The following is a 230,686-nucleotide window of genomic DNA, read 5'->3' as shown; positions in this document are numbered from 1 at the left end:
ACGATGCGGCTGGCGTACATGACGGCGACGGTGTCGGCGACCCGTTCGGCGGCGGCGAGGTCGTGGGTGATGAGCAGCACGGCGGATCCGTTGTCGCAGCGGCGGCGCAGCAGGTCGAGGGTGTGGTCGACGAGGAGACGGTCGAGGCCCGCGGTGGGCTCGTCGGCGATCAGGACCGCCGGGTCGGGGGCGAGGGCCAGGGCGGTGGCGAGCCGCTGGGCCATGCCGCCGGAGAGCTCGAACGGGTACCGGGCGAGGTCGTCCGGGTCGAGGCCCGCCTCGGCGGCGACCCGGTCGGCGTCGGTGGCGGGGCGTCCGTGGACCTTCAGCGTCTCGGCGAGCAGGGTGCGGCCGGTGCGGACCGGGGTGAGGGCGGTCGCCGGGCTCTGCGGGATCAGGCCGACGTGGCGGCCGCGCAGGTCCCGGACGGGTGAGTTGTGTGGTCCGAAGCAGACGGTGCCGGTGACGGTGGCGTTGGCGGGCAGCAGGTCGAGGACGGCGTGGGCGAGGACGGATTTGCCGCAGCCGGACTCGCCGACGACGGCGAGGAGCTCGCCGCGGTGCAGGGTGAGTGCGAGGTCGGTGACGGCGTGGACGACGGCGTCGCGGAGCCGGAACCGCACGTGCAGGCCGTCGATGGACAGGACCGGTGGCTGGGTGGTCATAGTTGCAGCTCCGCTCGGACGCGGGGGTCGAGGCGGTCGCGCCAGTGGGCGGCGAGCGCGGCGACGGCGAGGGTGACGACGACGATGGCGGCGCCGGGGGTGAGGCTGGCCCACCAGGCGCCGGTGAGCAGGGACCGCTGCCCGTCGTTGATCATGTTGCCGAGGGAGGCGAGGTGCGGGGGCAGGCCGAGGCCGAGGAACGACAGGGCGGTCTCGTGCCATACCGCGTGGGGGATCATGAGCGTCGTGGCGAGGGCCATGCGCGGCAGGACGTGCGGCAGGAGGTGCCGGGTGAGCACCCGGGCCCGGCCGGCGCCGCCGGCGATGGCGGCGTCGATGAAGGGGCGGGTGCGCAGGGAGAGCAGCTCGGCGCGGACGATCCGGGCGGTGGACAGCCAGTGGGTGAGGCCGATGGACAGGACGACGGCGCCGAGGCTGGGCCGCAGCATGGCGACGATGAAGATGCCCAGCAGCAGGTGGGGCAGGGCGGCGACGGTGTCGACGATCCGCATGAGGATGCGGTCGGTCCAGCCGCCGACGGTGCCGGCGAGCGCACCGACGGCGCCGCCGATGAGCGCGGCGACGAGGGCGGCGACCGCGCCGACGAGCAGCGAGACGCGCAGCCCGTAGAGGGTGCGGTGGGCGACGTCGCGGCCGAGGTCGTCGGTCCCGGCCGGGTGCGTCCAGGAGGGCGGCTGGTTGATGCGGTCGAGCGCGACGGCGCTCTGGTCCAGCGGCCAGATCAGCGGCACGAGGAGGCAGGCGACGAGGACTGCCGTGAGCACGATTCCAGCGGCGGTCGCGCCGCGGGTTCCGGGTCGTAGCCATCGCAGCGGCCGCCGGGCGGCGCGCGGTACCAGTGCCTTGTCAGCCATCGAGGCGCACCCTGGGGTCGGCGGCGGTGTAGGCGAGGTCGGCGAGCAGGTTGGCGGTGAGCACGACGGCGGTGGTGACGAGGGTGGTCGCGGCCAGGAGCGGGAAGTCGCTGCCGAGGGCGGCTTGGACGGTGACCGCGCCGAGGCCGGGCAGGGAGAAGACGGTCTCGACGAGGACTGCGCCGCCGACGAGTTCCGGCAGGTGGGTGCCGATGAGGGTGAGGAACGGCAGCAGCGCGGTGCGCATCGCGTGGCCGAACAGCACGACCCGGCCGGGCAGGCCGCGGGCCCGAGCGGCGAGGACGTAGTCGTCGCGGAGGCTGTCCGCGACGGCGTCGCGGACGAAGAGCAGGAACCACGGTGCCTGAGAGATCGCCAGGACCGTCACCGGCAGGACGAGATGGTGGGCGACGTCGGCGGGATGGGTACCGTCGGCGGCGATGTCGGTGAGCCCGCCGGCCGGGAACCAGCCCAGCGCGAGGGCGAACACGGTGATCGCGGCGAGCGCGAGCCAGAAGACGGGCATCGCCTCCACGGCGTACGCGGCCGCGCGCAGCCCGCGGTCGAGCAGCCCACCGCGCCGATACGCCGCGAGCGTGCCGAGGGCGAGGCTGGCGAGGAGGACCAGGGCGAGCGCGGCGCCGACGAGTAGGAGCGTCCAGCCGGACCGGGCGGCGAGCACGGACGTGACGGGCTCGTGGCGGCTGGTGGACCAGCCGAGATCACCGCGGAGGAGGTTGGTAATCCAGCGCCAGTACTGCACGGGCAGCGGGTCGTCGACGCCCCAGTTCGCCCGCAGCTGGGCCAGGTTCTCCTCGGTCGCGGTGAAGGCAGCGGCTCCGGCGTACTGCTGCGCCGGGTCGTACGGCGACGCCGCGCCCAGGACGAACATGCCCATGCTGGTGACGGCGAGGACGGGGACGGCGACGAGCAGTCGCCGCCGCACGACCCGCGCGGCGTTGCTCACGCCTTCGTCCAGGTGTGCAGGTTCCACCACAGGCTGTTGGCGACGTCGTGCTCGTGCGCCTCGACCCGCGGCTGCACGCCCCTGACCGTGCTCCGCACGACGTAGGTGTGCTTGAGGTACGTCAGGAACACCCATGGCACATCCGCGGCGAGCTGCCGCTGCAGCCGGCCGTAGGCGTCCTTGCGGGCGGCGGTGTCGGCGTGGTCACGGCCGTCCTGCAGCGCCTTGTCGGTCTCCGGGGAGTTGTAGAAGCCCGGGTTGAAGTACGCCTCGCCCGCGAACTTCGAGCCGAACAGCTTGAAGGAGGTGAAGTCCGGGTCGTACGGTGTGCCCCAGCCCATGGCGAGCGCGTCGGCCTTCATCCGCGGCGTGATCGCGTCCCACGTCAGGCCCTCCGGGTTGACCTGGATGCCGAGTTTCTTCGCGTCAGCGGTGAACGCAAGGGCGAGCTCCTTGCGCAGGCTGTCGGTGGCCGGGTACATGACGGTGAACGCGGCCTTCTGGCCGGCCTTGGCCCGCACCCCGTCGGCGCCGGTGACCCAGCCGGCCGCGTCGAGCAGGGCCGCGGCGGCCGTGGCGTCGGCGGCGGGCTTGCCGGCGGTGGCGGCCTCGTAGAACGGTGACGTCGGCGGGATCGGCCCGTACGCCGGCTCGCCCGCGCCGCCGAGGACGCCGGTCACCATCGCGGCCCGGTCGACACCGGCGTTGAGCGCGCGGCGCACGGCGACGTCGCCGGTGACAGGGTTGCCCATCGGCAGCATGATGCCGCGGTAGTCGGCGCTGGAGACCCGCTCCACCCGAAACCCGGACACGGTGTCGAAGCCGGCGGCGAGCTTCGGGGCCAGCTCGGCCACGTCGAACTCGCCGGCCCGGGCCCGCTGCGCCCGGACGTTGTCGTCGGCGACGAACGCCACGACGACCCGCTGGTTCGCGGGCTTGCCGGCGAAGTACCGCTCATTCGCGCTCAGTACGAGGCGGTCCCCGGCGGTCCAGCTGTCCACCTTGTACGGTCCGGTGCCGACCGGCTTCTGGTTGAACGCCGCCTTGTTGATGTCCTGCCCCTGCAACGCCTTCGCCGGCACGATGCCCAGCGCGAGGCGCTGCGGGAACGGCGCGTACGCGTACTTCAGCGCGAAGACCACCGTGGACGGATCCGGCGCGCTGACCGACTCGAGCATGTCGAGGTCGGAGCGCAGCGTCGAGTCGACCTTCGGGTCCATGACAGCCTGGTAGGTGAAGACCACGTCCGCGGCGGTCAACGGCGACCCGTCGTGGAAGACGACGCCGTCGCGCAGCTTCGCCGTCACCGTTCGGCCGTCGGCCGACACCGTGGGCAGCTCCCGGGCCAGAGCGGGGACGAGCTGGTTGCCGGCGTCGCGGGTGACGAGCCCGTCGAAGATGAGCGAGGCGCCGTCGACACCGTAGTTCAGCACCGGGTTGAGCGTGTCCGGCTCCCCCGCCGTGGCGAGCACGATGGTGCCGGCCGAGGCGGACTGCGCCGGCGCGGGATCGGCCGAGCACGCGGCCGCGGCCAGGACCGCGGCAGCGCCGGCGGCGGCGGCGAGTCGGCGAAGGGTTCTGCGCATCCATGTACTCCGAGGTCGTATCCGCCAGGGACGGCGGGCTCGCCGCCCGCCACATCATGCGAACATGCCGCACTTGCACATTGGTGGCAATAACGTGGCGACGTGATGACGATCTTGTTGCAACTTACTGGCAACTGCGGAAGACTGGCACCTCGTGGGCGATAACGGGCGCGGCGGCGCCCAGCGCGATGGTCCTCAGCCACCAGGGGACGGCGGGCGTGGTGAGCCCCAGCACCACGCCCGCCGCGTCTGAATCCCCGCCGGCTTACTCCCCGGCCACCGCCCGGCCGGTGGCCTCGTCGATGCGGCCCGGGCGCAGGTTCCGCGTGCGCAGGGCCGCCAGAATCCGCGGCACCGCGGCGATCGTCGCGGGGTATCGCTCGTGCATGAGGATGACCTGCCCGTCGGTCAGCCGCTCGGCGGCGGCGACGATCTCGTCGGCGTCGGCGCCGGCCCAGTCCCGCGAGTCGACGTCCCAGAGCACCTCAGTGAGGCCGAGCCCGGCGGCGATGGAGCGCACGGCGTCGCCGGTCTCGCCGTAGGGCGGGCGGAACAGCCGCGGCGCGGTGCCGTTGAGCCGGCCCAGGACCGCCTGGGTGCGGCGCAGCTCCGCGCGGGTCCGGGCCGGGGTCAGGCGGGTGAGGTCCGGGTGCGACCAGCTGTGGTTGCCGATCCACATGCCGGCGTTGCGGGCGCGGCGCAGCAGGCGGGGGTGGCTGCGGGCGTTACGGCCGATCGCGAACAGCGTGGCCCGCGCGCCGCCGGCCCGCAGCGCCGCGAGCAGCGCCGCCGTGCCGGCCGGGTCCGGGCCGTCGTCGAAGGTGAGCGCCACGTACCCCGTCATGCGCCGCACTCCCCCGCGAGCTGCGCGCACTGCGCGGCGTCGAGCTCGCCGTCGGCAACGACGACGCTGTAGCGCAGTCGCGGCGCGACCGCGCGACGGGCACCCAGCGCCGCGTATCGCTCGCTGCGCACGAACCACTCGGCCGGATGGTCCGGATCGTCGGTGATGAGCACCGTGGAGAGGCTGCCGTCACCGTCGTGCCGGCCGCTGAAGGCGATCCAGGGCGCGCGGACGCCGTCGAGGTCGTCGCCGCCCTTCGCCGCGGGGGTGCGCACGGTGCCGCCCTCGAAGCCGCGCGGGCCGCGCCAGAACAGGCCGCCGTCCAGCTCGACGGCGCGGTCCAGCGCGGTGTCGACGTCCAGGCGCCAGGCGGCCCGGTGCGGCAGCACGGTGACCACCAGCCCGCGCCGCTCGGTGGCCACCTCGCGGCCGTCCGGGGCCAGCCACCTCAGGCGCTGCACGCAGCGCAGCGTCCGGTCGCCGGCGTTGAGGACCTCGAAGCGCGCGTGGCGCTGGCCGCCCTCGCCCGGGGCCAGGGACAGGCCCCGGGCGAGGGCGTGGTCGTGCGGGCGGTCGACGCTCACCACGCATCCGCCGAGCGTACGCAGCGGGTGCAGGTAGGGCCGCGGGGACTCGGACAGGGGCTCGTCGGGGCGGTAGACGTAGCGGAACAGCTCCCGGCCGCGCCAGGTGACGCGCAGCCACGAGTCCTGTGACAGCGCGAAGTCGAGGCCGGCGGGCGGGGTCACGGTGCCCGGCGCGTTACCCACGCCACCTCCCGGAGTTTTCGAAACATTCGGCAGGGTTCCGGAAATATTTCCGCACATTACGAGCGTGACCAACGTTCGTCAATGCCAACCCCGCCGCGCCTGGAATGCGGGCGTGTCCGGGTCGAACCCGCGGCTGGCCGGCGTGTCGGCGCCGACGGTCTCGAAAGTTCTGAACGGTCGCTGCGGGATCGCGATCGACACCCGGGAGCGGGTCGAGGCGCTGCTGCGCGAGCACGGCTACCGGCGCACGGACGCGACCAGCGCGCTCGCGCGGGCTCACGGCGGGCTACACCGACCTGCGCGGGCAGGCCCCGCGGGTCGGCCGGCGCACCGCCGACCTGCTGCTCAGCCGCCGCCCGACCGGCGTGATCGCGGTGCACTCGCAGTATCGCGGGCAGTACCACCAGCAGCTGAGCGCCAGCGGCGTGCCCCTGGTCGTGCTCGACCCGACCGGCGAGCCGGTCGGCGCGACCAACTGGAGCGGCGGGATCGCGGCCGCCCGGCACCTGATCGACCTGGGCCGCCGGCGGATCGCGGTGATCACCGGGCCGGCCGCGTACATGTGCTCCCGGGCGCGGCTGGAGGCTGCCCGCGCGGCGCTGGAGACCGCGGGCGTGACCCTGGACCCGGCCCTGGTGCGCAGCGGCGCCTTCGCCTTCGACGACGGCCTGACCCTGGGCGGTGAGCTGCCGGCCGACCGGGCCGGCCGACCGCCGTGCTGTGCGGCAACGACCTGCAGGCGCCCGGCGTCTACGAGGCCGCTCGCCGGGCCGTCCGGCGGGCCCCGGCGGACCTGAGCGTCGTGGGCTTCGACGACGTCGAGAGCGCGCGCTGGAGCGGCCCGCCGCTGACCACGGTGCGCCAGCCGTTCGCGGGCATGGGCCGCGCCGCCGCCGAGATGGTGCTGCGCCGGGCAGCCGGTCGAGCCTCCCCGGGTGGAGCTGGCCACCGAGCTCGTCGTGCGGGAGAGCACCGCCGCACCCGCGTGAAACTTCCACACCGGGCCCGGGAAAGGTTGCCGCGAATTTCCGGAAAGTTTCCGGACGCTTCTGGTCGTCGATCTGCCGGGCTCGCCGTGTCGATCCTGGCGAGCCCGGTGCGATTCTCCACTGTGGAGGGAGCCGGCTAACGGGCCGTCGCGTTCTCCGGCTCGGCAGGCAGGTCTTCGACGCCGTGGGCGACCGCCTCGTCGTGGCGCCGGCGAGCGCCCGGCAGCGCCAGCGCGGCGACCACGGCCAGGACGGCGACGCCGGAGCAGACCCAGAAGCCGGTGGTGAACGCGTGGTCGGTCGGCAGGCCGCTCGCGGTGGTGTCGGAGGCGACGACGGCGGCGACGACCGCGCTGCCGATGCTGCCGCCGATGGTCCGCACGATCGCGTTGACGCCGGTCGCCTCGCCGGTCTGGGTGGCCGGCACGGTCTCGATGATGGCGTTGGACATGGCCGCGAAGACCAGGCCGATGCCGGCGCCGGTGAGCACGCCCGACAGCAGCAGGTGCCACAGCGCGCTGTGGGTCAGCGCCGGGATCGCGAAGGCGACGACGACCGCGACCGCGCCGAGGGTCAGCGGGACCTTCGGGCCGAAGCGGCGCTCCAGCAGACCCGACAGCGGGCCGAAGACCAGCATCATCAGCGTCGTCGGCAGCAGGAACAGCCCGGCGTCGGAGACCGTCTTGCCGAAGCCGTAGCCGGTCGCCGTGGGCAGCTCCAGCAGCGTCGGGATGAGCAGGAACGTGCCGAACATCGCGAAGCCGAAGGTCAGGCCGACGAGGTTGGTGGTCCACACGCCGCGGATGCCGACGAGGCGCATGTCGATGAGCGGCTCGCGGATGCGCAGCTCGGCGAGGGCGAAGACCACCAGCAGTACCGCACCGCCGATCAGCAGCCCAAGGGTCTTCGGCTCGACCCAGCCCCACTCGCGGCCCTTGCTGATCGCCAGCAGCAGGGCGACCAGGCCGGCGGAGAGGATGACGGCGCCGAGGATGTCGAGGCGGCCCGGGGTGCGCACCGGCGACTCCGGCACGCCGAACGCGACGCCGGCCAGCGCCACGGCGATGAGGATCAGCGGCAGCCAGAACAGCCACTGCCACGACAGGTGGTCCACGATCGGCCCGGCGGCCACGATGCCCAGCCCGGCGCCGATGCCGAAGATGGCCGAGAGCAGCCCGACGGTGACGCCGACGCGCTCGCGGGGCAGCTCGTCGCGGACGATGCCGATCGACAGCGGCAGGATCGCGCCGGCCGCACCCTGTAGGGAGCGGGCCGCGACGAGGACCGCGAGGTTGGGCGCGAGCGCGGCGATGAGCGTCCCGATCGCCAGCAGTACCAGCACCACGAGCAGCACCTTGCGCTTGCCCACCATGTCGCCGAGGCGGGCCAGGATCGGCGTGAGGACCGAGGCGGCGAGCAGGTAGGCCGTCAGGACCCAGCTGATGTCGCCGGTGGAGGCCGAGAGGTCTTTGGCGATGACGGGCAGCGCCGGCGCGACCAGCGACTGCAGCACCGCGTAGGCCAGGCCACCCAGCGACAGGAACAGCACCACGAGGGTGCTGTTGGCGTGGCGGCCGGTCCGCCTTGTGTCGGTCATGACATCCTCGATGAGTAAGTAAACAAATGTTGACTTGAACCGTATGACAGTTCCTTGACATAAGTCAACAATGGTTTACATCACTCGCCCGCCAGGTACCGTGGCCTGGTGAACGCCATGCCCATCCGCCGCCGGGACGCCGTCAAGACCCGGGGGCTGCTGCTGGAGACCGCCCGGCGCCGCTTCGCCCGGGACGGCTACAGCTCGACGACCCTGCGGGACATCGCCGAGGAGGCCGGCGTCAACGTGGCGCTCATCGGGCGGTACTTCGAGTCCAAGGAGGGCCTGTTCGAGGCCTGTCTCACCGCGGCCGTCGACGAGCTGCGCCGCGAGACCGGCGCCGTCACCCTGGACGACATACCGGACGTGATCGCCGCCCAGGTCGAGCGCGTGGGCCCGGACGGCCCGCCGAGCCAGCTCATGCTGCTGCTGCGCACCTCGGGCGACGAGCGGGCCGACGAGATCCGCCGCGGCGTCCTGCACACCTCCGCCGAGCGCCTCGCCGCCGCCGCGGGCTGGGTGCCCGGGAACGACGCGCTGCTGCTGCGCGCCCAGATGGTCCTGGCCGCGAGTTTGGGCATCGTGCTGCTGCGCTCGGTCGGCGCCATGGAGCCGCTGCAGTCGGCGACCCGCGCCGAGCTGTCCCCTCCGCTGCGCGACCTCGTGACCGCCCTCCTGTCGCGCCAGTAGGTCCCCCCGGGCGCCAGTAGGTCCCTCGGCAGGACGGGCCTTTGGTCCCGCCCGGTCGAGCGCTTCGGCACCGGCGATCGAACTCCGCGAGGCGCACTCTGAGTGCGTAAGACAGAGCGCGGCAGGAGGCCGGAGATGAGCACCTCGCACATTCAGCACACCCAGGCGAACCACCTCGAGCGGGTCGAGGCCCCGGGCAGCATGCTCACCCGCACGGCGGCCCGCGCGCTCGCGGTGCTGCGCTACGCCACCGGGTTCGTCTTCCTCTGGGCGTTCCTCGACAAGACCTTCGGCCTGGGCTACTCGACCCCGTCGGCCAAGGCGTGGATCCACGGCGGCAACCCCACCAAGGGCTTCCTCGCCTCGGTGGACGCCGGACCGCTGCAGGGCTTCTTCCACACCATCGCCGGCACCTGGTACGCCAACTGGCTGTTCATGCTCGGCATGCTCGGCATCGGCGTCGCGCTCATCGCCGGCATCGGCATGCGCATCGCGGCCGGCTCGGCCACGCTGATCATGGCCATGATGTGGCTGGCCGAGTTCCCGCTCGCGAGCGGCTCGACGAACCCGCTGACCGACTACCACGTGGTGTACGCGATCGCGACCATCGTCCTCGCCGCCGCCTACGCCGGCCAGACCTGGGGCCTGGGCCGCTGGTGGGCCAAGCTCCCCCTCGTCCAGCGCAACCGCTGGCTCATCTGAGCACTACTGAATCCCCCAGGAAAAGAACGAGGACCCGGCCAAGGCGGTGGCCGGGCCCTCGTTCGTTCGCGCGGTTCACGCTACATCGCCGGACGCCCATATTCACCGGCGCGAAACAGCCGTCACATTCTCGGCGGGGCCTGCGCCTTCACTCGGGCCGGACGAGCGGGAAGAGGATCGTCTCGCGGATGCCGAGGCCGGTGAGCACCATGAGCAGGCGGTCGATGCCCATGCCGAGGCCACCGGAGGGCGGCATGCCGTGCTCGAGCGCGCGCAGGTAGTCCTCGTCGAGCCGCATCGCCTCGCTGTCGCCCAGGGCGGCCAGGCGGGCCTGCGCCACGAGCCGCTCCCGCTGGATGACGGGGTCGACGAGCTCGGAGTAGGCCGTCGCGAGCTCGACCCCGCGGACGTAGAGGTCCCACTTCTCGGTCAGACCGGCCCGCTCGCGGTGCGCCCGGGTGAGCGGCGAGGTGTCCTCGGGGTAGTCGCGCACGAACGTCGGCGCGACGAGGCCCGGGACGACGAGCTCCTCGAAGAGCTCCTCGGCGAGCTTGCCGTCGACCCACTTCGGGTCGACGCGCAGGTCGTGCGCCTCGGCGAACTTCTCCAGCTCCGCGCGCGGGGTGTCGACACTCACCTCGATGCCGAGCGCCTCACCGAGCGAGCCGTAGAGCGTCACGGACCGCCAGGTGCCGCCCAGGTCGAACTCCGTGCCGTCGGCGTGACGCACGACGTGCGAGCCGTAGACCGACAGGGCCGCGTGCTGCACCAGGTCGCGGGTCAGGTCCGCCATGGTGTTGTAGTCGGCGTAGGCCTGGTAGGCCTCGAGCATCGCGAACTCGGGCGAGTGCGTCGAGTCCATGCCCTCGTTGCGGAAGTTCCGGTTGATCTCGAAGACCCGCTCGATGCCGCCGACGACGCCGCGCTTGAGGAACAGCTCGGGGGCGATGCGCAGGTAGAGGTCGGTGTCGAGGGCGTTGCTGCGGGTGAGGAACGGGCGGGCCGCGGCGCCGCCGTGCACCAGCTGCAGCATCGGCGTCTCGACCTCGATGAAGTCCCGGTCGTGCAGCGTCTCGCGCAGGCTGCGCACGACCGCCGCCCGGGTCCGCACCATCTCGCGCGCCTGGGGCCGGACGATCAGGTCGACGTAACGCTGGCGGACCCGGGACTCCTCGCTCATCGCCTTGTGCGCGACCGGCAGCGGGCGCAGCGCCTTCGCGGTCATCGCCCAGCGGCCGGCCAGCACGGACAGCTCGCCGCGCCGGCTGGTGATCACCTCTCCCTCGACCCCGACGTGGTCGCCGAGATCGACGAGGCGCTTCCAGGCCTCCAGGCTGTCGGCGCCGACCTCGTCGGCGGAGAGCATGAGCTGCAGCTCGGTGCCGTCGCCCTCGCGCAGCGTGGCGAAGGTCAGCCGGCCGGTGTTACGGATGAAGATCACCCGGCCGGCGATGCCGACGCGCTCGCCGGTCCGGGTGTCGCTCGGCAGGTCCGCGAAGCGTTCCCGCAGCTGCTTGAGGGTCGCCGTGCGCTCGTAGCCGACCGGGAACGCCTCCTGGCCGTCGGCCAGGAGCTTCGCCCGCTTCTCCCGGCGGACCTTCATCTGCTCGGGCAGGTCGAGTTGCTCGTCGGCGGGCGGCACGGAGTTCACGGCGGCGGGATCCCTCAAGTCACAGCGGTGGGCTCAAACCCGGCAAGGTTATCAACGACCCGGCGCCCCGCCTCGCACGTGCCCGCCGTCAAGATCAGCCCCAGACCTCGCGGACCGACTGCGCCAGGGCCTCCCCCTGGCGCAGGCCGGCGTCCACGGCCGCGGCGCGCCGGGACGGGTCGAGCACGTTGGGGCCGATCGCCTCCACGGCATCCGGGTCCGGCTCGATCACCAGGCTGCGGGCCGCGCCGGCCTTGGCGATCTCGCGGTCGATGAGCGGGCGCAGCAGGGCGCCCATGGGGGCGACGACGATCATCGCGGCGACGTCATCGCCGACGTCGCCGGATCCGGCTCGATGACGCTGCGCGGCGACCGACCCGGACCAGGCGCCGGCCAGGTCGGCGTTCGTGCCCGAACGAACCCCGCCATCCATGTACCGCCGCCCGCCGATCGTGATCGGCGGGAAGACGCACGGCACCGCGCAGCTGGCGGCGACGGCAAGCTCCAGCGGTACACCGGAATCCCGATCGAAGACGATCGGCTCTCCTCCCTCGGTGTCCACGGCCGTGATGCGCAGGTCGCCGGTCGGCCAGTCGCGAACCGGCAGCTGCGCGGCCAGCCGGGCGACGTGCGCCGCCTCGTCCTCGGTCGGCGCGGCCAGGGCCATCGCGCCGACCTTGGCCATCGCCTCGGCGCGGGTGATCGAGCGGTCGGCCAGCAGCGCGAACGCGGCCAGGGCGGGAGTGATGTCCACGGGCGGGGCCGGGCTCGCGCTGCGCTGGTAGGCCACCGCCGCCTCCAGGTCGATGCCGGCGGCGAGCACCGTGCCGACCACCGAGCCGGCCGAGGTGCCGACGAACACGTCGGCGCCGTCCAGCGCGAGGCCGGCGCGCGCCAGCCCGCCGAGGATCCCGAACTCCCAGGCGATGCCGGTCATCCCGCCGCCGCCGAGCACCAGCGCTCTGGTCATACGCGACGCTAACCCGTCCTGGCCGGTTTGCGCAGCGCCGGCCCGGGCAGGTTCACGCGATGCCGGCCCCGCGGACCGTCGGCGCGCTGTACCTGGTGGCGCTCGCCCTCGTGGCGGCCGGGCTGACCTTCTGCCACGGGGGCGGCGGCCCCGACCACGGCCACCGCTGCGCCGATCCGGGCGCGGCGGACTTCAGCGGCCGCACGGTCACCGCCGCCGACCTCGGGCAGGGGCCGCAGCGCTGTGCGAACCTCGAACGTGCGGTCCTCGACGGGCCGGTCGGGCCGTTGAACCTGGGCGGGGCGAACCTGCACCGGGCGACGCTGCGCGACGGCGCCCTCAACGACGTCGATCTGACCGGAGCCGATCTCACCCTGGCGGTCGCGCAGGCGGCGGAGCTTTCGGGTGTACGCCTGGACGGCGCCGACCTCGGCGGCGCGGTGCTGCGCGACAGCAACCTCACCGACGTCGGACTGCGGCGGGCTCGCCTGCGCGGCACCGATCTGCGCGCCGTCGCGTTCGTGCGCGCCGACCTGGCCGGGGCGGACGCGCGCGGCGCGGACCTCGCCGGCGCGACGATCACCGACTCCAACCTGCGCGGCGCACGGCTCGACGACGCCGACCTGAGCCGCACGACGTGGGTGAACGCGGTCTGCCCGGACGGGCACAAGAGCACCGACGGCACGTGCGCGGGGCATCTGCACCCCGGCTGAACGGATGCGCCGGACCTGATCGGCTTCCGGCCGGACCTGCTGTCCGAGGACGTCGACGCCGCGATGACCGCCTGAGCCTGGGCCGTTACCCGCCGGCCATCGCCCCGATGATCAGCAGGGGCTCGCGCCCGGCCGCCACCGGCCCGGGCAGCACGGCGTCCGGTGGGGCGTTGGACAGGTCCTCCTCGCACGCGTAGAAGCGCACGAACGCCCGGCGCCGGCCGCTGTCCCGGTCGCGCATCGTGCCCAGCAGCACCGGGTAGCGCGCCTCCAGCGCGTCGAGGACCCCCGCGAGCGTCGGCTCGCCGGACACGTCGAGCTCGACCTCGTGGCCGGCCTTGGCCAGGTTGCGTAGGTGCGGCGGCAGCACGACCCGGATCACGGCAGCGTCTGCACCTCGACGGAGAGCACGGTGGGCAGGTCCCGCACGATCGGCGCCCAGGTGTCGCCGGCGTCGGCGGAGCGGTACACCTGCCCGCCCGTGGTGCCGAAGTAGATCCCGCACTCGTCCAACGTGTCGACCGCCATGGCGTCGCGCAGCACGTTGACGTAGCAGTCGGTCTGCGGCAGGCCCGCGGTGAGCGGCTGCCACTCGTCGCCGCCGCTGCGGGAACGGTACACGCGCAGCCGCCCGTCCGGCACGTAGTGCTCCGAGTCGCTCGTGATCGGCACGACGTAGACGGTCTCCGGCTCGTGCGCGTGCACGGCGATGGGGAAGCCGAAGTCGGTCGGCAGGTCGCCGCTGATCTCCCGCCACGACTCCCCGCCGTCGTCGGTGCGCATGACGTCCCAGTGCTTCTGCATGTAGAGCACGTCGGGGCGCGACGGGTGCATCGCGAGCCGGTGCACGCAGTGCCCGACCTCGGCGTCGGGGTCGGGGATCTGGCCCGACACCAGCCCCCGGTTGATCGGCCGCCAACTCTGCCCCGCGTCGTCGGAGCGGAACGCCCCGGCCGCCGAGATCGCCACGTAGATCCGGTCCCGGTGCACCGGGTCGAGGATGATCGTGTGCAGGCACATGCCGCCGGCACCCGGCTGCCACCGCGCCCCCGAGTCGTGCCGGCGCAGCGCGGTGAGCTCCTGCCACTCGCGCCCGCCGTCGCTCGAGCGGAACAGCGCGGCGTCCTCGGCCCCGGCGTAAACCGTGTCCGGGTCGTCGCGGGACGGTTCGAGGTGCCAGATCCGCTTGAACTCCCACGGCCGGGGCGTGCCGTCGTACCACAGATGCTCCCCGACCTCGCCGGCGTAGCCGAAGTCGTTGCCGACCGGCTCCCACGTGCGGCCGCCGTCGTCGGAGCGCTGAATCAGCTGCCCGAACCAGCCCCCGGACTGCGAGGCGTAGAGCCGGTCGGGGTCCGCGGGCGAGGCATTGACGTGGTACACCTCCCACCCGCCGAAGTGCGGCCCGTCCACCTTCCAGTCCTGGCGCTTGCCGTCCGCGGTGAGGACGAACGCACCCTTGCGTGTGCCGACGAGCACCCGAACCCTGGTCACGGCGTCACCTCCTCCAGCATCGTCACACGGACGGGGCCCGCCCGCAGCCCGGGACCGCCGAATCAGCCTCCACACCGGGGACTTCGTCCGCCGGCTGAGCCGCATCGCTGTGATGAAGACCGGGTTCCGCGACGGCCCGGTCCGGGACGTAACCGGCCTCAACTAAGGTCACGGGCGGTGATCGACCCGGGCGGGAGGTAGCGATGGGCTGGCTGGGACGGCGACGCGGCGGCAACGGGACGGCACATCACGCACCGTCGGCCCTCGCGGCGATGCGCGCGATCGACCTGCGCGTGCGGCCCGACTTCCGCAAGACGATCGTGTACGGCACGCTCGCGCTCGCCTTCCTCGTCACCGGCCACGACATCGGCGGAGTGCACGCGCCGTCGCTGCGGGCGCGGCTGATCGCCTACGGGTGCGCGCTGTTCACCGCCATCTTCGGGGTGGCCGCCAGCCGGACGGCGGCCCGCGAGGTGCAGCGCATCGCCGTGGCCCGGGCCGGGGACGCCGCCGGGACGCCGCTGCGGCTGTTCGTGCTGCTCGGCGGGTACCTCATCGCCGTGCTCTCCGTGTGCGACCTGCTCGGCGTCCAACTGCGGCAGGTCCTCGTCGGCGGGGCGATCACCGGCATCGTCGTGGGGCTCGCGGCGCAGCCGGTGCTGGGCAACCTCTTCGCCGGGCTCGTCCTGCTCTTCGCCCGCCCGTACGTGCCGGGCCAGCAGGTCCGGGTCCTCTCCGGCGCGATCAACGGGCCGCACGTCGGCGTGATCGTGTCGGCCGGGCTGCTCTACACCATGCTGGAGACCAAGGACGGGCCGCTGAACATCCCGAACTCGGCACTGCTGGCCGCCGCCGTCGGTCCCGCCCCGGACGACGCCGGGCTGGACGAGGCCGAGCCGGTCCCCGCGGACGTCTCGGCGCCCGTGCAGGACGGCGCGGCGCTGGCGACCGTGGTCGCCGGGGCCGAGTCCGGCGAGGAACGCAAGCACCTCGGGATCTGAGCGCGTCAGGCGGTCCGGCCGATCGCCGTCGCGCTTGCCTCCCCCGTTCGGCTGAGGCGAAAACGCCGATCGGCCGATGTGGCGGCGACGGCGCCGCTAGGGTCGGCGGTGACACGAGGGGGATGCGATGCGACGGGCCGTGTTCAAGGCCGACCTGACCGCCTCGGCGGTGGTGTTCCTCGTCGCGCTGCCGCTGTGCGTGGGCGTGGCCATCGCCTCCGGGGTGCCGGCCGAGGTCGGGCTCGTCACCGGCGTCGTCGGGGCGCTCGTCGCCGGCGTGCTGCCCGGCAGCACCCTGCAGGTCTCCGGGCCCGCGGCCGGGCTCACCGTGCTGGTCGCCGAGGCCGTCGCCGCGTACGGCATCGCCGCGCTCGGCGTCCTGGTGACCGCGGCCGGACTGCTGCAGCTGGCCCTGGGCGCACTGCGGCTCGGGCGCTGGTTCCGGGCCATCTCCGTCGCCGTCGTCGAGGGCATGCTGGCCGGGATCGGGCTGCTGCTCATCGTCGGGCAGCTGTACACCATGAGCCACGTCCCCGCGCCCGCCTCCGGCCACGGCAAGCTGCTGCACCTGCCGGGCGTGCCCGGGCACGCGCTGCTGCCCGCGGTGGCGATCGGCGCCGGCACCATCGCCGTGCTGGCCGCGTGGCCGCGGATGCCCGCCCCGCTGCGCCGCGTGCCGGGGCCTCTCGCGGCCGTGGTGCTCGCCTCCGCCGCGGTGTTCGCCCTGGGACTCTCGGTGCCGATGGTCGACGTGAGCGGACTGCTGCAGGCCGTACACCCGCTAGGGTTGGACACCGCCGGGAATCTCGCCGCCGGGCACGGGCTCGCGCTCGCCGGCACCGTCGTCGCGCTCACCCTGATCGCGTCGGCGGAGAGCCTGTTCTGCGCGGCGGCGGTGGACCGGATGCACGACGGGCCGCGCACCGACTACGACCGGGAGCTGCTCGCCCAGGGCGCCGGCAACACGGTCTGCGGCCTGCTCGGCGCGCTGCCGATGACCGCGGTCGTGGTGCGCAGCGCCGCCAACGTCCGGGCCGGCGCCCGGACCCGCGCGGCCCGGGTCCTGCACGGGGTGTGGCTGCTGCTGTTCGCCGCCCTGCTGCCCGCGGTGCTCGGCCTCATCCCCGTGGCGGCCCTGTCCGGCGTGCTGATCCACGCCGGCTGGCGGCTGCTGCCGCTGGGCGAGCTGACCCGGCTGTGGCGCGCGCACCGGGGCGAGGCATGGATCCTGCTCGCCACGGCGGGCGCGATCCTGGCCGTGAACATGTTCGAGGGCGTGCTGATCGGCCTGGCCCTGGCGATCGCGAAGACCGCGTGGGAGACTTCGCACCTGCAGGTCGCGGTGGTGCAGAACCCGGATGCCGTACGCCTCGTGCTCACCGGCAACGCGACCTTCCTGCGCCTGCCGAAGCTCCTGTCGACCCTCGAATCGGTGCCGCAGGGACGGCCGGTGGAGGTGGACCTTTCCGCGGTACACCACCTGGACCACGCCTGCCGCTCCGCCCTGCGCGACTGGGCCGATCGCCGCGGCGCCGACCTGGTCGCCGCCGACCGCTGACCAGCCGGTCGAGCCGGCCGGTGCGCGGTCAGACCGGAACCGCCACGCCGTCGCCTCGGCAACGCCCTAGGCAGCCGGCGAGCGGACGCATCGCGCTATCGCCGACTTCGTCGGGGTGCTTCCCTCATTCAGCTCAAGGATCTGCCTGCTGATTCGCGGTTCGTGGAGCAGGAGCGCCAGCGCCACAGCGACATCGTGCCGGCTGATCTGTCCGTGGCGCTCGGCTGGTCCGATCGATACCCGCCCGGTGACGGGGCCGTCGGTGAGCAGGGCGGGGCGGAGGATGAGCCAGTCGAGGTCGCTATGGGTGAGCACGACTTCCGCTTCCTTCTTCGCCGCGAAGTAGTACTCCTCATCCTCCGGGAGTTCGCGTTCGCGCCATGCCTCGGGGAAGACGGACACCAGCGCGAAACGGGGCACGCCTGCCAAGTTCCCGGCTTCGACGGCCTTCGTGACACCGTGCAGGTCGATGGCTTGCGTCACGTGTCGTTCGCCGCCGTTCGAACCGGCGGTGAAGACGATCACGTCGGCTCCGTGGACCGCATACGCGAGATCCTGCGGGGTCATTGCCCCCACATCGCCGATGCAGGTCTGGACTCCGCGCGCCGCGAGGTCGGTTCCGTCGCGCCCGCGTCGAACGAGCCCTCTGACGGTGTCGCCGCGGTCGCGGAGCTCACCGGCGAGGAGGCGGCCGATCCGGCCGTTGATGCCGATGATGAAGACGTCCATGACATGCCGACCTATCTCTCGCTACCGGATGTGCCCGCCGGACGCCGACGGCACTGAGCTGCCCTGTGCGTGCGGATGCGGGCGCCCGCATCCGCGAGGTTCGTCAGGAACGGCCCAGCCATGAAGTGCGCCGCCGGTCATCGACGATGATCTCCCGCACCAGCATCCGCTGGCCTGCGGCCTCTGCGGACATGCCGCGCTCCCTCCTGGTCGAACGCGCCGCTTCTGAATAAAGCTACGAATAGTAGGCTACTAAGTGCAGCCTACGAATAGTAGCTATCGGGCCAGGAGAGACAATGAGCAGCACAGCAGGGCCCCGGCGACGGCTGTCGCGGCAGGCTCGTCATGCCCAACTGCTTGACGTCGCGCGCGAGGTCATCCGCGATGAGGGCACGGACGCCCTCACGCTCGGTCACGTCGCCGAACGGGCACAGGTGGCGAAGCCGGTCGTCTACGACCACTTCCGGGACAGGTCCGGGCTTCTCTCGGCGTTGTACCGGGAGTTCGACGCTCGCCAGCACGCAATGCTCGACGCCTCGCTGGAGAACGCGGACGACGAACTGGAGGAGGTCGCACGAATCGTCGCGGCGACGTACATCGAGTGTTCGCGCGCAGAGGGGCGAGAACTCGCGGACGTGATCGCCGCACTCACCGGCTCACCCGCACTCGAACGGCTCCGCCGAGACACGGTCGACGCATACATCGACAAGTGCCAGAAGGCGCTGACTCCCTACGCGCATGCCGATACGCTGGGAGTCGTAAATTTCCGGGCCATTGTCGCAGCTGCGGAAGCCCTTGCACGAGCCGTCATCGCCGGAGAGACACCGCTGGATGACGCCGTGTCAACCCTCACCCGCATCATCACCGCGGTGGTCACTGACGACCGGGCCGGTGCGGGCTGATCGCTGAAGCGGACACGAGGAAAGCGGAAGTCGTCGGCAACCCCCGCCAGCGGGGGTCAGTTGCCGCCGGCGGGGGTGTCCGAGCGGCGCGAGCGCAGATACGACGGGACGGCGATCGCGGCGATGACGAGCAGCGCCACGGTCAGCTCGATCCAGGCGATGCCGTGGTACGGCGGCGCCACGACCTTCCTCCAGTAGTACTCGGTGATGCGGTACATCGCGTCGCCGTCGTTGTTCATGTAGTCCTGGTCCCAGGCGGCCCCCAGCTCCGCGGCCAGGCCGAGCGCGATGACCAGCGCGAGGGCCACGATGCGCAGGACCGGCCGGCGCGTGACCAATGGGCGCAGGGCGGCGCCGACGAGCAGCCAGGCGCCGACGGTGACGACCGTGCCGAGCAGGAAGCCCGCGTACCAGGTCAATGCGCCGCCGTTGTGCAAGAGGGCTTCGAGCGGGCCGACCTCCCGCACCTGGTTGCCGTCGAGGCTCCACTGGGGGTACGCGACCGGCGAGACCGCGCCCAGCATCAGCACCGCCCCGCCGAGCGCCCAGCCGCCGGCCCACAGCCAGCGGCCGATCCGGCCCGGCGGCGGCTGGAGCGGGTCGGCCCGGGTGCGCCGGACGAGCAGGAGAATCCCGGCCGGGATCGGCAGGAGCGCCGCGACCGCGAAGATCCGGTGCAGCGTCTGGTCGTAGAAACTCTCGATGGTGACCGGCCGCAGGGCGAGGCCGTCGGCGAAGTCCAGGACGTAACCGGGCGTGGTGTTCGCCGCCGTCGGGATCACCAGGGCCAGCAGCCAGCCGGCGGCGACGGGCAGGGCGACGCCGAGGGCCCGGTACGCCCGTGCCGCCCCGTCGCCGGTCGCCGCGACCAGCAGTGTCATGGCGAGCAGGATCGTGACCGGCTTCGGCGTGACCGGCGCGAAGAGGCCGATGAGCATCGGCGGGTAGTACACGTTCTCGTGAAGCCACAGGCCGGCCAGTCCGAGTACCACGACAGCGGAGGCCACCACCAGACGCCAGCTGAACCGCCGACTCCGGGCCGGCGGATCGAAGCCGTTCGCAGCGTGCGGATCAGCACCCATCGGTACGACAGGCGGTGAGACGGAAGCGGCGGCGGGTGGCGCCGAGATCTGGGCCGCGAAGGGGGTGGGCGACGTGGTCATCGCGGGAGCGGGTGGCGCGGAGACCACCGGCACAGCCGAGACGGGAGCCGGCGGGGCCGGGGCGATCGGTGCGAGGGTGGGCACAGACGGTACTGCTGAGGGCGGACCGGCGTCGTGAACCAGCAGGCTGCCCAGCGCCACCACCAGCTCCGGCTGTTCGAGGACCACGGGCGCGACGCCGAGCGCCCGGTGCAGCAGGGTGGCCACCAGCGGCACGCGGGACGAGCCGCCGACCAGGAACACGCCCGCCATCCGCTCGGCGCTGACCCCGCTGGTGAACAGCGTCGAGGTGGTGAGCGTGACCGTACGATCCAGCCAGGGCCGGGCGAGCGACTCGAACTCGGCCCGCGTCAGGTGCAGGTCGACGTCGAACAGCGGCACCGCGAGACCGGCGGACGTCGCCCGGCTCAGCAGCTCCTTCGCCGACCGTGCGTCGTCCCACAGCGCCCGCCGGTGCCTCCGGTCGACGGTCGTGGCGGGGTTCTCCAGCCGCGCCCACAGGTCCGGGTCCCGCGCGGCGACCTGCCGGCCGGCCCAGCCCACGATCGCCGCGTCCAGGTCGGCCCCGCCGACGTCGTCCAGCCCCTGCGCGGCCGCGACATCCCAGCCGGCGCCGCAGCGGCGGACCACACTGATGTCGAAGGTGCCGCCCCCGAAGTCGTACACCACGATCGCGTGGCCGTCGGCGACGTGGTGGCCGAGCACCGCGGTGAAGTACATCGCGGCCGCCACCGGCTCGGGCACCAGCGCCACCGCCGGCAAGCCGGCCCGGGCGGCCCCGTCGAGCAGCAGCGCGCGGCGCGGCGGCCCCCAGCCGGACGGGTGCGTGAGCACGGTGGCCTCGGGCGGGCGGCCGCCGGCGCGGGCCGACTCCTCGGCGACTCGGCGCAGGATCGCCTCGACCAGCGTGACCACGGGCACGCCCCGGCCACCGAGGAACAGCTCGACGTCGTCGATGCGGCGCTTCGGGTGCGGCTCGAACGCGGCCGGGTCGATCCGGGCACTGCGCTCGGCGTCGCGCCCGGTGAGCAGTGCGCCGCCCGGATCGGCGAAGACCGCCGACGGCAGCAGCGGCGACGAGTCGAACAGCAGCGCCTCGCCGCGGCCGCCGGAGCGCGAGAGTACCGCCACCGTGTGTGACGTACCGAAATCGACGCCCAGCCTCATGCATGGACACGTTACGATGCGTCGCCGCGCGCCCACAGCGGCCGTTCGGACGTGATCCTCCCGCCCTGTCGGCCCGCGCCGGGCCGGGCGCGGCACTTCGCCTCAGGCGGCGATCCGCTCGACGAGCCACTCGCCGAGTTCGCGGGTGATGGCGGTGTGGCCGGTGTTCGTCGAGGAGCAGCGGAAGTCCTCGAAGTCCGAGCGCTCGGGGGCGAGGCCGTTGACGTTGGTGTAGAGGTCCTCGGTGCGGGCGAGCTCGCCGGCCGAGATGGCGCTGATCGTCGGCACGAAGCAGACCGTCGGGTGGCGCAGGTCGACGGTGGCGCCCTTGGCCGCGAGGGCGCCGGCCAGGATCTCGAACGTGTCCAGGGTGCCGCCGGGCGCGTTGTCGATCTCCGGGAAGCCACTGGTGGTGATCGTCTTCCTGGCCGGCGGGAGGGTGCGCTTGAGGTACGCGACCTTGGCGTCCCGGCCCGTCGGCTGGATGTGGAACGTGGTGCCGGGGAACAGCCGTGCGACGCTCAGCGCGGTGTCGCCGGCCGGGATCTTCAGGTCGGAGCCGTCCCCGGAACCGTTGGCCACGCCGAGCAGGCGCGGGATGCGCGGCCAGTCGCCGACCCGCCGCAACTCGTCAAGGAACTGCTGCCGCTCGGGGGCGGGGCGGATCGCGCCGGTGCCCGGGTCGTAGTGCTGCCAGAGCATCTGCCGGGCGGCGGGGCTGTTCATCTGCCTGGCGAAGGCGTTGGCGAGCGGGATGAAGTGCGCGAACGCCTGCACGCCGACCGGGATGGAGGCGCCGCGGTGCGGAGTGTCCCAGGAGAAGTACGTCCGCGTCTGGTGGTCCATCCGCTCCGTCTCGAAGCGCGCCAGGGTGTACCGCGTGATGAGCCCGCCCATGCTGAACCCGCCGACCGTCAGCGGGTGCCCGCCGAGCCGCTCCGCGATCGTGCGCATGACGGCGGCCTGAACGGTCCGCGCGTTGTCCAGAATGGACGCGGTGCGCTCCTGGAAGCCCACCAGGATCACCGACATGCCCCGCTGCCGCAGGGCCGAGATGAGCGGATAGTTGCCCTCGAGGCCCTGGTACAGCCACTCAAGGTCGCTGCGGCCGAGGTTGAACCCGTCGGCCATGACGATCGGCTTGACGATGCCGGGCTGGTTGTCGCCCGGGAACACCCAGGCGAACCCGTTCGGCAGGTCCCACACATCGTGCTCGGGGACGGCGGTGGTGGTGGACGGCTCGGCGGTCAACGGATCCGCGATGGTCAGGAAGCCGGCCTGCCGCTCGGCCGCGGCGATCTGGTCTTCGGACACTGCGACCCCCGTGGGTGTGCGTACTGCGCTGACCAGATCATGATCACGGCGGCGCGACCGCCCGGCGCACGAAACCGCGATTCCGCTCCTCGGCGCCGTTCCCCGCTACGCTCGCGGGCGTGACATACCCGAGGAGAACGCCCCTGCCGGCTCGGGTCCGTTCCGTGCGGGACGTGAGCGCGTCCATGCGCCAGATCGACCTCGCCGGCCCGGACGTGCCGCGCCTGCGCTGCCGCCCCGGCGCCCACGTGGTGGTGCGGGTGCCCACCGGCGGCGGCGAGGCCCGGCGGGTGTACTCGATCTGGCGCCACGACCCCCGCGACTCGGCGCTGTCGCTGCGGATCGCGCTGCACGACGCCGGCGGGCCGGGCTGTGTCTGGGCCCGCGCCGTCGCGCCCGGCGACCGCGTCACGCTCGAGGCGCCGCGCAGTAAGATCACGCTCGACGAGTCGGCGGCATTCCACCTCTTCGCCGGGGACGAGACGGGTGCGGTGCCGCTGCTGGCGATGCGGGCCGCGCTGCACCGGGATCGCCCGGTGCTCGGGGTCTTCGAAGCGCCCGGCCCGGACGAGGAGATGCCGGGCGCGGAGGGGGTGCCACCGTTGCCGTGGGTGCACCGGGGCCGGGCTTCCGCGGTCGCCTCCCGCGTGCTGCTGCGAGCCGTGCAGGACCTGCGGCTGCCCACCGGCACCGGCACCGCGTATGTGGCCGGAGAGAGCGCCACCTGCCGCCTGCTGCAGCGGGTGCTCATCGAGCAGCACGGATTCGCCCGCCGGGCCGTGCTCGTCCAGCCACAGTGGACACCCGGCCGGCCCGGCTTCGGCGCCGGCGGCGACTGAGGCCGGCGGTCCGGCGGCGGCGCGGTGCTGTGCAGGCCTGGCCAGTGCTCCGCACGGCCGGGCTCGCCAGGAACGCCGTGGTGGGCAGCAGCGTCAGACAAAACTGTACAATTTGCGAACTGACGACTACGTGAAGTCACGGAATTTGGCCGCATAGCGCATGTACGGGCGCTCCGAGCCGATGCATCGGATATGCGGGGCTCGACGGAGGCGGCGCCCGAGGGGCGGCGCCGGATACTCAACGCGCTGGTCGTCGCCGTGGTGCTGCTCGTCGGGGGCGGCCTGACGGCGGTGGCGACCGCGCTCGTGCACCACGGCGAGGGCCGCTACTCCGGCCAGCTCATGGACCGCTACGCCGACGACGCCGTCACCGCCGTGACGAACGAGGTCGGCAACTACCAGCACGCCCTGGCCGACCTCGCCGTCGCCCTGGGCGCCCAGGACCGCATCACCGCGACCGGCTTCGCCGCGCTGACGTCGGGCCTGACCCGCGAACGGCTCCCGGCCGCGGCCGGGGTGGGGTTCGTCGCCCCGGCCCACGACGCCGGCGTGGCCGCGCTCCAGGCGGACTGGCGGGAACGCGGCGCGGCGTCGCTGACCCTGGTGCCCGCCACCCCCGCGGACGGCGCGGACGCCGAGCACGCCTTCGTCGTGCTCAACCGCAATTTCGACGGGCAGGACTCAGCCCCCGGCCGGGACCTGAGCCAGGCCGCCGAGCCCGCCCAGGCGCTGCGCACCGCCCGCGAGACCGCCGCGTTCACCATCTCGCGCAGCTACGTGCTCCTGCGCGACCGCGGCCGGCCCGCCGCCCAGCAGCAGCGCTCCGTGATGCTCGTCCAGCCGGTCTTCGGGATCGCCGGCGGCGGCCGGGACCCGCGGCAGTTCCGCGGCTGGATCACGATCGGGGTGCGGGGCGGGGACTTCATGAACGACACGCTGCGGGCCGAGGCGCGCGACGCCGTGCAGCTCACGCTCACCGAGCGCGACGGCCGCATCCAGCGGGTGATCGCCTCCGCCGCGGCCGGCCCGCCCGGCACCGCCGGCCCGGAGCTCGACCGGGACCGGATGCTGGCGATCGGGCAGCGCACCTGGCAGCTCGCACTGACCCCGACGGACCGGCTGCTGTCGGCCGGCGACCGGCGGATGACCGCGCTGACGCTCATCGGCGGCGTCGTCGTCACCGGGCTGCTGGCCGTCCTCGTCGGCACGCTCGCCGGCGCCCGTGACCGCGCGCTCGGCCAGGTCGCCGCCGCGACCGTCGCGCTGCGCGAGGACATCGCCCGGCGCGTGGCGACCGAGGACCGGCTGCGCCGCCGCGAGGCCGAGCTGCGCCACCTCGCGCTGCACGACCCGCTCACCGCCCTGGCCAACCGGACGCTGTTCTACGAGCGGGTCGAGCACGCCTTCGACACCCACCAGCGCTCCGGGCTGACCTTCGCCGTGCTCTTCCTCGACCTCGACGGCTTCAAGCCCGTCAACGACCGCTTCGGGCACAACGCCGGAGACGCGGTGCTGCGCCAGGTCGCCGAGCGGCTGCGCCACGGCGTGCGCTCCGCGGACACCGTGGCCCGCCTCGGCGGCGACGAGTTCGCGGTCCTCGCCGAGCAGCTGACCGACCCCGGCGACGCGCGCGCCGCCGCCGAGCGGGTCATCGCCGCCGTCAACGAGCCCAACGAGCCCTCCCCCGACCTGCCGCCCGGGGCCGCCGGGGTGCGGGTCGGCGCCAGCGTCGGCGTGGCGCTGAGCACCGACGCCGTGGACGCCGACGACATCCTGCGCCAGGCCGACGCCGCGATGTACGCGGCGAAGACCGGCGGCAAGGGCCGGTACATGATCAGCGGGGCCTGAGCCCGGAACCTCCCCGACCGCCTCGTCGATGGCGCTCGCGAGCGGGGACGTACGATCGTGATGGTGCTGCACGACCTGAACCTCGCCGGCCATGTGGTGGCGAGGCGCAGCGGCCGGATCGTCGCGCAGGGCCCGCCGTCGGACGTGTTCACGGTGCCGCTGCTCGCCGAGATCTTCGGATTGGAGGCCCTTGTGGTGCCCGACCCCGCGACCGGCGCGCCCCTGGTCGTGCCGCTGCCCCGCTCATGAACCTCGCCGCCCGCCTGCACGCGGCCCGGGACGTCCGCGTCGCCGAGGAGCCGACGCCCGTCCCGGCCCCGGGCGAGAGCCTGGTCGAGGTGACCGCGGTGGGCCTGTGCGGATCGGACCTGCACTGGTATGCCGAGGGCGGCATCGGCGACGCCCGCATCGAGCACCCGATCGTCGGCGGCCACGAGATGGCCGGCGTGGTCCGCGGCGGCGAGCTGGACGGCGTCCGCGTCGCCGTCGACCCGGCGATCCCGTGCCACCGCTGCGACCTGTGCCGGGCCGGCCACCCGAACCTGTGCCGCGACGTCGTCTTCGCCGGCCACGGCCGGCGCGACGGCGGCCTGCAGCGCTATCTCGCCTGGCCCACCGACCGCCTGCACCCGCTGCCGGATTCGTTGACGGACGCCGACGGCGCGATGCTGGAGCCGCTGGGCGTGGCGGTACACGCGGTGGACCTCGGCCACGTCCGCCTGGGCGCCCACGTCGCCGTCATCGGCTGCGGCCCGATCGGCCTGCTGCTGATCCAGCTCGCCCGGGCCGCCGGCGCCGCTCGAGTCCTCGCCGCCGACCCGCTCCCCCACCGCCGCGAGGCCGCGCTGCGCTACGGCGCCGACGAGATCCTCGACCCCGGCTCCGGCGAGGTCGACGTCGCCATCGAGATCGCCGGCACCGACGCCGCCATCGAGGCCGCCGTGACGGCGGTGCGCCCCGGCGGCCGGGTGGTGCTCGGCGGCATCCCGAGCACGGACCGGTCGTCGTTCCCCGCGGCGACGGCGAGGCGCAAGGGCCTCACGATGGCGATGGTGCGCAGGATGCCCGAGGTGTACCCGCGGACGCTCGCCCTCGCCACCGCCGGCCTCGCGGACGTGCGAAACCTGGTGAGCCACCGCTACCCGCTGACCGAGGTCGCCGAGGCCTTCTCCGTGGGCGACGCCCGCCGGGGCCTGAAGGTCCTCGTCGAGCCCGCCGCTTAGATCAGACCCGCGAGCTTGTACAGCACGAGGCTCCCCGCCACCGCGACGTTGAGACTCATGCCGGTGCCCACCATCGGAATCTCGACGGCCCCGTCGAGCAAATCGAGCGCCTCGGGCGGAATCCCGGTGGACTCGTGGCCGAGCACCATGACCGTACGTTTGCGAGCCGACGGCAGATCGGCCAGCCGCACGGCCTCGTCGGCGAGCTCGACCCCGAGAATCCGGCTGCCGCCGGCGCGCTCCTCGGCCAGCCACCTGAGCGGATTGCTGACGCGGTGCACGCAGGCGGGCTGCCGCAAGGTATTGCCGCGGGCGAGCGCCTCGTCGACCCACCCGAACGGCGGCACCGCGAGACACGCGCCGACGGCATCACAGGTGCGCAGCAACGTCCCGAGATTGACCCCGTGCATCGGCCACAGCGGCGCGGCGACAAGGTGGCCCCAGCAACGATGCCGCCGGCTGCGACGGTTCGAACGGATCTCTTTCGGGGTCCGCACCCGGATCGCGGTGGTCACCGCACGGGAGCGCAGGCGCTCCAACCGTGAGGGATCTGCATGGTGAGGCGTGCTTCGCGGCGCACGCGGGCCATCGACGGCAAGATGTTCCGCCTCAGCATAGCGCACTGGAACGCCTTGGAACACAGTGCAGTGCGACGGTCCGCTCCTGCACGCGGGCCGTTACGGGCGTGCGGCCCCGGTTATCCCCGTGCCGGGTGCCGCACGCGTCGCCGCGGTGTCAGCCTGCCGGTCCGCGGCCGAGGGCGGCCAGCCGTGCAACGGCGAACGCGTCACCCGCCGCGGCACGCCGCCGCAGGACTGCCGAGGCGGCACCGATCCGCCCGTGGCCGCCGCAGCAGCAGCGAGCCAGGAGTCGAATCTTCGAAGAATGCGAGGCCGTCGCCTGCGGCCTCGGCCGCCGGGGCGGTAGCCGGGGCCCGTGGCGCGTCAGAACTCGGATACGACACCGGACTCGGCCGACGAGCCGACCCCGGCGACCAACCGCCGGCAACAGCGCCGGGGTGGCCCGTAGCCGTCCCGGGTGGCCGGCGGCTGACCTGTCTCACGGTGAGCGATTGCTCCCGGGGACGGTCCGGTTCGCGCCCATCGGTCCGGGCGCGCCAGTGACCCGGGGACGACAAAGGACCCGGGCCACCTGAGGGGTCCGGGTCCTCGGTCTTCAGCCAAGCAGTCCGCTACTTGACGGTGATCACCACCTCGCCGTACTTGCTGAGCGCAGGAGTGCCCTTGTCCGTGACGGTCAGAACCACGACGATGCGCTCTGCGCTCTTCGCTCCGTCAGGGATCGTCACGTACGCCGTCTTGGACGTCGGGTTCTGCACAGCAGCGACGGGTGACGTCACGGTGCTGGCGTCTGTGTAGACGGACCAGTTGAGCTTGACGTTGTCGCCGTCGGGATCGGTCACCTTCGCACTGACCTCGACGGTCTTACCGGCCTTACCGGTCAGATCGGAATTGGCCAGCTTCACCACCGGGTTGTGGTTGGCGTCGGTGAAGGCTGGGCTGGCGCCCCACTCGATGCGTCCCGCGAAGTCGTTCTGCATCTCCGGCGTCCAGCGCTGGCTGGCGTAGCCCGAGCTCGCGGTGCCGGTCTCCGGGTTGACATCAGCTTGCCCGTTGTACGTCGTCGGGATTGTGTCGCTCGGCTTGTACCGGCCGCCCCAGCTGCCCAGTGACGGGTCCTGGGTGGCGCGCAGCCCGTTGTTCAGGAGGAACAGGAAGGTTGGGCTGTCACCCTCGCCGGCGAACTCCATCCGCTGGTGCTTGTCGCCGCGGTTGTACAGCCGGAACGTCTCCATGTCCTTGGCCTGCCCTGGCTCCCAGTTATGGATGCCGTTCGAGGTGATGCCCTCCTCCGAGACGTGGTACGTGCCGTCACCGAAGAACGAACGCGCCTCGATCAAGGGGCCGTGGCTGTACTTCAGCGGCGTCCAGTACTCCGGGCTGCAGTAGACCGCATTAGCCGGCACGGCGGAGCAGCCCGGCCCTCCACCCATGTTGTACAGCTTGACCTTCGGCCAGGACTTGCCGATGTAATCGGCATAGGCGTTGTCCTGCATACCGAGCGCAGCGATCACGGCCTTCTGGTTGACCTTGGCCTGAACCGCGGACCAACTGGACGTCGAATTGTACTCATCCTCGATCGACTTCAGCGCTCGCGCGATCGTGTTCGTTCCGCCCCAGGCTTCGAGGTACAAGGGACGCGTGTCGTTGTCCAGGATGGCCTTCTTGATCAGGTCTGAGCCGGGAGTGTCCGCGTGGAAGTCGTTCTCGAAATCGACATTGCCTACGGCGACCTTGGACCACAGCTCAGCCGGGGTCGGTGTCCAAGGTGGACGGTCAGCGAGGCGGGGTCCGAGCTTGGCAGCCACGGCCGGGATGATCCACAGTGGACGGCGGTGAGCCGGCCACGACCGGCTCGGGGTGGTCAGTGGAGTCTGGACGGCAGGCCGAGGGAGCGGTCGCCATCAGGGGTGCACGAGAGGCGCCACCCAGCAGGAAGACCGCGGGCGCGGGCGGACGTCCGGGTAATCTTCAGCGGAAAGGCGGCCCGCGCGATCTCCGGTTAGCATGCCGAGCGTGATTCTGGGACTGCTGCTCGACCTGGCCAACATCGCCGGCGGCTTTCTGCTCGCCGTGGCGCTCCTGCGGCGGCTGCCTCGGGTCGGTGACGAGTTGGGGCGGTTCGCGGACAAGGCGGCGCCGTTCGGGTGGATCGTGGGGATCGTCGCGCTCGCCGTGGGCGTATCCTACCTGCTCATGCACCTGCTCGCCGGGCCGCGGGTCTTCCACTTCGAGATCGTCGGGATCGGCGTCGGGCTGGCGCTGCTGTGGGAGCGGCTCACCGGCCGCCGGGCACCCGCCGCGCCGGGGGGCGGTGAGGCGCCGACCGGGGCCGCGCTGCTGCTGACCGTCTTCGGCGTGATCGCGATCCTGGCCGGCCTGCAGGGACTGTTCACGCCGGACTGATCATCGGCGTGTCCGCGAACCGGCTGAACCGGCCCGCCGCGCTCGTCCCAGGCAAGGTCGGGGTCGATGCCGACGGCGCCCGCCGTGTAGACCGGGTCGCTCCACGGCCCCGAAGGGTCCTCGGCGTGCACGATGAGGTGCCCGTTGCCCTGCCGCGTGATGTTCGTGGTGATCATGAAGAAGCGCCCGGAGTCGTACCGGGCACGATCGGCTCATGCGGCACCCGCGCACGATATGCCCCACCCTTGACCTCAAGCAGGGTTGAGGTTTTACGGTCATGCTGGTGAGCGTGAGCACCGAAACGACCGTCGTCGACCGGTTCAAGGCCGCCTTCCGCGGCTACCCGACCGGCGTCGCCGTCATCTCCGTCGCCGGCCCGGACGGCCCGGCGGGCCTGACCGCGTCCAGCGTCGCCTCCGTGTCCCTCGCCCCGCCCGCCCTGTCGTTCTCGGTGATGGACTCGCCCTCGGCGCTGGTCATCGCCGGCGCGGACAGCCTGGCCGTGAACCTCCTCGGCGCCGCGCACGCGGACCTGGCGCACGACTTCGCCCGCCCGGGCGGGCCGCGCTTCACGCCCGAGCAGGCATGGTTCGAGCTGCCGACCGGCGAGCCGGCCCTCAAGGGCGCCCAGGCGGTGCTGCGCTGCGTCCCGCTGCACCGCGTCCCGGTCGGCGCCTCGACGGTCGTGGTCGCCACGGTCGTCGAGGTCATCCCCGGCCCGTCCGGCGGCCGCCTGATCTACCACGAGCGCCGGTTCATCACCGGCTGACAGCCGCGGCCGGCAGCGCGCGGCCGGCGGTGGTGAGCAGCCGCACCCCGAAGGCGAGGTAGTCCCCCCAACCAGGGCACGCCCCCGCGCCCGGCACTGGAGTCTGTGCCGGGCGCGGGGGACGTGTCATCAGGTGGTCAGGCGGAAGTAGTCGAGGTTGAAGCCGCCCGTCTCGCAGTACACCGTGACGAGCTGGTCGCCGGCCGGGAGGGTGACCGTGGTGTGCACGGACTGGTAGTTCGCCCAGCCGCCGGTGTCGGGGACCGAGACCGTCGAGCGGACCTGGTTGCCCGCGTCGCGGAAGGTGATCGCGCCCGGGGCCGCCGCGCCGCTGCCGTTGGCGACCCGCAGCTCCAGGTCGTACGGGCCCGGCTGGGCGACGTCGAGGCGGTACTGCAGCCAATTTCCGGCCGCCGTCCACCCGACGTTCTTCCCGCCGCTGGCCGACGGGTTGTTCTCGACGAAGTTCGCGCCGCCGTCGGTCCAGCCGTGCTCGGCGACGTACGCCTCCGCCTCGACCTTCTCCCCGATCGGCGCCCCGTGCGGGGCGACGGAGACGCGCACGGTCGTCCCGTCGCTCGCGGCGCCGTCGGTCACCCGGAACTTCAGGTTCAGGGTTCCGGCGGTCGTCGGGTGCAGGCTCACCACGCCGGTGGCGGCGTCCACGGTCACGCCGTCGGGCAGGTCGACGGCGTAGAACGCGAGCGCGTCGCGATCCCGGTCGCTCGCCTTGAGCCGGAACGTGGTCGTCGTGTACTGCTCCGCCGTCACGTCCGGCACCTTGGCCAGGACCGGCGCGTGATTGCCGCGCGAGCCCGGCACGTCGGCGTGCCAGCGCAACGTCGCGTAGGCGCCCGCGGGGACCGTCTCGACGAACTGCTTACCCGCGAGCAGCACCCGGACCTTGCGGGCCGCGGCGTTGGCGTTGCCGAGGACCGCGACGAAGTCGTCGCCGTCGCGGAAGACCACGTTGCTCACGCCGCCGGCGGTGGCGCTGGACTCGACGCGGGTGTGGCGCGGGGTAAGGTACCTGGCGAACTGCCCCATGCCGAACAACTCGTTGCGCACCGAGTAGGTGCGGGTCGTGGTGTCGACCTTCACCAGGCGGTCGGGCCACTTCGTGGTGGCCGCGATCTGGTCCCAGTCGACGTTGTTGTCCCGCAGCGGCGTCCAGTGCAGGGTGCCGCCGTCCTGGTCGGTGGTCTGCGCCCACATGACGTACGAGGACGCGTCGAGCCGCAGGTAGGAAAGGATCGTAGCCGGCGACAGGTCGCTGGTCTCGGTCATGTGCACCGGCTTGCCGTACTGCTCGAAGGCGTCGCGCATGACGGTCGGGTCGCCCCAGTACGGATGGAACGCGATCGCGTCCGCGGCCCTACTCGCGGCCGGGTCGTTCAGGATGCGGTAGTAGTTCTTGGTCTCGGTGCTGCTGGGGTCCTTCCAGTCCCAGAAGTTGAAGTCGTGGACGTAGACGTCGACGTCGCGGGGCAGGTAGTGCCGCATCGCCACGGCCACCTTCTGCTGCTGCTCGACGCTGATGTCCATGGCCGGGTACACCACGTCCATGCCGGGCTCGTTGAGCAGCGTCACCGCGTCGACGCGGATGCCCTTGCGGGCGTAGGCCTCCACGAACTTCGCGTAGTAGCGGGCGAGGACGTCGACGCAGTCGTCGCGCAGCTTGCCGACCTGGTAGTGCTCGGTCGTGCTGCCCGGCTTGAGGGCGACCTCGCCGAGGAACTTGTTGTTGGTCTTCATCCACGCCGGCGCGCTCCAGGCGGAGGCGAAGAACGTGGCCTTCGGGTTGTACTTCTGGATGAGCTTGACGGTGTCGACGATGTGCAGGTCGATGTCGCGCTGGATCGAGAAGTACTTGAGCCCGAAGTCATCGCGCACGCCGGCCGGCAGGTCGTCTTCGGACCAGAACGGCAGGTGCTCGATGAGGTCGGGGCTGCCGATGGTGAGCCGGAAGCGGCTCAGCCCGGCGCCGGTTCGCGGGTCGACGAGCAGCCGGACGGCGTCCTCGCGCTGCTGCGGGGTGAGCTTCCACAGGTTGGACACGCTGGTCTCGTCGAGGGAGAAGCCGATCCCGGCGTACCGCTGCCGCTCCTGGCTCGGGTCGACGACGACCGTCACGTCGGCCGCGGTGGCCGCGTTGTCGCCCACCCTGACCGTCGGCAGTGGCCGCCAGGCCTGCGCGGCGCCGGTGGAGTAGGTGCCGGTGACGGTCTCGCCGCGGTGCGCGGGGGCGGCGGTGGCGGGCGCGGTCCCGACGATGATCGACAGCAGCGCGATGGAGGTCACGGTGCTGATGCGTCGCATGGCGTCCCTTCCCGTCACGGCCCGGAGACCAGGTACTCGACCTGGTGCCCGCTGTTCACCGCGGCGCCGGTGTTGTTGATGACGTGCGAGATGGTTCCGGTACCGCCCAGCGACACCGTCACCATGTCGTGGAACTTCACGCCCGCCCTGACCGGCGCCTCGAACGCGTGGGCGTTGACGACGCCGGGGTTGACGTTGAAGTAGCAGTAGCTGCCCAGGCCCCACGCCTCGTGGTTGGTGACCGAGTCGGCGACCTTGTAGGCGGCCCAGCCCTGGGTGGAACCGTTCATGTAGGCGGCCTGGTTCGGCGGGTCGTACGGCATCTCGTTCTGGTAGAAGTACGTGCGGCCGTTGTTGCCGTTCCAGATGGTCTGGTACTGCTGGTAATGCTCCACGAACAGGCCGTAGAACGTCACGTTGTTGCCGTTGACGACGAGCCCGTTCTGGGCGGTGTTGGTGCTCCAGTCGACGCCGGAGCCGTGGTCGGCGCGCCAGATCCAGGAGTGGTCGCCGATCACGTCGTTGCTGTTGATGCGCAGGCTGACCGTGGCCTTGCCGACGCCGGCGCCGCCGATGCGGAAGAACACGTCCGACAGGCTGGTCGGGTTGGCGGCGTGGCCGGCGGTCGAGCCGGACGGGCCGATCTCGGCCAGGACGGGCGAGTTGGTGGTGCCCGCGTCGAAGAGCAGGCCGGCGAGCTTGATGCCGTCGACGTCCGCGGTCTTCAGCGCCGTGATGCCGCCGTCGGGCACCAGCGTGGCCAGGCCCAGGCCGAGGATGACGGTGTCGGCGCGGGTGACGTTGAGCGTCTGGTTGAGGTGGTACACGCCCGGCGTGATGAGCAGGTTCTTGCCGGCGCTCAGGGCCGCGTTCATGGTCGCGGCGGTGTCGCCGGGCTTGATGACCGTGAACTGGCTGATCGGCAGGCTGGTGCCGGCCGGGTTGCCGCTCGCCCAGGTGGTACCGCTGGAGTTGGTGCGCAGGGCCGGGACGAAGACCTGGTAGGCACCGGTGGCATCGACGTAGAGGAACGGCTTCTCGCGCACGACCGGGGTCGAGCCGACGGTGGTGTACGGCGGGTTCGGGAAGCTGTTGCCCGGCGCGCCGGTGTCGCCGACGAAGACCTGGTTCCAGTTCGAGCCGCTCCAGCTGCCCATCGCCGAGTTGCGGGTCAGCCACTGCTGCTGGGTGCCGGACTGGATCTGGCCGTCGATCTTGCTGTCGGCGATGAAGCCGCCGGAGGACCAGCCGCCGTCGGAGAGGGCGAGGTTGCCGCGGACGTGCATGCGACGGTACGGCGCCGCCTGCGACACCGCCCAGCGGTCCAGGCCGCCGGTCGGCGTGACGGAGAGGTTCTCGGCGGAGCGCCAGAAGTTCTGGGTCGCGTTCTGGCTGCCGTCGGGCCACCAGTCGGCCTCGGTGTGCACGGCGCCGTTGATGACGACCGCGTCCGGGGTGAGGCCCAGGCCCGCGACCTGGGTGTAGAAGCCGACGTTGGCATCGACGTTGTACGTGCCCGGCTTGAACAGCAGCGCGTAGCGCTGGGCGCCGAACTGGTTGCTCACCTGGCCGTTGAAGACCGAGTTGAGCTTGTTCTGGATGGTGGCCTGGGACATGGCCGGGTCGAAGACCGTCACGTTCGGGCCGAGGTCGGGGTTGTTCGGGTTGTTCGGCACGCCGGTCGCGGTGGCGGTCGGCTGGGTGGAGCCGCCGCTGAAGTTCCACTTCTGGTTGGCGGTGCCGGCACAGGCCCAGATCTGCAGCTTGGCGCCGTCGGCGAGGTTGTTGTCCTTGATGTCCAGGCACTTGCCCGACTTGGTGTTGACCAGGTCGTGGGCGGCGTTCAGCGACCACTTCTGGCTCGCGACCGAGTCGTAGCAGGTCCACAGGTGCACGACGGCGCCGTCGTTGGTGGCGCCGTTCACGACGTCGAGGCACTTGCCGAGGCCCTGCACGGAGCCGTTGTCGGCGAGCGTCCAGGTCTGGTTCGCGCTGCCGGCGTAGCAGGTCCACATCTGCGGCTGGTTGCCGTCGGCGGTGGAGCCGTTGGTGACGTCGAGGCACTTGCCGTTGGCGGAGGAGGTGATCTGGCCGGTGCTGGCGGCGGAGGCGGTGGTCATCGCGACGACACCGACGGTGGCCACGGTCGCGGCGGTCACCGCGATCGCGAGCAGCGCGGAGCGCCGGACTCGTCCGGTAGCTGGCATGGTGGGGGTCCTTTGTCCCTTTGGCGGAGGGTGGGGTACCAGCTACGAAACACGTCCCCAGGCAGGCATGTCAATGAATCTGTGTAACTTTTTTCGACTCTCGTGATAAGTGTTTATGAAACACGCGTCAACGCGGGTCCGGTGGAGCCGCGGACGACCAGCTCGGTGGCCAGCTCGACGTGCAGCGCGTCCAGCCCGTCGCCCGACAGCATCCGGCCCAGCAGGCTCACCGCCATGCGCCCCATCTCCCCCACCGGCTGGCGGACCGTGGTGAGCATCGGGTGGGTGGCCCGGCTGATGTCGATGTCGTCGAAGCCGGCGATCGACAGCTCCCCGGGCACCCGCAGGCCCCGCTCCGCCGCGGCCCGCAGCGCGCCGACGGCCATCTTGTCGTTGAACGCGACCAGCGCGGTCGGCCGGTCGGGCCGGTCCAGCAGCTCACCCGCGGCGCGCCGGCCGGCCTCGACGGTCGGGTCGTTGACCGTGCGGATCAGGTCCGGCTCCGGATACACCCCGACACCGACCAGCGGCGCGGTGTAGCCGGCCAGGCGGTCGCTCATCGCCATCCAGGACAGCGGCCCGCCGAGCACCCCGACGTGGCGGTGGCCGAGCTCGACCAGGTGGCTCATGAGCCGCCGGGCGCCGGCGAAGTTGGCCGCGGACACGGCGGCGATGTTGCGCGGCGGGGCGGTGCGCGGGTCGACCACGACGAACGGGAAGCCGTGGTCGCGCAGCCGCTCCAGCTCCTCCTCCAGCTCCGGGGGCAGGATCAGGATCGCGCCGGTGACCTGCGGCCAGGCGGTGAGGGTGGGCAGCACGCCGGTGCGGTTCCAGGCCGACTCGCCGGCGTCGACGATCGCGTGCATGCCCTGGGTGTCCAGGGCCTCGGTGATGGCCGAGACGATCAGGCCGAAGTAGTCGGTGAGCACGTACGGGCAGCGCACGTAGACGCCGTTGTCGGCCTTGGGCACACCCGCGCCCCGCCGCCGGGGTGCCCGCTTGCCGAGCCCGCCCATGGCCTGCAGGACCCGGTCGCGGGTGTCCGGCGCGACGTTGGCCCGGCCGTTGAGCACGCGCGACACCGTGGCGATCGACAACCCCGTCTGGGCGGCCACGTCGCGGATCGTGACCCTCTGCTGTGTTTCACCGGTTTGTTTCATCACGGATCAGGGTACCCGGCGGGTCCCGTTGAACCGATCCAGCGTTTCGGCAGTACATAGAGGTGTGACCGCTTCCACCGCCTCCCACGCCGAGCTCGTCCGCCGCTACTACGACCGGAACACGGCCGCGTTCGACAAGCTCGGCCAGGGTGGCGCGTCGATCCACCGCGCGGTCCGGGCGCCCGGCGTGACCACCCGGGCCGAGTCGTTCCACCACGTCGACGAGATCGTCCTCGCCGCCCTGCCCGCGGGCGTCGCCGAGCCGACCGTCGTCGACCTGGGCTGCGGGCTGGGCGCCAGCCTGATGTACCTGGCCGGGCGCGCCCCGATCCGCGGCGAGGGCCTCACCATCAGCCCCCGCCAGGCCGAGGGCGCCACCCGATTGCTCGCCGGCGCCGGCCTGGCCGACCGCGTGCGCTGCCGCGAGGGCAACTACCTCGACGTCCCCGCCGACCTGCACGGCCGCGCGGACGTGGTCTTCTCGATCGAGGCGTTCCTGCACAGCCCCGACGCCGGCGGATACTTCCGCGAGGCCGCCCGCACCCTGCGCCCCGGCGGCCGCCTGCTCGTCTGCGACGACTTCCTGACGCCTGTGCATGCCTCCGGAAAGCCCGCCCGTCGCCTGGCCGCGTTCCGCGACGGCTGGCGGGTCGGCTCGCTGCTGACCGTCGAGCAGGTCCGCGCCTTCGCCGCTGACTTCAGCTTGGAGCTGATCGAGGACCGGGACCTTACGCCGTACCTGGAGCTGCGCCGCCCCCGCGACCGCTTCATCGCCGCGCTCGTCGCCACCGGCCGCCCCCTGCGCCTGTCGGGCGAATACTGGCGGATGCTCTCCGGCGGCGACGCGCTGCAGTGGTGCCTGCTCAACGGCCTGCTGAACTACCGCGTGCTGACGTTCACGCGTCTTTGAACGACCGGATCGTGTCCATCGCCTGGAGCCGGTCCTTGCCCTTGCCCAACAGCCCGTCGGGGACGATGAACTCGTCGAGGCCGTTGCCGCGATACTCGGCGATGACGTCCCGCAGCCGCTGCGGCGAGCCGCCGATGACCGGCATCGGCATCGCCGGCAGTTCCCCGCCGACGACGACGTGCGCCTGCGCGGTGCGAGCGACAGCCTTGGGGTCCCGGCCCTGCCGGGCGCAGAATTCGTCGAGCACCGCCGACTTGTGCGCGATGACGTCCGGCGTGCCCCAGGTGTTCCAGACATCGGCGTATTTCGCGACGATTCCGAGCATCCGCCGCTCACCCCCGCCCCCGACCAGGATCGGCAGCGGGTCCTGCACCGGCTTGGGCTCGCACACCGCGCCGGCGAGCCGGTAGTACTCCCCGGCGAACGTCGTGTTCGGCCGGCGCAGCAGCCCGTGCAGCACCTCGAGCGCCTCGACGAACCGATCGAGGCGCTGCTTCACCGGCGGCAACTCGATCCCGTACTGCTCGTGCTCGTTGACCTGCCACCCGGCCCCGACACCGAGCGTGAACCGCCCACCGGTCACGTGATCGACGGTCGCGGCCATATTGGCAAGCACAGCCGGGTGCCGATACGTGTTGCCGTACACAAGCGTGCCGAGCCGCACCCTGGGCACAACGGCCCCGAGCGCGGCAACAACAGTGCCACACTCGAGCGTCGGCGCCATCGGGTCCCGCCCAGGCGCAGCGTTGTCCATAAAGTGATCGGCGACGTACACGCCGTCCCAACCGGTCTCGTCCGCGTGCCGGGCCACCTCGAGAATCTCGTCGTATCGCTGCCCGGCCCCGGGCCAGATCGAAAGTCGCATGCCCTACCTCTACACCGCACCGCCTCCCCAGCACCGCCACGGCGCCCAGATCCGGAAATCTCGAACGCCGGCATGCCACGACATATCCGACTTATGCCCCACCAGACCCGCGGCGGCCGCGTCTACCGGGTGACGAGGTCGTTCGCTGTGCGCAGCTTGACCGTCGCGGGGGCGGCGCCGGCCAGCGCCGCGGGCACACGCCGGACGGCAGCCGCAGGCAGGGCGCCACTGCGGGCCGTTCCAGGTCGCGGCGCCTCGACTCCGCCCGGTGACGACACCACGGTCACGTCGGCGGCGACCGCGCTCCCGCTCCTGTTCGGCCTCTGCCACCCAAGTCGGCGAACCCGGAGAGCGACCAGCCCGGGGTCGGCCACGGCGATGCCGTCGAGCCACACTCCATCGACGACCTTGAGGCCGTCGCCTGATGACCCAAGGCCATGGCCGGCAAGATCGAGTGCGCAGGTGGCGAGGCGGACGCGTCCCACGTGAAGAACACGGCGGCCGGGCCGCAGCGGGGTCAAGCGGTAACGAGGGATGCACCGGTGCGGCGGCGGGCCGACGGGTGGCGGGTGTCGGGGCCGGGGAGGTCGGCGGGGCCGTGTCCTCGCCGGAACGGGCCGGCCGTTGCTGCCGCGGCGGCGACGCAGCCTCGCCGCAATGGCCTGGCCGCCGCGGCGGCGGTGACGCCATGGATCGACAGCACGCCGACCGGACGGGCCGGCAGCGCAGTGACTGAACCGGTCGGGAATGCAGTGACTGGCCCGGTCCGGGGCGCAGTGACAGGACCGGTCCGGGGCGCAGTGACAGGACCGGTCCGGGGCGCAGTGACGTCGGTGCGGGCCCGGAACTCGGCGGCGGCGAAGGCCTTGGTGGAGGCTCTGGTGATGATGCACAAGACATCGGCCGCGCAGGCTCCGGCGATGATGCACGGGACATCGGCGGCGACGGTGGCCTCCACGGCTGCGGACGAGATGTCGGTGACGGCGGGGGCTGCGCCGACGGGGCGGCGAGGTCGTGTGAGTGAGACAGTCCGGGCAGGGTGGGCGCGGACGGACCGGAGCAGGGATTGGGCTGCGTGGCCGGACGGGGGGCGTCGGGCTTGGGTCCCGGACGGCGGGAGTCGGACTGAGCCACCGAACCACAGGAATCGCACTCGGGTCCCACACCGCGGGAGTCAGACTGAGCCACCGAACCACACGAATCGCACTCGGGTCCCACACCGCGGCGGTCGGACTGAGTCACCGGAGCGCCGAAGTCGGGCTGGGCTGGCGGGCGGCCTGGGTTGGGCTGAATCGACGGACGCTGCGGGTTGGGCTGGGTGGCCGGAGAACGGCGGCGCGCAGCTCGGGCGTCCTGTTCAGCCCAATGAGCACTGATCTCAGCAGTGCGAGCCTCTGCGTCCAGACGAGCCAGACGCTCGGCATGACGCGCCTCCAAACCACGACGCCGAGCCTCAGTAAACTCGGCACGAACCGCACGACGACGAGCCACCCGACGACGCTGCTCAGCCAACATCGCATCCAAGCGACTACGCCACTGCGAATCAGCGATCCCCACCAGCACCTCAGCCATGCAGACAAGGTAGAACAGGGGTACGACATAAAATCAGCGAGCACGAGAACTCGTGTTCTCGCGATCACGCTGTGAAGTCGTGCCAGGCCAGAAGATCTGCCGGTCTGCGGTGAGCATGCCGGAGAGCGGGCCCGCTGGCGGCGCTCGTCGATGACGCGGGGTGAGTGGCCGGCGAGGTGTTACCAGAGGATCACCAGGGTCCGGCGTCGTGAAACGTGATCTCGATGGACCAGCAAGCCGCGGCAACGAGCAGGACGCGTGGACGGTCACGACCGTGTGGATACGCCGGTCGCCGCGTGCGGCGGCGATCAGGCGGATCGATTCGTGGGCGAGGGCAGGGTCCACCGGGACACCGAAGCCGGAACAAGACCGGTAAGGTGATTGAGCGGCTCAGGAACGGCAGGTCGCAGCGACGAGCGTGCTGTCACGGGACAGTTTCGTCTGGCCGCGCGGCACATGACCCGGCTGGACCACGCATGATCACGGGACCACGCATGATCACGGGACACGCCGGCTTGGCACGACAAACATCTGTTCGGCGCTTGGCCCGGTTGGCACCCGTGATCCGCTACGGACCAAGCACCTGCTAGTCGTCACCCCCGCGCTACGGGGGCCTCCGCTTCACGCCGGGTGAGGACCAAGGGGGCGTCCTCCGTAATGGCGATCGTGTGCTCGGAGTGGGCCGTGCGGGAGCCGTCGGCCGATCGGATGGTCCAGCCGTCGGCGTCATAGACGATCCGGTCGGTCGTGCGGGCGAGCCAGGGTTCGAGCGCGAGGGTCAGGCCCGGCCGGAGCGTGAGGCCGCGCCCTGCCCGGCCCTTGTTCGAAACGTGGGGGTCCTCGTGCATGGTGCGGCCGATGCCGTGGCCGCCGAACTCGGTGTTGACCGGGTAACCGTAGTCGTGGGCCACCGCCCAGATGGCCGCCGAGATGTCACCCAGGCGGTTGCCCGGACGCGCCACCTCGATCGCCGCCTCCAACGCCTCCTGGGTGGCGCGGATGATCCGCAGGTCCTCCTCGGCAGCGGTACCGACTACGATCGTGCGCGCCGAGTCGGCCACCCAGCCGTCGATGCCGATCGCGAGGTCCGCACTGAGGACGTCGCCGTCACGCAGCGTGTAGTCGTGGGGCAGGCCGTGCAGGACGGCGTCGTTGACCGACAGGCAGATGACGTTGCGGAACGGGCCGCGTCCGAAGGACGGCGCGTAGTCCCAGTAGCACGACTCCGCCCCGCGCCTTTTGATCATGCCGCGTACGTGGTGCTCCAGGTCCAGGAGGTTGACGCCCACATCGGCGAGCCGGCCGACCTCGGAGAGGATCTCGGCGACGAAACGGCCGGCCACGTGCATGCGCTGGATCTCCGCAGGCGTCTTCAGCTCGATCACGAATACCTCGCGTCACAGGGTTGGTATAGTAATACCAACCCTAACACTTGCTGGCCGTGTCGAAGCCAGCCGGCGTCTCGTACTACGCGGCGAAGTGCCGCATGAAGAACCGCAGGGCCGCCTCGGACTCGAAGCGGGGCACCTCGCCGTGGTTGCCCGGGTTCGCGTGCAGGGTCTTCTCGGCCGAGCCCAGCGCGTCGAAGAGAGCCAGGCCCTGCTCCCGTGGCACGAGCCGGTCGTCCCACTGCAGGACGAACTGCACCGGCACCGTGATCCGGGCCGCCGCCTCGGTCTGGCCCAGCGGGCCGAGCAGCCCCAGCACCGCCGCCCGGACCCGCGGCTCCGCCGCCACGAACGGGATGCCGAGGCCGCAGCCCATCGACATCCCCCAGTAGCCGACCGGTCCGGGGCCGACGTCGTCGAGTTCCTGCACCGCGGTGACCGCGGCCCGCCACTCGGGAACCGCGAGCCCGGCCACGTAGTCGTGCAGGGCGACCAGGCCCGCGGTCACGTCCTCGCCGGCCTGCATGCGGGCCCGGTGCGCGGTCGTGAGGCGGGTGAACTCCTCGGTCGGGGGCCGGTCGCCATGGCCGGGGGCGTCGAGGGCGACGGCCGCGAAGCCGGCGCCGGTGACGAAGCGGCGGGCGTTGCCCACCATCGCCGGGGCCTGCTTGTGCTGGCCGCCGCCGTGGCCCAGGACGATCAGGGGGCGGGGGCCCGCGGCGCCGTCGGGGGTCCACAGGACGCCGGGTACTTCGCCGAGGGTGAAGTGCCGTTCCGTGACGCCGTCCGACGACGTCCGGGTGGTGATGCGCATAGCGTTGGAGTGCCTTTCGGGATGCCTTTGCGGGCGCTCCCTAGGCCATGCGAGGGAGGGAGGCCCGGCCAGTCACAGCGTTGATGGGTCTCACCTCCTCGGGTCGCAGCGATGCACGGCGCACCGACCGTACCACGGCGGTAGGGTGGGCCGATGGTGCCAGCTTCGCCGCGGATTCGCTCGGTGTCGTGGGGGTCGATCACCGTCGAGGGGTTCGGCGACTTCAAGGACGTCAAGATCTGGCCCGGCGGCGCGCGGGAGTGGGACTGGAACGAGACCGCGACCCGCCACTTTCCCGGCATCCAGCCCGCCGACGTCGAGGAGCTCCTCGCCGCGGGCGCCACGGTCGTCGTGCTCTCGCGCGGGATGCAGGAGCGGCTCGGCGTACCAGCGCAAACCCTGGCCCGGCTGGAGCGCGCCGGCGTCGAGGTGCACGTCGCCGAGACGAAGGCGGCGGTTCGCCGCTACAACGAACTGGCGGGCACCGCCGCCGTCGCGGGCCTGTTCCACTCCACCTGCTGAGACCGCCGAGGAAGATCGGGTCGGTCAGGCTGCGGGCGGGCGTAGCGGGCGTTTCGCGCTGTCGTCGTCCAGGGCGTCGTCGGGGACGCAGAGGCGCTCGCCGATGCCCGCACTGCGCGACCCCACAGTTCTCCGACCGCACGCGAAGGGCGCCCCGAACGGGCGCCCTCTGTACATCTGCCACACCTAGCGTCCCGGGTCATGGCTAACGTCGATCGTCGTACATTTCTGCAGGTGGCGGCGGCCGCTGCCGTTCCCCTGCCGTTCGAGCAGGCGCTGTCGATCCCCGCCCACGAGCGCCACGGGTCGATCGAGGACGTTGAACACGTCATCTTCCTGATGCAGGAGAACCGCTCCTTCGACCACTACTTCGGCACCCTGCGCGGCGTGCGCGGCTACGCCGACCCGCACCCGGCCGCCCTCGCCTCCGGCCTCAGCGTGTTCCACCAGCCCGACGGCGACGGCGAGGTGCTGCCGTTCCGCCCCGAGGTGCGCGACATGGGCAAGACGTTCCTGCCCGACCCGCCGCACGGCTGGAACGACACGCACGGCGCCTGGAACGGCGGGCGCTACGACGGCTGGGTGCCGAACAAGGGCGTCACGACGATGACGCACCACACCCGCAAGGACCTGCCCTATCAGTACGCCCTCGCCGACGCGTTCACCGTCTGCGACAACTACCACTGCTCGCTGCTCGGGCCGACCGACCCCAACCGGTACCACATGTGGACCGGCTGGGTCGGCAACGACGGCAAGGCGGGCGGCCCGGTGATCACCAACGCCGAGGCCGGCTACGACTGGTCGACCTACCCCGAGCGACTGGAGCGGGCCGGGGTCTCCTGGAAGGTGTACCAGGACGTCGGCACCGGCCTCACCGCCGAGGGCTACTGGGGCTGGACCGGCGACCCGTTCATCGGCAACTACGGGGACAACTCGCTGCTGTACTTCCACCAGTACCAGCACGCCGCCCCGGGCACGCCGCTGGCGAAGGCCAAGACCGGCACCGAGATCAGCAAGCAGGGCCGCAGCCCCGACGCGCTGCTGGCCGACTTCCGCGCCGACGTCGCCGCCGGCAAGCTGCCCCAGGTGTCGTGGATCGTGGCGCCGGAGGCGTACACCGAGCACCCGAACTGGGAGCCGGACTACGGCACGTGGTACGTCTCGCAGGTCATCGACATCCTCGCCGCGCACCCCGAGGTGTGGAGCAGGATGGCACTGTTCATCACGTACGACGAGGAGGGCGGCTTCTTCGACCACCTCGTCCCGCCGACGCCGCCCGCCACCCGCGCCGAGGGCCTGTCCACGATCCCGGTCACCAACGAGATCTACCCCGGCTCCGCCGACCACCCGGCCGGCCCGTACGGCCTCGGCGTGCGCGTGCCGATGATCATCGTGTCGCCGTGGACCCGGGGCGGCTGGGTGAACTCGGAGCTGTTCGACCACACCTCGCTGATCCGCTTCCTGGAGCGCCGCTTCGGCCGCGGCAAGCCGGACCTCGTCGAGTCGAACATCACGCCCTGGCGCCGGGCCGTCACCGGCGACCTGACCTCGGCCTTCGACTTCAAGACCCCGAACGCCTCCCGCCGCGTCGACCTGCCCTCGACCAACGAGCTGAAGCCGGCCGACCTGACCCGCCGGCCCGACCAGGTGCCGGTCCCGCCCGCCGACGGCAAGCTGCCGGCCCAGGAGCGCGGGGTGCGCCCGGCCCGTGCCCTGCCCTACGCCCTGCACGCCGACGGCCGCCCCTCGGCCGGCGCGTTCGCGGTCGACTTCCGCAACGCGGGCGCCGCGACCGCGGTCTACCAGGTGCGCTCCACCGATCCCGCGATCGGCCCGCGCACGTACACCGTCGAGGCGGCCAAGCAGGTCACCGACGTGTGGCCGGCCGACAAAGGCTTCGACCTGACGGTGCACGGCCCGAACGGCTTCTTCCGCCGCTTCGCCGCCGGCGCCCGCCACCCGGGCGTGACGGCTCGGGCCCGCTACGACACCCGGCGCCGGGAGCTCACCCTGGAACTGTCCAACCGCGGCGCGAAGCGGGCCGACCTGACGATCGCGGACCGCTACAGCGGCCACTCGTCGCGGGTGTCGCTGCGCCCGGGCGAGACGCGCACCGAGGACTTCTCCCTGTCGCGCAGCCGCGGCTGGTACGGCCTGCGGCTCTCCCTGGCCGGCGATTCCGCGTTCGCGCTGGAGTACGCCGGCCATGTGGAGAACGGCGAGGCCTCGATCAGCGATCCGCTCATGGGCGGCCTGATCTGAGCGTCAGGCCGAGGACCGCAGGATCAGCTCGGGATTGAAGATGACCGAGCGCGGTGAGCGCCGCGGTTCCCGGATCCGGGTCATGAGCAGCTGGGCCATCTCCCCCGCCATCTCCTCGACGGGCTGGCGGACGGTGGACAGCGGCGGGTGACACTCCAGGGCGGCGGTGCTGTCGTCGAACCCGATGACCGCGATGTCCCCGGGCACGCGGCGGCCCGCCTCCTGCACCACGCGCAGCGCCCCGTCGGCCATGAGATCGTTGGCGACGAAGACGCCGTCGACCTCGGGGTGCTCGGCCAGCAGGCGGGCGGCCGCGCGCTCGCCACCGGAGCGGGTGAAGTCGCCCTCGACGTGGTGCGGGGTCAGGTTGTGGGTCTTGACCGCCTCCTCGAAGGCGGCGAGGCGGTCCTGGGCGGCCGGCATGTCCAGCGGGCCGGTGATGGTGGCCAGGCAGGTGCGGCCGAGGGCGGCCAGCCGATTGACCGCCAGCTGAACGCCGGCGCGCTGGTCGACGTCGACGTAGCTGATGGTCACCGGGTGCCCGGGCCGGCAGGAGAGCACGACGGGCACCCCGAGCTCGACCAACTGCGCGGGGAGCGGGTCGTCGACGTGGCTGGAGATCAGCAGCGCGCCGTCGACGTGGCCCTGCCGCAGGTACCGCAGCAGATGCGGCCGCGCGGGCGGGTCGGCCAGGAAGATGACCAGGTGGATGCCCAGGGGGCGCAGCACCTCCTGGGCGCCGGCGGTGACGCGGCCCAGGAACGGGTCGGTGAACATGCGGGTCAGGAACGGGGTGGAGTACCCGCGGTTCTCCGGCTCGCTCACGACGAGCGCGATCGAGTCCGTGCGCCGGGTGACCAGCGAGCGGGCGGCCAGGTTCGGCACGTACCCGGTCGCGGCGATCGCGCGCTCGACCGTGCGGCGTAGCTCCGGGTCCACGGTCTGCACACCGTTGATGACCCGGGAGACCGTGGCACGGGACACCCCGGCGTAGTTGGCGACCTGCTCGAGAGTCGGCGGTCGCGAGTCGCTGCCCGTCATGGATGCCACGGTAGATCGTGCCCCGATGCGATGAGGAGCCGCGGGTGGACGATCCGCATGTCACGTCCAGACGCCCAGGCTGGTCCGGTGGAGTTTCCCAAGAACCGGACCAGACCAGGCGCCCGCGGCCAGATTTGTATTACTTGTACACCCGCACGTAGTCGACGTACATCCGCGACGGGAACGGCGTGGTGGCGTCGATCGGGCCGGGGAAGTCACCGCCCACGGCCAGGTTGAGGATGATGTAGAACTGGTGGTCGTACACCCACGGGCCCCGGGTCGTCTCGACGGTGTCCTTGTCGGCCACGAGGATCACCGTGTTGTCGACGCGAAACGTCATGTGCTTGCTGTCCCACTCGACCGAGTAGACGTGGTAGTCCAGCGAAAGATCCACGGTGGTGAGCTTCTGGCCGTAGCCGCCGCCACCGTTGTACGCGGGCGCGTGCAGGGTGGAGTACACGTCCGTGGTGCTCTTGCCGAGGATCTCCATGATGTCGATCTCGCCGTTGTACGGCCACGGGCGGCCCTGCAGGAAGTCGGTGCCCATCATCCAGAACGCGGGCCACAGGCCGTTGCCCTTCGGCACCTTGATCCGGGCCTCGACCCGGCCGTACTCCAGCGAGAACTTGTTGCTGGTGTTGATGCGGCCCGAGGTGTAATCGCGCCCGCCCTGGGTCTCCTTGCGGGCCTCGATGACCAGCGAGCCGCCCTGGATGCTGGTGTTGCTCAGGTTGGTGTAGTACTGGATCTCGCCGTTCTGGCCGGTGCCGGGGTCGATCGTCCACTTGGCGGTGTCGACGTTGGTGCCGGTGTTGAACTCGTCGCTCCAGACCAGGTTGGTGGCCGGGAAGACCGGGTCGGCCGGCTGGGCCGGGGGCTGGACCGGGTTGCCGCCGGTGCCGTACACCTTGAACTCCCACAGCGAGTAGCCGTAGCCGTTGGAGCGCTGGGTGCCGTACATCCGAACGTAGCGGCCGTTGCCGTTGACGTTCAGGGTCTCCTTGAAGCCCTTGCCCGTCGTCGTGCTGTAGATGCTGGTCCAGTTGGTGGCGTCGGTGGAGGTCTGGATCTGGTACGACACCGCGTAGGCCGGGTCCCACTGCAGGACGACCTGGGTGATGTGGGCCGGCGCGCCGAGGTCGACGTAGATCCAGCCCGGGTCGACCCAGCCGTTGGTCGGGCTGGTCGCCCAGCGGCTGGCCGGGTCGTTGTCGAACGCCTTGTCAGCCGTGCACGGGTTGCAGTTCGCGTCGTTCTGGAAGGTCGAGGCGACGGCCGGCTTGTTGTAGCTCAGCAGCACCGAGGTGCCGCCCTGGGTGGGCGTCGGGCTGGGCGAGTTCGGGGTGTCGTCGGTGGTCGACGGCGTGCCGGTCACCCGGATCTGGAACTCCCACAGCGAGTAGCCCCACTGCGTGGCCCGCGCGGTGCCGTTCATCCGCACGTACCGCCCGGAGCCGGTCACGCTCAGCGCCTGCACGCCGCCCGCGCTCGTCGTGGTCGAGTAGATCGTGGTCCAGTTGTTGCCGTCGGTGGAGGTCTGGATCTGGTACGCCGTGGCGTAGGCGGCCTCCCAGTTCAGCGTCACACCGCAGATCGACTGCACCGAGCCGAGGTCGACGCGCAGCCACTGCGGGTCGCTCGCGGCGCTGGACCAGCGGGTGCCGTTGTTGCCGTCGACCGCGGACGAGGCCGGGGTGCCCGCGTTCTCGGTCGATGAGGCGGTGGCGGTCCGGCCCTGGGCGACGTTGGTGGCACCGCAGCTGCCCGGGGTGCCCGGCGAGCCGCCGAAGACCTGGAACTCCCACAGCGAGACGCCGTACTGCGTGCTCTTCGCCGTGGCGTTGAGCCGCACGTAACGTCCGCTGCCCGACACCGTGAGGCTGACATTGCCGCCGGCGCCCGAGGTGGTCGAGTAGATGTTCGTCCAGTTGGTGGTGTCGTTGGAGGTCTGGATCGTGAAGGCGGTCGCGTAGGCCGCCTCCCAGTTCAGCGCGACTCGGGTGATCGACTGCTGGGAGCCGAGGTCGACCTGAAGCCACTGGGGCACCGAGAAGGCGCTCGACCAGCGGGTGCCGGCGTCGCCGTCCGTGGCGCTCTCGGCCGGGGTGGCGGCGCTCTCGGTCGAGGAGGCGGTCGTCGGCTTGCCCTGCGACAGCAGGGTCTCGGCGGCGTCGGCGCGGGTCACGACCACGACGATGTAGGCGCAGAGCATGGCGGCCACCGCGAGGACGATGATGCCGTACCGCATGGTGCGCCGGCTCGGGCCGAACCTGACGGATCTGTGGCCGGGGGCGGAGACCGACCAGTCCATGGATGACTCCTTCGTGGCGGGGGTGTACGGCGGAGTTGAGAGAGCGCTCTCTCAAAGAGCCACAATGACCCCTCGGTCAAACCCTGTCAATGGCTCACAACGAATGGGAGAGCGCTCTCCAGCCATGGAACCTGCCCAGGTCACGGCCTCACGACGCACCATGGCCGCGCAACCGCCCAGCTGGGAAGCGCTCTCTGGCGAGGCCCGAAAAGGGCGGGGCCGAGGCCCCGCCCTTCGTTGCGAAAGATTTCAGGAACAGGTTGCCGAGGGCACCGGGTTGGAGCCCGTGTAGGCCGCCTGGAAGCCGAACGTCGTCGAGCCGCCCGGCGGGATCGTGCCGTTGTACGACATGTTCTTCGCCGTCACCGACGCCCCGGACTGCGTGACGTCCGCGTTCCAGGAGTTGGCGATCTTCTGGTTGCCGGAGAACGTCCAGTTCACCGTCCACGCGCTCAGGGCCGAGCCGCCCGTGTTGGTGACCTTGACGTCGGCGGTGAAGCCGCTGCCCCAGTCGTTCTTGGTGTACGTCACGTCGCACTTGCCGCCACCCTGGTTCGGCGGCGGGCTCGACGACACCGGCGGGCTGGAGACCGGCGGCGTCGACACCGGCGGCTGCCCGCCGGTGTCGACGGTGAAGTTGTTGACCGCCAGGCCCTGCCCGCCGGTCCAGGGCTCGAAGCCGGCCTGGATGCTGGTGAGGTACCAGCTCGTCTGCGCGTAGCCGCGCGAGACCGCGTCGTTGAAGAACGAGGCGGGCGCGAAGCTCACCGAACTGGTGCCCGGGTTGCGCACGTACGACACGACGTTCCAGCCGATGTTGCCCTCCCACACGTCCCAGGTTCCGCCGGCGATGTTCGCCGTGCCGACCCGGGACCCGACCGGCTGCGGCGCGCCGGCGTGGTTGACCCACACCATGATCTCGGCGCCGGTGTTCTGCCCGTCGGTGCGCGGCGTGGGGTCGAACCAGATGTCGTACGCCGCGTCCCACTGCCCCGACCCCGGAAAACTCATGCCGACCGAGGTCTGGATGCCCGCGAAGCGCGAGTCGCTGGCGCGCAGGGGCAGGATGCTGCCGGAGCTGCAGTTGGCGTAGTGGCAGCCGTAGTACACCGACGGGTACGAGGCGGGCGCCCCGTTCGTCGGCACGTTGTGGTTGGCCTGCGAGATACTGAACCCGGTGCTGGTGACGTTGATGCACTGGGGCTGGTCGGTACCCCAGACGTTGTTCTGCACCACGTACCGTCCACCTTGGATCGTCGTCGACCCGTACTTCTCGCAGATCTGCGTGTCGGCCTGCGCCGCACCGGCGGTGAGCACAACGGCGACCCCCGTCGCCGCGAGCAATCCCGCCACCCCGATGACGGCCCTGACTCTTCCTCGCATAGGTGTCTCCCTTCCATCGAGCACCATGAGTGCCCAATAACAGGAAGGCGCGCTACGCGAATGATTTGTGGGCTTTGGTACCGGTAGTGCCGGGAAATTTACAAGCCGCAGTGCCGTTCTTCAGGCCCACACCATCTCGATGACGACCTCGCCGGCGGCGGCCGCGGCGATGAACACCCGCGCAGATAGTCACGAAAACTGATTGTTGACTGGCGGAATGTTTGGCGATCCGGCTATGTTGTAGCGCGCAGGAGAAGAAAGGTGGCGTCCGAGATGCAGTTCGGTGTGTTCACTGTCGGCGATGTCACGCCCGACCCGGCGACGGGGCGGGTGCCGACCGACGCGGAGCGGGTCAAGGCGATGATGACCATCGCGCTGAAGGCCGAGGAGGTCGGGCTCGACGTGTTCGCGCTCGGCGAGCACCACAACCCGCCGTTCGTGCCATCCTCGCCGACGACGATGCTGGGGTGGATCGCGGCGCGGACGTCGAGGCTGCTGCTGTCGACGGCGACGACGCTCATCACGACCAACGACCCGGTGAAGATCGCCGAGGACTACGCGATGCTGCAGACCCTGGCCGACGGGCGCGTCGACCTGATGCTGGGGCGCGGCAACACCGGGCCGGTCTACCCGTGGTTCGGGCAGGACATCCGCAACGGCATCGCGCTCGCGGTCGAGAACTACGCGCTGCTGCGCCGGCTGTGGCGCGAGGACGTCGTGGACTGGGAGGGCAAGTTCCGCACGCCGCTTTCGGGGTTCACGGCCACGCCGCGGCCGCTGGACGGCGTGCCGCCGTTCGTGTGGCACGGCTCGATCCGCTCCCCGGAGATCGCGGAGCAGGCGGCGTACTACGGCGACGGCTTCTTCGCCAACCACATCTTCTGGCCCAAGGAGCACACGCAGCGCATGGTCGGGCTGTACCGGCGCCGGTTCGAACACTACGGGCACGGCTCGGCCGACCAGGCGATCGTGGGCCTCGGCGGGCAGGTGTTCATGCGCAAGAACTCGCAGGACGCCAAGAACGAGTTCCGGCCGTACTTCGACAACGCCCCCGTCTACGGCCACGGCCCGTCGCTGGAGGACTTCAGCGCGCAGACCCCGCTGACCGTCGGCAGCCCGCAGGAGGTCATCGACCGCACGCTGACCTTCCGCGAGTACGTCGGGGACTACCAGCGCCAGCTGTTCCTCGTCGACCACGCCGGGCTGCCGCTCAAGACGGTGCTGGAGCAGCTGGACATGCTCGGCGAGGAGGTCGTCCCCGTGCTGCGCAAGGAGTTCGCGATCGGGCGCCCCGAGCACGTGCCGGACGCGCCGACCCACGAGTCCCTCAAGGAGAAGGCATGACCCGCTCGATCGTCGCGATCACCGCGGGACTGAGCCAGCCGTCGTCGACGCGGCTGCTGGCCGACCGGCTCGCGGCCGCCGTCGGCGACCAGCTCGACACGGAAACACGAACGTTCGAGCTGCGCGACGTCGCGCACGACATCACCGACCACCTGCTGACCGGCTTCCCCTCCCCGGCGCTGAAGGAGGTCGTCGACGCGGTGGCCGGCGCCGACGGGCTGATCGCCGTCTCGCCGATCTTCAACGCGTCGTACAGCGGCCTGTTCAAGTCGTTCTTCGACGCGCTCGGCGACGACGCCCTGCGCGACAAGCCCGTCCTGCTCGGGGCGACCGGCGGCACCGCCCGGCACAGCCTCGCCCTCGAGCACGCGCTGCGCCCGATGTTCGTCTACCTGCGCGCGGTGGTCGTACCGACGGCGGTGTTCGCCGCGACCGAGGACTGGGCCAAGGGCGGCCGCGACACGCTGCACCAGCGGATCCGCCGCGCCGGGGAGCAGCTCGCCGCCCTGGTCGCGGCGCGCGAGCCGGCCCAGCCGCAAGACCCGTTCGCGCTGACCACGTCGTTCGAGGAGCTCCTAGGGGGTGGCCATGATCCAGACCGGTAGGTCGTCGACCATGACGTGCTCGACGACCTCCAGGCCCGCCGAGCGGTACACCTCGACGTTGCCGGGGTTCGAGGTCTCCAGGTAGGCGGGCAGGCCGTCGGCCGCCGCGCGCGCGAGCCCGGCGGCCATCACGGTCCGGCCCAGCCGGCGGCCGCGGTGCTCGGGGTGGGTGGCCAGCACGCCGAGGTACCAGTGCGGGCTCTTGGGCATCTTCCGGTGCACGATCGACTGGTAGCGGCCGAACCGCCCGGACTGCGGCGGGTGCTCGACCCCCGGCCCGCCGGGGGACCTCGGCGGGTCCCACATGGCGACGGCGGCGCCGCCGTCGGCGATCCACACCGTGCCGTGCCCGACGCGCAGGTCGAACAGGCCGCCGGCCATCGCCGCGGCCTCGAGCGGGTAGGTCGCGTCGTCGGGCAGGAACCAGCGCATGGCCGGGTCCGCGGCGAACGCGGCCACGAAGGTGGCCACGGCCGCGTCCCGGTCGGCGGGTGTGGCGAGGGTGACGCTGGGCCGGCTCATGTGGGCGGTCACTTTCGACAGGTACGCATCGATGGCGTCACGGTTGCGTTCCAGGCAGACGATCCGGGCGGCCATGCGGTCCCGCTCGCCGCGCAGCAGCGCGACGACCTCCGGCCCGGCATCGGAGATCGTGATGCTACACGGGTTGTCCAAGCATGGCAGCACGTTCTTGATCAGGCGGGTGGGCAGGCCGGCGTCGAGCAGCCCGCGGATCTGCTGGACCCGATCCACGAGGTGCTCGCCGTAGTCGCGGTAGCCGTTGTCCAGGCGCCTCGGAGTGAGCAGGCCCTGCTCCTCGTAGTAGCGCAGCAGCCGCGCCGGCGTCCCGGTGCGCTTGGACAGCTCGCCGATGCGCAATGTGACCTGCCTCCCAGCCGATGGACCTTCACACTAATGTGAGGGTCGGACGATGGCGAGCATGATCCTCGCCGTGCTGTCGGCGGCGCAGTTCCTGCTCGCCCTCGACTTCTCGATCGTCTACGTCGCGCTGCCGGGCATCGCCGCGGACCTCGGCCTGCCGCTGACCACCGCGCAGTGGGTCGTGAGCGCGTACGCCGTGCCGTTCGCCGGCTTCCTCCTGCTCGGCGGCCGCCTGGCCGACCGACTCGGTGCCGGGCGGATCTTCCTGGCGGCCCTGCTGCTGTTCGGGCTGGCCTGCCTCGCGGGCGGGCTGGCCTCCTCCGGCGCCGTGCTGCTCGCCGCGCGGGCGGTCCAGGGGTTCGCGGCCGCGCTGCTGCAGCCGGCGGTGCTGGGGCTGATCGGCGCGCGGTTCCCGGCCGGGGCGGCCCGGGCCCGGGCACTGTCCGTGTGGGGCGCGGTCGGGGCGTCGGGACTGGCGGCGGGGGTCGTGCTGGGCGGGGTCCTGACGCGGTACAGCTGGCGCTGGACCTTCCTCGTGAACGTGCCCGTGACCGTGGCCTGCGCCGCCGGGGCCGCGATCTGGCTGCTGTCCACGGCGAGGGTGGCGCCTGCACCGGTACCGGTGATGCGTTCCCTGCTGTCCACGGCGGCCGCGGTCGGCGTGGCCCTGGGGCTCACCCTCGGCGGGGCGCGGGGCTGGGCCATCGCCGTGGCGGCCGGCGCCGTGCTGTTCGCAACGGTCCGGCCGCAGAGCGAGCAACCGCGGACGCTGCGGATCGGCACGGTGGCGGCGGCACTGTACATGGCGAGCGTCGGCTCGGAGTTCTACGTGGTCACGCTCATGCTGCAGGACCGCGACGGCTACCCGCCGCTGCGGGCCGCCCTGGCGTTCCTGCCGCTCGCGGCCCTGGTCACGGTGGGCAGCTCGGTCACCGACCGCCTGATCCGCCGCTTCGGCGCCGCCCGCACCCTCGGCGGCGGCTTCGCCGCGGCGGCCCTGGGCCTGGCCGGGCTCGCCCTGGCGCCGGCCGGCTGGGGCTACGCGGGCGGGGTGCTGCCGGGGCTGCTGGTCAGCGGGGCGGCGCACGGGGTGATCTACACGTCGATGTTCGTGCTCGGCGCGCGGGACGTGCCGGCCGATCGGCAGTCGGCGGCGGGCGCGACGATGACGACCGCGCAGTACCTCGCGGGCGCGGTCGCGATAGCGGTGCTCACGCTGCCGCTGCACGGCGGCGCGTACGCCACGGCCTTCTGGCTCACCGCCGCCGCGGCCGTCGCCGGAGCACTCATCGCGCTCCGGCGACCCGCACCCGGCCGGCTCTAGGCGGTGTGCTCCTTCTTGTCGCCGGCCCACTCCACGTGGAAGGTGCCGTCACGGTCGGTGCGGCGGTACGTGTGCGCACCGAAGTTGTCGCGCAGGCCCTGGATCAGCGAGGCGGGCAGGCGCTGCGCGCGCAGGCCGTCGAAGTACGACAGCGAGGATGCGAACGCCGGGGTCGGGATGCCCGCCGCGGCGGCCGACGCCACGATGCGCCGCCAGCTCGGCACGCCCGCGTTGACGGCATCGGCGAAGTACGGCGCGACCATGAGGCTCTTCAGGCCCGGGTTCTCGTCGTAGGCCTCGCGGATGCGGTTGAGGAACCGGGCGCGGATGATGCAGCCGCCACGCCAGATCGTGGAGACCTGGCCGCGGTCGATGTCCCAGCCGAACTCCTCGCTGCCGGCCTGGATGTGGTCGAAGCCCTGGGCGTAGGCGACGATCTTCGAGGCGTAGAGCGCGGCGCGCACGTCCTCGATGAACTGGTCGCGGTCGGTGACCTCCAGCGCGGCGACCTCGGTGCCGAAGGCCTCGCGGGCGGCGGCGCGCTGGTCGGCGTGGCCGGACAGCGAGCGGGCGAAGGTGGCCTCGGCGATGCCGGTGATCGGCACGCCCAGGTCCAGCGCGCTCTGCACGGTCCAGCGCCCGGTGCCCTTCTGCTCGGCCTGGTCCAGCACGATGTCGACGAACCCCTTGCCGGTCTCGTCGTCGACGTGGGCGAGGACGTCGGCGGTGATCTCGATCAGGAAGGACTCGAGGTCGCCGGTGTTCCAGGTGCGGAAGATCTCGGCGATCTCGGCCGGGGTGGCGCCCAGGCCGGCCCGCAGCAGGTCGTACGCCTCGGCGATGAGCTGCATGTCGGCGTACTCGATGCCGTTGTGCACCATCTTCACGAAGTGCCCGGCGCCGTCGGGGCCGATGTGCGTGCAGCACGGGGTCCCGTCGACCTTCGCCGAGATCTTCTCGAACATGGGGCCGAGCGTCTGATACGACTCCGGGGAACCGCCCGGCATGATGCTCGGGCCGAGCAGGGCACCCTCCTCGCCGCCCGACACGCCGGTGCCCACGAAGTGCAGGCCGTGCTCGCGCAGGGACTGCTCGCGGCGGCGGGTGTCGGCGAAGTGGGCGTTGCCGGCGTCGACGATCATGTCGCCCTCCTCCAGGAGGGGAACCAGCTCGTCGATGACGGCGTCGGTCGGGCCGCCGGCCTTGACCATGATGATGACCGCCCGCGGGCGGGCCAGCGAGGCGACGAAGTCGGCCATGGACTCGCTCGGCACGAAGGTGCCCTCCTGGCCGAACTCGTCCACCAGGCGGCGGGTGCGCTCGTACGAGCGGTTGTGCACGGCGACGGTGTAGCCGTTTCGGGCCAGGTTACGGGCCAGGTTACGGCCCATCACCGCGAGACCGGTCACGCCGATCTGCGCCAGGTCGGACATCTGCGATGCACCTCATCCAGTCGAGCTGATCTGCCCCGGACCGCCGACCACTACCCCGTGATCACGGTTCGAAAGCGCGCGTCGGACCAGGCTACCCGCCCACTGTCCCCCGAACGGGCGGCAGATGCGACCGGTTCCAAGCATCAGGACGGGCGCAGCCGATGCCTGCGGAGCATCAGGACGTTCTGACGCCGTCCAGGGCGACCGCGAGCACGCGCTCGCGCTGGGCCTCGTCGACGTATCCGCCGGCGGTCAGGCCGGACACGAGCCGCAGCAGGTCGTCGGCGCTCACGTCACGGCGGGCGACGCCGGCCTCCTGGGCGCGGGCGAGCAGCGGCTCGAAGGCGGCATACATCGCCTCGCGGGCGCCGCGCATCATCTCCGAGTCGCGGTTGATCTCCTCGTAGATGGCGCGCTTGGTGGCGACGTAACCGACGAAGCGCCGCAGCCAGGTCGCGAGCGCGTCCCAGGGGTCGAGCCCGGCGACGTCGTCGGCGGCGCGGCACAGGGCGTCGATCTCGCCGAGGTAGACGGCGTTGAAGAGATCCTGGCGGGTGGGGAAGTTGCGATACAGCGTCCCGATCCCGACCCCGGCGCACCGCGCGATCTCCTCCAGCGACGCGGTGGTCCCGTGCTCGGCGAACGCCTCTCGCGCGGCGGCGAGGAGCGCGTCGAAGTTGCGCCGCGCGTCCGCCCGCTGCGGCGGCCGCACACCGGACTGCGTCTGCATCAAACCGTCACCTTTTATCGGAGGTAGTCCTCCATTTTACCACCTGGTTCCCGGCCTAGGCTTCGCGCATGGATGCGGTGGAGCTCGCGGCGAGGAACACGGCTGTCTTCTGGGCCCGGGTGGCGCAGGCCCGCGGATACGCGGTGGCGCGCGGCGACGGGTGGGCGGCGGTCACCGGCGACGCGCGGATGGGGCGGCGGGTGGTCACCGTCGGGGAGGCGGACCCGGCGGCCGTGCGGGAACTGGCGGTCCGGCCGGGGCGAGTCGCGGTCGAGGACGCCTTCGGCGGCGTCGACCTCGGCGCCGAGGGGTTCACGTCGCGACAGCTGCCCGTGATGATTCGATACCCGGGGGCGCCGGTCGGCGAGCCCCGCGTGCCCGTGCGGCGGGTCGCCGCCGGCGAGGACCTGCGGACCGCCGAGCGGCTCGTCGTCGAGGGGTTCGATCTGGTGCACTTCCAGCCGTACGAGCCGGGGGTCGTCTTCCCCGACGCGCTGCTCGAGGACACCGAGGTCTACCTCGCGCACCTGGACGGGGCACCGGCCGGGGCCTGCCTGGCGGTGCCGCAGGACGAGGTGGTCGGCGTGTACTGGGTGACGAGCATGCCCGAGTTCCGCTCCCGCGGGGTCGGGCGGTCGCTGATGCACGCGCTGCTGCGGCGCTTCGACGATCGCCCGATGGTGCTCACCGCGTCGCGGGCGGGGCGGCCGCTGTACGAGTCGCTGGCCTTTGCCACTGTCGCCGATGCGAACTGGTGGACGCCGCGCGTGGCGGATTAGCGCCGATTTTCACGCAGCGAATTGGCCCTCACTTGCGGGTTGGTCAGGTGTACTCGTAGCGCAGGGTGCGGCCGTTGAGCCAGGGAACCGTGACGTGTTGTGGGAGGTCGGCTTGGCGGAGGACGGGTGAGTAGGCGCGGCGGTCGAGGCGCACGATGATCTGGTTGTTGCGGGTGAGGATGTGTCCGCCGGTGGACAGGAAGCGTCGTTGCAGGGTGTCGGGGGTTGCGGTGGCGTAGCCGGGCAGGCGGCGGCGCAGTGCCGCGCAGACGGCGTGGGCGAGGACGGACAGGACGACGTCGAGGTCGATGTTGAGGGTGACGGCGCCGGCTAGGGCGTCCAGGCTGAAGGAGCGGATGGCCTCGGCGAGGCGTTGCTCGATGTTCATTCGGCGGGCGTAGGTCTCGATCATCTGTTTGGCGGGTAGGTGTTCGCGGTTGGTGATGAGCAGGGTGGGTTCGTCGTGGCCGAGTCCGGCGACGGCCAACTGCCGCAGCGTGTCTGGGTATTTGCTCAGGCGTGTGGTGGGGTTGTCGATGACGCGGACGGTGCGGGTCTTGCCGCCGGCACGGTCGACGGTCATCGGTGTCCATGCCTTGGCAGGTAGGGCATGCAGCGCGGCGGTGAGTTTGGCGGTGCGGGCGCGGAGCGTGATGAACCCGATCCCGCGTTGGGTCAGGGCCCAGAGTTGGTCCTGGGTGGTGACTTTGGAGTCCATGACGAGTAGATCGGGGTCGTGGCCGGTGGTGGCGTGCCAGTGCTCGACGAACGCCATGACTTCGCCGGCTTGGGTGGTTTTGGACAGGTCGGCGTTGGCGTAGAGCAGGGCGTGGCTGTGGGCGTCTTCGGCGAAGAAGGTCAGCACGCTGCGGGTGCGTTGGGAGCGGGAGGGTACGTAGTGTTTCTCCAACGCCGGGTCTTGACCCCAGTGCATGACGGCGTGGAAGTCGAGGTTGACGACCTCGCCGACTGCTAGTCCATTGTGGATGATGGATCTGTCGAGTGCGGTCAGGAACGCGGCCTGCTTGGCGTGGGCGAGCCGGTAGGAGTAACTGGTCAGGGCGGTGGTCTTTGGCAGCGCGGTCAGGCCGGTGAACACGGCCGTGGCCGGGTCTGCGGCGATGTCGTGCACGTGTGAGACGCGTCGGGTGGCGGTCAGCTTCAGCGCCAGCAGGCTCAGCACGTAGCTCAGGGCTGGGATGTCACGGGTGCCGGGGTAGGCGGCGCGGCCCACGATGTCGGGCAGGTCCAGGGCCAGCAGGTCCGGGATGGTCAGGAGCAGTCCGGCCAGGCGGGTCGGTGTGCCGGTGGCCAGGGCGTGGTAGTCGTCAGGTTGCAGAGCACGGGCGCGGGGCAGGTCGTCGCGGCGGGGTCCGCCGCGCTGGGCGTCCGGGCGCCGCCAGATCCGTGGCAGTCCGGCTTCGGTGATCACCTCGCTGATCCCGGTCCGGTTCAACCCGATGCCCTCGCGGGCCAGTACCGGGCCGATCTCGTCGATGGAGTAGCCCTCCGCGCGCAACGCGATGATCCGTTCCCGGGCGGCGTCCTTGCCCGGAGCGCGTTTGGGGCCGGGCCGCGCCGGGGCGAAGAAGTCCCGTGCCCCGGCGCGGAAGTCGGCCACCGCCGAGTGCAGTCCGGCGACGGTGTACCCGAACCGGGCCGCGACGCTGTGTGCGGGCTCGCCGTCGAGCAGGTAGGCGCGCAACGCCTCGTACCGGCGCTGCGGACCGGGCGCAGGATCGGTGAAGAACTCCCCACCGGCACGGGCGGGTCGTCCGGGCATCGCGATGGGCTGAGGTTTATTCGCTGACTGGTCAATGCCGGTAGTCAACCACACCGCTCGCGGCCGGTCCAGAGTCAAGGCTGGGCACGTCGGCCGTTTCGATGCTTCCAGGCCCTACAAGTCCTCAAACTACAAGGGTTTGCCTCAGGGGTACCGCCGCCGGTTCGCCCGTATCGGGATCGTCGCCGCCGAAACACCACTAGGAACCAGGTCGATCAGTCAGCGAGTACCCCTCACTCGATGATACGTGTGTGAACGACCTCGGGCCTACGGCTTCCTTACCTGGCAACGCCGTAACGACCCGACACCATCCCCGGACCACGTCCTCGACTCTCCCCAGCCCCGGAAAAGCCCAGCCGCGAAAATCGGCGTTAGCGGGCCTGCGCGGACGCAGCATCGGGACCGGCCGGGCGGGGACGGGGTCGCGGTTCCGGCGGGCCGGTGTGCGCGTCGGTGCGGCCGCTCGTGATCAGTTGGACGATCGTGGAATGACCCAGCTCGGGTGGCGCGCCGCGAACTCCCCCAGCCGGTCGTCGCGCGCCGCGGCGAAGAGCTCCGCCGTGGTGGCGTCGAGGTTCTCGTAGTCGCGGCCGTCGCGCTGCTCGGTGTTGAACTGCCCGCCGTTCGTGCGCAGCAGCGTCAGGTCGCCGGGGCCGATCGTGCGCAGGCGGAGGATCCAGTCGGTGACCGAGGCGCCGTTGCCGTCGAAGGTGAGCGAGTCGCCGACGGCGGTGATGGCCCGGTTCAGGGCGATCGGGTTGGCCAGCACGCCGGCCGAGGTGACCTTCTCGGCGACCGCGCGCAGCAGTTGCTGCTGGTGGCGCTGCCGGCCGTAGTCGCCGTCCGGAATCAGCTCGCGCTGGCGGACGTAGTCGAGGGCCTCCCAGCCGGCGAAGTGGCGGCAGCCGACGTGGTACACCTGGGCCCGCACCCCGGCGATCCGCTCCGGGCGGAACGAGGGTGGGATCAGGCGGTACGGCGGCGTCTCGCGGCCCTTCGCGTCCCACCCGACGTGCACCGACGTGGTCTCCTCGTCGACGCACAGCTCGACGCCGCCGACCGCGTCGACGACCTTGCGCAGGCCCGTGAAGTCGATGATCGCGCCCGCGTCGAAGACCAGGCCGGTGATCTGCTGCACGGTCCTGGCGAGCAGCTCGAAGCCGCCGAACGCGAAGGCCGCGTTGAGCTTGTCGGTGCCGTGGCCGGGGATGGCGACGCGGGTGTCGCGGGGCAGCGAGACCAGGTAGGCCCGGTCGCCCGCCTCCGTCACGTGCACCACGATCACCGTGTCGGCGCGGGCGGTGGCGCGGTCCTCCTCGGGGCGCGCGTCGAGCCCGGCGAGCAGCAGGTTGCGCCCCGGCTGCGCGTCCAGCCGCCGCCGTACGTCGGCGCTGGGCGCGCCCGGCCCCGCCGACAGGCGCGGCGCGGACTCGATGTCGATCTGGCGCGGCACGCCGGCCCGGTCGCGGCCGGTGTCGCCGAGCAGGTCGGCCTCATCGACGATGCCGACGTAGTGCTGCCACGTCAGCAGGCCGCCGAGCGCGAGCAAGAGCACGACGGCGGCCGCGACGAGCCACGCCTTCACACCCGTCATATCGGCGGGTTCGCGGTGCGGTTTAGGCCTTGTACCCGTACCGATGGCGCAGCGGGACGGTGACCGCGCCGGTGAGGTACCGGTGCCGCGCCGCCATCCCCGTGGTCCACTCGTCGTCCAGGCGCAGGGCCACCGGGCCCGAGCTCAGCCGCATGGGGTTGCCGGAGACCTGGTGGGTGCGCGGCACGAAGACCTCGCCCGGCGAACCGATGGGGAGGGCGGCCGCGGGGACGCCGCTGAGCTCGGCGATGGCGCGCAGGGTGGCCCCGGGGTCGGTGACGAGGTCCTCGTAGCGGAAGCGCAGGTAGGAAAGGCCCGAGCGGCGGGCGATCCGCTCGGTGGCGAGGTTCCAGGCCGACCAGTACAGCGCGGTGAAGCCCGGGTGCATGCGGGGCATTCGCGCGCCGCCCGGGGCGTCGGGATCGTGGCGATGGCGCTGCCAGCTGTACGCGACCGCGCGCGGGTCCCGCACGATGTGCGCCACGCGCACGTCCAGGTCGGGCGACTGCAGCAGCGCGGTGAGGTACGACGGGAACTTCGAGGAGTCGACGACCACGCGCGCGCCGCTGACCCGCGCGACGGCGTGGTAGAGGCGCTCGAGGGTCTCGTAGTACCACAGCATCCGGTCCGCGTCGGGCGGGCTGGTCGGCCGCAGGAGCAGCCCGGGCAGGTGCCGCGTGCGGAAGCGTCGCGAGGCGGCGTCGAGGGCCCGCACGGTGGCGTCGTCGGGCACGCCGCCGAACGTCTCACCCAGCACGTCGACCCAGAAGGCGCAGGAGCGCAGCGGAGTTCCGCACGAGCACCGCCGGTTCTGCAGCAGCCCCCGCTCCCACAGAAACTTGATCTCCCCCACGCCGACCAGCCCGGGCACCTGATCGAGCAGGCTCTCGGCGAGCGTGCTGCCGCTGCGTCCCCATCCGGCCAGATAGAGCACGCGGGTCGTCTCACTCGGCTCGCTGCACACCTTCACACAACGGGCGACATGTCCGATTAGTTACGCATTTGCGCAGCTCCCGGCGGGCGGCCCCGCGACCTGCGCCACACGAGCCGCGACCGACGACACATGTGTTCTGCCACCTTCTACATAGAACCGGACTATCACCCCGGCGGATGATCGGTTCCCCGGCGTGGCGGGACGATCGCTCGGCGTCGCTCAGTGAGGAGCCAGTCCATCATGTCGCACGACACACTGACCCGGTCCCTGGTTTTCGCCGTCGCGCTGGCGGCCCTGTTCGTGGGCCACTCCCTGGGCGACCACATCGCCCAGACCGACCATCAGGCCGCGACGAAGGCCGGCCCGGGCGCGCCCGCCTGGCGAGCGCTGGCCGGTCACCTGCTGACGTACCACCTGACCCTGGGCGCGGTCCTGCTGGTCACGGCCCTGGCGCTGCGCCTGCCCATGTCACCCTGGGGTGTGACGGCCGGCCTGCTGTTCTCCGCGGTCACCCATGCGGTGCTGGACCGCCGCTGGCCGGTGCGGGCGGTCCTGCGGGCGACGCGCTCCCCGCAGTTCGCCGAGGCCCAGACCCCGATCTGCGGCATGTACGTGGCCGACCAGGCCCTGCATCATCTCGCCCTGCTGGGAACGGCCCTGCTGATCGCCGCCCTCTGAAAATCGTCGCGGTGGGTGCGCTACGTGAAACCGCGAGACCCGCCGTGCGTGGTCGTACGGTAACCATTTGTTCAACGCCAGCGTTCGCCGATCCGCCGATCCCGGAGTAGCGTCGGCTCCCATGGCGACCTTGCAGGGCATCCGCACGGCCGCCGACCATAACGCGGTCATTGCCGAGATCGAGCAGGCCGAGGGCTACATTGCATCGATCTGCTTCAAGACCGGACCACCCGCGGCGGTCGGTGTCGAACTTGAGTTCACCGTTCATCAACACCACGATCCGGCCGCACCGCTGGATCGTCCCCGGCTCTGTCAGGCCCTCGGAGACCACGCACCGGTGACCCTGCGGGCCGACAGCCCGGCGCGGCCGCTGCGCCACGGCGGCGGCGTCACCCTCGAACCCGGCGGCCAGGTGGAGATCTCCAGTCGGCCGCACGCATCCCTGGCCGAGCTCCACGCGGCCGTGAGCGGCGACATCGAGCAGCTCTCCGCCCTGCTGGCGCAGGCGGGCCTGGTCCTCGGCGAGACCGGCACCGACCCGCACCGGCCGCCACAGCGGCTCCTCTCCACTCCCCGGTATGACGCCATGGAGGCGGCCTTCGACCGCCGCGGCGCGTCCGGAAAGATCATGATGTGCTCGACGGCGGGCCTGCAGGTCTGCCTCGACGCGGGCCCCGCGGACGAGTTACCGGACCGCTGGGCCGCCGTGCACGCTCTCGGCCCACCGCTGATGGCGCTGTTCGCCAACTCGGGCCGCTTCGCCGGGCGCGAGACCGGCTGGGCCTCGGCCCGCCAGCAGGCCTGGCGGGGTATCGATCCGTCCCGCACCCGGCCGGTCCGCGCCGGCCCCGACCCCGCGGCCACCTGGGCCGCCTACGCGCTCGACGCGGCGCTGCTGTGCGTGCGCCGGCCCGACGGGCACTGGGACACCCCGGCCGGCGTGACGTTCGCCGACTGGATCCGCGGCGCGCTGCCGACGAGGCCGACGTATGCCGACCTCGACTACCACCTGAGCACCCTCTTCCCGCCGGTCCGCCCGCGCGGGTACCTCGAGATCCGTTACCTTGACACCCAGCCCGGGCGCGCCTGGTTCGCGCCGGCGGCGCTGCTGTCCGCGCTGCTGTCCGACCGTGCCACCGTCGCGCGGGTCCTGCGGATGTGCGCACCGGCCGCCGGGCGCTGGGTGGAGGCGGCCCGCGACGGCATGGCCGACCCGGTCCTGGCGGCCACCGCCCGGGCCGTGCGCGAGCTTGCCCTGGCCCGGCTGGACCTGCCGCCGCGCCTGCTCGACGACGTCGTCGAAGGGAGTACCCGCAATGACTGACCTGCGCGACCGCGTGGCCCGGGAGCTGGAGCGCACACGGCTGCGCTCCGCCACGCTGACCGAGGCCGTCGACGACGGCGACCTTGTCCGGCAGCACTCGCCGCTCATGTCGCCGCTGGTGTGGGACCTCGCGCACATCGGCAACCAGGAGGAGCTGTGGCTGGTGCGCGACGTCGGCGGGCGGGACCCCGTCCGCGCCGACATCGACCACCTCTACGACGCCTTCAAGCACGCCCGCAAGGACCGGCCGGCGCTGCCGCTGCTGGGGCCGGCCGAGGCGCGCGCATACGTGGCGACCGTGCGCGACAAGGCGCTCGACGTGCTCACCCGAGTACGGCTGGAGGGGCGGCGCCTCACCGCGGACGCCTTCGCCTTCGGCATGATCGTGCAGCACGAGCAGCAGCACGACGAGACCATGCTGGCCACGCACCAGCTGCGCGCCGGGGAGCCGGTGCTGTCCGCGCCCCCGCCGCCGCCGTCCACCGTGGACGTCCGCGGCGAGGTGCTGGTGCCGGGCGGGCCGTTCACGATGGGCACCTCGACCGAGGCGTGGGCGCTGGACAACGAGCGCCCCGCGCACACCGTCGACGTGCCGGCGTTCTTCATCGACGCGGCGCCGGTGACCAACGCGCAATACGCCGCGTTCCTGGACCACGCAGGAGCTGAGTTTCAGGCCACGCCGCCGCTGCACTGGAGCAGCGACCCGGGCGGCTGGCTCGCCACCGAGTTCGGCCGCACCGCCCCGATCGTGCCGGACGCGCCGGTCGTGCACGTGTCGTTCCACCAGGCCCGGGCCTACGCGGCGTGGGCAGGGCGGCGGCTGCCGACCGAGGCCGAGTGGGAGAAGGCGGCGCGGTGGGACCCGGCGACCGGGCGTTCGCGGCGATACCCGTGGGGCGACGAGGACCCCGGCCCGCAGCACGCGAACCTCGGCCAGCGCCACCTCGCCCCGGCACCGGTCGGCGCCTACCCGGCGGGCGCCTCGCCGCTGGGCGTGCACCAGCTCATCGGCGACGTCTGGGAGTGGGTGGACAGCGACTTCACCGGCTACCCGGGCTTCACCGCGTTCCCGTACCGGGAGTACTCCGAGGTGTTCTTCGGCCCCGAGTACAAGGTGCTGCGCGGCGGCTCGTTCGGCACCGACGCGGCCGCGTGCCGGGGCACGTTCCGCAACTGGGACTACCCGATCCGCCGCCAGATCTTCAGCGGATTTCGCACCGCGCGCGACGCACGCCCCTCGGAGCTCGCCTAGTGTGCCGGCACGTGGCGTATCTGGGGCCGCCGATCCCGCTGGCGGACCTGCTGTTCACGCCGCCGCACTCGCTGTCACGGCAGTCGTGGGCGCCCCGGGACATGCGCGGCGGCGGCACCATCAACGCCGACGGCTTCGGCATCGCCTGGTTCCAGGGGCAGGAACAGCCGATACAGTACCGCCGCAGCTGTCCACTCTGGACAGACGCGGCCCTCCCGCGGCTCGCGGCGGCGACCCGCTCCGGCGCGATCCTGGCCGCGGTCCGCTCGGCGACGGTCGGCCTGCCCGTCACCGAGACGGCCGCGGCGCCCTTCGCCGAGGGCCGCTGGCTCTTCAGCCACAACGGGGTGGTCGCCGGCTGGCCGGACAGCGTGACCGGCCTCGCCGCCACGCTGCCCGTCCGCGACCTGCTCACCCTCGACGCCCCCACCGACAGCGCCCTGCTCTGGGCGCTGGTCCGCGCCCGCCTGCGAGCCGGCGAGAAGCCCGGCACGGCCCTGGCCGCGGTCGTCGCCGACGTCGCGGCGGCGGCCCCCGGCTCCCGCCTGAACCTCCTGCTCACCGACGGCGAGACGATCGCGGCCACGACGTACGGCCACTCGCTGTCCTACCTCGCCCGCATTCCGTCCACAGCGGACGCGAGCGTGCTCGTCGCCTCGGAGCCGCTCGACCCCGACCCCGGCTGGATCCCTGTCCCCGACCACTCACTGCTCGTCGCGGCCCCGACCGCCGCGACCGTCACAGCGTTGGAAGGTGCCCTCTCGTGACTCTGCCGGACATCGACCTTGACGTGTACCTCACCGCCGACGACCTCGCCGACGGCCTGCGCGCCGACGCCCGCACCGGCCTCACGGCGAGCCCGAAGTGGCTGCCGCCGAAGTACTTCTACGACGCCCGCGGCAGCGAGCTGTTCGAGGAGATCACGCGCCTGCCGGAGTATTATCCGACCCGGGCCGAGCGCGAGATCCTCTCCACCCGCGCCGGCGCGATCGCCCGCATCACCGGCGCCAAGACGCTGATCGAGCTCGGCTCCGGCTCGTCGGAGAAGACCCGCCTGCTGCTCGACGCGCTGCGCGAGCAGGGCACACTCGGCTCGTTCGTCCCGCTGGACGTCTCGGCGGCGGCGCTGCGAGCCGCGCTGGGCGAGCTGCGCCGGGAATACCCCGACCTGCACCTGCACGGCATCGTCGCCGACTTCGTGCGACACCTGGAGGTCCTGCCCGAGACCGGCACCCGGCTGGTAGCGTTCCTGGGCGGCACGATCGGCAACTTCACGCCGGCCGAGCGCGCCCCGTTCCTGTCCGGGCTGCGCGGGCGGCTCTCACCCGGCGAGTTCCTCCTGCTCGGCGCCGACCTGGTGAAGGACCCCGCGGTGCTGGTCCCGGCCTACGACGACGGCGCGGGCGTGACAGCCGAGTTCAACCGCAACGTCCTGCACGTCCTCAACCGCGAGCTGGACGGCGACTTCAACCCGGACGCGTTCGAGCACGTGGCCCTGTGGGACCCGACCCGGGAGTGGATCGAGATGCGGCTGCGGGCACAGGCGCCGATGCGGGTACACCTGAAGGGGCTGAACCTGACCGTCGCCTTCGCCGCGGGCGAGGAACTACGCACCGAGGTATCGGCCAAGTTCCGCCGGGACGGCCTGACGGCAGAACTGGCCGCGGCCGGCTTCGCGGTCCGCGACTGGTGGACGGACCAGCCCGGCCGCTTCGCCCTGACCCTGGCGACCGCGATCTGACGCGCGCCCAAGGCCCGGCGGCCCCGGCCGCCGGACCTTGGGCGATCCGATATGTCGGCCGCTCCGCGCAACGACAGGGCGAACCCACGCAGTCGGTACCTGCCATGAACGGAAATTGGCACGCATCCATCGACCATGGGACCCCGCGTCAACTGCTCCACCACGCCGGAACCCACACAACCGATGGACACCCGACCGCCCACCCGACGCCCGCACTGAACCAATTGCTGAGGGTCGCCGAGTACTTCAAGCGCGATGAATTCGGGCACTTCGCGTCGCGACTCGGAGTTCGGCAATCAGCCCCTTGCATGCGCCTGCCCGCCCGCCGGTCCGCCCACGCCGCGCCAGTTCACGCCGACCAGCACGGTCTGGGCTCACATCGGTCGGCGGTCCCGGATGGCGGGTTCGGCAACCCGGGCAACAGCGGAGCCTCAACTCCGCCCGGTGACGACACCACGGTCATGTCGGCGGCGACCGCGCTCCCGCTCCTGCGCGACCTCCGCCATCCGAGTCGGCGAACCCGGGAACCGACCAACCCGGGGCCGGCCCTGATGCTGTGATCGAGCCGCACGTCCAGCGACCCTTTCCAGGCCGTCTGATGGCCCAGGGCGACGGCCGATGAGATCGAGTCCCCGGATGACGGAGTGGACGCGGCCTGAGTGAGGTTCGTGGCGGCCAGGCCACAGCGGGACTCGGCGGCGAGGGATGCGCCGGCGCGGTGGCGAGCCGACCGGTGCCAGATACCGGGGAGGCGGCCCGTGGCGAGGGATGCACCGGTGCGGTGGCGAGCCGACTGGTCCCGGGTGCCGGAGAGGTGGGCGGTGGCGACGGATGCACCGGTGCAGTGGCGAGCCGACCGGTCCCGGATACCGGAGAGGTGGGCGGTGGCGACGAATGCACCGGTGCAGTGGCGAGCCGACCGGTGCCAGATACCGGGGAGGTGGGCGGCGGCGGGGCGTCGCTGGAACGGCTCGGGCATTGCGGCGGTGACGGAGCGTCGCTGGAACGGCTCGGCCATTGCGGCGGTGGCGGTAACGCAGCGTCGCTGCCGCAGTGACTCGGTCGGTGCGGTGATGGTGACGCTACAGATCGACAGCACGCCGACTGGACCGGCCGGGAACGCGGTGACTGGACCGGTCGGGGGCGGGGCGACGTCGGTGCGAGCTGGGAACCCGGCGACGGCAAAGGCCTTGGCGAACGCTCTGGAGAAGGCTCTGGAGAAGGCGCACGGGACATCGGCGGCGATGGTGGCCTGGGCGGCTGCGGAAGAGATGTCGGCTGCGGCGGGGGCTGCGCCGGCGGGGTGGCAAGGTCGTGCGGGCGAGACGGTCCGGGCAGGGCGGGCGTCGACGGATCGGAGCGCGGGTCGGGCCGGGCAGCCGGACGGCGAGAACCGGACTGCACGGCCAGACCGCGAGAACCGGACTGGGCTGGCGGACGGCCCGGGTTGGGCTGAGGCGGGAGACGGCCCGCGTTGGGCTGCATCGACGGACGGTCCGGGCTGGGCTGCATCGACGGACGGTCCGGGCTGGACTGGCTCGCCGAAGAACGGCGGCGGGCGGCTCGGGCGTCCTGTTCAGCCCAATGAGCGCTGATCTCAGCAGTGCGAGCCTCTGCGTCCAGACGAGCCAGACGCTCGGCATGACGCGCCTCCAAACCACGACGACGAGCCTCAGCGAACTCGGCACGAACCGCACGACGACGAGCCACACGACGGTTGCGCTCCGCCAACATCGCATCCAACCGACTACGCCACTGCGAATCAGCGATCCCCGTCAGCACCTCAGCCATACAGACAAGCTAGAACAGGGGTACGACAAAAACCGCTGAGCAGGGGAAACCGGCGGCCAGTCAGCACCCCGGGGGCGGCAGCGGGATCCTGAACCTACTGGCGGTCGCTCTGCTCGGATGTTTCGTATTTTGGCGCGGAGCACCGCAGTGCCGGCTGACGTCGGGGTCGGGATCGGTTTCAGCGCCGTGTCAGGGCCGGGCGGCAAAGTTACGGATCAGCGGAAACCGACTGCCGCTGCCCGCATGACGAGACAGGGAGAGGATGAACACAATGCGCAACCGTTGGGCCGGTCCGACCCGCTGAGAGCCACCCGCGGCGGGGATCAGCGGGGGCCTGCCGCTCGCAGGCGGAGTCGCTTCGCGGCCGCCGCGGCATTGCGCCGCTGGCGGTCCGCGTCGGCGGCCAGCGCCGCGGCGCCGCCGTCGGTCAGCCGGTAGTACCGCCGGTGCCGTCCCTCGACGACCTCGGAGCGCTCCGGCTCGACCAGGCCCTCGCCGGTGAGGCGGTCCAGGGCCGCGTAGAGTGTCCCCGCCGGGATCACCACCCGGCCGTCGGAGAGGCGCTCGACCTCACGGATCACGGCGTACCCGTGCAGGGCCCGCACCGCGAGCGCGGTGAGGATCAGGAAGGTCGGCTCCCGCATCGAGGTCATGCCGATCTTTATACGTCCCGCCGCGGGTCAGTAGACCCTGTGCCGAGCCCTTCCGGGATTCGGATCCGGCGTCACACCGGGCTCCGCTGCCGCGTGCCGGGGCCGTGCCGCGTGCTGGGGCACGTACTCCGGCGCGAGCCCGAGGCCGGCCGGGTCGGCGGCGGGCTCGAGGTGGAACGGGTGGGCGCGCTGCACCGGGTACTCGTCGTGGACGGTGACGTACGCCGTCGGCGGGTGCGGCTGGTAGGACTGCGGGCCGCCGAACTGTCGCGCGGCCGGGTGCGGGCGCGGGGGCGGCAGGTAGGCGCGGGTCGCTGACCGGGCCGCCAGACCGCCCACGGCGCCGATCGCGCCGCGGACCAGCAGGGCCAGCGGGGCGAGCAGCACCAGCGCGTTGACATAGAAGGTGCCGCCGAACAGGTACACCTTCCCCGCCCAGACCGACATCGCCGCGCCGAGGACGAGGCAGACCACACGGTACAGCGGGGTGTTGCCGGGCAGGAAGGCCGCCCCGAACGTGGCGAGGCCGGCGACCAGGTACGCGAGCAGCATGATCTCCCCGCGACCGCCGTCGATGTGCAGAAGTGCGCCGCCCACGAATCCTCCACCCGAATCGCAACCAATCGGCAACCACGGTAGGCGAGCGATCATGCGCGCATTGTCATAAGATCGGCCAGGCGCCGGTCACCACCCGGATGACAGGGGCGCCGCCACGGTCGGAAATCTGTCCGGCGCCACACACCGGCGAGGGCAGTGCGTGGTGGATAGATCCTTCGGGTACACAATGGTGCATGACCGCCGCGCCCCCCGTCGTCGCCGACCGTTATCGTCTTCTCGAGTCCCTGGGCGTCGGTGGCATGGGGCGGGTGTGGCGCGCCCGCGACGAGACACTGCATCGCGACGTCGCCGTCAAACAGATTGTGCTCCCGCCGGAGCTGCTCGACAGCGCCCGGGACGTGGCGATGGAGCGCACGCTGCGCGAGGCACGTGCGGCAGCGCGGCTGAGCCACCCCAACGTGGTGCGGGTCTACGACGTGCTGGCGGCCGAGGGGCAACCGTGGCTCGTCATGGAGTACGTGCGGTCGCGGTCGCTGGACCAGGTGATCCGCGAGGACGGCCCGCTGCCCCCGCGCCGGGTCGCCGAGATCGGCCTCGCGGTCCTCGACGCCCTGCGCGCGGCCCACCGCGCCGGTGTCGACCACCGCGACATCAAGCCCGGCAACGTTCTGCTCGCCGAGGACGGCCGCGTGGTGCTGACCGACTTCGGCATCGCCCGCGTCGAGGGCGAGGGCCACGTGACCCGCACCGGCCTCGTCCTCGGCTCGCCGGAGTTCATCGCCCCGGAGCGGGCCCGCGAGGGCATCGCCGGCCCCGCGAGCGATCTGTGGTCGCTGGGCGCCACCCTCTACGCGGCAGTCGAGGGCCGCTCCCCGTTCGGCCGCGGCTCGGCGATGGAGACCCTGACCGCGCTCGCCTCGGAGGAGGCCGACCCGCCCCAGCGCGCCGGCGCCCTGGCCCCGGCCCTGCGGGCGCTGCTGCGCAAGGACCCCAAGGCCCGGGCCAACTTCGCCCAGACCGACGAGCTGCTGCGCAAGGCGCTACTCAACCGCGAGGTGCCGAAGAAGAAGCGCTCCTGGCTCAGCGGCTGGCGCACCGGCGACACCGCCACCCCGTCGGTGCCGGCCCAGCGCGCCCCGCTCACCCGCCCCGAGCCGGTCCCCCCGACGCCGGTCTCCCCCACCGCCCCGCCCGCGGGCACCGGCTCGCCCGCCCGCCCCACCGCCCCGCCCGCAGGCCGCGGCTCGTCCGGCGCCCGCCCCACCGCCCCGCCTGCGGGCCGCGGCTCGCCCGGCGCCCGCCCCGGCGCGGCAGGCGGGGCCGCCGGAGCAGCGGCCGCCGCGGCGGGCTTCGCCGGAGCAGCGGCGCCGGTCGTTCGGGGCAAGGCCGCCGTCCCTCCCCCGTCCTGGCCAATTGCCGAAAAACCGGATATTTCCGAAACGTCCGCCCCGATCCCGGCGGCGATGTCGCAGCCTCTCCCCCAGGCGCCGATCTTCGGTTCAGCGACGGAGGACGAGCTCGAGCCGGAGCCCGGGACGGCCGCCGAGACGCTCATCGAACCGGAGCCCGCCGCCGAGACCGACCCGGAGCCGACCGCGGAGACCGAGGCCGAGCCGGAACCGGTCGCGGAAACCAAGGCCGAGCCGGAGCCGAGCACGGAAACCGAGCCGGAACGGGAAACCAAGCCGGAGCAAGCCGCAGAGACCGAGGCCGAGCCGGAGCCGACCGCGAAGGCCGAGCCGGGGCTGAAGGCCGAGCCGGAGCCGAAGGCCGAGCCGGAGCCGAAGGCCGAGCCGGAGCCGAAGGCCGAGCCGGAGCCGAAGGCCGAGCCGGAGCCGAAGGCCGAGCCGGTCGCCGGCGCCACGGCCGGGCCCGGGGCCGAGGCGGGGCCCGAACCCGAGCCTGTGGCGGAGAGCACGGTCGAGGCCGAGGCGGAGCCCGCGACGAAGATCGAGCCGCCGGCGTTCGCGCCGAGCGTCGCGCCCGCGCCCGCGGTAACGGGCGCGCCGCGGCGGGAGACGTCCGTCCAGCCGGCGGCGGCTCGGATGGCCGGGTCGGCGCCCGTCGTGGCCGCGCCGCCGACCGGGGGCCGGGGGAACAAGCGGCGGCTCGGGCTGCTCGCCGGCGGGATCGCGGCGGCGCTCGTCGTCGCGCTGCTCGTCTGGCTCACCGCGCGGTCCGACGGCGGCGACGACGACCCCGCCGCGCAGGGCGGCAACGGGGCCCCGCAGACCACCGCCGCCGGTGGGGCGCCCGCGCCCGGCGCCGCGGCGACCTCCACGGCGCCGGGGACCGGGGGCGGCAGCTCGGCGCCCGCCGGCAACCCGCCGGCCAGCCCGTCGACGCAGGCGGCCAACGCCGGCACCGCCTCGGGGACACTGCCGCAGCTGCCGCCGGGGTGGAAGGACTACACCGACCCGACCGGGTTCAAGGTGTACGTGCCGGAGACGTGGAAGCAGAGCCAGGACGGCACGATGGTGTACTTCCGCGGCAACGGGCGCACGCTCGGCATCGACCAGTCGAACACGCCGAAGATGGACCCGGTCGCGGACTGGACGCAGCAGGAGAAGGAGCGCGGCGGCTCCTACTACAAGAACTACGAGCGGGTCCGTATCGACAAGGTCAACTATTTCATCGTCGCGGCGGACTGGGAGTTCACGTACGGGTCCGGCGGGCTGCAGCACGTGAACAACCGCGGCGTGGTGACGTCGAGCACGCAGGCGTACGGCATCTGGTTCGCCGCCGCGGACTCGGACTGGGCCGCGGCCAAGGCCGACCTCGACCTGATGTTCGCGAGCTTCCGGCCCAAGGCATGACGTGGGCCGGCGGTGAGGCCGGGGTGCTCCGGCTGCCGTCGGGGCGGCTGATCCGCGGCCGCGGGCTGCGCGACGGCGAGCCGGACGGCAGCCCGCAGTTCGGCCTCTACCTGCTCGGCAAGCAGCCGCCGGAGTTCGCCTGGGACAAGGTCTGGGTCCGGTGGCCGGACTTCCGGCTACCGTCCGACCGTGACGCCGCCCGGGCCGCGTTCAGCACGGCTCTGCGCAGGGCCGGGGGCGAACGGGTCGAGGTGGCCTGCGGCGGCGGGCGCGGACGGACCGGCACGGCCCTGGCGTGCATCGCGATCCTCGACGGCGTACCGGCGGACGAGGCCGTGGCCTACGTCCGCCGGCACTACCACCCCCACGCCGTGGAGACCCCCTGGCAGAAGCGTTACGTACGTACCTTCAATTCGCGGCCTTGAGCAGGGCCGCCATGGTGGCGGGGCCGAACGCGTCGCCGGCGAAGGCGGCGAACCGGTTCAGCGGCGTGCTCGCCATCAGGCTGAACATCGCCGGGTCGGCGACGCCCGCCGCCATCCCGCCGCCGGCCGAGGCCATCGCCGCGAACGCCTCGGTCAGGGCCGCGGCGCCCCGCGGGTCGGCGAACCACTCGGCGATCGTCGACTCGGCGGTCAGGGGCCGCCGCTCGTCGTCGCCGGCCACCGCGACCGTCGCGCTCGCGCGCAGGTCGCGCGAGGACGAGCCGACCGCGACGGTGTACTGTCCCGCCTCGACCACCCACCGCCCCAGCTCGACGTCCCAGTAGGCCAGGTCGGCGGCCTCGACGAGCAGTTCGACCTCGGCGGACTCGCCGACGGCCAGCGGTACTGCCGCGAAGGCCTTCAGCTCCCGGGGAGCGCGCCGCACGCGTGAGACGGGCAGGGAGGTGTACACCTGCACGATCTCGCGGCCGTCGCGCCCGCCGGTGTTCGCGACCGTGACCCGCACCAGCAGGCCGCCGTCCACAGTGGACACCGACAGGCCGGAGTAGGAGAAGGTGGTGTAGGACAGGCCGAAGCCGAACGGGTAGGCGACGTCCTGCTCGCGCGCGTCGAAGCCACGGTAGCCGACGTGCACGCCCTCGCCGTAGCGCACGTGCCCCTGCTCGCCCGGGAAGTCCAGATACGCCGGGTGGTCGGCCAGGCGCAGCGGGATCGTCTCGGTGAGCCGGCCGGACGGGTTGACCACCCCGAAGAGTACGTCAGCCAGAGCGCCGCCGCCGGCCTGGCCGAGCAGCCAGCCCTCCACCAGCGCGGGCACGGCCGCGTCCCACGGGGTCGTGCGCACCACGGCGCCGTTGGAGAGCACGACGACCGTGCGCGGGTTGGCCGCCGCGACCGCCTCGATCAGCGCCAGGTGCGCGGCCGGCAACTCCAGGGCGGTGCGGTCCGAGCCCTCGGTCTCCTCCTCGGTGCCGGCGAACACGATCGCCACCGACGACTCGCGGGCCAGGGCCGCGGCCGCCTCGACGTCGTCGTACCCGCCCGCGAAGCGTACCTCCCCCGCGGCCAGCGCCTTGATCGCGTCGAGCGCGCCGTCCAGCCGCGTCGGGTTGACGAGCGAGGAGCCGCCGCCCTGGTACCGCGGGGTGCGCGCCTGCTCCCCGAGCACCGCGATCGACGGCTCGTCCGGCGCCAGGGGCAGCAGCCCGCCGTCGTTCTTGAGCAGCACGACGGCCCGGGCGGCGACCTGTCGGGCGAGCGCGTGGTGCGCCCCGGCGTCGTAGGTGGCGCCCGGCCGGGCGGCCGCGGCGGCGCGCCGGGCCAGCGCCTCGACCCGGCCCGCGGCGGTTTCGAGCGCGGCGGCGGGCAGGGAGCCGGCGCGGACCGCGGCGGCCAGCGCGCGGTCGCCGGCGTCGTCGGGGCCGGGCATGCTCAGGTCCAGGCCGGCGCGGACCGCCTCGACCCGGTCGACGACCGCGCCCCAGTCGGAGACGAGGACGCCCTCGAAGCCCCACTCCCCGCGCAGGACCTCGGTCAGCAGCCAGTGGTGCTGGCTCGCGTACACCCCGTTGATCCGGTTGTAGGAGCACATCACGGTCCACGGCCGGGCCCGCTGGATCACGCGCTGGAAGGCGCGCAGGTACATCTCCCGCAGGGTCCGCTCGTCCACGTCGGCGCTGACCCGCATGCGGTCGGTCTCCTGGCTGTTGATCGCGAAGTGCTTCAGCGACGCGCCCACGCCGCGGCTCTGCAGGCCGGCGACCCACTCGGTGGCCATGACGCCGGTGAGGATCGGGTCCTCGGCGAAGTACTCGAAGTTGCGCCCGCCCAGCGGCGCGCGCTTGAGGTTGACGCCCGGCCCGAGCAGCACGGCGACGTCCATCGCCAGACACTCCTGCGCGAGGGCCTCGCCGACCCGCCGGGCCAGTGCCGGGTCCCAGGTCGAGGCGAGCGCGACGGCCGGCGGGAAGCAGGTGGACGGCTCGCTGTCGAGCAGGCCGTGGCCCTCGCCGGCGACCTGCTTGCGCACGCCGTGCGGGCCGTCGGTGACCATGATCGCGGGCACGTCCGCGACCGCGCGGGTGTGCCAGAAATCGGGGCCGCTGGTGAGCGCGGCCTGCTCCTCGATCTCCATCCCGTCCCCTTACTGAGTACCTAATAGGTATTAACTAAGGCGTAACATAGACCGGCGATGCTCGGCCGACAAGGGAGGTGACACGGGTTGGCACGGCGGGAACGCTCGCGGCTGCCGGCGTCGCAGCGGCGGGAGCAGATCATCGCGGCGGCGACGGCCCTGGTCGCCGAGCGCGGCTTCTGGGGGCTGTCGATGCAGGACGTCGCCGACGAGTGCGGGCTGACCGTGCCCGGGCTGCTGCACCACGTCGGCTCCAAGGACGGGCTGCTCGTCGCCGTGCTCGCGCACCGCGACGCCGAGGACTCCCGGGCGCTGGGCGAGCCGAGGCCCGCGGACCTGCGGACGCTGTGCGCCGCGCTGGTGCGCCGTAACGCCACCCAGCCCGAGATCGTGCGCCTGTTCGCGGTGCTGGCCGCGGAGTCCCTCGCTCCGGACCACCCCGCGCACGACTACTTCGCCGCGCGCCAGCGCACCGTCCTGGACTCGCTCGCGACGCTGGCCAAGCCGGTGTGCGACCGTCCGGAGGCGCTCGCCCGGCAGATCATGGCCGCCATGGACGGACTGCAGCTGCAGTGGCTGCGCGATCCCGCCGGGACGGACCTGGTCGCTATGTGGCGGGAGGCGGAGGCGACGCTGTTCGCCGGCCTATCGGGGTGAGCAGGGCCGCGAGCGCGGTCACGGTGACCGCTGCCCCGGCGACGGAGAGCGTCAGCGGTACCCCGAAATGCTTCGCGGCGAACGTCAGCGCCGCGTCGCCGGCCGGCGCGAGCACCAGTTGCAGTGTCCAGAACGCCGCCGTCACCCGGCCGAGCAGGTGCCCCGGGGTCACCTCCTGGCGCAGCGACACCGAGGAGATCCCGGCGATCCCGGTGCACAGGGTCACGGCGCAGGCGAGCACGGCGATCAGCGGCACGTTCGTGGCCAGCCCGATCCCCGCCACGACCAGCCCGGCGAGCGAGAACGCGCCGATCCAGGTCGCGCCGAACCCGGCTCGACGGCGCAGCGGGGCGACGGCGGCCGAGGCGAACGTGGAGCCGAGCACCCCGGCGGTCAGCACCAGGCCGATGACCGCGTCCGGCTGCCCGAGCCCGGACATGAGGTGGTACACGATCACGTCGTTCAGGCTCGACGTGAAGAAGATCAGCACCGCCAGGAGCGCGGTCAGCGGCAGCATCACCGGGTGGCGGCGGATGAACCGGATGCCCGCGCCGAGGCCGCGCTCGGCCCCCTCGCTCACCGGCCCGCCCAGCCGGACCAGGAACAGCCCGGCCGCCGACAGCGCGAACGACACCGCGTCGACCCCGATCGCGGCGACCGGCCCGGCGCCCTGGGCGATCAGGCCCGCCACGGCCGGCCCGGCCAGGTACGCGACCGAGTACGCGCCGTAGAGCAGCCCGTTGGCCTCGGCGATGCGATCGGCGGGGACCAGCGCGGGTACCACGGCGACGTAGGTCACCTGGAAGACCATCGAGAAGATCGCGGCGGCGGGCAGCACGACGTACAGCAGCCAGGGTTGCGGCCCGGCCAGCCAGGCGAGCGGGACCGCGCCGAGCAGCACGAACCGGGCCAGGTCGCAGATCCGCAGCACCGTACGCCGGTCGAAGCGGTCGGCGATCACGCCGGCGACGATCCCGGCGAGCAGGGTGGCCACGGCCGACAGCGCGCGGATCCAGCCCAGGTCGGTGATGGAGAGGGAACCGGTGCGCATGAGCAGCGGTACGGCCGCGAACGTGCACGCGTCGCCGAACGCGGACAACGTCTGCACGCCGAGGAAGACTGCGAAGTCGCGGCGGCGCCAGAGCGCGCTCACGAGTGCAGCAGCGACACGATCGCGTGGCGGGGTAGGTCGACCAGGCGCGCGTCGAGGTGCTCGGGCCGGCCGACCAGCGCGGCGGCCCGGGCCTGCGCGGCGCCCTTCGTGAGGCCGGGGTCGGCCCGGATCAGCGCGTCGCGCAGCACGTTGCCGACCTTGCCGTGGGCGTGGGTGAGCAGCCACCCCGCGACACCCTCGGCGGGCCGGAGCGTGGCCTCGACGGTTGCCTGCCTCGGGCCGGGCGTGCTGCGGCGCAGGCGCAGGTCGTACTTGGCCCCGACGAGCTCGCGCAGCGCCGCCTGGGCGGCCTCGTCGCGCAGGTCGGGGTGGTTGTTCGCGACCAGCAGCGAGACCGCCGGGACGTTGAGGGCGAGCAGGACCCGGGCCAGCCACGGGCCGGGGTCGGCGGACAGGTCGACGCTCAGCTCGTCGGCCTGCACCGGGCCGCCGCCGAGGATGCGGGCGGGGCCGCGCGCTGTGGTGCCCTCCAACGAGTGCTCGCCGTGGGTGTAGATGTTGGCCGAACCCGCCAGCCGGTCGAGGCGGCGGTCGAGGATCTGCCAGGTGTGCGGGGTCGGGCGGCAGACGTAGAGGTCGCTGGCGCTGCCGACGGCCTGGGCGCCGTGGTAGCGGTTGAACGCCGGCAGCATCGCCTCGATCACGAGGTCGAGGTCGAGCACGGCCCGCTGCACCTTCAGGCCGAGGGCCGGGGTCAGGGGGCTGAACCCGTACGCCATGACGAGCCGCCCGTTCGTGCGGTCCCGTAGCGCCTGCGCGCCGCGGCCGAGGAAGAGCTGCACGCCCTCGGGGGTGTACGGCGGGTCGGTGAAGACGATGTCGCCGCTGCCGGCGACCGCCGGCGGCAGGCCGAAGCGCAGGTCGCCGAAGTAGCACGCGATCCCCGCGCCCTGCCCGTCGATGTAGGAAAGCAGCCGCTCGTCGACGTCGACGACGGTGATCTCGACGTCGGGGCAGGCCCGCCGGACGGCGAGCGAGGTGAGGTCGTGGTCGCCGATGCAGATCAGGCGGGCACCGGCCAGGTCGTAGGTCCGGGCGAGCCACCGCGCGCGGCGCGCCGCCGTGCCGGCGGTGGCCGAGACGTGGTCGAGGGCCTGGTCGGGGGCGGGGGCGGCGGCGATCAGCTCGGCCATCCCGTCGACCCGCGGCTCCTCGTCGAGCGTGGCGAGGGCGAAGCGGTCGTGGTACTGCTGCCGCCGCGAGGGATCGAGGACGACCCCATCGGCGTCCGTGCGCAGGTCCGGGCCCATCGCGCGCAGGAGCGCCTCGATCGTGCGGCGCGGGGCGGCGAGGTCGCGCACGAGGTCCTCGAGGGTGGCCGGGCCGACGGCGAGCCGGGCGATCGCCTCCCGCAGGCGGCGCCCCACGATCCCGGATGCCGAGACGAGGGCGGCGACCGCGTCGATCGGCTCGGGCTCCACCGGGGCACTTTAGCACCGCCGCATTTTAACAAGGAGTAGCGCAATCGGCCCTTTCGATCTACGGAGCGCAAGATTTCCGGCGTGTTTCCCTGCTCAAAGTACAGGGTGGGGGCGAGGGTCCAGCAAGGGCATCGACCCTTGTCCAAGTCTTCCGAAATGTGTGATCGTCCTGACATCGCTGCTAGTCGATGAAGACGCGGGACGGTCGTAGGCGCGCACAGCCGCCCCTCAGGCGCTTCGACGAGCGCGTGTCTCCATTGGTTCCGGCCCGGCCCGTCACACATTCCCCGGTCGGGTGGGTCGTTGCTGAAAGAAGGCACCCTTTGAAGCTCTCACCACGGTTCGCTACAGCGGCCGGTGTGTTCGCGGTCGGGCTGGTAACAGCCGGCACCGCCGCGGCCGTGCAAGCCTCGCCCCCATCGCCGTCCTCGGACGCCTTCGAGGTTTCCAACGCCGTCGCCGCCCAGTCGGTCGACTCGTTCGTCAAGAGCAAGCCGAGCGCCATCCAGCCGTCCTCCGACGAGACGTATGTGCAGAAGTCGGTCACGGCGTCGGGCAACGCCAAGTACGTCTCCTACGACCGGACCTACAAGGGCCTGCACGTCACGGGCGGTGACTTCGTCGTCGTCACGGACAAGAGCGGCGCGACGCAGTACACGTCGGTGGCGCAGACCAAGGCGATCGGCAACCTCTCGACCACGCCGAAGATCACCTCGTCGGCCGCCGAGGCCGTCGCTCGTCACCAGCTCACGTCGGTGAACAACGTCGAGGGCACCTCGCTCGTCGTCTACACCCTCGACGGGGCCGCCAAGCTCGCGTACGAGACCACGCTGTCCGGCACCGGCGCTGAGGGCGCCAGCCGGCTCACCGTGGCCGTCGACGCGAACACCGGCGCGCTGCTGAACTCCACCGAGCACGTGATGAAGGGCACCGGCACCGGCTGGATCAACGGCTCGGTGACGATCAACACCACGCAATCGGGCAGCACGTACAGCATGAAGGACCCGTCCATCACGAGCCTGGCCTGCCAGGACGCGGCGAACAACACCACGTTCTCCGGCAGCGACGACGTGTGGGGCAACGGGACCGGCACCAACCGGGAGACCGGCTGCGTCGACGCTCTGTACGTCGCGCAGAAGGAGGCCGCGATGCTCTCGTCGTGGCTGGGCCGCAACGGCATGGACGGCTCCGGCGGCGCCTGGCCCATCCGCGTCGGGCTGAACGACCAGAACGCGTACTACGACGGCACCCAGGTCCAGATCGGCAAGAACACCGCCGGTCAGTGGATCGGCTCCGCCGACGTCGTGGGCCACGAGATGGGCCACGGCATCGACGACCACACGCCGGGCGGCATCTCCAAGAGCGGCACCCAGGAGTTCGTCGCGGACACGTTCGGCGCGGCCACCGAGTGGTACGCGAACAACCCGAACGACCCGCCGGACTACCTCGTCGGCGAGGAGATCAACCTGGTCGGCAGCGGCCCGATCCGCAACATGTACAACCCGTCGGCCGTGGGTGACTCGAACTGCTACTCCAGCAGCACGCCGTCGCAGGAGGTCCACGCGGCCGCCGGCCCCGGCAACCACTGGTTCTACCTGATGGCCCAGGGCTCCGCCGGCAACGGCCAGCCGTCCAGCCCGACCTGCAACGGCTCGACCGTCAGCAACCCGCTGGGCATCCAGAACGCCATCAAGGTCATGTACAACGCGATGCTGATGAAGACCTCGTCGTCGTCGTACCTGAAGTACCGTACCTGGACGCTGACCGCGGCCAAGAACCTCTTCCCGGGTAGCTGCACCCAGTTCAACACGGTCAAGGCCGCGTGGGACGCGGTGTCCGTGCCGGCGCAGTCGGGCGACCCGACCTGCACCGGCGGCACCACCCCGCCGCCCACCACCGGTGGCCCGACCACCCCGCCGCCCACCGGCGGCTGCTCCGGTCAGAAGCTGGCCAACCCCGGCTTCGAGTCCGGCACGACCTCGTGGTCCGGCAACACGGGCAGCATCAGCCAGTGGGCCAGCTCGGGCCAGGCCGCGCACGGTGGCACCTGGAGCGCGTGGCTGGACGGCTACGGCTCGACCCACACCGAGGCGATCCAGCAGTCGGTGACGATCCCGGCCGGATGCACGGCGACACTCTCGTTCTACGTGCACATCGACTCGGCCGAGACGACCACGACGACGCAGTACGACAAACTGACCGTCACGGCCGGCAGCACCACCCTGGGCACCCTGTCCAACCTCAACAAGGCCTCCGGCTACCAGCTCCAGAGCTACAGCCTCAACGCCTTCGCGGGTCAGACGGTGACCATCAAGTTCAGCGGTTCCGAGGACTCCTCGCTGCAGACCTCGTTCGTCATCGACGACACGGCCGTCACGCTGAGCTAGTCCCAACCGCCGCATCACGGAGGGGCCCGGGCCGCGCGTCGCCCGGGCCCGTTCCGTTTCCCGCTACGGCAGGGCGACCGCGATGCCGATCACCGGCGGCCGCTTCAGGCGCAGCACGCGGGTGAGGAAGTTGCCGGCGCGCGAGAGGAAGTACTTCCGCGCGATGTACTGCCGCGCCGCCGCCGTCCCGGCCTCGTCGAGCAGCCGCGCGGTCCCGGCCGCCGTGGCCGCGCCCGGCTTGACCTTCCCGCGGACGTCGCACGGGGTCAGCTCGACCCGGCCGTCGCGCCGGATGCGCTTGACCTTCCACGCGTCGGCGTTGGAGATGATGAACACCTCGCCGTCGTGCACCGCGTGCCACACCGGCGTCGCGACGGGCGTGCCGTCCTTGCGGTAACTGGTCAGGCGGACGTACCCGGCCTGGCTGATCCACTCCGCTGCACTCATGCCCGAGTCTCCTCCACTGCGCTCGTGCCATCAAGCGTACGAAGCCACGCCGCCGTGGTGCCCGGCGCGGCGGGGTCCGTGCGGATATGGTGCGAGAGCTGCGGCGGAAGCTCCGTTCGGCCGGACTTCCCGGACCGGGCGGAGGCTCGCTGCGGGCCGGTCGGGCCCCGTAGGCTCGTCGCGGCGAAGTGTCGGATCGAGGGTCGGGAGGCGTGGGCATCCTCCAGTTGCGCATCCTGGGCCCGCTCGAGGTTGACAACGGCGCGGATCCGGTCGACACCGGCACCCCGAAACAGCGGGCCGTCCTGGCCATGCTGGCGACCCAGCCCGGCCGGATCGTCTCCGTGCAGCGCCTCATCGACGAGCTGTGGGCGGACGAGCCACCGGAGCGGGCAATCGCCTCGCTGCAGGCGTACGTCTCCCGGCTGCGCCGCGCCCTGGAGCCCGGCCGCACCTCCCGCGACCGCTCCGCCGTGCTGGTCAGCCGCGCCCCCGGTTACCTGCTGCAGGTCCCGCCCGACGCTGTCGACGCGGCCCGCTTCGCCACGGCCGTCGAGCGCGCCGCCGCCCACCCCGCCGACCCGGCCGCGGCCCTGTCGACCCTCACCGACGCCCTGTCGATGTGGCGCGGCGACCCGCTACCGGAGCTGGGCGAGTCCGCCCTGGCCCGCGCCGAGCGCTCCCGCCTGATCGAGCTGCGCCTGACGGCGATGGAGCAGCAGTCGGAGGCGCTGCTCGCCCTGGGCCGCGCCGCCGAGGTGGTGTACCGCAGCGAGGGCGCCCTGGCCGAGGCCCCCTACCGCGAGCGCCTGTGGGGCCAGCTCATGCTGGCCCTGTACCGCTGCGGCCGCCAGGCCGACGCCATGGCCGCGTACGGCCGCGCCCGCCAGGGCCTGATCGACGAGCTGGGCATCGAGCCCGGCCCGGCACTGCAGCAACTGGCCCAGGACATCCTCCGCCAGGCCCCCCACCTGACCGAGCCCCCACCGTCCGCGTCCACGTTCGCACCTCCCGCGTCGCCCTACGCCCCGACGTCAGGGCCGCCCACCTCCGCATCTCCCATCTCCACACCTCCCGCACCACCTTCGGGCCCCGTTCCGGATTTTTCGGAAATGTCCGGAATGCGCAGCGCCAGGACCGGAGCGGAAGCAGGAGCGGGAACCACAGCTGGCACGCCGGGAACGAGAGCCGCAGCCGACGAAGCGAGAACGGGAATCACGGCCGGCTGGGCGAGCCCCGGGACCGGAGCCGCAGCCGGCGCAGCGGGGACAGGAGCCGCGACCGGCGCAGCGGGAACGGGAATCCCGGCCGGCTGGCCGGGCCCTGGGACAGGAGCCACGACCGGCGCAGTTGGGGCTGACAGCGAGGCCAGCGGACCGGCAGCCGGAGCAGGACTCACGGCCGGCTGGGCAGGACCCGGAACAGGAACCACGACCGGCGCAGTTGGGGCTGACGGCGAGGCCAGCGGACCGGCAGCCGGAGCAGGACTCACGGCCGGCTGGGCAGGACCCGGAACAGGAACCACAACCAGCCCAATTGAGGCCGAGGGCACGGCCAACGGACCGGCAGCCGCAGCAGGACTCGCGGCCGGCTGGCCAGGGGTTGCAACTGCGGCCACTGGGCCCGGAGCGGGAGTTGCGGCCGCGCCCGGCGGGATGGGACCTGGAACCGCAGCGGCGACCGGCGGAGCGGAAACGGGAATCGCGGCTGGTTGGGCGGGAGTTGGAGCCGCGCCCGGCGGGATGGGGCCGGGAACGGGGGCCGCACCTGGCGCAGCGGGAGTCGCAGCTGCCGGCGGCGTGGGACCTGGAACGGGAGCCTCGGCCGGAGCGGGGACCACCGGTGCGACCGGCGGAGCTGGAGTCGCGGCCGGTGGGGCGGGAGTCGCGGCCGGTGGGGCGGCTGTTTGGCTGGGCACGGGCGACATTTCCGAAATGTCGCCCGATGGCGAGGGCGACGGGCTCGTTGGGCGGGACGGTGAGCTGCGGGTCATCGATCGTCTTCTGGGCGAGGCCGGCGCTGGGCCTGGGCGGCTTCTGCTTGTGTCCGGGAGTCCGGGGATCGGGAAGTCGGCGCTGCTGCGGGAGGTCGCCGCGCGGGCCAAAGGGGTCGTCGGGGCCGGGACCGGTGTCGACGGGGAGGCGCCGCCGGTCTTCCTGCCGTGGGCGCAGATCCTGCGCGGCATCGCGGCCAGCCCGGGCGCGGCCGAGGCGCTGGGCGCGGCCTTCGCACCCTACGGTAACCTGCCCGCCGTCCTCGACCCCACGCTCGGCGAGGTCCTCGATCTGCCCGGGGCCGAGCGCCTCGCCGATCCCGAGATGGCCCGGTCCCGCCTGCTGCAGGGTATCGTCGACGGCCTCGGACGGCTGGCCGCCCGCACGCCGCTCGTGCTCATCCTCGACGACGCGCACTGGCTCGACGCCCCGTCGACCGTGCTGCTGACCATGTTCGCCAAGGCGTTGCGGACCACGCGGGTGCTGCTCGCCGTCGGCTACCGCGAGGCCGAGCTCGCCCGCACCGCGCCCCTGGCCGGCGTGCTCGCCGAGCTGATCGCCGACCCGGCCGCGGTACGCATGCCGCTGGACGGGCTCGGCCCCGACGCCATCGCGGCGCTCGCGCGGTCGGTGACCGGCGGGGACGTGCCGGGCGAGACCGTCGCGATGCTCGCCGACCGCACCGGTGGCAATCCGTTCTTCGTCGTGGAGCTGCTGCGCGTCCTCGTCGCCGAGCACACCCTGTCGCCCGAGCACGTCCCGGTACGTGTCCAGGAGGTCGTGCGCCGGCGGCTGGCCCGGCTGCCCGGCCAGGTCAACGCGGTGCTCGCGGTCGCGGCGGTGCTCGGGCGCGACGTCGCCGTGCCGGTGCTGCGCGACGTCGTGCAGATCGACGAGCTGGCACTGTTCGACACGCTCGACACCGCCGTCGTCGCCGGGCTGCTCACCGCCACCGACGATCCGGGGCTGCTGCGGTTCTCCCACGACCTGGTGCGGCAGACCGCGTACCAGGACCAGGGGCCGCTGCGCCGGGCCCGGCTGCACGCCCGGGCCGCCCAGGCGCTGCGCGACACCGGACTCGGCACCGCCGCGCAGCTCGCCGGGCACCTGCGGGCGGCGCTGCCGGTGCTCTCGCCGTACGACGTCGTCCCGGCCCTGGCCGACGCGGCCCGCGAGGCCTACGACCGCACCGCGCACGAGCAGGCCTCGGCGCTGCTGGAGGAGGGCCTGGAGCTGCTGCACCGGGCGACGGCGGGCGAGCGGCGCGACGTCGCCGAGCTGGACCTGCGCATCCGGCTCGCCTACATGCGCCAGGCCACCGACGGTTACCTGGCGCCGTTCCCGGCGGGCCAGTACGCGGCGATGGAGCCCCTGCTGCTGCGCCTGCGCGGGCGGCCGGTCCTCGACGTGCTGCCGGCGCTGTGGGGGTACGCCTCCTTCCACACCGCCGCCGGCGACGTCCAGCGGGCAGTCTCCGTCGCCCGCTCCCCCGCGCAGGTCCCGGGCGACCGCTGGGCGGCGGTGGTCGCCGAGGTGCACGAGGGCCACGCCGCGCTCACCGTGCTCGACCTGCCCCGCGCCCACGGGCACTTCGAGGCCGCGCTCGCCGCGCTGCCGGCCGGCGACCTGCCGGTGTTCCCGATCGTCAACTGGGACCCGGTCATCGGGGCGTTCGCCCCGGCCGCGCTCGCGTGCGGGCTGCTCGGCGACGACGCCGCGGCCCAGGCGCACCTGTGGGTCGCCCGGGAGCGGGCCGGGCGGGTCGGCGAGCTGTTCCTGGACATGTACGTCGCGAACTTCACCGCCGTCGTGGCCGCCGACCGCGACGATCCGGGGTCCGCGGCGGCCGCCGCCCGCGAGACGCTCGTGCTGGCGGAGCGGGGCGGGCACCCGGAGTACCGCAGCCTGGCGGGCCTGGTGCTGGGCTGGGCGGAGGTGCGCACCGGCACGCCGGCGGGCCTGGAACGGATGGCCGCGGCCCGCGAGCACCTCGGCGAGGCGATGCGCCGCTTCGGCCGGCTCGAGGCGCTGCACGCCGAGGCGCTGCTGACGCTGGGCCGGTGCGAGGAGGCCGGCACGGTCGCGGACGCGGCCCTGCGGCGCGGGCTGCCGGGTCAGAGCGGGTTCGCCGAGCCGGACCTGCGCCGCGTCCGGGCTCTGGCCCGGCGCGACCGCGAGGGTGCCGCCGAGGCGCTGCGCCGGGCCCGCGAGCTGCACCACGCCCCGGCCACGACCCGGGCGGAGGCCGCAGCCGCCGCCCTGGCCTGACTACGCGACCGTGCGCTCGTAGCAGACGGATAGCTCCGAGCCCTGGTAGACACCGAAGACCGGAATCTCGTCGTACCCGTCGCGCTGGTCTCCAGGGCGCGCAGCAGGGCCGTGGCGACCCCGGTGCCGGCGGACCGCTGGCGCTCGCGGATCGAGTGGCTCGTCGCCGCGGCCGCGCCGGACTGGCCGCCCCCGCGGGTGGAGGCGGCCTCGCTCTGGCTGCCGGCCATGGTTGAGGGCGCATCGGCGCCGGCCGCAGCCGATCCGCGGGCCGTGCAGGAGGCGATGCTGGCCGCCGGGTCGCCGGCCTGCGGGCTGGAAATCTCCACCCGGTGACGGGTGCGGATCCACCCGTGGGTGGCGGCCTTCGCGGCCGCCGATCCATAGCGTCGACGGCATGAACCCGACCACGCTGCTCGTCGCCGTCGCCGTCATCGTCCTGCTCATGGTCCGCCGGTACATCGGCGAGCCGCTGGAGGCCCGGCGCCTGATCGTGCCGCCGCTGCTGCTGATCGTGTTCGGCGGATACACGCTCGCCCAGATCGACTTCGCCACCGCCGCGCGGCACCCGGTGACCGACGGCGCGGTGCTCGGGGTGGGCGCGGTCGTCGCCGTGCTGGGCGGCGTCCTGCGGGGTGTCACCGTGAAGGTCTTCGTGCAGAACGGGCACGTGTGGTACCGCTACACGCTCGTCACCATCGCCGTCTGGCTCGGCCTGGTGCTGCTGCGGGTCGGCCAGCTCGTCGCCGCCCGGGCGTTCGGCGCCGACCAGAGCGTGCTCAGCGCCGGCCTGCTGCTGGTGCTCGGCCTGAGCTTCCTCGGCGAGGCGGCGATCCTCGGCCGGCGCGCGATCGCCACCGGCGTCCCGTTCGCCCCGCGCGGCTCGCGGCGCGCCGCCCGCAGCGGCGGCATCACCGGCGGGCGATAGACGACCGGGGTGGCCGCGACCATGACGCAGACTGGGGCGGTGCTCGACCTCGTCACCGAACGCCGCCTCGCCCGCTGGCGCCAGCTGCGCAGCCTGATCTTCCTGGTGATCCTGACCGTCGCGATGTTCCAGGACGACCCCCGGCCGGGCCTGTCCGGCCGGGGGCTCGCGGTGCTGGCCGGGGTCGTGCTCGGCGCGGTGGCGTGGGTGGCGATGACGCTGCGGGCCGGCGGGCCGCGGCTGCAGCCGTACAGCGTCGCGGTCTGCATGGCGAGCGGCCCGGCCCTGACACTGGTGCACCCCGGCGGCTTCGGCGGCTGCTACTCCCTCGCCGCGGTCACCATGGCCTCCGGCACGCTGTCGCTGACGGCCGCCGCGGTGATGACCGGCGCCGGGGCGCTGCTGCTCGCCACCGCGCACGCGATCGCCGGATCGCCGCTTCCGTCGATCACCATCTGGGCCGGGGTGATGCTGCTCCTGCTGCTCATCGGCGCCGTGCGGCGCGAGCGCGAGGCCCGCGCCGAGCAGGACCAGCTGCTCGCCGGCGAGCAGGCGAAGGCGGCGGCGCTGGCCGAGCGGGCGCGACTGGCCCGCGAGATCCACGACGTGCTCGCCCACTCGCTCTCGGCCCTGTCGCTGCAGCTGGAGACGGCGGCGGCGCTGCTGGAGCGGGACCGGGCGGCGGACGCGGCGGTGATCGTGGACCGCGCCGGGCGGCTGGCCCGCGACGGGCTCACCGAGACCCGCCGGGCCGTCAGCGCGCTGCGCGGCGACCCGATGCCGCTGCCGGAGCTGGTGCGCGAGCTGACCGCCGGCTACCGGGCCGACGCCGGCGACGCCGAGTTCGAGCTGGCGGGCGCGGCCCGGGAGCTGAGCCCGGAGGCGGGGCTGGCGCTGTTCCGCAGCGCCCAGGAGGCGCTGAGCAACGTGCGCAAGCACGCGCCGGGCAGCGCGGTGGCGGTGCGGCTGGAGTACGCGGACGGGGACGTCCGGCTCACGGTGCGCAACCACGGGCCGGCCGGGGCGCCGGTGACCGGGCTCTCCTCCGGCTACGGGCTGACCGGGCTGCGGGAGCGCGCCGAGCTCGCCGGCGGGACGTTCGCGGCCGGGCCGTGCGGGGACGGGTGGCTGGTGGATGTGAAGATGCCTGGGTGAGTATCCGGGTGGTGATCGCGGACGATCAGACGGCCGTGCGCGAGGGGCTGGCGGTGATGCTGGGGCTGCTCGATGACGTCGAGGTGGTCGGCGAGGCGGCCGACGGCGAGCAGGCGATCGAGCTGGCCGAGCGGCACCGCCCCGACGTGGTACTCATGGACCTGCGGATGCCGCGCACCGACGGGGTGGCGGCGACCCGAGCGATCCGGCAGCGGCAGCCGGAGACCCGCGTGGTCGTGCTCACCACGTTCGCCGACGACGAGCACATCCTGGCGGCGCTGCAGGCGGGCGCGCTGGGCTACCTCACCAAGGACGCCGGCCGCGTGCAGATCGCCCAGGCGGTGCGGGCCGCGGCGGCCGGGCAGTCGGTGCTCGACCCGCAGGTGCAGCAGCGCCTGCTCGCCGCGGCCGTGCAGGGCCAGGGCCAACCCCCGTCGTCCGGTCCCCCCGACGGCCTGACCGCGCGCGAGACCGAGGTGCTCGGCCTGATCGCCGACGGGCTGTCCAACCGCGAGATCGCCGAGCGCCTCTTCGTCACCGAGGTGACCGTGAAGTCGCACATCAACCGGCTCTTCGCCAAGATCGGTGTGCGCGACCGGGCGCAGGCCGTGCGCTACGCGTACGAACGCGGCCTGCGCTCCTAACACGATCACCATCCGCCGTCGAAGAAGGCCGAGAGCGCCGACGCCGAGTGGGCCGCGCTGGTCGTGTTCGCCACGGCGACCAGGATCACCAGCAGCGACAGCGACGCCGAGAGAGCACCGAACGACCCCAGCACACGCCTTGTCCGCCGCTCGGACGCCCCCGTTCGGGCAAACCTCCTCCACGCCACCACGCTCATGCCGATGAGGACGACCGCCACGGCGGCGGCAACCACGGCCAGCGCCACGTGATATCGAGCGAAGTCGCTGATCATCACCTGGAGGGCGGGCGGGGTCTGCCCACCCGCGCTCCCGGAGTCGGCCAATCGCTGCCTGACCTGCTCCAGCGTGTCGGCGAGCGCTCCGCCGCCGGGCGCGCCGTCCGTCAGCATCGGCAACAGCGAGGCGAAGGGCGCCACGGCACCCTGGATGTTGGCCATCACGACCACCAACGCGAACAGCGCGAGCATCGTGACGAGAACGCCGGACGACGCGAGCGCGGCTCTCTTTCGCGGCCCGGGATCAGCAGCGCTCAGCACTGCCCTCCAGAGACGAACACCGAGCGCGACGAGCACGATCAGCAGGATCGCCGCGATCACGGCCTTGACCACGTGGTAACGGAACCAGTAGTCGACCACCCGCTGCAAGCCCGGCGACAAATCCCCGTCGCCGGAGCGCCACCATTCGACGAATGCCCCGCGGAGGGCTTCGGTGAGGTTACGGTTGCCGACCAGGGCGCCGCCCGGCCCGCCCCCCGCCAGCGTGGGTGGGCCGACGACAAAGGCGGCGATCAGGGCCGCGGCGAGAGCGACGAGCGTCGCGAGCGCGCGACCGGAGACACCTGCGGATGGTGACGGGGCTGCGGGACGACGCAAAGCGGACTCCTTCGACTTGATCCGGGTATGTCGTCGCGAGGCGACAAGCACCGTGCTGGTCGACCTGGACGCGCCCAAGCTTCGCAAGAGCGGCCGGCGCGAACCATCACACTGGATCGAGTCTTCTGGTAGTGCTGGCGATACCCCGAGGCACAGCGCCGCGCTATGCCTTTCGCGCGAGCTCCCGCAGCACGGCGGCGGCGGGGCCGCTCGCGGCGTGCCGGAAGCCGGTCCCGGCCCACAGGTTGACGCGCTCGGCGTCCCCGGCCGCGGCCGCCGCCCGCCGCAGCGGGGTCGTCAGATGGTGTACGGCGGGATAGCCCGCCGGCGCCGAGGCGTGGTGGCGCTCGACGAACCCGTTGCGCAGGGCCCGGGCCGGCCGCCCGCTGAACGCCCGGGTCAATACGGTGTCCGCCGCGGAGCGCTCGGCCAGGGCGGTCTTGTGCACCGCCGACGCCCCGCTCTCGTCGGTGCGCAGCAGCGCGGTGCCGACCATCACGCTGCGCGCCCCGGCCGCGAGCGCCGCCCGCACGTCGTCGGCGGTGCCGATCCCGCCGGCCGCGACCACGGGCCGGTCGAGCGCGGCGAGCACCGAGCGCACCAGGTCCGGCAGCGGCACCTCGGCCGGGACGGCGTGCGGCGTGAAGGTGCCGGAGTGCGCGCCGGCCCCGGCGGCCTGCACGACGAGCCCGTCGGCCCCGGCCTCCGCCGCCGCCCGTGCCTCGGCCACGGACGTGACGGTCTGCAGGACGAAGGTGCCGGCCCGGCGCAGCGCGGCGATCGCCCCGCCCGGCGGCAGCCCGAACGTGAACGACACCACGGGCACCGGGTGGGTCAGCAGCAGGTCGAGCTTGGCGGCCCAGTCGTCGTCGTTCTCGACGATCTCCGCCGCCGCCGGGTCGATCCCGTACGGCTCGCCCTCCGGCCGCAGCTCCTGGGCGTAGCGGCGGAACGCCGCGGGGTCGACGGGCACCGGGGCGGGCGCGAACACGTTGACGCCGAAGTCGCCCGTGACCTGGCGGATCTGCGCGGCCAGGTCCGCGGCGGTGCGGTAGCCGGCGGCGAGGAAGCCGAACGAGCCGGCCGCCGCGGCCGCGTCGACCAGGGCCGGGGTGGAGGGTCCGCCGGCCATCGGCGCGGCGATCACGGGGCGGTCAAGCGGTGACGTCATGCCCCGATCATCCCTCGGCGAGCGCCTCCTGCACCGATGTCTCGTGCCGGCCCAGGAAAACCGGGTCGCGGCCGCTGAGCACGTCCCAGGCGGCCTTGTCCGCCGCACCGTACTCCCGGGTCGAGCCGATCGTCCACGGCGTGCGGAACTGCCGCATGGTCGTGTCGCCGACGCCGCTGGCATCCACGCCCAGGCGGCGGCACAGCGCGACCGCGCGCGCGATGTGGAAGTCCTGGGTGACGACGATCGCCTTGGTGACGCCGAAGACGCGGTTGGCGCGGGCGCAGGAGTCGTACGTGTCGAAGCCCGCGTGGTCCTCGACGATCTTCCCGGCCGGGACGCGGCGCGCGTTGAGCCACAGCCACATGGCGCCCGGCTCGTCGTAGCCCCAGTCCATGTGGTCGCCGGAGACCAGCACGGCGCGGACCTTGCCGGTGGCGTAGAGCTGCCGGGCGAGCTCCAGCCGCGCGGCGAGGAACGGCGACGGGTTGCCGTCGGGGTACACCTGCGCGCCGAGGACCAGCGCGACCGGCGCCGGCGGCACGTCGGCCACGGTGAAGACGTGCCCGCGCGCCTCGGTCTGCAGCCACATGCTGCTCTCGGCCGTGACCAGGCCGCCCAGGACCGCCGCCGCGACTGCCAGCCCGACCAGCCGGTGCAGCCGCGGCCACCACCACTTCATCGTTCGCACACCCACGAGGTTGGCCGCCACCGACGAGAACGCAACACTACGACGTCAATCCGACAGCGGCGCCCAGAGCCCGGCCCGCGCGCCCCATCGCCGTGAACTCGTGCGTGCCCTCGGCCCCGCAAGCGAAGGCGCCCGGCACCCAACGCGAAGCCGCGGCTGGAGGCGGCGCTGAAGGGCTACAAGACCTGAGCAGCGGCCGCGCCGAGCGCGATGTCCGCGAGGGCGCGCAGGCTCTCGGCGCCGGGGACGAAGTACCCGTCGTGCCCTTCGACCCCGCCGACCGGCAGCGCGGTGGCGCCGAAGGCCGGGTCGTACGGGTGCGCCCCGTGCCCGGCCCCGACGATCCGCACGCCCGGGATGCGGCGGGTCCAGTCGTTCGCGGCGGTGCCGGCCCACACGTGCGCGGCGGTGTGCAGGTCCGCGGCCCGCTCGACGCCGAGGCCGGGGCTGCCGAGCGCGACGACATCGCTGACCCGCGGGTCGAGCCTGCGGGCGGCGAGCCCGGCGACCGTCGAGCCGTAGCTGTGGCCGACCACGACGATCCGCTCGCCCGGCAGCCGCGAGACGAACTCGCGCAGCGCCGCCGCGCCCGCCGCGGCCAGGTCCTCGCGGGCCGCGTCCAGGCCGACCCCGTGCGGCGGGTGGTAGCCGAGCCAGGCCACGACCGCGATCCCGTTACCGCCGCGGGCGGCGATCTCGTCGGCGAGGCGGTGGGCCTGCCAGGCCGGGGCCCGGCGCTCGACCCCGCCGAGGCCGCGGTCGAAGTTGGCGGCCGTGGTGTCGACGCCGGGGACGAGCACCACGACCGTGCGGGCGGTGGCGAGGTCGCCGACGATCTCCAGGGCCCGGCCGTCGGCGGTGCGCACGTTCTGCATCGGCAGCGGGGCCGGGGTGGCGGCCGTATGGGTGGGGCCGAAGACGGTCAGGGCGGCGGCGAGGACGGGTAGCAGCAGCGGCAGCGTTCGCATGCCGGAGAAGGTAGGAACGGGCCTTGCGGCCGATCGTCATACCGCGGAGGGGTCATGTCCGTAGCTCCCGCGTACCGAAGAACGCCATCGGGTCGTGGGTGCCGGTGTGCACCGGGGCGGCCATGCGCAGGCGTCGCTTCACGCCGAGCAGATGGTCGTGCAGGTCGGGGTCGCCGTGGCGGGACGCGGTGAGGTGCGCGATGCCGCGCTCGCGCAGCCAGCGCAGCAGGACCGCGCCCTCGCTGTTCGGCCATGGGCGGCGGCCGTGGTAGACGTCGTGCACCGCCACGGCGACGCCGGGCTTGAGGCGGTCGAGGACGTTCGCGGTGTACCACCGTGCGAACCCCGCGGTGTGCGCCGCGTCGACGAGGAGGAAGCCGGGGTCGTCCGGCAGCTCGGCGTCGCGCACGTCGCCGGGGGTGAAGGTCCACCGGGCGCCGGTCAGCTCGTCGGGGACGGTACGCACGGCGTGGTCGACGCGGTCGTACGTGTGCAGCACGCCGGCGCCGTTGTCGCGCAGGGCCCGCAGCAGCCACGACGTCGACCAGCCGCGGAAGGAGCCGATCTCCACCACGGTGTGCGGGCGCAGCGCGCGCACGGTGAGGTAGCTGATCTCGGCCTCGATGTCGTCGAGCTTCGGGCGCATCGCCCGCCCGGCCAGCAGTTCCCGCTGCTCCTCGCGCGCGGCCCGCAGGCTCGCGGCGTGCTCGCGGTACCAGCCGATGAGGGTGTCCACGGAGTACATGCGCCGCAAGGTAGGCGGGCGCCGGACGCCCGCGCGTCACTCGGCGGAGCCATGCGGGCGTGCTACCGCGGTACTACTCCCCCGCCGTGACCACACCCGTCTCGTAGGCGAAGACCACCGCCTGGGCGCGGTCGCGCAGCTCGAGCTTCTGCAGGACCCGGCTCACGTGGGTCTTCACCGTCTGCTCGGCGACCACGAGGGTCCCGGCGATCTCGGCGTTGGACTGGCCCCGGGCGATCAGCCGCAGCACCTCGACCTCGCGCGGCGTCAGCTCGCGCAGCCGGTCCGGGCGATGGCTGGCCGGGCGCGGGCGGGCGGCGAACTGCTCGATGAGCTTGCGGGTCACCGACGGGGCGAGCAGGCCGTCGCCGGCGGCGACCACGCGCACGGCGTTGACCAACTCGGCGGCGGGGGCGTCCTTGAGCAGGAAGCCGGACGCGCCGGCCCGCAGCGCCTCGAAGACGTAGTCGTCGAGGTCGAACGTGGTGAGGATGAGCACCCGGGGGCGGTGCAGGCCGGGGCCGGCGTTCATGATGCGGCGGGTCGCCTCCAGGCCGTCGAGGACCGGCATGCGGATGTCCATGAGCACCACGTCGGGCGCGCGCTCGCGGGCCAGCGTGATGCCCTGCTGGCCGTCGGGGGCGTCGCCGACCACGGTGAAGTCGGGCTGCGCGGCCAGCAGCGCCGCGAAGCCCTGGCGGACCATGGCCTGGTCGTCGACGATGAGAATCTTGATCACGGCTCTCCGTCCGGGGCGCCCGGGGCATCCAGGGGCAGGGTGGCGACGACCTCGTAGCCGCCGTCGGCAGCCGGGCCGGCCCGCAGGGTCCCGCCGACCGCGGCGGCGCGCTCCTGCATGCCGAGCAGGCCGTGGCCCTTGCCCTCCGGGGCCGGCGGCGTGCCCGTGGGCTCGTTGCGCACGAAGACGCGCAGCTCCGCCCGGTCGCGGAAGATCACGATCGAGACCGGCGCGCCCGCGGCGTGGCGGCGGGCGTTGCTCAGCGCCTCCTGCACGATCCGGAAGGCGGCCAGGCCCACCCCGGGCGGCACCGTGGCCCCGGGCACGGGCGAGTACGACACCTGCACCCCGGCCTCGCGCGCCTCGCGGACCAGCCCGGCCAGCTCGTCCAGGGTCGGCTGGGGCTCGGTCAGCGGGACGGCGTCGTTGCGCAGCACGCCGAGCAGGCGGCGCATCTCGGTGAGCGCCTCTCGCGACGTGCCGGCGATGGCCTGCAGCTCCTCCGCCACGGCCGGCGGTACGCCCTCGATGCGGTAGACCGCGGTCTCGGCCCGCACGGCGATGAGCGACATGTGGTGGGCGACGACGTCGTGCATCTCGCGGGCGATGCGGTTGCGCTCCTCGGCGACGGCGCGGCGGGCCTGGGCGAGCTCGGTGCGCTCGGCTTCCTCGGCTAGCTCACGCTGGACCTCGCGGCGGCGGCGGATCTGGTCGCCGATGACGAGCACGGCCAGCACGAGCAGCAGCACGCCGGAGAGGCTGGCCGGGTTGACGTACGCCGTGGCGAGCAGGAAGGCGGAGAAGCCGACCCAGACGAGCACCGCGCGGGAGTGGCGGATCGCCACCACCATGAGGATCAGCGGGAAGGACAGGATCTGCACCGGCTGGAACGGCCACGGCGTGCCCTGGACGATGTGCACGGTCGTGCTGGTGAAGATCGCGGCGGCGAACGCGATGCGCCAGGCCAGCAGCGGCCGGGTGGCGACCAGACCGATCGGCAGCGCGATGAGCCCGGAGCAGACGATGAGCACCAGCAACTTGTGGCCGGCGGGCTCGGGGACGTTGCCGCGGTAGTACTGGTAGGCCAGAAGGCCCGAGAGCAGGCCGGCGATGACGCCGATGAGCGGCAGCGCCCGGCCCAGACGCGTCCTGGGGTGGACCGCGGGATCCCGTCCGGCGATGAACGCCCACAGGCCACGCGCGATCCACCCCACGACGGCAATGCTATGCCAGCTGCGGAATCACCTCGTCAAGAGCCTGGTCGACGGTGCGCGCCGCGATTCCCTTCTGCTGGATCAGCTTCAGCTCCGCCTCCAGGTTGGCGGGCGTCACGGCGTAGGTCGGGTCCTCGGCGCTCGCGCTCACCTCGTGGTACACCAGCACCAGCCAGCTCTTGTCCCGGATCGCCTGGTCGATCCACTGGCCGACCTGGGCCGGGGTCGTGGTGTTGAGGATGTTCTGCACCTTGATGTTGTTGACGTCGGTGCCGTCCTTGGTGTTGTACCCCTCGTCGGTGGAGCGGTGCGAGCGGTAGTACTTCTTGCTCGTGCTCAGCACCGTGGCGTTGTACTCGCCGTACGGCGTCGCGAAGTTCTTCGCCACGCCCGCGCCGTACCACTGCCGCAGCGTCGCCTGGCTGTCCTTCAGCTCGCTGTCGATCTGCGCGGCGCTCAGCGTCGGCAGGTGCGGGTGGTCCACGGTGTGCGAGGCGATCTCGATGCCGTGGTTGGCCAGGTCCCCCATCTGCGCCTTGGTCATGTAGTCCGGGTAGTCGATGGTGCTGGTGAGCAGGTAGTACGTGGCGTCCACGTTGTACTTGTCCAGCAGCGGCAGCCCGGCGGTGTACTGCGACCTCCAGCCGTCGTCGAAGGTGAGGCTGACCAGCGCACGGTTGAGCTGCGCGGGGGCGTACTCGGTGAGGGAGAAGTCGTCGCCGGTGACCCAGCCGACCTTGGCCAGCACCTGGAACACGGTGATCTTGACCGCACCCGCCGGGACGATGTACTGCGCGCTCACCTTCGCCCACGCCGAGGAGGCCGGGGCCGCGGCGAGGTAGGCGTACTGCTCCGAGCCGTCGGCCATGGTGACCTCGACGTCGATCTCGCTGTCCACATTGGACTGGTACCAGTTCGAGTACTGGTAGGTCTTGCCCGGCGTGACCGTGACCGGGGCCGGGCTCCACTTCGCATCGCCGCTGGTGTACTTCGTGATCTGCGTCTTGACGCTGCGGCTGCCGGAGTGCCCGGTGGTGAGATAGCTCAACGTCGTGGTGTTGGTGCCCCAGCTGGAGCCGCTCCAGCCGGCCGGCGCGCTGCCGGAGGCGGTCTCCACGCCCGGGTTGCCGATGAGGTTGCCCGGCGTGGTCGGCGGCGGTGTGGTCGTCGAGTTGTTGACGGTCACGGTGACGTTGCTCGTGGCCGACCCGGTGGCGGTACGGGCGACGGCTTTGACGGTGTAGACACCGTTGGCGAACTTCTTCGTGTCCCAGCTGGCGGTGAACGGCGCCGCGGTGTCCTCGGCGCCGAGTGCGGTGCCGTTGACCGAGAACGTGACGCCGAGGACGTCGCTGCTGGCGGTGGCGGCGACCTGCTGGGTGCCGTTGACGGTGGCGCCGTTGGCCGGGGCGGTCAGCTGCACCGAGGCCGGCGGCGTCGTCGGGTCCGAGGCGCCGGACTCGGCGAGGAAGTACACGTCGGTCTGCAGGCTGCCCTTCTTGTCCAGCAGGTGGTACACGGACGCCTTCACCGCGTCGGCAGGCGTGGTGAACTGGACCGACAACTGCTTCCACGCGGCGGAGGCGGGCACGTCGGCCAGCCAGACGTAGGTCTGTTTGCCGGCCGCGTTGGTGTAGAGCACCTCGAGCGAGGTCTGCACGTTACTGATGTACCAGTCGCTCACGACGTACTTCGTGCTCGGCTTCACCGTGACCGGCGCGGCCATCCACTTCGCGTCGCCGGAGGACCGGGACGTCATCGACACGGCGAGGCTCTTCTGCCCGTCCTTGCCACCGTCCTTCCACGCCGAGGTCGCGTTGTTCGTGCCCCACTTGTCGAAGGTCCAGCTCGCCGGGCCGGAGCCCTGCGCGGTCTCGGCCGATGGATTGCCGATGAGGTTGGCCCCCGTCGCATACGCCGTGACGCTTGGCAGCAGCGCGGAGACGACGGTCGCCAGTACCCCGCCGATGATGAGTCTGATCAGGCGCACGTGTTGGTACCCCTTCGTCACCTTGAGCAACTGCGGACGGGGTATCTGACCAATCCCCCACATATGGCGTCAACGCAACGTGAGGCCACCGTCCCGGCAGTTTCGGACAGCGCGGCATTGACCAGCGCTTTGTCGCAGATTAGCGCCCAAACTCCGGCCCGATCGGATTAACTCCGACGCGCCGAGGGTGACTTTTGGTGTCACCCGGTGGGGGTAGCATCACCCTCGCCGCTCCACCGGAAGACGGGATCGGGTGAGCAGCCAGCCCGCGGCCATCGCGACCAGCGGCACCGCCACGAGCGCCACGCCCAGGGCCGTCCACGGCAGCGTCAGCGGTGCCGCCGCCTGCGAAGGCCAGGTCAGCACGCTGCGGCGGTTCATGGCCGCCAGCACCGCCGCGCCCGCGCCGATGCCGCCGGCCGCGCCGAGCAGGGAGCCGAGGCCGGCGACCAGCCCGGCGCGGCTCAGCGCGAGCCGGCGCCGCAGCCCCGGGGAGGCGCCGACCGCGCCGAGGGTGGCCAGGTCGGCGCGGCCGTCGACCGCGGACAGTCCGGTGGCGATGCCGGCCGCGCCGAGGGCGACGACCGCGGCGGCCAGGGAGAGCAGCAGCTCGACGAGCAGCCGATCGCGGATCCGGGGGCGGATGACCTCGCCGCCGTACCCGTGGCCGAGCCCGGCGAGGCGCTGCTCGAACGCGTCCGTCTCGGCCGTCGTCGGCATCCGGGTGGTGGCGGCGACGAGGCCGATGACGACGCTGCCGAGGCCGGCCTGCCGGACCGCCTGCGGGGAGATCGCGTAGAACTCCAGCGACCGGGCGGTCGGCGCATAGTACCCGGGCACGACGATCGGCTCGCCGTGGCCGGGCGTGACGAGCCGGGCCTGCCCGTCGTGCACCCGCAGCGGATCGCCGACCACCACGCCGCCGGCCCGCAGCACCTCCCGCGCCCGGTCCAGGTCGGCCCCGCTGAGCCCGCCGATCGGGCCGAGGGCGGCGCCGTCGTCGACGATGTGCAGCACGGTAGTGTTGCCGAGTACGGCCTGTTCCATCTCGTGGCAGCGCGGGTCGGCGGCCGCGGCGCGCTGCTGCTGCGGGCTCAGACCGCCGGGCATGTACGGGCACCAGTTCACCGGTGGCCGGACCGGCTGCAGGTCGCAGGATTTCTGGGCCGGGTCGGTGCAGGCGACCGCGCGGATCTCGGTGACGCCGCTGACCGGCAAGGGCTCGATGGCGCCGCGGAGCCGTTCGCCGGACAGCGGCGCCGGGCGGCCGGCCGGGGGCTGGTCCTGCACGACGGTGGCGTATCCGTACGGCAGCGTCGTGGTGTACATCGCCGCCATGCGCGCGTCGGAGCTGGCCATGTACGTCGCGAGGGCGGTCGAGCCGATGACCGCGGCCATGACCGCGGAGACGGCGGGCGAGGCGGAGGCCCGGTTGCGGGCCGCGTCGCGCAGCGCGATCCGCGGCGCCGGCGGCAGCCCACCGCCGAGCCGGGCCAGCGCGCCGAGCACCGCGGGCGTGGACAGGACCAGCCCGAGCTCGGCGACGAGCAGCCCGGCGAGCACCGCCCGGGCCGAGGAGCCGCCGATGCCCGCCGCCGCGATCACGGCCCCGGCGGCCACCCCGGCGAGCCCCACCGCGGCCAGGCGCCGCCCCGCGCGGGTCCGGGGCCGGCGGCCGGTCAGCCCGGCGAGCACGTCGGCCCGCCCGGCGGAGACGGCGGGCGCGAGCGCGGCGGCGACCCCGGTCAGTATCGCCAGGCCCGCGACGGCGAGCAGCTCGCCCGGGGGCACCCGGACCGCGCCGGGGCGGGCGTGCAGCACGAGCTCGGCGAGCACCGGCCGGGACGCGAGCGCCGCGGCCGTGCCGAGCGCGATCCCGGCCACGGCCGCAGCCGCGCCGAGCACGAGGCCGTCGGCGAGCACGATCCGGCGCAGGTGGCCCGGGGTGCCGCCGCTCGCGGCGACAAGCGCCAGCTCGCGGCGCCGACGGCGGGCGCCGACGGCGAAGGCCGGGCCGGCCAGGAGCACGACCTCCAGCACCGCCATGCCGAGCACCAGCAGGGTCAGGTCGAACGAGCGGCGGGACGGTACCGGCGGGCCGGCGTACATGCCCGCGCGGTCGCCGCCGAGCATCACCGCCCGCGAGTGGGCGACGATCCCCCGCCGGTTGAGCGCCTGGACCTGGGGCCAGTCGAGCGGGGCGGGCGCGGCGACGTACCAGGTCGGGTTGGACGGCGGCAGCGCGCCCGGGCGCAGCACGATCGAGCCCGTAAGGTTCTCGGGCCGCTCGAACTCGCCGACGACGGTGTAGGTGCGCCGCAGGTCCGGCAGCGTGAACGTGCCCCCGAGCCGGGTGCCGAGCCGGTCCATGGCGGCCGCGTCGAGCGCCGCCTCGCCGTCGGTGGCCGGCGCACGCCCGCGCAGCAGCTCCATGCGGCCGGCGAAGCGCGTGTCGCCGAGGTCGAGCGGATAGGCAGGCAGCGTCGAACGCCCGCCCGGCGTGTTCACCGCGACCCGGTGGTACTCCTCGGCGCGCACCAGGGTACTGCCGGGCGGCAGCGCGGCCCGCAGCGTCCGCTCGACCTCGGCGTCCGGGACGACCCCGTACACCGGGCGGAAATCCCCGACGGGCTCGTAGGTCTGGCCGGACCGGTCCTGCCGCACCGGCCCGTCCAACGCCCACTCGACGGTGGCGTCGAAGCGCCCCAGGTCGCGGTCGGCCTGCTCGGCGGTCGTGAGGGCGAACATGTCGAGCGCGACGGCGACGAACGTGAGCGCCAGCACGGGCAGCGCGATGAGCCCGACGATGAGCGCGGTGCGCCCCTTGGCCCGCGCCGCCTCCCGCCGCGCGATCCGCAGCGCGATCACGACGCGGCCCCGTCGAGCAGCTGCTCGGGCTGCGCGAGCGGCCCGGACGCGTCCACGATCCGCCCGTCGCGCAGGAACACGACCCGATCGGCCCACGCGGCGTGGCGCGCCTCGTGCGTGACGAGCACCCCGGCGGCGCCACCGTCCACCTTGGACCGCATGAGCCGCAGCACCGCCTCACCGGTCAGCGAGTCCAGCGCTCCGGTGGGCTCGTCGGCGAGGATCAGCCGCCGCCGGCCGACGAGCGCCCGCGCGATGGCCACCCGCTGCTGCTGCCCGCCGGAGAGCTCGTCCGGGAACCGGCGCGCGCAGTCGGCGAGCTCGACGTCGGCGAGCGCGGCCAGTGCCGTGCGCCGGGCGGCCCGGGCCGAGACCCCGTCCAGCTCCAGCGGCATGGCGACGTTCTCCGCCGCGGTCAGTGCGGGCAGCAGGTTGAGGTCCTGGAACACGTACCCGACCGACCGCCGGCGCACCGCCGCCAGCTCCCGCCGCCGCATCCCGTCGAGCCGCCGCCCCTCGATCGCGACACCGCCGTCGCTCGGCCGGTCGAGCCCCCCGGCGAGATTGAGCAGCGTCGACTTCCCCGACCCGGACGGCCCCATGACGGCGACCAGCTCGCCCTCGGCGACGGCGAGCGAGACCCCGCGCAGTGCCCGGACGGCGGTCTCCCCGTGCCCGTGCGTGCGATGCACGTCGAAGAGCTCAAGCACGCTCATCGACGACCTCCAGCTGTACCGTCGCGGCGCCCCCGGTCTGCTTGTGCTCATAGCGCCGCAGACTGCTCTCGCAGTGATCGAGCCACCGCAGCTCGGCCTCGGCCTGAAACACCATCGCGTCGAGCACCAGCCGCCAGGGCAGATCCCCGGGCGCCTCGGCCGAGCGCTTCATCCGCGTGTACTCCTGCATCGCCCGCATGCTCGCGGTCCGCTGCGCCTGCACCACGGCGGCCACGTCGACCCCGGGCGTGGTGATGGCCAGCGCCAGCTTGACGGCCAGCTCGTCGCGGGGCCGGTCCGCCCGCTCGACGGGCGTGGCGAACCAGGCGGCGACCTCGGCCCGCCCGGCGGCGGTGATCTCGTACGGCCGCTGCCCCTCCGCCTCGGGAAGTGCCCGCACGAGTTCGTCCCGCTCGAGCCGGGCGAGGGTCGTGTAGACCTGCCCGATGTTGAGCGGCCAGGTCCCCCCGGTCGACTCCTCAAAACTGCTGCGCAGCTGGTAACCGTGCATCGGCCCACGCCGCAGCAGCGCGAGCAGCCCGTGTCTGATCGACATGCATACGGAGTATGCATACCCGGTATGCATCTGTAAAGCCGCCGGGCCGTGGATTGCCGCGGGGGCCTAACCTTCGAGTGCGGCTTCCACCGCGGCGGGGTCGCCGCCGTCGATGCCGAGTGCCCGGCGGCGGGGGTAAGGACGCACAGCGGCGCCGGCGGCCTCCAGGGCCAGGATGATCCCCAGCACGCGGCCGTCGAGGCCGTCGTCGTCCGGTAGGGTGACCAGCCGCTCGTGCCGCCGCGGTTCGGGCAACGCGTTGCCTTCCAAGGCGGCGGTGACGACCGCCGCGGTCGAGCGGGTCATGGTCCGGGTGGTGTTGACGCCGGGCGGCGTCGGGGAGTACACGGGCCAGTACGCGTGCCGTTCGCCCGATCGCGGCCGCCGTGGATGTCCGGCGCAGTGCCGCCGGAAGCCGTCGAGGTCCGTGACGTTGTGCCGCATCGCCTCGGCCACGAGCACGGCCCAGCTGAACCCGCCGACCAGCCCCCAGGCCGCCCCGTCGAGCTCCCGCTCCCGCGCCCACCGCCGGACCCGCGTCAGCAGGCCGCGAAACGCCGTCGTGTCCAGCCCCGAAAGCAGCGCGTCGGCGTCCCGCACGGCGAGCACCGCCCGCCGCCCCGCCTCGTCCAGCGCGGGATCCGCCGGATCGAGCCCGTGAACATCGCCGACCGCGACGTGCTGCACGTCGACGTCGATCCCGGCGACGCTCGCCCGCACGACGGGCACGACGGTCCCGGCCACCCGCGCCCCGGGCAGGATCGCGGCCAGCTCCGCCAGGGCATCGCCGGCCGCGGGCAGCGGCGAGGCCCACACCAGGTCCAGGTCCGTCGTCGCGGTCGCGACACCGAGGCGGACCGAGCCGACGACGTGGACGCGTGAGCCCGGCCGCACCGCGGCGCACGCCTCCTCCACCAGCTGCCGCGCCGCGTCGTGGCCCGTCGCGAACGGCACCGTGCGGCGGACCGCGAACGGTTCGGCGCCGCGGCGGCTGATCAGGTCGACCGCGGTCACCGTGAACTCGACCGGCCGCCACGCGCGCTGGATCTGCGCGAAGCGCTCCTCGACGCGCGGGCCGGTCAGCTTGGCGATGGTCAGATGGGGCGTGAAGCCGCCGGAGCCGCGGGAGCTCTGTTCGGTACACCCGGGAAAGCCCGCACCCAGCGCGGCCTGCAACCGGTGCAGCGCGTCCGGCGGCGTGGTCTGCGGCTCCAGCCACACGGTCGTGCTCCCCCGGTGCTCGAACCGGCGCACGTTGGCCAGCCGGACCCGAATCGGCGGCGTGGGCTGGATCGCGGCCGCCGCCACCCGGGCGGCCTCCTCGAAGTCGGCCTCCGGCACGAAGCCGTAGACGAGGTTGATGTGGGGCATCCAGCGGGCGTAGGACGGGTCGTGGACCGACCGCACGGCCTGCACGGCGCCCCACACCCGCTCCGGCGGGCGGATCACCAGCGCCGACGTGTGCACCGGTGCCGAGTCGACCGTCACCGGTGCCGGCTGCAGCAGCGCGGTCACGCCGAAGTGGTCGGAGACGAAGCGCGGACCGGGGGCGAACGGCCGGTCGCCGAAGCGCTCGGCGACCACCGGCGTGAGCGGCCCGCGCACGAGGATGCGGTCCAGCCGCGCGGCGCGGCCGGTGCGGGAGGCGACGGCGGCCAGCGGGTTCACCGCGGGGTCGAACGTGAAACCGGCGTCGTGCGGGTGGACCGCGCGCCAGGCGTCGACGTAGCCGGGCACCGTGGGCGCCGCGTCGTCGCCGGCGTTGAGGTCGGTGAGCACCACGGCGGCGTCGAGGTCGCCGCGCCCGAGCCGCTCGGCGATGACCCGCAGCTGATGCTCGCGCCGCTGTTCGGCACCCTCGGTGTGGTCGCTGGTCAGGTGCGCGGCGACGAAGCCGACCTGCCGGCCGTTGAGCACGGCGTGGCCGAGGACCAGCCGCTTGTACGCCGAGAGCCGGTGCACCTCCAGCGCCAGCGGCCACCGGCTCAGCAGCGTCGTGCCGTAGCCGATCTCCGCGTCGGGGGCGGCGGAGACGCAGTAGCGCTCCCGCACCCACGCCGCCGCGAGCAGTGCCGCCCAGAGCTCGTGCGTGACCTCGTGCAGCGCGACGACGTCGGCGCCGAGCCCCTCCAGCAGGTCCACGCAGGCGGGCACGCGCAGCTCGGGATAGGTCAGCTCGCGGTCGTACGCGTCCGAGAGCACGTTGAACGTGGCCACCTGCACCGCGTCGGCGTGCACGGGCCCCGCCTGTCCCGCCGGCACCCACTGCCCCGCGCCGGCGTCGAAGCGCAGGCACGCCGAGCCGTCGAAGGCCGCCACGCTGCGCCCGGCCGGCCGCCGCTCGCGGGACGCCCGGTCTGGGTCGATATCCGCGGAGCCCAATCGAGCCAGCCTGGGCGTCGCCCGGTCTGGGTCGATATCCGCGGAGCCCAATCGAGCCAGACTGGGCGTAGCCGCCTCGGCCGTGAGCCGGGCCAGGTCGGCCGCGCCGGGCCCGAACACCAGGTCGACGCGGCTGCGCCGATCCCACACGGTGACCGAGCCGGCCTTGACGTACTGCACCCGGTGCCAGGGTACGTCGCCGCCGCTGACGAACGCGGGCAGCGGCGTCTCGCGGATCCCGGCCCCGCGCTCGGTGTACCCGACGAGGAAGCGCGCCGCGTCGAGGGTGGCGTCGTATCGGATCCGCGACACCACGTCCTGCACGGGCCGCAACATGCCGGCGAGCCTAGGCGCCGCGCGCCACCACGGGCGACCGATTTCCCGGTTCCGGGCCGGCTGCGATTGCTGGCGGTCAGTGAACGGCGAGGGGAAGCTCGACTTGCAGGGAGGTGCCGTGACCGGCCGGGCTGTCCAGCGTGATGGTCCCGCCCAGTGCTTCGACCCGGTCGGTCAGCCCGGTGAGGCCGGATCCGCTTGCTGGGTCGGCGCCGCCGATGCCGTTGTCGCGCACCGTCATGTGCAGTCGGCCGTCGCTGACCGCGGTGTCGACGTGCACGACGGTGGCGTGTGCGTACTTGGCGGCGTTGGCCAGCGCTTCGGCTACGACGTAGTAGCCGGCCACCTCGACCGGTTCGGGCAGCCGGTCAGAGCACACGTCGAGTTCCACCGCGACGGCGGAACGGCGGGCGAGGGATTTGAGTGCCGGTCCCAGGCCTCCGTCGGACAGGATCGCCGGGTGGATGCCGCTGGAGATCTCCCGCAGCTCGTCCAGCGCGCCGGTCAGCCCATCGGTGAGCGCGGACAGCCGCGCCCGCAGCTCGGACGCGCCGGCCGGCAGGTCCGCCTCGACCATGCGCGCGGCCATGGCGAGCGAGACCAGCCGCTGCTGGATGCCGTCGTGCAGGTCTCGTTCGATGCGTCGGCGGGCCTGATCGGCCGCGATCACTACACGGGCCCGGGAGGCGACCAGGTCGGCTCGGGCCTGGGCGTTGGCGATCGCGGTGCCGACCAGGTCGGTGAAGTCCGCGATGCGCGCTTCGGCCTCGGCGGCCATCGGCTCTTCCTGCCTCGTGAAGGCCACCGTCAACCCCCAGAGGCGTCCCTCGACGGCGATCGGGGCGCCCACCGCCGAGCGGATCCCCAACTCGCGAATCTGCGCGGCGAGCGGGCCGGAACCGCCCGCGTAGCTGTTGACCCGGACGGAACGGCCGGTGCGCCACACCTGAGCCGAAACGGGGCTCCCCTCCAGCGATCCGCGTGTGCCGACCGGGAGCCCCGAGCCACTGCTCGCGAGCACGGTGATCGTGCCATCTGCCTCATAGCGGTCGACCACCGCACCGTCGGCGCCGATGAGCCGATCCAGTTCCTCGGCGACCGCGTCAAAGACTACGGTCGGCGGCACACCGCGCGCGACCAGCGTGGCGACGCGTCGCAGCGCGGCCTGTTGCTCAACGACCTGGGCGAGGTCTCCATCCGCCCCCATCACCAGCCGCCTAGCGTCCCGTGATCCTGGCTCCGCAACCCAGCGTACCTCTCTGCCGGAGACCGTGGTGTCGATCACGCCTCAACCGGGGAGAGGTGCATCCAGGTGAAGACGAGGGGCACGTCGCCGTCGCTGATCAGGTGGTGGTTCTCGCCGGGCTCGATGATGAGGACGTCCCCGGCGCGGAAGCGGGTCCCGGCGGTCCCGTCGAGCTCCAGCACCCCCGCGCCCTGCACGATCGTGAAGATCTCCGGCACGTCGTGGACGTGGTGGTCCGACTCGGCGTGGGTGCGGTGCCCGGGCGCGTCGTAGCGGCTGATCCCGCCCCGCCGCACCGGCCCCCAGCCCTTCCCGATCGCGGCCAGGGTCGCGGGCGTGCCGCCGTCGGGCAGGTCGGCGAGTGAAAGTTTCCTCACTGGAAGGCTCCGATCTCGTGGAAGTGGGCGCGCTCGGCGGCGGCGCGGCGCACCAGGGCGGCGGCGCCGGGGATCTCGACGCCGTCCTCCCGCCGGACCAGCCGGGCGGGGTCGAGCAGCGCCGGCGGGTCCCCGGCGAGGATCGCCTCGGCCAGCGCGGTGAAGGGCTCGGTGCGCTCCAGCGGCACCAGCAGCGGGGCGTCGTGGTCGCGGTGGTCGAGCAGGTTGGACAGCAGCCCGATCCGGCCCGGGACGACCTGTCCGCCGAGGCGGTCCTGGGTGTAGCCGACCTCGGCCGTCCCGTCCCGCCCGGCGACCGTGATGTCGCCGGGCACGAAGTCGCCCGAGCACAGCGTCACGGCCACGAACACCGACCGGCCGTCGGGGACGCTCAGGCGCAGGGTCGCCGTGTCCTCCACCTCGACGCTCGCCCGGGTGCGGTACCGGTCCAGGCCGATCGTCCACGGCGGGCGGATCCCGGTGATGGCGAGGGCCTGCATGAGCGCGTGCGCGAACGGGTTCACCAGGGCGCCGTCCCGCCCGCGCCGCCCCGACCACGAGGAGCGCGCCCAGTAGCTGTCCGGCCGCCACCACGCCCCGGCGACGGAGGCCGAGACGACCTCGCCGACCCGCTCGGCCAGCAGCGGCAGCGTCGGCGAGCCCAGCGCCTGGAAGCCGACCTGCAGGACGCGGCCCCGGGCCGCCTCGGCGAGGCGGCGATGGTCCGCCAGTGACAGCACCGGCGGCTTCTCCAGCAGCAGGTCGGCGCCCGCGTCGAGCACGTCGAGGGCGATCGGCAGGTGCGTGTGCGGCGGGGTGCAGACCACGACCACCTCGGGCTTGCGCTCGGCGAGCATCACCCGGTGGTCGGTGTAGTCGAAGCCGGGCTGTACGTCGCAGGTCGCGACGAGCCGGACCCGCTCGCCGAGCGCGTCGATGGCGCGCAGATGCCACGCACCGTGACCGGCGGCGCCGATCAGCGCGACTGAGGTCGGGCTCACCGCAGGGCCTCCAGGGTGCCGGCCACACCGTGCCGGTCCAGCTCACCGGACCACGACTTGAGCTGCGCGCGCAACTGCTCGTCGTCGGCGAAGCCGGGCGGGAAGACCGAGTCGAGCGCCAGCAGGTCCGGCGTGGACCGCAGCCGCTCGGCGAGCGGGTCGTCCAGCGGCAGCCGGGCGCCGTCGTCGGCCGAGCCGCGCACGAAGCGCATCCAGGCGGCGAGGACGAGGGTGGCGTACACCGGGACGCTCCCCGCCGCGCGCCGGTCGGCGATGGTGGCCAGCAGCCGCTGCGGGAGCTTCTGCGAGCCGTCCATCGCCACCTGCAGGGTGCGGTGGCGCAGGGCGGGGTTGGCGAAGCGCTCGAGCGCGCTCTGGCCGTACTGCTGCACCGTCACCCCGTCCGGCGGGCACAGCGTCGGCGCGATGTCCGTCGCGATGAAGCGTTCCATGGCGGCCCGCATCCCCGGCAGCGCCAGGGCCCGGTCGATCGTGGGCGCACCGGCGAGCGCACCGAGGTAGGCCAGCGCCGAGTGCGCGCCGAGGAGCACCCGCAGCTTCAGCCCCTCCCACGGGGCCACGTCGTCGGTCAGGATGGCCCCCGCGAGGTCCCACGCGGGCCGGCCGCCGGGGAAGTCGTCCTCGATGACCCACTGGCTGAACGGCTCCGCGGCGACCGCGGCCCGGTCCTCCAGGCCGAGGATGTTCTTCGCGGTGGCATAGGTGGCGCCGGTACTCGCCGGGACGATGCGGTCCACCATCGTGCTCGGGAATGCGATGAAACTCGCGTCACCCAGCCCGGCCGTGACCAGTTCCCGCAGCCGATGCCCGTTGGAGGGCAGGTTGTCGCAGCTGACCAGGGCGATCGGCGCCTGCGTGGCGGCCCGGGCGCGCAGACCGGAAAGCAGCAGCCGCATGATCGGGGCGTCGGGGCGGTACGCCTTCTCGGTGACGGTCAGCGTCACGACCCGCACCGCGGGGTCGGCCAGCAGGCGCTCGACTGCCTCCGGCTCGCTGGCGGCGTGCAGGGCCCGGGTGTGCACCCCGAGCACCCGCGGGGCGACCCGCTCGCCGTCCAGGGTCAGCACGCTGTACAGCAGGTCCTGTTCCAGCAGCGGGTCGAGCACGGCCCGGGAGCGGGGCGCGACCGCGGCGATGCCCCAGTCCCCGCCGCCCTTCGTGATGGCGTCCTCGGTGAACACGGCCTGGTGGGCGCGGTGGAACGCGCCCAGCCCGAGGTGCACGATGCCGGTGCCGATGCCGGCGGGCGTGACCGGGCCGGCGACGGTGGCGCGGCTCAGGCGTTCCATACCGGCCCCGCCGGGAAGCTGTACTGCGCCACGGACTCGGGGCGTATCTCGACGCTGTAGCCGGGGCGCTCGGGCAGCCGGTAGCGGCCGCCGGTCACCCGGACCGGGTCGGTGAAGTGCTCGTGCAGGTGCTCGACGTACTCCACCATCCGCCCCTCCATCGACCGGCTGACCCGCAGGTAGTCGAAGACGGACAGGTGCTGCACGTACTCGCACAGCCCGACCCCGCCCGCGTGCGGGCACACGATCACGCCGAACTTCGCCGCCAGCAGCAGTTCGGCGAGCACCTCGCCGACCCCGGCGACCCGGCACGCGTCGACCTGCATGATGCCGATCGCGCCGGCCTGCAGCAGCTGCTTGAAGATGACCCGGTTGGCGGCGACCTCACCGGTGGCGACCCGGCAGCGCTCGCCGAGCGCGCGCTGGATCGCGGCGTGGCCGAGCACGTCGTCGGCGTGGGTGGGCTCCTCGATCCAGTACGGCTCGAAGGCGACCAGCCGCTCCATGTTGGCGATCGCCTCGCCGACGTCCCAGACCTGGTTGGCGTCCATCATGAGCAGTGCGCCGGGGCCGATCTCGGCGCGAATGATCCCGGCCCGGCGCACGTCGTCGTCGATCGGGCCGCCGACCTTCATCTTCACCGCGGTCCAGCCGTCCTTGACGGCCGCCCGGGTGAGCGAGCGGACCTTCTCGTCGTCGTAGCCCAGCCAGCCGACGGAGGTGGTGTACGCCGGGAAGCCGTGCTCGCTCACGTGGGCGAGCCGCTCGCCGTAGCCCGCAAGCCCCGCGTCGAGGATCGCCGCGGCCTCCCCGGGCGTCAGCGCGTCGCGGATGTGCCGGAAGTCGATCGCGGCGACGAGGTCCGCGGTCGGCAGCTCGGCCAGCAGCCGCCACATCGGCGCCTCGGTCAGGCGGGCCCGCAGGTCCCACACGGCGTTGAGGATCGCCCCGGCCGCCATCGCCACGACGCCCTTCTCCGGGCCGAGCCAGCGCACCTGCACGTCGGCGGTGAGGGTGCGGGCACCCTCGGCGGTGCACAGCTCCTGCACCGTGTGCCCGACGACGTGATGCCGCAGGGCCTCGACGGCGGCGCAGGTGATCTCGTTGCCGCGGCCGTTGGTGAACGTCAGGCCGAAGCCCTGCTCCCCCGCGGCGGTCGAGACGACGACGTAGGTGGCCGAGTAGTCGCCGCGGTTGATGGCGTCGGAGCCGTCGCCGGCGGCCGCGGTCGGGAACCGCACGTCGTGCACGGCCAGGCCGGTGATCTCGGTCACGAGGATGCTCCTGTGTGGACGGTGCGCTGGTAGACGCGCTTGGGCAGGTGGTAGGCGAGGTCGGCGATGGTCTCGGCGGCCTCGTCCAGCGGCAGGCGGTGCTCGGCGACGAGCCGGGCGAGGAAGCCCGCGTCGACGCGGCGGGCCACGTCGTGGCGGACCGGGATCGAGCAGAAGGCGCGGGTGTCGTCGACGAAGCCGGCGGTATTGTAGAAGCCGGCCGTCTCGGTGACGGCCTCGCGGAAGCGGCGCAGGCCCTCGGGGCTGTCCAGGAACCACCAGGGCGCGCCGAGGAACACGGCCGGGTAGCCGCCGGCCAGCGGGGCCAGCTCGCGGGTGAAGGCGGTCTCGTCGAGGGTGTACAGCACGATGCGGAACCGCGGGTCGGTGCCGAGCTCGTCCAGCAGCGGCTTGAGCGCGCGCACGTACTCCGTCGGGCCGGGGATGTCGCCGCCCACGTCGCGGCCGTGCCGGGCGAAGAGGGCCGCGTTGTGGTTGCGCACCGCGCCCGGGTGCAGCTGCATGACCAGGCCGTCCTCGACCGACATGCGGGCGAACTCGACCAGCATGTGGGCCCGGAACCGCTCGGCGTCGCCGTCCTCGGCGTGCCCGCGCAGGGCCCGGTCGAACAGGGCGGCGGCCTCGTCGCGGGGCAGGGCCAGCGTGGCGGCGCTGGGGTGGCCGTGGTCGCTGGAGGTGGCGCCCGCGGCGATGAAGGCCTGGCGGCGTTCGCGCAGCCGGTCGAGGAACTCGGCGTAGGTGCCGGCGCCGAGCTGCGCGACGCGGTCGGTCCAGCCGGGCCAGTCGAGGTCGACGAGGTCGTCGGGGCGGAACGTGGTGATGACCCGCCCGCCCGGCCCGCCCCAGCCCTCGGCGGCGAGCTTGGCGTGCGCGCCGAGGTCGGCCAGCGGCGACTCGGTGGTGGCCAGCACCTCCAGGTTGAAGCGCTCGAACAGCGCGCGGGGCCGGAACGCGGGGTCGGCCAGGCGCTCGGCAATGGCGTCGTACACGTCGTCGGCGGTCCCGGTGTTCAGCGGCCCTTCGACCCCGAAGACCTCGCCGAACACGCGCTCGGTCCACAGCCGCGACGGGGTGCCGCGCAAGAGGTGCCAGTTGGCGGCCAGCAGCCGCCAGATGGTGCGCCCGTCGGTCTGCACGGGGGTGCCGTCCAGCGACGGCACGCCGAGGGCGGCGGGGGCAATGCCCTGGCTGGCCAGCATCCGCGTGACGTAGTGGTCCGGCACCACGATGAGCCGGGCCGGGTCCGGAAACGGCCGGTCGTCGGCGAGGATCGCCGGGTCGACGTGGCCGTGCGGGCTGATCAGCGGCAGGTCCTTGGCGTGCCGGTAGAGCTCACGCGCGATGGCGCGGATCCCCGGCTCGGCGGGCAGCAACTGGTCTTCATGCATGTGCGATACCAGCCTCGAGCTCTGCGGTGCGGACGGGCCGACCGGTGGTGATGGACTCGTTGGCGGCGAGCCCGACGAGCAGCGCGCGGGCGCCGGCGGCCGCGTCGGCGGATCGGCCGAGCGGGTCGGCGGGCGCGTCCGGGTCGAGCAGCTGGGCGAGCATGCGCACGTCGGCGCCGCCGTGGCCCTCCCGGCGGTATCCCTCGACGGGCACCTGGACGGGCGAGCCGAAGAACGGCCGCAGGCGCAGGCCGGCGGTGCCCGGCTCGCGGTGGCCCTTGAGGGAGTCGGCGGCCTCGGCCGAGACGTGGTCGGTCTCGGTGACGTCGAGCTCCAGCCGCCCGCGGCTGCCGTTGAAGGCGATGCGGTACCCCTCCCAGGGCGCATAGGCCGTCAGGTGATACGTCAGGGTGGCCCCGCGCGCGTAACGCACCATCACGGCGAGATCGTCCTCGATGGTCACGCCGGGCGCGAAGACGTCCTGGTCGCGGCGGTAGCCGTCGGCCCGCACGGCGGCGTCGCCGTAGAGGGCGGTGAGGTCGGACTCGTCCATGTCGATGGCGAACTTCCCGGCCCCACAGCCAGCGCCGGCGGTGCCGTAGAAGAAGAGCCTTCCGTCGGCGTAGACGGACTCCGGGTCGTCGGCCAGCCACCAGTTGACCAGGTCGAAGTGGTGCCCGGCCTTGTGGACCAGCAGGCCGCCGGAGTCGGCCTTGTCGCGGTGCCAGCGGCGGAAGTAGTCGGCGCCGTGGCGCACGTCGAGCAGCCACTCGAAGTGCACCGACCCGACCGCGCCGATCTCGCCGGAGGCGAGGATGCGCTTCACCGCCTCGTGCAGCGGGTTGTAGCGGTAGTTGAACGTGACCCGCACCCGGCGGCCGGTGCGGCGCACGGCGTCGAGGATCCGCGCGCAGCGCTGCGCGTCGATGGTCATCGGCTTCTCGGTGAGCACGTCGCACCCGGCCTCCAGCGCCGCGACGATGTACTCGTCGTGGTAGCGGTCCACGGTGCACACGATCACCACGTCGACCCGTTCGCGTTCGAGCATCGTGGCGAACTCGGACGCGGGATAGGCGGGGACCGGCGTGGGGAGCCGGGCGTTGTGCACGGCGATGCGGACCGGGTTCGGGTCGGCCAGCGCGACGAGCTCGCAGGTGTCACGGTGCTCGGCGGTGAGCGCCCGGACGAACATGGCCGCGCGCGACCCGGTGCCGACGATCGCATAGCGCGTTTTCAAGGAACCCCCTACGGCGAAGGGCTGCAAAGGTTTGCAGAAAACTATGCGCAAGAGCCGCTGGTCCGGTCAATACCGCCGCGCGAACAGATCAATGGGCGTTGACAGATTCGCAACCGTTTGCATAATTGGCTGCACCGAGCGGTGACCCAGGTCACCCGCCCGTGGTCGACCCGCTCCCCGGTCGCCCGGCCGGGTCGCCGCGCGACGGTCCGTCCGAGAGGAACTGCAGCGTGCCCGCCACGATCCGAGATGTCGCCCGCGCCTCCGGCGTCCATGTCTCCACCGTGTCCCGCACGTTCTCGGCGCCGCATCTGGTCAACCCCGAGACGCGCAGCCGGGTGCTGTCCACCGCGGAGAGCCTCGGCTACCGGCCCAACCGTGCCGCCCGCGCCCTGATCACCGGACGCACCCACAACATCGGCCTGATCGTCGCGGACATCGCCAACCCGTTCTTCCCCCCGCTCATCAAGGCCGCCGAGTCCCAGTCGCGCCAGCGCGACTACCACCTGTTCGTCGCCGACACCAACGAGGACCCCGTGGTCGAGGAGCAGCTCGTCCACGCCCTCGCCAAGCAGGTCGACGGCGTGCTGCTGTGCAGCCCGCGCATGAGCAACGACCTGATCGAGAAGCTCCGCAAGGAGGTGCCTCTCGTCGTGGTCAACCGGCCCGTCGAGGGGCTGCCCGCGGTCGTCATGGACGTCGCCAGCGGCGCCCGGGCCGCGATCGAACACCTGGTTTCCCTCGGCCACCGCGACATCGCCCTGCTGGGCGGGCCGCGCGGGTCGTGGACCAACCGGGAGATCCGCCGCTGCGCCACCGCCACGGCCAAGGCGGCGGGCGCCACGCTCACGGTCCTGGGCCCTTACCAGCCCACGGAGGCGGCCGGATCGGCCGCCTGCGAGGCACTGCTGGCCACGGGGGCGACCGCCGTGCTGGCCTACAACGACCTCATGGCGATCGGCCTGCTCGAGGCCCTGCACGAGCGGGGTGTGAGCGTGCCGGAGGAACTCAGCGTCGTCGGCATCGACGACATCATGCTCAGCCGGCTCGTGCGCCCGAAGCTCACCACCGTGGCGACACCGACCGCGGCCGCCGGCCGGGCGGCCGTGGACATGCTGTTGCACCACGACGAAGACCACCGCTCAACCGCACTCGTCACGCTCCAGACCCAACTGGTCATCCGCGACTCGACCGGCCCCGCTCCGGTGACAACCCCTTCGGTCGCGGCCGACCTCCTGGCCGACCCACACCGCACCATCCTTCTGGCCGACCCACACCGCACCGTGCCTAGGAGTGACTCCCCATGTCCGGAACACCCCGCCGCCGGCTGCTCGCCGTAGCCGCAGCGGCCGCCCTGCTGGTCCCCCTCGCCGCGTGCGGTGACGACGCCGGGTCCTCCCCCTTGGCCGACTCCACCAAGCCGGTCGAGCTGTCGTTCTTCTGGTGGGGCGGCGACGCCCGCGCCAAGCTCACCGAGGACGCGCTCAAGCTCTACACGGCCAAGCACCCCAACGTCACGTTCAAGACCACGTGGCAGGCCAACCAGGGCTACTTCGACAAGCTGGCCACGCTCACGGCCGGCAACGCCGCACCCGACATCTTCCAGATCGACGACAACTACCTGACCGAATACGCCTCGCGCAAGGTCACGCTCGACCTGAGCCCGTACCAGAAGTCCGGCAAGCTCGACACCTCGAAGTTCCCGGAGAGCCTCTGGAAGTACGGCGAGGTCGACGGCGTGCTCGCCGGCGTCGCGTTCGGCGAGAACACCCAGGGCCTGGTCTTCAACCAGACCAGGCTGCGAGCCGCGGGTATCGAACCTCCGAAAACGGGAATGTCCTGGGAGCAGTTCATCACCTGGGCCCAGGCGGCCGGCGCGGCCACGAAGACGGCCGGCACGCAGGACCCGAGCGCGGACTACAAGGCGTTCTGGGTGTGGCTGCGCCAGCAGGGCAAGGACCTGTACAAGGGCAAGGAGCTCGGCTTCACCGCCCAGGACGTGACCGCCTGGTTCGACCTGTGGAAGAGCGCCCGGGACAAGGGCGCGACGCCGCCACCGGACGTGATCCGGGAGGGCAACGCCACCGACATCACCAAGCAACTCGTGGTCACCGGGAAAGCCCTTACCTCGTGGGTGTGGGTCAACCAGCTGCCGGAGCTGCAGAAGAACACCAAGGACGAGCTCGGCGTCGTGGCGTACCCCGGCGACCCGAAGGCCCAGTGGGCGCGCGCCTCGATGTACTTCTCGGTGTACCGCGGCAGCGACAAGAAGGACGTGGCGGTCGACGTCATCAACTTCCTGGCCAACGACCCCGAGGCCGGCAAGGTCCTCGGCACCGACCGCGGCCTGCCGTCCAACCTGGACGTGCGCACCGCCGTCGAGGGCAGCGTCACCGACAAGGCGATGAAGACCTCGATCGACGTCGAGAACTCCCTCGGCAAGACCTTCGGCCCGTCGCCGCAGGTGCCGCTCAAGGGCCACAGCACCCTGCGCTCGGAGCTCGTCAAGGCCGGGGAGTCGGTGCAGACCGGCAAGGCGTCCTCCACTCAGGCCGCCGAGGCGTTCGTCACCGCCGTAAAGACGGCCATCTCCAAGTAGGGAACCCCTTCCAGTGGCGCTCACCACGACGCAACGGCCGACGCGACACTCCGTCCGGGTCCCGCACGGGCCCGGGCGGGGGGTCCGCCGTGAGGGCCGCGCCGGCTACGTCTTCCTCGCCCCCTGGCTGCTCGGCTTCGCGGGCTTCACGGCCCTGCCGATGCTGGGCTCGCTGCTGCTGAGCTTCACCGACTACGACATCCTGTCCGACTTCTCGGAGCTGCACTTCGTCGGCTTCGACAACTACACGCGCATGTTCACCGAGGACCCCGCGTTCTGGCACGCGGTGAAGGTGACCGTGCTCTTCGGCGTCATCGCGATCCCGCTGAAGCTCGCGGCCGCGTTCGGCGTGGCCCTGCTGCTCAACCGCGAGACGCGCGGCGTCGGGTTCTTCCGCGGCCTGTTCTACCTGCCCTCCCTGCTGGGCGGCAGCGTGGCGCTGGGCTACGTGTGGTACTCGATGTTCAACCGCGACGGCTCCTTCAACCGCCTGCTGGGCCTGTTCGGCATCGGCGGCGAGGGCTGGGTCAACGACCCCGACTGGGCCCTGGGCACCCTGATCCTGCTCGCGGTCTGGCAGTTCGGCGCGCCGATGGTCATCTTCCTGGCCGGCCTCAAGCAGGTCCCGGCCGAGCTCTACGAGGCCGCCTCGGTCGACGGCGCCGGCCCCTGGCGCAAGTTCTGGTCGGTGACGATGCCGATGATGTCGCCGGTCATCTTCTTCAACCTGGTGCTCGAGACCATCCACGGCTTCCAGGGCTTCACCTCGGCGTTCGTCATCTCCGGCGGCACCGGCGGGCCCGTGGACTCCACCCTGATGTACACGCTCTACCTGTACGTCAAGGGCTTCGCCGACTACGAGATGGGCTACGCCTCGGCACTCGCGTGGGTGTTCCTGGCCGCCATCGGCCTGCTGACGGTCGTGCTGTTCAGCACCGGCCGCTTCTGGGTGCACTACTCCGACGGAGGGGACGAGCGATGACAGTCGCGAAGCAGGGCCTGCGGCTCGTGGTCATCCTCGCCATCCTCGCGATCATCCTGTACCCGCTGGCGTGGATGCTCGGCAGCTCGTTCAAGAGCCAGGAGGAGGTGCTGTCCAACGTCTCCATCTGGCCGCGGAGCTGGACGCCCGGCAACTACCCCGACGGCTGGAAGCACTTCCGCAGTGTCCAGGTCACCTTCGGCCGGTTCTTCCTCAACAGCACGCTGGTCGCCCTGCTGGTCGTGGCCGGCAACGCGCTGTCCTGCCTGCTGGCCGCCTACGCCTTCGCCCGCCTGCGCTTCCGCGGGCGCAAGCTGTGGTTCACGGTCATGATCGGCACGCTGCTGCTGCCCGGCCACGTGCTCATCGTCCCGCAGTTCATCCTGTTCCGGCAGCTGGGCCTGGTCGGCGGTGAGTTCCCGTACCTGCCGCTGGTCGTGCCGCACTTCCTGGCCACGGAGGCGTTCTTCGTCTTCCTCATGGTCCAGTTCATGCGCGGCATCCCCCGCGAGCTGGACGAGGCCGCGAAGATCGACGGCTGCTCGCCGTTCGGGGTGTTCCGCAGCGTGATCCTGCCGCTGAGCCGCCCCGCGCTGGTGACCACGGCGATCTTCTCGTTCATCTGGACGTGGAACGACTTCTTCCGCCAGCTGGTGTACGTCTCGGAGACCACGAAGAACACCGTGCCGGTCGCGCTGCGCGCGTTCATCGACTCCTCGGGCCAGGTCTCCGTCGGACCGATGTTCGCGATGTCGGTGCTGTCGCTGGTGCCCGTCTTCCTGTTCTTCCTGGCGTTCCAGCGCATGCTCGTCGAGGGCATCAACACTTCGGGCCTGAAGGGGTAGGCGCGATGAAACGAGACTGGCAGGAGACCATCACGGTGGCCGCGGACGTCGCGCTGGTCGGCATCGCCGTGACCATCGCATCGGTACCGCTGGTGACGGCCGGCGCCGCCCTGCGCACGGGCTCGTCGGCGGTCCACGCCATCGCGATCGGCGAGAAGGTGGACCTCCGCGCGATGGGCCGGCTCTTCGCCGCCTCGCTGCTGCGCGGCGCGCTCGCCACCGCCGCCGCGGCCGGCTGCGCGCTCCTGCTGGTGTTCAACGTCGGCGCGGTCGCCGCCGGTCGGGTCCCGGGCGGGTCGCCCGCACTGGCCGGCACCGTCGCCGCGGCCGCCATCCTCCTGGCGATCGGCATGCTCGGCGTCGTACGGCTGGGAAGGGACACGTCCCCGTCCGGCTGGCGCGACGCCCTGCGCTGGGCCGGTCGCACGGCATGGCGGCAACCGGGCGCGGCGGCGGCGGTGGCCGGGGTGCCGGCCGTCGCCGCCGCGCTTGCGGCCTTCGTCCCGGTGACCACGCCCCTGCTGGTCGGCTACGCCCTCTACGGCGCCCACGCGGTCTGTGCGCGCTTCGTCAGGTCCGCGGAACCGGCTTAACCCCGCTCGGCCCCGGCGGGCCAGATCACGGTCATGGGCAGCGCCCGGTCCCGCGCCAGGGTGATCACGTCCGAGGTCCCGCCGGGGTCGAGCCTCTCGTGGCCGTCCCAGACCGCGACGAGCCGGTCGACCCGGTCGAGCATGATGCGGTTGGCGGCCACGTACGCCCGCACGCCCGAGTGCCCCTCCCCGCTCGCCAGCACCGAGCGCGCCCCGGCGAGCAGCGCGTCGAACTCGGCGCGCCGCTCCGGCGGCACCACGCCGCGGTAGTCGGGGGCGGGCAGGACGACCTCGTAGGTGCCGCCGACCTCGATCACCGCGCGCGCGAAGAGCTGATCGGCCCCGTCGGCCAGGCAGGTGACCCCGATGATCTGCTCGCCGCCGGCGACCTGCTCGCCGAGCGCGCGCAGATGCCGCACGAGCGCCGAGTAGATGACCGCCGCGCCGCCGTCGGTGAGGTTCGTGTGCCCCGTGATCCCGACCCGCACGGCTAGGCCGCCGTCACCCGGACCGGCTCGTGCAGCCGCACGATGGTGAACCCTTCGTCGGCGAGTATCTGCGTCATGTACCGTACCGCGTCGCGCGCCTTCTCCCGCCCGGGCTCGCCGAGCTCACCCCAGGCCACCAGATCCGGGTGCCGCCGCCGGCGCTCGTCGCGCGCCGGCCCGTGCCGCCACCCGCGCGAGGTCCGCTCGTCGCACCACCGCCGATGCTCGAGCTCGGCAAGGACCTCCAGCTCCCGCTCGGTGATGAGCCCGTCCTCGCCGTTGCGCACCGCGATGACGCAGCCCAGTGCCCGCATCTTGGCCGCGATCCCCTGCACCTGCGCGCGGTTGGCGTTGCGCATCGACTCCGACAGCTCGGCCCAGGCCACGGCGCTGGCCGGGCTCGCGCTGCCGCGGGCCGTGTCCAGGTAACGCTGGTGGAACCGGCGGGCCAGCCGCTCGGTGAGGTCGTCGGCGATCAGCTGCGGGTCGCAGGCGCGGGCGATGATCGGGTACACCTGCAGCTTCCCGCCGACCTCGTCGAGCAGGTCGTTGTGCTCACCGCCGTGGAAGGCATCGGCCAGCGCGGAGGCCTCGTAGGCGGCGACGAACACGGCCTCGCCGACCGCCTGCCACAGCTCCGTGCTCTCCAGCGCGAGGTCGAGCATCCGCCCCTCGTCGCGGTGGCACAGGTAGATGCGGTCGTAGCGGGCCGGCCGGCTGATCCGCGGCAGCCAGGTGTCCAGCAGCTCGTTGTACGCGCGGACGCGGCAGACCGAGTCCAGGAACGGGAAGCGGGCCAGCAGCGTGGCCAGGGTCCGCCCGGCGTCCGCGCCGATCACGTCGATGTGCAGCTGGTCGGGGTGGCCGCCGACGGAGCGCCAGTAGCGCGCGGTCTCGACCAGCAGCACCCGGGGGAACGAGCCGTCGCCGGAGATGAGCAGCCGCGCCGGCGGGCCGCCGGGGGCCGGTACGGGCAGCGGATGGCGCAGGTACAGCATCCGCGCGGCGACGTCGTCGACGTGGAAGTAGTCCAGCCGGAACCGGTTGGACCCGGCCGCGCCGAGCCGGCGCGCCTGCAGCAGGTGGCACGTCTGCTGGCGGTTGAGCCGCACGTAGATCCACGGCGAGGTCCGGCGCAGCTGCAGGGCGGTGCCGGCGGTCACCGAGACCGCGTGGTTGAACTGGTCGTCGTCGCTGCAGACGTAGAGGTAACGCGCCCGGCGCAGGCCCGCGGCGCGCAGCACCTCGGGCGAGCGCGCGTCGCCGAAGACGCCGAGCAGGCGGCGGTGACGCAGCTCCAGCGGCCCGAACGGCGCGGCCCGCACCACCACGACCCGCCGGCCGGCGGCGAAGAGCTGCTGGGCGAGGGCCTCGGCGAACGGGGTGTCGCCGCAGACGACCGCGTGCCGGCGGGCGGTGCGCGAGCGCAGCTTGCGGACCTCACCGGCGAGCAGCACGCGGCCGGTCTCCACCACGGTGGCCAGCGTGAACAGCGGGGCCAGGAACCGGGCGCACTGCAGCTGCCACGACAGCGCCGCCGTGGGCTCCTGCAGCGGGTCGGAGCCCAGAACGAAGAGCTGCAGCGTGTAGTACCAGGTGTCGAACCAGTCGCGCTCCGGCGGGAGCTTCCGCATGCCGATGAGCCCGAGCACCAGGGCGAGCACCCCGACGACAACGAACGTCGTGCGCAGGATGGTCACGCCCGGCCTGGCGCCGCTCAGCTCCGGCACCGCCACCCCGCACCCCCGCTTCGCCGCCGCACCACCAGACTGGACCTTCCAGTATGCGGTAATCGGTCCGTCACTAACAGGTGTCAATGACTGAGATCTTTTGGCGTACCCCTTTGGCGTCCGCGGGATATCGGGCACGATCGACCTGTGCCGCAGCAGCCCGAAGGTCGCGTCGTCACGTTCCACTCCTTCGCCGGTGGCACGGGCCGCACGATGGCGACGGCCAACGTCGCCTGGATCCTGGCCGCCGCCGGGCTGCGGGTGCTCGTCGTGGACTGGGATCTGGAGTCCCCGGGCCTGCACCGATACCTCCACCCGTTCCTCGACGCCGCGGAGCTGGAGAAGTCCGGCGGCGTCACCGACCTGTTCCGCCGCTTCGAGCGGGCCACCGTCGACCCGTTCGCGGTCACGCCGCCGGTCCCGGTGCACTGGCCGCACTTCGCCGGCGGCATCGACTACCTGCCGGCCGGGCGCCAGGACGCGGACTACGCGGGCGCGCTCAGCGGCCTCGGCGGGCAGGACTGGGACGACTTCTACCGCGCGGGCGGCGGCGAGTTCCTCGACGCGCTGCGCCGGCACATGGCCGTGCGCTACGACTACACGCTGATCGACTCCCCGCCCGGCACCGGCGACCTCGCCCAGATCTGCCTGGCCCAGCTGGCCGACGTGGTGGTGGCGTGCTTCACGCTGTCCGGCAAGAGCATCGAGGGCACGGCCCGCGCGATCGCGGCGACCAGCGAGGCGGAGCGCCCGCCGCGGGTGCTGCCGGTGCCGATGCGTGTCGATCTGGCCGACCGGGTCCGGGCCGAGGCCGGCCGGCGGGCGGCCCGCGCGCGGCTGGCGGGGCTGCCCGGCGAGCTCAGCGACGACGAGCGGGAGGCGTACTGGCGCGACGTGCGTGTGCCGTACCAGTCCGCCTACGCCTACGAGGAGATCCTCGCGACCCTGACCGACCTGCCGGGGCAGCCGGACTCGCTGCTCGGGGCCTACGAGCGGCTGGTGTGGTATCTCACCGGCGGCGCGGTGCAGGCGCTGCCGCCGCTGGAGGAGGGGGTACGGTACCGCGCCGCCGAGCACTACCTGCGCGTGACCGCCGCGCGCGAGGACCGGGTCCTGCTGCGCCACGCCGCCGAGGACCGCGTGTGGGCCGAGTGGATCGCCGAGACGCTCACGGCCGCGGGCGTGGCGGTCGGCCTCGGCGCCGCGGCCTCCGCGGCCCGGCCCGGCCCGGCCGCCGGGGCGCCGCGGGAGCTGCTCGTCATCTCCGACGGCCCCGGGGCCGCCGAGGCGCAGCGCCGCCCGGCGGGGCGGGCCCCGGGCGCGCGCCGCTGGCCGTCTACACCGACGCCGTCGGGGCCCTGCCCGCCTTTCCCGAGCACGCCGCGGCCCGCCTGCACGGCCTGCCCGAGGCCGAGGCGGCCCGCGCGCTGCTGCGCCTGGTCGGCCACGACGAGCCGCCGGGCCCGGCCGGCACCCTGCGCTACCCCGGCACCGAGCCGGCCCGCTTCCGCGCGCCGCGGCGCCCGGCCGGGTTCACCGGCCGGGCGGGTGAGCTGGAGCGGCTGCGCGCCCGGCTGCGCCCGGACGGGCACGCCGGGCCGCGCCAGACCGCCGCGGTGGTGCTGCACGGCCTGGGCGGCGCCGGGAAGTCGGCGCTGGCCGCGGAGTACGCGCACCGGTTCCGCACCGCCTACGACCTGGTCTGGTGGCTGGACTGCCACCGCCTGGCCGAGGACGTCGCCGAGCTGGCCCGGGCCCTGGGCATCGCGCCGCGCCACGGCAGCCGGGAGACGGCGGGGGCGGTGCTCGGCGCGCTGCGGCGGGGCGAGCCGTACCGCCGCTGGCTGATCGTGCTCGACGACGCCGACGACTTCGAGCAGGTGCGCCACTTCCTGCCGCAGGGCGGCGGCCAGGTGCTCATCACCTCGCGCAACCTGTCGTGGGGCGGCGGGTTCGCCCCGGTGCCGGTGACGGTCTTCGGCCGCGACGAGAGCATCGTGTACCTCCGCCGGCACCTGCCCGGCCTGCCCACCGCCGACGCCGACGCGATCTGCGAGGCCCTCGGGGACCTGCCGCTCGCACTCGCCGCGGCGGCCGGGGCGCTGCGCGAGCCGGATGCCTCGGTGGCCGGCTACCTGGCCGGCATCGAACGGACGCCGCTGCGGTTGCCGGGGGTCGCGCAGGTCTGGGACCGCTCGCTGCAGCGGCTGCGGGCCCAGTCGCCGGGCGCGCACCGCCTGCTGCAGCTGTTCTCGGTGCTGGCCCCGGACACCGCCACCGACGTCGTGTACAGCGACGCGATGGCCGAGGTGCTCAAGCCCTACGACGAGTCCGTCGCCGACCGCGTGATGCCGGCCGCGCTGGTGCAGCAGATCAGCCGGCTCGGCCTGCTGCGGCCCGATCTGCCCGGCGGGCGCATCCACATGCACCCGCTGCTGCAGCGCGTGGTCCGCGAGCGGATGAGCGACGAGGACCTGCGCGAGGCGCGCCACCAGGTGCACCTCGTGCTGGCCGGGCTGGGCCGGGGCCACGACGTCGACGACCCCCGCACGTGGCCGCAGTTCGAGCTGATCTGGCCGCACCTGGCCACCTCCGGGGCGGCGGAGTGCGGCGACGAGGCGGTCCGTGGCCTGGTCGTGGACCGCATTCGCCGGCTGCGCCACGCCGGCGAGACGACCCGCGGCGAGCGGCTCGCGCTGCGCGCGGAGGCGGTGTGGGCCGGCACCGCGCACGAGCGGCAGTTGCTGGCCCTGCGCGGGGTGCGCGCCGCCATCCTGCGCGACCAGGGCCGCTACGCGCAGGCGTGGCAACTGGACGAGGAGGTGGCCCGGGAGCAGGAGAAGGTGCTCGGCCGCCACCATCCCGCCACCCTGGCGACCCGCGACCGGCTGGCGGCCGACCTGCGGGCGCTCGGGCGCTACACCGAGGCGCTGCACCTGGCGCAGGCGACGTACCGGGCCTGGTCCCGGGTGGTCGGCGCCGAGCACACCCAGACCCTCAACGCGCTCAGCGGCCTGGCCACCGCCTACCGGGCCGCGGGCCGCTACCGCGACGCCCGCCGCTGCGACGAGCGGGTGCGCGTCTTCCGGCCCTTCCCGGTGCCGAACCCGCACCCGGCGGCGCTGCGGGCCGCCTCCAACCTGGGCCGCGACCTGCGCGACGCCGGCCTTTACGCGCAGGCCGCCGCTCTGCTGCGCGAGCTGGAGCCGGCCTGCGCCGCGGCCTTCGGCGCCGGGTCGCGGGCGGCATTGAAGGTCCGGACCAGTCTGGCGGTGTCGCTGCGGCTCGGGGGCCGGGCCGCCGAGTCGGTGCCGCTGCTGGAGAGCGCCTACGAGGACTTCGCCGAGGCGTCGGGGCCGGCCGGGCCGGACACGCTGGCCTGCCGGCACAGCTGGGGGCTGACGCTGCTGGCCACCGGGCACGTCGAGCGGGCCCGCTCCGAGCTGACCGGGGTCGTGGACCGCTACGGCGACCTGCTCGGCGACGCCCACCCGCGCACGATCGTGGCCCGGGCCAACCTCGCCCTGATCGCCTGGGCCGCCGGCGAGCACGACGAGGGCCACCGGCTCACCGCGTCGAGCGCCGCGCAGCTGGCGGCGGCGCTGCCCCCCGGGCATCCGCACGCGCTCGTCGCGGCGGTGAACCTCGCGCTGCTGGACGCCTGGCGCGACGACCGGCGAGACGCGCAGCGGCGCCTGGGTGAGCTCGCCGAGCGGCTGCGCCGGGCGCTGGGCGCGGACCATCCGCAGACGCGCCGGGCCGAGGCCGGACCGCTGGATGTCGCATATCCGACAGTCGATGTCTTGAGCTCGATCGACCCCTATTGAGCCCGGTTCACGCGGCGGCGCTCGGCGTCGCCCCGGTGTCCGTGAGCCAGCGGATCATGCGCGGCATGACCCGCAGCGCGCCGAAGTGGCCGATGCCGTGCTCGATCTCCAGCTGCGCGCCGGGGATGTGCTCGGCCAGCCAGCGGGTGTGCGCGACGGGGGCGAACCGGTCGTCGGCGCCGTGCCAGAGCCGGACCGGGGCGCGGATCGCGTCGAGGCGGAAGCCCCAGTCGGAGCGCAGCGCGAGCAGGTCGTCGATCCAGCCGTACGGCCCGCCGCCCAGCCCCACCGCGTAGGTGCGCAGCAACTGGCGCTCGATCGTCATGTCCTCCACGACGCGCAGGTCCGCGGGCGGCATGTCCTCGCGCAGCATGCTCAGCAGATGGTTGGGGTCCTCCTGCACCCGGCGCACCCGCAGCCGCAGCTGCTCGGTGATGAGCTCTTCGTCGAGCGCGGCCGCGCGCCAGGCGCGCCGGTTGAACGGGACCATGTCGCCGTACCAGTCCAGCCCCACGGCGTCGTGCGGGGCGAGGCTGACCAGGGCGGCCACCCGGGTGACCCGGTCCGCCAGCAGCGCCGCGCAGGCCAGCGCGTGCGGCCCGCCGCCCGAGCGGCCCAGCACCGCGAACGTGTCCAGGCCGAGCGCGTCGGCCAGGGCGGCGACGTCGGCGGCGGCCTGGCCCACGGTGCGGCCGCGGTGCCGGCCGGACTCGCCGTAGCCGGGCCGGCAGTAGGCGATGAGCCGGACCCCGTGGCGGTAGAGGATCGAGTGCCGCGGCTTGGGCCCGTCGCCGCTGCCCGGGGTGCCGTGGTGCAGGAAGACCGGCCGGCCGTCGCGCTTGCCGGAGACCTCGTACGCGATCCGGCGCCCGCCGGGCAGGTCGAGAAGCTCGAACACGGGTCGCCTCCGGGCACCGCCTCGATCGTGCGTTGCTTCCACTCTCGTGCGCCGTTGCAGGATCGTAAGAATACGAGCCCGTCGCTTGCGGCGGCCAGTGCAGCGCCGCCGGCCTGGTTCCGTCGCGCGTCATCAGGATCGGCGAGGGGATATGGACCCATTCTCTGGACAAGCCGTTGGCCCGAGCCCAAGATTGGAGCACGTGGGCCCGCCGATGCGCCAGCTGATCCTGAAGATCCACAGTCGATGCAACCTGAGCTGCGATTACTGCTATGTGTACGAGAGCGTCGACCAGAGCTGGCGAACCCGGCCGGTGACGATGGCCCCGGCCACGCTCGAACGGGTCGCGCACCGCATCGACGAGCACGTGCGCGCCCATGACCTGCGCGAGCTGCAGGTGGTCCTGCACGGCGGCGAGCCGCTGCTGGCCGGGCACGACGGCGTGGCCGCGGTGCTGCGCAGCGTCCGCGACGCGTTCCCGGCGGCCCGCTTCTCGATGCAGACCAACGGCATCCTGCTCGACGAGCGGTTCCTGGCGTTGTTCCACGAGTACGGCCTCCGGGTCGGGGTCAGCGTGGACGGCGGCCGGGCGGCGACCGACCGGCACCGTCGTTACGCCGGCGGGCGCGGCTCCTACGACCGGATCGCGGCCGGCATCGGCCTGCTGATGCGCCCCGAGCACGCCGCGGTCTACGGCGGGCTGCTGTGCACCATCGACGTCGACAACGATCCCGACGAGGTGTTCGAGGCCCTGGTCGCGTTCCGCCCGCCGCAGGTGGATCTGCTGCTGCCGCACGGCAACTGGACCACCCCGCCCCCGCACCGCGACCGGCCGCTGGCCTACGGCGACTGGCTCATCCGGGTCTTCGACCGGTGGTACGACTCCCGCCCCGAGCCGACCCGTATCCGGATCTTCGAGTCGATCATCGCCCGCCTCTTCGGGCTGCCCAGCGCCACCGAGACCGTCGGCGGCGAGGCGCCCGGCATCATCACCGTCGAGACCGACGGGTCCTACGAGCAGTCCGACGCGCTCAAGACCACCGTCGCGGGCGGCCCGGCCACCGGCCTCGGCGTCGCCGGGCAGAGCCTTGACGAGGTGCTGGACCATCTGGCTGTGGCGGCACCCTACCGGCTCGCCGCGCAGTGCCGATCGTGCCCGGTGGTCAAGGTCTGCGGGGGCGGGCTGCGCGCCCACCGCTACGCCGCGGCCAACGGCTTCGACAACCCGTCGGTGTACTGTACCGATCTGCTCGCCCTCATCAACCACATCGGCGCCCGGGTGCGCGCCGACCTCACCAGACCGGCGGCGGTCCATCAGTGAACACGCAACGGATGCAGCTGCGCGCCGAGCAGTTCGCCGGGATCGCCTCCGGCTACGGCGACGCGGCCGCGATGGCCGTGCTCGGGGCCGGCCAGCTCGCCAAGCGCAAGGCCCTCGTCGCGATGGTGCTGCGCGCGGCCCGCTCGACGCCCTGTGCGCCCGCGCTGGACGAGGCCGCCGCGCTCATCGTGCGGGCCGAGCAGGCCGACGCGGCGGCCGTGGCCGGGGTGATCGCCCATCCGCACCTGGACGCGTGGGCGACGCTGTGCCTGCACCGGCTCGCCGACCGCGAGAAGGGCGCCGAGGCGGACCTGTCCGACCTGCTGGGCCACCTCGCCTCCTACGCGGCCGCCGCGGCGATCGCCGCCGGGCTCGACTTCGACCTCGAGCTGCCCACGGTCGACGGCGCCGCGAGCATTCCCGGGCTGGGCAACGCCGCCGGCCTCGGGCCGGGCCGGGCCCGCGCGACCGGCACCGCGTCGTCCGTGACGTTCACGGGCGCGGGCGGCACCGTCGTGACGCTCGACGGCCCCGGCTGGCGAGCGCGGCGCTGCGTCGCGCTCACCGGCGGCGGGCGGCTGGCGATCGAGGATCTGGACCCGTACCGGCACTGCTACGACTGGCGGCCGCTGACGTACCTGACCGAGGCCCGCGCCCGGGACCTGGAGAAGCTGCTGAGCGAGGCGTGGCTGCTGATCGAGCGGCACCACCCCGGCCACGCGGAGGGGCTGCGGCACAGTCTGCGGGCGATGGTCCCGCTCGCCACCCCCGAGAACGGCACGATGATCAGCGCGGCCTCCCGCCACGCGGCCGGGGCGATCGGCGCGTCGATCCCGGACTCCGCGGCCGACCTCGCGCTGCTGCTGATCCACGAGTACATGCACGCCAAGCTCGGCGCCCTGCTCGACCTGGTCGACCTGGTCGAGCGGGACCGGCCCGCGTCGCGCGCCGGCTTCCACGCCCCGTGGCGGCTCGACCCGCGCCCGGCCGGGGCACTGCTGCAGGGCATCTACGCCCACGCCGGCGTCACCGACTACTGGCGGATGCGCCGGCACGGCCCGGACGGCGACACCCGCCGCGCCGCCGCCCAGTTCGCCTACTGGCGCGCCATGAACCGGATCGCCCTCGACGCCCTGATCAACAGCGGTGAATTGACCCCGATCGGGAAAAGATTCGCCTTGATCCTGCGCAACACTCTGGACGGGTGGGAGACGGAAACGGTCGACCCGGTCATCGCCTCGCGGGTGCGGTTGTTTGTCACCGCACAATCGGTGCGCTGGCTTCTGATCAATGCCCACGCGGACGACGAAGAAACTGAACGAGCGATCAGCGCCCTGCGTTTCGGCACGTCACCACCCACGTTCGCGGAACGGGGCACCATCGCGGCCGGCGCCGTGCGCGGCCCGGCCGATGCCCCCGGCATCCTCGCCGACCTGCACCGGTGGCTCGACGGCCGGACCGACCCGGTCGGGCCGTCTGGCCCTGACCCGGACACAGCTGGGGTTATGCTCCTCAACGGCGACGCCGCCGGCGCCGAACGGGCGTGCCTGGCGCGCCTGGACGCCGACGCCCGCGACGACGACGCCTGGATCGGGCTGGCCGTGGCGCGGGCCCTGCCGGCGGGCCGAAACGATCGTTCGGACCCAACCGACCTGGCCACGCGGCTGTTACACACGCGCCCGGAGTTACTACGGAATGCAGTGTTAAAGGTGCAACACGCAGGCAATCACGCCGCCGCCACGGAGCTGGTAAAAAAAATGGCCTTGCCATGACATACTTTCGCCGTGGTTTCCGCTTGCCGACGGCTGAGTCATCCCACCGGCGTGACGCATCACGACCGGCGCCAGGTCCAGCCTGTAAAGAGGCTTACTACGCGTCCTTGCGGATGCTGACCGCGCCCACGCCGGCGAACCACACCCCATCCTCAGTCACCCTTAGCCATGGTAGGTGGAAGCATGCTTGAGTCAGGCGCGGTCGCCGCGGTCGCCGCGGTGGACGAGGTCCAGGACGACTTACTGGATCTCGCGGCGGTTCACTTGGAGACACTGTTGTCGGAGCCCGACGCGGCCACGACCGCCACGCTGGACAGCGTCATGCGGCGGTTGTTCGACCCGCGCAAGCGGGACCTGCTCACGGTCTCCGCGTTCAGCTCCGCTCTCTGAACGACTGACCTCACCGGCGGCACCCACGGGTGCGTGTTTCCTCCAGCCAGACCCGGGCTTCCGCCCGCGGTGACGGGGCATATACGGACAGGGGCCGGGGCCGCGGTCGCACGTCGACCGCCGCCCCGGCCCCTCGCCGTACGGGCCTGGCCTACGTCGGCGGCGGCGAGATGTCGCAGTTCAACCGGCGACCGCCCTGGATGGCCAGGGTGTTCGGGTGGGTGTCGCCCAGCCGGTGCCGGCTGCGCACCAGCGTGACCTTGTACAGCTCCTCCGCGCGCTCCGGATCGTCGGTCGCCCGGCGGCTCACCACGAGGTTGGCCGCGGCGGCCAGCGTGTCCGGGTTGTCCTCCCCCAGCACCCGCTCGAACGCGCGCCACGCGCTCTCGTCGATCTCGCGGGCACCGGCCAGGTCGTCCTCGTCGAAGAGCACGTTGGCCAGGTTGATCCGGCTGGACAGGGTGTACGGGTGATCCGCCCCGAGTGCGCGTTCGAACAGGTCGCAGGCCTGCTGGGAGAACGTCCGCGCATCGTCGGTGCGGTGGTTCAGCCGCGCGAAGATGGCCAGGTTGTTCAGCGCGGCCAGGCGGAACGGGTGCCGCTCGTCGTAGAGGTTCTCGTAGCCGTTGAGCACCTGCCGCGCGATGCGCTCGGCCTCCTCCAGGTTGCCCAGCGCCGACTCCTCGAAGGCGGCGTTCATGAGGCAGGACAGCGAGTCGGGGTGCTCCTCGCCGTGCAGGTCCCGGTAGCGCTGCATGGTGTCGACCGTCAGCAGCCGGGCGCTGCGGATGTCGCCGAGCTTGCGCAGGGTGACCGCCATGTTCTTGGCCGCCCGCAGGGTCGCCGGGGCCGAGTCGCCGAGCAGGCTGCGGTACGTCTGCAGGGTCGCCTCCATCAGCTCGCGGGACTCCCCGAACCGGCCGACGGCCCGCAGGTCGTGCGCGTAGTTGTTCGCGGCCAGCAGCGTGTTGAGGTGCCGGTCGCCGAAGATGCGCCGGCGGCGGGCGAGGGTGTCCTCGTCGTAGGCCGCGGCGCCGTTGAAGTCCCCGACCAGGCGCAGCGACACGGCCAGGTTGTTGGCGGCCGAGAGCGTGCGGTCGTGGTCGTCGCCGAAGGTGCGCTGGGCGCGGGCGTAGGTCTCCTCGGACAGCGCCCGGGCCTCCTCGAACCGCCCGAGGGCCCGCAGGTCCGCGGCCACGCCACCGGCGGTCATCACGATGTACGGGTCGTCCTCCTCCTCGACCTTCTCCTTGAGCATGTCCAGGGCGCGCCGGTCGATCTCCAGCGCGCGGTCGAGCTCGGCCTGGGAGCGCAGGGCGTTGCCGAGGTGGAAGTCGAGCAGCAGCGTCACCGGGTCCTCGCCGATGCGCGGATCGGCCCGCCAGAGCGCGCCGGTCTCCTCGGCGAGCTCCTGGCTGCTGGAGAAGTCGCCGCGGGACCACAGGTAGCGTACGACGTCCACCACGAAGAGGCGGACGGACGGATTGGCGGAGGTGTTGGCCTGGGAACCGCGCACGTGGGGCAGCAGGCGTGCGTACGCGGGCCAGCTCGCGACCTCGTCGGGGTCGGCCCGCTCGGCGGTGGCGAGCACCTGGTAGACGTGGCGGCGGTTCTCCTCCCGCTCCTCCGCGGTGAGGCTGCCCTGGATGACGGCCTGCACGAGGCGGTGGATCTGCATGACGGTCTGGCCGGAGTCGACCGAGGCGAGGGAGAACCGGCCGATCTGGCGGATCAGGCGGCCCTGCCGGATCGGGTCGTGCAGCGCCGGGTCGTAGGCCAGCAGCGGCTCGGTGAAGCGGGGCGTGTACAGCAGCCGGGTCGGGATGGGCTCGGGCGCGAAGAAGGCACAGATCTCCAGCAGCTTGGCCGCGGCCGGGGACTGCTTGCGCAGTTGCTCCAGCGACAGCTGCCAGGTCGCGGCGGTGGTCCGCTCGTAGCCGACCGGCGGGTTCTCGGCCAGGATGCGCAGCGGCTGGGTGTCCAGCAGCTCCAGGTATCGCGCCACTGGCATGCCGGTCTCCGACAGCCACGCCGCGGCCTGTTCGATGGCCAGCGGCAGGTCGCCGAGCCGGTTCGCGACCGCCTCCGCGTCGCCGGCGGCCAGGCCGTTCACCCGGCGGGTGAGGAACGTGACGCTCTCGGCCCGGGTGAAGGTGGTGATCTCCACGACGTGGGCGTCCTGGGCCCACTCCTGGTTGCGGGAGGTCAGCAGCACGTGGCCGGAGCCCTGCGGGATGAACTCGCGGACGGTCTCCGGGTCGCCGATGTTGTCGAAGATGAGCAGCCAGCGCCGCGACGGCCGGCCCTGGCGCAGCGCGTCGCGGACCATCCGCACGCTCTCGCCGAGGGTGTCGGCCTCCTGCAGGTTGAGCTCCTTCGCGAGCTCACCCATGGCCGAGCGGACCTGGGAGACCTGCTCGGCGGAGATCCACCAGACCAGGTCGTAGTCGGCGGCGAAGCGGTACGCGTACTCGATCGCCACCTGCGTCTTGCCGACGCCGCCGAGGCCGTACAGGGCCTGCGGCACGACCGTGGTCACGCTGGCCGAGAGCCGGTCGCGCAGCTGCTCGAGGGTGTCGCGGCGGCCGGTGAAGGCCGGGTTGCGCTGCGGGAGGTTCCACACCGGGGGCAGCACGCCGGGAAAGCGCGGCCCGCTGGTCTCCTCGGCGTCCGAGGGCCGGCCGCTGGTGTGCAGGGTGGCGCCGACCGCCGTGAGCACCGCCTCATGGGCGCGTTCCTGGGGCAGGTTGGCCAGGTCGACGGGGAGCCGCCCGGTGAACGGCGCCGCGATCCGCGTGCTGTCCAGCCGGATCGGCACCACCGCGGGCGCCCCGCCGGCGGCCCGGCTGTCCAGCAGCTGCCACAGCAGCGGGGCCTGCGGCGAGGAGACGTAGTCCCTGGACAGCAGCACCAGCGTCCGCCCGACGGTGGACAGCAGCCGCTCCAGCTCGGTGGGGAAGTGCTGCCCGGTGACGGAGTCGATGTCGTGCAGGGCCACGCCCATGCCCGCGCCGACCAGCCGCTGCTGGATCCACTCGGCCCACATCCGGTCCACCGCCGCGTAGCTGATCAGCACGTCGGAGGCGACGCTGGGCCGGGGCCGCTCGAACTCGAAGAGCCAGTGCCGCCGCTTCGCCTCGTCGATGGCCGGCATCTCCCGCACCGCGCCGTTGGTGAGCACGCCGGTCAGCCGCTCGAACGCGGCCAGCAGTGAGGTCTCCAGCCGGGGCCGCTCCGCGATGGTCGCCAGGATCTCCTCGTAGGCGAAGTACGGCTTGTACGGCACCTCGACGTCGCCCCAGTACCGGTTCGTCTCGTCGGGGCTGTGGTGCTCCAGGAACGGCTGGAACCGCTTGCGGGCGTGGTCGCGGCCGATGTCCAGCTTCACCTGCTCGGCGTCCTCCACCCGCATCAGCACCGGCAGGAACCGGATCGGCCGGCCCCGCCGCTGCGCGCGGATGGACTCGCTGACCGCGACCGCGCCGTCCACGCTCTGGATGCTCAGGGTGAAGCAGTTGACGACGGTGTCGGGCAGCAGCACGGTGCACACCCCGGCCGCGTCGCTCAGGCCGGTGCGGCTGTCGATGAGCACGTAGTCGTAGTGCTCGCGCATGTTGCGGGCCAGCGCCTCGATGAACGCGGCGCCGGGCAGCCGGTCGTAGAACCTCGGCCAGTCGAACGTGCTCACCGCGGCGGCGTACGAGCGCGTCTGCCGGCCCGAGGGCAGCAGGTCGATGCCGCCGCCGTCCGGGAACTCCCAGTCCAGCGACACCGCGTGGTCGAGCACCTGGGCCTGCTCGTCGATCCATCCGAGGTCGTCGTCGCGGTCGGGCCGCAGCGCCGCCTCGACGAAGCCGGTGAGCATCTCGATCACGCCCGGGGAGTTGCGCAGCTCCTTGTCGAGCAGGAACGGGTGGAAGTATCGGTGCAGGCCCGGCGACTCCAGGTCCCAGTCCACGGCGAGGACCCGGTTGCCGTTGCTGGCGAGGATCCAGGCCAGGTTGGCCAGCGTCATCGTGCGCCCGGAGCCGCCCTTGTACGAGTAGAAGGTCACGATGCGCCCGGGCGCGCGGGCCTGTCCTGTCTCGGTCATCCGTGCCTCCTATGGTCCTTCGAGAATTGGGCGCGGGGAGTACTGGCCCGGGGGCGGGCGGCGGAAGACCCGGCCCTCGGCGACCAGCCGGTTGCGGGCCTCGGCGAGCACGACGGCGAGGTCGGCCTCGAACGAGGGCCCGGTGATCACGCTGCGGCGCAGCATCATCTCGTCGAGGCGGCGCTCGTTGTTGCCCAGCGTCGTGTGCATCAGCTCGACGAGCCGGCCGCTGTGCTCCTGGGTCTGCAGGTCGCCGGCGCTCATCACGACGAGCATCGCCGAGACGTGCTCGCGATGGTGGTCGTACGCCTCCAGCAGCTCCCGGTGCGCGGCGATGTCGACGCTCCACGGGTCCACGAGCAGCACCACGATGTGGTTGTGCTGCTGGGCCACCTTGATCCGGTCGCCGAGCCGGTTCAGGCCGGTGAACAGCGACTCGAACCCGAGCTCGGAGGCGACCCGCTGGGCGTACTCCCGCAGCGGCTGCGGCCGTACCGGCCGGAACGGCGCCCAGTCCTGCGGCCCGTCGCCGTAGAACCCGCCGTCGCGCTCGATCGACTCCGCCTCGGCCGCCGACGGCGCGGCGATGACGAAGTGCACGGTCTGGCTGGGACCGAAGCTGGGCGGCAGCTCGCCGGCGGGGTCGGCCCCCGCCGGGGTGGGGTGGAAGGCGCTCTCCAGCCGGTCGAAGTCCAGGCGCGTCGAGCCGGGCGGCGGGGGACGCTCCGCGGCGGTGACGATCCGGTCGGCGACGGTGTCGAGAAACTCGATGTAGGCGTCGTGCATCCGCTTCAAGCGCAGCAGCTGCCGCAGCCCGCGGCGGCGGTAGTCCTCCTCGGGCAGGTCCAGGTCGTAGTGCACGGCCCGGGCGACCTCGGGCAGCTCCCGCGGCGGCATCCACACCAGCGGGATCAGGTTGTGATTCGACGTGCCGATGCCGGGGGACGGGCCACGCGTGCGAAGATCGAACAGCGTCCATTCCTTGCCGCAGGGCTGACTCAGGAAGTACGCCGGAGAATACAGCGCCAGAAAGCAGGAACACTCGGCGATCGCATTCACCAGGGCCTGCGGCCAGTGCTCGCCGGGCTCAATGTTGTGATTGTCCAGAAAGCCGACCTCGGCGTCGCGGTCGAGGCCGGCGTGGGCGCGCACCTCACTGCACAGGTCGTTGTAGAAGCGTCTTACGAACAGGTCGTCGGGCCCGCGGGCGTAGCTGAGAAAAAAGTACAGCACACGTCCTCCGCGGGCATACGAATTCGACCCCCAAGGAGTTCATTATATAGATCAACATGCGAGCAGACACCCCCGCCGAATCGAATGACCGGCGAGGGCGAACACAATCGTCCTGACCGGCGACCCGTTCCGGCCACGGCGGCGGCGGGCCCGGCTGGGCGTCAGCCCTGGTCGGCCGCCGCGAACGGGACCGTGTCGATACCCAGGGCCAGCGCCACCGCGCCCAGGGCCGCCGCGCGCAGGGACAGGGCGCTCTGCACGACGTCGACGGCCTCGGCCGCCGCGGCCAGGGCCGTCTCGGCCAGGCCGCGCTGCAGCGGCCCGCGCAGCAGGTCGGTCGCGGCTCCGAGCTCGTCGCCGAGCAGGACGCGCTGCGGGTTGATGAGGTTGACCAGGTTGCCCAGGGCCAGGCCGAGCTGCGTGCCCGCGTCGATGATGAGCCGGCGGCAGCCCGGGTCGCCGGCGTGCGCGTACTCGATCAGGCCGCCCAGGTCGTGCAGCTGCGGGTGGGTCTGGCGGGCGTTGGCGAGCAGGGCGCGGCCGCCGACCGCCAGCTCGACGCAGCCGCGGTTGCCGCAGCGGCAGACCGCGCCGCGCGCGTCCAGCGTCACGTGGCCGAGCTCACCGGCGGTGCCGGCCGCGCCGCGGTAGAGGCGGCCGTCGAGGACGATTCCGGCGCCGATGCCCGTGGCCAGTTTGACGTACACGAGGTCGGTGCAGCCGCGGCCGGCGCCCCAGACGTACTCGCCCAGCGCGGCCAGGTTCGCGTCGTTGTCGACCCGCACGGGCAGGCCGAGCCGCGCGTTGAACTCCTCGGCGGGCTTGAGCTCGGCCCAGCCGGGCAGCATCGGCGGGGAGCCGATCCGCCAGTCGCGGGTGATCGGCGCCGGCACGCCCAGGCCCACGCCGACCACGTCGTCGCGGGTCGCGCCGATGTCGCCCAGGGCCGCGTCGACGAGCGTGACGGCCAGCTCCAGGGCGTCGGCGGGGCGGTCGTCGATGTCGAAGTCGGTGCGGGCCGCGCGCTCGGCGATGACCGCGTGCCCGAGGTCGGCCACGGCGACGCGCACGTGCCGCCGCCCGATGTCCGCCCCGACCGCGATCCCGGCACGCCGGGTCAGCTGCACGACGGAGGCCGGCCGGCCGCCGACCGGGCGGGCCGCGATGCCGACCTTCTCGCTGACGAGCCCGGCCCCGCCGAGGTCGGTGAGCACGGCCGAGACGGTCGGCCGGGACAGGCCGCTGAGGGTGACCAGCTCGGCCCGGGTGCGGGGCCCGTACAGGCGCAGCGTCTCGGCGACCCGCCTGGCGGTCCCGCCCAGATCGCGGTGCCACAGGTCGCGGGGATGCGTCTGCCGCGCCGCCACGGCGCGTAATCCTGCATGCCGGTCAACAGTTATGTCAAGGCCTTACCGAACCCAAGGGCGACGCCGCCGGGCCCAGCAGGACCCGGCGGCGCGACCCGTCATGAAAACGAACGGGTACTAGAGGTTCCAGACCTGGAAGGTCGAGAGCTGCCCGGCCGGCCAGCCCGTGTTCGAGCTGAAGTTCAGCCGGAAGTACCGCTGGCTGGTCGCCGTGAACGTGATCGTCACGGTGTTGCCGGCGCTCGGCGTGAAGGTGTAGTCCGCCGCCGCCTTGACCTCCGTGAACGACGATCCGTTCGGGCTGCCCTGCACCTGGATGCGCTGCGTGCGCGCGCCCCAGCCCGCCGGGAGCTGCAGCACGATCCGTGACGCGCTCTGGGCCGAGCCGAGGTCGACCTGCACCCACTGCGGGAACGCGTTGTTGGCGCTCTCCCAGTACGTGTTCTGGTCGGCGTCGGTCACGTTGCTGGACGGGTACACGTCGTTGTGGCTCGACTCCGACGTCGGCCTGCCGGCCGCCAGGTTCGTCGGCGAGGTGCCGCCGGTGCCGCTCAGCGCCACCGTCGTCGGGCTGTTGCCGGCGTTGCTGGTGACCGTGAGCGTGCCGGTGCGGGTGCCGGTGGCCGTCGGGCGGAAGGTCACGTTCACCACGCACGAGGCGCCGGCCGCGATCGAGCCGCACGTGTTGGTCTGGGCGAAGTCGCCGGTGACCGTGACGCCGGAGACGCTCGCCGCGGCGGTGCCGGTGTTGGTGACGGTGACCGCCTGCGGGGCGCTGGTGGTGTTCAGGGCCTGCGCGGCGAAGGTGAGCGAGGACGGCGCGGCGCTCAGCACCGGGGTGTTGGGGGTGCCGCCCCCGCTGGGGTACACCTCCAGCTCCGAAACCTGCGCCGCCGGCCAGCCGGTGTTCGCGGTGACGTTGACGCGGACGTACCGCACGTTCGTCGCCGGCACCGTCACGGCCACCGTGTTGCCGGTCGCCGGGTTGAAGGTGCGCCCGGCCGAGGCGGACAGGGTCGTATTGAAGTTGGTGCCGTCGGTGCTGCCGAGGATCGACAGCGTCTGCGTGCGCGTGGCCCACGCGGAGTCCGGCGGCAGCTTCAGGGTGACCTTGCCGATGCTGCTCGTCGCGCCGAGGTCGACCTGAACCCACTGCGGGAAGGCGTTGTTCGCGCTCTCCCAGTAGGTGGCGGCGTTGCCGTCGGTGGCCGTGTTCGGCGCCTGGGTGCCGTTGACCTGGCTGCTGGCGGTGACCGTCTTGTTCAGCGCGATGTTGGTGTCGGTGCCGATCCCGCTGCCGGTGAGGCCGACGACGCTCGGGCTGTTGTTGGCGTTGCTGGTGACCGTCAGCGAGCCGGTGCGCGAGCCCGAGGCGGCCGGGGTGAACTTGACCGTCACGGTGCAGGACGCGCCGACGGCGATGCTGCCGCCGCAGGTGTTGGTCTGGCTGAAGTCACCCGAGGTGGCGATGCCGGAGATGGTCGCCGCCGTGGTGCCGGAGTTGTTCAGCGTGACCGTCTGGGTGGCCGCGGAGGTGCCCACGACGGTGCCGCCGAAGCTCAGGCTGCCCGGGCTGGCGCCCACGATCGGGCCCGGGGCGACGCCGGTGCCGGACAGCGGCACGGTGTTGGTGATGCCCGAGGCGGTGACCGTGAGGGTGCCGGTGCGGGTGCCCGCCGCGGTCGGGTGGAAGGTGACCTGCACCGTGCAGGACGCGCCCGCGGCGATGCTGGTGCCGCAGGTGTTGGTCTGGGCGAAGTCGCCGGTGACCGAGATGGTGCCGACCGGGGCCGCACCGGTGCCGGAGTTGGTGACCGTGACCGCCTGGGCGGCGCTGGTCGAGCCGGTGACGACGGAGCCGAAGCCGACGGCGCTCGGGCTGATGTTGATGCTCGAGCCGTTGTCGGGCAGGTACGGCGGGAAGGCGGGGTTGGCGATGTTGCTGCACGCCGTGCCGGACAGGCCGCTGTTGCCGCCGCCGTCGGTGAGGGTGAAGCCGACGCCGCAGTTGTAGATCGCGGCCGGGGCCTGCACGCCGGTGGCGCTGGAGTTGCTGATCGTCGCCGCGCCGCCGACCTGCTCCTGGATGGCCCAGGTGCCGGTGTTCTGGATCGTCGCGTTGTTGATCTTCACGTTGGAGATGTTCGAGCCGGAGACGAACTGGATGGCCTCGAACGGGCTCTGCTGGATGAGGATGTTGTCGACGTTGGTGAGGCCGGTCATGCCGCCGTCACGGGCGTCGAACCACAGCGCGCCGACGCCGAACTGCCAGTTCGGGTCGAGGCTGCCGGAGCGGATGATCGTGTTGCGCAGCACGTCGGTGCGGCCCAGCGTCGTGGAGGCGAAGCGCTGCGCGACGTGGATGCCGCCGCCCTGCGAAAGGCCGGAGTCCACGACCCGGTTGTCGGTCACGAAGTTGTCGTGGCCGCCGTAGATCGCGATGCCGTTGGCCAGGATCGGGTACTGCACCGTGTTGTGGTCGAACGAGTTGTTCGCGTCGGCGTTCTGCTCGGCCCACATCGCCAGGCCGTCGTCGCCGGCGTTGCGCACGTCGGAGTTGGTGACCTTCGAGTTGGTGACGCCGTTGTGGAAGTTCACGCCGTCGGCGGTGTAGTTGCGCAGCCGCAGCTGGCTCATGACGAGGTTGTCGAACGGCCCGTCCATCCAGGCGCCGACCTTGGTGTGCTCGATCCACACCCGGTCCACGGTGGAGTTGCTCATCGCGCCGCCGATGCCGTTGACCTGGTCGCCGTCGTTGCGCTCCTGGACGTTGCCGAAGATGGCGAAGTCCGACAGGTGCACGTTGGTGCTCGGCGTCGGCGCGTAGTTGCCGTAGAAGCCGATGCGGTCACCGGTGGTGCGGGAGCGCCACATGCCGGCGCCCTTGATGGTGATGTTGTTGACGGCGATGTGGCCGAGGATCTTGAACGTGCCCTCGGGGATCCACACGGTGCCGCCGGAGCCGGCCTGGGCGATCGCGGCGTTCATCGCGGCGGTCGAGTCCTGCACGCCGGTCGGGTCGGCACCCTTGCCGGTGATCGACACCGAGCCGGCCGGCTGGGCCAGTGCCGGGCCGACGTTTTCGAAGTCGGCGAAGTCGATGGTGTACGACGATGCGCTGGAGTCCGAGTCGACCTGCAGCTTGAACCTGGTGCCGGCCGGGTAGGTCGTCGGGAAGAGGCGGTTGACCTCGTCGTAGAAGTGGTGCGCGTTGCCGCCCGGGGAGTTGGTGAACGGGTAGCCGCCGTAGTACCAGCTGTAGGCGTTGGTCAGGGTGAAGTTCGTGCTGCGGGTGCCGTCGACGTACAGCGACAGCGGCGCCGTATAGACCGACCCGCTGCCGGTGTCTGGGATGCTGTAGCGCAACACGATCGAGTTGGTCGCCACGGGCGTGGTGAACTCGACGTACTTGCCCTGGCCCTGCAGCGTCACGGCCTTGCGGTAGGACGCCTCCGAGGGCAGCGTGTTGTACGCCGCGCTGGGCCCGATGATCGTGCCGTTCGTGGCCGCGTTCTCGGCCTGGACCTCGACGTAGGGCAGGGTCGCGCCCACGCCGCCGGTCGCGGCCGCGAGCGCCGGGGAGGCGACCCACACGGCCGCGCCGGCGGCGGCCAGGGTGGCGCCGGCGACGAGGGCGGCGCTGCGCGCCCGGGGTCGCATTCTTCGGATCTGCCTGAGCATGGATGCCCACTTTCGACGAGCCGCGGGCACGAGCCATCGCCCGGCGGGCCCGCGGTCGGCGGATTCGGGGCCTGTCGGTCGGGTCTTTGTCGAGGGCTCGTGCGGGCGGGAGGTTTGGGGCCGGGATCGGCCTTCTGGGGGGACACCGGTCGGCGGATTGGTCGGTGCAAGAGGGACGGTAACTCCGACGACACGGGTTCGCAATATCCAGACGCATCGCTGTTCGATTCTTACCGAGTGTCGCAAGAGTATGACGACTCGGCTCAGCATGCCGGACGGACCAGCCCCGTCTCGTAGGCGAGCACGACGGCCTGCACGCGGTCGCGCAGGCCGAGCTTGGTCAGGATGCGCCCGACGTGCGTCTTCACGGTCGTCTCGGCCACCCGCAGCCGATCACCGATCTCGGCGTTGGACAGGCCCTCGGCGACCAGCAGCAGGACCTGCCGTTCCCGGTCGGTGAGCAGGTCGAGCCGCACGTCGCGGCCGACGGGCGGGCGCGGCGGCTCGCCGGGCACCACATAGCGGTCCAGGAGGCTGCGGGTCACCCGGGGCGCCACCACCGCGTCACCGCCCGCGACGACCCGGATCGCGGCCAGCAGGTCGGCCGGGGGCGCGTTCTTGAGCAGGAACCCGCTGGCCCCGGCCCGCAGGGCGGCGAACGCGTCCTCGTCGGTGTCGAAGGTGGTCAGCACCAGCACCCGCGGCCCGTCCACCCACGTCGACAGCTCGGCGGTGGCGGCCACCCCGTCCAGGACCGGCATCCGGATGTCCATGACGACGACGTCGACCCGGACCTCGCGCAGCAGCCGCAGCGCCTCGGCCCCGTCGCCGGCCTCCCCCGCGACGGTCATGTCCGGCTGCGCCGAGAGGATCATCCGGAACCCGGCCCGCACCAGCTCCTGGTCGTCGACGATCGCCACCCTGATCACCGCGTGCTCCCGCCCGTCACCGGAATCTCCGCCCGCACCCGCCAGCCTCCCCCGTCGCCCGGCCCGGCCGCGAAGGTCCCGCCGTGCATCGCGACCCGCTCGCGCATGCCCACGAGCCCGTGCCCGGCCCCCGGCGCGACCGGCCCGCCGGTGCCGTCGTCCGTGGCCGTGATCGTCAGCCGGTCGCCGGTCAGCTCCAGCCGTACCGTCAACGAGGCCCCGGCCCCCGCGTGCCGCAGCGCGTTGGTCACCGACTCCTGGACCACCCGGTAGGCCGTGAGCTCCTCCGCGGCGCCCAGCGCCGCGAGATCCCCCGCCGGCTCGATCCGCACCTTCAGCCCGGCCGCGCCGGCGCGCTCGGCGAGGTCCCCGAGCTCGGCCAGCCCCACCCGGCGCCGGTCCGAATCGGCAGCGGAATCGGCGAGAACGGATGAGCCGCGCAGCACGGCCAGCACACGGCGCATGTCGTCCAGGGCGTCGCGACCGGTCGTGGCGATCGTGTCGAGGGCCTGGCGGGCCTGGGTCGCGGACGGGTCGAGGGTGTACGCCGCCCCATCCGCCTGCACGATCATCACGCTGAGGCTGTGGGCGATCACGTCGTGCAGCTCCCGGGCGATCGCGGCCCGCTCGTCGGCGGCGGCGAGCCGGGCGAGGTGGTCGCGCTCGCGCTCCAGGGTCGCCGCGCGCTCCTCCAGCGAGGCGACGTAGAGCCGGCGGGTGCGCACCGAGTACGCGGTCACCCACGCGCTGACGGTGATCGCGCCGATGACGTCGAGCACGACCCAGAAGTTGCCGTTGTTGTGCTGCTCGGCGACGGCCGCGACGAGCACCCCGACGGCCGCCCCGGCACCGGCCAGGATGCCCCAGAGCGCCCGCGGCTGGTACTTCACCACGGAGTACATCGCGATGACCACGCAGACGTCGAACATCCGCACGGCGGGGCGCACGAGCAGCTGCGCGATGGCGAGCGTGTAGACGGCGGCGGCGACCGGCACCGGACGCACCCGGCGCGCCAGCAACGCCAGCGCCATCACGACCCCGATGGCGGCGACGCCCGGCGGGGCGAGGCCACGCTCGAGGTACAGCAGCGCCAGCACGCACGCCACCACCGCCGCGTCGAACAGCCTCGCCCTCACCCGCTCCACCCTAAGCACGGGCCGCCCGGCGGGCGGGCAGCACCGCGGCGAGGACCGCGGCGGCCGCCGCCAGGGCCACGAAGCCGGCCAACTGACCGACCGGGACGCTCAGCAGCGGGTGTACCGCGCCGAAGCCCGCCGCCGCCGTGAGCCACCCGTACGGGACACCGAACGCCACCCCGCCGAGCGCCCCGGCCAGGGCCATGAGCAGCGCCTCGATCAGCAGCGTGGCCCGCAGCTGCCCGCGGGTCAGCCCGAGCGCCCGCACCAGCGCGGTCTCCCGGGCCCGCTCCAGCACCGACAGCGACAGCGTGTTGGCGATCCCGATCACGGCGATGACCAGCGCGAACCCGAGCAGCGCGGCGATGATGGCGACGATCTGGCCGATGGTGGCGTCGCGTTCGTCGCGGATCTCGGCGAGGTCGGCGACCTGGACCAGCGGGTGCGCGGCGAGGGTGTCGTCGAGCCGGGCCCGCGCCGCCGTGGCCGGCTGCCCGGGCGCGGCCCGCACCAGCACCAGGGCGTCGTCGTGCACGTCGGGGAACAGGGCGGCGAAGTCGGCGCCGGTCACCACGACGTCGCCGACGAGGCTGGAGCTCTGCACGGTGGCGGCGACGGTCAGCGACAGCCGCCGCCCGCCGGCCTCCAGGTCGATGCGCGAGCCGACCCGCCGGGCGCCGAGCGCGTCGGAGGCGGCGGGCACGATCGCGGTGCCCGGGCGCAGATCGGCGAGGCGGCCCGCGGTGACCTTCGGGGAGTACGCCTCCGGGTCGACCGTGCCGACCAGCAGGTCGCCGGCCTTGCCCTGGCGCACCGGCGCCGCGACCGGGAAGCCGGCGGCGCGCACCTCGCCCGCGACCGCCGCCGGCACGCCGTCGCCCGGCACGGACGGGGTGAGCAGGTAGTCGACCGGGAACGCGGTGTTGAGCTGCGCCTCGGCGGTGCGGCTGACGGTGGCGGCGACCGTGCCGCCGCCGGCCATGAGGGCCACCCCGATGAGGAGGGTCGCCGTCGTGGCCGCGGTCCGCGCCGGGTTGCGGGCCGCGTTGGCCGTGGCCATTTTCGCCGGTACCCCGAACAGCCGCCCCGGCAGCCACCCCAGCGCCCGCACCACCGGCCCGACCAGGCGCGGCGTGAGCAGCAGCAGCGCCGCGAAGACCCCGGTGCCGCCGAGCATCACCAGTGCCATCGACGCGAGCGGCCCGCCGTGGCCGCGCACGCCCAGGACGGTCAGCGCGGTGCCGGCGCCGGCCACGACGACGGCCAGCACGAGGGTGAGGCGGCGCAACGCGCCGGACTCGGGGACCGCGGCCCGCAGCGCCGCGACCGGCCGGACCCGGGTCGCCCGCAGCGCCGGCGTGACCGCCGACCCGACGGTGACCAGCAGCCCGAGCGCCGGCCCGGCGAGCAGCGGCGCGGCGGTCAGCACCACGTCGCCGGCGGGCACGCCGAGCAGCGGGGAGAGCCGGGACAGGGCGAGCGCGACGAGGACCCCGAGCGCGGTGCCCAGCAGCGACCCGGCCAGCCCGACGAGCGCCGCCTCGCTCACCACGAGTGTGAACACCTGCCCGCGCCCGGCCCCGACGCAGCGCAGCAGCGCCGTCTCCCGCAGCCGCTGGGCCATGAGGATCGTGAACGTGTTGACGATGACGAACCCGGCGACGAGCAGCGCGACGAGCGCGAAGAGCCCGAGGCCGACGAGCAGCCCGCCGATCTGCCCCGAGGACTCCCGGGCCAGGTCCTCGCGCAGCTGCTGCCCGGTCCGCCGCCGCGCGTCCGGCCCCGGGTCGAGGCGGTCGCGTACGGTGGCCGCGTCGGCGCCCGGGCGCAGGGCGGCGACGACCTCGCGGTAGCCCGCCGCGCCGGTCAGCCGGGTCAGCTCGGGCTCGGTGAGCACGACGGAGGAGCTGCGGCGCCCGCCGAAGCCGGTGACGTCGACGAGGCCGACGATCCGCAGCGTCTGCCGCGCCTCGCTCGCGTCGACGACGGTCACCTCGTCGCCCGCGGCCACACCGATCCGCCCCGCCGTGCGCGTATCCAGCGCCGCCTCCCCGGCCCGCTGCGGCAGCCGGCCGCTGTGCAGGTCGAACGGCCGCAGCCGCGGGTCCGTGCCCGCGTTGATGCCGTAGCCGGGCTCGCCGAGGTCGGTTACCACCCGCCCGCGCCGGTCCAGCAGCGGCAGGCGCTCGGCCATCCGCCCGTCCGCGCCCGCCACGCCCCCGTCGGCGCGGACGGCGTCCAGTGTGGAGGGTGCCAGCCGGGCGTCGCCGCGGGCGGTGACGGCGACGCCGACGTTGCGGGCGGCGCGCGCGTACTCGTCGTAGAGCGCCGCCTCGGCGGTGTCGCGGTAGATCAGCGTCCCGGCGACGAACGCCACCGCCAGCACGACGGCGACCAGGGTCGGCACGAGGCGCCGGACGCGCAGGCCGGCGATCACGGTGCGCAGCACGTCAGCCTCCCAGCCGGCGCAGCCCGGCCAGTACCGAGTCCGGGTCCGGTTGGTGGATCTCGTCGACGATCCGGCCGTCGGCCAGCAGCACCGCCCGGTCGGCGTGCCCGGCCGCCACGGGGTCGTGGGTCACCATGACGATCGTCTGGCCCAGCCGCTCGACGCTCGCGCGCAGGAACGAAAGCACCTCGGCGCCGGTGCGGGAGTCGAGGTTGCCGGTCGGCTCGTCGGCGAAGACCACGTCGGGGCGGCCGAGCAGCGCCCGCGCGCACGCCACCCGCTGCTGCTGCCCGCCGGAGAGCTCCGACGGCCGGTGCCGCAGCCGGTCCTGCAGCCCCAGGGTCGCCACCAGCTCCCGCATCCAGCCCGGGTCGGGCCGGCGGCCGGCGAGGTCGAGCGGCAGCGTGATGTTCTGCTCCGCGGTGAGCGTCGGCAGCAGGTTGAACGACTGGAACACGAACCCGATCCGGTCCCGCCGCAGCCGGGTCAGCGCCCGGTCCGACAGCCCGGTCAGCTCCGTCCCGCCGATCCGCACCGACCCGGCGTCGACCGGGTCGAGCCCGGCCAGGCAGTGCATGAGCGTCGACTTGCCGGACCCGGACGGCCCCATGACCGCGGTGAACTCCCCCGCCGCGAACTGCACCCCGACACCGTCGAGCGCCCGCACCGCGGTCTCGCCGGACCCGTACACCTTCACCACACCGTCGGCCCGCACCGCCGCGGGTCCCATCCCGTGTCTCGTCACGGCAGCGACGCTAGGCGCGTTCGTGGCTCGAGTCGTCTACGCGAGGTCGTACTACCTGAGCAGGACGCGCCCCCGCCGCCGCGCTCCTACGGTTCGCCGCATGAAGCGACGCACCCTCCTCGCCTCCGCCGCCGCGGCGACGGTTGCCCCGCGGCTGTCCTCCCCGGCCTTCTGCCTTCCGGCCCCACACGGCCCGCATCTTGTCGGCACGACCGTCATGCATCTGGTGGATCGCTCGCGAACCGACCCGTGGGTTCCCGGGCGCCGTCCCCGGGAAGTGATGGCGCAGTTGTGGTACCCGACCGCGCAGGCCGGCTTCTCGCGGGCTGCCTGGGTGACGCCGGCCGAGGCGGGGCCCGTGGGCCGCGACCTCATCGAGACCGTCACCGGCACCCCCGCCGACCTGCCGGGCCTGGCCGAGGTCCGCACCCACGGCCGACTCGGCGCCCCGCGCGGCCCGAACGGCCCGGCGATCGTCTTCTCCCCCGGCTTCGGCGCCCTGCGCAACTCCAGCTCCGCGCTCGTCGAGCACCTGGCCGCGAACGGCTACCTGGTGGTGACCGTGGACCACACCCACGACGGGATCGCGGTCGAGTTCCCGGGCGGGCGCCTGGAGCCGAACACGATCCTGCCGCTGCTGCAGGACCCGGACACGATCGAGGCGGTGGCCGGGCAGATGGTCGAGGTCCGGGCGGCCGACATCCGGTTCGTGCTGGACCGGCTCGGCGTGCGCCGGGCGTGGGTCTTCGGCCATTCGCTGGGCGGGGCGGCCGCGGCCCAGGCGGTGCGCGACGACCCGCGCCTGGTCGCCGGGGCCAACCTGGACGGCACCTTCTACGGCCCGGTCGCCCAGACCGGCCTGGACAAGCCGTTCCTGCTGGTTGGCAGCGACGAGGAGGACCCGTCCTGGCCGGGCTTCACCGCCCGGCTGCGCGGCTGGCACCGGACCGTGCGCATCCCCGGTGCCCAACACCTGACCTTCCACGACTCGGTGCTGCTCGAGCTTTCCACCCAGGTGTACGGCACGATCCGCCCGCAGCGCGCGATCGCCCTCACCCGCGGCCACCTCATCGACTTCTTCGACCATCACCTGCGGCGCTGAGCTTTAGTTTTAACCTGTGATCTTGGGTTTTGTTGCTGTTGGTTCGTCCGTTGCGGGCTTCTTCTTCCCGACGGGGTAGTGGGTTCGTGGTGGTCGGGTGCTGCCGGTGGGGCGGCCGGGTCCGGGGGCGGTGAATTTTGGTCTACCGGCCGGGGTGCCCAGGTGTCGGCGTAGTTGGCCGAAACCCCGCCGGACCCTGCCCGGGGTGATCGGTGTACCGGTTGGGATCGGTTGCTGCCAGGGCCGGCGCAGATCGGTGGTGAGGGTCCTGGCCAGCCGAAGCTGGGTGTGCGCGGCTATGATCAGCCAGGTCCAGCGCTGCGCCTGCTGCGGGGTGCGGATCTGCGGTGCGGTCCAGCCGAGGGTCTGCTTGAGCAGCCGAAACGTGTGTTCCAGATCGAACCGGCGCAGGTACGTTTTCCACAGCAGGTCCAGGTCGAACCCGGTGCCGGGCGGTGCGGTGTGCCACAGCCACACATCGTCTGGCTTACGGTTGCCGGGGAGGTGCTCGACCTGGATGCGGATGACCGTGCCGGGCACGATCGGTAACACACCGGCGAAGTCGGTCCAGCCGGCCTGCCTGCCCAGCTTCTGGTGCAGTCCATGCCAGGCACTGACCTGCACCTGACCATAGCGTGGACTCTGTGCGGACAACCGCTCATCGGCTGGTGGCAGCGACGCGGGCGTGGACAGTTCGAACCGGTCGCCGTGCCGGCGTGGCCGCCCCGGCCGGCCGTCGACCCGTCCGGCGTAGCCCGGCGCGGCGTAGAACACCCGGTCGCTGCGGACCCGGCCGAGCACCTGCACCCGCGCGCCGCGGGTGCCGAGGAGGTAGCTGATCCTGGTCAGGTCGTAGCCGGAGTCGAACACGAATATCGGGGCGGGCCGCCCCACCAACATGCCGGCCGTGTCCAGCCGCGCGGACACCTCGGCGACCTGCTCGACCGTGACCAGGGTCGGGTCGTCGTGCGGGCCGATCCGTACCGCGTCCAACAGCGTCGTCCACGACGAGGCGCCCCACTGCAGGCCGGCAGCGAACGAGAACGGCCACCCCGGGATCGTCTTACGGGCCCCGTCGCAGCGGCAGGCGGTGTAGCAGTGACACCGTTCCGGGGAAGTTTCCGCGTCCGGACGCGGCCACGACGACACATCCACCGCGATCTTCACCGGCCCGTCGTCCAGACCGTCCCACGAACCGGCAATCAGCTCGCGCAGCGCCGCAACATCGATCACCCCGCAGGCCAGGGCGTCGTACAACGCCCCATGACCCCGCCGGAACGCCTTCTCCAGCGACAGCTCCACCAGCGAACCCACCGGCCCCTGCGCGGTGAGCACCGCATCGACCAGTTCGAACAGGGCATCCGCACGCCTGCCGAAACACCGGTACAGCGCCGCCCGCCACGCGATCAGCCCGGCACGACACACCACCGGCTCAGCCGCGACCACCGCCCGCAAACCTGGCATAGTAGGCCCCACGGCCACCCCACATCCTTCGAAGCTTCAGCACTCCGAATGATCACGGGTGGCCGTACCCATGTCCTTACGACACACCGAAACCGGCCCAAAAGATCAAAGACCTCTGAACCGGCCGGTTAAAACTAAAGCTGAGGGCGACCGGCAACAGGGGCTACTCGAGCCTGCGGGCGCGTTGGATGAGTTGACGGATGGTGACGATGGCTGCGGCAGCGGCCGGGGAGTGGAGCTTTCATCGGTCCAGCAGCGCGGCGAGGTCGGCCGGGCGGCTGAACATCGGCCAGTGCCCGGTCGGCAGCTCGTGGACCCGGTAGTCGCGCCGGTCGAGGCCGGCGAAGAACGGGTGGCCGGCGGCGATCATCCCCTCGACGTTGTCGCGCGTGAAGGTGGAGCAGACCAGGTCGGTCGGGGGCTGGTCCGGATCGCGCAGGCGCAGCTTGGCGGCGACGGTCGCGTACGGGTGCGGGGTGGCCCGCTCGCGAATCCACGCCGAGCGGCCTTCCAGCCCGGCGAAGAGCACCGGGTCGTCGGCCGGGTCGAACGACGGGGGCGCGACCGCGGTGCCGGTCGGGTCCGGCTCGGTGCCGAAGTCGGCCTGGGCGGTGCCGTCCGGGACCGGGCCGCTGTCGACGTAGACCACCCGGGTCACCCGCCCGGCGAGGCGCTCCACCGCGCCGCGCACCGGGAAGCAGCCGTAGCTGTGGGCCACGAGCGTCACCGCCGGGTGCTCGCCGGCCGCGGCGACCACGTCGCCGATGTGCGACTCGAGCGTCGCCGCGCCGGCCTCGGACGCGCGCTCGGCCAGCCCGCCGAGCGTCACCGCCGTCACGTCGTGCCCGGCCGCGCGCAGCGGCTCCGCCACCGCGTCCCACGCCCACGCGCCGAGCCACATGCCGGGAACCATCACGAAGTTCGTCATGCGCTCGACGCTACGATCGAATCCGGGCAGATTCTGCCCTGATTTTGCGACTGCCCTGGAGTGGCCCGTGTCACAGTCGACCGCGCGGGTGCTCGCGCTGCTGGAGGTGCTGCAGGCGCGGCCGGGGCTGACCGGGCCGCAGCTCGCGCAGCGGCTCGGCATCGACGAGCGGACCGTCCGCCGGCACGCGGCCGCGCTGGCGGACCTCGGCCTGCCGGTGCGCGCCGGGCGCGGGCGCTACGGCGGCTACTCGCTCGCCGCCGGCTACCGGCTGCCCCCGCTGATGCTCAGCGACGACGAGGCCGTCGCGGTGGTGCTCGGGCTGCTCGCGGCCGAGCGGCTCGGGCTCGGCGTCGGCACCGCGGCCCGCGAGTCGGCGCTGGCCAAGATCGAGCGGGTGCTGCCGGCGGCGCTGCGCGAGCGGGTCCGGGCCGTGCGCGAGACGCTGGGCTTCACCGCCGCGCCCCGCGACGCCCCCGGCCTGCCCGGCGCCCGGCACCTGCTGGTCCTGGCCGAGGCGGCCCGCGACCACCGCCGCGTCACGCTCGCCTACCGCTCGTGGCGCGGCGAGGAGACGACCCGCGACTTCGACCCGTACGGGCTGGTCTTCCACGCCGGCCGCTGGTACGCCACCGGCCTCGACCACCGCCGCGGCGCACTGCGCACGCTGCGGCTGGACCGGATCGGCGCGGCCGAGGCGGGCTCCGAGCGCTTCGCGCCGCCGGACGCGTTCGACCCGGTGGCACACGTCGCCGGGGCCCTCGCGGCGGTGCCGTACCGGCACGAGGTCGAGGTCCTCCTGCACGCCGACCCCGCCGAGGTCCGCCGCCGGGTGCCCGCCACCGTCGCCACCGTGACCCCGGCCGAGGGCGGCGGGGTGCGGCTGGTGTGCCGGGCCGAGCACCTCGACGGGATGGCCCGGATGCTGGCCGGCCTGGGCTGGGACTTCACCGTGGTCCGGCCCGCGCAGCTGCGGGACGAGATCGCAAAGCTGGGCCGGCACCTCATCGACCTGGCCGGCGCCGGCGAAGGGGACTCATGACCCGACGGGGTATAAATCCGACAAGTCGCGGCGCGCAGCGCCCGTGAATGCCGCACATGCGAGCCGGCGAGCCGGCACTCGAAGATGAACGCGATCTCGTGCCCGTCCCGGCCGAATCCGTTGAAGATGTTCTCCAGCACGCCCAAGCGGCGTACGTCGAGCCGTTCGACGCCGAGTTCCTCACGCAGCTCGCGACGTACGGCCGACTCGGCGGTCTCGCCGAACTCGATTCCTCCACCCAGGGGCCGGTAGAAGGTCTGATCCTTCGTGGGGGTCGTGGTACTCGAAGACGAGCAGCTCCTCCCCGCGATGGGGCACGGCCAGAGCCCAGCGGGCCGGTCTCAGTGCAGGATCGCGGCCGTGGGCAGGGACGGCAGCCGGGACGCGCCGGTGATGGAGGCTGCCTCGCCCAAGGCTGCCGGCACGACCGTGACCTGCTGGTAGGTCAGGACCCGGGACAGGGTCGTGCGCAGTGGGGGCCAGAGGCGCGGGTTCGAGGCGATCGCCCCACCCAGGGCGACCGCCTCCAGGCCCGCCGACAGGGCGAAGTTGGCCACGCCGAGGGCCAGCGACTCGGCGTAGGTCCGCCAGAACCCGGGGTCGTCGATGGATTCCAGCGGCCGGCCCAGGCGCCGGCGCAGGGCGTCGCCGCCGGTCAGCGTCTGCAGGCAGCCGGTCTGGCCGCAGTCGCACGGAAGGTCGTTGCCCGCGACGAGCTGATGGCCGGCCTCGGTGGTGAGGCAGACCGAGGCCAGCCTCAGGGCCGCGCCGACGCCCGTGGACAGGGTCAGGTAGCCGCAGCGGTCGAAGCCCCGCAGGGCGCCCGAGCCGGCCTCGCCGAGCAGGCCGCACGTGGCGTCGTGCGCGATCCGGACCGGGACGCCCACCGCGGCGGACAGGTCGGCGGCCAGCGAGCGGCCCTCGTAGTCGCGCAGGTTCAGCGACACCCGGACCGCGCCGGACGGGGTGACGCGGCCGCCGAAGGAGACGCCGAGCGCCGTCGCGTCCTTCGGGATCGCGTCGGTGAGGGCGGCGAGCTGGCGGTCGTAGGAGGGGTCGGTGGGGAACCGCCCGGCGCCGGCGACGCGGGTCCAGGTGCCGCCGATGTCCACCGCGGCTACGCGATCATAAATCGACATCTTTGAGTGTAGAACTATGTCGATACGTGTGGGAATCTGAGGGTGGTTCACCCCACCGCCATGGAGGACCGCACATGCAACCTCGTCTCGCCATCGCCGCCGTCGTGTGTCTCGTCGCCGCGCAACTCGTCGCGGCCGGGCCCGCGGCCGCGGCGACCACCGTCACCATCAACGGTACGTCCGCCGGGCGCACGTTCGACGGCGTCGGCGCCATCTCCGGGGGCGGCGGCAACAGCCGTCTGCTCTACGACTACCCGGAGCCGCAGCGCGGCCAGATTCTCGACTACCTGTTCAAGCCCGGCTACGGGGCCGCCATGCAGATCATGAAGGTCGAGGTCGGCGGCGACACCAACTCGACCAGCGGTGCCGAGCCCAGCCACCAGCACACCGCCACCGACCTCAACTGCGACCGCGGCTACGAGTGGTGGATGGCCGAGCAGGCCCGCGCGCGCAACCCGCGGATCAAGCTGTACGCCCTCGCCTGGGGCGCCCCCGGCTGGATCGGCAACGGCAACTTCTGGTCCGACGACATGATCAACTACTACCTGGCGTTCCTGGACTGCGCGAAGAACAGCCACGGCCTGACGTTCGACTACCTCGGCGGCTGGAACGAGCGCGGCTACGACAAGGGCTGGTACGAGCGGCTCAAGTCCGCCCTCAACAGCCACGGGTACGGCAACGTGCAGGTCGTCGCCGACGACACCAGCTTCAACCCCGCGGGCGACGTGGTGAGCGACCCGGCCTTCGCCGCGGCCGTGGACGTGCTCGGCTCGCACTACGTCTGCGGGTACCGCGGGGCGCAGACGAACTGCCCCAGCAGTACCGACGCGATCAACAGCGGCAAGAAGGTCTGGGCGAGCGAGAACGGCTCCGACGACTACAACCTCGGCGCCGCCGCGCTCGCGCGCGGGATCAACCGCGGCTACCTCGACGGGAAGATGACCGCGTACCTCAACTGGCCGGTCATCGCCGCGATCACCCCGAACATCCCGTTCCCGACGATGGGCGTGGCGCTGGCCGCGCAGCCCTGGTCCGGCAGCTACTCGGTCGGCAAGAACGCCTGGGTGATGGCCCACACGACGCAGTTCACGGCCCCGGGCTGGCGCTATCTCGACGGCGCCTCGGGCTACCTCGGCGGCAACCGCGCCAACGGCAGCTACGTCACCATGCGCGACCCGGACAGTGGCAACTACAGCGTCGTGATCGAGACGATGGACGCCACCGCCGCGCAGCCGTTCACCGCGACCGTCACCGGCGGGCTGTCCACCGGCGCCGTGCACGTGTGGTCGACGCTGCTGTCCAGCACCAGTCCGGCCGACTACTTCGCGCACACCGCCGACGTCACCCCGTCCGGCGGGTCGTTCACGGTGACGCTGCAGCCCGGGCGGGTGTACACCCTGAGCACCACGACCGGTCAGGGCAAGGGCACCGCGACGTCCCCGGCCGCCGGGACCCTCGCGCTGCCGTACACCGACGACTTCAACGGCTACGCGATCGGCCGGGAGGCGAAGTACCTCGCCGACATGCAGGGCGCGTTCGAGATCGCCCAGTGCGGCGGGACGAGGTGCGTGCGCCAGATGTCGCCGCGCGCCCCGATCACCTGGGACGACCTCAGCGACCCGTACGCGCTGCTGGGCGACCTCGGCTGGAGCAACTACAAGGTGTCGGCCGACGTGCGGCTGGAGCAGGCCGGCTACGCGGAGGTCATCGGCCGCGCCGGCACCCAGCACGCGTTCGGGCCGGCCGGGCTCAACGCCTACTACCTGCGGCTGTCCGACACCGGCGCGTGGAGTGTGCTGCGCAATGACGTCAACAACACCATGACGACCCTGCGCAGCGGGACGGTGACCGCGCCCGGGACCGGCACCTGGCACAACATCGCGCTGACGTTCTCGGGCACCAGTCTCACCGCCCAGATCGACGGCGTCACGCTCGCCACCCTCGGCGACGCGGCCTGGAGCACCGGCCAGGTCGGCATCGGCACCAGCCAGGGCGAGACGGCGCAGTTCGACAACCTGTCGGTGACCGCGGTCGCCGGCCCGCCCCCGCCGGTGTCCGGCGCGCTGGTGAGCGCCCAGTCCGGCCGCTGTCTCGACGTGCCCAACGCCACGCAGGCCAACGGCACCCAGGTCGAGATCTGGGACTGCAACGGCGGCGGCAACCAGCAGTGGACGCAGGCCTCGGGCGGGGCGCTGCGGGTGTACGCGAACAAGTGCCTCGACGTCATGCAGCACGCGACCGCGCCGGGCTCGCCGGTGGCGATCTGGGACTGCAACGGCGGGGCGAACCAGCAGTGGACCGTCGGCGCCGACGGCACCGTCGTGGGCGTCGAGTCCGGGCTGTGCCTGGACGTCACCGGCCAGGGCACCGCGAACGGCACCCTGGTCGAGATCTGGACCTGCAACGGCGGGGCCAACCAGCGCTGGACCCGCTCGTAGCGTCACGACCTCACCGGCTCCTTGGTGAGGAAGTCCGCCACCATGTTCGCGAAGTGCGGGCGGGCGACGCAGGCGGCGTTGTGCGAGGCGCGCGGCAGGACGTGGGTCCGCGCGTCTGGCATCACCGCCGCCAGCCGCTCGTTCATCTCGCGGTAGTACGCCCCGCTGCGCGCCCCGCAGGACAGCAGGGTGCGGGCGGTGACGCCGGCGTACTCCTGGGCGGGACCCGACTGGGCGACGACCTCCTCGGTCTCCAGGATCGACGTCGGCAGCAGTTCGCCCATGGTCCGCCCGATCGGCGTGCGCAGGAACGCCCGGGCGAGGAGGATCCGGGCCCCGAACGGCAGCTTCGTCAACTGCAGACCCCCGCTCATCACGGCGATCGCGCGCGGCAGGTCGCCCGCGTCGATGTACCGCCGCATCCGCGGTACGTAGTCCGACGGGAAGACGTCGTCGACGTTCACGGTGCCGTCGTAGAGCACGATGTGGTCGAACTCGATCTCCAGCGCGGCCCTCATCACGACCAGGCCGCCGTAGCTGTGGCCGAAGACGTTGCGGGCGCCGGTGCGCTCCAGCACCGCCGCCAGGTCGGCGATCTCGTCGTCGACCGTGTAACCGGCCGGCTTCGGGCCCGCGCTGCCCCGGCCGCGCCGGTCGTACAGGTGGACCGCGACCCGGCCCTTGAGCGCCTTCGCCAGCCGCGTGTAGAAGTCGGCGGTCACGGCCCCGCCGTGTACCACCACCAGGTCCTCCGCCGCCATGCCGCCTCCCTCTCCGAGTTCCCTAAAATCTGCGAACGCTGTTTGCAGTTTAGAGTAGTGGGGTGGGTGAGAGCCAGTCGATTTTTCAGCGACCGCCGCGGGGGAGCCGGGGGCCCGCGCCCGGGCACAGCCGGGAGGAGATCGTGGCGGCCGCGACCGCACTCGCCGACGCCGACGGGCTCGCGGCCGTGTCGATGCGGGCGGTGGCGGCGAAGCTCGGGACCGGGGCGGGGTCGCTGTACCGCTACCTGTCATCCCGCGACGACCTGCTCGACCTCATGGCCGACGCGGCGATCGGCGCGCTGGCCCCGTTCCCGGCCGCGCCCGACCCGATCGACGCGCTCGTGCTGCTGGCCCGCGAGCAGCTGGGCCTGTTCAAGCGGCACCCCTGGCTGCTGGAGGCGGCGCAGCGCAACCGGGGCCTCGGCCCCAACGCGCTGGCGTACTTCGAGCACTGCCTCGGCGTCCTGGCCCCCGTGCGGTGCCCGACGCAGGCCAAGTTCGAGGCGGTCGCGATGATCACCGGCGTCGTGTCGCTGTTCGCGCGCCCCCAGCCGGAGGGGCTGTCCTTCGCCGCGGACCTGGCCGGGTACCGCCACCTGGTCGCCGCCATGGCGGAGGCGTCCTCCGGGGCGCCGGCACCCCCGCAGGACGCTCCCGACCTGTTCGAGCGGGCGCTGCGCAGCCTGTTGAACGGGCTGCTGCGCTAACGGGTGGTGAACTTCTGGGCGCCGGTGCCGTTGCACTGGTACAGCTGCACGAGCGTCCCGTTCGCGGTGCCGCTGGAGGTCACGTCGACGCACTTGCCCGACCCGGCGCCGACGAGGGTGCCGTCGGCGTTGAACGTGAACTTCTGCGCGGTGGTGCCGTTGCAGTCCCAGAGCTGCACCTTGGTGCCGTTGGCGGTGGCGTTGTCGCTCACGTCGAGACACTTGCCGCCGTAGAGGCGCAGCTCGCCCGCGGCCGTGCGGGTCCAGGTCTGGTTGGTGCCGCCGTGGCAGTTCCAGATGTTGACCTGGGTGCCGTTGGCGGTCCCGGTGCCGTAGCCTTCGAGGCAGCGCCCCGACTGCGGGTTGAGCACGGAGACCGGGGACCCCACCGGCGGTACACCCACGGGGGTGAGGCTCGCGGGGACCGACTGCAGCGCGGAGAACCAGCGCGCGCCCATCTTGTCGTAGCCGCCGGCGTTCGGGTGCACCCCGTCGGCCAGGTCGGCGGTGGTGATCGCCGAGTGCATGTCGACCAGGTGGGTGCGCGCGCCCTTCTGCGCGACGATGCCGGGGATGGCGGCGTTGTACGCCTGCACCCGCGACTCCCGCGTGGGGTCGCTCTCCGGCGTGATCTTGGCGACGAACAGCTCGACGGTCGCGTTGTTGGCCCGGATCTTGTCGATCAGCGCCGACAGCCGCGCCGGGGCGTTCGCGACGTCGTAGTTCTGGTTCATGTCGTTCGTGCCGATGTGCAGCAGGATCGTGCGCGGAGCATAGGTGTGCAGCCAGTTGACGATGTTCGCGTCGATCTGGTCGATGCGCCAGCCGGAGTGGCCCTCGTGGTCGTGGTCGCCCAGGCCCGCCGGGCCGTTGAAGCGCGATCCGACGAAGTCGGCCCGGTAGCCGCCGGCGGCGAGGCGCTGCCAGAGGTTGAGGCGGTACCCGCCCGGCACGTTGTAGCCGTCCGTGATCGAGTCGCCCAGCGGCATGATCCGCACGCCGCCGTTGGACTCGGCCAGCGCGGGCGCGGCCGGGATCAGGGCCCCCGCGACCAGGGCCAGCGCGAGGCCGAGGGTGAGGCCGATACGTCGTCGCATGTTGTCCGTGCTCCCGTCCGTGGCGGAGGTGGCCTGCACGCCGCCCTGGCGGAGGCGGCGTGCAGGGGTTTCGGGGTCGCCAGCTCATTGATTCTTGAAGATATTTCGGACGGCGTCGACCCCGGCGCGGCGAGCGTCCCGGCCACTGCGCCGAGCGGTCCGCCGGCCGTGATCAACGTGGCTTTTTCGCCGCCCGTGCGGCGGGCGGGGCGATCGCGGCGCACAATCCAGCGGTGGTGAACACGCTGACGATCGACTGTGGCGGCGGCGGGCTCAAGGCGGCCGTCGTGGACGACTCCGACGCGTTGGTCGGCGGCCCGATCCGGGTCGCGACGCCGTACCCGTTCCCGCCCGACCGCTTCGTGCGCGCCGTGCTCGACATCGAGACCCAGCTACCGGCGGCCGACCGGGCCACCGTCGGGCTGCCCGGCATGATCCGCCACGGCCGGGTCGTGGCCACCCCGCACTACGTCAACCGGGCCGGCCCGCACACCGCCGTCGACCCGGGGCTGTATGCGGCCTGGACCGGCTACGACGCCCGGGCCGCGCTCAACCGCGCCTTCGGCCGCCCGGTGCTCGTGCTCAACGACGCCGAGGTGCACGGCGCCGCCCTGGTCGTCGGCACCGGGCTGGAGCTGGTGCTCACGCTCGGCACGGGGCTGGGCAGCGCGCTGTTCGACGACGGGGTGCTCGCCCCGCACCTGGAGCTCTCACACGGGCCGATCCGGCGCAAGCGGACCTACGACACCTACATCGGCGAGATTCAGCGCCGCGAGCTGGGCAACGCCAAGTGGTCGCGGCGGGTGCGGCGGGTCGTCGACGGGCTGCGGCCGGTGTTCCGGTGGGACCGGCTGTACATCGGCGGCGGCAACTCGGCCCTGATCGACGCCGAGACGGTCGCGGCCCTGGGCGACGACGTGTCGATCGTGCCGAACACCGCCGGGGTGCTGGGCGGGGCCCGGGCCTGGAAGCTGATCGGCGGATAAAGTTCCACATAACCGATAAAATTGCCCAAAACGGACTAATGTCGCAGCGTGCTCACGCTCAGCGACTCCGAACTGCGGCTCGACACGGCCCGCGGGCCGGTCGCGGCGCTGCGGATGCCCCCGCCCGCCGGCGCGGACCGTGGCGCCGCCGTCGTCCTGTGCGCCGGCGTCGTCGGGTCCAAGGAGGATTTCGTCCCGATCCTGCCCGCCGTCGCCGGCGGCGGCTACCACGCCTGGGCCTACGACTATCAGGGCCACTACGCCGAGCTCGACGACGAGTCCCCGGCCGGGCACACCATCGCCCGGCACGCCGAGGACCTGGTCGCCGTGCTCGAACGCATCGGCGCCGGGCGGCCGGTGCACCTCGTCGGGCACTCCTACGGCGGGTTCGTCGCCCGCGCCGCCGCCCTCGCCCGCCCGGACCTGCTGCTGTCGGTGACGCTCATCGGCGCCGGGCCCGGCATGGACGGCGCCCGGCACCGCAAGCTGCTCTCGGGCTTCGACGCCACCCTCGCGCTGCAGGGCGCCGCGGTCATGTGGCCGGTGGTGCGGCGCCTGGTGCCGCAGCGCGAGGCGGACCGCCGCGAGTTCTGGCGCCGCCGGCTCGCCGGGATGCGCCTGGCGTTCCTGCACGGGGCGCTGCGTTCGCTCACCGCCGAGCCGGACCGGGGCGCCGACCTGCGGGCCACGCGGGTGCCGGTGCTGATCGTGCACGGCCACCGCGACCAGCGCCTGTGGTCCGCCGGGGACTTCGCCGCCTACGCCGAGCGGCTCGGCGCGCGGCTCGAGATCATCCCGGACGCCTCGCACAGCCCGAACCTCGAGCAGCCGCAGCGCACGGCCGCGGCGCTGCTGCGCTTCTTCGCCGAGGCCGAGCGCCGCCACGCCGAGCGGCTCTTCCTCGACCTGGTCCGGCCGCGGGCGCTCGCCGAGCCGTACGCGACCTACCGCGCCCTGCGCGAGCGCACCCCGGTCCTGCGCGTCGACCTGCCCGGCAAGGCGGCCGCGGCGGTGCTCAGCCGCCACGCCGACGTCGCCCGCCTGCTGCAGGAGCCGATCTTCGAAAGCCCCGGCGAGGACCCGGCCCGGCTCACCCCGAACTGGCGCGACGTGCGGATCATCCGCTGCCTGTACCAGTCGTTCGGCTGGCGCGAGGGCACCGTGCACAGCGAGCTGCGCGCCGCGCTGGCCCACCGGCTCGTCCCGCGCCGCGCCGAGGAGCTGCGCGAGTGCACGGCCGCGACCGCGGAGCAGTGCCTCACCGCCTTCGGCGAGCGGCTCGCCCGCGACGGCGTGGTGAACCTCGCCGAGGCGCTCGCGATCCCGTTCGCGTCGCTGGTCACCGGGCGGCTGCTGGACCTGCCCGACGCCGACGCGCTGCGGCTGGGCGAGGCGGCCCGGGTCGCCTCGGCGGCGTTCGAGCCGTTCATGACGCCCCGGCAGCGCTCGGCGATGGCCAGCGCCGGCGACGAGATCATCGACGCGCTGGAGGTCCTGGCCGCCGACCGGGAGGCGGGGCTGCTGCCGGTGGTGCGGCGGCTGCGGCCGGACCTCGGGGAGCAGTACCTCGGGGACCTGACCCTGCTCTTCGGCGCCGGCTACGACTCACCGGCGAGCCTGGTGACGCTCGGGGCGCGGCTGCTGCTGTCGTACCCCGACGAGGCCGCCCTGGTCCGCGGCGGCGACGACGCCACCGCCGGGCGGGCGGTCGAGGAGATCCTGCGCTTCGAGCCGCCGGTGCAGATCGCCGTGCGGATCGCCACCGCGCCGGCCCGCTTCGGCGACGTGGACGTCGAGCCGGGCATGGCCGTGCTCGGGCTCATCGGGGCGGCGAACCGGGACCCGGCGTACGTCGCCGAGCCCGACCGCTTCGACGTGCTGCGCCGGCCCGCCCGGGCGTCGCTGAGCTTCGGCGCCGGCCGGCACTTCTGCCCGGGCGCGGCCCTGGCCCGCATGCACGCCCAGGTCCTCTTCCCCCGCCTGCTGCGCCGGTTCCCGACGCTGCGCATCGCCGGAGCGGTCCGCTACCGCGCGCCCGGCACCATGCTGCGCGGCATCGAGGACCTGCCCGTCGCCCTCGGAGCGTGAGATGCGCGTCCTGTTCACCATGAACCCGGCCCCCGGCCACCTGTTCTCGATGGTGCCGCTGGCCTGGGCCCTGCACCTGCGCGGCGACCAGGTCCTCGTCGCCGTGCCGCAGCCGCTGCACCAGCAGGTGCGCCGCGCGGGCCTGACCGCGGCCGTCGTCGGCGGCGACGCGTCGTTCTTCGAGCTGTGGCCGTCCGGGCTGAGCCTCGGCGGCAACGAGGAGCTCGACCTGAACGTGTTCGTCGCGCTGGCCGAGCGCACCCGCGACGACGTCGACGCCCTGGTCCGCGCGTGGCGCCCCGACCTGCTCGTCACCGAACCGGTGGAGTATTCGGGCCCCCTGGCCGCGACCCGCGCCGGCATCCCGTGGGTGCTGCAGCACTGGGGCCTGCCGGTGCCCGAGCCGGTGCACAACGCCGCCCTGGCCCGCGTCGAGGAGCGGCTTTCGCGGCTGTACGGCGGGACCGCGGTCGACCCGCCGGCCCTGACGATCGACACCTGCCCGCCGAGCCTCGGCGCCGTGCCGGGCGGGACGCCGATGCGCTACGTGCCCTACAACGCGGCCTGCACCATCCCCGGCTGGCTGCTGGAGCCGTCCCCGCGCCCGCGCGTGTGCGTGTCGATGGGCACCGTGCCGATCCCCGAGGGCGTCGACGGCCTGAGCGCCGCCGTGCACGGCCTGCGCGAGCTGGACGTGGAGATCGTGGTCTCCGGCGCCGGGGTGCACGGCATCGCCGAGCTCCCCGCGGACGTGCGCCGCATCGGCTGGATCCCGCACAACCAGGTCCTGCCCGGCTGCGCGCTGTTCGTCCACCACGGCGGGGCGGGCAGCTCGATGGCGGCCCTGACGATCGGCCGCCCGCAGCTGGTGATGCCCCAGATGTGCGACCAGTTCGCGATCGCCGAGCGCCTGACGGCCGCGGGCGCGGCCCGCGCGATCCCGTTCCCGCAGCGCTGCGCCGCGGCGGTACGCATCGAGGCGGGCAAGCTGCTGTCCGACGACGGCTACCAGGCCCGCGCGAGTGAACTGGCCGCCGAGATCGCCGCCATGCCGTCCCCGTCCGCCGTGGCCGAGATCCTGACCGTCCGGTAGCTGCGGGCGGGCCAGCGTACGCCAGGCGAGCGTTGTCCAGGCCCGCGGGTGTCCGCTCACCAGGACGCCAGCGCGAACGCTCCGCGCTGCAGCAGGGCCCCGAACTCCTGCGCCGGCACCGGGCGGGAGAAGTGGAAGCCCTGGCCGATCTGGCAGCCCAGGCGGGCGAGCTCGCGCGCCTGGGCGGCGTCCTCGATGCCCTCGGCGACGACCTGCAGGTCGAGCGCCTGGGCGAGGTCGAGGATCGCGCGGGCCAGGGCCGAGTGCTCGGGCCCGCGCGCCACGCCGTCGACGAACGGCTTGGGGATCTTCAGGATGTCGATCGGGAACGTGTGCAGGCGCGACAGCGACGAGTACCCGGTGCCGAAGTCGTCGACGGCGAGCCGCACGCCCAGGGCCTTGAGCTCGGCGAGGCGGCTCGCGGCGACCTCGGCGTCCTCGCTCAGCAGCGACTCGGTGATCTCCAGTGTCAGCAGCTGCGCCGGTAGGCCGGTGTGCAGCAGGGTCTGCTGGACGTACAGGATCACGGCCGGGTCCTGCACCTGCCGCGGCGAGAGGTTGACGCTGATCCGCGGCCGGACCCCGGAGCCCTGCCACGCGGCGGCGGTGCGGCAGGCGGCGCCGAGCACCTCGTAGCCCAGCGGCAGGATGAGCCCGGTCTCCTCGGCGAGCCCGATGAACCGGTCCGGCGGGATGAGCCCCTTGCGCGGGTGCGGCCAGCGCACCAGCGCCTCGGCCCCGGTGATCGACCCGTCACGGAGGTCGACGAACGGCTGGTAGTACACGACCAGCTCGTGGTGCTCGATCGCCCCGCGCAGGTCCTCGGCGAGGTCGAGCCGCTCCAGCAGGCCGGCCTGCATGCTGGGGGCGTAGTAGGCGTACCGGTTGCGCCCCTGCCGCTTGGCCATGTGCATCGCGACGTCGGCGCTGCGCAGCAGCTCGTCGGCGTCCGGCGGCCGGTCGGGGTCGGGCAGCGCGATGCCGACGCTGGCCTGCGGCTGGATCTCGCGCGCGCCGACGGTCAGCGGCCGGCGCAGCGTGGCCAGCACCCGTTCGGCGACGCGGGCCGCCTCGCCCGCGTCGTCGAGGTGCTCCAGCAGCATCGCGAACTCGTCGCCGCCGAGCCGCGCCGCGGTGTCGGCCGAGCGCAGGCACGAGCGCAGCCGGTCCGCGATCGCGCGCAGCAGCGCGTCGCCGGCGGCCCGCCCGAGCGAGTCGTTGATCGTCTTGAAGTCGTCGAGGTCGACGATCAGGAGTGCGATGTGGCGGTACGGCGCGCCGCGGCGCTCCAGCGCGTGGTGCACCCGGTCGGCCAGCAGCGCCCGGTTGGCCAGCCCGGTCAGCTCGTCGTGGAACGCCCGGTGCGTGAGCTGCTCCTCCAGCGCCTTGCGCTCGGTGATGTCGCGGGTGGTGAACAGGTACCCGCTCTCGTCGCCGTCGTCGACGGCCCGCCCGATCGTCTCGGTGAGCACGTACCCGCCGTCGTCGCGCCGCAGCCGGCACTCCACCGGCCCGACCACCCCGCCGGTGGCGTGGGTGTCCAGCAGCAGCCCGACCCGGTCCCGGTCGTCGGGGTGCACCAGGTCGGTCAGCGGCCGGCCGAGCACCGCCGCGGGGGCCAGCCCGAGCAGCGACTGGATCGACGGCGTGACGTACTGGATCACCCCGTCGCGCCGGCAGATCGACACCAGGTCCGTCACCTGCTCGGTGAGCCGCTGGAAGCGGCCCTCGGCCCGCTGCCGCTGCACCTCCCGCAGGACCCTTACCACGTCGGCAAGACGGACCAGAACCAAGACGAACAGCACGCACGAGGCGGTGAGGAACACCGCCAGCTCCGTCGCCGCCGCCGACTTGATCGTGATGATCACCGGGATCAGCAGCGCCGCGACGGCCAGCAGCACCGCCACCCGCCCGTTGGACAGCCGCGGCGCGGCCGGCGGGAGCCGCTCGTCGACGTCGCGCATCGCCGGGTGCAGGGCCGCGCAGCCGGTGCTGAGGTAGAACCCGATCCACCCGACGTCGACCCAGCTGCCGGCGTGGAACTCCCCGCGCAGCGACTGCCACGTGTACACCGCGTCGGCGGCCAGCAGGCACGCGACCCCGGCGAACAGCAGCCGCAGCGGGGTGCCGCGCGCGGTGCGCCCGCCGCCGAGCCGGGCCAGGACCGCCAGGACGAGCACGTCGCCGAACGGGTACGCGATCGCCGCGATCCGCTCCGTGGCGGCGATCTCGGGCCGGCTCAGGTACGGCTCGATGAGGAACACCCAGGTCAGCAGCGCCCCGCCGACGGTGACGATGGTGCCGTCCAGCAGCGCGGCCCGGTCGCCGCCCGGGTTCTGCCGCCGCACGAGAATCGCCAGCGCGCCGGCGAGGCACGGGTACATCGCCAGGTAGAACGCGTCGGACAGCCCCAGCCCGCCCGCGTCCTCGCCGTGCGCGAGCTGCGGCAGGTAGAACAGCCACTCCCCGACCGTGTACGAGCCGAGCCCGGCCGCCGCGAGCAGCCACGGCAGCGGCCGCCGCGGCCGGTGCGCCACCACGCCGGTGACGAGCGCGACGGCCGACAACGCGGCGATCGCGGTCCACTCCAGCGTGCGCAGGGTCGAGTCGGGCGTCAGGTAGTACACGACGCTCAGCGCCCCGACCACGACGGCATACGCCCGCAGCAGCACAAGACCCCCTCCGGTGTCCCCGGGGGCCCAATCGGCCGGTTTGGGCGCGGCTTTACCTATTCGCGCACGGCCGCCATCCGCGCGGCGGGGGTGCGCAGCGCCACCGCCGCCGGGACGAGGGCGGCGACGAGCGCGACGACGGTGCAGACGGCGGCGACGGCCAGCACCGGCGTCCACGGCACCACCGGCGCGGGCCCGACCCCGCCGGCGCGCAGCCCCGGGAGCAGGGCGAGCAGCGTGCCCCCGGCGACCGCCCCGGCCAGCACGATCCCGGCGACCGCCGCGAGCACGGCCTCGATGCCGACCATGGCGAGGATCTGCCGCGGCGTGGTCCCGGCCAGCCGCAGCACGGCGAGGTCCCGGGCGCGGTCGGCGGTGGCCATGACGAGCGTGTTGGCGATGGCGATCGTGGTGTACAGCAGCGCCATCCCGAGCACCGTGAGCAGCGCGAGGTCGTTCATCCGCCGCTGCTTCGCGTCCAGCCCGGCGAAGTACGCGACCGGCGTGAGCACCGAGCCCTGCGCACCGCCCGCGGGCCCGCTCAGGTACACCGCGTCGGCGTGCCCGGGCCCGAGCGACCACGGCAGCAGCACACTGTCGTCGAGGTCCAGCGACGGCTCGAGCACCCCGCCGACGCGCAGGCTCACCGGCGTCGAGTCGGCCAGCCACAGCCGGGCCGTGCTCCCGGGCCGCCACCCCATCGACGCGGCCAGCCCGTGCCCCACGACCACGCTGCCCTCGGCCGGCTCGGCGCTCACCCGCATCACCCGCCCCAGCCCCGGCCCGGCGAAGATCGCGTCGAACGGCTCCGCGTAGTCGTCCTGGTTCACGTAGACCACGGACCGCGCCACCGGCACATCCCCGGCGTCCGGCGCCCGCCCGGCCGGCGGGTCGACGAGCACCCCGGTCGCGGTGAGGCGGTTCGCGCTCGCCTGGGCGGTGGCCTGCCAGACGGTCGCCGTCCCGGCCAGGGTCGTCGCGGCGATGCCGGCGGTCACGAGGATCGGGGCGACCGTCGAGGCGGTGCGGCGTACGGCCGTGCGGGCGCCGTCGCGGGCCAGGGCAGCGGTGACACCGGGCAGCGGCAGGCCGGCCAGCCAGGCGGCGCGGGGCGCCAGCAGCGGCGCGAAGAGCGCGATGCCGGTGAGGGCCAGCTGGGCGTCGAGGAGGACGAGCGCGATGGTCTGCGGGCCGTCGACCGGCGCCCAGATGAGCAGGGCGGCGGCGCCGCCGAGGAACGCCAGGCCGAACACCCACCGCCCGGCGGTCATGACCCGCCGCTCGGCCGCGGCCTCGCGCAGCGCCTCGATCGGCCGGACCCGCCCGGCGCGGCGGGCGGCGACCGCGGCCCCGGCCAGGGCGACGAGCAGCCCGGTGCCGAACGCGGCCAGCAGCGGCCACCACACGAACCCGGCCGTGAACCCGGCGGGGGCGAACCCGGAGCGGGCCAGGAAGTGCGCGAACGGCGGCGCGGCGAGCAGCCCCGCCCCGCACCCGGCGACCCCGGCGACCGCCCCCACGACGAGCGCCTCGCCCAGCACCAGCCGCCGCACCTGCCGCGGCGTGGCCCCGGCCGCCCGCAGCAGCGCCAGCTCGCGGCGCCGCTGGGCGACGGCGAACGCGAACGTGCCGGCGACGACGAACACGGCCACGAACGCCGCGACCCCGGCCGTGGTCCCCATCAGCGACGCCGCCACCGCCAGCAGGTCGGCGTCCGGGTCGGGCTCGGCCGAGGCCCGCGCGTCGCCGGTGAGCACCCGCGGCCCGTCGCCGACCGCCGCACGCACCTGCCCGGCGCTCATCCCCCGGACCGCGATCGCGTCGATCCGCCCGCCGCTGAGCTGTTCGGCGGCCCGGTCGGTGAGGTACAGCGCGGCCGGCCCGCCGACCGTGCCCACCACCGTGAACTCCCGCCCGAGCACCCGGACCCGCTCCCCCACCCGATGTCCGGCCCCGCCGGCGACCGCCTCGTCGTCGCGGACCGGCCCGTCCCCGGCCGGCAGGTCGTGCAGCGCCGCCGCCGACCACGGGTGCGCGCCGCCCGGCAGCCACCGGTCGGCGACCGCCCCGGGCAGCCGTGCGAGCAGGTCGGCCGGCAGCGGGCGGGACCGCTGCGTCTCGGTCGTGCTCGTGTACTCGTCCTCGCGGCCCGCGTCCACGACAACCGTGATGCTGTTCTGCCCGGCGACCACGACGTCGGCACGCTCGTACCACACGGGCCGGCGTCCCCCGCCGACGCTTTCGGCGAGCGTGAGCCCGGTGGTGGCCAGCAGGCACACGCCGAGCCCGACCGCGACGAACACGCCGGCGAACGAGGTCCACCGGGCCCGCACGGTCTGCAGCGCGATCCCGGTCATCACGCCGCACCGCCGGACGGGACGGCCGTCTCCAGGGCGGTCATCCGCTCGGCGACGGCCTGCGGGGTCGGCGCCGCCATCGCGTCGGCCACCCGCCCGTCGGCGAGGAACACCACCCGGTCGGCATGGGCGGCCGCGACCGGGTCGTGGGTGACCATGACGACGGTCTGCCCCTGCCCGTCGACCATGGAGCGCAGCAGGGCGAGCACCTCCCGCCCGGTGCGCGAGTCCAGCGCCCCGGTCGGCTCGTCGGCGAAGAGCACGTCGGGCCGGGTGATGACGGCCCGCGCGATGGCGACCCGCTGCTGCTGGCCCCCGGAGAGCTCGGCGGGCCGGTGCCGGGCCCGGTCGGCGAGCCCGACGGCGGCGAGCACCTCCCGCACCTCCCGGCGCGCCGGCCGCCGCCCGGCCAGCCGCAGCGGCAGGGCGACGTTCTGTTCGGCGGTGAGCGAGGAGAGCAGGTTGAACGCCTGGAACACGAACCCGATCCGCTCGCGCCGCAGCAGCGTCAGCCCGGTCTCGTTCAGCGTGCCGAGGTCGGTGCCGGCGACCCGGACCGTCCCGGCGCTCGGCCGCTCCAGCCCGGCCGCGGTCTGCAGCAGCGTGGACTTGCCGGACCCGGACGGCCCCATCACCGCCGTGAACGTCCCCCGCGCGAACCCCAGTGTCACCGAGTCCAGTGCGACGAGCGCACCGAACCGCTTCTGCACGCCTTCCAGCACCACGACGTCCCCGTTGTCGGCCATGCCACCGATACAACCGCCCGGGGACCGTCCGGCACACGCCCGCCGGCCGGTGTCCCGGTGGTACGGCCAGCCCTACCTCCGAAGGCCCGGCGGGGGCCGGGGCTCAGGCCCGGCGGCGTCCTTGGTGATCGCGGCCGTGACCGTGTCGCCGCCGCCGATCGCGACCCGGCCCGTGGTCATCACCGCGCCGTGCTCGACGTCGGTGCCCCGGCCCGGCAGCCGGTTGCGAATACTCAGCCGCATGTCACCGGCCCTACGCCGGGCCGGTCGCGGCGTCCGGCGGGCGTGAAAGACTCACGGTGCGGGGTGGACCGCCCAGGGCTGGGTCTTGAGCCCGCCGCGGCCGTCGATGCCGGTCTTGAGCCGCTCGCTGGTCTCGTGCGAGATGCCGGGGGCCTCGTTGGTGGGAACCTCGACCGCGGTGGCCGTGAACGTCGCATCGTCGGTGCCGCGGTAGTCGATGCGCACCACGCTCGGCCCGGCGGTGGTCTCCACGAGCAGGAAGACGTGGCCGGGGCCGGAGATCGGCGGGGTGCGCCGGCCGAGGTCGATGCAGCTGGACACCTCGCCGAACGGTGACGTCCTGGCGAACAGCGAGCAGGCCTGCCGCTCCTGCCGGGCCAGGAAGCTCGAGCGCTGCGGAAAGCCCACCGCGAACGCGCCGCCGACGCACACCAGCACGGTCGCCCCCGCGGCCACCGCCGCCCACCCGAGTCGATTCATGCCGACATTGTTAGCAGATATCCTGCTGCCCGTGGCGGCGTGGGAGGACCTCGGCTTCGACACCTACGACGAGTTGTGGGCGCGGGTGCCCGCCGAGCCGGAGCCGTCGATCGTCTTCGACCTCAGCGGATTCTTCACCGCGACGGTGCAGGCGGAGTTCAACGCGGCCGAGCGCGCGGTGAACAACCTGGTGCATCTGGCGTTCGTACGGGTGCTGGCGGCGGACCGGCCGCTGCTGGTGCTCAACTGGGAGCACGCGTCGGCGCGCTGCTGGCCGCACCGGCGGACCGACCCGCTTCCGTGGCTGGCCGTGCCCAACGGCGAGCACTACGTGGTCGGCACCGAGGACTTCGCGATGGGCACGTCGGGCCACCCGTGGGAGCAGACACTACGGGTCTGGGGCGAGCCGCTCCTCGGCGTGCTCGCCCCGATGCTGTCGTGGCTGCCCGAACGGTGACGAAAGCGGTCAGCCGGCCGCGGCGGCCAGCAGACCTCCTGTCGGGTCGGCGGCGCCGAGCAGGACCTGGACGGGGACGTCGAGGTCGTCGGCGGCCTCGACAGTGGCCAGGATCGCTCCGACCACCCGCGGGTCCAGGCGGGTGGCGCCGCGCAGGTCGATCACGATCGGGTCGGGACGGTGGTGCAGGAGCGCCTCGACGAGGGTGTGCTGGGCGTGTTGTGCCCAGGACGCGTCGATCTCGCCGTCGAAGCGGATGGCGACGGGGTGGCTGGGATTGTGCAGGAGGCTGACCCGCAGGCCCGCCCCGGCGGGGACCGGTGAACTCTCGTGCGGCACGCTCGCCTCCGAGGTGTCGGTGAATGTCACACCGAGTGCCACGGTAACGAACTTCACTCGCGATTGTGAACAGCCGTCCGCGAATTGGCGCGCCACGATCTGGTAGCGGTTTCATAACCTGCGCAAAACCTCAGACAACACAGGGCGCGATGCTTCCATCACAACGTGATAGAAGTTCCACCGTTCGTCGGCGGCAAGTGGCCGATCGACGCTCGGTAGCGCCTTAAGGTTCAATCACCAACCGGTATGTCCACGCAATAGCGTCCCTGGACGACATGCGAGCGCCGCCCCGCCGGATGGAGTCGCCGCGCCGCGTCCTGATCCCAGGAGGGTTGGCGTGTGGAAGGGCCGCTTGTCGATCTTGGCGATCCTGGTCGTGTCGCTGCTCAGCGGCCTGTCCATGTTCGCGGTGCGCGGCGCCAGCAACGACCAGCTCGAGGTCTACTCCTGGTGGACCGGGCCCGGTGAGGAGGAGGGCCTGGCCGCCATGGCCAAGGCCTTCGAGGCCGCCAACCCCGGCGTGCGGTTCGTCAACGCCGCCGTCTCCGGCGGCGCCGGCTCCAACGCCAAGGCGATCCTCGCCAGCCGGCTGCTGGCCAACGACCCGCCCGACTCCTACCAGCGCCACGCCGGCCTCGAACTACTCGACGACGTGCGCTCCGGCAAGGTACAGGACCTCTCCGACCTCTACCGGCAGCAGCACTGGCTCGAGGTCTTCCCGAAGGGCCTGGTCAGCAACCTGACCATCGACGGGAAGATCTACGCGGTGCCGGTCAACATCCACCGCGCCAACCTCATCTGGTTCAGCCCGAAGACGCTCAAGGACCTGGGCCTGCCCGGGCCGCCGAAGAACTGGGCGGAGTTCCTGCAGCAGGCCGAGGCCATCAAGGCCAAGGGCAAGGTGGCGCTCGCCCTGGGCCCCGAGTGGACCCAGAAGCACCTGCTGGAGACCGTCCTGCTGGGCGAGCTCGGCGCGGACAAGTACGAGCGGCTCTTCGCCGGCCAGATCAGCTGGCTGTCACCGGACGTCACCGCCGCCCTCGGCGTCTACGCGCGGGTGCTGGCCGTCTCCGACGTGAAGTCCGCCGCCGGCGACTGGCAGCCGCAGCTGGACAAGGTGTTCTCCGGCTCCGCCGTCTACGCCGTGATGGGCGACTGGACCTCGTCCTACCTGGAGCAGACCAAAGGCCTGCACTGGAAGGACGGCTACGACGTGGCCGCCTCCCCCGGCAGCGACGGCGTCTACGACTTCCTGTCCGACTCGTTCACCCTGCCCACCGGCGCCCGCCGCCCGGACCTGGCCCGCAAGTGGCTCGCCGAGTGCGGCTCCACCGCCGGGCAGAACCTGTTCAACCCGCTCAAGGGCTCCATACCGGCCCGCACCGACGCCGACGCGAGCCTGTACAAGGACTACCTCGGCTGGGCGCTGCAACAGTGGCGCGACCCGAAGATCCGCATCGTCGGATCGCTGGCCCACGGCGTGGTGGCGAGCAACGCGTACAACGCGGAGATCGACTCGGCGCTGGGCCTGTTCGTCCAGGACGGCGACCAGGGCAAGTTCGCCCGCACCGCCGAGCAGCAGTACCGGGAGACGCAGTGAACCTCCCCGTCGCCCACCGGGCGCGCCACTCCTCGGAGCCGGACCGCCCGGCGTACGAGCTCAAGCCGCGCCGGCCCCGCAAGCAGCGCGGCCCCCGCTGGCTGCCCGGCCTGGTGCTGGTCTCCCCGTCGCTGATCCTCATCGGCGTGTTCGTCTACGGGTTCCTCGGCTGGAACGTCCGCGTGTCGTTCACGAACTGGCGCGGCCTGTCCCCCCGCTACCACTTCGTCGGCCTCGACAACTACACCGCCCTCATGCGCGACGAGCGCTTCCGCGCCGACGTGCGCAACCTCATCGTCTTCACCGTCGTGTTCGTCGTCGGCGCCATGCTGCTGGGCTTCTGCATGGCGCTGCTGCTCGACCGCGGGGCACGCGGCGAGGGCTTCCTGCGCGGCGTCTTCCTGTTCCCGATGGCGATCTCGTTCATCGCCACCGCGATCGTGTGGCGCTGGCTGCTGGACAACGGCGCGGGCGACGACACGGCCGGCATCAACAAGCTCCTCGCCGACGCCGGCCTGGGCTTCCTGCGCAGCGACTGGCACAAGTCCGACTCGATCTGGGCGATCGGAGCGGTCGCGCTGCCCGCCGGCTGGGCCCTGTCCGGCTACGTGATGGCGCTGTTCCTGGCCGGCATGCGCGGCGTCAACGAGACCCTGCGCGAGTCCGCCCGCATGGACGGCGCCAGCGAAACCCAGGTCTTCTGGCACGTCGTCCGCCCCGCCCTGCGGCCGGTGACCTTCAGCGCCCTGCTGATCATGGTGCACATCTCGCTCAAGACGTTCGACCTGCTCTACGCCCTCGACCAGGGCAACCTGCGCATCGACACACCGTCGCTGTACATGTGGTTCACCACCTTCGACGGCGGCTTCTACGACCGCGGCGCCACCATCGCCACGGTCCTGCTCCTCGGGGTGGCCCTCGTGGTCGGCCCCTACGTCTGGTACAGCCTGCGCACGGAACGGCGGTGAGGGTTCAGATGGTCCGCGCAACCGCCATCGTCCCGCAGCAGACCCGGCAGAACCAGCCCCTCCCGCCGGGCCTTTCCCGCCCGGCCCCGCCCACGCCCCCGGCGCCGGGCCCCGACACCACCCCGCGCTGGCAGCGCCCCGGCCCCCTGCGCACCACCATCCGGTACGTCATCCTGTGGGCCCTGGCGGCGTTCTTCCTCATGCCCGTCTACGTGCTCGTCGTGACCAGCTTCAAGGACCCGGCCGACGTGTCGGTGACCCGCATCTGGGAACTGCCGACCAGCCTCTCCTTCGACAACTTCAGCGCCGTGCTGCCCAAGCTCTCCTCCGGCTTTCGCAACTCGCTGGCCCTGTCGATCCCGGCCAGCCTCATCTCGGCGCTGCTGGGCTGCGCCAACGGCTTCGTGCTGTCGAAGTTCCGCTTCCCGCTGTCGGGCGTGGTCTTCCCGCTGATCCTGTTCGGCATCTTCGTGCCCTACCAGGCGGTGATCATCCCGGTCTCGCAGACCATGACCGCCGTGGGCCTGCGCGGCGCCGGCGACGCCACCGGCGGCCTGCTCGGCCTGATGCTCATCCACATCATCTACGGCCTGCCGATCACGACCCTGATCTTCCGCAACCACTTCGTCTCCATGCCCGACGCCCTGCTCGAGTCGGCCCGCCTGGACGGCGCCGGCGTCCTGCGCACCTGGGTCGACCTGGCCGTGCCGCTGGCCAAGCCGGCCTTCGCGGTCGCCGTGATCTGGCAGTTCACCTCGTCGTGGAACGACTTCATGTTCGGGGCGATGATGACCAGCCGCGACTCGTGGCCGGTCACGATCGCGCTGAACAACATCGCCGGCGGCCAGTCGGTCCCCTTCGGCCAGGCCATGGCGGGCGCCCTGCTGGTCAGCCTCCCGACCCTGGCCATCTACGTGCTGCTGGGCCGGTTCTTCATGCGGGGCCTGCTCGCCGGCACCCTCCAGGAGCGCTGAACACGCCGTGCGGTAGCCGCGCCCGTCAGGCCGTGGCGCGGTAGGACGCGCCGTGGGAGTCGTCGCAGTGCGGAGCGCCGAGGCTCACCGTGTGGCCGGCCGGGACGCCGGCGTGGTCGACCTGCAAGGTACTGTGGGTGATGCGGTACTCCCGGCGCAGCAGGCCCTCGATCGCCGCCCGCACCGCGTGACAGTCGCGCCCCGGCGCCACGAGCACGTGCGCCGACAGCGCCGGCTCGCCCGAGGTAATCTGCCATACGTGCAGGTCGTGGACCTCGACGACGTCCGGCACACCGGCCAGCCGCGCCCCGAGCGCGGGCGGGTCGATCCCGCTCGGCGCCGCCTCCAGGAAGATCCGGCCGGACGCCCGGACCAGCCCCAGCCCGGCCCGGATCATGAGCGCGACCACGACCAGCGTGGCGATCGGGTCGGCCCGGGTGAACCCGGTGGTCACCATGACCAGGCCGGCGACGGCGGTGGCGATGAACGCGAACAGGTCGTTGACAATGTGCTGGAACGCCCCCTCGACGTTGAGGCTGGCCCGGTTGGCCCGGCTCAGCGCCCAGGCCGCCGCGAGGTTCACCCCGACGCCGGCCAGCGCCGTGACCAGGACGGGCAGCCCGACGACGTCCGGCGGGTGGATCAGCCGCCGCACCGCCTCGACGGCCAGGACCGCCCCGAGGATGAGCATGGTGATCCCGTTGGCCTGCGCCGAGAGGATCTCCGCGCGCTTCAGCCCGAAGGTGTACCCCCCTTTCGGCGGCCGCGCCGCGAGCCGCATGGCCAGCAGCGCCAGCGCGATCGCCCCGGCGTCGGTGAGCATGTGGGCGGCGTCGGACAGCAGCGCCAGCGACCGGGCCAGCACCCCGATGACGACCTCGCCGGCCATGAACCCGCCGATCAGCCCGAGCGCGACCGCCAGCCACCGCCGGTCCGCGTCGCGCGACACGCCGTGGTGGTGCCCGTGCTCCTGCTCATGATCGTGGTCGTGATGCTCGCTCACTGCTCAAGCGTCCCCTACTCGCCCCACCGGGCGACACCACCTCGCCCGGTTCCCCCCGACGAGTTTCCGGACCCGGCACGGAGTTGATCATTGCGAGTACTTGCCGACCTTCCAACACATTCACACAGCTCAGGCCGCATTGCCCCCCACGCGCTGCAACGCCTTTGTTCCTCGTCCGGCCGCCACCGAAGCGATGCGCCCGTGAATCGCCGCGGACGTGCCCTCATCGCGGGGCTGTCCCCGCTCGTCACCCCGCTCGCCCGCCCGCTCGCCCGCTCGCCAACCTGCTGCCGGCCCGCGCTCTCGCGGCCGCCGACGACAGCCCCGGCTCGCCCCGTGTTCCCGCCTGTCCGCGGCCGTTCCCAAACTGTTGCCGGGGCCAACCCCCGCTTGGCATCCTAGGAAACTAGGTAGTGGGCCGGCCGTCTGCACCTGGCCGATCGCCTTCGCCAGCCTGCGCAGCCGCCGGCGTGATGGTGATGATGTTGCGACGCCGGCCGGCCGGGGCCGTTCAACGAGTCCGACGCCGGCGAACTCGTCGAGGGTCGCGACCAGATCGTTGAGGTGGATGCCGCTGCGCCCGGCCGGCCCAGCTCGGCCTGACGAGCAGCCCGCCGGTCGGTTTGGCCCGGAGCCCACTCGGGGTAGTGGCGTCAGACCTTCGCGTACCTGTCGCCGGCGAACTGTGCCAGTGCTGTGCGGATCTCGGTGAGCTGGTCGGCGCGGCTCGATGGCAAGGTCACCTGGTCGAGCAGGCAGACGACCCAGCCGTCCTCGAAGCGGATCTGGCCGCGAAGGGATGCGTCAGGTTGGTGACCATCGAGGTACCAGACCACGAGCCTCGCGGCGTCGAGTTCGCCGATCACGCTGACGCGTTGCACGCTGTCCCACCGAATCGTTGTGGTCCTGGGTGTTCCCGATCTGCGTTCGACGGTGAGCTTGCCAGGGTCGATCGTGAGTTTCGCGATGGTCTGCAGGAGCCCGATCACTGCCCGCCGGCGGGTTCCCCACCCGGCCGGATGGGTCAGCACCACCCGTTCGATCGGCTCGCCGGCGATCCGACCGGCCTCGTTCGCCACGCGGCCGAGCACCGCGGCGAACGCTGCTGCGACTGGGATCTCGGCGCCGAGCAGCACCACGCCGTCGTCGACCCGCAGTTTCGGGTTGGGCTCGAACCGCTCCGGTGCCAGCCGCAGCGAATGGAACGCGTCCCGGCCGGTCAGCAGGCTCCCGTCCGGCTGCGCGAACACCGCGGAGCGCAACAACGGCGATCCGTCGAACAACAACGGCTCGGCGCGCCCTTCACCTCGGCACAACACCGCCGCCGTGTTCGACGTACCGAAATCGATCGACAACACAACACCCATCAGACAGCCGCCGTCCGGTCGAACCACGACGTTGCGGGTTGCTGGTCAGCGCCTTCGCCGGCGTTGCTCGGCACGATGGCTTCCCTTCTCGGACCGAATGCCGCGGCGCGGGCGGGCAGTGGCGACGCGGTGTGGCAATATGGTGATATTCGTGGATACGGTACGGGTAAGCGCCCGCCAGTCGCACCCACCGGGGCTTCTCCGGCCCCTTCCCCGCAGGGCAGCCGGGCGGTGTTCATCGTGGAGGTGCCGAAGAGCGGCTTCCCGACCGACGACGTCTACGGCACGGGTCGCCTGGGCGGAACGTTCGACCGCCTCCGGCGCGGTACCGCGGGAAACGCCCTCGTCCATGCTCGCCCGGAGCGGTCAGACTGACCTCATGACGACCCCGGCTTGGCCCGCGAACACGTTCCTGGGCGGCCTGCCCGAGGCGACGGCGAAGGAGCTCGTCTCCCTCAGCGTGCCGCGGCAGTTCGCCCCCGGCCGCGTGGTGCTGCGCGAGGGCGACCGCGAGACCCACGTGGAGCTGCTGCTCAGCGGGTTCGTGAAGGTGACGACGTCGGTCGACGGGTTCGAGACGCTGCTGGGCATCCGCGTGCCCGGCGAACTGGTCGGCGAGGTCGGCGCCCTCACCGGCGCGCCGCGCAACGCGACCGTGACCGCGTGCGGGCGGGTCACCGCGGGCGTGGTCGGGCAGGCCGCGTTCGAAGGCTTCCTGCGCCACCACCCGGCGGTCGCCGCGCGGGTCACGGCCGCGGTCGCGGGCCAGCTGCGCTGGGCCAACCGCCGCCGGACCGACTTCGCGGTGTACCCCGCCCACGTCCGCTTGGCCCGCCTGCTGATCGAGATCGCCGAGCTGTGCGGCCGCCCCGCCCCCGGCGGCGGCATCGAGATCGGCGTGCCGCTGAGCCAGCCCGAGCTCGCCACGATGATCGCGATCGCCCAGGCGACGGTGCAGAACGCGATCCGCGAACTGCGCGGGCGCGGCCTGCTCAGCACCGGATACCGCCGGCTGACGATCCTCGATCCGGCCGGGATGCGCGCCCTGGCCGAACTGGATCCGACAACCCCATAGTTGTAGCCGATCCCGGCCCGCCTCCGGCCCCACCATGGTCGGCATGCACCCGCAGAACACGGTCGCGGCCCGCCTGGCCGCCCTGTCCGCCCCGACCCGCCGCATGCTCCAGGTGGCCTCGACGATCGGCCCGTGCTTCGGCGTGCTGGAGCTGGCCCGCCTGATGCGCTGCGGCACGGCCCAGCTGCTGCCGTACCTTGACGAGGCCCTGACCGCCGGCCTGCTGCTCGGCGCCGGCGACCGCCTGATGTTCAGCTGCCCCCTGGTGCACGCCGAGGTGGCCGCCTCCCTGTGCCGCCCGGCCGCCGCCGCCCTGCGCGCCGAACTGGCGGCCATGGGCGCGCCCCGCCCGGCCCAAGCGACGGGCTGGGAGTCGCTGACCGAGCAGGAGCGCCACATCGCGGCCCTGGTGGGAAGAGCCTTGACCAACCAGCAGATCGCGACGCGGATCGGCCGCTCCCGGCACACGGTCAACTACCACCTGCGCCGGATCTTCCATAAGCTGGGCATCGTTTCCCGCGTGGAACTGGCCTCGATGGCCCGCGCCAGGCGCTGACCACCTTCACCGATCCGGCTCGGCCGACGACGCTGCGTGTCCGCACGGTGATCCAAGTTGGATGGGGATGGTAGCGTCTGGGAAGGAACGAGCGCGCGGCCCGGGCGAGCACTGGAGCGCAAGCGGGTCGATACACGGCGACAAAAAGCGGCGAGCCGGGCGGGGGAACTCGGCGGCCGCCGCACCGCCCGGATCGCCACACCGCGTCAGAGGAGCCAGGTCAGGACCTGCGCCGTCGTCGGGGTCGCGGCGCAGCTGCGGGACGCGAAGTCCAGCGCCATCGCGTGGTCGGCCGCGGTGAAGTCGGCCATCGCGTCGGCGACCAGGAACGGCTCGATGTCGTTGGCGTAGGCGTCGCAGGCCGTGAGCAGGCAGCCCAGGTGCGCGAACACCCCGCACACGATGAGCTGGTCGCGGCCCAGCTGCGACAGCGTCGCGGCCAGGGGCGTGCGGTGGAAGGCGCTGTAGCGCCACTTCGTCACCACCTCGCCGGGGTCGGCGGGGGCCAGCGGCGCCACGATGCCCCGGCTCGCCTCGTCGTCGGTCATGCCCGGGCCCCACACGTCGTGCAGCAGGCCCCGGTCGGCGCGGCTCATGCGGCCGGGCTGGGCGGTGTACCGCACCGGGACGCCCCGGGCCGCACACGCCGAGCGCAGCGCCGACACGTTCGCCAGCAGCTCGCGGCCCGGGGACTGCCCGGGGTCGAAGCGGTCCACGAAGTATCGCTGCATGTCGTGGATCAGCAGCACGCTGCGGGCCGGGTCGGCCCTCCAGGGGGCCGGGCCCTCGCGGGGCGGGGCGGGCATCGGGTAGGGGGCGATCGCCGGGATCATGTGGCCTGCCAGTTCTGTCCGGGCGGCCCGCAGGCCGCGATCTCGTCGTCCCGGCGGCGCTGGTGCGCGCCGTCGGGGAGGTGGTACTCGTGCCCGCCCGCCGCGCTCTCGGCCGCGACCGCCTCGGCCCGGGGCCGGCGCAGTGCCTCGAAGCCGGCGAGGTCGGTGAGGAAGCCGGGCAGGGCGCCGGCGTCCTCGATCGCCTGGGCCGCGCCCTGGGCCAGGAACGGCAGCATCGGATGGGCCGCGTCCCCGATGACCACCGCGCCGGCGCGGTGCCAGGCGGGCAGCGCAGGCCGCGTGTACAGGGCAAAGGCCGCCGTCGGCCCGCGCAGCAGGCGAAGCACCGGGGCGTGCCAGCCGCCGAAGCCCGCACCCGGGCCGGTGACGGCCACGACGTTCGTCCCGCCCGGGACCGGATACGCCACGACGTGCGCCCCCGGCCCGAGCCACACGGTCACGACCGGCGGCCCGTCAACCGTCGAGGGCCGCACGGTCACGACCGGCGGCCCGTCAACCGTCGAGGGCCGCACGGCCCGGTGCGCGACAAAACCGGACGGGCACAGGGAATCGTCGGCCAGCAGACGCCGGACCGAGGAGCGCAGCCCGTCCGCCCCGATCACCAGGTCGGCGCGTGAGCCGGTCCACGGCGATCCGAAGTGGACGGTGCCGGCCGCCGAGTGCAGCACGCGCAGCAGATCGGCGCGCCGCAGGCACAGGTGCGCGGGCGGGAGCGGGAACCGGCCCAGCAGTGCCCCGTCGGACCACCGGCGGATCTCCCGCGCGACCGGCCGCAGCGACACCGCGGCCAGCGCGTCGCGGAGCCCGAGCCCGTGCAGGACCTCGGTGGCATTCGGCGGGAGCTGGATGCCGAAGCCCTCGGTGGCCAGGGCCGGCGACCGTTCGACGACGGTCGCCGGGACACCCCGGGCGGCGAGGGCGAGGGCGGCAGTCAGGCCGCCGATCCCGGCGCCGACGATGAGCGGCATCGAATCTCCTCAGTAGTACTGCAGGGCGCTGTCCCAGTCCTCGCCCGGACCGAACAGCCCGCGGGGCTTCATCACCTCGGCGGTCGCGGTCAGCAGCCGGTGCGGGACCAGACCGCCGGGCGGGACGGGCACGACGGTGGGCTCGACATCAGGCAGGGCCGCGCGCAGCGAGGCGGTCAGCTCGCCGACCGCGGCGGCGCGCCACCGGTCGGCGACCTCGATCTCCACGCGCACCCGGGCGTCGTCGTAGCGGGCCCGCCAGAACCAGACCCCGAAGTCGTCCGGCAGGCCGAAGACCAGCTCCTCGACGCCGAGCTGGGTCAGGCGACCGTTGAACCGGCCGAGGAGGCGCACGGCCGGCAGGTGCCAGCCGCAGGGGCAGGAGCGGTACGAGATCTCCACCTCGTCCTCGATGGCGTAGCGCAGCAGGGGCATCGCCTCGCGGTACAGCGGGGTGACGACCAGCCGGCCGCGTCCGTCCGGCCGCAGCTCGCCTGTGGCGGGATCCTGGACCTCGAAGACGGCCCGGTCGGCCCACAGGTGCATGGTGCCGTGCCCGCACTCGCCGGCGAGGCTGCCGGTCTCGGTGGCGCCGTACTCCTCGACGACCGGCGCGCCCCAGATCCGCCCGATGCGCGCCTTGCGGGCCGGCCCGACGGGCTCGCCTCCGACGAACAGCGCGCGCAGGGCCGGGAAGTCGGTGTACCCGGCGATGCGCGCGGCCGCGGCCCACAGCAGCGTGTCCGTCGGCAGCGACCAGGTGAGCGTCACGCCGAGGTCGTGCAGGAGCCGGACCACCCGGGAGTACGGCGTGGCGAGCGAGCGGTTGTCGGCCGGCACGACGGTCGCGCCGCGGGAGCGGGCGGCGGCGTGGGCCAGGTGGCCGGTGATCATCAGGGCGTACGGGGTGCGGACCAGCATCGTGTCCGCGGCGGTGATGCCGGTCCATTTGCGGGCGAAGCGCTCGGCGAGGTCGGTCCAGTCGGACTCGGTGTAGTACGACGCGGTCGGCTCGCCGCTGCTGCCGCTGGACTCGTGGTACGTGGCCAGGTCGGCGCGCTCGCAGGCGAGCAGGCCGAACGGGTACGCGTCGCGCAGGTCCTGCTTGGTGGTCAGCGGCTGCTCGGGCAGCGGTGCGACGCCGCGCTTGCGGTAAAATGGGGAGCGTTCGGCGGCGGCCAGCACCGCGGGGAGCCGCTCCTGCTGCAGCCGGGCGAGTCCGGCGAAGTCCCGCCAGTCGCCGATCTGGGGCAGTTTCATCGACACTCCAAAGCCCTCATCGGCGCTCCAAAATCCGGTCGGCGTTGCCCCCGGCGACGAGCGCGAGCTCGTCCGGGGGCAGGTCGAGGGCGCGCAGCTTGGCGACCTCGACGCTCGGGTGCTGCAGCGGGTGCTCGGTGCCGAACAGCACCCGGTGCGCGCCCAGCCTGCGCACCGCGAGGCGGGCGACGGCGGTGAAGCAGCCGGAGAGCTCGACGGCGATGTTCGGCAGCGGCGCGACCAGGTTCAGGCCGGCCGCGTCGAGGCCGGTGTGGCCGCAGTGGCCGGAGACGAACGTGACGTCCGGGTGGCGTGCGGCGAGGACGACGAGGTCCTCGGTGCGGGTCCCGGCCCGGCCGAGGCAGACGACGTACACCGGGTGGCGGTGCTGCGCGGCGATGCGCACCAGGGCGTCGACGCGCGGGTCGTCGAGGCGGAAGCCGTGCACCGCCGGGGAGATCTCCAGGCCCCGGAACCGGTGCGCGCTGTCGCGGTAGCCCTCGGCGTCGCGGTACGGGTCGGCGAAGAAGAACGGCACCAGCCGCCCGCCGGAGGCCTCGCAGGCTCGCCGGACGCCCTCGTTGTCGGCCAGGGCCTTGCTGCGCCCGCCGTCGACGATCTGCACGGAGAGCCGGTCGAGCCCGACGACGCCGCCGGCGCAGACCGCGGCCCGCTCGACGCCGGCCTCGCCGAGCGCGGCCAGCAGGTTCTCGGCCGCGCCCGGGCCGGGGGTCAGACGTGCGTGGAAGTCGAACATCACTGCTCGTAGCACAGTTCGTCGATGGGGTACCCGACGTGCCGCTCCCGCTGCGGCAGGTACCCGAGGATCTTGTCGCCGGGCTTGAGCGCGGTGGAGTTCAGCACCGCGCCGCCGGGGCCCAGGATGCGCACGTGCCAGTCGTCCTGGACGATCACGTTGACCCGCTCGCCGCCCTCGGCGACGGCGTCGATGGACAGCAGCGGCCGGGTCTCGATCTTCACCCGGCCGACGACCGCCGGCCGGGTGCGCCCGTCGACGCCGACGGCCAGCACGATGCTGCCGGCGCGCAGCTCGCTGAGGTAGCGGGTGTGCTCGGCGTCGGCGAGCGTGTACGACATGATCGCCCCGGCGTTGACCCGGAACGGCCGGGTCGGCATGTACGGCAGCGGGTGGGTCTCGCTGACGCACAGCACCAGGGCCTTGGCCCGCGAGCCGACCAGGATGCCCTCGTCGCGGGCCAGGTACGTGCACGTGTCGACGCAGGCCCGCTCCCCCATCCCGGCGTGGGTGATGGCGGTGACGGTGAGCTCGCTGAGCTCGAGGTCGGGCGAGCGCAGCTCGACGGCGTCCTTGAGCCGGCCCGCCTCGCCGGGCGCGGCCGGGGCGATCATCACCCCGTCCGGGCCGTGCTCGAGCACGCCGAGGTGGACCGGCGCCTCCTCGGCCCGCTCGACGGTGGTGATGATGAGCCCGTGCGCGTCGGCCGCGGCGGCCAGCACGATCTCCAGCGGGATGTTCGTCGGGTCGGCGAAGCGCAGCACGGTGCACGGGTCGCGGGTCACGCTCGCGCAGGCCGCGGCGAGGGTGTCGGCGTCGGTGACCTCGACGTAGCCGCCGAAGCGGGTGCCGGGGTGGCGCTGGGCGAGCCGGGCCGGCTCGCCGTGCGCGGCGGGGTCGACGACGACGAGGTCGGCGGCGCCGAACTGCTCGGGCAGGGCGCCGCGCCCGGGCAGCAGCACCCGGGTCACGGTCGGCGGCAGGCCCTCGAGGTCGGCGGGGTCGTCGGCGACGATGGCGTCGAAGCCCCGGTGGATGGCCTCCTGGCACAGGGCGGGCTTGAGCCCGTCGGCGCCGCGGATGTCGAGCCAGCACTGCTTCATGTGGGTGTACTCCTTCTCACCGGCTGTGCGCCGGAGCGCGGTCGTGGACGAGGGCGGAGAGCCGGCGCACCATCGCGGCCGGTTCGGGGGCGTTGAAGACGAGCCGTCCGGCGGCGATCCCGCCGGCGCCGGCGCGCATCGCGTCGGCGAGGTGGCGAAGCGACTCGCCGCTGTCGCGGGCGTCGCCGCCGGCCGCGAGGACCGGGATCGGGCAGTCGCCGGTGAGCGCCGCGAGGTCGGCCACGGCCCGCGGCATCGCGGTCTTGACCAGGTCGGCGCCGAGCTCGGCGGCGATGGCGGCGGCGTGGGAGACCAGGTGCGCGGCGCGGCCGTCGGCGATGGCGGGGCCGCGGGCGTACACCATGGCCAGCAGCGGCACGCCCCAGCGGTCGCAGTCGCCGGCGACCGCGGCGAGGTCGGCCAGCTGCCGCGGCTCGGTGCGGGAGCCGGCGTTGACGTGCACGCTGACCGCGTCGGCGCCCAGCCGCAGCGCCTCCTCGACGGTGCAGACGAGCACCTTGGCGTCGGGGTCCGCGGACAGGCCGGTGCCGGCGCTGAGGTGGACGATGAGGGACAGATCGCGCAGGCGGCGGGGCTGAACCCGCCGCAGGGCGCCCTTGTGCAGGACCACGGCGTCGGCACCGCCGGCCGCGAGCTCGCCCACGAGCCCGTCCAGGCCTCCGGGCCGTCCACTGTGGATGATGGGGGCGCCGCTGATCGGGTGGTCGAGCGGAACTACGAGCAGGCCGCCGGATCCGTTGCGGTACAGGCGATCCAGCCGTACCCGGCGGGCGAAGGCGTCGTTGTGAGCCACGCACCGAAAGGTAGCCGCGGGCCGGGACACGCCCCACTACCTCAATGGGTAGTGGCCGCCCTCACCGGGTCGCGGCGACCGTGGCGAGCATGACACATCCATGGCTGGACCGCATAGCGAACGCCGAGGCCTACGCCCTGCTGTGCCGCGACGACCGGGTGGAGCTGCGGGTGGGCCGGACGCTTGCCGGACTCGACCCGGGCGGCGGGGAGCGCGAGGTGGTGGCGGCGCTGCCGTACCGCACGATCGCCGAGCGCGGCCTGCCCTGCATCGACGACGGCGCCCCGGTGCTGGCCTTCGCCGTGACCTGGGCGGACGCGCTGCCGGCCGAGACGGCCGCGGCGCTGCTGCCGGTGGACGAGGCGCGCCTGAGCGGGGACTTCGCCGTGAGCGACGCCGAGTACGAGCGGATCGTGCGCCGGGTGATCGCGCAGGACATCGGGCGCGGCACCGGGTCCAACTTCGTCATCCGCCGCGACTTGCGGGCGACGATCGAGCCGTTCGGGCCGCGTACCGCCCTCGCGGCGTTCCGGCGCCTGCTGCTGGCCGAGCGCGGGGCGTACTGGACGTTCCTGATCCACTGCCGCGGCCGGACGCTGCTGGGCGCCACGCCCGAGTCCCAGGCCCGCCTGGACAGCGGGATCGCGGCGATGAACCCGATCAGCGGCACGTACCGCTACCCGCCCGGCGGCCCCACCACCCGCGGCCTGCGCCGGTTCCTCGCCGACCGCAAGGAGACCGAGGAACTGTTCATGGTCGCCGACGAGGAGCTCAAGACCATGGCCCGGGTGTGCGAGGGCGGCGGGCGGCTGCGCGGGCCGTGGCTGCGGCCGATGTCGCGGCTGGCGCACACGGAGTACATAATCGACGGCCCGACCCGGCTCGGCCCGGCGGAGGTGCTGCGCGCCACGATGCCGGCCCCGACGGTGACCGGCAGCCCGCTGACCGCCGCGTGCCGGACGATCGTGGCCCGGGAGGGCACCGGCCGGGGCTACTACGGCGGGGCGGTCGCGCTGCTCGGGCCGGGCTCGCTCGACTCGGCGCTGATCATCCGGACCGCGGAGATCGGCCCGGGCGGCGAGGTGACGATCGGGGTCGGCGCGACGCTGGTACGCCACAGCGACCCCGCGGCCGAGGCGGCCGAGACCCGGGCCAAGGCGGCGGCGCTGCTGGCCGCGCTGGGTGGGGAGCGAGTCTCGCCGCAGCGGCCGAAGCTGCCGGCCGTGCAGCGGGCGCTGCGGCGGCGCAACGCCGGGCTGTCGCCGTTCTGGCTCGGCCGGCCGGTCCGGCTCGCGCCGCTGTCCGGGCGGGTGCTCATCATCGACGCCGAGGACGACTTCACCGTGATGCTGGCCCGGCTCACCGAAGCGCTCGGGCTGCGGGTCGAGGTCGGCACCCGGCTGCGGCGCGGCTTCGACGCGGTGATCGTCGGGCCCGGCCCCGGCGACCCGCGCGACCGCGGCGACCCGCGCATCGACGGGCTGCACGAGATCACCCGGCGGCTGCTTTCGGACCGGACGCCGATGCTGTCGGTCTGCCTCGGCCACCAGGTCCTCGCCGACGAGCTCGGGCTGCCGATCCGCCGGCTCGACCGGCCGGCCCAGGGCGAGCCGCGGCACGTGCCGGGCTTCGGCCGGGTCGGCTTCTACAACACGTTCGTCGCGGTGTCCGACGCCCCAGGACATCGAATGAATGCTATTCATGTGGCGACGGTGCGTGACGCAACGCCGGAGCGAATCGGGATATTGCGGGACGGGAACACCGGGGCCGTGCACGCGATCCGTATGGCTCGAGCGCGATCGATACAGTTCCACGTCGAGTCCGTGCTGACCGAGCACGGCCCGGCGATTCTGCGGCGCCTGCTGGCCGAATGCCTGCTGGCCCCGCCTTCGGGGGCGGGACCAGCGCGATATCGGGCCGACGGCCGATGCCGTCCGGGTTCGTCCGGGTCCCCCGAAAGGCTGTTCAAGTCGATCTTCGGGGGCCGGGAGAATCGCCGCAGGCCGCAATCCGTTCCCGCGCAGTTTCCCGGGCCACCGTTTCGACCACAGGGGTGATTCCGCTGACGACACCGGGCACCTTCGGGCGCGACCGCGAACTCGCCGTCCTGCACAGGGCGGTGACCGGGGCCGCGGCCGGTTTCGGCGGGTGCACGATCGTCAGGGGGGCGGCCGGCATCGGCAAGTCCAACCTCATGCAGGCGGCGGTCCGCTTCGCCGGGGCCCGCGGGGTGGCGGTGGCGGCGCGGGCCGCGTTCGAGCTGGACCGGGCGGCGCCGCTGATCACGCTGGCCTCGGCGCTGGCGCAGCTGCAGCCGCCGGAGCCGGCGATCGGGTGGGTGCGGCAGGAGAGCGACGCGCAGTACCGCACCCTCGAGCGGCTGGGTGCGGCGCTGGAGGACTACGCGGCGCGCCATCCGCTGGTCATCGCGATCGACGACGCCCAGTGGATGGACGAGCTGTCCGCCCTCGCGGTGGCCGAGCTCGTCCCGGCCCTGGCCTCCTCCCCCGTGCACTGGCTCTTCGCGCACCGCCCGGCCCCGGCCGGCACCCCGGGCCAGCAGCTCATGGAGCGCCTGGCCCGCGACGGGCACGAGCTGCTCACCCTCGCCACCCTCGACGACGAGGCCGTACGCCGGCTGTGCGCCCAGGTCGTCGGGGCCGACGTGGACAACACGGTGCTGGCCCTGGCCGGCGGCTGCGACGGCAACCCGCTGCAGGTCGAGCAGCTGGTCCGCACGCTGCACCTGACCGGGCAGCTGGTCGTCGCCGACGGAATCGGCACGGTCGTCGGCGAGGAGCTGCCCAGCAGCTTCATCACCATCGTCGAGCAGATGCTGCACGGGCTGTCCAGCGACACCCAGGAGCTGCTGCAGGCGGCGTCGGTCTTCGGCCGCCCGTTCGGGGTCGAGGCCGTCGCCGAGCTGCTCGACGTGCGGCCGGCGACGCTGTTCAAGCAGATCAGGGAGGCGACCGGCGCGCGGATCCTGGTCGAGGACGGCACCGAGCTCACCTTCGTGCACGACCTGGTGCGCCTCGCGGTGTACGGCACGCTCAACGCCGCCCTCGCCCCGATGCTGCACCGCCAGGCGGCCCTGATCGCGCGGGCCGAGGGGCGAGCGCCGGTCGAGGTCGCCCAGCACCTGCTCAAGACCGGCCGCACCGGGCGCCGCGAGGCCGTCACGATCCTGCACGAGGCCGCGCTCGCGGTCGCCCCGGCCGCAGCGAAGACCGCCGCCGACCTCGTCGTGCACGCCCTCGCCGTGATCGGCGAGCACGACCCCGGCCGCACCGCCCTGGTCGCCGACGCGGTCGGGCTGCTCGCCTCCGCCGGCCGGCTCGCCGAGGCCCAGAACCTCGGCGAGACCGCGCTGCGCGCCGGGCTCGACCCGCGCACCGAGGCCGTGCTGCTGCTCGGCCTGGCCGAGGCGTTCAAGCACAACGGGCAGAACAAGATGGCGGTGCAGTACGCCGCGCAGGGCCTGGCCAACCCCGGTGCCCCCGAGTCCGTGCGGGCGAAGCTGCACGCGGTCCGCGCCCACGCCCGCTTCTACGACGACGACATGGCCGGCGCCGACGCCGACGGCGAGACCGCCACCGCGGCGGGGCTGGCCACGGGCGAGTACGCCGCCTCCGTCTTCGGCCTGACCGCCCGCAGCCTGGTCGCCGGGGCCCAGGGGCGTCTGGAGGACGCCTACGCCCACGCCGAGCAGGCCACCGGCATCGCCGACCGGGTCCGCGGCGATGCCGCCCACCGCCATCCGCGCATCTGGCTCGGCGACGCCCAGGCCGCCCTCGACCGTTTCGACGACGCCGAGGTCACCTACGAGCGGGGCCGGCGCGAGTCCGAGCGCCTCGGCACCGCCTGGTCGACGCCGCTGTGGCACTACTACCACGCCAACCTGCTCATCGCCCGCGGCCGGCTCGACGACGCCGCCGCCGAGGCCGAGGCGGGCGTGGCGATCGCGCTCAACCTGACCGCGTACGCCCTGGCGGTGCCGCTGCTGGGCACGCTGACCCGCCTCGCCGTGCTGCAGGGTGACCTGCCGCAGGCCCAGGCGCACCTGGCCCACATGCACCGGCGGATGGCCCTGGGCATCAGCGCCGCGCCCGAGGACATCGTCTGGCCCGAGGGCGTGCTGCGGGAGGCGATCGCCGGCCCCGAGGCGGCCCTGGCCACCCTCACGGGCCTCTACGACGCGCTGCCCGGCCGCCCGGTGCTCATCGCCCAGGATCCCTCGGCCGCCGCGGCGCTGGTGCACATCGCGGTCCGGGCCGGCGACGAGCCCCGCGCCCGCCTGGCCGTCGCCGCCGCCCGGGGACTCGCCCGGCGCAACCCCGGATCGCTCTCCCTCGCCGCCGCGGCCGACCACGCCGAGGGGGTCCTGACCGGCGACCCGTGGATGCTGCGCGGGGCGGTCGAGCGCTTCCGCCGTACACCTCGGCGCCTCGCTCTTGCCTCGGCCCTGGAGGACGCGGCGCTGAACGTCGAGGGCACCGCGCAGGGCCGCGCCTGGGCCGCCGAGGCGGTCGACATCGTCACCGACTGCCGCGCCGAGCGCGCCCGCCGCCGCCTCGAGTTCAGCCTCGGCGGCCCCAAGGCCCCGGCCGAGCGGGCGGTGTTCCGCCCCGGCTCCCCGCTGCACCACCTCACCCCGGCCGAGCGGGGCGTCGCCCTGCGGGTCGCCGACGGCCTGACCAACCGGCAGGTCGCCACCGCCCTGCACCTGTCCCGGCACACGGTCGACAGTCACCTGCGCAAGATCTTCACCAAGCTGGAGCTGCGCGGCCGGGTCGAGCTCGCCAACCTCGTCGCGAAGGACCGTCTCGATCCTTGACCACGTGAATACGTGATGTCGGCGGGACCCGCCCGCACCCCAGCATGACCGGAGGCGACGCAGCCGTCGCCACGGGCCGAGCGATGGGGGAGACGGTGACGACGCCGACGGTTCGCACGCAGGTACTCGTGGTCGGGGCCGGGCCGACCGGCGCCGTGCTCGCGCTGGAGCTCGCCCACCACAACGTGCCCTGTCTGGTCGTCGAGCGGGCCGTCGCACCGCCCCGCCACCCCGGCGTCGACCGGCTCACCGGGATCGCCATGGACCTGCTGCCCCGCCTCGGCCTGGGCGTTCTGGCGCGCGAGTACGGCACCGGCGCGGCCCGGCCCGAGGACGTCGAGTGGCGCACCCGCCTCGACGACGAGCCGGTGCTGGTCTCGCCCCGTACGGCCGCCGGCGCCGCCGACCACCGCATCCCGGCCGCCGAGCTGACCCGGCGCCTGCGCGACGAGCTGCGCCGCCACCCGCTGGTCGAGTTACGGGAGGGCTGGACGTTCACCGGGCTGCGGGTCGAGCCCGACGGCGCCGTCGCCACGGTGCTCGACGTGCACGCCGGGGCGCGGCACGCGGTCGCGGCGCGGCACCTCGTCGGCTGCGACGGGGCGCAGAGCACGGTGCGGCACTGCCTGGAGGTGCCGATGGACAGCCTCGGCAGCCCCGCCCAGCACTGCTCGGTCTTCTTCCGCAGCACCGACCCGCGGCTGCCGGCGGGCGGCCGCCCGGTCGTGCTCGTCGTCGGCGGCACGAGCAGCGTGTCCCGCGGCGACGGCGACAGCTGGGTCGCCCACCTGCCCATCTCCGCCGACGAGCCGGTCACCACCGACCCGGTCGCGATGCTGCGCGCCCGCCTCGGCGGCGGCCTGGACGTGCCGGAGATCCTCAGCGTCGCGCAGTGGGACGACGCGCTCGGCGTCGCCGCGGCCTACCGGCGCGGCCCGGTGTTCCTGGCCGGCGAGGCCGCGCACCGCTTCCATCCGGCCGGCGAGCTCGCCGACACCAGTCTCGCCGACGCCGTCGACCTGGGCTGGAAGCTCGCCGCCGAGATCAACGGCTGGGGCGGGCCCGGCCTGCTGGACAGCTACGAGTCCGAACGGCGCCCGAGCGCTCTGCTCGACCGGGAGCTGCTGGCCCGGGCGCTTGAGACCCGGCGCCGCTTCGGCCGGCTCAGCGCCGCCGGGGCCGCGCCCGAACTGCTCGCGGCCGTACTGGCCCAGGAGACGCACCAGGCGGACGCCACCGGGCTGCCGGCCCGGCACGCGAACTCGGCCGTGGTGTGGCACGACGGCTCGGCCAAGAGCGCCGTGCGCCCCGGCGGCCGCGCCCCCGACGTGCGCCTGGACGGCGGCGAGGCGCTCGCCGACCGGTTCGGCCCGGAGCTGACGCTCGTCGACCTCACCGGCGAGTCCGCCGGGCTGGCGCTGGTCGCGGCCGCGTCCGGGCGCGGCATCCCGATCACGCACCTGCCGGTCGCCGACGCGGCGGTGCGGGCCGGCTGGGACCGGCCGCTGGCGCTGGTGCGCCCGGACCGGCACGTCGCCTGGTGCGCCGACGCCGCGCCGGCGGACTGGGACGCCGTGCTCGACCTGGTCAGCGGGCACCGCCCGCGCCAAGACCACGCGAATACGTGATGGTCCCCCGTGCAACCGGCGGCGAGTCTCGAAAGACACCCCCGATCGATTCCGGCACGCACGAACCGACACAGGCAGGACAGGACCGATGAGCATGACGACCCTGACGCCACCCCCGGACCTCGGTAGCACCGTCGTGAGCCGGTGGCACCGGCGGCTGTCGGCGAACAAGACCGCCAAGCGCAGCCACTGGCGGACCAAGACCGTGTACTTCCGGGCCGTGGCGGGCCTCGTGGCCAGCGCGCCCGCGGCCCAGCTGACGTGGAAGAGCATCGTCGAGGCGGCGGCCCCGCACGGCAGCCGCAGCACCTTCTACGAGGTCGCCGGCGCCCACGCCCGGCACCCGCTGAACGAGGCGTTCGTCGACGACGGGCGCACCGACTCGATCCAGCTCGCGCTGTACTACCGCCGCACCGACGCGGTCGCGCAGCTGCTGGACGAGTGCAAGGTCTGGTCGTACTGGCCGTATCGCGAGCGGATGCTCGACGCGGTCGGCGCCGCCGGGCCGCTGCCGCCCGACGCGCTGCAGGCGGAGGTGACCGGGTCGCTGCTGAAGTGGGCGAAGGTCAACCCGCACCTCGCGGCGGCGCTGAACTACGCCCCGCCGGCGTGCGCGGTCGAGGACCTGATGCTCATCTGGAACGGGCGGCTGGCCGCGGTGCGGGCGGCGAACCACCTCACCGATCTGCTCAGCGAGCAGGTGCGCCGGGCGGCCTAGGAGCACCGCCGGTCGGCCCCGGGCCGACCGGCGGTTAGGCTGGCGGCGTGCGACTGCGGCGGCTTCAGCGGCAGTGCCGGCGCCTGCTCGCGGACATCGAGGTCCCTGACCCCTTCGATCTGTCCGTGTTCCTGTCGTACGTCGCCGCGCGCCGGGGCCGCGACCTGCACCTGCATCCGCAGCCCGCGCCCACCGGGGCGCCGTGCGGGCTGTGGCTTTCCACCGAACGGGCCGACCACGTCTTCTACGCGGCCGGCACCGACCCGCTGCACCGCCGGCACATCATCCTGCACGAGATCGGGCACATCCTGTGCGAGCACCGGGCGCCCGGTCTCGTGCTGCCGGACCTCGACCCGGCCACCGTCGCCCGCGTGCTGCTGCGCTCCACGTACTCGGCCCCGCAGGAGCAGGTCGCCGAGATGATCGCGACGATGATCAGTGGCCGGGCGCTACGCGGCGAGGCCGGGCGCCCTCGCCCGGACGACCCGCTGCTGCGGGGCCTGTCGGAGGCGCTCATCCCGGGGCCGGGCCATGGCGTTCGCTGACACCCTCGAGTTCCTGGTCCTGGCCGCGTTGTGGGCGTTCACGATCTGGCGCTTCGCGACGCCGCAGCCGCCCCGCGGCCGGGCCGTGCGGCTGGTCGCCCTGCTCGCGGCGCTGTCGTTCACGTTCAACCGGCGCGAGATCTCCTTCGCCACCGACCGGCTGCTGCACGTGGCCGACGCCTCGGTGCCGCTGAAGAACCTGGCGACCGTGGCCGCCTCGGCCGCGATGCTGCGCCTCACCGGCCTCATGGACGGCCCGGTCGCGCGCCGCCCGCGGCTGCGGCGCTGGGCGTATGCGCTGCTCGCCGCGGCCGGCGTCGCCATGGCGGTGCTGTTCGTGCTGGTGCCGCGCGACCCGGCCCGCGGCGACTTCGTGGCCGAGCGGGCCGGCACCCCGGCCGTGACCGCGTACGGCGTGCTGACCCAGTTCGGCCTCTTCGTCGGCCTCGCCTGCTGCCTGACGCTGTTCCATCCGGCGGCCGGCCGGGCCGGGCGCGGGACGCTGCGGGCCGGCCTGCGGCTGCTCACCGCCGGCGCGCTCGTGGGCCTGCTGTTCATCCTCAACCGGGTGGCGTTCCAGGTGAGCAACGCGCTGGGCAGCGACGCGCTCAACGGCCCGGGCGCGGAGAACGTCTCGCGCAGCCTGCTCGCGGCGATGCTGCTGCTGTTCGCCGCGGGCGCGGCGCTGCCCGCGCTGGGCGGACTGCGGCGATGGGCGGCGCACTACGCGGCGCTGCAGCGGTTGCGGCCGCTGTGGGTCTCGCTGGTTTCGTCGGTACCCCATGTGGTCCTCGGCGACCCGCCTGGGCGCCTCGCCGACCTGTTCACGGTGCGCGGCGTCGACCTGCGCCTCTACCGGCGGATCATCGAGATCCGCGACGCGCAGTGGGAGCTGGGCCTGGCCGGCCACACGGCTGCGCCCGCGTCCGGGGACGGCGCCGCCGACACGAGCCTGGTCGAGCAGGCCCGCGCCCTCCTGGGGGCTGGAAGCGTTGTGGCCACCCCCGTCCCGGCGCCGGTCGACCGGCAGCCCGGCCACAACGATCCGCCCGACGCGCCTCGGATGGTAAACCTGAGTTGATGAGACGCCAGCGCCCGTAAATCTGAGCTTATGGTGGAGATTTCCATCGAACCGGTGGGATTGTCAAGGGTTGATGCGATGAGTGAGCCGACACTCGCGGCCAAGCTGGACCGCCTGTTCCGCACCGTCCACCCGGCCGGCCGCGGCGAGTACACCTACGAGGAGGTCGCCGGGGCCATCCGCGAGCGGGGCGTGATGATCTCGCACACGTACGTGTGGCAGCTGCGCAAGGGCGCCCGTGACAACCCGACGAAGCGCCACCTGGAGGCCCTCGCGGAGTTCTTCGGGGTCAACGCGGCGTACTTCCTCGACGACGACCCGGCGACCGTGCGGCGCATCGAGGAGCAGCTGGACCTGCTGGCCGCCCTGCGCGACAACGCGGTCCGGGCGGTGGCCCTGCGCGCCGCCGGCCTGTCCGCACCCAGCCTGGAGGCGATCCACGGCATGATCGAGCACGCCCGGCGCATCGAGGGGCTGCCCGAGGCACACTAGCGTTGACATGGGCGTCAACGTTTAGCGTTGGTCGCATGCGGATCGGCGAGTTGGCGGAGCGGGCCGGCACCAGCACGAGGGCGCTGCGCTACTACGAGCAGCACGGCCTCATCGCGGCCCGGCGCACGTCCAACGGCTACCGCGAGTACGAGGAGTCCGACCTGCGCCTGGTCCGCGAGATCCGCCAGCTGCTGGAGATCGGCTTCAACCTCGAGGACACCCGGCCGTTCGTGGAGTGCCTGCGCTCGGGCCGGGCCTCGGGTGCCCAGTGCCCCGGCTCGATCGAGGTCCTGAGCCGCAAGCTGTCGGACCTCGACGGCTGCATCGCCCGCCTGCGGGCGGCCCGCGCCGTGGTGGAGCGGGAGCTGGCGCAGGCCAAAGCCATGGAGGAGCCCATATGACCATCGACGTGACCGACGCCACCTTCGCCGATGAGGTACTCGCCGGCGACCTGCCCGTCCTGGTCGACTTCTGGGCACAGTGGTGCCCGCCGTGCCACCGCATCGCACCGGTGCTGGAGGAGCTCGCCGCCGAGTACGAGGGCCGCGCGCGGGTCGTGAAGATCAACGCCGACGACAACCCGCTCACCGCCCGCGCGTACAACGTGCTGGCCATGCCGACGCTGGCCGTCTTCCGCGGCGGCGAGGTGGTGTCCCTGCTCGTGGGCGCCCGGCCGAAGTCCGTGCTGCGCGAGCAGCTGGACGCGGCGCTGGTCGCGGCGCCGCGGGTGAGCCGCTGACCTGCGGCCCGGGGCAGTACGCGCGGGATCACACCGGCAAGGAGGGGCGGCGGGCGGTTAGGGCAGACTACCCTGAGCGGTGTGTCCGCCCTTCCTTCCGGGCCGCCGCCGCGACCCACCCACACCGGCCGGGTCGTGCGCGCCGAGCGCCTGACCCCGAACATGCACCGTGTCGTGCTCGGCGGCGAGGGGCTGGCCGGCTTCGCCACCGGTGAGCACACGGACCATTACGTGAAGCTCATGTTCCCGCGGCCCGGGGTGGTCTACCCGGAGCCGTTCGACCCGGTCGCGGTCCGCGCCACGATGCCGCGCGAGCATTGGCCGGTCACCCGGACGTACACGGTCCGCGCCTGGGACCCGGTCGCGCGCGAGCTCACGCTCGACTTCGTGCTGCACGGCGACACCGGGCTGGCGGCGCGGTGGGCGGTGCGCGCGCGGCCCGGCGACGAGCTGCACTTCGGCGGCCCCGGCGGGGCGTACTGCCCCGATCCCGGGGCGGGCCTGCACCTGCTCGCCGGGGACGAGAGCGCGCTGCCCGCCATCGCCGTCGCCCTGACGCGGGTGCCGGCCGGGGCCGCGTGCGCGGCGTTCGTCGAGATCGGCGACCCCGCGGACGAGCAGGACGTCCCGGGCGTCACCTGGCTGCACCGCAACGGCGGGGCGATCGGGTCGCGGCTCGTGCCGGCCGTGCTCACCCACCCGTTCCCGCAGGAGGCGCCGGGGCGGGTGCACGCCTTCGTGCACGGTGAGGCCTCGTTCGTCAAGGAGCTGCGCCGATACCTGCGGATCGACCGCAGCGTCCCGCGCGAGCGCATGTCCGTGTCGGGATACTGGCGGCTCGGCCACGACGAGGACGGCTGGCAGGCCTCGAAACGCGCCTGGAACGCCCAGATCGAGGCCGAGCAGGAGCCCGCCTTCTCGTAGCCGCCCCCTACAGGCCGGTCGGGCTGGTGATGGTGAAGCGGGCCTCGACGGCGGCCGAGACGCGCTGCCGCTGCGGGCCGAGCTCCAGCTCCGCGTAGCCGCCGGCGGTCGCCGAGGACTTGGCCCGCAGGGACTGGCTGCCGTATCCGGGCTGGAACCCCACCGGCAGCAGGCCCTCGACCTGGCCGCTCAGCCCCGGGTCGGCCAGCTCGACCAGCTCGATGACCTGCGCGCCGAGCGCCTCGGCGTATTCGCGGGCCCGCGCGATCGCGTCGGCGACCGCCTCGCGGCGCAGGTCCTTGTGCACGGGGCTGTCCGGGCGCAGCGACCAGCGCGGCCCGCGGACCTGCACCTGGTCCTGCCCGGCGACGGCGAGCATCATCTCGCCCAGCGCGGCGAAGCCGGACACGGTGACCGTCGTGACGAGGCTGCCGGCGTAGGCGGTGACGCGCTCGCCGCGCCGGCCGGCGCTCTCGGGGTACACGTGAAGGCCGGTCGTCTCCTGCTTGTCGACGGCGTCGCCGAAGCGCTCCAGGAACTGCCGGAGGGCGTCGGCGCGCTCGCGCAGCCGGGCGAGCGTCGTGTCCCGGTCCCGGTCGCGCGCCGACACCACCACCGTGAACTCCGCGAGCTCCGGATCGACCTCGCGCACCGCCTCGCCGCGCACCGCAACCGTTGTCATGCCGGCAAGCGTAGGGTGCCCGCGCCGCCACCCGGGGTCAGGTGGACACCTCGCCCTGCGCCGAGCGGCGTTTGCCGCGGCGGCGCCCCACTAAGGTGCCCGCGCCGCCACCCAGGGTCAGGCGGACACCTCACCCTGCGCCGAGCGGCGTTTGCGGCGGCGGCGCTCCACCGCGACGCCGCCCCAGAAGGCGAAGCCGGTGACGGTGATCCGCGGGGCGCCGTGCCGGCCGGGGCCCGACGCGTCGTGGCCGAAGCCGCCCATGAGGCCGGCGCCGGTCACGTGGACCTCGGCGTCCTCGGGGACGATCACCTGGACCCCGCCCATGACCGCGAACGCGCGGATCTTCACCTCGCCGTGCAGCATGCGGGCCTCGCGCAGGTCGACGGTGCCGCCGCCCCAGAACGAGAAGCAGGTGAAGACCCTCGGCACGACCCACGGACCCCGGCGGGTGAAGCCGCTCATGACCGCGACGGCCGTGCCGGTGGCGGGCACGTCGCCGGGGCGGGGCGGCACGCCGTCCATGACCGGCATCGGGCTGCGCACGCCGGTGGCGGGCAGGTCGCGCACGATCGGCTCGAGGTCGGCGTAGGTGCGGGCCGCGTAGACCGCGTTCAGGCGCTCGTCGACCTCGTCGAGGTCGAGGCGGCCCTCGGCCGCGGCGGTGCGCAGGACCTCGGCGACGCGCTCGCGGTCGGCGTCGGAGGCGCGCAGCTGTCGGGGGTCCATCGGCTCCGGCGGATCGGCCATGGCGTACAGCGTAGGCCGAACGCGACGGGCCGTGGTATCCGGCGCCTTGCTGCCCGATTCGCCCACTTTCGCGGACAATCATCCCGAAAAATCCGGACAAATTGGTACGGCGGCATATCCTGCACGAAACAACCACTTCACAAACCGAAGACTTGCGCAGAGGGCTCGGTAGCGTTTTGGATGTGCTGGCGGGCCGTACCGTACGCCACCGTCCGTGAGCGTCGGCGTCACAAGCTCCCGATCGTATGGAGGATCCACCCATGACCCACGGCGGGGACCTGTTGACGCAGCGCGACGACGCCCTCTCCCGGCCCAGCTTCACGCAGCAGGTCCGCGGTTACGACAAGCGCCAGGTCGACCAGTACCTCAACCAGCTGGACCGCCAGATCGCCGGCCTCACCACCGAGCGCAAGCGCGCGGCCGGGCAGGCCCAGGACCTGACCAATCAGGTCCAGGACCTCACCACGCAGCTCAAGCAGTTGCAGGCGGAGCTCAACGAAGTACGCCAGCGGCCCGCCCGCGTCGACCGCGCCTCCTTCCGCCACCTCGGCCCGATGGTCGACCAGATCCTCGCGCTCGCCGAGAAGCAGGCCGGCGTGATCATCGACAACACCGAGCAGAAGGCGGCCGAGCACCAGGCCGCCGCGGAGAAGGCGCTCGCCGAGGCCAAGGAGCGCGCCGAGAAGCTCATCGCCGACGGCGAGGCCGCGCACGAGCGCGCCGAGGCCGAGGCCAAGCGGATCAACGAGCAGAGCATCGAGCACATGGAGAAGACGCGCGCCGAGGCCGACGCCCTCGCCGAGGCCGCGCGCCAGCAGGTCCTGCAGGAGGTCAAGGCCGGCCGCGCCCAGGCTCAGCAGGAGCTGGCCCAGTGGAAGGCGACCGCGCAGCGCGAGATCGAGGAGCTCAAGGCGGCCTGCGAGCGCGAGCTCAACGAGCAGCGCCAGAGCACCGAGCGCGACCTGACCCAGCAGCGCCAGGCGGCGGACCAGAAGAACGCGGCCATGCACGCCGACGCACAGAAGCACGCCGCGGACCTGCGTAAGCGTGCCGACGAGGAGAACGCGCGGCACCAGCAGCAGCTCTCCGTGGTCCAGCAGGACATCCAGGCCCGCCAGAAGGCCCTCACGCAGCTGCAGACCGAACTGGAGGCGACCCAGACCCAGCTCGCCGACGCCCGCCGCGAGTCCACGACCCTCGGCCGCGAGGTCAACCAGCTGCAGCAGCGCCTGGCCGACACCAAGCAGAGCCTGACCAGCGAGCTGACCCGCCTGGAGCACGCCCGCCAGGCCGCCGACTCGGCCGAGCGGCACGCCAAGGAGGTCCGCGCCCGGGTCCAGCGCGAGGCCAAGCGCGTGGCCGACCTGGCCGCGGCCGCGGTCATGGCCGCAGCGGCGGGCGGCGGCGCCGACACCGGCGAGTACCCGAAGGTCCCGGCCCCGGTCCGCCAGCTCCCCGACCAGCTGCCGACCCAGCCGGACAACGCCAGCGCCGCCGACGCGGTCCGCCGCGAGGAGATGCCCGAGCAGGCCTGACAGCACCTCTTTCTGCTATCCGCTATCCGCTTCCGGCTTCCGGCTTTCCACTTTCCGCCGAACGCCCGCCGCGACGGGCGTTCGGCATTGTCGCGCACCCCGCCGCCAGGCGCTCCACCATTGCCCGATATGCCGGATTCGATACGAGGGGCCGACGGTAAGTCAAGATCACGCCATTGCCCCTTGCCGCCTGGCCGGACCGCCAGTTTCCCCTGCTCAGCGGTTTTTGTCGTACCCCTGTTCTAGGTTGTCTCCATGGGTGAGGTGCTGACCGGGATCTCCGATTCGGAGCGGCGTATTCGGTTGGATGCGATGCTGGCCGAGCACCGCGGTCGTGTGGCCCGTCGCCGTGCGGTGCGTGCCGAGTTCGCCGAGGCCCGCCGCCGCGGCTTGGAGGCGCGCCATGCCGAACGCCTGGCTCGCCTGGACGCCGAGGCCCGCACCGCCGAGATCACCGCTCATTGGGCCGAACAGGATGCCCGAGCCGCCCGCCGCCGCTCCCTGGCGACCCAGCCCGACCCGAAGCGCCCGTCAACACAGCCCGACCCAGGCGATCCGCCGTCCGAGCCCGGCTCCGCCAGTGCGGCGACTCGACCCGACACCGGCAAGGTGACTCGGCCCAACTCCGGCGGTCCGGTACCTCGACCCGACACCGACGGTCCGGGGCCTCAGCCCGACTCCCGCCGCCCGCCAACCCAGCCCGACTCGCGCCACCCGTCGAATCAGCCCAACCCGGGCCGTCCGCCAACCCAGTCGGACTCCCGCCGCCCGCCGAGCGAGTCCGAATCCCGCCGGGCGGCCATCCAGCCCAATCCCCGCCGCCCGTCGAATCAGCCCAACTCAGGCCGCCCGCCAACCCAGTCCGAATCCCGCCGCCCGCCGACCGAGTCCGAATCCCGCCGCCCGTCGAATCAGCCCGACCCAGGCCGCTCGCCAACCCAACCCGTCCCCCGCCGCCCGCCAACTCAGTCCGAATCCCGCCGCCCGGCCATCCAGCCCAATCCCCGCCGCCCGTCGAATCAGCCCAACCCGGGCCGTCCGCCGACCCAACCCGTCCCCCGCGATCTGGTGACGCAGCCCGACTCCGGCCGCCCAGCCACCCAGCCCAGCTCCCGCTCCGATCCGTCTGCGCCCACCCCGCCCGGACCGCCTCGCGCTCACGATCTTGCCGCCCCACCGGCGCAGCCGTCGCCGCCGCCAACATCTCGTGCGCAGTCGCCGAGGCCACCGTCGCGGCCCGTGTCCCGCGCACCATCGCCAGAGCGTTCGCCAAGGCCGTCGCCGCCGCCGCGTTCCCAACCTGCACCAACGTCACCGCGCTCCCAACCGCTCCAATCACCACAACCCCGACCTGTCCAATCACCACACTCCCGACCGGTCCAGTTACCGCACTCCCGACCGGTCCAGTCATCACAACCCCGACCGGTCCAGCTACCGCACTCCCGACCGGTCCAGTCACCGCGCTCCCGGCTCGGCCAGTCGTCGTGCTGTCGATCCGTGGCGTCGCCACCGCCGCAGCAACGGCTGGGCCGTTGCGCCGATGCTGCTCATGGGCGAGATCGACGACGCGGTCGTCGCCCGCATCTCCCGCCCCCGCCGCCCGCCCGGCTTGCCCCGACGCCGCTCACCTCCTCGGCCCCGGCACGCGCCACCCGTCGGCCCGCCGCCGCACCGGTGCAGTCCTCACCGCCGCTGAGCCCCGTTGTGGCCCGGCCTCCGTCTGCTTCGACCCGGCCGCGTCCACCGCGTCATCCGCACACCCGATCTCGCCGACCGTCGCCTTGGACCACCGGACGACGGCCTGAAGGCAGTCGCTGGACGCGCGGCTCGAGAACATCACGACGGCCGACCCCGGGTCCGTCGCTCCCCAGGTTCGGCGCCACGGGTGGCAGGGGTCGAGCGGGAGCGGGAGCACGATCGCCGCCGACGTGACCGTGGTGTCGTCACCGGGCGGAGCCGACGCTCCGCTGGGCCACGTACGCGCTGTTGCCCTGGTCGCCGAACCGGCCACCCGGGACCACCCACCGATGTGAGCCCAAACCATGCTGCGCGGCTTCGACTGCCGCGACGCGGGCGCACCGACGGGCGGGCACGCGCATGCAGGAAGCCCGTTTGGCCAGCTCCAGGTCGCGACGCGAACCGGGCGAGTTCATCGCGTGCACAGGAGTGAGCGGGGCTTCCCGCGCCGTGGCGGGTACGTGCCCCATCGGGAGAGAAATCGGATACGTCGCGGCGGTCCGGCGCCTGATCTATCGGCGATCATCGTAGCCGGAATGCATCCGCCGCACGGTGGGGCGGCTTGGCGAACGGGCGGTGGGAAGGAGTCCGCGGGCCGGTGCCGGTGACGAGATGATTCCTCTAGCGTCCAGCGCGGAGGTGGTGTGCGTGAGGATCGTGGCCGTCGTCAACAACAAGGGCGGCGTGGGTAAGACGACCGTCACCGCGAACCTCGGCGCCGGCCTGGCCGCGCGGGGGCTCAAGGTGCTCATGATCGACCTCGACCCCCAGGCGAGCCTCACCAAGTCGTTCTTCACCGTCGACGAGTCGCAGCTGTTCCTGTCGAAGCTGCAGACCATCGGCGCGTGGTTCCGGGCGCCGGACAAGGGCCGGGCGCAGATGCTCGCCGACCTGGTGTTCAGCCCGCCGCGCTGCAACGCGCTGCTGAGCAAGCAGGGCGGCTGGCTGGAGCTGGTCCCGTCGGACCCGCTGATCGTCAACTCCGAGAGCCTGATCCCGGGCGCGGTCGACAACACGGGCAACATCCGTCCGGCCCGGTTCGTGCCGCTGCACCGCCGCCTCGCCGACGACCTGGCGGACCCGGTCTTCTCAAAGTATGACGTGATCCTCATCGACTGCGCCCCGGCCTTCTCGCTGACCACGAAGATGGCCGTGGTCGCCAGCGACATGATGCTCATGCCGGCGCGGCCCGACTTCCTGTCCGCGGAGGCGATCCAGGACATGGGGCGGCGGCTGCTGGAGCTGACCAACGGGTACAACGCCCACCTGGACGGCTCCGAGACAGCCGCGCCGGTCATGCGGATGCCCCGGGTGGCCGTGCTGTTCACGATGGTGCAGCTCAAGAACGGCCAGCCGATCGACGTGCAGAACCAGTTCATCAACGAGGTGCGGGCACTGGGCGTGCCGGTATTCCAGACCCTCATCCGGGACCGCAGCATCGCCTACGCGGCGTCGGGGCGCCACGGCGTGCCGACCATCATGGCCAACGGCGTCCCGCCGGAGGTGCGCGGCGACCTGCACGACTGCGTCGGCGAACTACTCAAGACGTTCGAGAGGCTCTGACGTGACCCAATCACCCCAGCTGGCCGCGCTCGCGCTCAAGGAGATCGGCCGGCTCCTCGGCACCCTCACCGAGGAGCAGCTGACCGCGCTCGCCGAGGGCCGCGCGCAGGTCGAGTTCCGCACCGGCGAGAAGGCCGAGCGGCCGGCGAAGCCCGCGAAGGCGGCGATCGACCTCGACGCGATCGTCGCCGAGATCCGGGCGATGACGGAGGAGGACGCGGTCGAACGGTACCTCATCGCCCGCGACAAGGAGCTCTCGCTCCCGCTGATGCGCGATCTCGCCGACCGCATCGGCCCGCCGGTGACGTCCAAGGGCGCCAAGTCCAAGGCCCAGCTGCGCAAGAACATCGCGGCGGGAACGGCCGGCCTGCTCAACCGCCCCGCCTCGGTCTTCTCGACCAGCTGGGACCGCTAGTGTCATGTGATTCTGGTCGTGTTACTTTGCGTTGTTGTCGACGAGTTGCTTGACGCTGGTCTGGGCCCAGCGGGCTTTGGCGAGGATCTGTTCGGCGGTCGCGGTCCAGGTGAACGGTTCGGCGGCGGTGTTCCAGTGCTGGATGTAGTCGCGGATGCGGACGATGAGGGCGTTGACCGAGGTGAACGTGCCGCGGCGGATGACCTGGCGGGTGATGAGTCCGAACCAGATCTCGATCATGTTGAGCCAGGAGCTGCCGGTCGGGGTGAAGTGGAACGTGACGTTCGGGTTCAGGGCGAGCCAGGCTTTCACCTCGGTGTGTTGTGGGTGCACCACGTGGATCTCTTTGCCGGCGTGGGGCAGGAATGCCAGGAAGCGCCGTCACGGACCGGTTGGCAGGCGGCGACGACCTGACCGGTGACAACGTCCAGGGCAGCGAACAGATTCGTGATGCCGTGCCGGCGGTCGTCGTGGGTGCGCTGTTCGGTGACCCCGAAATCCATGGGCAGCAGCGGTTGGGTGCGGTTCAATCCCTGCATCTGGGTCGTTTCGTCGACCGAGAGCACGACCGCGCCGCCGGGCGGGTCGAGGTACAGCCCGACGATGCCGGCGACCTTCCCGGCGAAGCGCGAGCTTGAACGTGCCCTGCCGGCGCCGCGACGACCAGTGCGTCTCCGCCGGCGGTGCGGCCCGGGTCAGCGCCAGAACCCGGGCCCGGACCACGGCCGGGACCTGCTCACGCGGCGCAGCCCGGGAAGCATCCTCCAAACCGGCCAATCCGTGCTCAGCGTACCGGTCGACCAACGGTCCACAGTGGGCAGTGAAACCCCGGCCAGTACCGCGACATCCTTACGGCGCTCACCTTCGGCCATCACGGCACAGAGTTCGGCGGCTTGGCCCTCGGCCAGCATCAACGACCCACCCGACATAACGCGACCAGGATCACACAACATCGTGTGAACGCGACTCGGCTCAGGTAGACGACTGCGAGGAGAGACGCGTCGAGAGAAGAACTCGGCTCGGATGCCCTTCAGCCGCCGCGACTGTCGCCCGCATGCTGACGCCCGCATGCTGACGCCCGCATGCTGACGCCCTCGACCGGATCGGCGGCCGGCAGCCAGCCGCCGACCTGACCGGTGCCGCTCGCCGACTACCCGCGCAGGACGCGCGCCGCCATCCACTGGCCGGCCCTCCCGACGGCTGACCGCACCTCTGTCCACATTGGACGAATCCGGGGCCGGGGCCGGCACCCCGGACACCCCGCTTGGGCGCGTGCCGGACTCGGGGATCGCGTCGCCGCGCGGTCCCCACATTTCTGGCACGTTACGGGTTGACCAAGTTCTGCGTACCCACTAGCGTGTGCGCAACCCTTTAGAAAATCGGTTTTCTAAAGCGATCCACGGAGGTCATCACCCGACAGGGGGTTCACGTGACGGCACAGCGATCCACGCCGCGGGCGATCCGGCGTAACGGGGTCACCGCATGGGTTGCGCTTGCGGTGAGTTTGGCGATGTTCATGAGCGCCTGTGGCGGCGGGGGCGGCGCGTCGGCCGGCACCGTGCGCCTCACGGTGTGGACGTGGAGCAACGAGGCCGCGACCGCCTTCAAGAAGGGCGGCATCATCGACGCGTTCGAGAAGGCCAACCCGGGCATCGACGTCGAGGTGGTCGCTCAGCTCGACAAGAACTACGAGACGCTGCTCACCACCGGACTCGCCGGGTCCGGCAGCCCGGACATCGTCGCGCTGCGCTCCTACGGCGTGCTGTCCAACTTCGCCGACAGCGGCAACATCGTGCCGGTCGACGACGTCGTGAAGGACTGGACCGGCTTCAGCAAGCCGGCCCTGGCCGGAGCGAAGGGCAAGCGGGACGGCAAGCTCTACGCGGTCCCGCAGGGCATCCAGACCGCGCAGGTGTACTACAACAAGAAGATCTTCGCCGACCTCGGCCTCGCGGTGCCGACCACCTGGGACGAGTTCATCGCGGCCGCCCAGAAGATCAAGGGCTCCGGCGTCGCGCCCATCGTCATCCCGGGATCCGTTGCAGCGCAGATCTCGCTGGCGACGGAGATCCTGGGCAGCGCGCGGCGTGGGGCCGGCGACTTCCAGCAGGCGTTCCTGTCGGGCAAGAAGAACCTCACCGACCCGGACAGCGTCGCCGCCATCGGCCTGATGGACCAGATCAAGCCGTACCTCGTCGACAATGTCACCTCGGTCACGCTCGACGAGGCGGTCACGCTCTTCGCGACCGGCAAGGCCGCCATGTTCCCGTCCGGCACCTGGCAGGTCACGACGTTCGCCAACCTCGGTACGAAGGTCGACTACGGCACGTTCGACGTGCCCGCCAACGCGGACTGGCCCTCGAAGGCGGTCACCGTCAGCTATGCCGACGGCGGCTGGGCGCTGGCCAAGCGCAGCGCACACCCCACCGAGGCCGCGGCGCTGCTCAACTGGCTCGCCGGCACCGAGTTCGGCAACCTGTACGCCAACACCATGGGCACCATTCCGGCGCGGGACGGTGTGACGCTCAAGAACCCGCTGCTGGCCGAGATGTACCAGCGCTACCAGACCAAGCCGTCCTCGTATCTCGGCGCGGCGTACCTGCGCTACGGCTCGCCGTCGGGCACGGACCTCATGGGCGAGCAGGTCCAGAAGATCTGGCTCGGCAAGGCCACGCCCGCCAGCGCGGCCCAGAGCGTCCAGACCGGCATCGACGCCTGGTTCCACCCGGGCGACTTCCAGCACGAGTAGAACTCCGCCCCGGCCCGGCGCGATCGTCTCCGGGCCGGGTTCCGCCCCACCCCAGGAGAGACTCCCTCCATGGCAAAACCAAGCAAGAGTGCGCATCGGCCGCCGGCGAGCGTCGTGCTCCTCTTCGTCCTACCGGCGCTGGCGTTGTTCGGGGTCGTCCTGCTCTACCCGATGGCGAGCGCGCTCGGCTACTCGCTGTTCGAGTGGCGGGGCGGTACCAACCTCGTGCGCTTCAACTGGTTCGACAACTTCGTGGTGCTGTTCACCGAGCAGCCGTTCGTCGGGCAGATGCCGCGTGCCTTCCTGCACAATCTCGCGATCTTCGCCGGGACACTGGTTCTGCAGAACTCCATCGGGCTGTTCCTGGCGGTGCAGTTGCACAAGCTCGGCCGGATGCGGCGGGTGTTCCAGGTGCTCTACACCACCCCGTACCTGGTGAGCCCACTCGTCGTGGGCTACCTGTGGACGTTGCTGCTCTCGCCCAGCTTCGGCCCGGTCAACGCCGCGCTCAAGTCGGTCGGACTCTCCTCGCTCGCGGCGTCGTGGCTCGGCGAGCCGGCCACCGCCCTGCCGGTGCTCATCCTCGTCAGCGTATGGCAGTGGATCGGGTTCCCGGTCCTGCTCTACGGTGCGGCGCTCGGGGCCGTCCCGCCCGAACTGAGCGACGCCGCCAGCGTCGACGGGGCCGGCGGCTGGCGGCGGTTCCGCCACATCACCCTGCCGCTGCTGACGCCGGTCATCGGCACGGTGTCGATCCTGACCTTCATCGGCGCGATGGAGTCGTTCACGCTGCCGTACGCCTTCGGCGGCGCGACGGGCTCGCCGGCCGGGGCCACCGACGTGCTGAGCCTGCTGTTCTTCCGCGTCTCGTTCGAGTCCGGCGCGAGCAACGCGCTCGGCGTCTCCTCGGCGCTGGCGACGCTGCTCTTCCTGTTCATCCTGGGCGGCGCCTACCTCGGCCGGCGCATGATCCGCGCGCAAGAGGAGAAGCTCTCGTGACCGGTCTGGAGCGCAGCGGAGGCGGCGTGACCGGTCTGGAGCGCAGCGGAGGGGCCGGCGCGAGCGCACCGCCCCACCGCCGGCGCCGCCGCTGGAGCGCGGAGACCGTCGTCGTCACCACGGTCCTGTGGCTGTACGCCGCGATCTGCATCGTGCCGCTGCTGACGATGATCCTCAACTCCTTCCGCACCCACCTGGACATCGCGACCGAGCCGTGGCCGATCCCCACCGATCCGACGGTCGCCAACTACGTGAGCGCATGGACGGAGGCGTCCTTCTGGCGGTACGCGCTGAACTCCATCGTGATCACGGTCGGCTCGGTCGCGATCTCCACGGCCGTGTCGCTGCCCGCGGCATACGCGATCGCCAGATGGCGGTTCTTCGGCCGCAACGCCCTCGAAGGGCTGTTCATGTCCGGGCTGCTCATCCCGTTCATGCTGGCGATCCTGCCGATGTTCTACCTGATGGACCGGCTGCGGCTCATCGACTCGCCGCTGAGCCTCATCCTCATCTACTCGGCCAACGGCATCCCGTTCACCGTCTTCGTCCTCGTCTCGTTCTTCCGCCAGCTGCCCCGCGAGCTGGAGGAGGCGGCCTTCCTCGACGGCGGCGGCCACTTCACCGTCTTCCTGCGGGTCATGGTGCCGCTCGTGCGGCCGGCGATCGCGACGGTGGTGGTCTTCCGGTTCGTGCCCATCTGGAACGACTTCCTGATGCCGCTGGTCATGCTCCGCTCCCGCGACAACTACACGCTCGGCGTCGGCCTCACGACGTTCTTCGGCGAGTACCAGAACGACTGGGCATCACTGTTCGCGGGCCTCGTCATCACCACACTGCCCCTGCTGGTCCTGTTCATCCTCGCGACCCGGCAGATCATCCAGGGGCTCACCGCCGGCATCGGTAAATAGCCCCACAACGCACGAAGGACACCGAAGATCCCATGACGACACCAGCCGAACAGATTGAGACCCAGGACGTCGCGGCGCTCGTACGCGACCAGCTCCCGCCGCTGGACGGGGTACGCCCCGCCGGCCGGGTCGAGATCTCCCGGCCCACGGCAGCGATCACCTCGTCCAGGCTGGGCATCGGTTTCGAGACCCTCGATCGCCGGATGTTCACCGCCGAGCCGACGTATCCGCACCTGGCGCGGCTCGGGGCGAAGTGGGCACGCGTGCAGACCGGGTGGAGCCGCTGTGAGACCGAGAAGGGCAGGTACGACTTCGCCTGGCTCGACGAGATCGTGGACGGCCTCTCGGCGGCCGGCGTCGAGACGATGTTCAGCGTCACCTTCGGCAACGCGCTGTACATGCCGGACGTGCCGCACGAGTCCGCGGTCGGCTACGTGCCCATCTACTACGACGACGCGATCCCGGCCTGGACGGCGTTCGTGCGGGCCCTGGCCGTGCGGTACCGCGGCCGGGTGACCCACTGGGAGATCTGGAACGAGCCGAACATCCCCCAGTTCTGGCAGCCGAGGCCGACCGGCGGGCGTGACTACGCGGAGCTGGCGCGCATCACCGCGAGCGCCGTGCGGGCCGAGATCCCGGACGCGACGGTCATCGGCGGCGCCACCTCGCTGGTCGACCCCGCCTTCCTCGTCGACGCGCTGCGGGCCGGGCTCGCCGGGTCGATCGACGCGTTCTCGTTCCATCCGTACCAGATGGTCCCGGAGCACAACCTGCAGAACATGCACGACCTGCTGCGCCGCATCCTCGACGAGCACTCGCCCGAGCGGCGCATCGCCCTGTACCAGGGCGAGAACGGCTGCCCCTCGCAGCTCACCGGCCATCACGACGACTGGCTCGGCATGTACGCGATGGACCAGGTCGTGCAGGCCAAGTGGATCGCCCGCCGGTTCCTCGTCGACCTCAAGGTGGGCTTCGACAAGGTCTTCTACTTCCACGCCGTCGACCTCATGGAGCGCCCGTACCGCCAGGCCGGCGACAAGATCAACGCGCCGGTGATGATGGGCCTGATCCACGGCGGAAGCTACGAGCCGAAGTACTCCTTCGAGGTCGCCCGCCGGGTGTGCCACCTCTTCGACGACCGCACCCGGCGGATCGAGCTCATGTGCCTGTTCACCGAGCGCGACCCCGCCGTACCACAGCGATCGACGCTCATGGCCTCGCCGTACGTCGCCACGTTCGAGCGCGACGGCTCACCGCTGTTCGCGTACTGGCTCGCCGAGGATCCCCAGCAGCGCTCGCGGCCCGCCGTGATCGACGCCGAACTGTGGTGGGACGACCGGCTCACGCTGGACCGCCCGGTGCTGCTCGACCTGCTCACCGGCGAGGTCTACGCAGTCGAACAGCCGCCCGGACCGGCCCGGACCGACTGGCGCTCGCGCGGCGTCAAGTACCGCCTCCCGCTGACGGACTATCCGCTGGTCCTCACCGACGCCGCGGTCGTCACCGGGCTCGGCGCGAAGTGGCGCGGCCGATGAGGCTGCGGTCCCTGACCACGTACATCTGCGACGCGTACCGCACGAACTGGGTGCTCGTGAAGCTCGACACCGACGACGGGATCGAGGGCTGGGGCGAGGCGACGCTGGAGTACCGCGAACACGCCGTCGAGGCGGCGCTGCGCGCGCTGGAGAACGGGCTGGCCGGACGGGAGCTCGGCAACATCCAGGGCTGGTGGCAGGACGCCTACCGCGATGCGTACTGGCGCGGCGGCCCCGTGCTGACCAGCGCGCTCTCCGCGATCGAGATGGCCCTGTGGGACATCAAGGGCAAGGCGCTCGGGGTGCCCGTTCACGAGCTGCTCGGCGGAAAGCTCAGGGCGTCCGTCGACTGCTACGCCAACGGCTGGTTCGCCGGGGCCAGGCGCCCGGAGGAGTTCGCCGACAAGGCGCGCGAGGCGGTCGAGTGGGGCTACCGCGCGCTCAAGTGGGATCCCTTCGGGTCCGCCTTCCGCGGCATGACGCCGTCGGCGCTGCGCTCCGCGATGGCGGTCGTCGAGGCCGTCGCCGGGGCCGTCGAGGGTAGGGCGGACATCATCGTCGAGGCGCACGGCCGCTTCGAGCTGCCGGCGGCCAGACAGGTCGCCCGGGCCCTCGAGCCGATCGGCGTGCTATGGCTGGAGGAGCCGCTCGTCCCGGGCAACCTGGCCAACTACGCCTGGCTGCGCGAGCACACCGCCACGCCGATCTCACTGGGCGAGCGGCTCTACACGCGATGGGACTTCCGCGAGGTGTTCGAACGCGGCTGCGCCGACGTCGTGCAGCCGGACGTCTCGCACGCCGGCGGGATCTGGGAGACGCGCACCATCGCGTCGCTGGCCGAGCTCTGGCAGGTCGCCTTCGCACCGCACAACCCCTCCGGGCCGGTGGCGAACGCCGCGACGATGCAACTCGCCGCGTGCACGCCCAACTTCACCTACCTGGAGACCATGGCGACCGACGTGCCGTGGCGCGCCGAGATCGCCGCCGAGGGCTCGACCGTGGCCGGCGGCGTGGCCCAGATCTCCGACGCACCCGGGCTCGGCGTGCGGATCGACCCCGACGCGATCGCCCGATACCCCTACGTCCGGCACGACCTGCGCCACTACACCGGCGCGCTCACCGACATCCGGCCGGACGACCAGGTGACGCGGCACGCGAAGCCGCAGGCAAAGGAGGAACGATGACCCGGGTCGCCCTCATCACCGGCGCAACCCGCAATCTCGGCCAGACGATCGCCAGGCAACTGGCGGCCGACGGCGCGGTCGTGGTCGTCCACGGGATCGACGAAGCCGTCGCCGCGGCGGCCGCGACCCGCATCGCCGCCGAGGTCCCGGGGGCCGAGCTCCATCCCGTCGGGTTCGACCTCGCCGACCCCGACGCGATCGAAGCCGGCTTCGCCGCGCTCGTCGCGCGCGGGCTCGCCCCGGCCACCCTGGTGAACAACGCCGCGCACCTCGGCCTCGGCGACGAGGACGTGCTGCAGGAGAAGCCGCGCTTCCTCCGCGAGGTGTTCGAGGTCAACGTCTTCGCCGTGCACCTGTGCTCCGTGCTCGCCGCCAGGGAGATGGCGCGTACCGGTGGCGGTGCGATCGTGAACATCTCCTCGCTCGCCGGGGAACGGGTCATCCGCGGCAGGACCGCGTACAACGCCAGCAAGGCGGCCGTCGACGGCCTCACCCGCAGCCTGGCCATCGACCTCGCGCCCCTGGGCATCCGCGTCAACGCCATCGCGCCCGGGTACATCTGGAGCAACCGCTGGAACCTGATCAGCGCAGCGGAGGCGGCCGATCGCAGAGCGCGAATCCCGGCGGGCGAGCCCACGGCGCAGGAGGAGATCGCGCGGCTGGTCAGCTTCCTCGCCTCCGGACACGTGCCGACCCTCACCGGCGCCCGGATCGTCATCGACGGCGGCATGAACGCCCTGCAGTCTCCGCCGTAGCCACGATTGGTTAGGCTGAGACACTGATCTGCACACCAGTCCGTGGAGGAGTAAGGCCGGTGAAGGGGGCCCAGCCGGATCGGGTACGCCTCATTGACGTCGCCACCGCCGCAGAGGTTACCAAGAGCATCGTCTCGCGGGTGCTGAACGCCGACCCGACCGTGGCGGTGCGTCCCGAGACGCGCCTTCGCATCCTCCAGGTCGCGCGGGACCTGGGCTACGAGCCGCACGCCGGCGCGCGCGCACTGGCGAGGTCGCGGACCATGGCACTGGCGCTGATCGCACCCTCCATCGACAACCCTCCGTACATCACGATCGCCCGGGGCGCCTACCGGCGCGCCGCCGAGCGCGGCTACCTGGCGCTGCTCGCCGAGGACTTCGACGAGCAGCCCGCCGGCCGCTCGTTCGTCGACGGCGGGCGGGTCGACGGGCTGCTCATGGGCTCCGCCGTTCCCGGCCATCCGCTGGTGGAGCACCTGCGGGAATCGCCGTTCCCGCACGTATTCGTCAACCGCGCGGTGGCCGGCTCCGGCCGCAACGTCACCATGAACGTCGCCCGGTCCAGCGAACTGGCCGTCGAGCACCTCGCCGACCTCGGCCACCATCGCATCGCCCACCTGGCCGGCCCCGCCGAGGTGGAGGCCGCCGCCGATCGGATCGCCGCGTTCGAGCGCGCGATCGCCGCGCGGAAGCTCCCGCTGCTGCCGGTGCAGTTCGGCGACTTCACCGAGGCGACGGGCTTCGCCGCCGCCCGGGCGCTGCTCGACGCGGCACCGACCGCGATCTTCACCAGCTCTCTCGGCCAGGCGATCGGCGTCATCCGATTCCTGACCGACGCGGGATTGCGGGTCCCCGAGGACGTCTCGGTGATCGTGTTCGGTGACTTCCCGGCGGCCGGCTTCACCGTGCCCACCATCACTACGATCGGCCTGCCGCTGCTGGAGCTCGGCGCCGCCGCCGTCGACGAGCTGATCGACCAGCTCGCGGGTTCGCCGCCTCGCGACCTGATGATCCCCGACGAGCCACGCCTGAACGTCCGCCAGTCGACCGCCCGAGCGAGTTGACGGCGCCTGCGGCAAGGCCGGGTCGTCATCCGGGCAGCCCGGCCATCGGGGCCACGTCGGGCGCGCCGAGGCGGGCGGCGTCGGCGGCCTCGTCGTCGGGCTGGTCCTGGGAGGCTCGCTCGGCGTGCACCCGGCGCACGTAGTGTTCGACCTCGCGCTCGATCTGCTCCTCGCTCCACCCGAGCACGGCGGCCATCAGGGTCGCGGCCGGCCGGGCGGCGGCCACCCCGCGGTCGAAGCACTCGACGGAGATGCGGCAGCGACGGGTCAGGACGTCCTCGAGGTGCAGAGCGCCCTCGTGGGAGGCGGCGTACACGATCTCGGCGCGCAGGTACTCTCCGGCCCCGTCGAGCGGCCGGCCGAGCTCCGGCTGGGCGGCGATGAGGGCGAGGACCTCGTCGATCGCGGTGCCGTACCGGCGCAGCAGATGCTCGACCCGCGCCACGTGCAGGCCGGCCCTGCCCGCCAGCAGGCGGCGCTGGTTCCACAGCGCTTCGAAGCCCTCGGCGCCCAGGAGCGGGATTCGCTCGGTACACGAAGGGGCGATGCCGTCGCCGAGGGCGCGCACGGCGGCGTCGACCGCGTCGCGGGCCATGACACGGTAGGTGGTGTACTTGCCGCCGGCCACCACGACCAGGCCCGGCACGGGGGTGCCGACGCTGTGCTCACGCGACAGCTGCGAGGTCAGCTCCGATTCGCCGGACAGCAGCGGGCGCAGCCCGGCGTAGACGCCCTCGACATCTTCCCGGGTGAGCGGCGTGACGACGACCCTGTTCACCTCGCGCAGCAGGTAGTCGATGTCGCGGCTGGTGGCGGCCGGGTGCGCCTTGTTCAGGCTCCAGTCGGTGTCGGTCGTGCCGATGATCCAGTGCCGGCCCCAGGGGATCACGAACAGGACGCTGGTGCGGGTGCGCAGGATGAGCCCGGTCGTGGACTGGATACGGTCCCGCGGCACGACGAGGTGGATGCCCTTCGAGGCGCGCACGCTGAACCGGCCGCGCTCGCCGACGAGCGCCTGGGTGTCGTCGGTCCAGACGCCCGTCGCGTTGACGACCTGGCGGGCACGTATCTCGAACACCCGGTCGCGCTCCAGGTCGTGTGCCCGGACCCCGGTGACCCGCCCGGCCTCGCGGAGGAAGCCGACGACCCGGGTGCGTGCGGCGACGTGCGCACCGTACGCGGCGGCGGTCCGCACCAGGAACATCGTGTGCCGGGCATCGTCGACCTGCGCGTCGTAGTACTGCACCGCGCCGACGAGCGCGTCCGGGCGCAGCGCCGGGCAGACGCGCAACGCGGCCCGGCGACCGAGGTGGCGGTGGCGCGGCAGCCCTCTGGCGTTGCCGCTGGAGATGCCCATCGTGTCGTAGAGCAGCACCCCGGCGCCCGCGTAGAAGCGTTCCCAGCCGCGGTGCTTCAACGGGTACAGGAACGGCACCGGACGCACGAGGTGCGGCGCGAGACGCTGGACGAGCAGCCCCCGCTCGCGCAGGGCCTCGCGGACCAGGCCGAAGTCGAGCATCTCCAGGTAGCGCAGGCCGCCGTGGATCAGCTTGCTGGAGCGGCTGGACGTGCCGCTGGCCCAGTCGCGCGCCTCCACGAGCCCGACCGACAGCCCGCGGGTCACCGCGTCGAGCGCGGCGCCGGCGCCGACGACACCACCGCCGACGACGAGGACGTCGAGCTCCGCGCCGCCGGACATCGCGGCGATGGCGGCGGTGCGGGCCGGCGCTGACAACGTGCCGGAGTTCATCCGGTGCTCCTTTCGTCGGATGTTGTGGCGGTGTGCTCGTCGAGCTCGACCCAGTCGAGGCTGCGCTTCACGGCCCTGCCCCACGCCGCGTAGCGGGTCTCCCGCGCCTGCGGCTCCCAGGTCGGCCGCCAGCGCCGGTCCTCGTTCCAGTTGGCCCGCAGCTCGTCGGTCGAGCGCCAGAATCCGACCGCCAGCCCGGCGGCGTACGCGGCGCCGAGGGCCGTCGTCTCGGCCACCACCGGGCGGCTCACCGGGACTCCGAGGATGTCGGCCTGCAGCTGCATGCACAGCGCGTTGGCGGTCACGCCGCCGTCGACCTTCAGCACGTCCAGCCGGACGCCCGAATCGCGCACCATCGCCTCGATGACATCGCGGCTCTGGTAGCAGATGGACTCGAGCGTGGCGCGCGCCAGGTGCGCGTTGCTGTTGTACCGCGAGAGCCCGACGATGGCGCCGCGCGCGTCGGAGCGCCAGTGCGGCGCGAACAGCCCGGAGAACGCGGGAACGAAGTAGACGCCGCCGCAGTCGGCCACCTGCGCGGCGAGCGTCTCGCTCTGTGCGACGTCGTCGATGATGCGCAGCTGGTCGCGCAGCCACTGCACGGCGGACCCGGTGACCGCGATCGAGCCCTCCAGCGCGAAGACCGGCGGCTGGTCGCCGAAGCGGTAGGCGACGGTGCTCAGCAGCCCGTGCCGGGAACAGGCGCGGGTCGTGCCGGTGTTGAGCAGCAGGAAGTTGCCGGTACCGTAGGTGTTCTTCGCCTCGCCCGGCGCGAAGCACGCCTGGCCGACCAGCGCGGCCTGCTGATCGCCGAGCGCGGCGGCGAGCGGGACGCCGGGCAGCACCGCGTCGGCGCTGCCGTAGACCTCCGACGACGGACGGATCGCGGGCAGCATCGCGCGGGGGACGTCGAACAGTGCGAGCAGTTCGTCGTCCCAGTCGAGCGTGTCGAGGTCCATCAGCATCGTGCGGCTGGCGTTGGTCACGTCGGTGAGGTGCAGGCCGCCGGCGGGCCCGCCCGTGAGGTGCCACAGCAGCCAGGTGTCGGCGGTGCCGAACAGCGCCTCGCCCCGCTCGGCGTCCGCGCGGACCGCGTCGACGTGGTCGAGGAGCCACTTGAGCTTCCCGCCGGAGAAGTACGTGGCCGGCGGCAGGCCGGTCTTGCGCCGCACCAGCTCGCCCGCCCCGTCGCGTTCGAGGGCGGCGGCGATCCGGTCGGTCCGGGTGTCCTGCCAGACGATGGCGTTGTGGTACGGGCGGCCGGTCCGGCGGTTCCAGACGATCGTGGTCTCGCGCTGGTTGGCCACGCCGACGGCCGCCAGGTCGGCGGGGCGCAGGCCGAGGCCGCGCATCGCGGCATCGATAACGGTCGTCGTGCGGTCCCAGATCTCCAGCGGGTCGTGCTCGACCCAGCCCGCCCGCGGCAGGATCTGTTCGTGATCCAGCTGACGGCGGGCGACCTCCCCGCCGTCATGATCGAAAATCATGAAGCGGGTGCTGGTCGTACCCTGGTCGACCGCGCCGACGAACTCAGCCATGCAGGTTCCGCTCCTTGTCCTGTCGCCCGCTCGGGGAGCGACGCTATTGGCGGCTCGCCGCCGCGGCAACGAGCATCGTGCGACAATGTCGAACGTTGCCGACCCCGGGCGGTACGGTTAGCATCCGCTCGTGCCGGGTCTGATCCAGTCCGTCGAGCGGTCCGCCGCGATCCTGCGGCTGCTCGCGGGCGGCTCCGGGCGCCTGCGGGTCGGCGAGATCGCGGCCTCGCTCGGACTGGCCAAGACCACCGCGCACGGCATCCTGCGCACCCTGCAACACGTCGGCTTCGTCGAGCAGGACCAGAAATCCGGCCGCTACCGGCTCGGCGCGGCGCTGCTGGACCTGGGCACCGGTCACCTCGACGTGAACGAGCTGCGCGCCCGCTCGATCAACTGGGCCGACCCGCTCGCCGCGCGCAGCGGGGAGGCCGTGCGCGTCGGCACGCTGCTGGACGGCCAGGTGCTCGTGGTGCATCATGTGTTCCGGCCCGACGAGACGCCCCAGACGCTCGACACCGGCACGCTGCTGCCGGCGCACGCCACCGCGATGGGCAAGGTGCTGCTCGCGTACGACGCGGGCGCGGCCGCCCTGGCGGTGCAGGGGGAGCTCGCGCCGTACACGAGGAAGACGGTGACCACGGCGAAGGACCTGCGCCGGGTGCTCCTGAACGTGCGCGAGCAGGGCTGGGCCGCGGAGGTCGAGGAGATGACGGTCGCGGAGGGCGGCATCGCCGCGCCCATCCGCGCGTACGGCGGGCTCGTGGTCGGCGCGATCGGCATCTCGGGGCCGGTCGACCGGCTCTGCGACCGGCGCGCAGTGCCACGGCGGGCGCTGGTGACGTTCGTCCGCGACGCGGCCAGAGCGGTCTCCCGCGACCTCGGCGCGGCGCGACGTTGAGCGAGGAGCGTGCATGACCGAGAGCTATGTCGTCGCGATCGACCAGGGCACCACGTCGACCAGGTGCATCGTGTTCGACCGGCGCGGCCGGCTGGTGTCCGTCGCGCAGCGCGAGCATCACCAGTCGTACCCCCGGCCCGGCTGGGTCGAGCACGACGCCGCCGAGATCTGGAACAACGTCCAGCGCGTCGTGCCCCGCGCCGTCGCCGAAGCCGGCATCGGCCCGCACCAGGTGGCCGCGGTCGGGATCGCCAACCAGCGCGAGACAACCGTGCTGTGGGACCGCCGTACCGGCGTGCCGGTCGGCCCGGCCATCGTCTGGCAGGACACCCGCACCGACGCGCTGGTCAAGGAGCTCGCGCGGGCCGACGGCGCGGACGCCGTCCAGCGGCGCTGCGGGCTGCCGCTGGCCACGTACTTCGCCGGCCCCCGCCTCCGATGGCTGCTGGAGCACACCCCCGGCCTGCGGGAGCGCGCCGCGCGTGGCGAGGTGCTCTTCGGCACCATCGAGACCTGGCTGATCTGGAACCTGACCGGTGGTCCGGACGGTGGCATCCACATCACCGACGTCACCAACGCCAGCCGCACCATGCTCATGGACCTCACCTCGCTCGCCTGGCACGACGAACTGCTCGCCTTCTTCGGCATCCCGCGTGCAATGCTGCCGGCGATCCGCCCATCGGCCGAGGTGTACGGCACCGCACGCAAGGCGCTGCCCGGCGCTCACCTGGCCGCCGCGCTCGGCGACCAGCAGGCCGCGCTGTTCGGCCAGACCTGTTTCCGGCCGGGCGAGGCCAAGTGCACGTACGGCACCGGCAGCTTCCTGCTGCTCAACACCGGGGCGCATCCGGTGCGCTCCACGCACGGTCTCATCACCACCGTCGGCTATCAGATCGCCGGCGAGCCGGCCACGTACGCCCTGGAGGGGCCGATCGCGGTCACCGGCTCGCTGGTGCAGTGGTTCCGTGACGGGCTGGGGCTGATCGCCACGGCGCCGGAGATCGAGACGCTCGCCCGGACGGTCGAGGACAACGGCGGCTGCTACATCGTGCCCGCGTTCTCCGGCCTGTTCGCGCCGCACTGGCGCAGCGAGGCGCGCGGCGTGATCGTGGGGCTCACGTCGTACATCACCAAGGGCCACCTGGCCCGCGCGGTGCTGGAGGCGACCGGCTGGCAGACCCGCGAGGTGGTCGACGCGATGAACGCCGACTCGGGGCTGGCGCTGGAGTCCCTCAACGTCGACGGCGGGATGACCTCGAACAACCTCCTCATGCAGTTCGTCGCCGACGTGCTGGAGGTGCCGGTGATCCGGCCGATGGCGGCCGAGACGGTGTCGCTCGGCGCGGCGTACGCCGCCGGGCTGGCCGTCGGCTACTGGCCGGATCTGGAGGGACTGCGCCAGAACCGGCACCGGGCCGCGCAATGGGCGCCCGCCATGGACCCGGCGAGGGTGGCCGTGGAGCGCGACAACTGGCAGCGGGCGGTCGAGCGGACCTTCGGCTGGATCCGGGAACGATAGCCGCTCAGGTTCCCGGCCGGCCGGCGTTGATGCGCTGGATGCACGCGCGGACGGTGCCGAGCGTTCCGGACCTGGGCGTGGCCCGCCGGGCGTCGAGCGCGAAAGCAGGCGAGGTCCTGGGCCGGCGGCCCCGGCCGATCGAGGAGACGATCCTGGACACCGCGGCCAGCCTGGCCGGCCTGGGCCTGCTCCGAGACGCGTAGCCGGCCCTTCATCCGGTTGCCACGCTGGTCTGCGTCTCGAGATCGGCCAGGAACCTCTCGGCGCGGCGGGCGAAGAGGTGGGCCCCCCGTTCGCCGGATCGGACCCGGGCTTCGTCGGCGGCGGCTCGTACGACGTCGACGGGTTCGCCGCGGGCGTGCAGCAGGCGCGCGCGCAGCAACAGGAGAAGTCCTTCGGCATAGCGCTGGCCGTGGGCCTTGATGGCCTGGTCGGCCCGGTCGAGGGCGGTCGCGGCCTTGTCGGGCATCTCGGCTGCCAGCCACATCTCGGCGATCAGTCCGTACCAGTAGGCGAGGCCCCATCGTGGCGGGTCGTGCAGGGTCGCGGCCAGGAGATGTTCGGCCTTGGCCGCGTTGCCGGCCGGGTCGTCGCCGGTGAGGGCACGGGCCCAGTACCAGTCCAGCCGTATGTAGGCTTCCTGCGCGACGCCGGGAAGGTCGGCGCCGGCCGCGACCCACCGCTCGGTCGCGTGCATCGCCCAGGCCGCGTCACCGGCCATCGAGGCGGCCATGGTTTGGTAGCGGGTCCAGCCCGACATCTCAAAAGTGTCTCCCTCGGCCTGGTACACCGTGCCGAGCAGGGACCGCGCCGTCTCGACATCGCCCTGCAGCGCGGTGATCACGGCCAGATAGCCGAACCACTCGTCCGGGATCCGCCAACGTCCGAGGTCGTGGCGGCGTCGAATCGGGGCACCCCCGACCTGGCCGGCGAGGTGGTACAGGCTTTCCTGAGCCGGCCCTGGGTGCGGGTCGGCCGAGTTCGCGAGCAGCGAGGCAACGCCGTCCACAGTGGTACGGCCTAGCCAGCTGAAACACTGATACGCCGCGCCGATGTCGCCGATGTCCCAATTGTAGAGGCCCCAGGCCTGCCGGCCGTACGCCTGGATGATCGGGTCCGCGGACGCCTGGCCTTGCTCATGCAGCCGGCGAGCCCACATCCCACGGTCTTTCTCGGTGTTGACGTAGGCCCCGGTCATCCGAAAGAAGAGAAACTCGGCGGCGGCCGTCTCGCGGCCGAGTTTGCCGGCAAGATATGCGCCCCGTTCCAGCAGATCGAACGTCGAGCCGCCAAATCCCGGGGGCTCGACGGCGAGGAGGTTGAGCAGCGACAGGACGGACAGTTCCAGCTCCAGCAGCCCTGCCGTCCGGGCGATCTGGACGGCCGATTCCAGGTTCCGATAGGCGGCTGCGAACGCGAGCTTGGTCGCCGCGCGGCGACCGGCGCGCGCCAGTGCCTTCGCGGTGCGACCCGGGTCGGCCAGGGGGCCGGCGCCCCGCAGGTGGTAGGCGAGGCGTTCGGCGACGGACTCGTCGTCCGCATGAATGTGTTCGAGGGCGTCGGCGACGCGCAGATGTAGCTGGACGGCCTGCTGCCGCGCAGTGGTCTCGGTGACCGACTCGCGGACCAGGTCGTGCGCGAAGCGCCACGAGAACGGGTCTCCCGGCTTGGTCTCCAGGAGACCGAGTGCTTGCAGCGGTTCGAGGCGTTCGAGGCAGTCCGCGATGTCGACGCCGATCGCGCGGGCGAGCAGGTCGAGGTCCACGTCGCGGCCGATGACCGCGGCGATGCGCAGCAGGCCGTGAGCGCTGTCGTCGAGACCGGTCATCCGATCGCGGACGACGTCTCGCACGGTGGCCGGCACCCCGGCCCGTGTTGATGCGCCGCCGTCGCCGAGCGAGCCGCCGTCGCTGAGCAGCCGGGACAGCTCCTGGACGAAGAACGGATTGCCGGCGGTGCGGACATGGATGTCGCGGGCGACCTCGGCACCGGGATCGTGGCCGGTTTCGCGGCGGATGAGCTCGGTCACGCCGGTCAAGCCGAGCGGGCCGAGCCGGATCCTGCGGTGGCCGGGCTGCCGGCTGGCCTCAGCCAGCACCCGCGACAGGCTGGAGCCGGGTGTGGGTGCGCGATCGCGCAGCGCACCGATGATCACCGTGCCGGCGGGTAAGCGGCCCGCCAGGTGGCCGAACAGCTGGAGCGAGGCGGCGTCGGCCCACTGCAGGTCATCGACGATCAGCAGCATGGGCCGTGGCGCCGAGGCCTGCCCGACGACGGTGACGACCTGCTCGAACAGTCGGAACTGCGCACCGCTGTCGAGAATCGCCGGCGCGGCCGCATAATCGTCGTTTCGCGATTCGAGGAGGCCGCCGACCTCACTGGCGAGCCACTTCTCCCGCAACGGCGCGGGCAGGCTGTCGAGAATCGGGCGGAGCGTCTGTTCCCAGGGCCACATCGACGGTGTTCCGTCGCCTTCCAGACACGAACCCCACACGACCAGCGCGCCACGCCGGCTCGCTTCGGCGGCGATCTCTCGCACCAGGCGGGTCTTGCCCACGCCCGGCTCGCCTTCGACGATCCGGAGCGCTGGGCTGCCGGTGAATGCCATCTCGACGGATTGCCGCAGTAAGGCGAGTTCCTCGGCCCGGCCGACCAGCCCAGCTGCCGTTCGCACCGACGCGCCGTCACCCCCACCGTCCGTACGCGCCACGAGCGGCGACGCCGAGGGCTGCGACAGCACTCGCAGGTATGCGGCTTGCAGCTCCGGGCCAGGATCGATACCGAGCTCGTCGGCAAGGCGGGCGCGGAACTCGCGGAACAACGACAGTGCCTCCGTCTGACGTCCCGCCGCCCCGAGAGTGGAGATGAGGCTGGCCTGGACGGGTTCGTGGAACGGCGCCATCGATGCGGCCAGCTGCAACGCCGCCAGCACCCGTGCCGGTCGGCGCAGCGACACGGCCAGTTCGGCCGCTTCAGTGCACGCGGCGTAGAACTCGTCGTCGATGGCGGCGAAGATCGGCAGCGCGGTTGACCTGTGCGTGAACCCGTCGCCCGCACGGCCCCGCCAGAGGCCGAGCGATTCGACATAGCGATCGAGCGCCATTTCAAGGCGTTGCTGTGCGAGGGCCTCCTTGGCCGTCTCGACGAGTTCCCGGAAGGTGACGAGATCCAGGGTGCCGGGGGGTGCGGTGAACAGGTAGGCGTTTCCGCGGCGGTGCAGGTAGGAACCGTGTGTACGGGCGGGGACCGCGGGTTCGAGCAGTCGCCGCAACGCGCCGACGTATTTATGGATGACGTTGAGCGCACTGCTGGGGACCTCGTAGTCCCAGATCAGGTCCATCAGCTCGCTCGTGCTGACCGGCCTACCCACCCGGGCCAGCAGCAAGGCCAGCAGATAAGCCTGCTGCCGGGGACCGGCATCCACTTCGACACCGTCGCACCACACCCGCAACGGACCAAGGACCTGAAGGCGTACGAGAGTGCCATCGGCCGGCCGATCTTCGTTGCCCGGCCGGACAGGATGACCGGGCAGGGCCACGCCGACTCCCGGATGATACGACAGATTGCCAGCTAACAAACCGCGAAAATCGCATTCTAGCAGTGCGAAACCTGCCAGGTCCACAATCGATGTCGCTTGCGTCGTTTGATCGGCGGCGCGATGATCCCGGCGCCCTAATCCGAAAATGACTGGTGAGTGGGCAGGTCGTGGCCAGTTTCGGCTGCGGCGAGCCGCGTACGCGACGCCGGCCTGGCGGTGCGTGATCGGCTGTTGGCCCTCCGGGCTGTGTTCCGCGCTTCCGGACGTACGGGTTCTTGTCGGGAATGGCCTGTCTCGTGCGGACGGGGCCTCACTCGGTATGCCAGGCCGTCAATGTCATCGTGACGGTCGTGCCATGCAGGTTGAGTTTGGCTAGCGCGGTGAGCCGGTTCAGCACGTCGGGCCGTCCATCGAAGTTGTTCTCGCCGATGTACAGCGTTGTGAGAGCGGTGAGATTGCCCAAGCTCTCCGGCAATGTCGCCAACTCGTTCCTGGACATGTACAGCTCGGTGAGGGCGGTCAGGTTGCCCAGTGTCTCGGGCAGCACGGTCAGCCTGTTGTGCGACAGGTACAGAATGGTGAGGGCGGTCAGGTTGCCCAGACTGTCTGGAAGGACGGTCAGCTGGTTTCGGTCCAGTGCCAGGTAGGTAAGGCTCGTGGCGTTGCCGATGCTGTCGGGCAGCGTCGTCAGCTGGTTGTCGGCCAGGCCGAGCATGGCGAGGGACGGCATGTTGACCAGGACGTCCGGCACGGTGGTGAGCTGGTTGCCTTCCAGCTCGAGTTCGTGCAGGGCCGTCAGGCCGGCCATACTCTCCGGCAGCGTCGTGAGCGTGTTTCGGGCCAGGCCGAGTACGCGCAGAGACGTCAGTTCGGCGATGACGTCGGGAACTGCGACCAGTCTGTTGTCCGCCATGGTGAGGGTCGTGAGGGCGGTGAGGTTGGCCAGTTCCTCGGGGAGTCCGGTGAGCTGGTTGTCGTCGGCGTAGAGCGTGGTGAGCGACGCGAGGTTGCCCAGGCTTTGCGGCAATGCGGTCAGCTGATTGCCGGACACGCCAAGCATGGTCAGGTCACTGAGGTTGCCGAGGCTGTCCGGTATGGAGTCGAGCTGGTTGTTGTTCACGTAAAGCTCGGTGAGCGCGGTGAGGTTGCCCAGGGTCGTCGGCAGTGTGGTCAGGTTGTTGCCGTGCAGGTAGAGCCGCGTGAGGGCGGTGAGGTTGCCGAGACCCTCCGGGAGTGCGGTGAGTTGATTGTCGTGGACGTCGAGCTTGGTGAGCGCGGTGAGGTTTCCCAGGCTCTCCGGCAGCGTAGTCAGCTTGTTGGCGCCCAGCCCCAGCTCGCGCAGGGCCGTCAGGTCACCTACACGCTCGGGCAGTTCTACAAGCCCAAGCCCAGACAGGTCGAGCGAGTGGCTACCGGACTGGGCTGCCGCCTCAATGCGTTGTTCGGCTACGTCAGCCACGCCATCTCCAGACATCGGCAAACCAGCTCCCAAGACAGCCGCGATCCCGCACGGGCACCGCTTGACGACAGACCGAACGCAGGGTACCCCCGCGCCGCCACGAATCCGTCGGGAAGCCTGCCAACTATCGGAGAACCGCCAACCCCTAAGGTCTGTATCAAACTCGGGTTTGGTGTCCGGGTTGTGAACAGTCCGGGTTGTGCGTCTCGTCGTTCCGGTGTGGTCCCGCATGTTGGGGTGCGGGCCTGGTCCGGGGTTGTCGAGCGCGTCGTTCCGGCAGTTCGCCGAGCACGCCGGCACCAGCCATCCAGGATGGCTGGTGCTGCGCTGCGGCCGCCGCGGCCGGGCACCGGTTGGGTGCCGGTCGGGGCGGTGGTGTCCGCTTGACTCAGGCAGGGCTCCTTGCAGCCCCTCATTGATGACGTCCACGCCGTGGGTGGCGAGGGTGGTCTGCGCGGCGACCCAATCCACCCGGGCGGTGCCGGGCATGGCCGGGTCGCTCAGCACGGTATGTGCGCCGATGAGGGCGGCGACGAGGTCCCGGTCGCCGGTCAGACCGCACTGCGGGCAGGTGTGGCGGCGGTGGTGGAGCTGTTTGGGGACGCGGGCGGTGCAGAGGCAGTGCTGGGTCCAGGCGGTGTGCCGGGTCCCGGCCCGGACCAACCCACCACCACCAGCCAACGCGGCAACCTTGGCGGCTTCCCGGTCGACGGCGGCCAGGAGCATGCCGGGAGTGAAGGCGCGGATGCCGCGGCCCCACCGCCGCGCCCACACCCGCAGGTCACCGGCCTCCACAATGAGGTTCGGGCCATGGGTGGCCACGATGCCGGCGGCGACGATCCGGGCGCGGGTACGCCCGGCCTGGGTACGGGCCGCGCCGTCGGCAGCCGCCTGGGCGCGCAGCCGCAGGTAGCCGGCCGAGAGCTGGTCGCGGCGGTAGGCCTGCACTGGGATACCTGCCGTGTTGGCGATGCGGGCGCCGCCCGGCACGGCTACCTGCACGGGGCGCAGGCCAGCGGCTTGGCGGCGCTGCGCCCTGCGCTGCTGCCGGGCTGAGAGCCGGTATTGGGTGGGGTTGGTGGCGCGGCGGGAGCGTTGCAGGGCGCGGTCACGCCGCCGCTGCCGCAACCGTTCCACCGCGAGCCGATCCGCATCGGCGCCGGTCTTCGTGATCTGTGTGGCGCGTATCCCATCACCACTGTTGGCGTCGATCGGGACGGAGACGACGGCGAGGTTGGACACGTTGACATCGACGCCGCCGCGCCGGTGCAGGGCCGCGGCCGCCTGGCGGCGGGCCACGACGGTCGGGGAGGTGTAGCCGGGGCCGAGGATCATCAGGTGCGCCTCGTAGCGCCACCCACCCGGCGCCCCTGGGTCGCGATACCGGACCAGGTCGATCTTGTGCCAACGCTGCGGGTCGGCAAGGTAGTGCTCCAGCACCGGCTCACGGCCGGGTCCCTGCGGCAGGCGGACCGGCAGCACCAGATCCCGGGCGCCGGTGCCGGTCAACACCACGGCGAGGGGGCCGTCGTGGTCCCACCACGACCGCACCGGCCGACCACCCGCGACCGGGGTGACGGCGGGCATCCGCCGCGGCTGCCACAACCGCCCGGCCCGGCCGAACACCGCGTCATGCCCCACCAAGGTCCCGGCCAGACGGAACGTCTCCCACTTCCGTGCCCTGGTATGCGACCGCGCCCGCCCCGGGATACGGCTGAACTTCCACCAACCGCCGACCTTCGGCCGGCCGTGCCGGCGTCCGGTCGCGTCTGGGAACAGGTGCCGATCCACGGCCTGCCACACGCTGTCGGCGACGTGCATCGCCACGGCTTTCGTGCAGTAGCGGCGCAGGTGCGGGGCACGGTCCAGGTGTCGGTAGGCGGCATGCTCCAACCCGGTCCGGGTCAACCCCAGCCGGTCGCGGACCGCCGCCGGGCCTGCGGTGGCTCGCGCCCGGTGCGCGGCCCAGTACGCGTCGACCCGTGCGCGGGCGTCACGCTGCACCGCCCGCCGGACCGCGAACACCGCCGCGAAGACCCGCTCCACATGCCGCCGCACCCCCGGGTCATGCACATCCAACGGCAGCCGCAACACCGACACCGGACCGTCGTACCGCCACGGCACCGCCTGGTTCGGTCCACGCCGCCGTATCGACCCCGCTGCCGCCACACCGACCAATATAGGGCCACACGGCCCCCGGTGTCATCGCTGTGTCGGAACTTTGCGACACGGCCTAGTGTCCTGAGTCGTTAATTCGTTGGTAGATTAGGGCTATGGGTGATGGTCGTGGTCCGAAGTTGGCGGTGCTGGAGCTGACCCAGGCCGAGCAGGACGTGCTGCAGGCGTGGGCGCGGCGAGGCAAGACCGCGCAGGCGTTGGCGGTCCGCGCTCGGATCGTGCTGGCGTGCGCGCGAGGGCTGTCCAACAGCGAGGTGTCCAGGCAGCTGGGTGTGTCATTGCCGACGGTGGGTAAGTGGCGGGCCCGGTTCGTTACCGATCGGCTGGACGGCCTGGGTGACGAGCCGCGGCCGGGGGCGCCGCGCACCGTCACCGACGAGCAGGTTGAGGCGGTGATCGTGAAGACGCTTGAGGAAGTACCGTCCAATCAGGACAGTCATTGGTCGACTCGGTCGATGGCGAGGGCCACCGGCATGTCGCAAAGCGCGATCTCGCGGATCTGGCGGGCGTTCGGTCTCAAGCCCCACCTGGTTGACACCTGGAAGTTGTCGACTGATCCGCTGTTCATTGACAAGGTCCGCGACGTGGTCGGCTTGTACCTCGACCCGCCGGACAAGGCGGTCGTTCTCGCGGTGGACGAGAAATCGCAGATGCAGGCCCTCGATCGCACCGCGCCGATGCTGCCGATGATGCCCGGCGTACCGGGACGTCGCACGCACGACTACGTGCGCCACGGAACGACCAGCCTGTTCGCTGCTCTGGACATCGCTACCGGCAAGGTGATCGGCCAGCATCAGCGTCGGCACCGCCACCAGGAGTTCCTGCGCTTCCTCAAGACCATCGACAAGAACACGCCCAGTGATCTGGACCTGCACTTGATCTGTGACAACTACGCCACGCACAAGACCCCCGCGATCAAGGCCTGGCTGGCCGCGCATCCCCGCTTCCACCTGCACTTCACGCCGACTTCCGGGAGCTGGCTCAACCTGGTCGAACGCTGGTTCGCCGAGCTGACCAACCGCAAGCTGCGCCGCAGCACCCACCGCAGCGTCAAAGAACTCGAAGACGACGTCAACGCCTGGATCGCGGCGTGGAACGAAGACCCGAAACCCTTTGTGTGGACCAAAACCGCCGACGAGATCCTCGACAACCTCGCCAACTACTGCACTCGAATCAATAAAGCTTTCAATGACTCAGAACACTAGTAGTGCTTTGTTAGGTCTGGTGGTGTTTGTTGCGACGTAACGGTTTCACCGTTTGGTGGCAGGTGGGGCATGCGCCGGTCCAGGTCGCGAGCAGCTGTTGCAGCTCGTGGATGACCTTGTAGAGGGTCAGGCCGGCGCATCCGCTTTTGGGTCGAGTCGCAGCATGGTGATGAACAGGTGCGCGGCGGTGACGAGGGTGACGTGGCGGTGCCAGCCGGTCCAGGAACGGCCTTCGAAGTGGTCGAGGCCGAGGCCGGTCTTGAGTTCGCGGTAGTCGTGTTCGATCCGCCAGCGGATCTTCGCGTACCGGATCAGGTCGGTGGCGGGGGTGTCGGCGGGCTGGCTGGACAGCCAGTAGGTGACGGGTTCGGGTGCGGTGTCGGGCCATTCGGCGATCAGCCACCGTTCGGGCAGGCTGCCGTCGGGGTCGCGGGGGATGCGGTGCCCGGCCGGGCGGACGCGCAGGAAGACGAACTGTGAGCTGAGGGTGCCTTTGCTGCCTTCCCGCCAGGAGACGGCGACCGCCGTGTCGCGGCCGGCGGCGGTGATGTGCTCGGCGAGGCTGACCGCGTCGTCGGGATAGACGGGTGTCGTGGACGACGGTGGGCGGCCCAGCCCGGACCATGCCCGGGCGGCGGGGACCGCGTCGGCGGTGTGCGCCAGGGCGTCGCCTTTGACCTGCACGCTGTAGACGACGTTGCGTTCGTCCAGGGCCGTGCGGAACTGGCTGGTGTCACCGTAGCCGGCGTCTGAGGCCAGTAACGGCGGCCGGAGCCCTTGGGCGGCGAGCGCGTCGAGCATCTCAACCACCAGTGTCCACTTCGGACGGTGTCCCTCTGAATCGGGGATCGCGCACCGGCGTCGGCGCAGCCGCGCCGCCTCGGTCACCGCCTCGACGTCCACCGCGCCGGCGGCATCCCGGCCGGCCGGTGCCGGCGCGGCCGCTCGCGGCGCGTTCTTCAAGGTCTTGCGCTGCCTGGCTTTCGCCGCCCGGATCGCGGCCGGGGCCGCTTTCGCCTCGTCCCACGACTCCGGCAGGAACAACCGCCAGTCCAGGGGGCAGGACGCGGTGTCGGTGACCGCGTGGACACTCACGCCGATCTGGCAGTTGGCGACCTTGCCCAGGGTGCCGGAGTACTGCCGGGCGACACCGGGCGAGCCGGTGCCGTCCTTCGGGAAGCCGGTGTCGTCGACCACCCACGCCACCGGCTCCACCAGGTCCACCGCCCGGCGGGCCAGCCGGGCCCGCACCGCAGCCGTGTCCCAGGTCGACGTCGTCACGAACTGCTGCAACCCCTGATGATCCACCCCGAGCCGTTCCGCCATCGGCTGCATCGACTTACGCCGACCGTCCAACAACAGCCCACGCAGATACGTCACGCCCTTGGCCCGCTGATCCGACCGGGCCAGCGGCACGAACACGTCCGCCGCGAACACCTCAAGGCGTTGCCGCACAACCGAAAGCTCGTCAGGGGTCACCGGACCATGAAACTACCGATCCGGCTCGAGGATGCCCACGACACGCCGGACCTAACAAAGTACTACTAGTCGGTACTTGAGGCCGGCAGCGCGATCCGCTCGCCGGCCCACGGCTTCTCCTCCACGACGGGCATCCGCAGCGGCGACTGCATCGAGCCCTTCTCGCGCGCGATGATGTCCAGCCACTCCTGCGCCGTGCCCGACACCAGGAACGGCCCGATCGGCACCTCGATCGCGTCCTCGATCACCTGCACCGGCACCGATTCGCCGTTGATGGTGACGTCGCCGGGCGTGCCGTGCTTCGCCGCCTGCTCGATCGCCGCCGCGAAGTCCTCCATCTCGGTGGAGCCGGTCCAGGAGACCCCGGCGCCGCCCGCCCGGAACACGAGCGGGCCGGGCTTCCAGACCGAGCCGTAGAAGACCATCGTGAGCTTGTACCCGTCGCTGGTCGCGGCCGGCGCGCTCGGCAGCCGATCGAGCCACTGCGGCCGGAAGGACGCCAGCAGCCCGGTCATCGCCTCGGCCAGCAGCCGGCGCCGCTCAGCCAGGAACCGCGGGAACGCCGCGGCCGCGCGCAGGCCGGCGTCGAGCGGGATGTAGTGCGCGGTGAGCTCGGGCTCCTCGACGGTCGGGAAGTAGTCCACCGGCGAGCGGTCGCTGATCTTCAGGTTCGCCTTGCGGGAGATGAACGCGAGGTTGGCCAGGTCGTTGATCTCACCCTTGTCGTACCGCTCCAGCGTGGCCACGGGGTGCACGTGGTGGTACTGCACCTGGTGGTCGCCCTTCTCCCCCGGCATGATCTCGGTGGCGTACCACCAGTCCCGGGCGCCGTTACGCTGGGCCACGAGCAGGCTGAGGAAGAAGTACGGGCTCTCCTTGGACCGCCCCGCGAGCGACTCGGCGGTGATACTCGGCTGGGCCTGCAGCACGCCGAGGCCGCGCAGCAGCTCGCGGACCGGCTCGGCCTTGCGGGCGGCCTGGATGTCGCGGGTCAGGTTGGTGTCGGACGAGGTCGAGTAGCGGGCCCGGATCGTGGCGATCAGCAGCCAGTACATGATGGCGTTGGCGTTCTGGCTGCCCAGCGGCTTGTCGGGGTGCTCGCCGAGCAGCACGACCAGCGGGATGAGGGCGGTCAGCGACGGCAGCGGCTGCGACCTCGGCAGTTTCAAATTCGACTTGAGCAGCTGGACGAGGTGGCGCAGCCCGCGCTGGACGGTCGACCACGCCTGCTCCAGGTCCGCCTCGACGAACCGGCTCAGGTCGTTGACCGACCAGGAGGACATGCCGCCGCCGAAGAGCGCTCCGGCGAACGCGCGGGACAGGAACTCGACGTCGAGGTCGCCGTAGCCGACGCCGCGCCAGTGCGCCGCCTCCTTCTGGAACTTGTCCAGCACGCCCGGCCACTTCGCCGAGAGCGTCGACATCGCCAGGTCGGCGCGGCTGAGGTGGCGGCCGGCGCTGTTGACCCGGACGAAGATCTCCGACACCTCCTGGTAGCCGCACTCGCGCAGCGTCTCCACGTGGAAGGTCCGCTCGCCGAGCGTCTTGACCTTGATCAGGCGCCGCTCGATCTCGCGTTCATCCAGCCGGCAGCCCGCCGCCCGCAGCGCGTTGATGGTCGAGATCAGGCCCTGATCGTGCAGCAGCGCATGGACCTTGATCCAGTTCGGGTCGGCCTGCGTCGCGGCGCTCTGGTTCTGGAAGCGCTCCTTCTCGAGGTGGTAGACGATCTGGGCCTCCGGGTGGTCGTTGAAGACCCGGTGCAGGGACGTGAGCCGCTGCTGGCCGTCGAGCAGGTACACCGGCGGCTTGAACGGCAGGTCCGGCGTCTCGCCGACCGCCATCGCGCGCGTCGCCGGGGCCTCGTCGGACTGCCACAGCAGCAGCGAGCCGAACGGGAAGCCCTGGTAGAGCGAGTCGACGAGCTTGGCGACCTGGGTCGGGCGCCACACGTAGCTGCGCTGCAGCTCGGGAAGGCGGATCTCGGTGCGGGAGATCTGCCGCATGAGCTCGCTGACCTGGAGTACCGCCCGATCGATATGCATGTGGCGAATCCTTCACGCGGCGCGGCGGGCACGGTAGCGCCCGGACGCGCGCCGCGGAAGGGATGCTCCGGCGGCGATGTCGTACCGTCGGGTCTTGCATTCCGGTCACTCGTTGCGCGCGGTTTCCGGGCCCGTGATCCGCTTCAGCAGCGGCAGGGTCGAGGCGATCACGGCCAGGGCCAGCGCCAGGCCCGCCGCCGTCATCGCGTAGTACGGCCAGCCCGGCGGGCTCAGGGTGTACCGCATCTGCGCCTTGAGGAACAGCTGCGCCGCGGCGAAGCCCGTCAGGGCGGCCAGGACCGCGACCGCCAGCAGCGGCACGGCGCTCTCCAGGGCGACGACCCCGCGCAGCGCGCGCAGCGGAACGCCGGTCAGCCGCAGCAGGCTGAACGGGCGGCGGCGGTCGCTGAGGCCGGCCGCGACGCTCACCGCCAGGCTGCAGCCCGCGATCGGCAGGGTGAACAGCATGACGACGTCGGCCAGCTGCTGGAACTGGCGCAGCTGGTTGCGGGAGCTGGTGCTGAAGTCCACGTCGGTGCCGGGCGGGACGCGCTCGTCGGGGAAGGCCAGCTCCAGGGCGGTGCGGGCGCGCTCGTGCGCGGCGGCCGTGCCGTCCAGGCCGAGGACGAGCTGGCCGATGGGGAGGGTGGCGAGGCCCTCGGGCGCGAGCGGGGAGGCGGGCCAGACCGTGGCGGCCCCGGTGCCGGTGCGGCCGCGGTCGTACCCGGTGAGGTTGCCCCAGATCTGGGCAACCTGCGCGCCCGGCGGGCACTGACCGTACTGCGGAATCCTGGCGAGCTCGGCACACGCCACGACTCCCGAGGGGTTGTCCGGGCCGTTGTCGGGGTTGTCGCGCACCGTGAGGGCGAAGGTGACTCCGGCCGTGTCGCGCAGCCGGGTCAGCACGTCGTCGGGGACGTGGCCGCCCGCCCGGTCGAAGGGTTGCCTCATGGTGACGGCCGACAGCGCCCCGTTGCGCACGCCGCGCTCGGCCACCAGCGTGCCGATCACGCCGGTGCCGACGCTGACCACGAACAGGCCCAGCACGACGCCGCTGATCGAGCGGAACGCGGCCTGCGGGTTGTCGGCGAGGCGGCGCGCCGCGACGAGGGTCGGCAGCCGGCGGGCGCGGCGGGCCAGCAGGCGGGCGCCGGCCATCGTGACCCAGGGCCCGGCGATCACGAGCCCGGCCATGACGAGCAGGAACCCGGGCAGGAAGGCGGCGACCTGGCCGTTGGACGTGTGTGGGGTACGGCCGATGAAGTATGCGAGCTCCGCCAGCCCCGCGAGCACCGGCACCAGCCGCCACGCCCGCGGCGGGCGCGGGGTGGTGCGGCGCACGACGCCGAGCGGGGAGATGCGCACCCGGCGCATCGCCAAGCGCGCGGCGACCACGGCCGCCAGCGGGACGCCGAGCGCGACGAGCGCCGCGGCGGGCCAGCCGGGCGACAGGTCGCCGGGGAAGAAGCGCTGGCCCGTGAAGGGGTACCGGGCCATCGCCGCCCGCAGCGCCGGGAACAGCGCGAAGCCGGCGGCGGTGCCGAGGATCGCCGCCGCGGCCGACTCGACGGCCGCCAGCGTCGCGACCTGCCGGGGCGTGGCCCCGACCAGCCGCATCGCGGCGAAGCGCTGCTCGCGCCGGGTGGCGCTGAGGCGGGTCGCGGTCGCGATGAAGATCAGCACGGGGAACAGCAGCCCGCCGGAGACGACCGACAGCACGAGGTCGAGCGCGGCGACCGGGATCGCCCGTGCCTCGGTCGAGATCGCGGCGGCCTTGCGCGCGCCCGGGATCGCGGCGACCTCGTCCGGGGTGCGCCCGACCACGGCGACGAGCGAATCGGGCGAGGGCAGCGCGGAGTCGGCGATGATGCCGGCCTCCCGCCCGGGGAAGCGGGCGCCGAGTTGGTCGGCCGGGTGCGCGGCGATGAGTGCGTGCAGGGCGGGCGAGACGTAGTACTCCCCCGGCCGCGGCAACCGCGGCATCCCTGGCAGGCCCGCGCCGGTCTGCTCCGATGTGTCCGGCACGCCGACGTCGATGCGGTCGATCGGGTCGCCGGCGAAGAAGTCGCTGCGCGACGCCCAGACGACCGGGGCGCCCTGCGCGGCCGGGTCCGGGGCCGCGCCGAGCCAGCCCCCGCGGCCGAACTGCGCGTCGAGCGCCCGTACGCCGGAGATGGTGGCCAGCAGCAGCCCGGTGCCGAGCGCGACGGCGGCGGCGATGACCGCGAAGCGGACCAGCGCCTCGCGCCCGCCGGCGACGGCGAGCCGCAGCCCGAACCGGATCATGATCGTCCCCGCTCGGCGGCCAGCGCGTGGACCCGGCCGTCGCGGACGATGACCTCGCGGTCGGCGTACATGGCGACGCGGGGCTCGTGGGTGACGAGCACGACGGTCGTGCCGCGCTCCCGCGCCACCGCCACCAGCAGGTCCATGACCTGCTCGCCGGTGAGCGAGTCGAGCGACCCGGTCGGCTCGTCGGCGAACAGCACCCGCGGGGCGTTGATCATCCCGCGGGCGAGCGCCACCCGCTGCGCCTGCCCGCCCGACAGCTCCCCGGAGCGCCGCCGCCCCATCCCGCCGAGCCCGAGCCGCTCCAGCCATTCGCGCGCCTGCTCGACCGCGGCGCCGCGCTTGGCCCCGCCGAGCAGCAGCGGCAGGGCGACGTTCTCCTCGACGGTCAGCTCCGGTACGAGCTGCCCGAACTGAAACACGAACCCGAAGCGCTCCCGCCGCAGTGCGCTGCGCTCGTGCTCGGAGAGCTTGTCGATGCGCCGCCCGTCGAAGCGGATCTCGCCGCCGTCCGGCACGAGGATCCCGGCGAGGCAGTGCAGCAGCGTGGTCTTGCCCGACCCGCTCGGCCCCATGACGGCGACGATCTCGCCAGGCCCGGCATCGAACACGGCACCCCGCAGCGCCGGCGTCTCCCCGAACGACAGGACCGTGTCCCGGGCCTCGATCAGCGGACTCATCGCTTCACCAGCCCGGCCAGGTGGTCGAGGCGCGCCACGGTGAGCTCGATCCACCGCAGGTCGGCCTCGAGGTGGAACAGCCCGTGATCGGCCAGCATCGCCTCGATGAGATCGTCGCCCTTACGGATCTCGTGCAGGTCCCGCATCCGGGCGAGGTGCGCGGCCCGCTGCATGTCGAGATACTCCCCGGCCGGCCGGTCCAGCATCAGCGACAGCACGACCTTGGAGAACAGCACGGTCTGCAGGTGCGGCTCCGGCTCGACGGGCTGGGTGAGCCAGGAGTCGACCTCGGTCGCCCCGAGCTCGGTGATGACGTAACGCTTGCGGTCCGGCCCCTCCCCCGCCTCGACCTCGCTGATGACGACCTTCCCGTCCCGGGCCAGCCGCCCCAGCGTCGAATACACCTGCCCGAACGGCAGCGGCCGCCCCCGTCCGAAGAACGCGTCGTAATCCCGCTTGAGCTCGTACCCATGACTGGGCTCCCGCTCCAGCAGCCCCAAGAGGGTGAGAGGAACACTCATGCGACCACCATACACCGCGGATATACACCGGGTATATACCCCGAGAGAATACGGCCCTGATCTCCTCGAACATCCTCACCGCCCCTTTCGCCCACCTCGCCCGCGGCCCGCACTTTGCGTCGATCTTGGATGGTGCGGCGTAAAGGTCTACGCCGTGGGCAGCAACGACGTTCGGCTACGACAGGAGGGGGAGCAACATGATCTCTGCGGCATTTCCGTACCAGAAGCACCGTCGGCGGGTTCTCGGTATCGAGATGGCGTACGTGGAGATTGGCGAGGGCGACCCCATCGTGCTGCTGCACGGCAATCCCACCTCGTCGTACCTCTGGCGCAACGTGTTGCCGCACCTGCAGCCCCGAGGCCGCTGCATCGCCCCCGACCTGATCGGCATGGGCGATTCTGACAAGCTGCCTGACAGCGGCCCCGGCTCGTATCGCTTCGTCGAGCACCGCCGCTACCTCGACGCCCTCCTCGAGGCTCTGGATGTGCACGAGCGGGTCACCCTCGTCGTCCATGACTGGGGCTCGGCCCTCGGCTTCGACTGGGCCAACCGCCACCGCGAGGCCGTGAAGGGTATCGCGTACATGGAGGCGATCGTGCGGCCGCAGGCCTGGGACCACTGGGACACGATGGGAAAGCGCGCACTGCTGCAGGCGCTGCGCTCCGATGCCGGCGAGGAGATGATCCTGCGAGACAACCTCTTCGTCGAGCAGGTGCTGCCGCAGGCCATCCTGCGCACCCTCTCCGACGAGGAAATGGCGCAGTATCGACGGCCGTTCGCCGAGCCCGGCGAGGGGCGACGGCCGACACTGACGTGGCCCCGGGAGATCCCCATCGAGGGCGAGCCCGCCGACGTGGCTGCGATCGCGGACGCCTACGCGGACTGGCTGGCGACGAGCGATGTACCCAAGCTGTTCCTGAAGGCCGAACCCGGTGCGATCCTCGCCAGCGACTGGTTGCTCGACGTCGTCCGCGGGTGGCCGGCGCAGGCCGAGGTGACGGTCGCGGGGCTCCATTTCGTCCAGGAAGATTCGCCGGACGAAATCGGACGGGCCATCGCCAGCTGGATGGGGGCATTGGCCACGCTGGCGTGAAGCCCACCCGCGGCGGCCGGGCCAAGCGCCGCCGGCGGGGCCCGACCAGGCAGGGAAAGGCTTCGCCCGCTGGAAGGTGCGCGCGCGACCTGGATCACCGGCTTCTGTAACCATCGCCGGCGTCACCGCGTCTGCGACGGGCGTCCATCTGTCGGCTGACCAGCTCGGGCGATGGAGGCTCAAGCCGCACAACGGAGTCCTCCACGGTTCCCGCGGATTTGAGAACCTCGCACCCGCACGCCGTCTTCCACTGCGCAGCGTCGCGCTCTGCACCCGACTTTTCTCCGGACAGGCGACAAATACGAAAAGTCCGGCACGGGCGGACGCCGAAGGCAGAACGATCGCGCTGGGCCGATGACAGCAGCGGCGGCGAGGGGAACAGGCAGAAGCGAACACGGGCTGGACGCGACACGCACGACGAGCGGGCAGGGTCGGCACCGGCCGCGCGGCGGGCGCCGGCGATCAGCGGCAGACCAGGCAGGCGGTGAAACGGCGAGCAGAGGCAGGCAGCGGCGAGGGGAACAGGCAGAAGCGACACGGGCCGGACGCGACACGGGCTGGACGCGACCCGCACGACGAGCGGGCAGGGTCGGCACCGGCCGCGCGGCCGGCGCCGGCGATCAGCGGCAGACCAGGCAGGCGATGAAACGGCGAGCAAAGGCAGGCGGAGCGGGTTCGCCACGCAACCGCATGGCGAGCGGGGCTGGCCAGCGCCGGCCCGGCGGGTGGCGGCAGGGCTGGTGGCGGCAGGGCGGACAGCGGTCGGACGGACGGCGGCAGGACGGGTAGCGGTTGGGCGGGTGGCGGCAGGGCGGGGCTTGGCTGGCGGGGCCTGGCTGGTGGGCTCGTTGCCGGCGGCGAAGTGCTTGGCCGGGCGTCAGCGGATGCGGGCTACCGCGGCGTAGCAGGCGACCTCTTCCGCCGACGGGCGGGGGTCCGGGACGTCGTCGGCGTGCCAGTACGCCACCGAGGTTATCCCCGGTTCTACCAGGTCGAACGCCGACAGCAGCTCCGCGAACCGGGTCCCGGTCCGGGCCTGGAAGCGGCCGTCCTGGTTGTTCGCGGTCAGCGCGGCGATCGCCTCGGCGGGCAGGAACTCCCAGGTGGCGTGGGAGGCGACCAGGTAGCTGCCGGGCGGCAGAGCGGCCGTGAGTGTGTCGATGATCTCCTGTGGGTGCTCGTCCTCGCGGATGAAGTGCAGGACCGCGACCAGCAGCAGGGCGATCGGCTCGGACATGTCCAGGGTCGTGGCCAGGTCCGGGTGGCTAAGGATCGCGCCGGGGTCGCGCAGGTCCCCGTCGATGTAGGCGTTCATCCCGCCGGGGGCGCTGGTCAGCAGGGCGCGGGCGTGGGTCAGCACGATGGGGTCGTTGTCGACGTAGACGACGCGGCTGGCGGGGTCGACGGACTGGGCGACCTCGTGGGTGTTGTTCGGCGCCGGGATGCCGGTGCCGATGTCGAGGAACTGACGGATGCCCTGCTCGGCGAGGTATCGCACGGCGCGGCTCATGAAGGCGCGGTTCTCCACGGCCATGAGCTTCACGCCCGGCATCGCGGCCGCTATCGCGTCGCCGGAGGCGCGGTCGGCCGCGAAATGGTCCTTGCCGCCCAGCCAGTAGTTGTATCGCCGGGCAGGGTGCGCAACCGTGGTGTCGATGCGCGCGAGGGCGTCGTCCGTCGTGTCCATCAGTGCACCATCGTAGCCATCGGCGACCGCGATTGGTCAACGTCACCTATGGGTACTGTCGGTGTCGTGAAAGTCGCGGTGGTGGCACACCGGAGGAAGGTGCTCGGCGGCGGGCTCGGCGAGCTGCGGCGCCGGCTGGAGCAGGCCGGGGCCGGCGAGGTCGACTGGCGTGAGGTGCCCAAGAGCAAGAAGGCGCCCAAGCAGGTTCGCAAGGCCGTCGAGGCGGGTGCGGACCTGCTGTTCGTGTGGGGCGGCGACGGCATGGTGCAGCGGTGCGTCGACACGGTGGCGGGGACCGGCGTGACCGTGGCGATCGTGCCGGCCGGGACCGCGAACCTGTTCGCGTCCGCGCTGCGGATTCCCCGGGACATCCGGGCGGCGGTGGAGATCGGGCTGCGGGGCGAGCGCGTGCGGTACGACCTCGGAAAAATCGACGGGGAGCACTTCGCGGTGATGGCCGGCGCCGGCTTCGACGCCGCGATGATCGAGGACGCCGACCGGCGGATGAAGAAGCGGTCCGGCCGGTTCGCGTATGTGCGCACGGCGCTGCGGCACGTGCGGGACGAGCCGGTGCACACGATCGTGCACCTCGACGACGAGCTGTGGTTCGAGGGACCCTCGACGTGCCTGCTGCTGGGCAACATCGGCACGATCTCGGGCGGGATCAAGGCGTTCGACGACGCGAGCCCGTTCGACGGGCGGCTGGAGGTGGGCGTGGCCACGGCGCGCGGGGCGCTGCAGTGGGCGCGCACGGTCGCGGCGATGGCGACGGGCCGCACGGACCGGTCGCGGTTCGTGCGGATGGGCAGCGCGCGACGGGTCTACGCCGAGTTCGCCGAGCCGGTGCTGCTGGAGCTCGACGGCGGGGCGAGAAAGCGCGTGAAGCGCCTGGAGGCCGAGGCGGTCCCCGCGGCGGTCACGGTGGCGGTGCCCCGAAGGTGAACAGGTGCCGTCCTTCCGGGAACGGCGCGGGTGCGACGGCGAGCTCGTGCACCCCGACCCCGATCGGCAGGCCGGCGGGCGCGTCGAAGGCGATCTCCCGGAACCCGGCGCCGGCGAAGCGGTCCCGGATGAGCCCCGTGGCGTCCGGGGCGCGGCGGTGCCGGGTCCAGATCACCCGCGCGCCGGCCGCGCAGAACCCGGGCAGCGCCGCGATCGTGGCGCGGATGTCCCCGTCGGGCACGTTGCCGAAGATTCCGCAGGCGAGCACCACCCCGGCGGGGACGGCCCCGGCGTACGCGCCGGCCTCCCCAGCATCCCCCTGGACCACGGTCAGCCCGGGCAGCCCGGCGAGGCGCTCGCGCGCGACGGCGACGTTGCGGGGGTCGAGTTCGACGAGCCGCCCGGTCACCTCGGCGCGGCGCGGATGGTCTCGCAGGGCTCCCTCGACGTCGCGCGCCTGCCCCGCGCACATGCTGATGAGCCGCACCGGCCCGGCGGGCCGGTCGCTGACGGCCCGGGCGAGGTGCCCGATGACGAGCCCGAGCCGGGTGTGCAGCGCCGACCCGGGCTCGTCGTACGCCTCGTGCCACCCCAGCCAGCCGCTCACCCGGCGACCCTACCGCGCGGGCCCGTGTGACGTGGGCCCGCCTCAGCGGCCGCGCGGGCCCCGGTCCGGTAGCCTGCAGGCATGGTGCTGAGGACCCCCCAGTCGGAGGCCGGCGCCGCCGGGCTCGCCGCGATCCTGGACCGTCCGCAGGAAGCAACGCTCGCGTTCGACTTCGACGGCGTGCTCTCGCCGATCGTCGCGGACCCGGGCCTCTCCCGACCCTACCCGGGCGTCGTCGCCGCGCTCGGCCGCCTCGCCGAGCTGGTCGGCTCGGTCTCGATCATCACCGGGCGCCCGGTCGCCGACGTGCTGCGCCTGGGCGATCTGGGCGAGCTGGCGGCGCTGGAGCGCTTCGCGATCTTCGGGCTGTACGGCATGCAGCGCTGGGACCGCTCGAGCCGCTCGGTCGTGTCGGAGCCGGTGCCAGCCGGGGTGGAGGCGGCCCGTGCGCAGCTGCCGGCCCTGCTGGACGAGGCCGGCTTCGCCGGGGTGTCGGTGGAGGACAAGGCGATGTCGGTGGCGGTGCACACCCGCCGCGCGGACGCCCCGCAGGAGGCGTTCACGGCGCTGCGCCCGCCGCTGACGGAGCTCGCCGAGCGGCACGGGCTGGCGCTGGAGCCGGGCCGGATGGTGCTGGAGCTGCGCCCGCCGGGCATCGACAAGGGCCACGCCCTGGCGGCGATCGTCACGGGGCGCGGGTCGCGTGCGGTGGCGTACTTCGGCGACGACCTCGGCGACCTGGCCGCCTTCGACGCCGTGGAGCGGCTGCGGGAGGCGGGCCTGGCGGGCCTGAAGGTGTGCAGCGGCTCGGACGAGGTGCCGCGCCTGGCCGAGCGCGCCGACCTGATCGTGGACGGCCCGCCGGGGGTGCTGGAGTTCGTCGAGGGCCTCAACGAGCAGCTGAAATGAACATGAGCCCCGGTCGTGGCGACCGGGGCTCACATTCAGTGGTGCGGGCAGGCGGCCAGCGCCATGGCGACATTTACCGGGTTCTTCGTTATCTCAAAACGATCCCTGTTTGACTCCGATGTGGGATCGGAGGGGCTACCGCCGGGCCTGGCTCAGTCCCGCATGTCCTCCATTCAACCGCCCGGAACCGCGGCGGTCAAAGCATTTACGCCGCGGCCGCGAAGAGCGAGGCGTAGACGAGGCGGTCCCCGTCGGTCACGTACTGCCCCGCGACCGAGCCACTGTCCACGGTGGACAGTCGCAGGCCGAGGTACCGCTCCTCCTCCACCGCCTCGCCCGGCGCCCACGCCGCCCCGGCCAGCCAGCCGCGCACCTCGTCGGCGACGCCGCGGCGGTGCTCGGCGAGCTCGGCGCGCAGCCCGTCGACGCTGGTCGCGCGCAGCGGCGCGGCCTCGTCGCCGGCGGGCTCGGGGCTGAACCAGGCGGCCGGGCCGTAGGCGAAGCAGACCAGGGCCGTCCAGACGTCGGCGAAGTACGCCGGGTCCGGCGCGATCTCGACGCCGGCCAGCGACCCGCCGACGAAGAACAGCGCGCCGAGCTGCCCGGGCAGCCGTTCCAGGCGGCTCTGGTACTGCGTGAGCCCGGCCCGCTGCCGCGTGAGCACCTGCTCCAGGTGCCCGCGGGCGGGCAGCCCGTAGCGGCGGTTGAACGCGGCGATGTCGCCCCACAGCTTGCTGTACTGCGCCCGGGTCCGCGCCCGCAGGGCCGCCGCCCGCAGCTCGACCGGCAGCACGAAGAACCACTGGTCGTCGCGGCCGGCGAGGTAGCCGCCCTGCGACTCCTGCACGCAGCACGCGTCGTCGAAGCGCAGCGTCTGCCCGGCGGCGATGAACGCCGAGCGGCACAGCGCGTGGTTCTGCGCCGCGTCCTGAATGTAGCCGACGTGCAGCGGCACGATGGCCACCCCGGAGGTCGCCGGGTTGACGATCTCGACCTGGCCGTAGGTGACGACCCGGCCGAGCTTGAGCCCGCTGCGCGGCGGGACGATGCCCGGGTAGGCGGGGCCGAACACGGGCACCACGGTGAGCGCCCCGGCCCGCTGCGGCGCGCCGAGCCGGTAGCCCGACACGTCGACCGCGCGCGGAAGCATGGCGAGCCCGGTCATCGCGGTACTCCCTCCAGTGCAGTCTCCAACATGGACAGTCGCCGCCGCAGCTCCGCGCCGACCCACCGCGCGGCCGCGT

General features: G+C 72.8%; 190 protein-coding genes and 4 pseudogenes (2 of these 194 cut by a window edge). 89 read left to right on the top strand and 105 right to left on the bottom strand.

Translation table 11 applies throughout. The annotated features are described in order from the left end of the window. From ACQPY0_RS21390 to ACQPY0_RS21365, 6 genes are all read right to left on the bottom strand, one after another. On the bottom strand, positions 1-665 hold the 5' portion of the coding sequence (locus ACQPY0_RS21390; RefSeq protein ID WP_432991507.1) for an ABC transporter ATP-binding protein. 247 nt of this gene lie to the left of the window's left edge; 665 of the gene's 912 nt are visible here — the first part of the coding sequence; its start codon is at positions 663-665; its stop codon lies beyond the left edge, outside the window. After that, positions 662-1,540 carry an ABC transporter permease gene (locus tag ACQPY0_RS21385; RefSeq protein WP_432991505.1) on the bottom strand — a complete coding sequence of 293 codons (879 nt, stop codon included), beginning with the start codon at positions 1,538-1,540 and terminating at the stop codon, positions 662-664. The genes ACQPY0_RS21390 and ACQPY0_RS21385 overlap by 4 nt, the downstream gene beginning before the upstream one ends. After that, entirely contained in the window at positions 1,533-2,507 is a 975-nt protein-coding gene (locus ACQPY0_RS21380; RefSeq protein ID WP_432991503.1) for an ABC transporter permease, read from the bottom strand. The genes ACQPY0_RS21385 and ACQPY0_RS21380 overlap by 8 nt, the downstream gene beginning before the upstream one ends. Continuing rightward, positions 2,504-4,093, bottom strand: coding sequence for an ABC transporter substrate-binding protein (locus ACQPY0_RS21375; protein ID WP_432991501.1), 1,590 nt, complete (start codon positions 4,091-4,093; stop codon positions 2,504-2,506). The genes ACQPY0_RS21380 and ACQPY0_RS21375 overlap by 4 nt, the downstream gene beginning before the upstream one ends. A 265-nt stretch (positions 4,094-4,358) precedes the next feature. Beyond that, on the bottom strand, positions 4,359-4,937 hold the full coding sequence (locus ACQPY0_RS21370; protein ID WP_432991499.1) for a polysaccharide deacetylase family protein: 579 nt from the start codon (positions 4,935-4,937) through the stop codon (positions 4,359-4,361). Next, positions 4,934-5,707 (bottom strand): PmoA family protein, encoded by a 774-nt coding sequence (locus ACQPY0_RS21365; protein ID WP_432991497.1) that lies wholly within the window; start codon positions 5,705-5,707, stop codon positions 4,934-4,936. The genes ACQPY0_RS21370 and ACQPY0_RS21365 overlap by 4 nt, the downstream gene beginning before the upstream one ends. Between ACQPY0_RS21365 and ACQPY0_RS21360 the strand changes: the two are divergent. The 3 genes and pseudogenes from ACQPY0_RS21360 to ACQPY0_RS21350 form a co-directional block, all read left to right on the top strand. Then, positions 5,628-5,897: pseudogene (locus ACQPY0_RS21360) on the top strand (hypothetical protein); the annotation flags it as partial. The gene ACQPY0_RS21365 and the pseudogene ACQPY0_RS21360 overlap by 80 nt on opposite strands. 184 nt (positions 5,898-6,081) lie before the next feature. Next, the gene (locus ACQPY0_RS21355) at positions 6,082-6,504 is read left to right on the top strand and encodes a hypothetical protein (RefSeq protein WP_432995958.1); all 423 of its coding nucleotides are present in this window, start codon (positions 6,082-6,084) and stop codon (positions 6,502-6,504) included. Next, positions 6,423-6,836, top strand: coding sequence for a substrate-binding domain-containing protein (locus ACQPY0_RS21350; protein WP_432991495.1), 414 nt, complete (start codon positions 6,423-6,425; stop codon positions 6,834-6,836). The genes ACQPY0_RS21355 and ACQPY0_RS21350 overlap by 82 nt, the downstream gene beginning before the upstream one ends. On the opposite strand, the gene ACQPY0_RS21345 is transcribed toward ACQPY0_RS21350, so the two are convergent. Beyond that, entirely contained in the window at positions 6,833-8,293 is a 1,461-nt protein-coding gene (locus ACQPY0_RS21345; RefSeq protein ID WP_432991493.1) for an MFS transporter, read from the bottom strand. The two genes, ACQPY0_RS21350 and ACQPY0_RS21345, sit on opposite strands and share 4 nt — an antisense overlap. Positions 8,294-8,410: 117 nt before the next feature. On the opposite strand from ACQPY0_RS21345, the gene ACQPY0_RS21340 reads away from it, so the two are divergent. Together ACQPY0_RS21340 and ACQPY0_RS21335 are read left to right on the top strand one after the other, a co-directional pair. Then, positions 8,411-8,983, top strand: coding sequence for a TetR family transcriptional regulator (locus ACQPY0_RS21340; protein ID WP_432995321.1), 573 nt, complete (start codon positions 8,411-8,413; stop codon positions 8,981-8,983). Positions 8,984-9,118: 135 nt separating this feature from the next. Further along, complete coding sequence (locus ACQPY0_RS21335; protein ID WP_432991491.1) at positions 9,119-9,685, top strand: hypothetical protein; 567 nt, start codon at positions 9,119-9,121, stop codon at positions 9,683-9,685. Between the two features lie 148 nt (positions 9,686-9,833). On the opposite strand, the gene lysS is transcribed toward ACQPY0_RS21335, so the two are convergent. Continuing rightward, on the bottom strand, positions 9,834-11,288 hold the full coding sequence (lysS, locus tag ACQPY0_RS21330) for a lysine--tRNA ligase (RefSeq protein WP_432995319.1): 1,455 nt from the start codon (positions 11,286-11,288) through the stop codon (positions 9,834-9,836). 142 nt (positions 11,289-11,430) lie between these two features. Then, positions 11,431-12,306, bottom strand: coding sequence for a patatin-like phospholipase family protein (locus tag ACQPY0_RS21325; protein ID WP_432991489.1), 876 nt, complete (start codon positions 12,304-12,306; stop codon positions 11,431-11,433). A gap of 59 nt (positions 12,307-12,365) precedes the next feature. Between ACQPY0_RS21325 and ACQPY0_RS21320 the strand changes: the two genes are divergently transcribed. Next, entirely contained in the window at positions 12,366-13,019 is a 654-nt protein-coding gene (locus ACQPY0_RS21320; RefSeq protein WP_432991487.1) for a pentapeptide repeat-containing protein, read from the top strand. 85 nt (positions 13,020-13,104) lie between these two features. Here ACQPY0_RS21320 and ACQPY0_RS21315 read toward each other — a convergent pair whose 3' ends face one another. Together ACQPY0_RS21315 and ACQPY0_RS21310 are read right to left on the bottom strand one after the other, a co-directional pair. Then, positions 13,105-13,401 (bottom strand): MoaD/ThiS family protein, encoded by a 297-nt coding sequence (locus tag ACQPY0_RS21315; RefSeq protein WP_432991485.1) that lies wholly within the window; start codon positions 13,399-13,401, stop codon positions 13,105-13,107. After that, positions 13,398-14,513, bottom strand: coding sequence for a WD40/YVTN/BNR-like repeat-containing protein (locus tag ACQPY0_RS21310; RefSeq protein WP_432991483.1), 1,116 nt, complete (start codon positions 14,511-14,513; stop codon positions 13,398-13,400). Before ACQPY0_RS21310 ends, ACQPY0_RS21315 begins: the two co-directional genes overlap by 4 nt. A gap of 203 nt (positions 14,514-14,716) precedes the next feature. Between ACQPY0_RS21310 and ACQPY0_RS21305 the strand changes: the two genes are divergently transcribed. Beyond that, positions 14,717-15,514, top strand: coding sequence for a mechanosensitive ion channel domain-containing protein (locus ACQPY0_RS21305; RefSeq protein WP_432991481.1), 798 nt, complete (start codon positions 14,717-14,719; stop codon positions 15,512-15,514). Positions 15,515-15,641: 127 nt separating this feature from the next. After that, positions 15,642-17,072, top strand: coding sequence for a SulP family inorganic anion transporter (locus ACQPY0_RS21300; protein WP_432991479.1), 1,431 nt, complete (start codon positions 15,642-15,644; stop codon positions 17,070-17,072). A 66-nt stretch (positions 17,073-17,138) separates the two neighbouring features. Here ACQPY0_RS21300 and ACQPY0_RS21295 read toward each other — a convergent pair whose 3' ends face one another. After that, positions 17,139-17,801, bottom strand: a complete 663-nt coding sequence (locus ACQPY0_RS21295; protein WP_432991477.1) for an NAD(P)H-binding protein — start codon at positions 17,799-17,801, stop codon at positions 17,139-17,141. Between the two features lie 296 nt (positions 17,802-18,097). On the opposite strand from ACQPY0_RS21295, the gene ACQPY0_RS21290 reads away from it, so the two are divergent. Beyond that, a complete protein-coding gene (locus ACQPY0_RS21290; protein WP_432991475.1) occupies positions 18,098-18,703 on the top strand; it encodes a TetR/AcrR family transcriptional regulator in 606 nt (201 codons plus the stop codon). Between the two features lie 56 nt (positions 18,704-18,759). On the opposite strand, the gene ACQPY0_RS21285 is transcribed toward ACQPY0_RS21290, so the two are convergent. Both ACQPY0_RS21285 and ACQPY0_RS21280 read right to left on the bottom strand, forming a co-directional pair. After that, positions 18,760-20,997 carry an Hsp70 family protein gene (locus tag ACQPY0_RS21285; protein ID WP_432991473.1) on the bottom strand — a complete coding sequence of 746 codons (2,238 nt, stop codon included), beginning with the start codon at positions 20,995-20,997 and terminating at the stop codon, positions 18,760-18,762. A gap of 138 nt (positions 20,998-21,135) precedes the next feature. After that, on the bottom strand, positions 21,136-22,347 hold the full coding sequence (locus ACQPY0_RS21280; protein ID WP_432991471.1) for an esterase/lipase family protein: 1,212 nt from the start codon (positions 22,345-22,347) through the stop codon (positions 21,136-21,138). A 173-nt stretch (positions 22,348-22,520) separates the two neighbouring features. Between ACQPY0_RS21280 and ACQPY0_RS21275 the strand changes: the two genes are divergently transcribed. The 4 genes from ACQPY0_RS21275 to ACQPY0_RS21260 all read left to right on the top strand — a co-directional run bounded on the left by ACQPY0_RS21275 (position 22,521) and on the right by ACQPY0_RS21260 (position 26,257). Further along, positions 22,521-23,186: a siderophore-interacting protein gene (locus ACQPY0_RS21275; RefSeq protein WP_432991469.1), complete on the top strand. Its 666-nt coding sequence runs from the start codon at positions 22,521-22,523 to the stop codon at positions 23,184-23,186. A gap of 192 nt (positions 23,187-23,378) precedes the next feature. Beyond that, entirely contained in the window at positions 23,379-25,034 is a 1,656-nt protein-coding gene (locus tag ACQPY0_RS21270; RefSeq protein WP_432991467.1) for a diguanylate cyclase domain-containing protein, read from the top strand. A gap of 63 nt (positions 25,035-25,097) precedes the next feature. Next, positions 25,098-25,283 (top strand): hypothetical protein, encoded by a 186-nt coding sequence (locus ACQPY0_RS21265; RefSeq protein WP_432991465.1) that lies wholly within the window; start codon positions 25,098-25,100, stop codon positions 25,281-25,283. Further along, the gene (locus ACQPY0_RS21260) at positions 25,280-26,257 is read left to right on the top strand and encodes an alcohol dehydrogenase catalytic domain-containing protein (RefSeq protein WP_432991463.1); all 978 of its coding nucleotides are present in this window, start codon (positions 25,280-25,282) and stop codon (positions 26,255-26,257) included. Before ACQPY0_RS21265 ends, ACQPY0_RS21260 begins: the two co-directional genes overlap by 4 nt. Here the strand turns inward: ACQPY0_RS21260 and ACQPY0_RS21255 are convergent. Continuing rightward, positions 26,254-26,772, bottom strand: a complete 519-nt coding sequence (locus tag ACQPY0_RS21255) for a TrmH family RNA methyltransferase (RefSeq protein ID WP_432991461.1) — start codon at positions 26,770-26,772, stop codon at positions 26,254-26,256. The genes ACQPY0_RS21260 and ACQPY0_RS21255 overlap by 4 nt on opposite strands. Before the next feature lie 677 nt (positions 26,773-27,449). Beyond that, positions 27,450-28,646 (bottom strand): nucleoside hydrolase-like domain-containing protein, encoded by a 1,197-nt coding sequence (locus ACQPY0_RS21250; protein WP_432991459.1) that lies wholly within the window; start codon positions 28,644-28,646, stop codon positions 27,450-27,452. A 199-nt stretch (positions 28,647-28,845) separates the two neighbouring features. Between ACQPY0_RS21250 and ACQPY0_RS21245 the strand changes: the two genes are divergently transcribed. Continuing rightward, positions 28,846-29,244 carry a hypothetical protein gene (locus tag ACQPY0_RS21245; protein ID WP_432991457.1) on the top strand — a complete coding sequence of 133 codons (399 nt, stop codon included), beginning with the start codon at positions 28,846-28,848 and terminating at the stop codon, positions 29,242-29,244. Positions 29,245-29,339: 95 nt separating this feature from the next. On the opposite strand, the pseudogene ACQPY0_RS21240 reads toward ACQPY0_RS21245, so the two are convergent. Continuing rightward, positions 29,340-29,420, bottom strand: a pseudogene (locus ACQPY0_RS21240) (hypothetical protein); the annotation flags it as partial. A 113-nt stretch (positions 29,421-29,533) separates the two neighbouring features. On the opposite strand from ACQPY0_RS21240, the gene ACQPY0_RS21235 reads away from it, so the two are divergent. Continuing rightward, positions 29,534-30,013, top strand: a complete 480-nt coding sequence (locus ACQPY0_RS21235; RefSeq protein WP_432991455.1) for a flavin reductase family protein — start codon at positions 29,534-29,536, stop codon at positions 30,011-30,013. Positions 30,014-30,142: 129 nt separating this feature from the next. Here ACQPY0_RS21235 and ACQPY0_RS21230 read toward each other — a convergent pair whose 3' ends face one another. The 3 genes from ACQPY0_RS21230 to ACQPY0_RS21220 form a co-directional block, all read right to left on the bottom strand. Further along, positions 30,143-32,332 carry a carbohydrate-binding protein gene (locus ACQPY0_RS21230; RefSeq protein ID WP_432991453.1) on the bottom strand — a complete coding sequence of 730 codons (2,190 nt, stop codon included), beginning with the start codon at positions 32,330-32,332 and terminating at the stop codon, positions 30,143-30,145. 14 nt (positions 32,333-32,346) lie between these two features. Further along, complete coding sequence (locus ACQPY0_RS21225) at positions 32,347-34,539, bottom strand: ricin-type beta-trefoil lectin domain protein (RefSeq protein ID WP_432991451.1); 2,193 nt, start codon at positions 34,537-34,539, stop codon at positions 32,347-32,349. A 113-nt stretch (positions 34,540-34,652) separates the two neighbouring features. After that, positions 34,653-35,699 (bottom strand): LacI family DNA-binding transcriptional regulator, encoded by a 1,047-nt coding sequence (locus ACQPY0_RS21220; protein WP_432991449.1) that lies wholly within the window; start codon positions 35,697-35,699, stop codon positions 34,653-34,655. Positions 35,700-35,763: 64 nt separating this feature from the next. On the opposite strand from ACQPY0_RS21220, the gene ACQPY0_RS21215 reads away from it, so the two are divergent. After that, the gene (locus ACQPY0_RS21215; protein ID WP_432991447.1) at positions 35,764-36,609 is read left to right on the top strand and encodes an SAM-dependent methyltransferase; all 846 of its coding nucleotides are present in this window, start codon (positions 35,764-35,766) and stop codon (positions 36,607-36,609) included. On the opposite strand, the gene ACQPY0_RS21210 is transcribed toward ACQPY0_RS21215, so the two are convergent. Further along, the gene (locus ACQPY0_RS21210; RefSeq protein WP_432991445.1) at positions 36,596-37,474 is read right to left on the bottom strand and encodes a TIGR03560 family F420-dependent LLM class oxidoreductase; all 879 of its coding nucleotides are present in this window, start codon (positions 37,472-37,474) and stop codon (positions 36,596-36,598) included. The genes ACQPY0_RS21215 and ACQPY0_RS21210 overlap by 14 nt on opposite strands. A gap of 1,365 nt (positions 37,475-38,839) precedes the next feature. On the opposite strand from ACQPY0_RS21210, the gene ACQPY0_RS21205 reads away from it, so the two are divergent. Then, positions 38,840-39,121 (top strand): hypothetical protein, encoded by a 282-nt coding sequence (locus tag ACQPY0_RS21205; protein WP_432991443.1) that lies wholly within the window; start codon positions 38,840-38,842, stop codon positions 39,119-39,121. A 518-nt stretch (positions 39,122-39,639) separates the two neighbouring features. Here ACQPY0_RS21205 and map read toward each other — a convergent pair. Further along, positions 39,640-40,431 carry a type I methionyl aminopeptidase gene (map, locus tag ACQPY0_RS21200; protein ID WP_432991441.1) on the bottom strand — a complete coding sequence of 264 codons (792 nt, stop codon included), beginning with the start codon at positions 40,429-40,431 and terminating at the stop codon, positions 39,640-39,642. An 82-nt stretch (positions 40,432-40,513) separates the two neighbouring features. Beyond that, positions 40,514-41,248, bottom strand: a complete 735-nt coding sequence (locus tag ACQPY0_RS21195) for an alpha/beta hydrolase (protein WP_432991439.1) — start codon at positions 41,246-41,248, stop codon at positions 40,514-40,516. 153 nt (positions 41,249-41,401) lie between these two features. On the opposite strand from ACQPY0_RS21195, the gene ACQPY0_RS21190 reads away from it, so the two are divergent. Continuing rightward, complete coding sequence (locus ACQPY0_RS21190; protein ID WP_432991437.1) at positions 41,402-41,770, top strand: Mth938-like domain-containing protein; 369 nt, start codon at positions 41,402-41,404, stop codon at positions 41,768-41,770. Positions 41,771-41,971: 201 nt separating this feature from the next. Beyond that, positions 41,972-44,032, top strand: a complete 2,061-nt coding sequence (locus ACQPY0_RS21185; protein ID WP_432991435.1) for a phosphocholine-specific phospholipase C — start codon at positions 41,972-41,974, stop codon at positions 44,030-44,032. 3 nt (positions 44,033-44,035) lie between these two features. Here ACQPY0_RS21185 and ACQPY0_RS21180 read toward each other — a convergent pair whose 3' ends face one another. The 3 genes from ACQPY0_RS21180 to ACQPY0_RS21170 form a co-directional block, all read right to left on the bottom strand. Then, positions 44,036-45,073 (bottom strand): LacI family DNA-binding transcriptional regulator, encoded by a 1,038-nt coding sequence (locus ACQPY0_RS21180; protein WP_432991433.1) that lies wholly within the window; start codon positions 45,071-45,073, stop codon positions 44,036-44,038. 139 nt (positions 45,074-45,212) lie between these two features. Then, entirely contained in the window at positions 45,213-47,384 is a 2,172-nt protein-coding gene (locus ACQPY0_RS21175) for a discoidin domain-containing protein (protein ID WP_432991431.1), read from the bottom strand. A gap of 249 nt (positions 47,385-47,633) precedes the next feature. Next, entirely contained in the window at positions 47,634-48,767 is a 1,134-nt protein-coding gene (locus ACQPY0_RS21170; protein WP_432991429.1) for a GH12 family glycosyl hydrolase domain-containing protein, read from the bottom strand. Positions 48,768-49,040: 273 nt separating this feature from the next. On the opposite strand from ACQPY0_RS21170, the gene ACQPY0_RS21165 reads away from it, so the two are divergent. Both ACQPY0_RS21165 and ACQPY0_RS21160 read left to right on the top strand, forming a co-directional pair. After that, complete coding sequence (locus ACQPY0_RS21165) at positions 49,041-50,111, top strand: LLM class flavin-dependent oxidoreductase (RefSeq protein ID WP_432991427.1); 1,071 nt, start codon at positions 49,041-49,043, stop codon at positions 50,109-50,111. After that, complete coding sequence (locus ACQPY0_RS21160; protein WP_432991425.1) at positions 50,108-50,716, top strand: FMN reductase; 609 nt, start codon at positions 50,108-50,110, stop codon at positions 50,714-50,716. Before ACQPY0_RS21165 ends, ACQPY0_RS21160 begins: the two co-directional genes overlap by 4 nt. On the opposite strand, the gene ACQPY0_RS21155 is transcribed toward ACQPY0_RS21160, so the two are convergent. Beyond that, positions 50,687-51,595 (bottom strand): GNAT family N-acetyltransferase, encoded by a 909-nt coding sequence (locus ACQPY0_RS21155; RefSeq protein ID WP_432991423.1) that lies wholly within the window; start codon positions 51,593-51,595, stop codon positions 50,687-50,689. The two genes, ACQPY0_RS21160 and ACQPY0_RS21155, sit on opposite strands and share 30 nt — an antisense overlap. Positions 51,596-51,647: 52 nt before the next feature. Here ACQPY0_RS21155 and ACQPY0_RS21150 point away from each other — a divergent pair, with 52 nt between their 5' ends. Then, complete coding sequence (locus ACQPY0_RS21150) at positions 51,648-52,922, top strand: MFS transporter (protein WP_432991421.1); 1,275 nt, start codon at positions 51,648-51,650, stop codon at positions 52,920-52,922. On the opposite strand, the gene gndA is transcribed toward ACQPY0_RS21150, so the two are convergent. After that, positions 52,919-54,355, bottom strand: a complete 1,437-nt coding sequence (gene gndA, locus ACQPY0_RS21145) for an NADP-dependent phosphogluconate dehydrogenase (protein ID WP_432991419.1) — start codon at positions 54,353-54,355, stop codon at positions 52,919-52,921. The two genes, ACQPY0_RS21150 and gndA, sit on opposite strands and share 4 nt — an antisense overlap. Positions 54,356-54,530: 175 nt before the next feature. Then, positions 54,531-55,085, bottom strand: a complete 555-nt coding sequence (locus tag ACQPY0_RS21140; RefSeq protein WP_432991417.1) for a TetR/AcrR family transcriptional regulator — start codon at positions 55,083-55,085, stop codon at positions 54,531-54,533. A gap of 68 nt (positions 55,086-55,153) precedes the next feature. Between ACQPY0_RS21140 and ACQPY0_RS21135 the strand changes: the two genes are divergently transcribed. Continuing rightward, positions 55,154-55,864 (top strand): GNAT family N-acetyltransferase, encoded by a 711-nt coding sequence (locus ACQPY0_RS21135; RefSeq protein WP_432991415.1) that lies wholly within the window; start codon positions 55,154-55,156, stop codon positions 55,862-55,864. Between the two features lie 43 nt (positions 55,865-55,907). Here ACQPY0_RS21135 and ACQPY0_RS21130 read toward each other — a convergent pair whose 3' ends face one another. The 3 genes from ACQPY0_RS21130 to ACQPY0_RS21120 form a co-directional block, all read right to left on the bottom strand. Continuing rightward, positions 55,908-57,647 (bottom strand): hypothetical protein, encoded by a 1,740-nt coding sequence (locus ACQPY0_RS21130; RefSeq protein ID WP_432972099.1) that lies wholly within the window; start codon positions 57,645-57,647, stop codon positions 55,908-55,910. 469 nt (positions 57,648-58,116) lie between these two features. Beyond that, positions 58,117-59,241 carry an LCP family protein gene (locus tag ACQPY0_RS21125; protein ID WP_432991413.1) on the bottom strand — a complete coding sequence of 375 codons (1,125 nt, stop codon included), beginning with the start codon at positions 59,239-59,241 and terminating at the stop codon, positions 58,117-58,119. A 22-nt stretch (positions 59,242-59,263) separates the two neighbouring features. Further along, positions 59,264-60,211 carry a sulfotransferase gene (locus ACQPY0_RS21120; protein WP_432991411.1) on the bottom strand — a complete coding sequence of 316 codons (948 nt, stop codon included), beginning with the start codon at positions 60,209-60,211 and terminating at the stop codon, positions 59,264-59,266. A gap of 204 nt (positions 60,212-60,415) precedes the next feature. Between ACQPY0_RS21120 and ACQPY0_RS21115 the strand changes: the two genes are divergently transcribed. From ACQPY0_RS21115 to ACQPY0_RS21090, 6 genes are all read left to right on the top strand, one after another. Continuing rightward, the gene (locus ACQPY0_RS21115; protein WP_432991409.1) at positions 60,416-60,853 is read left to right on the top strand and encodes a DUF3307 domain-containing protein; all 438 of its coding nucleotides are present in this window, start codon (positions 60,416-60,418) and stop codon (positions 60,851-60,853) included. Positions 60,854-60,974: 121 nt separating this feature from the next. Beyond that, positions 60,975-62,177 carry an ergothioneine biosynthesis glutamate--cysteine ligase EgtA gene (gene egtA / locus ACQPY0_RS21110; RefSeq protein ID WP_432991407.1) on the top strand — a complete coding sequence of 401 codons (1,203 nt, stop codon included), beginning with the start codon at positions 60,975-60,977 and terminating at the stop codon, positions 62,175-62,177. Continuing rightward, a complete protein-coding gene (egtB, locus tag ACQPY0_RS21105; RefSeq protein WP_432991405.1) occupies positions 62,170-63,429 on the top strand; it encodes an ergothioneine biosynthesis protein EgtB in 1,260 nt (419 codons plus the stop codon). The genes egtA and egtB overlap by 8 nt, the downstream gene beginning before the upstream one ends. Further along, a complete protein-coding gene (egtC, locus tag ACQPY0_RS21100) occupies positions 63,429-64,196 on the top strand; it encodes an ergothioneine biosynthesis protein EgtC (RefSeq protein ID WP_432991403.1) in 768 nt (255 codons plus the stop codon). The genes egtB and egtC overlap by 1 nt, the downstream gene beginning before the upstream one ends. Positions 64,197-64,198: 2 nt before the next feature. After that, entirely contained in the window at positions 64,199-65,170 is a 972-nt protein-coding gene (egtD, locus tag ACQPY0_RS21095) for an L-histidine N(alpha)-methyltransferase (RefSeq protein WP_432995317.1), read from the top strand. 1,584 nt (positions 65,171-66,754) lie between these two features. Continuing rightward, positions 66,755-67,000, top strand: a complete 246-nt coding sequence (locus ACQPY0_RS21090; RefSeq protein ID WP_432991401.1) for a hypothetical protein — start codon at positions 66,755-66,757, stop codon at positions 66,998-67,000. Positions 67,001-67,284: 284 nt separating this feature from the next. Here the strand turns inward: ACQPY0_RS21090 and ACQPY0_RS21085 are convergent, their stop codons facing one another. Then, complete coding sequence (locus ACQPY0_RS21085) at positions 67,285-67,614, bottom strand: PadR family transcriptional regulator (RefSeq protein ID WP_432991399.1); 330 nt, start codon at positions 67,612-67,614, stop codon at positions 67,285-67,287. Between the two features lie 27 nt (positions 67,615-67,641). Then, the gene (locus tag ACQPY0_RS21080) at positions 67,642-68,211 is read right to left on the bottom strand and encodes a hypothetical protein (protein WP_432991397.1); all 570 of its coding nucleotides are present in this window, start codon (positions 68,209-68,211) and stop codon (positions 67,642-67,644) included. 194 nt (positions 68,212-68,405) lie between these two features. Between ACQPY0_RS21080 and ACQPY0_RS21075 the strand changes: the two genes are divergently transcribed. Both ACQPY0_RS21075 and ACQPY0_RS21070 read left to right on the top strand, forming a co-directional pair. Beyond that, the gene (locus ACQPY0_RS21075) at positions 68,406-70,988 is read left to right on the top strand and encodes a protein kinase domain-containing protein (protein WP_432991395.1); all 2,583 of its coding nucleotides are present in this window, start codon (positions 68,406-68,408) and stop codon (positions 70,986-70,988) included. Beyond that, positions 70,985-71,413 (top strand): protein-tyrosine phosphatase family protein, encoded by a 429-nt coding sequence (locus ACQPY0_RS21070; RefSeq protein WP_432991393.1) that lies wholly within the window; start codon positions 70,985-70,987, stop codon positions 71,411-71,413. Before ACQPY0_RS21075 ends, ACQPY0_RS21070 begins: the two co-directional genes overlap by 4 nt. Here the strand turns inward: ACQPY0_RS21070 and ACQPY0_RS21065 are convergent. Continuing rightward, complete coding sequence (locus ACQPY0_RS21065) at positions 71,397-73,568, bottom strand: glycoside hydrolase family 3 C-terminal domain-containing protein (protein ID WP_432991391.1); 2,172 nt, start codon at positions 73,566-73,568, stop codon at positions 71,397-71,399. The genes ACQPY0_RS21070 and ACQPY0_RS21065 overlap by 17 nt on opposite strands. An 87-nt stretch (positions 73,569-73,655) precedes the next feature. Here ACQPY0_RS21065 and ACQPY0_RS21060 point away from each other — a divergent pair, with 87 nt between their 5' ends. Continuing rightward, positions 73,656-74,225, top strand: coding sequence for a TetR/AcrR family transcriptional regulator (locus ACQPY0_RS21060; protein ID WP_432991389.1), 570 nt, complete (start codon positions 73,656-73,658; stop codon positions 74,223-74,225). On the opposite strand, the gene ACQPY0_RS21055 is transcribed toward ACQPY0_RS21060, so the two are convergent. Both ACQPY0_RS21055 and ACQPY0_RS21050 read right to left on the bottom strand, forming a co-directional pair. Continuing rightward, positions 74,176-75,378: an MFS transporter gene (locus tag ACQPY0_RS21055; protein ID WP_432991387.1), complete on the bottom strand. Its 1,203-nt coding sequence runs from the start codon at positions 75,376-75,378 to the stop codon at positions 74,176-74,178. The two genes, ACQPY0_RS21060 and ACQPY0_RS21055, sit on opposite strands and share 50 nt — an antisense overlap. Further along, a complete protein-coding gene (locus ACQPY0_RS21050) occupies positions 75,375-76,820 on the bottom strand; it encodes a bis-aminopropyl spermidine synthase family protein (RefSeq protein ID WP_432991385.1) in 1,446 nt (481 codons plus the stop codon). The genes ACQPY0_RS21055 and ACQPY0_RS21050 overlap by 4 nt, the downstream gene beginning before the upstream one ends. A 359-nt stretch (positions 76,821-77,179) precedes the next feature. Between ACQPY0_RS21050 and ACQPY0_RS21045 the strand changes: the two genes are divergently transcribed. Further along, positions 77,180-79,207: a M4 family metallopeptidase gene (locus ACQPY0_RS21045; protein ID WP_432991383.1), complete on the top strand. Its 2,028-nt coding sequence runs from the start codon at positions 77,180-77,182 to the stop codon at positions 79,205-79,207. 63 nt (positions 79,208-79,270) lie between these two features. Here ACQPY0_RS21045 and ACQPY0_RS21040 read toward each other — a convergent pair whose 3' ends face one another. Next, a complete protein-coding gene (locus tag ACQPY0_RS21040; protein ID WP_432991381.1) occupies positions 79,271-79,654 on the bottom strand; it encodes a PPOX class F420-dependent oxidoreductase in 384 nt (127 codons plus the stop codon). A gap of 212 nt (positions 79,655-79,866) precedes the next feature. Here ACQPY0_RS21040 and ACQPY0_RS21035 point away from each other — a divergent pair, with 212 nt between their 5' ends. The 5 genes from ACQPY0_RS21035 to ACQPY0_RS21015 all read left to right on the top strand — a co-directional run bounded on the left by ACQPY0_RS21035 (position 79,867) and on the right by ACQPY0_RS21015 (position 86,643). Continuing rightward, positions 79,867-83,916: a BTAD domain-containing putative transcriptional regulator gene (locus ACQPY0_RS21035; RefSeq protein WP_432991379.1), complete on the top strand. Its 4,050-nt coding sequence runs from the start codon at positions 79,867-79,869 to the stop codon at positions 83,914-83,916. A gap of 111 nt (positions 83,917-84,027) precedes the next feature. Beyond that, positions 84,028-84,252, top strand: coding sequence for a hypothetical protein (locus ACQPY0_RS21030; RefSeq protein ID WP_432991377.1), 225 nt, complete (start codon positions 84,028-84,030; stop codon positions 84,250-84,252). A gap of 61 nt (positions 84,253-84,313) precedes the next feature. Beyond that, positions 84,314-84,844: a hypothetical protein gene (locus tag ACQPY0_RS21025; RefSeq protein ID WP_432991375.1), complete on the top strand. Its 531-nt coding sequence runs from the start codon at positions 84,314-84,316 to the stop codon at positions 84,842-84,844. A 21-nt stretch (positions 84,845-84,865) separates the two neighbouring features. Then, positions 84,866-85,999 (top strand): sensor histidine kinase, encoded by a 1,134-nt coding sequence (locus ACQPY0_RS21020; protein WP_432991373.1) that lies wholly within the window; start codon positions 84,866-84,868, stop codon positions 85,997-85,999. Then, a complete protein-coding gene (locus tag ACQPY0_RS21015) occupies positions 85,996-86,643 on the top strand; it encodes a response regulator (RefSeq protein ID WP_432991371.1) in 648 nt (215 codons plus the stop codon). The genes ACQPY0_RS21020 and ACQPY0_RS21015 overlap by 4 nt, the downstream gene beginning before the upstream one ends. Before the next feature lie 5 nt (positions 86,644-86,648). Here the strand turns inward: ACQPY0_RS21015 and ACQPY0_RS21010 are convergent, their stop codons facing one another. The 19 genes from ACQPY0_RS21010 to ACQPY0_RS20920 all read right to left on the bottom strand — a co-directional run bounded on the left by ACQPY0_RS21010 (position 86,649) and on the right by ACQPY0_RS20920 (position 109,700). Then, positions 86,649-87,566 (bottom strand): hypothetical protein, encoded by a 918-nt coding sequence (locus ACQPY0_RS21010; protein ID WP_432991369.1) that lies wholly within the window; start codon positions 87,564-87,566, stop codon positions 86,649-86,651. A gap of 112 nt (positions 87,567-87,678) precedes the next feature. Beyond that, a complete protein-coding gene (locus ACQPY0_RS21005; RefSeq protein ID WP_432991367.1) occupies positions 87,679-88,686 on the bottom strand; it encodes a nitronate monooxygenase in 1,008 nt (335 codons plus the stop codon). A gap of 7 nt (positions 88,687-88,693) precedes the next feature. After that, the gene (locus ACQPY0_RS21000) at positions 88,694-89,368 is read right to left on the bottom strand and encodes a SanA/YdcF family protein (protein ID WP_432991365.1); all 675 of its coding nucleotides are present in this window, start codon (positions 89,366-89,368) and stop codon (positions 88,694-88,696) included. A gap of 185 nt (positions 89,369-89,553) precedes the next feature. Then, positions 89,554-90,345, bottom strand: a complete 792-nt coding sequence (locus ACQPY0_RS20995) for an alpha/beta fold hydrolase (protein ID WP_432991363.1) — start codon at positions 90,343-90,345, stop codon at positions 89,554-89,556. A 52-nt stretch (positions 90,346-90,397) separates the two neighbouring features. Further along, positions 90,398-91,090, bottom strand: coding sequence for a class I SAM-dependent methyltransferase (locus ACQPY0_RS20990; protein WP_432991361.1), 693 nt, complete (start codon positions 91,088-91,090; stop codon positions 90,398-90,400). 73 nt (positions 91,091-91,163) lie between these two features. Beyond that, positions 91,164-91,829 (bottom strand): response regulator, encoded by a 666-nt coding sequence (locus ACQPY0_RS20985; RefSeq protein ID WP_432991359.1) that lies wholly within the window; start codon positions 91,827-91,829, stop codon positions 91,164-91,166. Further along, positions 91,826-93,043: a sensor histidine kinase gene (locus ACQPY0_RS20980; RefSeq protein ID WP_432991357.1), complete on the bottom strand. Its 1,218-nt coding sequence runs from the start codon at positions 93,041-93,043 to the stop codon at positions 91,826-91,828. The genes ACQPY0_RS20985 and ACQPY0_RS20980 overlap by 4 nt, the downstream gene beginning before the upstream one ends. Positions 93,044-93,053: 10 nt before the next feature. Further along, a complete protein-coding gene (locus tag ACQPY0_RS20975) occupies positions 93,054-95,033 on the bottom strand; it encodes a polysaccharide deacetylase family protein (protein WP_432991355.1) in 1,980 nt (659 codons plus the stop codon). Positions 95,034-95,252: 219 nt separating this feature from the next. Continuing rightward, positions 95,253-97,901 carry an FtsX-like permease family protein gene (locus ACQPY0_RS20970; protein ID WP_432991353.1) on the bottom strand — a complete coding sequence of 883 codons (2,649 nt, stop codon included), beginning with the start codon at positions 97,899-97,901 and terminating at the stop codon, positions 95,253-95,255. Then, positions 97,898-98,617, bottom strand: a complete 720-nt coding sequence (locus ACQPY0_RS20965) for an ABC transporter ATP-binding protein (RefSeq protein WP_432991351.1) — start codon at positions 98,615-98,617, stop codon at positions 97,898-97,900. The genes ACQPY0_RS20970 and ACQPY0_RS20965 overlap by 4 nt, the downstream gene beginning before the upstream one ends. Continuing rightward, entirely contained in the window at positions 98,604-99,173 is a 570-nt protein-coding gene (locus tag ACQPY0_RS20960; RefSeq protein ID WP_432991349.1) for a PadR family transcriptional regulator, read from the bottom strand. Before ACQPY0_RS20960 ends, ACQPY0_RS20965 begins: the two co-directional genes overlap by 14 nt. Positions 99,174-99,239: 66 nt before the next feature. Next, the gene (locus ACQPY0_RS20955) at positions 99,240-101,891 is read right to left on the bottom strand and encodes an RNA repair domain-containing protein (RefSeq protein ID WP_432991347.1); all 2,652 of its coding nucleotides are present in this window, start codon (positions 101,889-101,891) and stop codon (positions 99,240-99,242) included. Positions 101,892-101,967: 76 nt separating this feature from the next. Then, complete coding sequence (locus ACQPY0_RS20950) at positions 101,968-103,176, bottom strand: GAF domain-containing sensor histidine kinase (protein WP_432991345.1); 1,209 nt, start codon at positions 103,174-103,176, stop codon at positions 101,968-101,970. Then, on the bottom strand, positions 103,173-103,514 hold the full coding sequence (locus ACQPY0_RS20945) for a cupin domain-containing protein (protein ID WP_432991343.1): 342 nt from the start codon (positions 103,512-103,514) through the stop codon (positions 103,173-103,175). Before ACQPY0_RS20945 ends, ACQPY0_RS20950 begins: the two co-directional genes overlap by 4 nt. Then, positions 103,511-104,515 carry a Gfo/Idh/MocA family protein gene (locus ACQPY0_RS20940; RefSeq protein ID WP_432991341.1) on the bottom strand — a complete coding sequence of 335 codons (1,005 nt, stop codon included), beginning with the start codon at positions 104,513-104,515 and terminating at the stop codon, positions 103,511-103,513. The genes ACQPY0_RS20945 and ACQPY0_RS20940 overlap by 4 nt, the downstream gene beginning before the upstream one ends. Further along, on the bottom strand, positions 104,512-105,825 hold the full coding sequence (locus ACQPY0_RS20935) for a mannitol dehydrogenase family protein (RefSeq protein WP_432991339.1): 1,314 nt from the start codon (positions 105,823-105,825) through the stop codon (positions 104,512-104,514). The genes ACQPY0_RS20940 and ACQPY0_RS20935 overlap by 4 nt, the downstream gene beginning before the upstream one ends. Next, on the bottom strand, positions 105,813-107,099 hold the full coding sequence (locus ACQPY0_RS20930) for an enolase C-terminal domain-like protein (RefSeq protein WP_432991337.1): 1,287 nt from the start codon (positions 107,097-107,099) through the stop codon (positions 105,813-105,815). Before ACQPY0_RS20930 ends, ACQPY0_RS20935 begins: the two co-directional genes overlap by 13 nt. Then, on the bottom strand, positions 107,096-108,508 hold the full coding sequence (gene uxaC / locus ACQPY0_RS20925) for a glucuronate isomerase (protein ID WP_432991335.1): 1,413 nt from the start codon (positions 108,506-108,508) through the stop codon (positions 107,096-107,098). Before uxaC ends, ACQPY0_RS20930 begins: the two co-directional genes overlap by 4 nt. Then, complete coding sequence (locus ACQPY0_RS20920) at positions 108,501-109,700, bottom strand: Gfo/Idh/MocA family protein (protein ID WP_432995315.1); 1,200 nt, start codon at positions 109,698-109,700, stop codon at positions 108,501-108,503. Before ACQPY0_RS20920 ends, uxaC begins: the two co-directional genes overlap by 8 nt. Before the next feature lie 275 nt (positions 109,701-109,975). On the opposite strand from ACQPY0_RS20920, the gene ACQPY0_RS20915 reads away from it, so the two are divergent. The 5 genes from ACQPY0_RS20915 to ACQPY0_RS20895 are packed head-to-tail and all read left to right on the top strand — an operon-like array spanning position 109,976 to position 114,764. Further along, on the top strand, positions 109,976-111,085 hold the full coding sequence (locus ACQPY0_RS20915) for a LacI family DNA-binding transcriptional regulator (RefSeq protein WP_432991333.1): 1,110 nt from the start codon (positions 109,976-109,978) through the stop codon (positions 111,083-111,085). Further along, positions 111,049-112,344 (top strand): ABC transporter substrate-binding protein, encoded by a 1,296-nt coding sequence (locus tag ACQPY0_RS20910; RefSeq protein WP_432991331.1) that lies wholly within the window; start codon positions 111,049-111,051, stop codon positions 112,342-112,344. The genes ACQPY0_RS20915 and ACQPY0_RS20910 overlap by 37 nt, the downstream gene beginning before the upstream one ends. 13 nt (positions 112,345-112,357) lie before the next feature. Further along, positions 112,358-113,326, top strand: coding sequence for a carbohydrate ABC transporter permease (locus tag ACQPY0_RS20905; protein WP_432991329.1), 969 nt, complete (start codon positions 112,358-112,360; stop codon positions 113,324-113,326). Further along, the gene (locus ACQPY0_RS20900; RefSeq protein ID WP_432991327.1) at positions 113,323-114,171 is read left to right on the top strand and encodes a carbohydrate ABC transporter permease; all 849 of its coding nucleotides are present in this window, start codon (positions 113,323-113,325) and stop codon (positions 114,169-114,171) included. The genes ACQPY0_RS20905 and ACQPY0_RS20900 overlap by 4 nt, the downstream gene beginning before the upstream one ends. Positions 114,172-114,176: 5 nt before the next feature. After that, positions 114,177-114,764: a hypothetical protein gene (locus ACQPY0_RS20895; RefSeq protein ID WP_432991325.1), complete on the top strand. Its 588-nt coding sequence runs from the start codon at positions 114,177-114,179 to the stop codon at positions 114,762-114,764. On the opposite strand, the gene ACQPY0_RS20890 is transcribed toward ACQPY0_RS20895, so the two are convergent. Together ACQPY0_RS20890 and ACQPY0_RS20885 are read right to left on the bottom strand one after the other, a co-directional pair. Continuing rightward, a complete protein-coding gene (locus tag ACQPY0_RS20890; RefSeq protein WP_432991323.1) occupies positions 114,761-115,252 on the bottom strand; it encodes a hypothetical protein in 492 nt (163 codons plus the stop codon). The two genes, ACQPY0_RS20895 and ACQPY0_RS20890, sit on opposite strands and share 4 nt — an antisense overlap. Before the next feature lie 2 nt (positions 115,253-115,254). Continuing rightward, a complete protein-coding gene (locus ACQPY0_RS20885) occupies positions 115,255-116,982 on the bottom strand; it encodes a RyR domain-containing protein (protein WP_432991321.1) in 1,728 nt (575 codons plus the stop codon). A 213-nt stretch (positions 116,983-117,195) separates the two neighbouring features. On the opposite strand from ACQPY0_RS20885, the pseudogene ACQPY0_RS20880 reads away from it, so the two are divergent. Next, positions 117,196-117,654 (top strand): annotated as a pseudogene (locus tag ACQPY0_RS20880) (tyrosine-protein kinase family protein); the annotation flags it as partial. Positions 117,655-117,659: 5 nt separating this feature from the next. Continuing rightward, entirely contained in the window at positions 117,660-120,809 is a 3,150-nt protein-coding gene (fxsT, locus tag ACQPY0_RS20875; RefSeq protein WP_432991319.1) for an FxSxx-COOH system tetratricopeptide repeat protein, read from the top strand. 7 nt (positions 120,810-120,816) lie between these two features. On the opposite strand, the gene ACQPY0_RS20870 is transcribed toward fxsT (ACQPY0_RS20875), so the two are convergent. After that, complete coding sequence (locus ACQPY0_RS20870; RefSeq protein WP_432991317.1) at positions 120,817-121,707, bottom strand: alpha/beta fold hydrolase; 891 nt, start codon at positions 121,705-121,707, stop codon at positions 120,817-120,819. A 214-nt stretch (positions 121,708-121,921) separates the two neighbouring features. On the opposite strand from ACQPY0_RS20870, the gene ACQPY0_RS20865 reads away from it, so the two are divergent. From ACQPY0_RS20865 to ACQPY0_RS20855, 3 genes are all read left to right on the top strand, one after another. Then, positions 121,922-123,028 carry an FxsB family cyclophane-forming radical SAM/SPASM peptide maturase gene (locus tag ACQPY0_RS20865; RefSeq protein ID WP_432991315.1) on the top strand — a complete coding sequence of 369 codons (1,107 nt, stop codon included), beginning with the start codon at positions 121,922-121,924 and terminating at the stop codon, positions 123,026-123,028. Next, positions 123,025-124,800: an HEXXH motif domain-containing protein gene (locus tag ACQPY0_RS20860; protein ID WP_432991313.1), complete on the top strand. Its 1,776-nt coding sequence runs from the start codon at positions 123,025-123,027 to the stop codon at positions 124,798-124,800. The genes ACQPY0_RS20865 and ACQPY0_RS20860 overlap by 4 nt, the downstream gene beginning before the upstream one ends. 183 nt (positions 124,801-124,983) lie before the next feature. After that, on the top strand, positions 124,984-125,190 hold the full coding sequence (locus tag ACQPY0_RS20855) for a hypothetical protein (RefSeq protein WP_432991311.1): 207 nt from the start codon (positions 124,984-124,986) through the stop codon (positions 125,188-125,190). Positions 125,191-125,341: 151 nt separating this feature from the next. Here the strand turns inward: ACQPY0_RS20855 and fxsT (ACQPY0_RS20850) are convergent, their stop codons facing one another. The 8 genes from fxsT (ACQPY0_RS20850) to ACQPY0_RS20815 all read right to left on the bottom strand — a co-directional run bounded on the left by fxsT (ACQPY0_RS20850) (position 125,342) and on the right by ACQPY0_RS20815 (position 140,808). Beyond that, positions 125,342-129,283 carry an FxSxx-COOH system tetratricopeptide repeat protein gene (gene fxsT / locus ACQPY0_RS20850; RefSeq protein ID WP_432991309.1) on the bottom strand — a complete coding sequence of 1,314 codons (3,942 nt, stop codon included), beginning with the start codon at positions 129,281-129,283 and terminating at the stop codon, positions 125,342-125,344. 9 nt (positions 129,284-129,292) lie between these two features. Beyond that, positions 129,293-130,516, bottom strand: a complete 1,224-nt coding sequence (locus ACQPY0_RS20845) for a TIR-like protein FxsC (RefSeq protein WP_432991307.1) — start codon at positions 130,514-130,516, stop codon at positions 129,293-129,295. A gap of 161 nt (positions 130,517-130,677) precedes the next feature. Then, positions 130,678-131,883 (bottom strand): ROK family protein, encoded by a 1,206-nt coding sequence (locus ACQPY0_RS20840; RefSeq protein WP_432991305.1) that lies wholly within the window; start codon positions 131,881-131,883, stop codon positions 130,678-130,680. A gap of 117 nt (positions 131,884-132,000) precedes the next feature. Then, positions 132,001-135,564 carry a choice-of-anchor D domain-containing protein gene (locus ACQPY0_RS20835; protein ID WP_432991303.1) on the bottom strand — a complete coding sequence of 1,188 codons (3,564 nt, stop codon included), beginning with the start codon at positions 135,562-135,564 and terminating at the stop codon, positions 132,001-132,003. A 263-nt stretch (positions 135,565-135,827) separates the two neighbouring features. Beyond that, positions 135,828-136,439, bottom strand: a complete 612-nt coding sequence (locus ACQPY0_RS20830) for a response regulator (RefSeq protein WP_432995313.1) — start codon at positions 136,437-136,439, stop codon at positions 135,828-135,830. A gap of 50 nt (positions 136,440-136,489) precedes the next feature. Then, positions 136,490-137,629, bottom strand: a complete 1,140-nt coding sequence (locus tag ACQPY0_RS20825) for a sensor histidine kinase (RefSeq protein ID WP_432991301.1) — start codon at positions 137,627-137,629, stop codon at positions 136,490-136,492. A gap of 10 nt (positions 137,630-137,639) precedes the next feature. Then, positions 137,640-140,078, bottom strand: a complete 2,439-nt coding sequence (locus ACQPY0_RS20820) for an ABC transporter permease (protein ID WP_432991299.1) — start codon at positions 140,076-140,078, stop codon at positions 137,640-137,642. A 1-nt stretch (position 140,079) separates the two neighbouring features. Then, entirely contained in the window at positions 140,080-140,808 is a 729-nt protein-coding gene (locus tag ACQPY0_RS20815) for an ABC transporter ATP-binding protein (RefSeq protein ID WP_432995311.1), read from the bottom strand. 115 nt (positions 140,809-140,923) lie between these two features. Between ACQPY0_RS20815 and ACQPY0_RS20810 the strand changes: the two genes are divergently transcribed. After that, complete coding sequence (locus tag ACQPY0_RS20810) at positions 140,924-141,925, top strand: alpha/beta fold hydrolase (RefSeq protein ID WP_432991297.1); 1,002 nt, start codon at positions 140,924-140,926, stop codon at positions 141,923-141,925. A 9-nt stretch (positions 141,926-141,934) separates the two neighbouring features. Here the strand turns inward: ACQPY0_RS20810 and ACQPY0_RS20805 are convergent, their stop codons facing one another. Both ACQPY0_RS20805 and ACQPY0_RS20800 read right to left on the bottom strand, forming a co-directional pair. Next, positions 141,935-143,371, bottom strand: a complete 1,437-nt coding sequence (locus tag ACQPY0_RS20805; RefSeq protein ID WP_432995309.1) for an NF041680 family putative transposase — start codon at positions 143,369-143,371, stop codon at positions 141,935-141,937. 259 nt (positions 143,372-143,630) lie between these two features. After that, on the bottom strand, positions 143,631-144,317 hold the full coding sequence (locus ACQPY0_RS20800) for an esterase/lipase family protein (protein ID WP_432991295.1): 687 nt from the start codon (positions 144,315-144,317) through the stop codon (positions 143,631-143,633). 67 nt (positions 144,318-144,384) lie between these two features. On the opposite strand from ACQPY0_RS20800, the gene ACQPY0_RS20795 reads away from it, so the two are divergent. Further along, complete coding sequence (locus ACQPY0_RS20795) at positions 144,385-145,359, top strand: helix-turn-helix transcriptional regulator (RefSeq protein ID WP_432991293.1); 975 nt, start codon at positions 144,385-144,387, stop codon at positions 145,357-145,359. 119 nt (positions 145,360-145,478) lie between these two features. Here ACQPY0_RS20795 and ACQPY0_RS20790 read toward each other — a convergent pair. Both ACQPY0_RS20790 and ACQPY0_RS20785 read right to left on the bottom strand, forming a co-directional pair. Then, positions 145,479-145,547 (bottom strand): annotated as a pseudogene (locus ACQPY0_RS20790) (NUDIX hydrolase); the annotation flags it as partial. A 153-nt stretch (positions 145,548-145,700) separates the two neighbouring features. Continuing rightward, the gene (locus ACQPY0_RS20785; RefSeq protein WP_432991291.1) at positions 145,701-146,498 is read right to left on the bottom strand and encodes an ROK family protein; all 798 of its coding nucleotides are present in this window, start codon (positions 146,496-146,498) and stop codon (positions 145,701-145,703) included. A gap of 74 nt (positions 146,499-146,572) precedes the next feature. Here ACQPY0_RS20785 and ACQPY0_RS20780 point away from each other — a divergent pair, with 74 nt between their 5' ends. Then, complete coding sequence (locus ACQPY0_RS20780; RefSeq protein WP_432991290.1) at positions 146,573-148,936, top strand: ricin-type beta-trefoil lectin domain protein; 2,364 nt, start codon at positions 146,573-146,575, stop codon at positions 148,934-148,936. A gap of 2 nt (positions 148,937-148,938) precedes the next feature. Here the strand turns inward: ACQPY0_RS20780 and ACQPY0_RS20775 are convergent, their stop codons facing one another. Further along, positions 148,939-149,697, bottom strand: coding sequence for an alpha/beta fold hydrolase (locus ACQPY0_RS20775; protein WP_432991288.1), 759 nt, complete (start codon positions 149,695-149,697; stop codon positions 148,939-148,941). A gap of 143 nt (positions 149,698-149,840) precedes the next feature. Here ACQPY0_RS20775 and ACQPY0_RS20770 point away from each other — a divergent pair, with 143 nt between their 5' ends. Continuing rightward, positions 149,841-150,407, top strand: a complete 567-nt coding sequence (locus ACQPY0_RS20770) for a TetR/AcrR family transcriptional regulator (RefSeq protein WP_432991286.1) — start codon at positions 149,841-149,843, stop codon at positions 150,405-150,407. Here ACQPY0_RS20770 and ACQPY0_RS20765 read toward each other — a convergent pair. Further along, complete coding sequence (locus tag ACQPY0_RS20765; protein ID WP_432991284.1) at positions 150,404-151,504, bottom strand: RICIN domain-containing protein; 1,101 nt, start codon at positions 151,502-151,504, stop codon at positions 150,404-150,406. The genes ACQPY0_RS20770 and ACQPY0_RS20765 overlap by 4 nt on opposite strands. Before the next feature lie 233 nt (positions 151,505-151,737). Here ACQPY0_RS20765 and ACQPY0_RS20760 point away from each other — a divergent pair, with 233 nt between their 5' ends. The 3 genes from ACQPY0_RS20760 to ACQPY0_RS20750 are packed head-to-tail and all read left to right on the top strand — an operon-like array spanning position 151,738 to position 155,671. Continuing rightward, a complete protein-coding gene (locus ACQPY0_RS20760) occupies positions 151,738-152,490 on the top strand; it encodes an ROK family protein (protein WP_432991282.1) in 753 nt (250 codons plus the stop codon). Between the two features lie 48 nt (positions 152,491-152,538). After that, a complete protein-coding gene (locus ACQPY0_RS20755; RefSeq protein ID WP_432991280.1) occupies positions 152,539-154,578 on the top strand; it encodes an alpha/beta fold hydrolase in 2,040 nt (679 codons plus the stop codon). 1 nt (position 154,579) lies between these two features. Beyond that, positions 154,580-155,671: a nucleotide disphospho-sugar-binding domain-containing protein gene (locus tag ACQPY0_RS20750; protein ID WP_432991278.1), complete on the top strand. Its 1,092-nt coding sequence runs from the start codon at positions 154,580-154,582 to the stop codon at positions 155,669-155,671. 56 nt (positions 155,672-155,727) lie between these two features. Here ACQPY0_RS20750 and ACQPY0_RS20745 read toward each other — a convergent pair whose 3' ends face one another. The 5 genes from ACQPY0_RS20745 to ACQPY0_RS20725 form a co-directional block, all read right to left on the bottom strand. Beyond that, positions 155,728-158,343 (bottom strand): putative bifunctional diguanylate cyclase/phosphodiesterase, encoded by a 2,616-nt coding sequence (locus ACQPY0_RS20745; protein WP_432991276.1) that lies wholly within the window; start codon positions 158,341-158,343, stop codon positions 155,728-155,730. 56 nt (positions 158,344-158,399) lie between these two features. Next, complete coding sequence (locus ACQPY0_RS20740) at positions 158,400-160,700, bottom strand: FtsX-like permease family protein (protein WP_432991274.1); 2,301 nt, start codon at positions 160,698-160,700, stop codon at positions 158,400-158,402. After that, complete coding sequence (locus ACQPY0_RS20735) at positions 160,700-161,446, bottom strand: ABC transporter ATP-binding protein (protein WP_432991272.1); 747 nt, start codon at positions 161,444-161,446, stop codon at positions 160,700-160,702. Before ACQPY0_RS20735 ends, ACQPY0_RS20740 begins: the two co-directional genes overlap by 1 nt. A 72-nt stretch (positions 161,447-161,518) precedes the next feature. Continuing rightward, positions 161,519-161,689, bottom strand: a complete 171-nt coding sequence (locus tag ACQPY0_RS20730; protein WP_432991270.1) for a TOBE domain-containing protein — start codon at positions 161,687-161,689, stop codon at positions 161,519-161,521. A 51-nt stretch (positions 161,690-161,740) separates the two neighbouring features. After that, entirely contained in the window at positions 161,741-162,169 is a 429-nt protein-coding gene (locus ACQPY0_RS20725; RefSeq protein ID WP_432991268.1) for a hypothetical protein, read from the bottom strand. A 31-nt stretch (positions 162,170-162,200) separates the two neighbouring features. On the opposite strand from ACQPY0_RS20725, the gene ACQPY0_RS20720 reads away from it, so the two are divergent. Beyond that, positions 162,201-162,626 carry a DUF2716 domain-containing protein gene (locus tag ACQPY0_RS20720; protein WP_432991266.1) on the top strand — a complete coding sequence of 142 codons (426 nt, stop codon included), beginning with the start codon at positions 162,201-162,203 and terminating at the stop codon, positions 162,624-162,626. Between the two features lie 9 nt (positions 162,627-162,635). Here the strand turns inward: ACQPY0_RS20720 and ACQPY0_RS20715 are convergent, their stop codons facing one another. Next, positions 162,636-162,995, bottom strand: a complete 360-nt coding sequence (locus tag ACQPY0_RS20715) for an STAS domain-containing protein (RefSeq protein ID WP_432991264.1) — start codon at positions 162,993-162,995, stop codon at positions 162,636-162,638. 322 nt (positions 162,996-163,317) lie between these two features. On the opposite strand from ACQPY0_RS20715, the gene ACQPY0_RS20710 reads away from it, so the two are divergent. Genes ACQPY0_RS20710 through ACQPY0_RS20700 form a run of 3 tightly spaced genes read left to right on the top strand, consistent with a single transcriptional unit; the run spans position 163,318 to position 166,507 of the window. After that, entirely contained in the window at positions 163,318-164,565 is a 1,248-nt protein-coding gene (locus ACQPY0_RS20710; RefSeq protein WP_432991262.1) for an ABC transporter substrate-binding protein, read from the top strand. Then, the gene (locus tag ACQPY0_RS20705; protein WP_432991260.1) at positions 164,562-165,533 is read left to right on the top strand and encodes a carbohydrate ABC transporter permease; all 972 of its coding nucleotides are present in this window, start codon (positions 164,562-164,564) and stop codon (positions 165,531-165,533) included. The genes ACQPY0_RS20710 and ACQPY0_RS20705 overlap by 4 nt, the downstream gene beginning before the upstream one ends. Next, the gene (locus ACQPY0_RS20700) at positions 165,530-166,507 is read left to right on the top strand and encodes a carbohydrate ABC transporter permease (RefSeq protein ID WP_432991258.1); all 978 of its coding nucleotides are present in this window, start codon (positions 165,530-165,532) and stop codon (positions 166,505-166,507) included. Before ACQPY0_RS20705 ends, ACQPY0_RS20700 begins: the two co-directional genes overlap by 4 nt. 25 nt (positions 166,508-166,532) lie before the next feature. On the opposite strand, the gene ACQPY0_RS20695 is transcribed toward ACQPY0_RS20700, so the two are convergent. Together ACQPY0_RS20695 and ACQPY0_RS20690 are read right to left on the bottom strand one after the other, a co-directional pair. Then, the gene (locus tag ACQPY0_RS20695; RefSeq protein ID WP_432991256.1) at positions 166,533-167,510 is read right to left on the bottom strand and encodes a cation diffusion facilitator family transporter; all 978 of its coding nucleotides are present in this window, start codon (positions 167,508-167,510) and stop codon (positions 166,533-166,535) included. Between the two features lie 653 nt (positions 167,511-168,163). Next, on the bottom strand, positions 168,164-168,904 hold the full coding sequence (locus ACQPY0_RS20690; protein WP_432991254.1) for a hypothetical protein: 741 nt from the start codon (positions 168,902-168,904) through the stop codon (positions 168,164-168,166). A 352-nt stretch (positions 168,905-169,256) separates the two neighbouring features. Here ACQPY0_RS20690 and ACQPY0_RS20685 point away from each other — a divergent pair, with 352 nt between their 5' ends. After that, positions 169,257-169,952, top strand: a complete 696-nt coding sequence (locus tag ACQPY0_RS20685) for a Crp/Fnr family transcriptional regulator (RefSeq protein ID WP_432991252.1) — start codon at positions 169,257-169,259, stop codon at positions 169,950-169,952. Between the two features lie 43 nt (positions 169,953-169,995). Next, positions 169,996-170,508 carry a helix-turn-helix transcriptional regulator gene (locus ACQPY0_RS20680; protein WP_432991250.1) on the top strand — a complete coding sequence of 171 codons (513 nt, stop codon included), beginning with the start codon at positions 169,996-169,998 and terminating at the stop codon, positions 170,506-170,508. A 206-nt stretch (positions 170,509-170,714) separates the two neighbouring features. Here the strand turns inward: ACQPY0_RS20680 and ACQPY0_RS20675 are convergent, their stop codons facing one another. From ACQPY0_RS20675 to ACQPY0_RS20650, 6 genes are read right to left on the bottom strand one after another with little or no spacing between them, the layout of a single operon-like run. Further along, positions 170,715-171,341, bottom strand: coding sequence for an isochorismatase family protein (locus ACQPY0_RS20675; protein ID WP_432991248.1), 627 nt, complete (start codon positions 171,339-171,341; stop codon positions 170,715-170,717). Next, entirely contained in the window at positions 171,338-172,330 is a 993-nt protein-coding gene (locus ACQPY0_RS20670) for an FAD-dependent monooxygenase (RefSeq protein ID WP_432991246.1), read from the bottom strand. The genes ACQPY0_RS20675 and ACQPY0_RS20670 overlap by 4 nt, the downstream gene beginning before the upstream one ends. A gap of 9 nt (positions 172,331-172,339) precedes the next feature. Next, positions 172,340-173,590, bottom strand: a complete 1,251-nt coding sequence (locus tag ACQPY0_RS20665) for a phenylacetate--CoA ligase family protein (RefSeq protein ID WP_432991244.1) — start codon at positions 173,588-173,590, stop codon at positions 172,340-172,342. Positions 173,591-173,606: 16 nt separating this feature from the next. Then, entirely contained in the window at positions 173,607-174,347 is a 741-nt protein-coding gene (locus ACQPY0_RS20660) for an amidohydrolase family protein (RefSeq protein ID WP_432991242.1), read from the bottom strand. After that, positions 174,347-175,450 (bottom strand): 3-dehydroquinate synthase II family protein, encoded by a 1,104-nt coding sequence (locus ACQPY0_RS20655; RefSeq protein WP_432991240.1) that lies wholly within the window; start codon positions 175,448-175,450, stop codon positions 174,347-174,349. Before ACQPY0_RS20655 ends, ACQPY0_RS20660 begins: the two co-directional genes overlap by 1 nt. 16 nt (positions 175,451-175,466) lie before the next feature. Then, complete coding sequence (locus ACQPY0_RS20650) at positions 175,467-176,264, bottom strand: 2-amino-3,7-dideoxy-D-threo-hept-6-ulosonate synthase (protein ID WP_432991239.1); 798 nt, start codon at positions 176,262-176,264, stop codon at positions 175,467-175,469. Positions 176,265-176,353: 89 nt separating this feature from the next. Here ACQPY0_RS20650 and ACQPY0_RS20645 point away from each other — a divergent pair, with 89 nt between their 5' ends. From ACQPY0_RS20645 to ACQPY0_RS20600, 10 genes are all read left to right on the top strand, one after another. Beyond that, the gene (locus ACQPY0_RS20645; protein WP_432991237.1) at positions 176,354-178,321 is read left to right on the top strand and encodes an anthranilate synthase family protein; all 1,968 of its coding nucleotides are present in this window, start codon (positions 176,354-176,356) and stop codon (positions 178,319-178,321) included. Then, positions 178,318-181,101, top strand: a complete 2,784-nt coding sequence (locus ACQPY0_RS20640) for an AAA family ATPase (protein WP_432991235.1) — start codon at positions 178,318-178,320, stop codon at positions 181,099-181,101. The genes ACQPY0_RS20645 and ACQPY0_RS20640 overlap by 4 nt, the downstream gene beginning before the upstream one ends. A 95-nt stretch (positions 181,102-181,196) precedes the next feature. Continuing rightward, the gene (locus tag ACQPY0_RS20635) at positions 181,197-182,729 is read left to right on the top strand and encodes an FAD-dependent monooxygenase (protein ID WP_432991233.1); all 1,533 of its coding nucleotides are present in this window, start codon (positions 181,197-181,199) and stop codon (positions 182,727-182,729) included. Positions 182,730-182,817: 88 nt separating this feature from the next. Continuing rightward, positions 182,818-183,447, top strand: coding sequence for a hypothetical protein (locus ACQPY0_RS20630; protein WP_432991231.1), 630 nt, complete (start codon positions 182,818-182,820; stop codon positions 183,445-183,447). Between the two features lie 47 nt (positions 183,448-183,494). Continuing rightward, a complete protein-coding gene (locus tag ACQPY0_RS20625; protein WP_432991229.1) occupies positions 183,495-183,992 on the top strand; it encodes a hypothetical protein in 498 nt (165 codons plus the stop codon). Continuing rightward, positions 183,979-185,073, top strand: coding sequence for an MAB_1171c family putative transporter (locus ACQPY0_RS20620; RefSeq protein ID WP_432991227.1), 1,095 nt, complete (start codon positions 183,979-183,981; stop codon positions 185,071-185,073). Before ACQPY0_RS20625 ends, ACQPY0_RS20620 begins: the two co-directional genes overlap by 14 nt. 78 nt (positions 185,074-185,151) lie before the next feature. Beyond that, complete coding sequence (locus ACQPY0_RS20615; protein WP_432991225.1) at positions 185,152-185,565, top strand: XRE family transcriptional regulator; 414 nt, start codon at positions 185,152-185,154, stop codon at positions 185,563-185,565. 35 nt (positions 185,566-185,600) lie between these two features. Continuing rightward, a complete protein-coding gene (locus tag ACQPY0_RS20610) occupies positions 185,601-185,966 on the top strand; it encodes a MerR family transcriptional regulator (protein ID WP_432991223.1) in 366 nt (121 codons plus the stop codon). Further along, complete coding sequence (gene trxA / locus ACQPY0_RS20605; RefSeq protein ID WP_432991221.1) at positions 185,963-186,304, top strand: thioredoxin; 342 nt, start codon at positions 185,963-185,965, stop codon at positions 186,302-186,304. The genes ACQPY0_RS20610 and trxA overlap by 4 nt, the downstream gene beginning before the upstream one ends. Positions 186,305-186,385: 81 nt before the next feature. Beyond that, a complete protein-coding gene (locus ACQPY0_RS20600; protein WP_432991219.1) occupies positions 186,386-187,228 on the top strand; it encodes a siderophore-interacting protein in 843 nt (280 codons plus the stop codon). A gap of 7 nt (positions 187,229-187,235) precedes the next feature. On the opposite strand, the gene ACQPY0_RS20595 is transcribed toward ACQPY0_RS20600, so the two are convergent. After that, on the bottom strand, positions 187,236-187,910 hold the full coding sequence (locus tag ACQPY0_RS20595; RefSeq protein ID WP_432991217.1) for an SIMPL domain-containing protein: 675 nt from the start codon (positions 187,908-187,910) through the stop codon (positions 187,236-187,238). A gap of 117 nt (positions 187,911-188,027) precedes the next feature. Beyond that, positions 188,028-188,660, bottom strand: coding sequence for a DUF1707 SHOCT-like domain-containing protein (locus ACQPY0_RS20590; protein ID WP_432991215.1), 633 nt, complete (start codon positions 188,658-188,660; stop codon positions 188,028-188,030). Between the two features lie 260 nt (positions 188,661-188,920). Here ACQPY0_RS20590 and ACQPY0_RS20585 point away from each other — a divergent pair, with 260 nt between their 5' ends. Further along, positions 188,921-190,195: a hypothetical protein gene (locus ACQPY0_RS20585; RefSeq protein ID WP_432991213.1), complete on the top strand. Its 1,275-nt coding sequence runs from the start codon at positions 188,921-188,923 to the stop codon at positions 190,193-190,195. A 216-nt stretch (positions 190,196-190,411) separates the two neighbouring features. Here ACQPY0_RS20585 and ACQPY0_RS20580 read toward each other — a convergent pair whose 3' ends face one another. Next, positions 190,412-190,657, bottom strand: coding sequence for a hypothetical protein (locus ACQPY0_RS20580; protein WP_432991211.1), 246 nt, complete (start codon positions 190,655-190,657; stop codon positions 190,412-190,414). Between the two features lie 1,923 nt (positions 190,658-192,580). On the opposite strand from ACQPY0_RS20580, the gene ACQPY0_RS20575 reads away from it, so the two are divergent. Both ACQPY0_RS20575 and ACQPY0_RS20570 read left to right on the top strand, forming a co-directional pair. Continuing rightward, positions 192,581-193,495, top strand: coding sequence for a ParA family protein (locus tag ACQPY0_RS20575; RefSeq protein WP_432991209.1), 915 nt, complete (start codon positions 192,581-192,583; stop codon positions 193,493-193,495). Position 193,496: 1 nt separating this feature from the next. Beyond that, positions 193,497-193,910 (top strand): hypothetical protein, encoded by a 414-nt coding sequence (locus tag ACQPY0_RS20570; RefSeq protein WP_432991207.1) that lies wholly within the window; start codon positions 193,497-193,499, stop codon positions 193,908-193,910. A gap of 21 nt (positions 193,911-193,931) precedes the next feature. Here the strand turns inward: ACQPY0_RS20570 and ACQPY0_RS20565 are convergent, their stop codons facing one another. Then, the gene (locus ACQPY0_RS20565; protein ID WP_432991205.1) at positions 193,932-194,246 is read right to left on the bottom strand and encodes a transposase; all 315 of its coding nucleotides are present in this window, start codon (positions 194,244-194,246) and stop codon (positions 193,932-193,934) included. 29 nt (positions 194,247-194,275) lie between these two features. On the opposite strand from ACQPY0_RS20565, the gene ACQPY0_RS20560 reads away from it, so the two are divergent. From ACQPY0_RS20560 to ACQPY0_RS20525, 8 genes are all read left to right on the top strand, one after another. Then, positions 194,276-194,548: a hypothetical protein gene (locus tag ACQPY0_RS20560; protein WP_432991203.1), complete on the top strand. Its 273-nt coding sequence runs from the start codon at positions 194,276-194,278 to the stop codon at positions 194,546-194,548. Between the two features lie 860 nt (positions 194,549-195,408). After that, entirely contained in the window at positions 195,409-196,659 is a 1,251-nt protein-coding gene (locus tag ACQPY0_RS20555; RefSeq protein WP_432991201.1) for an extracellular solute-binding protein, read from the top strand. A 69-nt stretch (positions 196,660-196,728) separates the two neighbouring features. Beyond that, on the top strand, positions 196,729-197,658 hold the full coding sequence (locus ACQPY0_RS20550) for a carbohydrate ABC transporter permease (protein WP_432991199.1): 930 nt from the start codon (positions 196,729-196,731) through the stop codon (positions 197,656-197,658). After that, positions 197,655-198,566 carry a carbohydrate ABC transporter permease gene (locus ACQPY0_RS20545; RefSeq protein WP_432991197.1) on the top strand — a complete coding sequence of 304 codons (912 nt, stop codon included), beginning with the start codon at positions 197,655-197,657 and terminating at the stop codon, positions 198,564-198,566. Before ACQPY0_RS20550 ends, ACQPY0_RS20545 begins: the two co-directional genes overlap by 4 nt. Positions 198,567-198,598: 32 nt before the next feature. Further along, positions 198,599-200,101 carry a GH39 family glycosyl hydrolase gene (locus ACQPY0_RS20540; RefSeq protein ID WP_432991194.1) on the top strand — a complete coding sequence of 501 codons (1,503 nt, stop codon included), beginning with the start codon at positions 198,599-198,601 and terminating at the stop codon, positions 200,099-200,101. Continuing rightward, positions 200,098-201,285, top strand: a complete 1,188-nt coding sequence (gene dgoD, locus ACQPY0_RS20535) for a galactonate dehydratase (protein ID WP_432991191.1) — start codon at positions 200,098-200,100, stop codon at positions 201,283-201,285. Before ACQPY0_RS20540 ends, dgoD begins: the two co-directional genes overlap by 4 nt. Beyond that, positions 201,282-202,040 carry an SDR family NAD(P)-dependent oxidoreductase gene (locus ACQPY0_RS20530; protein WP_432991189.1) on the top strand — a complete coding sequence of 253 codons (759 nt, stop codon included), beginning with the start codon at positions 201,282-201,284 and terminating at the stop codon, positions 202,038-202,040. Before dgoD ends, ACQPY0_RS20530 begins: the two co-directional genes overlap by 4 nt. A 59-nt stretch (positions 202,041-202,099) precedes the next feature. Further along, positions 202,100-203,104, top strand: a complete 1,005-nt coding sequence (locus tag ACQPY0_RS20525) for a LacI family DNA-binding transcriptional regulator (protein ID WP_432991187.1) — start codon at positions 202,100-202,102, stop codon at positions 203,102-203,104. Positions 203,105-203,129: 25 nt separating this feature from the next. Here ACQPY0_RS20525 and ACQPY0_RS20520 read toward each other — a convergent pair whose 3' ends face one another. Further along, positions 203,130-204,854 (bottom strand): glycerol-3-phosphate dehydrogenase/oxidase, encoded by a 1,725-nt coding sequence (locus tag ACQPY0_RS20520; protein ID WP_432991184.1) that lies wholly within the window; start codon positions 204,852-204,854, stop codon positions 203,130-203,132. After that, complete coding sequence (gene glpK, locus ACQPY0_RS20515) at positions 204,851-206,392, bottom strand: glycerol kinase GlpK (RefSeq protein ID WP_432991182.1); 1,542 nt, start codon at positions 206,390-206,392, stop codon at positions 204,851-204,853. The genes ACQPY0_RS20520 and glpK (ACQPY0_RS20515) overlap by 4 nt, the downstream gene beginning before the upstream one ends. 130 nt (positions 206,393-206,522) lie before the next feature. On the opposite strand from glpK (ACQPY0_RS20515), the gene ACQPY0_RS20510 reads away from it, so the two are divergent. Genes ACQPY0_RS20510 through ACQPY0_RS20500 form a run of 3 tightly spaced genes read left to right on the top strand, consistent with a single transcriptional unit; the run spans position 206,523 to position 209,012 of the window. Continuing rightward, positions 206,523-207,290 (top strand): IclR family transcriptional regulator, encoded by a 768-nt coding sequence (locus ACQPY0_RS20510; protein WP_432991180.1) that lies wholly within the window; start codon positions 206,523-206,525, stop codon positions 207,288-207,290. Positions 207,291-207,303: 13 nt separating this feature from the next. Next, positions 207,304-208,809 carry a glycerol kinase GlpK gene (gene glpK / locus ACQPY0_RS20505; RefSeq protein WP_432991178.1) on the top strand — a complete coding sequence of 502 codons (1,506 nt, stop codon included), beginning with the start codon at positions 207,304-207,306 and terminating at the stop codon, positions 208,807-208,809. A gap of 38 nt (positions 208,810-208,847) precedes the next feature. Then, positions 208,848-209,012 (top strand): hypothetical protein, encoded by a 165-nt coding sequence (locus ACQPY0_RS20500; RefSeq protein WP_432991176.1) that lies wholly within the window; start codon positions 208,848-208,850, stop codon positions 209,010-209,012. A gap of 8 nt (positions 209,013-209,020) precedes the next feature. On the opposite strand, the gene ACQPY0_RS20495 is transcribed toward ACQPY0_RS20500, so the two are convergent. Further along, positions 209,021-212,431, bottom strand: a complete 3,411-nt coding sequence (locus ACQPY0_RS20495; protein ID WP_432991174.1) for an AAA family ATPase — start codon at positions 212,429-212,431, stop codon at positions 209,021-209,023. 226 nt (positions 212,432-212,657) lie between these two features. Then, positions 212,658-215,906: a leucine-rich repeat domain-containing protein gene (locus tag ACQPY0_RS20490; protein ID WP_432991172.1), complete on the bottom strand. Its 3,249-nt coding sequence runs from the start codon at positions 215,904-215,906 to the stop codon at positions 212,658-212,660. Between the two features lie 173 nt (positions 215,907-216,079). Between ACQPY0_RS20490 and ACQPY0_RS20485 the strand changes: the two genes are divergently transcribed. After that, on the top strand, positions 216,080-217,189 hold the full coding sequence (locus ACQPY0_RS20485; protein ID WP_432969948.1) for an IS630 family transposase: 1,110 nt from the start codon (positions 216,080-216,082) through the stop codon (positions 217,187-217,189). Positions 217,190-217,315: 126 nt separating this feature from the next. On the opposite strand, the gene ACQPY0_RS20480 is transcribed toward ACQPY0_RS20485, so the two are convergent. The 5 genes from ACQPY0_RS20480 to ACQPY0_RS20460 form a co-directional block, all read right to left on the bottom strand. Further along, positions 217,316-218,668 (bottom strand): IS701 family transposase, encoded by a 1,353-nt coding sequence (locus ACQPY0_RS20480; protein ID WP_432991170.1) that lies wholly within the window; start codon positions 218,666-218,668, stop codon positions 217,316-217,318. Between the two features lie 65 nt (positions 218,669-218,733). After that, a complete protein-coding gene (locus tag ACQPY0_RS20475) occupies positions 218,734-220,713 on the bottom strand; it encodes a GmrSD restriction endonuclease domain-containing protein (protein WP_432991168.1) in 1,980 nt (659 codons plus the stop codon). Positions 220,714-220,818: 105 nt separating this feature from the next. Continuing rightward, positions 220,819-222,999 carry an FtsX-like permease family protein gene (locus ACQPY0_RS20470; RefSeq protein ID WP_432991165.1) on the bottom strand — a complete coding sequence of 727 codons (2,181 nt, stop codon included), beginning with the start codon at positions 222,997-222,999 and terminating at the stop codon, positions 220,819-220,821. Next, on the bottom strand, positions 222,996-223,682 hold the full coding sequence (locus tag ACQPY0_RS20465) for an ABC transporter ATP-binding protein (RefSeq protein WP_432991163.1): 687 nt from the start codon (positions 223,680-223,682) through the stop codon (positions 222,996-222,998). Before ACQPY0_RS20465 ends, ACQPY0_RS20470 begins: the two co-directional genes overlap by 4 nt. Beyond that, entirely contained in the window at positions 223,679-224,203 is a 525-nt protein-coding gene (locus ACQPY0_RS20460; protein WP_432991161.1) for a PadR family transcriptional regulator, read from the bottom strand. Before ACQPY0_RS20460 ends, ACQPY0_RS20465 begins: the two co-directional genes overlap by 4 nt. A gap of 197 nt (positions 224,204-224,400) precedes the next feature. Here ACQPY0_RS20460 and ACQPY0_RS20455 point away from each other — a divergent pair, with 197 nt between their 5' ends. Next, a complete protein-coding gene (locus tag ACQPY0_RS20455) occupies positions 224,401-225,297 on the top strand; it encodes a haloalkane dehalogenase (protein WP_432991159.1) in 897 nt (298 codons plus the stop codon). Positions 225,298-226,174: 877 nt separating this feature from the next. On the opposite strand, the gene ACQPY0_RS20450 is transcribed toward ACQPY0_RS20455, so the two are convergent. Continuing rightward, positions 226,175-226,984, bottom strand: coding sequence for an SAM-dependent methyltransferase (locus ACQPY0_RS20450; RefSeq protein ID WP_432991157.1), 810 nt, complete (start codon positions 226,982-226,984; stop codon positions 226,175-226,177). Positions 226,985-227,050: 66 nt separating this feature from the next. Here ACQPY0_RS20450 and ACQPY0_RS20445 point away from each other — a divergent pair, with 66 nt between their 5' ends. After that, positions 227,051-227,926 (top strand): diacylglycerol/lipid kinase family protein, encoded by an 876-nt coding sequence (locus tag ACQPY0_RS20445; RefSeq protein ID WP_432991154.1) that lies wholly within the window; start codon positions 227,051-227,053, stop codon positions 227,924-227,926. Here ACQPY0_RS20445 and ACQPY0_RS20440 read toward each other — a convergent pair. After that, entirely contained in the window at positions 227,901-228,533 is a 633-nt protein-coding gene (locus ACQPY0_RS20440; protein WP_432991151.1) for an SAM-dependent methyltransferase, read from the bottom strand. The genes ACQPY0_RS20445 and ACQPY0_RS20440 overlap by 26 nt on opposite strands. A gap of 81 nt (positions 228,534-228,614) precedes the next feature. Here ACQPY0_RS20440 and otsB point away from each other — a divergent pair, with 81 nt between their 5' ends. Beyond that, positions 228,615-229,442: a trehalose-phosphatase gene (gene otsB, locus ACQPY0_RS20435; RefSeq protein WP_432991149.1), complete on the top strand. Its 828-nt coding sequence runs from the start codon at positions 228,615-228,617 to the stop codon at positions 229,440-229,442. A 205-nt stretch (positions 229,443-229,647) separates the two neighbouring features. On the opposite strand, the gene ACQPY0_RS20430 is transcribed toward otsB, so the two are convergent. Both ACQPY0_RS20430 and ACQPY0_RS20425 read right to left on the bottom strand, forming a co-directional pair. After that, positions 229,648-230,607 (bottom strand): ARPP-1 family domain-containing protein, encoded by a 960-nt coding sequence (locus ACQPY0_RS20430; protein WP_432991147.1) that lies wholly within the window; start codon positions 230,605-230,607, stop codon positions 229,648-229,650. Then, on the bottom strand, positions 230,604-230,686 hold the end of the coding sequence (locus tag ACQPY0_RS20425; RefSeq protein ID WP_432991145.1) for a hypothetical protein. The gene runs 1,156 nt beyond the window's last position; only the last 83 of its 1,239 coding nucleotides appear in the window; the start codon falls outside the window, past its right edge — the gene reads right to left on this strand; its stop codon occupies positions 230,604-230,606. The genes ACQPY0_RS20430 and ACQPY0_RS20425 overlap by 4 nt, the downstream gene beginning before the upstream one ends.

This window comes from Dactylosporangium sp. CA-233914 (assembly GCF_050942935.1).
Lineage (GTDB): Bacteria > Actinomycetota > Actinomycetes > Mycobacteriales > Micromonosporaceae > Dactylosporangium.
Note: the sequence above shows the minus strand (reverse complement) of the source record. Positions and strands in the feature narration are given on the sequence as shown.

Coding starts and splice junctions, on each gene's coding strand:
- ACQPY0_RS21385 (WP_432991505.1), bottom strand. CDS start 1,540: ATGGCTGACAAGGCACTGGTACCGCGCGCCGCCCGGCGGCCGCTGCGA.
- ACQPY0_RS21375 (WP_432991501.1), bottom strand. CDS start 4,093: ATGCGCAGAACCCTTCGCCGACTCGCCGCCGCCGCCGGCGCTGCCGCG.
- ACQPY0_RS21370 (WP_432991499.1), bottom strand. CDS start 4,937: ATGACGGGGTACGTGGCGCTCACCTTCGACGACGGCCCGGACCCGGCC.
- ACQPY0_RS21345 (WP_432991493.1), bottom strand. CDS start 8,293: ATGACCGACACAAGGCGGACCGGCCGCCACGCCAACAGCACCCTCGTG.
- ACQPY0_RS21340 (WP_432995321.1), top strand. CDS start 8,411: ATGCCCATCCGCCGCCGGGACGCCGTCAAGACCCGGGGGCTGCTGCTG.
- ACQPY0_RS21335 (WP_432991491.1), top strand. CDS start 9,119: ATGAGCACCTCGCACATTCAGCACACCCAGGCGAACCACCTCGAGCGG.
- lysS (WP_432995319.1), bottom strand. CDS start 11,288: ATGAAGGTCCGCCGGGAGAAGCGGGCGAAGCTCCTGGCCGACGGCCAG.
- ACQPY0_RS21325 (WP_432991489.1), bottom strand. CDS start 12,306: ATGACCAGAGCGCTGGTGCTCGGCGGCGGCGGGATGACCGGCATCGCC.
- ACQPY0_RS21320 (WP_432991487.1), top strand. CDS start 12,366: ATGCCGGCCCCGCGGACCGTCGGCGCGCTGTACCTGGTGGCGCTCGCC.
- ACQPY0_RS21305 (WP_432991481.1), top strand. CDS start 14,717: ATGGGCTGGCTGGGACGGCGACGCGGCGGCAACGGGACGGCACATCAC.
- ACQPY0_RS21300 (WP_432991479.1), top strand. CDS start 15,642: ATGCGACGGGCCGTGTTCAAGGCCGACCTGACCGCCTCGGCGGTGGTG.
- ACQPY0_RS21295 (WP_432991477.1), bottom strand. CDS start 17,801: ATGGACGTCTTCATCATCGGCATCAACGGCCGGATCGGCCGCCTCCTC.
- ACQPY0_RS21290 (WP_432991475.1), top strand. CDS start 18,098: ATGAGCAGCACAGCAGGGCCCCGGCGACGGCTGTCGCGGCAGGCTCGT.
- ACQPY0_RS21270 (WP_432991467.1), top strand. CDS start 23,379: ATGCGGGGCTCGACGGAGGCGGCGCCCGAGGGGCGGCGCCGGATACTC.
- ACQPY0_RS21260 (WP_432991463.1), top strand. CDS start 25,280: ATGAACCTCGCCGCCCGCCTGCACGCGGCCCGGGACGTCCGCGTCGCC.
- ACQPY0_RS21245 (WP_432991457.1), top strand. CDS start 28,846: ATGCCGAGCGTGATTCTGGGACTGCTGCTCGACCTGGCCAACATCGCC.
- ACQPY0_RS21230 (WP_432991453.1), bottom strand. CDS start 32,332: ATGCGACGCATCAGCACCGTGACCTCCATCGCGCTGCTGTCGATCATC.
- ACQPY0_RS21225 (WP_432991451.1), bottom strand. CDS start 34,539: ATGCCAGCTACCGGACGAGTCCGGCGCTCCGCGCTGCTCGCGATCGCG.
- ACQPY0_RS21220 (WP_432991449.1), bottom strand. CDS start 35,699: ATGAAACAAACCGGTGAAACACAGCAGAGGGTCACGATCCGCGACGTG.
- ACQPY0_RS21210 (WP_432991445.1), bottom strand. CDS start 37,474: ATGCGACTTTCGATCTGGCCCGGGGCCGGGCAGCGATACGACGAGATT.
- ACQPY0_RS21205 (WP_432991443.1), top strand. CDS start 38,840: ATGAGCACTGATCTCAGCAGTGCGAGCCTCTGCGTCCAGACGAGCCAG.
- ACQPY0_RS21195 (WP_432991439.1), bottom strand. CDS start 41,248: ATGCGCATCACCACCCGGACGTCGTCGGACGGCGTCACGGAACGGCAC.
- ACQPY0_RS21190 (WP_432991437.1), top strand. CDS start 41,402: ATGGTGCCAGCTTCGCCGCGGATTCGCTCGGTGTCGTGGGGGTCGATC.
- ACQPY0_RS21185 (WP_432991435.1), top strand. CDS start 41,972: ATGGCTAACGTCGATCGTCGTACATTTCTGCAGGTGGCGGCGGCCGCT.
- ACQPY0_RS21180 (WP_432991433.1), bottom strand. CDS start 45,073: ATGACGGGCAGCGACTCGCGACCGCCGACTCTCGAGCAGGTCGCCAAC.
- ACQPY0_RS21175 (WP_432991431.1), bottom strand. CDS start 47,384: ATGGACTGGTCGGTCTCCGCCCCCGGCCACAGATCCGTCAGGTTCGGC.
- ACQPY0_RS21170 (WP_432991429.1), bottom strand. CDS start 48,767: ATGCGAGGAAGAGTCAGGGCCGTCATCGGGGTGGCGGGATTGCTCGCG.
- ACQPY0_RS21165 (WP_432991427.1), top strand. CDS start 49,041: ATGCAGTTCGGTGTGTTCACTGTCGGCGATGTCACGCCCGACCCGGCG.
- ACQPY0_RS21160 (WP_432991425.1), top strand. CDS start 50,108: ATGACCCGCTCGATCGTCGCGATCACCGCGGGACTGAGCCAGCCGTCG.
- ACQPY0_RS21150 (WP_432991421.1), top strand. CDS start 51,648: ATGGCGAGCATGATCCTCGCCGTGCTGTCGGCGGCGCAGTTCCTGCTC.
- gndA (WP_432991419.1), bottom strand. CDS start 54,355: ATGTCCGACCTGGCGCAGATCGGCGTGACCGGTCTCGCGGTGATGGGC.
- ACQPY0_RS21140 (WP_432991417.1), bottom strand. CDS start 55,085: ATGCAGACGCAGTCCGGTGTGCGGCCGCCGCAGCGGGCGGACGCGCGG.
- ACQPY0_RS21135 (WP_432991415.1), top strand. CDS start 55,154: ATGGATGCGGTGGAGCTCGCGGCGAGGAACACGGCTGTCTTCTGGGCC.
- ACQPY0_RS21130 (WP_432972099.1), bottom strand. CDS start 57,647: ATGCCCGGACGACCCGCCCGTGCCGGTGGGGAGTTCTTCACCGATCCT.
- ACQPY0_RS21125 (WP_432991413.1), bottom strand. CDS start 59,241: ATGACGGGTGTGAAGGCGTGGCTCGTCGCGGCCGCCGTCGTGCTCTTG.
- ACQPY0_RS21115 (WP_432991409.1), top strand. CDS start 60,416: ATGTCGCACGACACACTGACCCGGTCCCTGGTTTTCGCCGTCGCGCTG.
- egtA (WP_432991407.1), top strand. CDS start 60,975: ATGGCGACCTTGCAGGGCATCCGCACGGCCGCCGACCATAACGCGGTC.
- egtB (WP_432991405.1), top strand. CDS start 62,170: ATGACTGACCTGCGCGACCGCGTGGCCCGGGAGCTGGAGCGCACACGG.
- ACQPY0_RS21090 (WP_432991401.1), top strand. CDS start 66,755: ATGAGCGCTGATCTCAGCAGTGCGAGCCTCTGCGTCCAGACGAGCCAG.
- ACQPY0_RS21085 (WP_432991399.1), bottom strand. CDS start 67,614: ATGACCTCGATGCGGGAGCCGACCTTCCTGATCCTCACCGCGCTCGCG.
- ACQPY0_RS21075 (WP_432991395.1), top strand. CDS start 68,406: ATGACCGCCGCGCCCCCCGTCGTCGCCGACCGTTATCGTCTTCTCGAG.
- ACQPY0_RS21070 (WP_432991393.1), top strand. CDS start 70,985: ATGACGTGGGCCGGCGGTGAGGCCGGGGTGCTCCGGCTGCCGTCGGGG.
- ACQPY0_RS21065 (WP_432991391.1), bottom strand. CDS start 73,568: ATGGAGATCGAGGAGCAGGCCGCGCTCACCAGCGGCCCCGATTTCTGG.
- ACQPY0_RS21040 (WP_432991381.1), bottom strand. CDS start 79,654: ATGAGTGCAGCGGAGTGGATCAGCCAGGCCGGGTACGTCCGCCTGACC.
- ACQPY0_RS21025 (WP_432991375.1), top strand. CDS start 84,314: ATGAACCCGACCACGCTGCTCGTCGCCGTCGCCGTCATCGTCCTGCTC.
- ACQPY0_RS21020 (WP_432991373.1), top strand. CDS start 84,866: ATGACGCAGACTGGGGCGGTGCTCGACCTCGTCACCGAACGCCGCCTC.
- ACQPY0_RS21005 (WP_432991367.1), bottom strand. CDS start 88,686: ATGACGTCACCGCTTGACCGCCCCGTGATCGCCGCGCCGATGGCCGGC.
- ACQPY0_RS21000 (WP_432991365.1), bottom strand. CDS start 89,368: ATGAAGTGGTGGTGGCCGCGGCTGCACCGGCTGGTCGGGCTGGCAGTC.
- ACQPY0_RS20995 (WP_432991363.1), bottom strand. CDS start 90,345: ATGCGAACGCTGCCGCTGCTGCTACCCGTCCTCGCCGCCGCCCTGACC.
- ACQPY0_RS20990 (WP_432991361.1), bottom strand. CDS start 91,090: ATGTACTCCGTGGACACCCTCATCGGCTGGTACCGCGAGCACGCCGCG.
- ACQPY0_RS20965 (WP_432991351.1), bottom strand. CDS start 98,617: ATGAGCGTGCTTGAGCTCTTCGACGTGCATCGCACGCACGGGCACGGG.
- ACQPY0_RS20960 (WP_432991349.1), bottom strand. CDS start 99,173: ATGTCGATCAGACACGGGCTGCTCGCGCTGCTGCGGCGTGGGCCGATG.
- ACQPY0_RS20955 (WP_432991347.1), bottom strand. CDS start 101,891: ATGTTGCGGCCCGTGCAGGACGTGGTGTCGCGGATCCGATACGACGCC.
- ACQPY0_RS20935 (WP_432991339.1), bottom strand. CDS start 105,825: ATGGAACGCCTGAGCCGCGCCACCGTCGCCGGCCCGGTCACGCCCGCC.
- uxaC (WP_432991335.1), bottom strand. CDS start 108,508: ATGCATGAAGACCAGTTGCTGCCCGCCGAGCCGGGGATCCGCGCCATC.
- ACQPY0_RS20920 (WP_432995315.1), bottom strand. CDS start 109,700: ATGTTCGTCCGGGCGCTCACCGCCGAGCACCGTGACACCTGCGAGCTC.
- ACQPY0_RS20910 (WP_432991331.1), top strand. CDS start 111,049: ATGTCCGGAACACCCCGCCGCCGGCTGCTCGCCGTAGCCGCAGCGGCC.
- ACQPY0_RS20900 (WP_432991327.1), top strand. CDS start 113,323: ATGACAGTCGCGAAGCAGGGCCTGCGGCTCGTGGTCATCCTCGCCATC.
- ACQPY0_RS20895 (WP_432991325.1), top strand. CDS start 114,177: ATGAAACGAGACTGGCAGGAGACCATCACGGTGGCCGCGGACGTCGCG.
- ACQPY0_RS20865 (WP_432991315.1), top strand. CDS start 121,922: ATGCGCCAGCTGATCCTGAAGATCCACAGTCGATGCAACCTGAGCTGC.
- ACQPY0_RS20855 (WP_432991311.1), top strand. CDS start 124,984: ATGCTTGAGTCAGGCGCGGTCGCCGCGGTCGCCGCGGTGGACGAGGTC.
- fxsT (WP_432991309.1), bottom strand. CDS start 129,283: ATGACCGAGACAGGACAGGCCCGCGCGCCCGGGCGCATCGTGACCTTC.
- ACQPY0_RS20835 (WP_432991303.1), bottom strand. CDS start 135,564: ATGCTCAGGCAGATCCGAAGAATGCGACCCCGGGCGCGCAGCGCCGCC.
- ACQPY0_RS20830 (WP_432995313.1), bottom strand. CDS start 136,439: ATGATCCTCTCGGCGCAGCCGGACATGACCGTCGCGGGGGAGGCCGGC.
- ACQPY0_RS20815 (WP_432995311.1), bottom strand. CDS start 140,808: ATGGGACCCGCGGCGGTGCGGGCCGACGGTGTGGTGAAGGTGTACGGG.
- ACQPY0_RS20810 (WP_432991297.1), top strand. CDS start 140,924: ATGAAGCGACGCACCCTCCTCGCCTCCGCCGCCGCGGCGACGGTTGCC.
- ACQPY0_RS20800 (WP_432991295.1), bottom strand. CDS start 144,317: ATGACGAACTTCGTGATGGTTCCCGGCATGTGGCTCGGCGCGTGGGCG.
- ACQPY0_RS20785 (WP_432991291.1), bottom strand. CDS start 146,498: ATGTCGATTTATGATCGCGTAGCCGCGGTGGACATCGGCGGCACCTGG.
- ACQPY0_RS20780 (WP_432991290.1), top strand. CDS start 146,573: ATGCAACCTCGTCTCGCCATCGCCGCCGTCGTGTGTCTCGTCGCCGCG.
- ACQPY0_RS20775 (WP_432991288.1), bottom strand. CDS start 149,697: ATGGCGGCGGAGGACCTGGTGGTGGTACACGGCGGGGCCGTGACCGCC.
- ACQPY0_RS20765 (WP_432991284.1), bottom strand. CDS start 151,504: ATGCGACGACGTATCGGCCTCACCCTCGGCCTCGCGCTGGCCCTGGTC.
- ACQPY0_RS20750 (WP_432991278.1), top strand. CDS start 154,580: ATGCGCGTCCTGTTCACCATGAACCCGGCCCCCGGCCACCTGTTCTCG.
- ACQPY0_RS20740 (WP_432991274.1), bottom strand. CDS start 160,700: ATGACCGGGATCGCGCTGCAGACCGTGCGGGCCCGGTGGACCTCGTTC.
- ACQPY0_RS20735 (WP_432991272.1), bottom strand. CDS start 161,446: ATGGCCGACAACGGGGACGTCGTGGTGCTGGAAGGCGTGCAGAAGCGG.
- ACQPY0_RS20730 (WP_432991270.1), bottom strand. CDS start 161,689: ATGCGGCTGAGTATTCGCAACCGGCTGCCGGGCCGGGGCACCGACGTC.
- ACQPY0_RS20725 (WP_432991268.1), bottom strand. CDS start 162,169: ATGAATCGACTCGGGTGGGCGGCGGTGGCCGCGGGGGCGACCGTGCTG.
- ACQPY0_RS20685 (WP_432991252.1), top strand. CDS start 169,257: ATGACGACCCCGGCTTGGCCCGCGAACACGTTCCTGGGCGGCCTGCCC.
- ACQPY0_RS20680 (WP_432991250.1), top strand. CDS start 169,996: ATGCACCCGCAGAACACGGTCGCGGCCCGCCTGGCCGCCCTGTCCGCC.
- ACQPY0_RS20675 (WP_432991248.1), bottom strand. CDS start 171,341: ATGATCCCGGCGATCGCCCCCTACCCGATGCCCGCCCCGCCCCGCGAG.
- ACQPY0_RS20670 (WP_432991246.1), bottom strand. CDS start 172,330: ATGCCGCTCATCGTCGGCGCCGGGATCGGCGGCCTGACTGCCGCCCTC.
- ACQPY0_RS20665 (WP_432991244.1), bottom strand. CDS start 173,590: ATGAAACTGCCCCAGATCGGCGACTGGCGGGACTTCGCCGGACTCGCC.
- ACQPY0_RS20660 (WP_432991242.1), bottom strand. CDS start 174,347: ATGTTCGACTTCCACGCACGTCTGACCCCCGGCCCGGGCGCGGCCGAG.
- ACQPY0_RS20655 (WP_432991240.1), bottom strand. CDS start 175,450: ATGAAGCAGTGCTGGCTCGACATCCGCGGCGCCGACGGGCTCAAGCCC.
- ACQPY0_RS20645 (WP_432991237.1), top strand. CDS start 176,354: ATGACACATCCATGGCTGGACCGCATAGCGAACGCCGAGGCCTACGCC.
- ACQPY0_RS20630 (WP_432991231.1), top strand. CDS start 182,818: ATGAGCATGACGACCCTGACGCCACCCCCGGACCTCGGTAGCACCGTC.
- ACQPY0_RS20620 (WP_432991227.1), top strand. CDS start 183,979: ATGGCGTTCGCTGACACCCTCGAGTTCCTGGTCCTGGCCGCGTTGTGG.
- ACQPY0_RS20615 (WP_432991225.1), top strand. CDS start 185,152: ATGAGTGAGCCGACACTCGCGGCCAAGCTGGACCGCCTGTTCCGCACC.
- ACQPY0_RS20610 (WP_432991223.1), top strand. CDS start 185,601: ATGCGGATCGGCGAGTTGGCGGAGCGGGCCGGCACCAGCACGAGGGCG.
- trxA (WP_432991221.1), top strand. CDS start 185,963: ATGACCATCGACGTGACCGACGCCACCTTCGCCGATGAGGTACTCGCC.
- ACQPY0_RS20595 (WP_432991217.1), bottom strand. CDS start 187,910: ATGACAACGGTTGCGGTGCGCGGCGAGGCGGTGCGCGAGGTCGATCCG.
- ACQPY0_RS20590 (WP_432991215.1), bottom strand. CDS start 188,660: ATGGCCGATCCGCCGGAGCCGATGGACCCCCGACAGCTGCGCGCCTCC.
- ACQPY0_RS20585 (WP_432991213.1), top strand. CDS start 188,921: ATGACCCACGGCGGGGACCTGTTGACGCAGCGCGACGACGCCCTCTCC.
- ACQPY0_RS20580 (WP_432991211.1), bottom strand. CDS start 190,657: ATGAGCGGTGATCTCGGCGGTGCGGGCCTCGGCGTCCAGGCGAGCCAG.
- ACQPY0_RS20560 (WP_432991203.1), top strand. CDS start 194,276: ATGCCAGGAAGCGCCGTCACGGACCGGTTGGCAGGCGGCGACGACCTG.
- ACQPY0_RS20550 (WP_432991199.1), top strand. CDS start 196,729: ATGGCAAAACCAAGCAAGAGTGCGCATCGGCCGCCGGCGAGCGTCGTG.
- ACQPY0_RS20540 (WP_432991194.1), top strand. CDS start 198,599: ATGACGACACCAGCCGAACAGATTGAGACCCAGGACGTCGCGGCGCTC.
- dgoD (WP_432991191.1), top strand. CDS start 200,098: ATGAGGCTGCGGTCCCTGACCACGTACATCTGCGACGCGTACCGCACG.
- ACQPY0_RS20530 (WP_432991189.1), top strand. CDS start 201,282: ATGACCCGGGTCGCCCTCATCACCGGCGCAACCCGCAATCTCGGCCAG.
- ACQPY0_RS20520 (WP_432991184.1), bottom strand. CDS start 204,854: ATGAACTCCGGCACGTTGTCAGCGCCGGCCCGCACCGCCGCCATCGCC.
- glpK (WP_432991182.1), bottom strand. CDS start 206,392: ATGGCTGAGTTCGTCGGCGCGGTCGACCAGGGTACGACCAGCACCCGC.
- glpK (WP_432991178.1), top strand. CDS start 207,304: ATGACCGAGAGCTATGTCGTCGCGATCGACCAGGGCACCACGTCGACC.
- ACQPY0_RS20500 (WP_432991176.1), top strand. CDS start 208,848: ATGCACGCGCGGACGGTGCCGAGCGTTCCGGACCTGGGCGTGGCCCGC.
- ACQPY0_RS20485 (WP_432969948.1), top strand. CDS start 216,080: ATGGGTGATGGTCGTGGTCCGAAGTTGGCGGTGCTGGAGCTGACCCAG.
- ACQPY0_RS20475 (WP_432991168.1), bottom strand. CDS start 220,713: ATGCATATCGATCGGGCGGTACTCCAGGTCAGCGAGCTCATGCGGCAG.
- ACQPY0_RS20470 (WP_432991165.1), bottom strand. CDS start 222,999: ATGATCCGGTTCGGGCTGCGGCTCGCCGTCGCCGGCGGGCGCGAGGCG.
- ACQPY0_RS20465 (WP_432991163.1), bottom strand. CDS start 223,682: ATGAGTCCGCTGATCGAGGCCCGGGACACGGTCCTGTCGTTCGGGGAG.
- ACQPY0_RS20460 (WP_432991161.1), bottom strand. CDS start 224,203: ATGAGTGTTCCTCTCACCCTCTTGGGGCTGCTGGAGCGGGAGCCCAGT.
- ACQPY0_RS20455 (WP_432991159.1), top strand. CDS start 224,401: ATGATCTCTGCGGCATTTCCGTACCAGAAGCACCGTCGGCGGGTTCTC.
- ACQPY0_RS20450 (WP_432991157.1), bottom strand. CDS start 226,984: ATGGACACGACGGACGACGCCCTCGCGCGCATCGACACCACGGTTGCG.
- otsB (WP_432991149.1), top strand. CDS start 228,615: ATGGTGCTGAGGACCCCCCAGTCGGAGGCCGGCGCCGCCGGGCTCGCC.
- ACQPY0_RS20430 (WP_432991147.1), bottom strand. CDS start 230,607: ATGACCGGGCTCGCCATGCTTCCGCGCGCGGTCGACGTGTCGGGCTAC.